Source organism: Nesterenkonia halobia (genome assembly GCF_039536005.1).
In the GTDB taxonomy this organism is placed as follows: Bacteria; Actinomycetota; Actinomycetes; order Actinomycetales; family Micrococcaceae; genus Nesterenkonia; species Nesterenkonia halobia.
Genome location: NZ_BAAAYG010000003.1, coordinates 411,438 through 585,908, shown reverse-complemented (window position 1 = coordinate 585,908; position 174,471 = coordinate 411,438). Strand labels below are relative to the sequence as shown.

Annotated in this window: 138 protein-coding genes and 1 pseudogene; 60 read left to right on the top strand and 79 right to left on the bottom strand. The window is 72.0% G+C overall.

All coding sequences use genetic code 11. The features are described from left to right. From ABD652_RS05335 to ABD652_RS05325, 3 genes are all read left to right on the top strand, one after another. Positions 1 to 987: metallophosphoesterase (locus ABD652_RS05335; protein ID WP_344718922.1), on the top strand; the 987-nt coding region annotated here is incomplete at its 5' end. A 141-nt stretch (positions 988 to 1,128) separates the two neighbouring features. Further along, positions 1,129 to 3,093, top strand: coding sequence for an ABC transporter ATP-binding protein (locus ABD652_RS05330; RefSeq protein ID WP_344718920.1), 1,965 nt, complete (start codon positions 1,129 to 1,131; stop codon positions 3,091 to 3,093). Positions 3,094 to 3,271: 178 nt separating this feature from the next. Further along, positions 3,272 to 5,044, top strand: a complete 1,773-nt coding sequence (locus tag ABD652_RS05325) for an ABC transporter ATP-binding protein (protein WP_344719068.1) — start codon at positions 3,272 to 3,274, stop codon at positions 5,042 to 5,044. Positions 5,045 to 5,077: 33 nt separating this feature from the next. On the opposite strand, the gene ABD652_RS05320 is transcribed toward ABD652_RS05325, so the two are convergent. Together ABD652_RS05320 and ABD652_RS05315 are read right to left on the bottom strand one after the other, a co-directional pair. Then, on the bottom strand, positions 5,078 to 5,446 hold the full coding sequence (locus ABD652_RS05320) for a sterol carrier family protein (protein WP_344718918.1): 369 nt from the start codon (positions 5,444 to 5,446) through the stop codon (positions 5,078 to 5,080). Between the two features lie 31 nt (positions 5,447 to 5,477). Further along, positions 5,478 to 6,527 (bottom strand): asparaginase, encoded by a 1,050-nt coding sequence (locus ABD652_RS05315; RefSeq protein WP_344718916.1) that lies wholly within the window; start codon positions 6,525 to 6,527, stop codon positions 5,478 to 5,480. Between the two features lie 87 nt (positions 6,528 to 6,614). Here ABD652_RS05315 and purD point away from each other — a divergent pair, with 87 nt between their 5' ends. Further along, positions 6,615 to 8,879 (top strand): phosphoribosylamine--glycine ligase, encoded by a 2,265-nt coding sequence (gene purD, locus ABD652_RS05310; protein WP_344718914.1) that lies wholly within the window; start codon positions 6,615 to 6,617, stop codon positions 8,877 to 8,879. A 15-nt stretch (positions 8,880 to 8,894) separates the two neighbouring features. On the opposite strand, the gene ABD652_RS05305 is transcribed toward purD, so the two are convergent. Next, complete coding sequence (locus ABD652_RS05305) at positions 8,895 to 10,145, bottom strand: ATP-binding protein (protein ID WP_344718912.1); 1,251 nt, start codon at positions 10,143 to 10,145, stop codon at positions 8,895 to 8,897. Between the two features lie 308 nt (positions 10,146 to 10,453). Between ABD652_RS05305 and ABD652_RS05300 the strand changes: the two genes are divergently transcribed. From ABD652_RS05300 to ABD652_RS05285, 4 genes are all read left to right on the top strand, one after another. After that, positions 10,454 to 10,780, top strand: coding sequence for a hypothetical protein (locus ABD652_RS05300; RefSeq protein ID WP_344718910.1), 327 nt, complete (start codon positions 10,454 to 10,456; stop codon positions 10,778 to 10,780). After that, positions 10,767 to 12,350, top strand: a complete 1,584-nt coding sequence (gene purF, locus ABD652_RS05295; protein ID WP_344718908.1) for an amidophosphoribosyltransferase — start codon at positions 10,767 to 10,769, stop codon at positions 12,348 to 12,350. Before ABD652_RS05300 ends, purF begins: the two co-directional genes overlap by 14 nt. After that, on the top strand, positions 12,347 to 13,528 hold the full coding sequence (gene purM / locus ABD652_RS05290; RefSeq protein WP_344718906.1) for a phosphoribosylformylglycinamidine cyclo-ligase: 1,182 nt from the start codon (positions 12,347 to 12,349) through the stop codon (positions 13,526 to 13,528). The genes purF and purM overlap by 4 nt, the downstream gene beginning before the upstream one ends. 86 nt (positions 13,529 to 13,614) lie before the next feature. Beyond that, the gene (locus ABD652_RS05285) at positions 13,615 to 14,793 is read left to right on the top strand and encodes a lipid II:glycine glycyltransferase FemX (RefSeq protein WP_344718904.1); all 1,179 of its coding nucleotides are present in this window, start codon (positions 13,615 to 13,617) and stop codon (positions 14,791 to 14,793) included. 126 nt (positions 14,794 to 14,919) lie between these two features. Here ABD652_RS05285 and ABD652_RS05280 read toward each other — a convergent pair whose 3' ends face one another. After that, entirely contained in the window at positions 14,920 to 16,209 is a 1,290-nt protein-coding gene (locus ABD652_RS05280) for a carboxylate--amine ligase (protein WP_344718902.1), read from the bottom strand. Positions 16,210 to 16,329: 120 nt separating this feature from the next. On the opposite strand from ABD652_RS05280, the gene ABD652_RS05275 reads away from it, so the two are divergent. Both ABD652_RS05275 and ABD652_RS05270 read left to right on the top strand, forming a co-directional pair. After that, positions 16,330 to 17,862, top strand: coding sequence for an MFS transporter (locus ABD652_RS05275; protein ID WP_425574543.1), 1,533 nt, complete (start codon positions 16,330 to 16,332; stop codon positions 17,860 to 17,862). Positions 17,863 to 17,971: 109 nt separating this feature from the next. Then, a complete protein-coding gene (locus ABD652_RS05270) occupies positions 17,972 to 18,595 on the top strand; it encodes a TetR/AcrR family transcriptional regulator (RefSeq protein WP_344719064.1) in 624 nt (207 codons plus the stop codon). A gap of 43 nt (positions 18,596 to 18,638) precedes the next feature. Here ABD652_RS05270 and ABD652_RS05265 read toward each other — a convergent pair whose 3' ends face one another. The 3 genes from ABD652_RS05265 to ABD652_RS05255 form a co-directional block, all read right to left on the bottom strand. Next, positions 18,639 to 19,583, bottom strand: a complete 945-nt coding sequence (locus ABD652_RS05265; RefSeq protein ID WP_344718900.1) for a Sir2 family NAD-dependent protein deacetylase — start codon at positions 19,581 to 19,583, stop codon at positions 18,639 to 18,641. Positions 19,584 to 19,694: 111 nt separating this feature from the next. Next, on the bottom strand, positions 19,695 to 19,889 hold the full coding sequence (locus tag ABD652_RS05260) for a DUF3073 domain-containing protein (protein ID WP_010524716.1): 195 nt from the start codon (positions 19,887 to 19,889) through the stop codon (positions 19,695 to 19,697). A gap of 263 nt (positions 19,890 to 20,152) precedes the next feature. Then, positions 20,153 to 21,148, bottom strand: coding sequence for an NAD(P)H-binding protein (locus ABD652_RS05255; protein ID WP_344718897.1), 996 nt, complete (start codon positions 21,146 to 21,148; stop codon positions 20,153 to 20,155). Between the two features lie 173 nt (positions 21,149 to 21,321). On the opposite strand from ABD652_RS05255, the gene ABD652_RS05250 reads away from it, so the two are divergent. Together ABD652_RS05250 and ABD652_RS05245 are read left to right on the top strand one after the other, a co-directional pair. Further along, positions 21,322 to 22,026: a TetR/AcrR family transcriptional regulator gene (locus ABD652_RS05250; RefSeq protein WP_344718895.1), complete on the top strand. Its 705-nt coding sequence runs from the start codon at positions 21,322 to 21,324 to the stop codon at positions 22,024 to 22,026. 48 nt (positions 22,027 to 22,074) lie between these two features. Then, entirely contained in the window at positions 22,075 to 22,671 is a 597-nt protein-coding gene (locus tag ABD652_RS05245) for a methylated-DNA--[protein]-cysteine S-methyltransferase (protein ID WP_344718893.1), read from the top strand. 162 nt (positions 22,672 to 22,833) lie between these two features. On the opposite strand, the gene clpB is transcribed toward ABD652_RS05245, so the two are convergent. Then, positions 22,834 to 25,476 (bottom strand): ATP-dependent chaperone ClpB, encoded by a 2,643-nt coding sequence (gene clpB, locus ABD652_RS05240; protein ID WP_344718891.1) that lies wholly within the window; start codon positions 25,474 to 25,476, stop codon positions 22,834 to 22,836. A 100-nt stretch (positions 25,477 to 25,576) separates the two neighbouring features. On the opposite strand from clpB, the gene ABD652_RS05235 reads away from it, so the two are divergent. Continuing rightward, the gene (locus tag ABD652_RS05235; protein ID WP_344718889.1) at positions 25,577 to 26,596 is read left to right on the top strand and encodes an NAD-dependent epimerase/dehydratase family protein; all 1,020 of its coding nucleotides are present in this window, start codon (positions 25,577 to 25,579) and stop codon (positions 26,594 to 26,596) included. 40 nt (positions 26,597 to 26,636) lie between these two features. On the opposite strand, the gene ABD652_RS05230 is transcribed toward ABD652_RS05235, so the two are convergent. After that, positions 26,637 to 27,074, bottom strand: coding sequence for an MmcQ/YjbR family DNA-binding protein (locus ABD652_RS05230; protein WP_344718887.1), 438 nt, complete (start codon positions 27,072 to 27,074; stop codon positions 26,637 to 26,639). Between the two features lie 291 nt (positions 27,075 to 27,365). Here ABD652_RS05230 and ABD652_RS05225 point away from each other — a divergent pair, with 291 nt between their 5' ends. The 4 genes from ABD652_RS05225 to ABD652_RS05210 all read left to right on the top strand — a co-directional run bounded on the left by ABD652_RS05225 (position 27,366) and on the right by ABD652_RS05210 (position 33,062). Beyond that, on the top strand, positions 27,366 to 29,096 hold the full coding sequence (locus tag ABD652_RS05225) for a gamma-glutamyltransferase (RefSeq protein ID WP_344718885.1): 1,731 nt from the start codon (positions 27,366 to 27,368) through the stop codon (positions 29,094 to 29,096). Between the two features lie 5 nt (positions 29,097 to 29,101). Then, entirely contained in the window at positions 29,102 to 30,280 is a 1,179-nt protein-coding gene (locus tag ABD652_RS05220) for a DUF418 domain-containing protein (protein WP_344718883.1), read from the top strand. A gap of 147 nt (positions 30,281 to 30,427) precedes the next feature. Then, a complete protein-coding gene (locus ABD652_RS05215) occupies positions 30,428 to 31,519 on the top strand; it encodes a LacI family DNA-binding transcriptional regulator (protein ID WP_344718881.1) in 1,092 nt (363 codons plus the stop codon). A gap of 151 nt (positions 31,520 to 31,670) precedes the next feature. Continuing rightward, positions 31,671 to 33,062 carry an alkaline phosphatase gene (locus ABD652_RS05210; RefSeq protein ID WP_344718879.1) on the top strand — a complete coding sequence of 464 codons (1,392 nt, stop codon included), beginning with the start codon at positions 31,671 to 31,673 and terminating at the stop codon, positions 33,060 to 33,062. Between the two features lie 148 nt (positions 33,063 to 33,210). Here ABD652_RS05210 and ABD652_RS05205 read toward each other — a convergent pair whose 3' ends face one another. Genes ABD652_RS05205 through ABD652_RS05190 form a run of 4 tightly spaced genes read right to left on the bottom strand, consistent with a single transcriptional unit; the run spans position 33,211 to position 39,636 of the window. Beyond that, positions 33,211 to 36,345 (bottom strand): glycoside hydrolase family 2 TIM barrel-domain containing protein, encoded by a 3,135-nt coding sequence (locus ABD652_RS05205; protein ID WP_344718877.1) that lies wholly within the window; start codon positions 36,343 to 36,345, stop codon positions 33,211 to 33,213. Beyond that, on the bottom strand, positions 36,342 to 37,295 hold the full coding sequence (locus ABD652_RS05200) for a carbohydrate ABC transporter permease (RefSeq protein WP_344718875.1): 954 nt from the start codon (positions 37,293 to 37,295) through the stop codon (positions 36,342 to 36,344). Before ABD652_RS05200 ends, ABD652_RS05205 begins: the two co-directional genes overlap by 4 nt. Then, positions 37,295 to 38,278, bottom strand: a complete 984-nt coding sequence (locus ABD652_RS05195) for a carbohydrate ABC transporter permease (RefSeq protein ID WP_344718873.1) — start codon at positions 38,276 to 38,278, stop codon at positions 37,295 to 37,297. The genes ABD652_RS05200 and ABD652_RS05195 overlap by 1 nt, the downstream gene beginning before the upstream one ends. Continuing rightward, on the bottom strand, positions 38,275 to 39,636 hold the full coding sequence (locus ABD652_RS05190) for an extracellular solute-binding protein (protein ID WP_344718871.1): 1,362 nt from the start codon (positions 39,634 to 39,636) through the stop codon (positions 38,275 to 38,277). Before ABD652_RS05190 ends, ABD652_RS05195 begins: the two co-directional genes overlap by 4 nt. Positions 39,637 to 39,868: 232 nt before the next feature. Here ABD652_RS05190 and ABD652_RS05185 point away from each other — a divergent pair, with 232 nt between their 5' ends. Together ABD652_RS05185 and ABD652_RS05180 are read left to right on the top strand one after the other, a co-directional pair. Continuing rightward, positions 39,869 to 40,729, top strand: coding sequence for a nitrilase-related carbon-nitrogen hydrolase (locus ABD652_RS05185; RefSeq protein WP_344718869.1), 861 nt, complete (start codon positions 39,869 to 39,871; stop codon positions 40,727 to 40,729). Between the two features lie 61 nt (positions 40,730 to 40,790). Continuing rightward, positions 40,791 to 41,339: a small multi-drug export protein gene (locus ABD652_RS05180; protein ID WP_344718868.1), complete on the top strand. Its 549-nt coding sequence runs from the start codon at positions 40,791 to 40,793 to the stop codon at positions 41,337 to 41,339. Positions 41,340 to 41,396: 57 nt separating this feature from the next. Here ABD652_RS05180 and ABD652_RS05175 read toward each other — a convergent pair whose 3' ends face one another. Further along, on the bottom strand, positions 41,397 to 42,527 hold the full coding sequence (locus ABD652_RS05175; protein ID WP_344718866.1) for a hypothetical protein: 1,131 nt from the start codon (positions 42,525 to 42,527) through the stop codon (positions 41,397 to 41,399). Positions 42,528 to 42,858: 331 nt separating this feature from the next. Then, positions 42,859 to 43,932 carry an Atu2307/SP_0267 family LLM class monooxygenase gene (locus ABD652_RS05170; RefSeq protein ID WP_344718864.1) on the bottom strand — a complete coding sequence of 358 codons (1,074 nt, stop codon included), beginning with the start codon at positions 43,930 to 43,932 and terminating at the stop codon, positions 42,859 to 42,861. A 400-nt stretch (positions 43,933 to 44,332) separates the two neighbouring features. Between ABD652_RS05170 and ABD652_RS05165 the strand changes: the two genes are divergently transcribed. After that, a complete protein-coding gene (locus ABD652_RS05165; RefSeq protein WP_425574542.1) occupies positions 44,333 to 45,784 on the top strand; it encodes a DEAD/DEAH box helicase in 1,452 nt (483 codons plus the stop codon). Positions 45,785 to 46,033: 249 nt separating this feature from the next. On the opposite strand, the gene ABD652_RS05160 is transcribed toward ABD652_RS05165, so the two are convergent. Further along, the gene (locus ABD652_RS05160) at positions 46,034 to 46,915 is read right to left on the bottom strand and encodes an ArgP/LysG family DNA-binding transcriptional regulator (protein ID WP_344718862.1); all 882 of its coding nucleotides are present in this window, start codon (positions 46,913 to 46,915) and stop codon (positions 46,034 to 46,036) included. Between the two features lie 128 nt (positions 46,916 to 47,043). Between ABD652_RS05160 and ABD652_RS05155 the strand changes: the two genes are divergently transcribed. After that, positions 47,044 to 47,835, top strand: coding sequence for a LysE/ArgO family amino acid transporter (locus ABD652_RS05155; RefSeq protein ID WP_344718860.1), 792 nt, complete (start codon positions 47,044 to 47,046; stop codon positions 47,833 to 47,835). 29 nt (positions 47,836 to 47,864) lie between these two features. On the opposite strand, the gene ABD652_RS05150 is transcribed toward ABD652_RS05155, so the two are convergent. The 3 genes from ABD652_RS05150 to ABD652_RS05140 all read right to left on the bottom strand — a co-directional run bounded on the left by ABD652_RS05150 (position 47,865) and on the right by ABD652_RS05140 (position 51,562). Beyond that, on the bottom strand, positions 47,865 to 49,457 hold the full coding sequence (locus ABD652_RS05150; protein ID WP_344718858.1) for a phytoene desaturase family protein: 1,593 nt from the start codon (positions 49,455 to 49,457) through the stop codon (positions 47,865 to 47,867). 63 nt (positions 49,458 to 49,520) lie between these two features. Continuing rightward, a complete protein-coding gene (locus ABD652_RS05145) occupies positions 49,521 to 50,156 on the bottom strand; it encodes a class I SAM-dependent methyltransferase (RefSeq protein WP_344718856.1) in 636 nt (211 codons plus the stop codon). Next, a complete protein-coding gene (locus ABD652_RS05140; RefSeq protein ID WP_344718854.1) occupies positions 50,153 to 51,562 on the bottom strand; it encodes a hypothetical protein in 1,410 nt (469 codons plus the stop codon). The genes ABD652_RS05145 and ABD652_RS05140 overlap by 4 nt, the downstream gene beginning before the upstream one ends. A gap of 160 nt (positions 51,563 to 51,722) precedes the next feature. On the opposite strand from ABD652_RS05140, the gene ABD652_RS05135 reads away from it, so the two are divergent. Together ABD652_RS05135 and ABD652_RS05130 are read left to right on the top strand one after the other, a co-directional pair. Next, positions 51,723 to 52,193: an SRPBCC family protein gene (locus ABD652_RS05135; RefSeq protein WP_344718852.1), complete on the top strand. Its 471-nt coding sequence runs from the start codon at positions 51,723 to 51,725 to the stop codon at positions 52,191 to 52,193. Between the two features lie 201 nt (positions 52,194 to 52,394). Continuing rightward, entirely contained in the window at positions 52,395 to 53,186 is a 792-nt protein-coding gene (locus ABD652_RS05130) for a CGNR zinc finger domain-containing protein (RefSeq protein ID WP_344718850.1), read from the top strand. A 134-nt stretch (positions 53,187 to 53,320) separates the two neighbouring features. Here ABD652_RS05130 and ABD652_RS05125 read toward each other — a convergent pair whose 3' ends face one another. Continuing rightward, a complete protein-coding gene (locus ABD652_RS05125; protein WP_344718848.1) occupies positions 53,321 to 53,557 on the bottom strand; it encodes a hypothetical protein in 237 nt (78 codons plus the stop codon). Further along, positions 53,557 to 53,802: a hypothetical protein gene (locus tag ABD652_RS05120; RefSeq protein ID WP_344718846.1), complete on the bottom strand. Its 246-nt coding sequence runs from the start codon at positions 53,800 to 53,802 to the stop codon at positions 53,557 to 53,559. Before ABD652_RS05120 ends, ABD652_RS05125 begins: the two co-directional genes overlap by 1 nt. Positions 53,803 to 53,981: 179 nt before the next feature. On the opposite strand from ABD652_RS05120, the gene ABD652_RS05115 reads away from it, so the two are divergent. Beyond that, entirely contained in the window at positions 53,982 to 55,358 is a 1,377-nt protein-coding gene (locus ABD652_RS05115) for an NAD-dependent succinate-semialdehyde dehydrogenase (protein ID WP_344718844.1), read from the top strand. 43 nt (positions 55,359 to 55,401) lie between these two features. Here ABD652_RS05115 and ABD652_RS05110 read toward each other — a convergent pair whose 3' ends face one another. The 5 genes from ABD652_RS05110 to ABD652_RS05090 form a co-directional block, all read right to left on the bottom strand. Beyond that, on the bottom strand, positions 55,402 to 55,881 hold the full coding sequence (locus ABD652_RS05110; RefSeq protein WP_344718843.1) for a hypothetical protein: 480 nt from the start codon (positions 55,879 to 55,881) through the stop codon (positions 55,402 to 55,404). Positions 55,882 to 56,003: 122 nt separating this feature from the next. Continuing rightward, on the bottom strand, positions 56,004 to 56,567 hold the full coding sequence (locus ABD652_RS05105) for a hypothetical protein (protein WP_139084372.1): 564 nt from the start codon (positions 56,565 to 56,567) through the stop codon (positions 56,004 to 56,006). A 72-nt stretch (positions 56,568 to 56,639) separates the two neighbouring features. After that, a complete protein-coding gene (locus ABD652_RS05100; protein ID WP_344718838.1) occupies positions 56,640 to 58,076 on the bottom strand; it encodes an MATE family efflux transporter in 1,437 nt (478 codons plus the stop codon). Further along, positions 58,073 to 59,179: a CPBP family intramembrane glutamic endopeptidase gene (locus ABD652_RS05095; RefSeq protein WP_344718836.1), complete on the bottom strand. Its 1,107-nt coding sequence runs from the start codon at positions 59,177 to 59,179 to the stop codon at positions 58,073 to 58,075. The genes ABD652_RS05100 and ABD652_RS05095 overlap by 4 nt, the downstream gene beginning before the upstream one ends. A gap of 115 nt (positions 59,180 to 59,294) precedes the next feature. After that, positions 59,295 to 60,242, bottom strand: a complete 948-nt coding sequence (locus ABD652_RS05090; protein ID WP_344718834.1) for an acyl-CoA thioesterase — start codon at positions 60,240 to 60,242, stop codon at positions 59,295 to 59,297. A gap of 116 nt (positions 60,243 to 60,358) precedes the next feature. On the opposite strand from ABD652_RS05090, the pseudogene ABD652_RS05085 reads away from it, so the two are divergent. From ABD652_RS05085 to ABD652_RS05070, 4 genes and pseudogenes are all read left to right on the top strand, one after another. Next, positions 60,359 to 60,508 (top strand): annotated as a pseudogene (locus ABD652_RS05085) (FAD-dependent oxidoreductase); the annotation flags it as partial. 290 nt (positions 60,509 to 60,798) lie between these two features. Next, the gene (locus ABD652_RS05080; RefSeq protein WP_344718831.1) at positions 60,799 to 64,005 is read left to right on the top strand and encodes a beta-phosphoglucomutase family hydrolase; all 3,207 of its coding nucleotides are present in this window, start codon (positions 60,799 to 60,801) and stop codon (positions 64,003 to 64,005) included. Between the two features lie 188 nt (positions 64,006 to 64,193). Next, complete coding sequence (locus ABD652_RS05075; RefSeq protein ID WP_344718829.1) at positions 64,194 to 64,796, top strand: MarR family winged helix-turn-helix transcriptional regulator; 603 nt, start codon at positions 64,194 to 64,196, stop codon at positions 64,794 to 64,796. Next, complete coding sequence (locus tag ABD652_RS05070; RefSeq protein WP_344718827.1) at positions 64,793 to 66,949, top strand: MMPL family transporter; 2,157 nt, start codon at positions 64,793 to 64,795, stop codon at positions 66,947 to 66,949. Before ABD652_RS05075 ends, ABD652_RS05070 begins: the two co-directional genes overlap by 4 nt. Before the next feature lie 121 nt (positions 66,950 to 67,070). Here the strand turns inward: ABD652_RS05070 and madM are convergent, their stop codons facing one another. The 3 genes from madM to ABD652_RS05055 form a co-directional block, all read right to left on the bottom strand. Next, positions 67,071 to 67,832 carry a malonate transporter subunit MadM gene (gene madM / locus ABD652_RS05065; RefSeq protein WP_344718825.1) on the bottom strand — a complete coding sequence of 254 codons (762 nt, stop codon included), beginning with the start codon at positions 67,830 to 67,832 and terminating at the stop codon, positions 67,071 to 67,073. Between the two features lies 1 nt (position 67,833). After that, positions 67,834 to 68,262 carry a malonate transporter subunit MadL gene (madL, locus tag ABD652_RS05060; protein WP_344718823.1) on the bottom strand — a complete coding sequence of 143 codons (429 nt, stop codon included), beginning with the start codon at positions 68,260 to 68,262 and terminating at the stop codon, positions 67,834 to 67,836. A 72-nt stretch (positions 68,263 to 68,334) separates the two neighbouring features. After that, positions 68,335 to 71,322 (bottom strand): AMP-binding protein, encoded by a 2,988-nt coding sequence (locus ABD652_RS05055; RefSeq protein ID WP_344718821.1) that lies wholly within the window; start codon positions 71,320 to 71,322, stop codon positions 68,335 to 68,337. A gap of 156 nt (positions 71,323 to 71,478) precedes the next feature. On the opposite strand from ABD652_RS05055, the gene ABD652_RS05050 reads away from it, so the two are divergent. From ABD652_RS05050 to ABD652_RS05035, 4 genes are all read left to right on the top strand, one after another. Then, entirely contained in the window at positions 71,479 to 72,153 is a 675-nt protein-coding gene (locus ABD652_RS05050) for a GntR family transcriptional regulator (RefSeq protein ID WP_344718819.1), read from the top strand. Between the two features lie 226 nt (positions 72,154 to 72,379). Then, positions 72,380 to 74,068 carry an ABC-ATPase domain-containing protein gene (locus ABD652_RS05045; RefSeq protein ID WP_344718817.1) on the top strand — a complete coding sequence of 563 codons (1,689 nt, stop codon included), beginning with the start codon at positions 72,380 to 72,382 and terminating at the stop codon, positions 74,066 to 74,068. 99 nt (positions 74,069 to 74,167) lie between these two features. After that, the gene (locus ABD652_RS05040; protein ID WP_344718815.1) at positions 74,168 to 74,995 is read left to right on the top strand and encodes an aldo/keto reductase; all 828 of its coding nucleotides are present in this window, start codon (positions 74,168 to 74,170) and stop codon (positions 74,993 to 74,995) included. A 136-nt stretch (positions 74,996 to 75,131) separates the two neighbouring features. Further along, entirely contained in the window at positions 75,132 to 76,181 is a 1,050-nt protein-coding gene (locus ABD652_RS05035) for a baeRF2 domain-containing protein (RefSeq protein ID WP_344718813.1), read from the top strand. A gap of 140 nt (positions 76,182 to 76,321) precedes the next feature. Here the strand turns inward: ABD652_RS05035 and ABD652_RS05030 are convergent, their stop codons facing one another. Both ABD652_RS05030 and ABD652_RS05025 read right to left on the bottom strand, forming a co-directional pair. Continuing rightward, entirely contained in the window at positions 76,322 to 77,494 is a 1,173-nt protein-coding gene (locus ABD652_RS05030) for an acyl-CoA dehydrogenase family protein (RefSeq protein ID WP_344718811.1), read from the bottom strand. A 140-nt stretch (positions 77,495 to 77,634) separates the two neighbouring features. After that, positions 77,635 to 78,582 (bottom strand): HpcH/HpaI aldolase/citrate lyase family protein, encoded by a 948-nt coding sequence (locus ABD652_RS05025; protein ID WP_344718809.1) that lies wholly within the window; start codon positions 78,580 to 78,582, stop codon positions 77,635 to 77,637. A 391-nt stretch (positions 78,583 to 78,973) separates the two neighbouring features. On the opposite strand from ABD652_RS05025, the gene ABD652_RS05020 reads away from it, so the two are divergent. Both ABD652_RS05020 and ABD652_RS05015 read left to right on the top strand, forming a co-directional pair. Then, a complete protein-coding gene (locus tag ABD652_RS05020) occupies positions 78,974 to 79,792 on the top strand; it encodes an electron transfer flavoprotein subunit beta/FixA family protein (RefSeq protein ID WP_344718807.1) in 819 nt (272 codons plus the stop codon). Next, positions 79,789 to 80,730: an electron transfer flavoprotein subunit alpha/FixB family protein gene (locus ABD652_RS05015; protein WP_344718805.1), complete on the top strand. Its 942-nt coding sequence runs from the start codon at positions 79,789 to 79,791 to the stop codon at positions 80,728 to 80,730. Before ABD652_RS05020 ends, ABD652_RS05015 begins: the two co-directional genes overlap by 4 nt. Before the next feature lie 134 nt (positions 80,731 to 80,864). Here the strand turns inward: ABD652_RS05015 and mqo are convergent, their stop codons facing one another. The 5 genes from mqo to ABD652_RS04990 form a co-directional block, all read right to left on the bottom strand. Beyond that, positions 80,865 to 82,373 (bottom strand): malate dehydrogenase (quinone), encoded by a 1,509-nt coding sequence (gene mqo / locus ABD652_RS05010; RefSeq protein ID WP_344718804.1) that lies wholly within the window; start codon positions 82,371 to 82,373, stop codon positions 80,865 to 80,867. 75 nt (positions 82,374 to 82,448) lie between these two features. Continuing rightward, positions 82,449 to 83,414: an AEC family transporter gene (locus ABD652_RS05005; protein WP_344718803.1), complete on the bottom strand. Its 966-nt coding sequence runs from the start codon at positions 83,412 to 83,414 to the stop codon at positions 82,449 to 82,451. A 70-nt stretch (positions 83,415 to 83,484) separates the two neighbouring features. Continuing rightward, complete coding sequence (locus ABD652_RS05000) at positions 83,485 to 84,828, bottom strand: enolase C-terminal domain-like protein (protein ID WP_344718802.1); 1,344 nt, start codon at positions 84,826 to 84,828, stop codon at positions 83,485 to 83,487. Then, positions 84,825 to 85,784 (bottom strand): 5-dehydro-4-deoxyglucarate dehydratase, encoded by a 960-nt coding sequence (locus ABD652_RS04995; RefSeq protein ID WP_344718800.1) that lies wholly within the window; start codon positions 85,782 to 85,784, stop codon positions 84,825 to 84,827. The genes ABD652_RS05000 and ABD652_RS04995 overlap by 4 nt, the downstream gene beginning before the upstream one ends. Before the next feature lie 296 nt (positions 85,785 to 86,080). Continuing rightward, positions 86,081 to 86,209: a hypothetical protein gene (locus ABD652_RS04990; protein WP_344718798.1), complete on the bottom strand. Its 129-nt coding sequence runs from the start codon at positions 86,207 to 86,209 to the stop codon at positions 86,081 to 86,083. Between the two features lie 27 nt (positions 86,210 to 86,236). On the opposite strand from ABD652_RS04990, the gene ABD652_RS04985 reads away from it, so the two are divergent. From ABD652_RS04985 to ABD652_RS04975, 3 genes are read left to right on the top strand one after another with little or no spacing between them, the layout of a single operon-like run. Next, complete coding sequence (locus ABD652_RS04985; RefSeq protein WP_344718796.1) at positions 86,237 to 87,280, top strand: type 2 periplasmic-binding domain-containing protein; 1,044 nt, start codon at positions 86,237 to 86,239, stop codon at positions 87,278 to 87,280. Positions 87,281 to 87,325: 45 nt separating this feature from the next. Then, positions 87,326 to 87,733 (top strand): tripartite tricarboxylate transporter TctB family protein, encoded by a 408-nt coding sequence (locus ABD652_RS04980; protein WP_344718794.1) that lies wholly within the window; start codon positions 87,326 to 87,328, stop codon positions 87,731 to 87,733. Between the two features lie 12 nt (positions 87,734 to 87,745). Further along, on the top strand, positions 87,746 to 89,425 hold the full coding sequence (locus ABD652_RS04975; RefSeq protein ID WP_344718792.1) for a tripartite tricarboxylate transporter permease: 1,680 nt from the start codon (positions 87,746 to 87,748) through the stop codon (positions 89,423 to 89,425). 172 nt (positions 89,426 to 89,597) lie between these two features. Here ABD652_RS04975 and ABD652_RS04970 read toward each other — a convergent pair whose 3' ends face one another. From ABD652_RS04970 to ABD652_RS04935, 8 genes are all read right to left on the bottom strand, one after another. Further along, complete coding sequence (locus ABD652_RS04970) at positions 89,598 to 90,860, bottom strand: alpha-hydroxy acid oxidase (protein WP_344718790.1); 1,263 nt, start codon at positions 90,858 to 90,860, stop codon at positions 89,598 to 89,600. A 100-nt stretch (positions 90,861 to 90,960) separates the two neighbouring features. Continuing rightward, positions 90,961 to 92,484 (bottom strand): rhamnulokinase, encoded by a 1,524-nt coding sequence (locus ABD652_RS04965; protein ID WP_425574541.1) that lies wholly within the window; start codon positions 92,482 to 92,484, stop codon positions 90,961 to 90,963. Positions 92,485 to 92,499: 15 nt separating this feature from the next. Beyond that, positions 92,500 to 94,545, bottom strand: coding sequence for a bifunctional aldolase/short-chain dehydrogenase (locus ABD652_RS04960; RefSeq protein ID WP_344718788.1), 2,046 nt, complete (start codon positions 94,543 to 94,545; stop codon positions 92,500 to 92,502). Positions 94,546 to 94,639: 94 nt separating this feature from the next. Beyond that, positions 94,640 to 95,401: a DeoR/GlpR family DNA-binding transcription regulator gene (locus ABD652_RS04955; RefSeq protein ID WP_344718786.1), complete on the bottom strand. Its 762-nt coding sequence runs from the start codon at positions 95,399 to 95,401 to the stop codon at positions 94,640 to 94,642. An 84-nt stretch (positions 95,402 to 95,485) separates the two neighbouring features. Then, positions 95,486 to 95,890, bottom strand: a complete 405-nt coding sequence (locus tag ABD652_RS04950) for a VOC family protein (RefSeq protein WP_344718784.1) — start codon at positions 95,888 to 95,890, stop codon at positions 95,486 to 95,488. A 114-nt stretch (positions 95,891 to 96,004) separates the two neighbouring features. Next, the gene (locus ABD652_RS04945; RefSeq protein WP_344718782.1) at positions 96,005 to 96,964 is read right to left on the bottom strand and encodes an alpha/beta hydrolase; all 960 of its coding nucleotides are present in this window, start codon (positions 96,962 to 96,964) and stop codon (positions 96,005 to 96,007) included. Further along, positions 96,964 to 98,130, bottom strand: a complete 1,167-nt coding sequence (rhaI, locus tag ABD652_RS04940) for an L-rhamnose isomerase (protein WP_344718780.1) — start codon at positions 98,128 to 98,130, stop codon at positions 96,964 to 96,966. Before rhaI ends, ABD652_RS04945 begins: the two co-directional genes overlap by 1 nt. Positions 98,131 to 98,266: 136 nt before the next feature. Beyond that, positions 98,267 to 99,658 carry an MFS transporter gene (locus ABD652_RS04935; protein WP_344718778.1) on the bottom strand — a complete coding sequence of 464 codons (1,392 nt, stop codon included), beginning with the start codon at positions 99,656 to 99,658 and terminating at the stop codon, positions 98,267 to 98,269. Positions 99,659 to 99,744: 86 nt separating this feature from the next. Here ABD652_RS04935 and ABD652_RS04930 point away from each other — a divergent pair, with 86 nt between their 5' ends. The 3 genes from ABD652_RS04930 (at position 99,745) to ABD652_RS04920 (ending at position 103,627) form a co-directional block, all read left to right on the top strand. After that, complete coding sequence (locus ABD652_RS04930) at positions 99,745 to 99,903, top strand: hypothetical protein (RefSeq protein WP_344718776.1); 159 nt, start codon at positions 99,745 to 99,747, stop codon at positions 99,901 to 99,903. A 134-nt stretch (positions 99,904 to 100,037) separates the two neighbouring features. Then, the gene (locus tag ABD652_RS04925; protein WP_344718774.1) at positions 100,038 to 101,384 is read left to right on the top strand and encodes an ABC transporter substrate-binding protein; all 1,347 of its coding nucleotides are present in this window, start codon (positions 100,038 to 100,040) and stop codon (positions 101,382 to 101,384) included. A 65-nt stretch (positions 101,385 to 101,449) separates the two neighbouring features. Then, complete coding sequence (locus ABD652_RS04920) at positions 101,450 to 103,627, top strand: hypothetical protein (RefSeq protein WP_344718772.1); 2,178 nt, start codon at positions 101,450 to 101,452, stop codon at positions 103,625 to 103,627. A 3-nt stretch (positions 103,628 to 103,630) separates the two neighbouring features. Here the strand turns inward: ABD652_RS04920 and ABD652_RS04915 are convergent, their stop codons facing one another. Together ABD652_RS04915 and ABD652_RS04910 are read right to left on the bottom strand one after the other, a co-directional pair. Next, positions 103,631 to 103,972: an L-rhamnose mutarotase gene (locus tag ABD652_RS04915; protein WP_344718770.1), complete on the bottom strand. Its 342-nt coding sequence runs from the start codon at positions 103,970 to 103,972 to the stop codon at positions 103,631 to 103,633. Positions 103,973 to 104,135: 163 nt separating this feature from the next. Next, complete coding sequence (locus tag ABD652_RS04910; protein WP_344718768.1) at positions 104,136 to 104,702, bottom strand: type 1 glutamine amidotransferase domain-containing protein; 567 nt, start codon at positions 104,700 to 104,702, stop codon at positions 104,136 to 104,138. Between the two features lie 185 nt (positions 104,703 to 104,887). Between ABD652_RS04910 and ABD652_RS04905 the strand changes: the two genes are divergently transcribed. The 6 genes from ABD652_RS04905 (at position 104,888) to ABD652_RS04880 (ending at position 111,680) form a co-directional block, all read left to right on the top strand. After that, a complete protein-coding gene (locus tag ABD652_RS04905; protein WP_344718766.1) occupies positions 104,888 to 105,892 on the top strand; it encodes a LacI family DNA-binding transcriptional regulator in 1,005 nt (334 codons plus the stop codon). Between the two features lie 209 nt (positions 105,893 to 106,101). Next, positions 106,102 to 107,232 (top strand): L-talarate/galactarate dehydratase, encoded by a 1,131-nt coding sequence (locus ABD652_RS04900; protein ID WP_344718764.1) that lies wholly within the window; start codon positions 106,102 to 106,104, stop codon positions 107,230 to 107,232. Then, a complete protein-coding gene (locus ABD652_RS04895) occupies positions 107,229 to 107,948 on the top strand; it encodes a FadR/GntR family transcriptional regulator (protein WP_344718762.1) in 720 nt (239 codons plus the stop codon). Before ABD652_RS04900 ends, ABD652_RS04895 begins: the two co-directional genes overlap by 4 nt. A gap of 65 nt (positions 107,949 to 108,013) precedes the next feature. After that, entirely contained in the window at positions 108,014 to 108,967 is a 954-nt protein-coding gene (locus ABD652_RS04890) for a LysR family transcriptional regulator (protein WP_344718760.1), read from the top strand. Between the two features lie 137 nt (positions 108,968 to 109,104). Next, positions 109,105 to 110,067, top strand: coding sequence for a 5-dehydro-4-deoxyglucarate dehydratase (locus ABD652_RS04885; protein WP_344718758.1), 963 nt, complete (start codon positions 109,105 to 109,107; stop codon positions 110,065 to 110,067). Between the two features lie 2 nt (positions 110,068 to 110,069). Further along, on the top strand, positions 110,070 to 111,680 hold the full coding sequence (locus ABD652_RS04880) for an aldehyde dehydrogenase (NADP(+)) (RefSeq protein WP_344718756.1): 1,611 nt from the start codon (positions 110,070 to 110,072) through the stop codon (positions 111,678 to 111,680). Between the two features lie 95 nt (positions 111,681 to 111,775). On the opposite strand, the gene ABD652_RS04875 is transcribed toward ABD652_RS04880, so the two are convergent. From ABD652_RS04875 to ABD652_RS04805, 15 genes are all read right to left on the bottom strand, one after another. After that, positions 111,776 to 113,893, bottom strand: a complete 2,118-nt coding sequence (locus ABD652_RS04875) for a beta-galactosidase (RefSeq protein WP_344718754.1) — start codon at positions 113,891 to 113,893, stop codon at positions 111,776 to 111,778. Positions 113,894 to 113,955: 62 nt separating this feature from the next. Then, positions 113,956 to 114,390, bottom strand: coding sequence for an SRPBCC family protein (locus ABD652_RS04870; protein WP_344718752.1), 435 nt, complete (start codon positions 114,388 to 114,390; stop codon positions 113,956 to 113,958). Between the two features lie 284 nt (positions 114,391 to 114,674). Next, on the bottom strand, positions 114,675 to 115,976 hold the full coding sequence (locus ABD652_RS04865; protein ID WP_344718750.1) for an ABC transporter substrate-binding protein: 1,302 nt from the start codon (positions 115,974 to 115,976) through the stop codon (positions 114,675 to 114,677). Between the two features lie 306 nt (positions 115,977 to 116,282). Continuing rightward, positions 116,283 to 117,167 carry a glycoside hydrolase family 43 protein gene (locus ABD652_RS04860; RefSeq protein WP_344718748.1) on the bottom strand — a complete coding sequence of 295 codons (885 nt, stop codon included), beginning with the start codon at positions 117,165 to 117,167 and terminating at the stop codon, positions 116,283 to 116,285. 54 nt (positions 117,168 to 117,221) lie between these two features. Further along, the gene (locus ABD652_RS04855; protein WP_344718746.1) at positions 117,222 to 118,331 is read right to left on the bottom strand and encodes a Gfo/Idh/MocA family protein; all 1,110 of its coding nucleotides are present in this window, start codon (positions 118,329 to 118,331) and stop codon (positions 117,222 to 117,224) included. Further along, on the bottom strand, positions 118,316 to 119,008 hold the full coding sequence (locus ABD652_RS04850) for a ThuA domain-containing protein (RefSeq protein ID WP_344718744.1): 693 nt from the start codon (positions 119,006 to 119,008) through the stop codon (positions 118,316 to 118,318). The genes ABD652_RS04855 and ABD652_RS04850 overlap by 16 nt, the downstream gene beginning before the upstream one ends. Beyond that, positions 119,005 to 120,222 (bottom strand): Gfo/Idh/MocA family protein, encoded by a 1,218-nt coding sequence (locus tag ABD652_RS04845; RefSeq protein ID WP_344719058.1) that lies wholly within the window; start codon positions 120,220 to 120,222, stop codon positions 119,005 to 119,007. Before ABD652_RS04845 ends, ABD652_RS04850 begins: the two co-directional genes overlap by 4 nt. Positions 120,223 to 120,307: 85 nt before the next feature. Beyond that, positions 120,308 to 121,549, bottom strand: coding sequence for a galactokinase (gene galK, locus ABD652_RS04840; protein WP_344718742.1), 1,242 nt, complete (start codon positions 121,547 to 121,549; stop codon positions 120,308 to 120,310). Further along, positions 121,546 to 122,715, bottom strand: a complete 1,170-nt coding sequence (galT, locus tag ABD652_RS04835) for a galactose-1-phosphate uridylyltransferase (RefSeq protein ID WP_344718740.1) — start codon at positions 122,713 to 122,715, stop codon at positions 121,546 to 121,548. The genes galK and galT overlap by 4 nt, the downstream gene beginning before the upstream one ends. 66 nt (positions 122,716 to 122,781) lie before the next feature. Beyond that, the gene (locus ABD652_RS04830) at positions 122,782 to 123,564 is read right to left on the bottom strand and encodes a DeoR/GlpR family DNA-binding transcription regulator (RefSeq protein WP_344718738.1); all 783 of its coding nucleotides are present in this window, start codon (positions 123,562 to 123,564) and stop codon (positions 122,782 to 122,784) included. Between the two features lie 77 nt (positions 123,565 to 123,641). Beyond that, entirely contained in the window at positions 123,642 to 124,466 is an 825-nt protein-coding gene (locus ABD652_RS04825; RefSeq protein WP_344718736.1) for a sugar phosphate isomerase/epimerase family protein, read from the bottom strand. Between the two features lie 160 nt (positions 124,467 to 124,626). Further along, positions 124,627 to 125,901 (bottom strand): ABC transporter substrate-binding protein, encoded by a 1,275-nt coding sequence (locus ABD652_RS04820; RefSeq protein WP_344718734.1) that lies wholly within the window; start codon positions 125,899 to 125,901, stop codon positions 124,627 to 124,629. Positions 125,902 to 126,152: 251 nt separating this feature from the next. Beyond that, entirely contained in the window at positions 126,153 to 127,439 is a 1,287-nt protein-coding gene (locus ABD652_RS04815; protein WP_344718732.1) for an ABC transporter substrate-binding protein, read from the bottom strand. A gap of 255 nt (positions 127,440 to 127,694) precedes the next feature. Then, positions 127,695 to 129,233 carry a serine hydrolase domain-containing protein gene (locus ABD652_RS04810; RefSeq protein ID WP_344718730.1) on the bottom strand — a complete coding sequence of 513 codons (1,539 nt, stop codon included), beginning with the start codon at positions 129,231 to 129,233 and terminating at the stop codon, positions 127,695 to 127,697. Continuing rightward, positions 129,230 to 131,134 (bottom strand): DUF2264 domain-containing protein, encoded by a 1,905-nt coding sequence (locus ABD652_RS04805; protein WP_344718728.1) that lies wholly within the window; start codon positions 131,132 to 131,134, stop codon positions 129,230 to 129,232. The genes ABD652_RS04810 and ABD652_RS04805 overlap by 4 nt, the downstream gene beginning before the upstream one ends. 458 nt (positions 131,135 to 131,592) lie before the next feature. On the opposite strand from ABD652_RS04805, the gene ABD652_RS04800 reads away from it, so the two are divergent. Beyond that, on the top strand, positions 131,593 to 131,934 hold the full coding sequence (locus tag ABD652_RS04800) for a PadR family transcriptional regulator (protein ID WP_344718726.1): 342 nt from the start codon (positions 131,593 to 131,595) through the stop codon (positions 131,932 to 131,934). Between the two features lies 1 nt (position 131,935). After that, positions 131,936 to 132,874: a permease prefix domain 1-containing protein gene (locus ABD652_RS04795; protein ID WP_344718724.1), complete on the top strand. Its 939-nt coding sequence runs from the start codon at positions 131,936 to 131,938 to the stop codon at positions 132,872 to 132,874. A gap of 57 nt (positions 132,875 to 132,931) precedes the next feature. Here the strand turns inward: ABD652_RS04795 and ABD652_RS04790 are convergent, their stop codons facing one another. From ABD652_RS04790 to ABD652_RS04780, 3 genes are all read right to left on the bottom strand, one after another. Next, positions 132,932 to 134,230, bottom strand: coding sequence for an ABC transporter substrate-binding protein (locus tag ABD652_RS04790; protein ID WP_344718722.1), 1,299 nt, complete (start codon positions 134,228 to 134,230; stop codon positions 132,932 to 132,934). A 105-nt stretch (positions 134,231 to 134,335) separates the two neighbouring features. Next, the gene (locus ABD652_RS04785; RefSeq protein ID WP_344718720.1) at positions 134,336 to 134,533 is read right to left on the bottom strand and encodes a hypothetical protein; all 198 of its coding nucleotides are present in this window, start codon (positions 134,531 to 134,533) and stop codon (positions 134,336 to 134,338) included. Between the two features lie 103 nt (positions 134,534 to 134,636). After that, positions 134,637 to 135,653, bottom strand: a complete 1,017-nt coding sequence (locus ABD652_RS04780) for a LacI family DNA-binding transcriptional regulator (protein WP_344718718.1) — start codon at positions 135,651 to 135,653, stop codon at positions 134,637 to 134,639. A 120-nt stretch (positions 135,654 to 135,773) separates the two neighbouring features. Here ABD652_RS04780 and ABD652_RS04775 point away from each other — a divergent pair, with 120 nt between their 5' ends. The 7 genes from ABD652_RS04775 (at position 135,774) to ABD652_RS04745 (ending at position 144,190) form a co-directional block, all read left to right on the top strand. Further along, positions 135,774 to 136,940, top strand: a complete 1,167-nt coding sequence (locus ABD652_RS04775) for a Gfo/Idh/MocA family protein (protein WP_344718715.1) — start codon at positions 135,774 to 135,776, stop codon at positions 136,938 to 136,940. A 62-nt stretch (positions 136,941 to 137,002) separates the two neighbouring features. After that, positions 137,003 to 138,310, top strand: coding sequence for a dihydrodipicolinate synthase family protein (locus ABD652_RS04770; RefSeq protein ID WP_344719056.1), 1,308 nt, complete (start codon positions 137,003 to 137,005; stop codon positions 138,308 to 138,310). Continuing rightward, positions 138,307 to 139,203 (top strand): sugar phosphate isomerase/epimerase family protein, encoded by an 897-nt coding sequence (locus ABD652_RS04765; protein ID WP_344718713.1) that lies wholly within the window; start codon positions 138,307 to 138,309, stop codon positions 139,201 to 139,203. The genes ABD652_RS04770 and ABD652_RS04765 overlap by 4 nt, the downstream gene beginning before the upstream one ends. Before the next feature lie 167 nt (positions 139,204 to 139,370). After that, the gene (locus ABD652_RS04760; protein ID WP_344718712.1) at positions 139,371 to 141,491 is read left to right on the top strand and encodes a DUF6807 family protein; all 2,121 of its coding nucleotides are present in this window, start codon (positions 139,371 to 139,373) and stop codon (positions 141,489 to 141,491) included. Beyond that, positions 141,488 to 142,651, top strand: a complete 1,164-nt coding sequence (locus ABD652_RS04755) for a M24 family metallopeptidase (protein WP_344718710.1) — start codon at positions 141,488 to 141,490, stop codon at positions 142,649 to 142,651. Before ABD652_RS04760 ends, ABD652_RS04755 begins: the two co-directional genes overlap by 4 nt. 64 nt (positions 142,652 to 142,715) lie before the next feature. Next, on the top strand, positions 142,716 to 143,144 hold the full coding sequence (locus ABD652_RS04750) for a universal stress protein (RefSeq protein WP_153144129.1): 429 nt from the start codon (positions 142,716 to 142,718) through the stop codon (positions 143,142 to 143,144). 206 nt (positions 143,145 to 143,350) lie between these two features. Continuing rightward, a complete protein-coding gene (locus tag ABD652_RS04745; RefSeq protein ID WP_344718705.1) occupies positions 143,351 to 144,190 on the top strand; it encodes an arylamine N-acetyltransferase family protein in 840 nt (279 codons plus the stop codon). Positions 144,191 to 144,298: 108 nt separating this feature from the next. Here the strand turns inward: ABD652_RS04745 and ABD652_RS04740 are convergent, their stop codons facing one another. The 4 genes from ABD652_RS04740 to ABD652_RS04725 form a co-directional block, all read right to left on the bottom strand. Then, positions 144,299 to 145,192: an NAD-dependent epimerase/dehydratase family protein gene (locus tag ABD652_RS04740; protein ID WP_344718703.1), complete on the bottom strand. Its 894-nt coding sequence runs from the start codon at positions 145,190 to 145,192 to the stop codon at positions 144,299 to 144,301. A gap of 64 nt (positions 145,193 to 145,256) precedes the next feature. Continuing rightward, positions 145,257 to 146,615: a Gfo/Idh/MocA family protein gene (locus ABD652_RS04735; RefSeq protein ID WP_344718701.1), complete on the bottom strand. Its 1,359-nt coding sequence runs from the start codon at positions 146,613 to 146,615 to the stop codon at positions 145,257 to 145,259. Positions 146,616 to 146,931: 316 nt separating this feature from the next. Next, positions 146,932 to 147,780 (bottom strand): carbohydrate ABC transporter permease, encoded by an 849-nt coding sequence (locus ABD652_RS04730; protein WP_237704739.1) that lies wholly within the window; start codon positions 147,778 to 147,780, stop codon positions 146,932 to 146,934. A 115-nt stretch (positions 147,781 to 147,895) separates the two neighbouring features. Further along, a complete protein-coding gene (locus tag ABD652_RS04725) occupies positions 147,896 to 148,825 on the bottom strand; it encodes a carbohydrate ABC transporter permease (RefSeq protein ID WP_344718699.1) in 930 nt (309 codons plus the stop codon). Between the two features lie 395 nt (positions 148,826 to 149,220). Here ABD652_RS04725 and ABD652_RS04720 point away from each other — a divergent pair, with 395 nt between their 5' ends. Beyond that, positions 149,221 to 150,375, top strand: coding sequence for a mandelate racemase/muconate lactonizing enzyme family protein (locus ABD652_RS04720; RefSeq protein ID WP_344718697.1), 1,155 nt, complete (start codon positions 149,221 to 149,223; stop codon positions 150,373 to 150,375). Positions 150,376 to 150,447: 72 nt separating this feature from the next. Here the strand turns inward: ABD652_RS04720 and ABD652_RS04715 are convergent, their stop codons facing one another. Then, entirely contained in the window at positions 150,448 to 151,917 is a 1,470-nt protein-coding gene (locus ABD652_RS04715; protein ID WP_344718695.1) for an SLC13 family permease, read from the bottom strand. Positions 151,918 to 152,212: 295 nt separating this feature from the next. On the opposite strand from ABD652_RS04715, the gene ABD652_RS04710 reads away from it, so the two are divergent. The 3 genes from ABD652_RS04710 (at position 152,213) to ABD652_RS04700 (ending at position 155,558) form a co-directional block, all read left to right on the top strand. Then, entirely contained in the window at positions 152,213 to 153,094 is an 882-nt protein-coding gene (locus ABD652_RS04710) for a LysR family transcriptional regulator (RefSeq protein ID WP_344718693.1), read from the top strand. Positions 153,095 to 153,202: 108 nt separating this feature from the next. Continuing rightward, the gene (locus tag ABD652_RS04705; RefSeq protein WP_344718691.1) at positions 153,203 to 154,315 is read left to right on the top strand and encodes a tartrate dehydrogenase; all 1,113 of its coding nucleotides are present in this window, start codon (positions 153,203 to 153,205) and stop codon (positions 154,313 to 154,315) included. Between the two features lie 64 nt (positions 154,316 to 154,379). Then, complete coding sequence (locus ABD652_RS04700; RefSeq protein ID WP_344718689.1) at positions 154,380 to 155,558, top strand: glycerate kinase; 1,179 nt, start codon at positions 154,380 to 154,382, stop codon at positions 155,556 to 155,558. A 103-nt stretch (positions 155,559 to 155,661) separates the two neighbouring features. Here the strand turns inward: ABD652_RS04700 and cysN are convergent, their stop codons facing one another. The 5 genes from cysN to ABD652_RS04675 all read right to left on the bottom strand — a co-directional run bounded on the left by cysN (position 155,662) and on the right by ABD652_RS04675 (position 162,426). Further along, complete coding sequence (gene cysN, locus ABD652_RS04695; RefSeq protein WP_344718687.1) at positions 155,662 to 157,578, bottom strand: sulfate adenylyltransferase subunit CysN; 1,917 nt, start codon at positions 157,576 to 157,578, stop codon at positions 155,662 to 155,664. Next, a complete protein-coding gene (gene cysD, locus ABD652_RS04690) occupies positions 157,579 to 158,514 on the bottom strand; it encodes a sulfate adenylyltransferase subunit CysD (RefSeq protein ID WP_344718685.1) in 936 nt (311 codons plus the stop codon). A 10-nt stretch (positions 158,515 to 158,524) separates the two neighbouring features. Next, positions 158,525 to 159,373, bottom strand: a complete 849-nt coding sequence (gene cysQ / locus ABD652_RS04685) for a 3'(2'),5'-bisphosphate nucleotidase CysQ (protein ID WP_344718683.1) — start codon at positions 159,371 to 159,373, stop codon at positions 158,525 to 158,527. Between the two features lie 66 nt (positions 159,374 to 159,439). Further along, complete coding sequence (locus ABD652_RS04680; RefSeq protein ID WP_344718681.1) at positions 159,440 to 161,206, bottom strand: SLC13 family permease; 1,767 nt, start codon at positions 161,204 to 161,206, stop codon at positions 159,440 to 159,442. A gap of 86 nt (positions 161,207 to 161,292) precedes the next feature. Beyond that, positions 161,293 to 162,426: a CDP-glycerol glycerophosphotransferase family protein gene (locus ABD652_RS04675; RefSeq protein WP_344719053.1), complete on the bottom strand. Its 1,134-nt coding sequence runs from the start codon at positions 162,424 to 162,426 to the stop codon at positions 161,293 to 161,295. A gap of 217 nt (positions 162,427 to 162,643) precedes the next feature. Between ABD652_RS04675 and ABD652_RS04670 the strand changes: the two genes are divergently transcribed. Next, complete coding sequence (locus ABD652_RS04670) at positions 162,644 to 164,572, top strand: BNR-4 repeat-containing protein (protein WP_344718679.1); 1,929 nt, start codon at positions 162,644 to 162,646, stop codon at positions 164,570 to 164,572. Here ABD652_RS04670 and ABD652_RS04665 read toward each other — a convergent pair. The 5 genes from ABD652_RS04665 to ABD652_RS13950 form a co-directional block, all read right to left on the bottom strand. Beyond that, positions 164,551 to 165,558 carry a hypothetical protein gene (locus ABD652_RS04665; RefSeq protein WP_344718676.1) on the bottom strand — a complete coding sequence of 336 codons (1,008 nt, stop codon included), beginning with the start codon at positions 165,556 to 165,558 and terminating at the stop codon, positions 164,551 to 164,553. The genes ABD652_RS04670 and ABD652_RS04665 overlap by 22 nt on opposite strands. Positions 165,559 to 165,584: 26 nt before the next feature. Continuing rightward, on the bottom strand, positions 165,585 to 166,805 hold the full coding sequence (locus ABD652_RS04660) for a polysaccharide pyruvyl transferase family protein (protein ID WP_344719051.1): 1,221 nt from the start codon (positions 166,803 to 166,805) through the stop codon (positions 165,585 to 165,587). Positions 166,806 to 166,868: 63 nt separating this feature from the next. Continuing rightward, positions 166,869 to 169,904 (bottom strand): rhamnosyltransferase WsaF family glycosyltransferase, encoded by a 3,036-nt coding sequence (locus tag ABD652_RS04655; protein ID WP_344718674.1) that lies wholly within the window; start codon positions 169,902 to 169,904, stop codon positions 166,869 to 166,871. A gap of 341 nt (positions 169,905 to 170,245) precedes the next feature. Beyond that, complete coding sequence (locus ABD652_RS04650; RefSeq protein WP_344718672.1) at positions 170,246 to 171,595, bottom strand: alginate O-acetyltransferase AlgX-related protein; 1,350 nt, start codon at positions 171,593 to 171,595, stop codon at positions 170,246 to 170,248. Then, positions 171,585 to 174,170 carry a glycosyltransferase gene (locus ABD652_RS13950; RefSeq protein ID WP_425574546.1) on the bottom strand — a complete coding sequence of 862 codons (2,586 nt, stop codon included), beginning with the start codon at positions 174,168 to 174,170 and terminating at the stop codon, positions 171,585 to 171,587. The genes ABD652_RS04650 and ABD652_RS13950 overlap by 11 nt, the downstream gene beginning before the upstream one ends. Between the last annotated feature and the right edge of the window lie 301 nt (positions 174,171 to 174,471).

The window sequence follows — 174,471 nt, the reverse complement described above, 5'->3', positions numbered from 1 at the left end:
GCGTCGGCCGCCGTCGGCGGCCGACGCGCCCGATCGAGATCACGGAGCTTCGCCGTGCCCGACTGCAGCACTCTCCCGCGGATCCCCCGCCCCCTGGCCCTGGCCGCCGCCGGAACGGCCGCCGTCGGGCTGGGGACGCTGGCCTACGCCGGCACGATCGGCCTGACCCGCTTCACCGTCCGGCACGAGCGGCCCGCCGTGCTGCCGCCCCGAGCGCGGCCGCTGCGGATCCTGCACATCTCGGACATCCACTACGTCCCCGGCCAGCGGAGGAAGTTCGCCTGGCTGCAGTCGCTCGCGGAGCTGCAGCCGGATCTGGTGGTCAACACCGGGGACAACCTCTCGCACCGCGAGGCCGTGCCCGAGCTGCTGGAGGCGCTGGGCCCGCTGCTCCGCGTCCCGGGCGTCTTCGTCACCGGATCCAACGACTACCACGGGCCGCGGCTGAAGAACCCGCTGGGCTATCTCGTCGGCCCCTCGGCGCCGCCCGCCGAGCCGGAGCACCTGCCCGCCGACCAGCTGATCGCCGGCTTCACCGGATCCGGCTGGATCGATCTGCGCAATCGAGCCCAGGAGGCCGTCGTCGCCGGCCGGGCGGTGCACCTCTCCGGCGTCGACGATCCGCACATCGGCCTGGACCGCTTCGCCGGCTGGCCGCGGGGCACCGCGCGGGACGACGTGCTGCGCCTGGGCCTCGCCCACGCTCCGGTGGGCTCGACGCTGACCACCTTCGCCGACACCGGCGCGGACCTGATCCTGGCCGGCCACACCCACGGCGGACAGGTCTGCCTGCCCGGCCGCCGCGCCCTGGTGACCAACTGCGACCTCCCCCGGTCGCAGGCCGGCGGGCTGTCCGCCGTGCGTTCCTCGACCGGCCGCGAGGTCGCGCTGCACGTCTCCGCCGGCATCGGCACCTCGCGGACCGCCCCGCTGCGCTTCAACTGCCCTCCGGAGGCGACGGTCCTGGACCTGCTGCCGCGCGCCTGACCTCCTGCACTCCGGTCGTTCAGCAAGGACACCACCCCGCCGCGACGGCGCACGATGCCTCGTGGACATCTCTGAGGAGACGCTCGGACATGTGCCCAGCTCTTCCCTCCGAGTGATCGGTCAACTAAGCTGTGTGCTCTCATGCCACGAGATTCGCAGCTCTCGGACGCCGAGTCCTCCACCCGCCGCCGCACCCTCGTGCAGGCCCTGCGGCGGCTCGACCCGTATCTCCACGGCATCCGTCTCCGCTGGACCCTGGGCCTGCTCTCCGCCGTGGGAGCCGGCATCGTGGCGCTGATCATCCCCCAGGTGATCCAGGAGCTGGTCAACTCGGTGCTGGCCGAGGGGGCGGACTCCGGCGCCGTCTGGGGCGCGGCGGGGCTGATCCTGGGGCTGGGCCTGCTGGAGGCCGCGCTGTTCTTCCTGCGGCGCATCTTCGTCATCCCGCCGGCCTCCGACGCCGAGACCTCGATGCGCACCACGCTCTTCGACAAGCTGCAGCATCTGCCCGCCAGCTTCCACACCGCCTGGGGCGCCGGCCAGCTGCAGTCCCGGGCCATCGCCGATCTGAACCTGCTGCGCCGCTGGTTCGCCTTCGGCTCGATCATGTTCATCTCCTCGCTGGTCAGCGTGGTGATCGGACTGATCCTGATGATGTCGCTCTCGCCGCTGCTCGCCGTGATCTTCCTGGTCGCCGCCGTGCCGATCACCATCTACGGCCCGCACTTCCGCCGCCGCTTCGTCGGCTACTCCCGGCGCGCCCAGGACCAGGCCGGCGACGTCGCCACGCAGGTCGAGGAGTCGGTCCACGGCATCCGCGTGCTCAAGGCCTTCGGCCGCGGGCACCACGCGCTGAAGAGCTTCGCGACCGAGGCGGAGAAGCTGCGCGGCACCGAGGTCCGCAAGGCCCGGACCCAGGCCGAGTTCAACATGGTCATGGTCGTGCTGCCTGAGACGGTGCTGGGCCTCTGCCTGTTCATCGGCCTCTGGCAGGTCGCGAACGAGGAGACCACCGGCGTCAGCGTCGGTGCGCTGGCGGCCTTCTTCGCCACCGCCGCAGTGCTCAAGGGCCCGGTGGAGGGCGTCGGGATGCTGCTGGGCATGACATTCACCGCCAAGACCGCCATCGATCGGCACGCCGACGTGATGGACACCGAGAACACCATCGCCTCGCCCGAGGCGCCGGCCACCGCCGAGGAACAGGGGCTGCTCGAGTTCGACGCCGTGCACTTCCGCCACCCCGACGCCGACCCGGCCGAGCGCGATCTGCTCGACGGGGCCTCGCTGCGGCTGGAGCCGGGAGAGACGATGGCCCTGGTCTCGCAGACCGGCGGCGGGACCTCGACGCTGATGAGCCTGGTCCCGCGGCTGCACGACGTCACCTCCGGCGCAGTGCGCGTCGACGGCGTCGACGTCCGCGACTACGAGCTGGCCGATCTGCGCTCCCGGCTCGCCGTCGCCTTCGAGGACCCCACGCTGTTCTCGGCGACGGTGCGCGCCAACGTGCTGCTGGGCACCGCGCATGCCCGCGACGCCGACGACCCCCAGCACCCCGCGCGGGCGGAGACGCCGTCCGCCGACGAGCTGGAGGAGCTCATGCGGCGGGCGCTGACCACCGCCGACGCCGACTTCGTCGACGACCTGCCCCACGGAGTCGACACCCCCATCGGCGAGGAGGGGCTCAGCCTCTCCGGCGGCCAGCGGCAGCGCCTGGCCCTGGCTCGGGCGATCGCCGCCTCGCCGTCGATCCTGCTGCTCGACGACCCGCTCTCCGCGCTGGACGTGCGCACCGAGGAGCGGGTGACCGCGCGGCTGCGCGAGGTGCTCGACGGCACCACCACGCTGATCGTCGCCCACCGCCCCTCGACCGTCGCGCTGGCCGACCGCGTCGCGCTGCTGCGCGAGGGACGCATCGCCGCAGTCGGCACCCACTCCGAGCTGCTGGCCTCCAGCCCCGGCTACCGCCGCGTGATGAGCACGACGCCGGAGCCGGAGGAGCTGGAGGAGCCGGAGGACGACGGCGCCGGCGGCTCGACCCGCGAGGCCGAGGACGCCTGCGACTGCCCGGAGCCCGGATCGCGGCAGGAGGTGCCCCAGCATGGCTGAGCAGACCGACGCCCGGCACGCCGACCCGGGCACGGACGAGGTCCCGGACTTCGACGCCGACCCGGTCGCCGCGACCATCGGCACACCGATCTCCGACGAGCTGCGCGCCGGCCGGTTCTCCCCGTCGGACTCCGCCTACGACTACCTGCGCGGCACCGCCGGCGAGGAGCAGGTGCAGATGGACGCCGACGAGCGGAGGTTCATCCGCCGCCGCTCACTGAAGCTGCTCGCGCACCTGTCGCAGGGCGTGCGGGCGAAGCTGCTGCTGACCGTGGCCTGCGTGCTCATCGCCCAGGCCGCCCAGGCCTCGACGCCGATGATCATCGCCTGGGCCATCGACTGGGGCCTGCCGCGGATGACCGAGGGCGAGATGATCGGCATGTGGCTGCCCGGTTCGGCCTATGTCGTCGCCGCGCTCACCGCGGGACTGCTCATCATGGCCTACACCCGGATGACCGCGTCGGTCTCCCAGCAGATGCTCTTCACGCTGCGCGGCGAGGTCTTCCGCCAGACCCAGCAGCTGAGCCTGGACTTCCACGAGGAGTACACCTCCGGCAAGGTGATCTCCCGGCAGACCTCGGATCTGGAGTCGCTGCGCGAGCTGCTCGACGGCGGCATCAACTCGCTGGTGCAGGGCGTCATGTTCATGACCTTCACCGCGATCTCCATCTGGATCATGGACTGGCGCTCGGGCCTGCTGCTGCTCGCCGTCGCCGTGCCGATCGGCTTCCTGGGCCGCTGGTACCAGCTGCGCTCGGAGGTCGCCTACCGCCAGACCCGCATCTCCTCGGCACGGATGATCGTGCACTTCGTGGAGACGATGACCGGCATCCGTGCCGTGCAGGCCTTCCGCCGCGAGACCGCCCGCTCCCGGCAGTACCGTCGGCTGGCCGGGGCCTACCGCGACGACATGGTCCACTCGCTGGGGCTCTTCGGCATCCTGCAGCCCACGCTGATGGCGCTGGGCAATCTGACGGTGACCGCCGTGCTGGTCTGGGGCGGGTTCCGCGTGCTCTCCGGGGACCTCGATGTGGGCATCCTGGTGGCGCTGCTGCTGGCCACCAAGCGCGTCTTCCAGCCGCTGGACATGATCGCGATGTTCTACAACTCGCTGCAGTCGGCGACGGCGGCTCTGGAGAAGGTCTCCGGACTGCTCGAGGAGCAGCCGACGATCGAGGAGGCCGAGGAGCCGGAGCATCTGGACTCCTGCGCCGGCGAGGTGCGCTTCGCCGACGCCGCCTTCCGTTACACCGAGGACGGCCCCACCGTGCTCGGCCCGCTGGATCTGCACATCCCGGCCGGTCAGACCGTCGCCGTCGTCGGCACCACCGGTGCGGGCAAGTCGACGCTGGTGAAGCTGCTGGCGCGCTTCTACGACGTCTCCTCCGGATCGCTGAAGCTCGACGACGTCGACCTGCGCGAGCTGGCGCTGGACGACCACCACCGGCATGTGGCGATGGTGACCCAGGAGGCGTTCCTGTTCTCGGGCAGCATCCGGGACAACATCGCCCTGGGCCGGCCCGACGCCGACGAGGAGGAGATCGTCGAGGCCGCCTGGACGGTGGGCGCCCACGAATTCATCGCCTCGCTGCCCGAGGGCTATGACACCGACGTCTCCAGCCGCGGCGGGCGACTCTCCGCCGGGCAGCGGCAGCTGATCTCCTTCGCCCGGGCCTTCCTGGCCGATCCGGCGGTGCTGATCCTCGACGAGGCGACCTCCTCGCTGGACCTGCCCAGCGAGCAGCTGGTCCAGCAGGGGCTGCAGAAGCTCCTCGGACACCGCACCGCGCTGATCATCGCCCACCGGCTGTCGACAGTGACGATCGCCGACCGGGTGCTCGTCGTCGACCACGGGCAGATAGTCGAGGACGGCTCCCCCGACGAGCTCATCGCCGCCGGCGGCTACTTCTCCCGGCTGCATGCCGCCTGGGAGACCTCGATGACCAGCTGATCGCATCCAGCCGCCGTCGCCCGCCCCGGCGACTCAGCGCATCAGCGGCAGCACCGTCGAGAGGTCGGCGCGCACTCCGGAGGCGGCGACGTCGCCGGTCTCGAGCGCCTCCTCCCAGGCGCGCCCGCCGGCGGCCAGCTGCAGCCAGACCTGCGGACTGAGCTCGACCACGTTCGGCGGCGTGCCCCGGGTGTGGGTCGGGCCCTCGACGCACTGGGTCACGCCCAGCGGCGGCACCCGGACCTCCACGGAGTTCCCGGGCGCGACCTCGGCGAGCTCCTCGAGCAGATAGCGCACCGCATCGGCCAGCGTGCGGCGGTCCAGCGCGGCCAGGTCCTCGGCCTCGCGCCAGGCGCGCACGGCCGCGCGACCGCGGGCGGAGGTGATGCGGCGTCGGGCCATGCTCAGCGCCTCCCCGCCTCGGTCGCGGCCGTCACAGCCGCTCCAGCACCGGAGACGCCAGCCGGACGCTGCCGACCTGCTCGCCGTCGACGCCGCCGACGATGGGCTTGTTGATCTTCGTCAGCACCCGGGCCAGATCATCGAGGTCGATGACCCCGCGGGCGGCCAGCAGGCTCAGCGCCACGAGGTGGTGAGCTCGCTGGCTGCCGTCGAGGGTCTTGACCGCCACGGCGGTGCCGTCGGGCGCGCCGACGATCAGCACGCCCTCGGCGCCCAGCTTGGCCAGCAGTCCCAGCTCCTCCATGACCACGGTGTTGGCCTCGCCGCGGCCGTGCACCGCCCAGGGGAAGTCGAGCATCGCCTGGTTGACGGTGAAGGCGTGGACCTCGGCGTCGCGGCGGGAGGTGGCCGAGGCGATCGCGGAGAAGCCGCGGGCCAGCCCGGTCAGCGACACCGTCGGCGCCGGCGCGCCGCAGCCGTCGACGCCGACCACGCCCGGGGTCTCCCGGCAGTACTCGGCGATGACCTCCATGACCGCCTGCTGCATCGGATGCTCGGGGCGGGTGTAGGTGGCCAGCCGCCAGCCCTGGGTGCGGGCGGCTGCCAGGAAGGCGGCGTGCTTGCCCGAGCAGTTGAACGCCAGCCGCGTCTTCGGCCGGGCGTTCTCGAGGTGGTCGATGAAGTCCTGCTCGCGGGCGGGCCAGGCGGTCGGGCACTTCATGTCCGACTCGTCCAGGGACTCGGCGCGCAGCATCGAGGCCACCAGCTCCTGGTGGCGCTTGGAGCCGTGGTGCGAGCCGCAGGCGACGGCGACGGCCTCGCCGGAGATCAGCGCGCCGCTGCGCAGCGCGGCGATCGCCTGGAAGGGCTTGAGCGTCGAACGCGGGAAGATCGGCCGCGACGGCGCGCCGAGGGACTCGACGACGGAGCCGTCGGGATCGACCATCACCGCCGAGCCGATGTGCCGGGACTCCACCGTGCCGGCGCGGGTCACCCAGGCCAGCTCGGCGGACTCCTCGACGGCGGCGGTGTGCGCCGCGGTCGAGGACGAGGACTGCTTCGCGGAGTTCGTCGCGCTCATGCCTCCTAGTCTATGCACCCGCGCGCTCCCCGTCCGGGGGTTCATGGGCGGGCCGCGCGCGGGCGGATTCGCGTACGCTGGATCACTGTGAAGATCCTCGTCGTCGGCCCCGGAGGCCGTGAACACGCCATCGTCCGCGCGCTGCTGCGCGATGAGTCCGTCGCCGCCGTCGAAGCCGCGCCCGGCAACGCCGGGATCGCGGCCGACGTCGTCTGCCACGCCCTCGACGCCTCCGACGGCGACGCCGTCGCCGGCCTGGCGGTCGACGGCGGCTTCGACCTGGTCGTCGTCGGCCCGGAGGCCCCGCTGGCCGCCGGAGTCGCCGACGTCGTCCGCGCCGCCGGGGTCCCGGTCTTCGGCCCCTCCGGTGCGGCCGCGCAGCTGGAGGCCTCCAAGGCCTTCGCGAAGGACGTCATGCACGCCGCCGGGGTCCCGACCGCCGGATCGGTGCACGCCGCCGACGTCGGGACGGCCGCGGCGGCCCTGGACCGTTTCGGCGCCCCGCATGTGGTCAAGGACGACGGGCTGGCCTCCGGCAAGGGCGTGGTGGTCACCGAGGACCGCGCCGTCGCGCTGGCCCACGCCGAGACCTGCTTCGCCGCCGGCGGCAGCGTGGTGATCGAGGAGTTCCTCGACGGCCCCGAGGTCTCGCTCTTCGTGCTCTGCGACGGCGAGGACCTCGTCCCGCTCTCCCCCGCGCAGGACTTCAAGCGCATCCGCGACGGCGGCGAGGGCCCGAACACCGGCGGCATGGGCGCCTACACCCCGCTGGACTGGCTGGCCGACCACACCGAGGACGGCCCCGACGGCGTCTCCCGCGACGTCACCGAGACGGTGGTCGAGCGCGTGGCGAAGCCGACGCTGGCCGAGATGGCCTCCCGCGGCACGCCCTTCGTCGGGGTGCTCTACTGCGGGCTGGCGATCACCTCCCGCGGCGTGCGCGTGGTCGAGTTCAACGCCCGCTTCGGCGATCCGGAGACCCAGGCGGTGCTCGAGCGCCTCCAGACCCCGCTGGGCCAGCTGCTGCTGGACTGCGCCACCGGCTCGCTGGGCGCCGACCGCGAGCTGAGCTGGCGTGAGGGCTACGCCGTCGACGTCGTCCTGGCCGCCGAGAACTACCCCGACAGCCCGCGGAAGGGCGACGTCATCACCGGGCTCGACGCCGCGGCCGCCCGCGAGGGCACGGCCGTGCTGCATGCCGGCACCGCGACCGACGACGACGGCGCCGTCGTCACCGCCGGCGGCCGGGTGCTGGCCGTGGTCGGCACCGGTGACACGCTGCAGCAGGCCGTCGAGCGGGCCTACGCCGGCGTCGGCGAGATCTCCTGGACCGGCGCGCAGCACCGCGGCGACATCGCCGCCGAGGCGCTGGCCGGACGGGTGCAGGTGCCCGGCGTCGCCGGAGACGGCGATGACGCGGGAGACGCCGCGACCTTCGGCCGCGCCGACGACGGCGCGCCGTCGTCGATCCCCGGCTGGGTCCACGTCTCCTCCGGCAAGGTCCGCGAGCTGCACCGTCCGGCGCCGGGCTCGGCCTGGGACGGCGAGGACGTGCTGCTGGTGGTCGCCTCCGACCGGATCAGCGCCTACGACCACGTGCTCTCCACACCGATCCCGGACAAGGGCCGGGTGCTCACCCAGCTGAGCCTGTGGTGGTTCGCCCAGCTCGAGGCCGCCGGCGTCCCCTCGCATGTGGTCTCCACCGAGGTGCCCGCCGAGGTCGCCGGCCGGGCGATGATCTGCCGCGCGCTGGACATGGTCGAGGCCGAGTGCATCGTCCGCGGACACCTGGCCGGCTCCGGACTGGCCGAGTACCGGCAGTCCGGCACGGTCACCGGCATCGCGCTGCCCGACGGGCTCGTCGACGGCTCGCGGCTGCCCGAGCCGATCTTCACCCCGTCCTCGAAGGCCGAGCAGGGCGGCCACGACGAGAACATCAGCTTCGCCACGCTGGCCGAGCAGGTCGGCGCCGAGCAGGCCGAGCAGCTGCGCGAGGCGACGCTGCGGGTCCACGCGCTGGCCGAGGAGAGATGTCGGGCGGCCGGGATCGTCCTGGCCGACACCAAGCTGGAGTTCGGCCACGACCCGCGCACCGGTGAGCTGGTCCTCGGCGACGAGGTCCTCACCCCGGACTCCTCGCGGTTCTGGCCGGCCGAGGAATGGGAGCCGGGCCGCGCCCAGCCCTCCTTCGACAAGCAGTACGTCCGCGACTGGCTGACCTCGCCGGCCTCGGGCTGGGATCGCGGCTCCGACGTCGCCCCGCCGCCGCTGCCGGCCGACGTCGTCGCCGCGACCCGCGAGCGCTACCTGGACGCCTACCGCCGGCTGACCGGCGGCGAGCTGGAGGACTGAGGACGCGCCGGAGCCTCATGCGCCCAGCAGCGCGAGCGGCACCACGGCCACGCCGTCCTGACGCCGATACGCGTACCGACCGGTGGTCAGCACGACGAGGTCGGCGACCTGGTCCCCCATCCGTTCGCGCAGCCAGTGCAGGTGCCGCAGATCGCGATCGGTGACCGAGGCGGCGAGCTTCACCTCGATGCCCACGACGCGTCCTCCCCGTCCCTCCACGATGAGATCCACCTCGCGGTCGCCGTTGCCGGTCCGCAGGTGCCCGACACGAGCACGAGCCGCGCCGGCGGCGACGCGGACGCCCAGCGTGGCCAGGGATTCGACGAGTCGCCCGGCCGTCGACGCACCATGGGGCGACATGAGGCTGTCGACGTCGTGGTGGAGCAGACGTGCGGCGAGGGCCGGATCGGCCAGCTGATGCTTCGGCGCCTGCTGGAGCCGGCCGAAGGAGTTGGCCGTCGGGGACCAGCCGGGGACCGGGTCGAGCAGCCACAGCTGGGTCAGATGGTCGCGGTAGGCGATCGTCGTGGACTTGCTGGGCTGACTGCCGTCGCCGGCGGTCGTGGCGTCCAGCAGCTCGGAGTACTTCGTCGTCGTGGACGAGGCGGCGGCATAGGCCGCGAGCCAGCGGCGGAGCGTCTCCGGCCGGCGCACGGTGAACCCGAAGTCCGGCAGGTCGCGGTCGATGATGCGGTCGAGATACGAATCGAGCAGCTCCTCGCGCAGCAGGGCAGGCCGATCACGGATGCCCGGGAAGCCGCTCTCGACGACGGCTGCGAGATAGTCCGCCGCCGACCAGTCGGTCTCGCCCTCGATCGGCTCGGCCTCTCCGTCGAGGAGACCCTGGAGGCTCACCGTCGGAGTCGCCGTCCCCCGCTCGTGGAGGGCCATCGGCCGCATCCGCAGCGAGAGGATCCGTCCGGCTCCGCTGTGCGTACCCTGCCCGTCCGTCGGCGTCGCGCTGCCGGTGAGCAGGAACGAGCCGGCCTCGGCGCCGTCGTCGACCATCCGACGCACCACGTCCCACGTCTCGGGCAGTCGCTGCCACTCGTCGACCAGCGTCGTCCCGGACCGGCGTCTCAGCCTCGAGGCGTCGGCCGCCAGCAGTCCGCGCTGATCCTGGTCGTCGAGCATCCAGGAGGTCTCGGCGCGCCGAGCCGCCGTGTCGGTCTTTCCCACGCCCTTCGGTCCTTCGACGGCGACGGCCGGGGCGACGGCGAGGAGGGCGTCGAGCTGCTGATCCAGAGTGCGCTCCAGGTAGACCATAGCTCCACGATACCTTCAACAGAATACATACTGAACCCTGAGCAGAACTTATACTGCACCTCTACCGCGATTCATACTGCACTTCGAGCACGCATAATGGTGCGCGCCGCTCGTTCCCCTCGCTGATACCGCAGGGCTCTGAGATGTCGCAGCGCTATAGCCCGACGACATCTCACAGCCCGACGACAGGACGTCACGACGTCGCCACGGTCCGTCGCGGCACGGCGATGCGCCGCCGCGCCGTCCGCCTGACGGACGGCTGCCTCCCCGATTCATCACGCCTTCCCCGCGCCCAGTAGACTGGAGCCATGTCCTCCCGCGAGCAGCATCGGCAGGTGACGGTGCGCCATGCCCCGCGCCTGGTCCCCTTCCTGGTCGTCGGCGCCGCCGTCGGCGTGGTCGCCGCCGTCGTGCTGGCGATCGTCACCGGCCCGACCGAGGGGTACTCCACGCTGAGCTCGGCCGGCTTCCTCGCCGTCGTCCTCGGACTGCCGGGGCTGGCCCTCGGCGCCGTCGCCTGGCTGATCGCCGAGCGCCGCACCCGCGGGCGCGGCCGCACCTACGACGCGGTGCCGCGGGAGTCCGGATCCGGCGCCGCCCCCACTGAGAGGAACTCCGCCCATGGCCAGCGCTGACGGCCGCCTGAACTTCAATCTGCTGGACGAGGACGCCGCGCCCCAGGACGAATGCGGCGTCTTCGGCGTCTGGGCCCCCGGCGAGGAGGTCGCCAAGCTCGCCTACTACGGGCTCTACGCGCTGCAGCACCGCGGCCAGGAGTCCGCCGGCATCGCCGCCTCCGACGGCGAGTCGATCCGGGTCTACAAGGACATCGGACTGGTCTCGCAGGTCTTCGACGAGTCGACGCTGACCGCGCTGCGCGGGCACATCGCCGTCGGGCACTGCCGCTACTCCACCACCGGCTCCAACCAGTGGTCGAACGCCCAGCCGACCCTCGGCGACACCCCGCACGGCACCGTCGCGCTGGGTCACAACGGCAATCTGACCAACTCCGGGGACCTCTACGACCGGCTGGTCGAGCGCAACGGCGGCGAGGCTCCGGCCTTCGGCGAGCTGGCCCAGGGCAACACCACCGACACTGCGCTGGTCACCGCGCTGCTGAAGGACCAGCCCGGCGAGGACCTCGAGGCCCAGGCGATGCAGCTGCTGCCGACGCTGCAGGGCGCCTTCTGCTTCGTGTTCATGACTGAGAACACCCTCTACGCCGCCCGCGACGCCCAGGGCGTGCGCCCGCTGGTGCTCGGCCGGCTGGACCGCGGCTGGGTGGTCGCCTCCGAGCAGTCGGCGCTGGCCACCGTCGGCGCCTCGGTGATCCGCGAAATCGAGCCGGGCGAGTTCATCGCCATCGACGCCGACGGCGTGCGCAGCCAGCACTTCGCCGCCTCGGACCCGGCGCGCTGCGTCTTCGAGTACGTCTACCTGGCCCGGCCCGACGCGCTGATCAACGGCCGCTCGGTCTACGAGTCGCGCGTGGAGATGGGCCGTCAGCTGGCCCGCGAGGACAGCCACGACGCCGACATCGTCATCCCGGTGCCCGAGTCCGGCACGCCGGCGGCGGTGGGCTACTCCGAGGAGTCCGGGCTGCCCTTCGCCCAGGGCTTCATCAAGAACTCCTACGTCGGCCGGACCTTCATCCAGCCCTCGCAGACGCTGCGCCAGCTGGGCATCCGGCTGAAGCTCAACGTCCAGGACCACGTGGTCCGCGACAAGCGCGTGGTCGTCGTCGACGACTCCATCGTCCGCGGCAACACCCAGCGGGCCATCGTGCGGATGCTCAGGGAGGCCGGCGCCGCCGAGGTGCACGTGAAGATCTCCTCGCCGCCGATCAAGTGGCCCTGCTTCTACGGCATCGACTTCGCCACCCGGGCGGAGCTGATCGCCACCGGCGCGACGATGGACGAGATCCGCCAGGCGGTCTCCGCCGACTCGCTGGCCTACATCTCCGAGGAGGGGATGATCGCCGCGACCGAGCAGCCGCCCTCGACGCTGTGCACCGCCTGCTTCTCGGGCCAGTACCCGATCCCGCTGCCGCCCGAGTCCCGGCGCGGCAAGCTGCTGCTGGAGGATCCTGCCGTCGGCGGCTCCGCGCCGTCCGAGGCCGCCGGATCCTCGGGGTCGGGCTGCGAGCCCGGCCCGGACGCCGAGTTCGACGTCGCCGACGAGATCCCCACGGAGGCCCCCCGATGACCGGACAGCCCGAGCAGGCTGAACAGCCCGAGCCGATCACCTACGCGTCGGCCGGCGTCGACGTCGAGGCCGGAGACCGCGCCGTCGAGCTGATGAAGTCGGCGGTGCAGGCCACCCACTCCTCGGCCGTGATGGGCGGGGTGGGCGGTTTCGCCGGACTCTACGACGCCTCGGCGCTGACCCGGCTGCCGAAGCCGCTGATGGCCACCTCCACCGACGGAGTGGGCACCAAGGTCGCCATCGCGCAGGCGATGGACCGCCACGACACGATCGGCCACGACCTGGTCGGCATGGTCGTCGACGACATCGTGGTGATGGGCGCCGAGCCGCTGTTCATGACCGACTACATCGCCTGCGGCTCGGTGGATCCCGACCGGATCGCGGCGATCGTGCGCGGCATCGCCGAGGCCTGCTCGCTGACCGGCACCTCGCTGATCGGCGGCGAGACCGCCGAGCACCCGGGGCTGCTCGCCCCCGACGAGTACGACGTCGCCGGGGCGGCCACCGGCGTCGTCGACGCCTCCGCAGTGCTGGGCCCGCAGCGGGTCCGCGCCGGCGACGTGGTGATCGGCATGGCCTCCTCCGGCGTGCATTCCAACGGCTACTCGCTGGTGCGCCGCGTGCTGGAGTCGGCCGGCTGGGGCTACGAGCGCCACGTCGCGGAGTTCGGCCGCAGCATCGGCGAGGAGCTGCTGGAGCCGACGCGGCTCTACACCCGCTCCTGCATGGACCTGGTGCGCGCGCTCAACGGCGACCCGGCCGAGGCCCCGACCGCCGACGACGCCCCGGTGCGCGGTTTCAGCCACGTCACCGGCGGCGGGCTCGCCGCCAACCTGGCCCGCGTGCTGCCCGAGGGCCTGATGGCCACCGTCGACCGCTCCACCTGGTCCTGGCCGGCGATCTTCCGGGTGATCGCCGAGCTGGGCGCGGTCCCGCAGGCGGATCTGGAGCGCACGCTGAACCTCGGCGTCGGGATGGTCGCCGTCGTCGACGCCGAGCACGCCGAGTCCGCACTGGACACGCTCTCGGCCGCCGGCGAGGCCGCCTGGGTGATGGGTGAGGTCTCCGCGCACGACCCGCAGGACGCGCGGGTGGCCGAGGCGGGCGAGGACTTCGTCCAGGGGGCGAAGGGCGTCGACGGCGGCGGCGTGCTGCTCACCGGCTCCTACCCGTCCTGAGCGAGAAACTGTGCCGCAGGGACCCGCCGGGCCGCGTTCGGACGGCGTCCAGACTCTGCTCGGAGACTGCCGGTAGGCTCTCTGCTGTGAACAGCCCGACGCCGCTCCCGGAGACCCCGACCCTGACGGTCGCGCCGCTCTCCGCCGACGCCCACGCCGAGTTCCTCGCCGCCCACCCGACGGCCTCCTTCCTGCAGAATCCCCGCTGGCCGGAGGTGAAGAGCGGCTGGCGCGGCGAGTCCCTCGGAGTCTTCGCCGACGACCGCCTCGTCGCCGCCACCCTGGTGCTGCACCGGCCGCTGCCGGTGCCCTCGGCCGTGCCGCTGGTCGGCGGCCGGACGCTGGCCTACCTGGCCGAGGGGCCGGTCCTCGACGCCGACGACGTCGACCTGCCCGCGGTGCTCACCGCGCTCACCGAGCGACTGCGCCGCGACGGCGCCTTCCTGGTCCGCATGGGCCTGCCCGGGGTGCGCCGCCGCTGGGCCGCCGGCGACGTCCGCAGGGCGCTGGCCGCCGGCGAGCACCGGATGCTCACCGAGCTCGAGCCGCTCACCGTCGACGACGACGCCGAGGCCGTCCGCGAGGAGCTCACCGCGCTGGGCTGGCAGGCTCCCGGCGAGTCGGAGGAGTTCGAGGCCGGCCAGCCGCAGTTCCAGGCCCGCATCCCGCTGGTCGACGACGACGGCGCCGGCCTCGACGCCGAGGCGGTGCTGGCGCGGATGGACCAGACCTCGCGCCGGCAGACCCGCAAGTCCACCCGCTCGGAGCTGACCATCAGCGTCGGCGGCGAGGAGGATCTGCCCACCTGGCAGGAGCTCTACGAGGAGACCGCCGAGCGCGACGGTTTCACCGGCCGGCCGCTGAGCTACTTCCAGCGCATGCACCGCGCGCTCAACGCCGCGGACGACACCGAGTGCACGCTGTACTTCGCCCATCTGGACCAGACCCTGCTGGCCGCGGCGATCTTCGTCCGGCAGGGGCGCTTCGCCTGGTACGTCTACGGCGCCTCGGCGGCGCAGGAGCGCAAGCGCTACGCCCCGCGGGCGCTGCAGCTGCGCCAGATCGAGGACGCGCTGGCCGCCGGATGCCGCTGGTACGACCTGGGCGGGCTGAGCCCCTCGCTGGATCCGGAGCACGAGCTGGCGGGTCTGACCCGGTTCAAGACCACGATGGGCGCCGACGTCGTGCAGACCCAGGGCGAGTGGGACTTCGAGATCAGCCCGCTGCTGGCCAAGGCCTTCCGGCTCTACATGGCCCGCCGCTGAGCGGGCGGGGCGACGCCGGAGCTCAGCGGGCGGACGGCGTCGTCATCCTCGCCCCCTCCTCGCGACACCGTCAGGCCTCGATGAGCCCAGACCAGTGGTCGAGCACGTCGAGCGCGAGAGGTGTGCTCACGCCGGAGGGTGCTGACGCACCTCGCGCAGGCTCTTCAGCAGCACGGCCGCGTGGTACGCCCGCTTCCGCAGATCGGGGTCCGGCCGGTAGCGGAACGGACTGTGCACTGCTCCGGCCCGCGCGGCGGCGTCCACGCGGGCGCGCTGGTCGGCGTCGGCGAAGCGGCGCGCCAGCGACAGCGGCACTGTGGTGTGCAGCGCGTCGGGGCGCGTGGTCTCCGGCAGCTCGCGCGGCAGCTCGACGCCGGCGCCGGTCAGCGCCTCGGCCAGGTGCTGCTGGACGACCAGCTCGGCCGGGTTGACCCCGCCGGCGGTGAGGTAGAAGTGATTGCGCCCCAGCCGCGGATTCATCTCGAAGAACTGCGGACTGCCGTCGCGCGGGTCGATCTTCACGTCGAACATCGCGAAGCCGTGCCAGTCGACCTCATGCAGGAACGTCTCGGCGTGCTCGTCGATCTGCGGGTCGGCCGAGGTGAGGATGGCTCGGGAGTTGCCCTCCAGCCCCGGCGCATGGTCCTCCAGCAGCACCTCGCCGACGGCGCGCAGCCGGATCCGCCCGGCGGCGTCGCGGAAGTAGGAGCCCACCCTCATCTGCGAGTCGGGACCGGGGATGAGCTCCTGCAGCAGGAAGACGTCGTCGAAGCCGGCGCCGGCCGCGGCGTCGAGCAGCCGGCCGAGCTCGGCGGCGTCCTCGACGCGGTGCACCTTCCGCCGACCGGCGAAGGTGGTCTGCGCCCAGGCCCAGCTGTCGGCGGCCTTGAGGATCAGCGGGAAGTCGGCGCCCAGCTCGTCGAGCGTCGCGGCGACGATCTGCTCCGTGCGCGCCGGGTCGTGCTCGGCCATCGACAGCCGCGTCTCGCGCGGGTGCGGGATGCCCAGCCGGCGGCAGATCGCGGCGAAGGACTCCTTGTCGGCGACCTGCTCGACCGTCGCACGGTCCGGGAAGGGGATGACGTACCAGCGTTCGAGCTCCTCGCGGTGACGCAGCACCGCCTGGACGATGTGGTCGTAGGTCGCCAGCAGCACCAGCGGCCGCGGGTTCGCCCCGGAGTCGGTCAGCCGCTCGGCGACGTCGATCAGCGCGGTGATCGTGGTCTGCTCGTCGGTCATCACGCCGGCCGGGAAGGCGTCGAGGATGCGCGAATGCTTCAGGTTCCGGTTCAGCCGGGTGGGCACCACCGCCGAGACCACGCCGAAGGCCTCGTGGAACTCGCGGGCCCAGGAGTATGCCCCGACGTCTCCGCCGGTGATCACGGGGACGAAGGGCTGCTCGGCGGGGATCTGCATGCCAGGAAGACTATCAACACCCGGCCTGCGCGCTCCGGCAGCGGCACCGTCGTCGCCCCGGGTGTGACCCTGCTCGCCCCCTCTGACAAACTTAACCATACGTCCGGTATAGTTTGCGGCATGACGATGACCTCTCCCCTCCCGCTGGTGCGCCGGACCGCCATGCCCCGGTGGCGCCGCTGGAGCGTGCTGGGGATCGTCTCCGCCGCCCTGGCGCTCATCACGCTGGACAACTCGATCCTCTACACCGCGCTGCCGGTGCTCACCGAGCAGCTCGGCGCGACGTCGGGCCAGTCGCTGTGGATCATCAACGCCTACCCGCTGGTGATCGCCGGCCTGCTGCCCGGCGCCGGGGGTCTGGGCGACCGGATCGGGCACAAGCGGCTCTTCCAGCACGGCCTCGGCCTCTTCGCGCTGGCCTCGCTGACCGCCGCGCTCTCCCCGACCCCGGAGATGCTCGTCGGCGCCCGGGGACTGCTGGCCGTCGGCGCGGCGGCGATGCTGCCGGCCACGCTGGCGCTGATCCGCGTGACCTTCTCCGACGAGCGCGAGCGCACGCTGGCCGTCTCGATCTGGGCCGGGGTCTCAGTCGCCGGCCTGGCCGCCGGCCCCGTCGTCGGCGGCCTGCTGCTCGAACACTTCTGGTGGGGCTCGGTCTTCCTGGTCAACGTGCCCGTCGCCGTCGCCGCCTCCGCGGCGATCGTCGCGCTCGGCCCGGCCAACGTCACCGACCCCTCGCGCCGCTGGGACGGGGTCTCCTCGGCGCAGGCGCTGCTCGGCCTGGGCGGAGCGGTGCTGGCCATCAAGTCCCTGGCGACGACGCCGCCGCACTGGACCACCGCCGGCGCGGCCGCCGTCGTCGCCGCCGTCGCGCTGACCGCCTTCGTCCGGCGGCAGCGCCGGCTGGCCGACCCGCTGATCGACTTCTCCATCTTCGCCAATCGCGCCTTCAGCGCCGGCGTGGTCTCCGCGGGGGCCAGCATCTTCGCGATCATGGGGCTGCAGTTCGCCGTCACCCAGCGCTACCAGCTGGTGGAGGGCTTCACCCCGCTGCAGGCCGGACTCGTGGTCGCCGTGCTCTCGCTGGGGGCGCTGCCGGTCGCGCTCGCCGGCGGGGCGGTGCTGCACCGACTCGGCCTGCTGGTGCTCATCGGCGGCGGCCTGAGCGTGGCCGCACTCGGCGCCGGGGGCCTCGTCGTCGCCGCCGTCGTCGACCGGCTGGACCTGCTGCTCGCCGGGCTGCTGGTCCTCGGTCTCGGCCTCGGCGCGGCGATCTCCGTGGCCTCGACGGCGATCATCGGCAACGTGCCGCGGCATCGAGCCGGGATGGCGGCCTCCCTCGAGGAGGTCTCCTACGAGTTCGGCGGTCTGGTCGCCGTCGCCGTGCTGGGCAGCCTGCTCAACGCCGTCTACCTGCATGCCCTGGAGAGGCCCGACGGCGCCGACGGGGTCGCCGCGCCGAGCCCTGCGGCGGCGCTGAGCTCCTCCGATCCGGCGCTCGTCGCGGCCGCCGCCGAGGCGATGGACTCCGCCTTCCTCGCAGTGGTCGTCGCCGTCGCCGTCGCCATGGTCCTCGGCGCGGCGGCCACGGGCTGGCTGCTCCGCCGCCATCTGCCGGGCACCGCCTCGCAGGCGCATCCCGGCGACCACTGAGCGCGGGAGGCGAGGACGTGTTCGGCGGCCGGGCGCCGCGCGACATACCCTGGAATGCAGCCTGCTCCGCGGGCACCGCACCCGCCCGAGACCCCTGAGGTGACCGACCATCCGACAGTCCAAGCGCACCGAGATCCTCGAGGCGGCCACCCGCATCGTCCAGCGCGACGGCGTGACCGCCCTGACCTTCGAGTCCGCGGCCGTCGAGTCCGGGCTGACCAAGGGCGGGCTGCTCTACCACTTCCCCACCCGCGAGGATCTGCTGCTGGCGCTGCACGAGCATGTGGCCGGACAGTGGGAGGCCTGCATGGAGCGCGAGGCGGGGGCGCCGCACGACCAGCTCCCCGACGCCCGGCGGCTGGAGGCCTACATCCGCGCCTCGCAGAACCCGGACCGTGCCGAGCTGCTGCTCATGCTGGAGTCCGCGCAGGACTCGGACGCGCAGGCCGCCTGGGACCAGGTCCACGAGCGGTGGTCGCCGCCGGCCCCCAGCGGCGAGGCGGCGGACTCCGGGGAGACGGACCCCGGGGAGGCGGACTCCGGGGAGACGGACTCCGAGATGCAGCGCACCGGCGTGGCCGTCGATCCCGAGCTGCTGCCCTTCCTCGCGCGGCTGGCCGCCGACGGGCTGTGGTTCTACGAGGCGCTGACCCCGGGCACGTTCGACGCCGGGCAGCGGGCGCGGATCGTCGAGGCCATCGTGCAGCTGGGCGCCGCGGACGAGACGCCCTGATCCGCTCGGTGCGACTGGCCGACGGGACTGCCGGCGCGCCCGCTCAGCGCAGCGCGGCGTCGAGCTCCTCCAGCGCCGGAGTGATGCGCGTGCGCCAGCGGAACGGCGCCTTGGCGTCGGCGCGCGAGGGACCGCCGTTGATGACGCCGATGGGCCGGCCGGCGCGATGCATCTGCAGCGCGACGCGGAAGCCGCTCATCACCGCCATCGAGGAGCCGACCACCAGCAGCGCGCGGGCGTCGGCGACCATCGCGTCGACGGCGGCCTTGCGCTCGGCGGGCACGCTCTCGCCGAAGTAGACGACGTCGGGCTTCAGATGCGTCGAGCCGCAGACCAGGCAGCCGACCATGTGGAAGCGGGCGACCCAGGCCTCGTCCAGCTCGACGTCGCCGTCGGGGTTGACGTTCTCCGCGGCGACGGCCGCGGCCTCGGCGAAGCCGGGGTTGGCCTCCTCCAGCCGGCGGTCCAGCCCCGCCCGGTGCTCGCGGTTGTCGCAGGTCAGGCACAGCACCGTGTCCAGGTCCCCGTGCAGCGGGACGACCGGGTCCGCGCCGGCGGCGGCATGCAGCCCGTCGACGTTCTGGGTGATCAGCCCGCCGAGGTGCCCGCGTCGCTGCCAGTCGGCCAGCAGGCGGTGCGCGGCGTTCGGGGCCGCCGCGCTCATATGCCGCCAGCCGACGAAGCTGCGCGCCCAGTAACGACGGCGCGCGGCGTCGTCGTGCCGGAACTCCTGGTAGGTCATCGGCCGGTGCCGGCGCAGCGAGCCGTTCGGGCCGCGATAGTCGGGGATGCCGGAGTCGGTGGAGACCCCGGCGCCGGTCACGCACAGCACCTCGCCGCCGCGCAGCAGCTCGAGGATCCCGTCCCGCGCGACGGCCGGGTCCTGCGGCTCGGCGGTCTCGTCGACGACGCGGGCGATGGAGCGCAGCGCGGCCCGGTGGGCATCGGCCACGGGTGCCGGGAACGACTCCGACGTCAGCTCCTCCACGCGGCATGACCTCCCGGCACGACAGAGAACGACCCGACGGTCATCGTCGGGTCGGACGGACAGGATGCGCGTCGCACCCTCGGCGGCGGCGGCTCGCGGCGAGCGCGCCGCTCAGCGGCCGTAGCGCTCGGAGAGCTCGTCGACGTCGTATGGATCGTCCTCGGAGGAGGTGGTGTCCTCGGCAGGAAGATCGCCCCGCTTCTGCGCCAGCTCCCTCTCGAGAGCGGACAGATCAGTGTTCGGGGTGTAGTACTTGATCTCCCGCGCCTGCTTGGTTGCTTTCGCCTTCTGACGGCCGCGCCCCATGAGCGAGACCCCCTCTGTCGTCTCTGGTCCTCGCGATGTCGGGCAGGAATCACCGCGGGAGTAACTCTACGATCTCCTGATTCGTGCTTCCCAGGTTAACATGTCTGCGGAACGTCCGTCGCCGAGCGGGACGCGACGGCGCGGCCGCGCGCGCCCGTGGCATGGCGGAACCGCACAGCACTGACCCCCGCCGTCGCGGTCGAGGGGGCCTGCGGACCCCCGCTCGCTCGGAGCCGCCCCGACGCCGACGGGTGCGAGGGACGTCACGCCTCGGCCGATGCGCCATCGCCGGCCCGCCCGGGCCTCTGGGGACTCCCGTCCGCGGAGCGCCCGTCGCGGACCATCGCCGCCACGCTGTCCGCCCAGGGACTCGCCGGCCCGGCCTCGAGGAGCTCGGTGCTGGCGACCAGCGTGCCCGGCCGGCGCCAGAGCGGCTTCAGCCGCGCCACCTCCAAGATCGTCCGGCTGACCAGCCCGGCGGCGGCCAGCGCCGCATGCGGCAGCACCAGCGGCCGCCGCCGGCGCCCGCCGGCGACCTGTTCGGCCCGGGCGAGCACCTCGCGCAGCGTCGGAGCCTCGGACGGCGCGATGAGCAGCCGATGCGATCCCGCGCCGAGGACGTCCTCGGGCCGCTCGCCGGCTCGGCGCATCGCCGCGGTCAGGTCGGCGATGTCGGTGAGCGCGTGGGCGACGTCCGGATCGGCCGGGATCATCGCCCGGCGCCCGACGGCGACGGGATCGGTGATCATCATCCGCACCACGCTGGTGGCCGGCGCCGCGTCGACGCCGATCAGGTCGCCGGCCAGCACGCTGATCGCCCGGGCAGGGTGAGCCTGACGCGCGGCGAGCAGCTCCTGCCGCACCCGCCCCTTGGCCTCGACCGGAGCCGGCGCGGCGTCGTCGCGCAGCACGCCCTCGGCGGCGAGGACGCCGGCGAAGCCGTAGGCCGACTCGGGGAAGACGACGGTCGCCGCACTCTCGGCGGCGACGTCGAGGACTGTGCGCTCCAGCCCGGGGAGCTGCGCGGCCCAGCGACGGGCGTCGTAGGGCGCGTGGAAGCAGGCGAAGATGACCTCCGCGCCCGCCGCGGCCGCGGCGACGTCCGCGTGACGGCCGGCGTCGCCGATCAGGTGCCGCGCCGCCTCCGGCACCTCCGCCGAGGACCGCGTCATCACCGTCGTCGGCACGCCTGCGGCGAGCAGGTCCCGCACGAGTCGCGCCCCGATCTGTCCATGGCCGATCACCGCTGCCGCACGCATCCGCACTCCTTCCGAGACATTCGAGAGCAGTGCTCTCGCTTCCTGGACGAGATATTACGGCGCCGGCCTCCCGCATGACAAGAGCGCTGCTCTCTTTCGTGACCAGTACTCTTCTTCGCGACAGCACCACGCCGCCGCGAGCACTGCTTCCGCTGACTGCTAGGATCGCGGCCATGAGCACCGCCCACCGCCCGACCGGCGCGGCGGCCGAGGCGCCCCGGCTGACGCCGCGTCAGAAGAGCCGGCGGGACACTGAGGCCGCCGTGCTGGAGATCGCCAATCGTCAGCTCGACGCCGAAGGGATGCAGGGTCTCTCGCTGCGCGCCGTCGCCCGGGAGCTGGGACTGGTCTCCAGCGCGGTGTACCGCTACGTCCGCAGCCGGGACGAGCTGATCACCCTGCTGATCGCCGACGCCTATGACGCCCTCGCCGAGACGGTGGAGGACGCGCTGGCCCGCGAGGGCGACAGCCTCGACGTCCTCGCCGCGGCGATGCTGGACTGGTCGCGCCGCGCCCCGCGACGCTGGGAGCTCATCCACGGCACGCCGCTGACCGACTACCGGGCGCCGCGCGACCGCACGCTGCTGCCCGGCACCCGCGTCGCCCGGCACGTCGTCCGGCTGGTCGACGCGCTGCCCGACGACGCCGCGCCGCTTCCGGCGGAGGAGGCGGCCGAGCACCCGGCGGCGCAGCGGCTCGTCGCCGACCTCGACGAGCTGGGGGTCGCCGTGTCGCCGACGTCGGCGCTGCGGGCGGTCACCGTCTGGACCGGCCTGCTCGGCATGGTCCACACGCTGCGCTCCGGACTGCTGGGCCCCGGATACGACGACGTCGAGCATGAGCTGATGGCCGCCCACGTCCGCCGGCTGATCGCCTGACCCGCCGCTCTCCGCCCCTCGATCCGCGCACCCGACCTGGAGGACCCGATGAGCACATCCGCCGACGCCGCACCCGAGCTGCCCGAGCTGCGCTGGTCCTCCGCGCCGCTGGAGGACCTGGGGACCCTCGTGGTGGTCCACTCCCCCGACGACGAGACGATCCGCGCCGCCGGGCTGGCCCGCCCGCAGGGCGCCGAGCCCGACGTCGCGGCCATCGGGCGGCTGCTCGAGCAGCAGATGGACACGTTCGAGCGGCTGGACCCGGCCACCGCCGACCGTGAGATGAACCCGCTGCCCACTGATCGCGGCGCCGTCGCCGAGGCGGTGGCCGCCTACGCCGCCGGCGACCTGACCGCCTTCGACGCTCTCGCCGTCGCCCAGCCGGGGCCGGAGTTCCGCCAGCGGGTCTGGGCGGCGCTGCGCGAGGTGCCGGCCGGCGAGACCGTCTCCTACGGGGAGCTCGCCGTCATGGCCGGGCGCCCGCAGGCGCACCGGGCGGCGGCGAGCGCCTGTGCGCACAACCAGGTGGGCTTCGCGGTGCCCTGCCACCGGGTGATCCTCGCCGACGGGTCCATCGGCGGCTACGGCTTCGGCGGCGTGGGGATCAAGCGCGCGCTGCTCGCCCGGGAGGGCGTGCACCTGTAGCGACAGCCCTTCCCGATGCATCGAGTGGCGGCTCCCAGCGAGATCTGCCCGCCGACACGCCGTGTCGTGAGGGGAGATGCCGCTGGGGGCCGCCACTCGATGGAGGGCCGCCCTCGACGCCGGCCCGGCCGCCGAGGAGCGCGCGCTCCCGGCGTCGCGCGATCAGCCGGCGGCCGGGGCCTCCGGCTGCGCCGGCTCCTCCTGCTTCCGCACAGTCAGCCCGTGCATCGCCGCGGAGTCCGCCGAGAGCTCGTCGCGGTCGACGAGCACCGTGTCGCCGTCCTGGACGTCGCCGGAGAGCAGCAGCCGGGCCAGCTGGTCGCCGATCTCGCGCTGGACCAGCCGGCGCATCGGCCGGGCGCCGTAGGCCGGGTCGTAGCCGGCGACGGCGAGCCACTCGCGGGCGTCGTCGCTGACCTCCAGGGCGAGCCGACGCGAGGAGAGCCGCTGCGCCAGCGACTCGACCTGCAGGTCGACGATGCTGCCCAGCTGCTCCATGGACAGCACGTCGAACATGACGATGTCGTCCAGCCGGTTGAGGAACTCCGGCTTGAAGGAGCGGTTCACCACGTCCATGACCTGACTGCGCCGCTGCTCCTCCTCGAGCTGCTGGTCCACCAGGAACTGGCTGCCCAGGTTGGAGGTCAGGATCAGCACCGTGTTGCGGAAGTCCACAGTGCGGCCCTGGCCGTCGGTCAGCCGGCCGTCGTCGAGGACCTGCAGCAGGATGTCGAAGACCTCGGAGTGGGCCTTCTCCACCTCGTCGAGCAGGATCACCGAGTAGGGACGACGCCGGACCGCCTCGGTGAGCTGGCCGCCCTCGTCGAAGCCGACGTAGCCGGGAGGCGCACCCACCAGCCGGGCGACCGAATGCTTCTCCGAGTACTCGGACATGTCCAGCCGGATCATCGAGCGCTCGTCGTCGAAGAGGAACTCCGCCAGCGCCTTGGCCAGCTCCGTCTTGCCCACGCCGGTGGGGCCCAGGAACAGGAAGGAGCCGGTGGGCCGATCCGGGTCGGCGACGCCGGTGCGCGCCCGACGGACGGCGTCGGCGACGGTGGTGACCGCCGCCTCCTGGCCGATCAGCCGCGATCCGATGAGCTGCTCCATCTCGAGCAGCTTCTCCGTCTCGCCCTGCAGCATCCGTCCGGCCGGGATGCCGGTCCAGGCGGCGATGACCTCGGCGATGCCGTCGGCGTCGACCTCGTCGGCGACCATCTTCTCGCCGTGCTCCGGGGTGGTGGACTCCTCCGCCTCGGCGGCGGCGAGCTGCTCCTCGAGCTGCGGGATCTCGCCGTAGAGCAGCCGCGAGGCCTCGGCGAGGTCGCCCTCGCGCTGGGCCCGTTCGGCGTGGCCGCGCAGCTCGTCGAGCTGGACGCGCAGCTCGCCGGCCCGGTTGAGCTCGCCCTTCTCGGCCTCCCAGCGGGCGGTGAGCTCGGCCAGCTCCTCCTTCTTGTCGGCCAGCTCGCCGCGCAGCGTCTCCAGCCGCTCGGCGGAGCCGGCGTCGGTCTCGGCGGCCAGGGCCATCTCCTCCATGGTCATCCGGTCGACGGTGCGGCGCAGCTCGTCGATCTCCACCGGAGCGGAGTCGATCTCCATGCGCAGCCGCGAGGCGGCCTCGTCGACCAGGTCGATGGCCTTGTCCGGCAGCTGGCGGCCGGAGATGTAGCGGTCGGAGAGCGTGGCGGCGGCGACCAGCGCGGAATCGGCCACCGCGACCTTGTGATGGGCCTCGTAGCGCTCCTTGAGACCGCGCAGGATGCCGATGGTGTCGGGCACCGAGGGCTCGCCGACCAGCACCTGCTGGAAGCGGCGCTCCAGCGCGGCGTCGGATTCGATGTTCTCGCGGTACTCGTCCAGCGTGGTCGCGCCGATCAGCCGCAGCTCGCCGCGGGCCAGCATGGGCTTGAGCATGTTGCCCGCGTCCATCGAGCCTTCGGAGGCGCCGGCGCCGACGACGGTGTGCAGCTCGTCGATGAAGGTGATGATCTCGCCGTCGGCGTTCTTGATCTCCTCCAGCACCGCCTGCATGCGCTCCTCGAACTCGCCGCGGTACTTCGCCCCGGCGATCATGGCGCTGAGGTCCAGGGCGATCAGCGTCTTGTCGCGCAGCGACTCGGGGACGTCGCCGGCCACGATGCGCTGGGCCAGCCCTTCGGCGACGGCGGTCTTGCCGACGCCGGGCTCGCCGATGAGCACCGGGTTGTTCTTGGTCCGGCGGGAGAGCACCTGGACGACGCGGCGGATCTCGGCGTCGCGGCCGATGACCGGGTCGAGCTGCCCCGAGCGGGCGATCTCAGTCAGGTCGGTGCCGTACTTCTCCAGCGACTGGAAGGTGCCCTCGGGGTCCGGGCTGGTGACCCTGCGGTCGCCGCGCAGCCTCGGCAGCTCGGCCTTCAGCGCCTCGGAGCTCGCCCCCGCCTCGGCCAGCGCGCGACCGGCCGGGCCGGCGTCGGCGGCGACGCCGATGAGCAGGTGCTCGGTGGAGACGTAGTCGTCGCCCATCTGCTGGGCCTCGGCCTGGGCCGCCTTCACCACTGTGAGCCCGGCCTGGGAGAACTGCGGCGAGGAGACGGCGTCGCCGGAGGTCGAGGGCAGCTGCTGGATGGCCGCCGAGGCGCGGGTCGAGATCGCGTCGGGGTCGGCGCCGGCGGCCTTGAGCAGGGCGACGGCGACCGACTCGCGCTGGTCCATCAGCGCCTTGAGGATGTGCGCGGGCTCGACCTGGGGGTTGCCCGCAGTGTTGGCGTTCATCGCGGCGGCCGAGACGGCCTCCTGCGATTTGGTGGTGAGCTTGACGTCCATGGAGGAAGCCCCTTCCAGTCGATGTCGACGGCCGCTCCTCGAGGAGGTTCGACGATCCCCTGAGCTGCGTCGCGGAAACTTGAGTCAATGATACTCAACTTTGTCGGCTCACGGCATATTCCCCACACGTCGCCCGCCCCGCGATCGACGGGCTCAGGGCATATCATGGGAGCGGCCGACCGCCCGAGGCCACAGCACCGGGCCGCCCGGAGCACGGCGAGACCGCCGGTCCCGCCGATCGACTCGAGGAGGACCTCTGGAGCACACCGCCGCATCCCCCGCTTCCGCCGCGAGGCGCGTCCTGCTGGCCGGCTGCGGGGACGTCGGAGCGACCCTGGGCGCTCGACTCGCCGCGGCCGGAACCGACGTCGTCGGCCTCCGACGCGGGGGCGACCACCCGGGATTCCCGTTCCCGATCCGGGCCGCCGACCTGACCGAGGACACCGCCGCGGCTCTTCCCCAGGCCGACCAGGTGGTCGTGACCCTGTCGCCGGGCGGTCGCGACGCGGCCGCCTATGAGCACACCTTCCGCGGAGGCCTCGCCGGACTGGCCCGCCGGCTCCCGACGCCGCCCCGCCGGCTCGTCTTCATCTCCTCGACCGGGGTGCTGGGCGCTCACGACGGCGACCGCGTGGACGAGGCGACGCAGCCCACACCGGACCGGGGCAGCGCGGCCGCCCTGCTGTCTGCGGAGCAGGACGCGCGCGAGCTCTTCGACGGCGAGGTCGTGGTGGTGCGCCCGGCCGGCATCTACGGCCCCGGCCGCTCGCGCACCATCGATCGCGTGGCCCGGGGAACGCCGATGGACCATCGACGCATGACCAATCGCATCCACCGGGATGACCTGGTGACGATCCTCGCGGCACTGCTGGAGAGCTCGGCCCCTCCGCCCCTGTTGCATGCCGTGGACGCCGAGCCGGCGACGCTGGGCGCCGTCGCGTCCTTCATCGCCGAACGCCTGGGCGTCGACGTGCCGGCGGACTCCGGAGACGGCCGCGCGAGCGGAAAGACCATCGACGGTCGTCGCCTCCGGACCTTCCTGCAGGGGTCCCGCCTGCGCTTCCCCACGTTCCGCGAGGGGTACGCGGAGCTGATCGGTCGGCACGACCCGACGCGCTGACCCGGCGCTCGCCGCCGCACCCCTCGACCATCGGCGACGGTCAGCCGGGATCGAGACCGTCGGGCGCGGCATCCCGGCCGAGGCCGCCGTCGCCGGGGCCGAGGCCGAAGCGCACCGGCTGCTGGGACAGCAGCATCGTCGAGACCACCCGGTCGTAGGAGGTGACCACCAGCTCCTCGATCAGCTCCTCGGTGATGCCCTCGCCGGCCCCGACGGAGATCCAGTGCCGCTTGTTCATGTGGTATCCGGGCCGGATCGAGGCGAACTCCTCACGCAGCGCCTCGGACTCGTCGGGCGTGACTTTCAGCGTGATCAGCGGCTCGCCGGTCACCTCGGTGGCCATCAGGAAGATCTTGTCGCGGACCTTGTGGACGTCGTGCTCCGGCCCGAACGGATGGGTGCAGCTGCTCCAGGGCAGCTGCCGCGCGGCCGCACCGGCCACGTCCTGGATGCGCAGTCCGTCGAGGATCTCGGCCATGGCTCCAGAGTAGGCGCCGGGCCGCCGCGCGGGCAGCCCTCGGGGCCCGTCCGCCGCAGTTCCTCAGAGGTCCCTGGGAGCCCGCTCTGCACTCCGGGACACCGGGGCGTCGCTCTGAGCTCCCGCAGGACTGATGTGACATAGTGCGACTCACCAGGACTGCCCCGCCCAGCCTGCCGGTGGTCGGAGCCCGGCTCCGATCAGGACTGTCACCCCACGACCCGCCTTCAGGCACGCTCGAGAGGCCCCATGCACCTCCCCTCCCGCAGCACGACCGTCGGCCTGACGGCCATGGCACTGATGCTGACCTCGTGCTCCACGCCCGATCCGCGCTCCTCCGAGGCTCCCGCGCAGAGCGGCACGGCCTCCCCGTCCGAGACCTCCGGAGCCGGCACCGCCGCTCCCTCGGGCAGCCCGTCGTCGGAGAGCAGCGCCTCGGCGTCGGAGACGACGGAGACCCCCACGACGACGCCGGGCTCCCCGCAGCTCGAGGAGATGGCGGTGGCGGCGGCGCATCCCGAGGCCGTCGACGCCGGCATGGAGATCCTGCAGGACGGCGGCAGCGCCGTCGACGCCGCCGTGGCCGCAGCCTTCGCGGTGGCGGTCGTGGAGCCCTACGCCTCCGGGATCGGCGGCGGCGGCTCGACGATCCTGGCCGGCCACGGAGACGACCCCGTCAGCTACGACTACCGCGAAGTCGTGGCCGAGGACGGAGAGATCCCGGAGTCCGGCACCGGCGTCCCCGGCTTCGTCGCCGGCCTGGCCCGCATCCATGACGAGCACGGCGACATGGCCTGGCAGGACCTCCTCGACCCGGCCGTCGAACTGGCCGACGAGGGCTTCCCGGTCTCGGACTTCCTGGCGCTGCGCCTCCGCTCCGACGCCGGACCCGCCTCGATCGAGGGCCTCGACCATTTCCACGGCTCCTCGGGCGACCCGCTGGCCGCCGGAGATCGCCTCGTGCAGGAGGACCTCGCCGAGACGATGAGGACGCTGGCCCAGGACGGCCCGGAGTCGTTCTACTCCGGCGGCCTGACTGAGGAGCTGACCTCGGTGGACGGGCTGGACGCCGAGACGCTGACCGCCTATGCCCCGACGCGGACGGATCCTGTCGGCGGCCCCGTCGGCGAGCACACTCTGCTCTCGGCCGCTCCCCCGCTGCCCGGCGCGGCCCTGATCCAGCAGATGCAGATCGCCGAATCGCTGGGCATCGCCGATCACGCCCCGGACAGCGCCGGCCACGTGGACCGGCTCACCCGGGCGTGGACCACCGCCGACGAGTCGGTGGATCAGCTGTTCGGCGACCCCGACGTCGTCGACGTCCCGACCGACCGGCTCACCGATCCCGAGCGGAACGCCGCGCTCGCCGAGGAGATGGACCCGGCCGGCATGACGTCCCCGACCACGCAGACAGACCCCTCCTCGGCCGTCACTGCGGGGAACACCACCCATCTGACCGTCGTGGACGGGGACGGTGCCACCGTCTCGATGACCAACACGCTGACGAGCTTCTGGGGCGGCGGCGAGTCGGAGTACGTGGACGGCTACTTCCTGAACAATCAGCTCTCCCGCTTCGCCACGCAGGACTCCGACGCCAACCAGCCCGCGGCCGGCCGCCAGTCGGTGAGCTGGTCGGCGCCCAGCATGGTCCTCGACGACGACGGACGTCCGGTGCTCGGCCTCGGCAGCCCGGGCGGGCATCAGATCCCCAACATCCTGACCAGCGTTCTGGCGTCCTGGGGGCTGCGGGGAACGTCGCTCCAGGAGGCGGTGGACGCGCCCCGACACCACCTCGAGGAGGGCGTGCTGGCCGTCGAGGAGGAGCCCTCCGACGCGGTGGAGACGCTGATCTCCGAGCGGAACTGGGACCTGTGGGTCACCGAACGGGAGGAGGCGATCTTCGGCTCCGTGCAGGCGCTGGAGATCGACCACGAGACCGGCCGGATCTCCGGGGCGGAGGACTCTCGGCGGGAAGGCGGCTTCGCCGTCGCCGACGTCGGCTCCGCGACGGGGACGGGATGAGGGCCATGGCCGTCGCTCGCCGTCCCGCCGGCCCTGCCGAGCCCGCCGACGACGGCGGCCGACGTTCCCGCCGCCGCACGGACCGCACCGGCGGCCCGGCCCGCGCCGGTCGGCCGGCATCCCGCCCGCGCGCCGGCGGACGACTGCACGGCCTCGACGTCGCCCGCTCGCTCGCGATCGTCGGGATGGTCGCCGTCAACGTGGGACCGCGCGGAGCCGAGGGCCTCCTCGGCACCCTCCACGATCTCCCGCTGGGGCGCGCCTCGCTGCTGTTCATGCTCCTCGCCGGCATCGGCATGTCGCTGATGACCCGGACCGTGCGGCGACCGCGCCGCGCCCCGCTGCCGTGGGCGACGATCCTGTGGCGCGCCGCGCTGCTGCTCGTCGGCGGGCTGGCCCTGCAGCTGGCCGCCCACGAGGCCAGCGTCATCCTGCCGGTCTACGGCATCCTGTTCCTCGCCAGCCTGCCGCTGCTGCGCGCCCCCGCCTGGCTGCTCGGCGCTCTGGCCGCCGCCCTGCTGGCTCTGGGGCCGCTCCTCTGGCTGGCACTGCGGAGCGGCGCCGACGCGTTCGCCGTCGCGGAACCGACGCTGCTGGATCCTCCGGACGAGATCCTGCGAGGGATCCTCGTCACGGGGTCCTATCCCCTGGTGGTGTGGGCCGCGCCCTTCGTCGCGGGCCTGCTGCTCGGACGCCTGGACCTGCGCAGCCCGACCCTCCAGCGACAGCTGGTCCTGTGGGGCGCAGTGACGGCGGTGGCCGCGTACTCCCTCTCCCGGCTCCTGATCCTGCTCCTCGGGGAGCCGGACCGCAGCGTGGGGGTGCACCGGCTGATCTCGGCGACGGCGCACTCCCAGATGCCACTCTGGCTGATCTCCAGCACCGGGGCCGCGCTCTTCGTGCTGGGCCTGTGCCTGATGGGCGAGTCGTTCGCCGCCCGGCGCCTCTCGGCGCTGGTCGCGGCCGGACGGCTCTCGCTGACCCTCTACGTCGGCCATCTGGTCGCCCTGGCGCTGGTCGTCCGTCCGGGGCCCGATTCGCTGGCCGGAGGCATCCTGACCACTGTCGTGATCTGCCTGGTCTCAGTGGCCTTCGCCTGGCTCTGGACCCGGCGCTTCTCCGCCGGACCGCTGGAACGGCTGCTGCGCCTGCCCCGCCGGGGCGCCCGGCGAGCGGCGAGCTGAGCAGCCCCACCCCAGGGATGACTCGGCGGGACGTGTGGGAATGCGTCGGCGTTCCCACACTTTCCGCCGAGTCATCCCCGCCGCAGCCCGTCCCGTAGGCTGGTGACCGGTCACCCCCGCCGACACCCCCTCCCCGAGGTCTCCGCCATGGCATCCGAGTCGTCCCCGCCCGCCGGACCGTCGAACCCCGCGACGCCGCGCCGTCGCCCGACGATCCGCGAGGTCGCCCGGCGCGCCGGCGTCTCCCACCAGACCGTCTCCCGCCACCTGAAGGGGGACACGACGGTGAACGAGCAGCTCGCCGCGACGATCCAGGACGCGATCGAAGCCCTGGACTACCGGCCGAACCTCGTCGCGCGGGCGATGCGCAACCACCGCACCGGCCGTCTGGCGGTGCTGCTGCCGCCGGGCAGCGCGATCAGCTCGCTGGAGATCCTCTCCGGAGCCAAGGAGATCGCCGACGCCGGCGAGTACGTCCTGGAGGTCGTCACCGTCAGCGGCTCGGCCGAGATGCGCGACCGGCGCGCCCTGGAGCTGCGCGACTCGCGGCTCTTCGAGGGCGTGCTGGCGCTGACCTCGCTGAGTGACCTGCCCCAGCCCGACGACGCGCGGGTTCCGCTGGTGACCATGCCCCTCTACGACGAGGCGATGCGCGGCATCGGGGCGCTGGCCTCGGCCGGCCCCGAGCACGAGATCATCTCCCGGCTGGCCGGGATGGGCCACCGCCGCTTCCTGCACCTGGCGGGCAACTATGCCCACGCCGGTGCGGTGCGACGCCGCGACATGTACCTGCAGACCATCGAGGAGCTGGACCTGGAGTCCGCCGGCGTGGTCGACTGCGGCTGGGACGGCGACGCGGCGCGCCGGGCTGTGGTCGACCTCCCCGCCGACAGCGGGATCACCGCGATCATCGCCGCCAACGACATCCTCGCCACCGCGGCGGTCAGCGGGGCGATCCGTCGCGGCTGGAACGTCCCGGAGGAGCTGAGCATCACCGGCTGGGACGACACCCGCGTCGCGGCGGTGACCACGCCGTCGATGACCACTGTCGCGGTCCACCACGCGGAGCTCGGCCGGCGGCTGATGCGTCACCTGCTCGACGTCGTCGCCTCGCGGCGCCGCGGCGCCGACGACGCCTCGGACCCGGCGCCGTCGCCGCTGGAGGACGACTGGCGCCTGGCCGAGGTCATCTGGCGCGAGTCCACGGGCCCGGCGCCGCAGACTCCGCCCGCACGATGAGCTCCGCAGACCCGGGCGCGGTGCCGGCGTGCCCGCGCCCATTCCTGGACATCGCCTCTCAGCTTCCAGTTCATCGGCTGGTCGTCACCTGTCAAGACCCGATCCCTAGAGTGTCCGGACGGCTGCAACGCCCCTATCGATGAGGAGCAACATGTCGCACTCGCACTCCCGCCTCCGGCGTCGCGCCGGCCTGGCCGCCGTCGTCACCGTCGGTCTCGCCGGGCTGACCGCCTGCTCGCCGTCCGACGGCTCCACCGACGACGCGGACGAGGCCTCAGCACCGAAGAACGTGATCTACATGATCGGCGACGGGATGGGATACAACCACCTCTCGGCGACGAACCTCTACGAGAGCGGTCAGACGCGGTACCAGCTCGACGGCGAGGCCGATCCGGAGACGCTCGAGGAGCAGCCCGGCGACGCGGTCCAGACCTATGAGGAGTGGGACCACTACGCGCTGAGCACCTTCCCCGCCGGCGGCGAGTACGACCCCGAGGCCGCCTGGTCCAGCCACGACTGGGTGCAGTCGGGCGCCACCGACTCCGCCGCCGCCGGCACGGCGATGGCCACCGGGGAGAAGACCGAGAACGGCGTGCTGGGTCTGGACGCGGACGGCGAGAGCGTGGAGAACCTCTCCGAGCGCGCCGTCGCCACCGGCCGCTCGGCCGGCGTGGTCAGCTCGGTGCCCTTCAGCCACGCCACCCCGGCCGCCTGGGCGGCCCACGACGAGTCGCGGGAGAACTACCACGCGATCGCCTCGGAGATGATCGACTCCGACCTGGACGTCATCTTCGGCGCCGGCCACCCGCACTACGACGACGACAGCCAGCAGGTCGACGACGCCGACTACTCCTACATCTCCGAGGAGGACTACCAGCGGCTCAGCGAGGGCGAGACTGACTTCACCTTCACCGACGAGGACGCCGACTTCAGCGCCTACGCCGACGGCGAGGACGTTCCCGAGCGCGCCTTCGGCCTGGCCCGGGCGGCGTCGACGCTGCAGCAGGCCCGCTCCGCCGAGGGCGATCAGCCCTATGCGGCGGAGGCGAACGACGTCGTCGACCTGACGACGATGTCCGAGGCCGCGCTGAACGTCCTCGGGCAGAACGAGGAGGGCTTCCACCTGATGGTCGAGGGCGGCGCCATCGACTGGGCCGGCCACGCCAACGAGACCGGCCGGGACATCGAGGAGACGCAGAGCTTCAACGACGCCGTGGACGCCGTCGTCGACTGGGTCGAGGCCGAATCCTCCTGGGAGGAGACGATGGTCGTCGTCACCGCCGACCACGAGACCGGCTACCTGGCCGGCTCGGAGGACGACCCCGGCTTCAGCCCGATGACCGGCGAGGCCGACCAGATGCCGGACGCCGCCTGGTACTCCGAGGACCACACCAACCAGGTGGTGCCCTTCTTCGTCCGCGGCGCCGGGGCCGAGACCTTCGGCGAGGAGGTCGTCGGCACCGATCCGGTGCGCGGCGACTACCTGGACAACACCGTCGTCGCCGACGTGCTGATGGACGACCTCTGGGCCACGGAGGGCTGACCCCGCCCGACGGCCCGCTCCACGGCCCGCCCGGGACGCGATGAGTCCGTGGGACGTGTGGGAATGGCGCCGCATTCCCACACGTGCCACGGAGTCACCGCAGGGCGCGGCGTCGCCGCAGGGCACGGAGCCACCGCAGGGCGCGGGCTCAGAGGGCGCGGAACCGCAGCCGCAGCGTCCGCGCCTGGGGCCGCAGCCGCGCCGTCGGCCACACGTCCGGCCCGCAGGCCCGCGAGCCCAGCCCGTGCTGGGCCGCATCCAGGACGAGATGCGTCGCCGACGACGCCGGCAGCTCGTGCGGGTGGTCGGCGGCGGCGATCTCGTCGGCGGTGTGCCGCGCCAGGGTGAAACCGGGCCGCCGCCCGGCGGCGTCGGGCTCGGCGACGATCTGCAGCCACGGCGCCCCGCCGCGGCGCAGCACCAGCTCGCGCAGCCCGGGACGGTGCCCGGACTCCTGCGGGCGGGCGTAGTCGACGGTCAGCTCCTCGATCCCGGTGGAGAACCGCCCGAGGCGCACTGAGCGCATCGTGTCCGGATAGGCGTCGTGCGGGCCGAGGCCGAACCACTCGGCGCCGTCGACGTCGCCGGGCAGCTGCAGGTGCACCCCCAGCCGCGGCCAGACGTCGTCCCAGCCGGCCTCCGGCACCAGAGTCACCTCGCAGACGGCCTCGACGACGCCGTCGGCCGCCCGCTCGGCGGTCCAGGTCTCGGCGACGTCGAGTCCGGTGCGGGCCTGCGCCGCCGAGACCCGCCGCCGGACGGTGCGCCGCATCGCGTCGACGTCGACGGAGACCACCCGGCGCGTCAGCCGGTCGAGTCCGGCCGCCCGCCAGCGGTCGGCCGAGGACTCTGCCGGCTGCTGCGCGGCGACGACGTCGCGCGGGTCTCCCCAGCCGTCGTTGGGCGTGGCGTCGCCCTCGTCGTTGTCCGTCGGCGCGCGCCAGAGCTCCGCCTGCGGACCGGCGACGGCAACGCCGGCCAGTGCGGCCAGCGCCGGTCCGGCGAAGGCCGCCGGCGCCTCGGCCAGCGCGGCGGCGCGCGGCGCCGTCGTCGCCCGGGCGGCTCCCGACGGAATCGGCAGCTCCCACTGCCCCCGGGCGACGACGTGACCGGCCGGCGCCCAGGGGCTCGGCTCGGCCAGCACCGCCTCCATGCTCAGGTGCAGCTCGCCGGCTGAGTCCGTGCCGCGCCCACCCGGCTCCGCGTGGCGCCGCAGCGCATCCCGCGCCGCGGGCAGCTCGATCCGCGCCGCTCCCCCGGCGGGGATCGGGGCGCCGTCGGCGTCGACCAGTGCGACCTCGCCGTCGGCGGCCGGACGCCCCTCGGCCAGCAGCGTCCAGCGCAGCCGCAGATCGGCGGTGTCGGCGACGAATCGCCGCGAGCGCACGACGACTGCGCAGGAATCGTCGGCGGGCTCCAGCAGCAGCGGCTGCTCGACGACGGCGAACTCGGCCAGCCCGGGGGTGGGGGTGTCGTCGGAGAGCACCATGCCGTCCATGACGAAGTTCCCGTCGTGGACGACCTCGCCGAAGTCCCCGCCATAGCCGAAGTACTCGACGCCGTCGGCGGAGAGCGTGCGCAGGCCGTGGTCGCGCCACTCCCAGATGAAGCCGCCGTGCAGGTTCCGGTGCGCGTCGGTCAGCTGTCGATACTGGTCCAGCGCCCCGGGCCCGTTGCCCATCGCGTGGCCGTACTCGCACATCAGGAACGGCTTGGCCCGCTGCCGCGTCCCGGCGGCGAGGTCGCAGCCCAGCAGCGGGGTGAGATCCTGCGGGTCCGCGATCGCCTCGAGCTCCCTCAGGTGCGGGTACATCCGGGAGTACACGTCGGTGTAGTCGCCGGTGTAGTCCCCCTCGTAGTGCACCGGTCGGCTCGGGTCGCGGCGGCGGACCCACTCCGCCGAGGCCGCGAGGTTCTGCCCGGTCCCGGCCTCGTTGCCCAGCGACCAGAGCACGATCGAGGGGTGGTTCTTGTCCCGCTCGACGGCACGGCGGATCCGGTCCAGATACGCCGCGCGCCAGCGGGCGTCGTCGCTGGGATTGCCGGTCCAGTCGGCGGTGTGGAACCCGTGGGTCTCCAGGTCGCCCTCGAGGATGACCCAGAGGCCGAGCTCGTCGGCGAGGTCCAGCAGCCGCGGATGCGGCGGATAGTGGCTGGTGCGGATCGCATTGACGTTGTGCCGCTTCATCCGGGCCAGATCCTCGCGGGCGTGGGCCTCGTCGAAGACGCGCCCGCGGTCGGGGTGGGTCTCGTGCCGGTTCATCCCGGAGAAGGTGATCTGCCGGCCGTTGACCAGCAGCCGGTCGCCGTCGATCGTCACGCGGCGGAAGCCGATCGGCAGGGTCAGCGTCTCGGCCGCGGAGCTCACCGTCGCCTCATGGAGCACCGGCTGCTCGGCCGACCAGGGCGTCACCGCGCCGACGTCGAGGCCGGCCGCCGCGTCGTCGCGGAGCTGATCGGCCGACTCCCAGGTCCGGTCGACGTCGAGGGCGGGGATCCGCAGCCGCACCGGGAAGGCCTCGTCCGCCGCGTCGACCTCCGGATGCAGGATCCCGACGCCGGCCTGCGGGTCGTAGTCGGCATGCAGCCAGACGTCGTCGAGGCCGCCGGCCGGCCGGTGCAGCAGCGCGACCTCGCGGAAGATCCCGGGCAGCCACCACTGGTCCTGGTCCTCCAGGTAGCTGGCCGCCGAGTACTGCACCACGCGCACCGCCAGCGTGTTCTGCCCGGCGACGACGGCGTCGGTGACGTCGAACTCGTGGGCCAGCCGCGAGCCGCTCGCCGCCCCGATCCGGCGGCCGTTGACCCAGACGGTCAGGAAGGACTCGACGCCGTCGAAGCGCAGCAGCACCCGCCCGGACGCCAGCCAGTCCGCGGGAACCTCCATGCGGCGCCGGTGGTCGCCGGTCGGGTTCTCGTCGGGCACGTGCGGCGGATCGAGCGGGAAGGGGTACTGCACGTTCGTGTAGATCGGCCTCCCCCAGCTCGGGTCGGCGGCGCCGGCCGGTCCGGAGAGCCCGTCGGGGCCGTGCAGCACCCAGTGGCCGGGCACCGGCAGCTCGTCCCAGTCGACGTCGTCGTAGTCGGCGGCCGCGAAGGCCTCCGGCGCCTCCTCCCCGAGCACTCCGGGATCGCCGGGCGTGCCGGGGACCGCCGGCGAGGACCGGAAGCGCCAGGTGCCGGAGAGGTCCCGGCGCGCGGCGTCGGTCTGCTCGACCAGCCAGGAGCGCGGGGCGACCAGCGCACCGTCGGCCGGGTCGAAGGAGGTATGGCTCAGAGTCACTTCACAGCACCTTCCGTCAGGCCGCCGCGCCAGAAGCGCTGCAGCACGATCATCGCGAGGGCCAGCGGGATGACCGAGAGCAGCACCCCGCCGGTGGTCAGTTCGTAGAACTCGGGCAGCCGGTCGGTCTGGCTGCGCCAGGTGTTCAGCCCCAGGGTGATGGGGAAGAGCTGGTCGTCGGTGAGCATCACCAGCGGCAGGAAGTAGTTGTTCCAGATGCTGACCAGCTGGAAGAGGAACACGGTGACCAGCGCCGGGACCATGAGCCGCAGGCCGAGCACGTGGAAGATCCGGATCTCGCCGACGCCGTCGAGCCGGGCGGCCTCCACCAGCGAGCGGTCCACTGTCGCGTCGGCGTAGATCCGGCAGAGGAACAGCCCGAAGGGCGAGACGAGCGAGGGGATCAGCACGCTCCAGTAGGTGTTGACCAGCCCGAGCTGGCTGAACAGCAGGAACAGCGGCAGCGCCGTGGCCGTGCCGGGCACCAGCACGCCGCCGAGCACCAGCCCGAAGATCAGGTTCCGTCCGCGGAAGACGTAGGTGGAGAGCGCGTAGCCGGCCGCCGCGGCCAGATAGGTCGCGATCAGCGAGCCGACGCCGGCGTAGAGCACCGAATTGGCCAGCCAGCGCAGGAAGATCCCGGAGTCGTGGGCGAGCACCTGGGCGATGTTGTCGAACAGCGCGAAGTTCCCGGCGAAGAGGAACCCGTGGGTGCCGAAGAGGTCGTCGGTGGTCTTCGAGGCCGCGACCACGATCCAGTAGACCGGGACGAGGAAGTAGAGCGCGACGACGACGAGCACTCCGGTGACCAGGATGGTCCGGCCCCGGCGGCGCAGCGCGGCCGCGCCGGCTCCGGGCGAGGCGGGTCCGTCGGACCGGCCGGCCGCGGGATCGACGGCGGGCGCGGAGTCGCGCCGGTCGTCCTGGACTGCATCGGCGGCGGTGCTCATCATGACCTCCTGTTCGTCAGGCGCAGGAAGCTGAACGACAGCACGAAGGCGACCAGCGCGATCAGCACCGCCTGGGCGGCGGCGACGGTGTAGTCGTTGTAGGCGAAGGCCGTCGTGTAGGCCGAGAGGTTCGGGGTGTACTGCGAATCGATGGCCGGGGCCACCTGGGCGAGCAGCTGCGGCTCGGCGAAGAGCTGCAGCGTGCCGATGATCGAGAAGACCGTGGTCAGCATCAGCGCCGGACGGATCAGCGGCAGCTGGATCGTCGTCGCGATGCGCACCGGCCCGGCCCCGTCGACCCGGGCGGCCTCGTAGAGCTCGGCCGGGATGGCCTTCAGCTGCGCGATGATGATCAGCATGTTGTAGCCGGTGTAGGTCCAGGTGACGATGTTCGCGATGGACCACAGCACCGTCCCCGAGCCGAGGAAGTCGACCTCGACGCCGGTCGCCGAATGGACGACGTCGACGATCGGACTCAGTCCCGGCACGTAGAGGAAGGACCAGAGGATCGTCGCCAGCACCCCGGGGATGCCGTAGGGCATGAAGTACGCCGCGCGGAAGAAGCCCGGCCAGCGGGCCGCGGCGGATTCGAGCAGCAGCGCCAGGACCGTGGCCAGGGCGATCATCACCGGCACCTGGACGACGCCGAAGAGCAGCATGCGTCCGATGGAGGCGAGGAAGCTGCCGTCCTCCAGCGCCAGTCGGTAGTTCTCGAACCAGGCGAACGTGCTGGTCACCCCCTCCTCGCCGAAGAGTCCCCGCCGCTCGACGCGGGTGAAGCTCTGCCCGACCGCCATCAGGATCGGCAGCACGAAGGAGATCAGGAACACCAGCAGGAACGGGGTCACCAGCAGCCAGGGGGCGACGGCGGTGGCCGCCGGCCGACGACGCCGTCCGGGACTTCGCGCCGGGCTCCCCGCAGGACGCGGCGGGCCGCTCGTCGTGGTGGAGCTCGTCGTGGTGGAGCTCGTCGTCGTGCTCATCGCTCGGCCCTCCGGATCGCCAGCCCTTTCTCGCGGAAGACCTCCATGGTGTCCGCCTCCGCCTGGACGACGGCGTCGACCAGGGAGGTGCCGCCGGCCTTTCCGCGGAAGGCGTCGGCCAGCACGTTGAAGGTCTGCTGGGTGGTCGGCCACCACTGCCAGTCCGGGTTCTGCTGTTCGGCGGCCGGGGCGAAGATCTCGGTGTTGTAGGCCTGGCCGCCGAAGAACTCGCTGCCACCCTGCCGCGGCGCCCCGATGTGTCCGGGATTCGCCGACCAGCCGATGCCGCTGTGCTCGATCAGCCCGTCGATGCCGGCCGCGCTGGAGTTCAGCCACACGGCGAACTCCATGGCCTCACGCGGGTGGGCGCTGTTCGCCAGCACGGCCGTGGTGGATCCGCCCAGCTGGGCCGAGCCGTAGCCGGCGGGCCACTGCGGCAGCGGAGCCACCCGCCACTTCCCCTCGGCGTCGCTGACGCCCTCCAGCAGGGCGTCGCCCCAGGAGGCGCTCATCAGCGTGGCGATCCGGCCCTCGGCCGCCGCGGCGAACCAGCCGGGCGAGAAGGGCTGCAGCTGGGTGGAGACGATCTCCGCGTCGACGGCCGCGTCGAAGAAGCGGGCGACCTCCAGCGTGGACTCGCCGGCCATGTCGATGACCCAGCCGTCCTCCTCGGCGCTCAGCCAGACGGCGCCGGCCTGCATGGCGTGCGCGGCGAAGACCGAGGTGTCGGCCAGCGGGAAGGTGCCCATGAACCGGCCGGCGTCGCGGACCTCCGCGCCGATCTCGGCCCATTCCTGCCAGGTCTCCGGCGGAGCGGCGCCGACCTCCTCGAGGAGGTCGGGACGGTGATAGAGCGCCGTGGGCCCGGAGTCCTGCGGGACGCCGTAGACTCCTCCGGCGAAGCTGACCTGCCCCCAGAGCGTGGGATCGAAGCGGTCGGCGTAGTCGTCGATGCCGTATCGACTGAGGTCGATCACCCCGTCGACCAGCATGAATTCGGGGATGCTCCGCATCTCGACCTGCGCCAGGTCCGGACCGGAGCCGGCGGCGAGCGCGCTGTAGAGCTTCTGGTACCCGCCGTCGGGACCGCCGGGGATCCAGGAGATCTCGACCTGGACGCGGGGGTTCTCGGCATTCCACACGTCGGCGACGGTCTGCAGCTCCTTCAGCCAGGCCCAGTAGGTCAGCGTCACCGTCTCGTCGGGCCCGGCCGGCGGAATCGTCGGCTCGGTGTTCACCGACGAGGTGCCCGGCACCGTGCAGCCGGCGAGCGCGGCCGCTCCGGCGCCGACTCCCAGGCCCAGGCCGCCGCGGAGCAGACTGCGGCGGGTCATCGGCGGGCGACGGCGGGCCGTCATGGATGCGCTCCCCGCGGCGAGCCGATCGCTGCACTGGTCATCGACGCTCCTCCCGCCTGGCCAGGGCCTCATCGCCCGGCAACTCCCACAGAAACGAACAGGTGCGATCAACTATCAACGAGAGTCCTCATCGTGTCAAGAGTCACACTCGCGTCCTGTGCCATCGGCCGTCGCCCCGACGCACGACCGTCCCGGCGTTGCCCTCCGCCCGCCGGCGCGCCAGACTGACAGGATGCGCATCGCTCTGTTGCAGGCCGCCGCCGTCCCGCTCGACGTCGACCACGACCTGGCCGTGATCGACGCGGCCGCGGCCGACGCCGCCGCCCGCGGCGCCGAGCTGCTGCTCACCCCGGAGCTCTTCCCCGTCGGCTACGCCCCGGCGCGGATCCGCGCCGAGCTGACCGACGCGACGATCGACGACGCCGCCGTCCGCCTGGCGGCGATCGCCCGGCGCCACGGCATCGCCCTGGTGCACAGCCTCCCCTCGCCCGCCGACCCGCACCGCGGCATCACCGCGACGCTGGTCGACGCCGCGGGGACGGTCCGCGGCGTGCACACCAAGACGCACCTCTTCGGTCCGGCCGAGCAGGAGGCCTTCCGCCCCGGCGAGGCGCGGCCGCCGCTGGTCGAGCTCGGCGGCCTGACCCTGGGGCTGCTGATCTGCTACGAAGTCGAGTTCCCCGAGACGGTGCGGGATCTGGCCGTCCGCGGCGCCGACGTCGTGCTGGTCCCGACGGCGCTGGCGGGCTGCCCGACGGTGGCGCGCACCCTGGTGCCGGCGCGGGCCGTCGAGAACGGGATCACCGTCGCCTACGCCAATCACTGCGGCGTCGAGGACGGGCTGGTCTTCGACGGCGAGAGCGTCATCGTCGGCCCCGACGGCGCCCCGGCCCCACGACTGGAGGCCGGCCCCGAACCGGCGTCGTCCTCCGCAGAGGTCGCGCCGGCCCGCGCCGGCGGCGAGCCGGAGCTGCTCGTCGCCGAGGTCGGTCCCGCCCGCGGGCACTTCACCCCGGATCAGGACCCGGACGGCCCCTGGTACCTGCACGACCGCCGCCCCGCGCTCTACCGCCGCTGGGCGGAGGAGGGCTGACGACGCGGAATCAGCCTGCAGGCTGATGGCGCCGGCGCGGCGCTGAGCCAGGATGGGACCCATGATCGATCTGCTCTCCGCCGACGCCCTGCTCGCCGCCCAGTCCGCCGGCCTGCCCGAGGACCACTGGATCGGTCAGCTGCAGCGCTGGACCGACTCGCTGCCCGAGGCCCTGCAGTGGCTGGGCATCATCCTCATCTCCGCGATCCCCTTCGTGGAGTCCTACTTCGGCGCCCCCATCGGGGTGATCGTCGGCCTGCATCCGGCGGTCGCGGTGGCGACGGCGACAGTGGGCAACATGCTCTCGCTGGTCGTCGTGGTGTATCTGGCCCACTGGGTGCGCACCGCGATCCTGCACCGCCGCGACCCCGACCGCGCCGCGACCGATTCGCCGAAGCGCGACCGGGTGCAGAAGATCTTCGACCGCTTCGGCGTCCCCGGGGTGAGCATCCTGGGACCGCTGGCGCTGCCCAGCCAGATCACCGCCCCACTGATGGTCTCCTTCGGCGCGAACCGGCATGCGGTGATGGCCTGGATGCTGGTCTCGGTGGTCCTGTGGGGCACCGGATTCGCCCTGCTCGGCGTCGGCCTGCTGAGCCTCATCGCCTGACCGGCCGGCGCCGCCCGATCGGCGCCGCCCAGCACCGCGGCGTCCGCGCGGGCGCCGTCAGCGCTGCTCGGCGTCGCGCGGATAGCGCCGCAGCTCGCGGCTGCCCTGGGTGAGTCCCTCCAGATCGGCCTCCGGGTCGAAGTTCGACCCGATCGCCCCGGCGACAGTGCCCATCGAGGCCGCCAGCCAGGCGATGTCGACGTAGTTCATCAGCGTCCCGTCCAGCCCTTCCTGGGTCTGGGCCATGTACGTCGGATCGATCAGCAGCAGCGAGATCACCAGGATCCCGGCGAAGAGCAGCAGGTAGAGCATGGCCACGCTCACCAGCAGGCTGAGCACTGTGGCCACGGTGTACATCACCGCCAGCCGGCGTCCGCCGGCCGATCCGGGGCCGTCCCAGAGGCGGTTGCGCAGCATCAGCCACAGCACGAGTCCGAGGATCGCCAGCCCGGTGATGACCGCCAGCCGCCAGCTGGGCAGGGCCTCGGCGATCCCCCAGATCGACCCGTAGAAGACGCCGAAGGCCCCGGTGGCGCTGGCGGCGGCGAAGACGCCGGAGAGCTTGGGCAGCGAGAGCAGCGGCTCGTTGCTCACCGCGATGCCCAACGTCATCCACACTCGGGCGGGCCAGGTGTACCGCGGGGTGATGTAGGCGGAGTCCCGCTCGTCGTCCTGCTCCAGGCGCCAGCCGACGCGCAGGTGCTCCACGGGCTCCGGCGAATGCCGGCGCAGCGTGACCAGCGCGCGGTCGAGCTCGCGCCGCAGGCCGTGCATCACACCCGCCGGTCCCTGCACCGGCAGGGAGATGATCGCCAACCGCTCGGCGAAGTGCAGCTCGGCGGACTTCGGCCCACTGTCGCCGATCCGCGGCAGCTCGGTGATGACCACTGTCATCGACGCGCTCTCCTCGCGCGCCCACTCCTGGGCGACGTCGACGTCGAGGGTCCCGTCGGAGCGCAGCGGCAGCCGCGTCTGCCGGTGGGTGATCTCATGCTGCTCGCCCCACTGCCGCGGGCCGCGCCGCAGCAGGCGCCGGACCAGGTAGGACGTGCGTCCCGGGTCGGAGATGATGGTGACCCGTCCGCCGCGGGGCGAGCTCTCCTCCACCGTCTGCTCGGCGCGCTCCTCCGGAGACCGCCCGGCGCCCTCCGACGACGAGTCGTGCGTCGCGGACTGCCCCTGCTCCACGGACTCGCTCCTCCCTCTCCGACCGGCCGCGAGGGCCCCGCCGGGTGACGGTGCTGACGATGGCACCATCATAGTCCCCCGCTGGAAGCGTCGCCGTCGCTCGCCTTCGCCCCGCCGTCGGCGGTGGAACAGCGCGCGCCGAGAATCCCGCCCCCGCCGCTGATCCGGCGGTCCCCGAGTTTTCGCAGGATCACCGTGCTGTTTCACGGTGATCCTGCGAAAACTCGGGGTCCGCCGACGGGACACAGTCGACGCCGACCCCGCCGGCGAGGCGTCCGGGCCGCACGCCGCCGGGCGCCGCCGGGTGCCGCCGGGCACCGCCGCCGGCCGCTCAGGACTCGGAGAGCATGTCCAGCACCAGCGGCTTCACCTGCGAGCCGTAGAGCTCGACGGCGCGCAGCATGTGCTCGTGGGCCAGCGAGCCGTTGCCGTACTTCAGGCTGAAGCGCGAGATGCCCAGCAGCTTCTGCGAGCGCACGATCTTGCGCGCCACCGTCTCCGGGGACCCGACGTAGAGCGAACCGTTCTCGACCTCGTCGGCGAACTGGTCCGGCCCGGGTCGACCGCCGCCCCAGCCGCGCTCCCGGCCGATCTGGGCCATCGTGTCGGCCCAGGACGGGTAGAAGATCTCCCGGGCCTCCTCGTCGGTGTCGGCGACGAAGCCGTGGGAATGCATCGCCACGCGGCGGCCGTCGGCGAAGCCGGATTCGCCGAGCGCCCGGTGATAGAGCTCGACCAGCGGGCGGAAGCGCTGGGGAGCCCCGCCGATGACTCCCAGCTCCAGGCCGAGTCCATGGCGGGCCGCCCGGATCACCGAGGCCGGCGTGCCGCCGACGGCGACCCAGGCGGGCAGGCCGTGCTCGTGGGCGGTCGTCGGGTAGACCTGCTGGCCGCTCAGCCCCGGACGCATGGAGCCCTGCCAGGACACCGGGGCCTCGGAGCGCAGCCGGGCGAAGAGGTCGAGCTTCTCCTCGAAGAGCTGCTCGTAGTCGGAGAGCTCGTAGCCGAAGAGCCCGTAGGACTCGATGAACGAGCCGCGCCCGAGCGAGACCTCGGCGCGGCCGCCGGTGAGCCCGTCGAGAGTCGCGAAGCGCTGGTAGACCCGGACCGGGTCGTCGGAGGAGAGCACGGTGACCGCGGAGATGAGCTTGATGCGCTCGGTGGCCGCGCCGACGGCGGAGAGCACGACGTCGGGCGCGGAGATCGCGTAGTCCGGGCGGTGATGCTCGCCGACGCCGAGGACGTCGACGCCGGTCTCGTCGGCCATGCGCGCCTCGGCGAGGACGTTGCGCAGGACCTCGGGCTGGGTCAGGGTCCGCGAGCCGTCGGCGGAGGCGGTGACGTCGCCGAAGGTGTGCAGGCCCAGTTCGAAGTGGTCGTGGTGGCGCTCTGTGCTGATGCTCATGACCGTCCCAACAGCCGCGCCTCACCCTCCATTCCTTGAAATTTGAAATGCGACGACGGCGCCCGCGGTCCCCTCCTCGACGCCCCTCCTCGACGCCCCTCGACGTCGCCCCGCGGCTCCGCCGGCGGCACCCGATGCCGGCTGATTCGCCGCGGGCAGGTAGACTGGCCGAACCTGCGGACCCGCCCCGGGTCCCCTGCGTCGACTGGACGCCCCGCCCGCCGTCGCCGGCCTGCGCCGGCCCGGGCTCGGATGCTTCTCACTCGGCGAGAAGAGAGCACCAGACCGTGCTCCCGCCACCGTGCCGGACCCGCGCGCCGCCCTGAGACGGCGAGCCGCGCGCCGGCCCTTCGAAAGGTCCCCCATCACGACTTCGCAGACCACCTTCGCCGCCCTGGGCGTGCCCGCACCGCTGGTGCAGGCCCTGGACGCGGCCGGCAAGACCTCCGCCTTCCCCATCCAGCAGGACACCCTGCCCGACACGCTGGCCGGCCGGGACGTCCTCGGCCGCGGCAAGACCGGCTCGGGCAAGACGCTGGCCTTCTCCATCCCGCTGGCCGCCCGACTGGCCGCCTCCGGCGCCGGCCCCGCGAAACCGCGCCGCCCGCGCGGCCTGGTGCTCGCGCCCACCCGCGAGCTGGCCACGCAGATCGCCGAGGCCCTGGCCCCGCTGGCCGAGGCCTACGGCATGCGCACCACCACCATCTACGGCGGGGTGAACCAGAAGCGGCAGACCGATGCGCTGGCCCGCGGCGTCGACGTCGTCGTCGCCTGCCCCGGCCGCCTGGAGGACCTGCTGGGCCAGGGCGAGCTGAGCCTGGGCGAGGTCGAGGTCACCGTGCTCGACGAGGCCGACCACATGGCCGACCTGGGCTTCCTGCCCGGCGTCACGCGGATCCTCGCGCAGACTCCGGACACCGGCCAGCGGCTGTTCTTCTCGGCGACGCTGGACAAGGAGGTCGACAAGCTCGTCCGCCGGTTCCTGCACGACGAGGTGCTCCACTCGGTCGACGACCCGACTTCGCACGTCTCGGCGATGACCCACCACGTCTTCGAGGTCTCCGCCGACGACAAGAAGCCGCTGGTCCAGACGCTGGCCTCCGGCCGGGGCAAGCGGCTGCTGTTCACCCGCACCAAGCACCAGGCCAAGCGCCTGGCGAAGCAGCTGACCACCCAGGGGATCCCGGCGGTGGACCTGCACGGCAACCTCTCGCAGAACCAGCGCGACCGCAGCCTGGCCGCCTTCGGCCAGGGCGACGTGCAGGTGCTGGTGGCCACCGACGTCGCCGCCCGCGGCGTGCACGTCGACGCGATCGAGCTGGTGGTCCACGTGGACCCGCCGGCCGAGCACAAGGCGTATCTGCACCGCTCGGGCCGCACCGCCCGCGCCGGCAGCGCCGGCGACGTGGTCACCGTGATGCTGCCCGAGCAGCGCCGTGACACCGAGCAGCTGCTGCGCAAGGCCGCGATCGACACGACGCCGGTGACCGTCACCCCGGACTCGACCGCTGTGGCCGAGCTGGTGGGCGAGCAGGCTCCGCATGTGGAGCCCGCGCCCCGCGGCGGCTCCGGCGGCTCCGGCGGCTCGCCGAAGGGCGGGCAGAACGGCTCGCGCGGCGGATCCGGCGGCGGCTCGCGGAACGGCTCGCGCGGCTCCTCCGGAAAGGGTCGCGGACGCGGATCCGGCCAGGGGCAGGGCTCCGGGCAGTCCCGCGGCGGGCAGAACTCCGGGCAGCCCGCCGGCCAGAACGCCGGGCAGGGCTCCTCGCGCGGACGCCGCGGCGGCCGCGGCCAGGGCGGCCAGAACGGCCGCCGCGCCTCGGCCCCGGCGGGCTCCCCCAGCCGCAGCTGAGCGCACCATGACGCGGCGCCGATCCGGCGCTGACCCGCGACGGCGGCGCGCCGACGGAGGATCTCCCCCTCGGCGCGCCGCCGTCGTTCCATCGTCCCCGAGGTTTCGCAGGATCATCGTGATAGAGCGCGGTGATCGTGCGAGAACTCGGGGACACCACGAGGCTCGTGCCCTGCGCGCGGCCCTCGAGCCAGCGGCACCTCACGCCATGCGCGCCGCGGCACCTCAGGCCATGCGCGCCGCGGCACCTCAGGCCATGCGCGCCGCCGCACGACGCACTGCGTCGGTGAATCGGTCCAGCGCCGGGGCGCCGGTGGTCCAGCGCTGCCAGTGCAGATGCGCCTCCGTGGGACCGATCTCCTCGACGAGCACCAGATCCGGATGCTCGCCCTCCATCACACCGTCCGGCATCATCCCTTCAGGGATCATCCCCCAGCCCAGCCCGTGGGCGACGGCGGCGTTGTAGGCCTCCACCGAGGGGATCAGATGCGTCACCCGCGGGGAGACGCCGAGCCGCCGCAGTCCGCTGCGCTGCAGCGAGTCGCGGATGCTGTAGTCGACCTGCGGCACGCGCGCCCAGTCGACGGCGCCGTCGTCGCCGCGATGCCGGTCCAGCAGCTCCGCACTGGCCACCGGCCAGTAGCGCATGGTCCCCAGCGCGGTCGCCCGGCAGCCGGAGACCGGCGTCGGCGTCTCGGTGACCGCCGCGGAGACTGTGCCGCCGCGCAGCAGCTCGTGGGTGTGCTCCTGGTCCTCGGCATGCAGGTGCAGCTCGACGTCGTCCCAGGTCGCCGCCTCCTGCAGGACCCGCTGGAACCAGGTGTAGAGCGAGTCGGCGTTGACCGCGACCGACAGCGTGACGATCTCGTCGCCGGCGCCGCGGAAGCCCAGGCTGCGGCGGGCCTCGTCCTCCAGCAGCGTCATCTGCCGGGCGGTGCGCAGCAGCGCGGCCCCGGCCTCGGTGGGGCGCACCGGCACAGTGCGGGTGAGCAACACCTGGCCGACCTCCTTCTCCAGCGCCTTGACCCGCTGGGAGAAGGCCGAGCCGGAGATCCCCAGCACCGCGGAGGCGGCCTCGAAGGTGCCCTCGTCCACGGCGGTGACGAAGGCCCGCAGGTGGTCGGTGTTCATGCTCGCTCCCCTCCCTCGCGCGGTCCCGCTCCGTCCCGTTCCAGCCCTCATCATACCTGAAGCGATGCTTCGGACAGTGAAGAATTCTGCGCTGGTGCGGATGCTCGAGGCTGAGGAGGATGGAGTCCATGACGACCCTGCTGACCGGATTCTTCACCTGCCTGGCCCTGATCATGGCGATCGGTGCGCAGAGCGCCTGGCTGCTGCGCCAGGGCCTGCGCCGCGACCGCGTGGGCACGGCGGTGCTCGTCTGCCTGGTCGGCGATCTGATCCTCATCGGGCTGGGCACCCTCGGCGTGGGCACCGTCCTGGACCACACGCCGTGGCTGATGGAGATCGTCCGCTGGCTCGGGGTGACCTACCTGGTGTGGTTCGCCGTGCGCTCCTTCGCCTCGGCGCGCACCGCCGACCAGGGGCTCTCGGTCGAGGAGCCGGAGTCCTCCGACGACGACGGCGCACGCGACCAGCCCGCGAGCGACGGCGCGCGCGGCCGCGGCGATGCCGGTGCCGTCGTCGCCGGCGAGGACGGCCCGGACGCGACGCCGGGGCCGGTCACGACGCAGACCCGGCCGGTGCGGCTGACCTCGACGTCCTCCGACGACGCCGGGAAGACCGGAGCACGGGCGGTCTCCCCGATCCTCTCGGTGATCGCCGCCGGGCTGATGGTCAGCCTGCTGAACCCGCACGCCTGGGTGGACACCATGGTCGTCATCGGGTCGATGGCCACCAGCTTCGGCGCCGAGAAGTGGATCTTCTCCGCCGGCGCGGTGCTGGGCTCGCTCTCCTGGTTCCTGCTGCTGGCCTACGGCGGCCGCGCGCTGGCCGGCGTGCTCGACCGGCCGCGCACCTGGCAGATCATCGACGTCGGCGTCGGCGTCACGATGCTGGTCGTCGCCGGGCTGCTGGCCTTCGGCGGCTGATCCGGAGGCCTGCCCCGGACGCACGACCCTCAGCCGTGCCGCTGCAGCGCCGCGTGCGCGGCGTGCCAGCCGTTCATGCCGTGGGCGCCGCCGCCGGGCGGGGTCGAGGCTGAGCAGAGATACACCCCGTCGACGCCGGTGGTGTACGGGGCGCCGGTCGTCGGCCGGGCCAGGAACTGCGCCGGTGTGGGCACCCCGCCGCTGATCGAGCCGCCGACCAGATTCGCATCCATCGACTCCAGGTCCTGCGGGGACCACACCTGCTCGGCCAGCACGCGCGCGCCGAAGCCCGGCGCCTGGGACTCGATCTCCGCGCGGATCGCCGCGGCCGCCCGCTCGACGCCGCGGCCGGAGAGCCCATGCGGCACATGGGCGTAGGCCCAGGCCACGGACTGCCCGGCCGGCGCGCGGGTCGCGTCGGCCGCACTCGGCTGGGCGAGCAGCACGTAGGGCCTGCTGGCCAGCACCCCGCGGGAGGCGGCGGCCTCGGAGCCGGCGATCTGCGCGCCCGAGCCGCCCAGATGGACGGTCGAGGCGCGCCCCAGCTCCGGGTGCTTCCAGGGGATCGCACCGTCGAGCAGCAGGTCGATCTTCACGATGCCGGGGCCGTGCGTGAAGCGGCGCAGCGCCCGACGACGTGCGGCCGGCAGCGCCAGGCCCTCCAGATCCAGCAGCTGACGGGTGTCGAGGTCCAGCAGCACGACGTCGACCGGCTGACCGCTGCGCGCGCGCCCGGCCGAGTCGACGCCCTCGACGCGGCGCGGCCGGGGCCCGCCGCCTCCGATCGTCGTCGCCGTCGTCGGCGTTGATGAGGCGCCGGGCAGCGAGCCGGCGCTGACCTCGCTGACACCGGTGACGCGCATGTCGGCCTCCACCCGGCCGCCGTGCCCGGCGAGCTCGGCGAGCAGCGCGTCGACGATCGCCTGCGAACCGCCGCGGGCGACCGGCCAGCCGGTGCTGTGCGCCGCCGCGCCGAAGAGCACACCGAAGGCCCCGGTCAGCGGCTGGTGGAACGGCGCCGTCGAGTGGGCGGCGAGCCCGGCGAAGAGCGCCTTCGCCCGTGCGGTGCGGAAGAGCCGCAGCACCGCCGACGCCGGCCAGGCGCCGCGGGCGCCCAGCGAGGCCATCGCCGCCAGCCGGGCGGTGCCGTGCGGGTCGTCGTCGCGCAGCTGGGCGCAGATCTCCTCCAGCGTGGCGAACGGCGGGCCGAAGGCCGAGTCCGCGATCGCCTCCCAGCGCCGCGTGGGTCCGCCCATCAGCAGCCGCCAGATGCCGGCGTCCTCGCCGAGGGCGGCGGCGGTCCGCTCCAGCGAGTCGTGCAGCAGCGTCGGGTGCTCGTCGTCGAGGGCATGCGCGGCGGGGATCGGCGCGTGGTCCCACTCGAGGCCGTGAGAGGCGAGGTCCAGGGCGGCGAAGGCCGGCGAGGCCGCGCCGATCGGGTGGACGCTGGCGCCGAGGTCGCTGACGACGTCGTCGGCCAGCAGCCGCTGCGAGCGCACCGCACCGCCGGGCACTGCGGCGGCCTCGTGGACGGTGACCTCCCAGCCGGCGCGCGCGAGCACGCAGGCGGCGGTCAGCCCGTTGGGTCCGGAGCCGACGACGGCGGCGCTGCGCTGGGTCATGCCCCGACTCTAGTCGGCGACGGCGCGCAGGACGACGGAGGCGGGGTCAGGCCGCCGACGCCGTCACCGCCGTCGAGCCACCATGGCACCGTGCGGCCGCGAGCCGGGATCATGGCGCGCATGACCCTCCTCCACGGCGAACCCGGCCTCGGCCAGCAGCTCCTCGAGCATCTCCGGCGACCAGTACCAGGCCGGAGTCACGGCATGTTCGAAACGCTCCCCGGCCTCGCCGCGGAAGAAGCCCAGCAGCAGGCTCCCGCCCGGGGCCAGCACCCGGGAGATCTCGGCCAGACCCGTCGGCAGCCGTTCGGGCGGCAGGTGGATCAGCGAGTACCAGGCCAGCACCCCACCGCGACTCGCGGTCGGCACCGGCAGCCCTTCGGCGTCGGCTCGGCGGAACTTCGGAGTCTCCCATCGTACCCGCGCCGAGGAGATCATCTCCGCCGAGACGTCGACGCCGAGCACCTCGCGGCCGCCCGCGGCCAGCAGCGCCGTCCAGTGGCCGGGCCCGCAGCCGACGTCGAGCATCGGCCCGCGGATCGCATCCCGCCAGCGGGTGATCAGCGTGCGGTCCTCGCCCGCCATCTGCTCCAGCGCGCCGAGGTGCGCGACATACTCCGCGGCGCGGGCGTCGTAGGCCGCCGCCGTCGCGGTGACCGGCCCCGCCGCCGAGCCGACCGCCCCGCCGTCGCCGCTCATCCCCGTCCGGCCGGCGAGGCCGCCGACCCGCCGAAGAGCACCGGCACCGCCGGCGCGCCCGGGATCTCGGCGACGGCGGCGACGGTGCGGATGAAGACGATCAGCCAGAAGAACAGCACTCCGGCGGCGATGAGCTCCAGCGAGGTGAGGTTGTAGTAGCCGATCGGCTTCCACAGGCTGATCGCGAAGATCAGCCCGCCGGCGGCCAGCCAGCTCATCAGGTACGTCGCCCGCGGGAAGCCGGGCAGCCAGTACGGAAGCCCGACCAGCAGCCCGATGAAGAAGAGGCCGAAGCCGCTGGTGAAGGTCGAGTGCAGCTGGTCGTGGAAGTTGATCGGCACCAGCCCGACCCCGGCCAGGGAGATGCCCATGCCGATCATCGCGATGCGCACCACCCCGATCCGCGGGGTGTGGACATGGCGGCTGACGGCGATCCGCAGCCGTTCGCCGGCGCCGATGCGGCCGCGCAGCGCCCGGTCGATCTCCTCGCGGCGACGCAGCCGCTCCTGGTGCCGCGAGCGGGTCCGCTCGGCCCAGATGCGCAGGTCGCGGGTGATGAACGCGGTCAGCGTGGTGATGATGATCCCGGAGACCACCAGCGTGGTGTTGAAGGTCCAGAACGAGGTCATCCCGGCCTGTCCGGTGCCCAGCTCGGAGAACATCACCTGCCACCAGTAGGGATTCTCCGCATACAGCATCGAGACCAGCACGCCGGAGGCCATGAAGATGCCCAGCAGCGAGGAGACGGAGAAGGCGGTGAGCCGCGCGCCGGAGTTGAAGCTGAAGTAGGCGGCGACGACGCCGACCACGCCCAGCAGCGCCGAGCCGGCCAGATAGTCCACGCGCAGGCCGACGAAGGCCTCCTGGAACACCCGGAAGATCCCCAGCGCACCCATCACGGCGATGGAGGAGTGCACCACGAGCAGCGCGACGGCGTCGATGAGCTGACGGACCTTGGGACGCTGCCCCAGCCAGAGGTTCGCCATCCGCGCATTGAGCGAGTAGCCCAGCAGGAACGCCGCACCCGCGGCCACGCCGCCGACGATCGAGGCGTAGAACTGGATGGACTGCTCGCCGGCGAGCTCGGGATGCCGTCCGGGGAAGACCACGAGGCCGGCGAGCACGCCCAGCACCCCGCCGAGGATCGCGCTGAGCACTGCGCGGGATTCGATGAGCACCTGCAGCCGCGCCTGGGACTCCTGCTGGCGGGCCGTGGTGGTCGTCGGATGGGCCGCCTCCTCGGCCGCGGCGACGGCGGCCAGCCGGCGGGCCGACCCGTGGCTGGGCAGCCGGTCGGAGGGATCCGGCAGCGGATCGTGGGCGACGTCGCCGTCGACGCCGCCGGGCAGCAGGCCGACCCGTCGCATCCATCCGCGGACTCCGCGTCGGGCGTCGTCCTGGGCCATCGCGCCTCCCTTCCTCGCCGCGCGCTCGGAGCACCTATTCTGCCAAGCGATTCTGTCAGCACGACGACGACGCCGCCGAGACGCCGACGCCGGCTCCGCCGAGGACGAACGCCCCGGACCGGCCCGACGCGCGCCGGCCTCCGCGCTTAGACTGGCGTCCATGAGTCGGACCCCGCATCGCCTCGACCGCGGAGAGCACATCATCTCCTGGTCCATCGACGTCGACGCCTCGGCCTCGGAGCTGTACGCGATCATCGCCTGCCCGCACCGCCACCACGAGCTGGACGGCTCGGGCACGGTGCGCTCCACCGCGATCGGCCCCCGTCAGCTGATCGACGGCGACCGGTTCCGCGTGGACATGCGGATGAAGGGCATCCCCTATGCGCTGACGATGGTCACCACCGCCGCCGTCACGGACCGCCTGGTGGAGTGGCGCCACCCCGGCGGACATCGGTGGCGCTGGGAGCTGGAGCCCGTGTCGCAGGGCGTAACACGCATCACAGAGAGCTACGACTTCCGCGGCCAGCCCGCGCCGCTGCGTCGCCTGCTCGGCATGACCGGGTCGCATGCCGCCAACGACCAGGGAATCCGCCGGTCGTTGCAGAAGGTACATGATCGCTTCGACTCCTGAGGCGGAGACGGGCATGCGCAGTCCGACGCCCGCGGATCGCGCGATCGGCGGGCGTCATAGTCACCACCGTCGCGATGACGATCCATCTCACTCATGCCGTCAGGGCCGTGTCTCGTTACACTGAAGACACCTGTTGCACCAGACGTCTCCGCAGACCGTTCCCCCGCGGAGGCGTCGACACGACCCGTCAGGAGAGACTGCATGTTCCACGCAGAGATCAACCGGACCCTGACCGCAGCCGTCAATCTGATGAACACCGCCGAAGGCCTGCACAGCGCGAAGCCCAGCCCCGATGAGATCACCAGCATCGAGAGCCTGCGGAAGTTCGTCGCCGCCCAGGACCCTGAGCTGAAGTGGCCGTCCTCCGGCCTCGGCCGCTCCCAGGTGGACGGCATCATCGAGCTGCGGGACACCCTGCGCGAGATCTGGTCCGCCGCCCCGATCGCCGGCGGCCGGCCGGTCGAGCAGATCAACGAGCTGCTCGACGGAGTGAGCACCAAGCTGGTGCGCACCGACGAGACCTCCACGACGCCGGAGTATCGGGCCGCCCCGATCCCGGTGAGCGGCCAGCTCGTCGACGTCGTCACCGCCGCCGTCGGCGATGCGCTGAAGTTCCTGCTGGTCAACGATGAGACCAGCCGGATGCGCACCTGCCGCGGCGACGACTGCGACGCCGCCATCATCGATCTCACCCGCAACCGCTCGAAGCTGTTCTGCGACTTCGGCAACTGCGCCAACCGAGCCCACGTGCGCGCCTACCGCGCCCGGCAGGCCGCGCTGCGCGAGGCCGGCAAGCAGGCGCTGAAGGAGTCGGAGACCGGGGACAAGCTGGCCAAGCCCTCCGCCGCGGAGAAGGCCGCCGAGCTCGACGAGCCGACCTCGGAGTCGGGCGTCGCGGCGAAGCAGTTCCGCAGCGCCATGCGCGACGAGCTGATGGATCAGCGCGACACGAAGGGCGGCAAGAAGAAGAAAAAGAAGAAGAACAAGAAGTGATCGGCGCCCGGTGACCGGGGGCGGGTGATCGCCGCCGCGTCATCGGCCGCGCAGCATGCGGGCGGGCCCTTCCACAGGGCCCGCCCGGCTGCGTCTCCGGCCGGATCCCGGCCGGTCAGCGGCCTCCGACGGGGTCAGACCCGGTCGGTGGCCTGTGTGGCGCCGGCCTCACGCGCACAGTGCGCGCAGCAGTACATCGCGCCCGAGACGGATTCGACGCCGTGGCCGAGGATCCGGCACTCGCAGCGGCCGCAGCGGGGAGCCATGGCCTGGGCGGCGCATTCGAAGCTGTCGAAGACCCCGCGCGCCTCTCCCTGGGTGATGGTGAACGGCTTGTCGTACTCGTTGCCGCAGACGTCGCAGGCCGCCATCAGCGATTCACCTCCGTGCCGAGGCGCTGCGCCAGCAGGCTCTTGGCCTGCTCCGCCCCCTTGGCGCTCTCGCGCTGGGCCTTCTCGAAGAGTTCGGCGAGCTCGGCGTCGCCGTCGCGCTCGGCGTCGGCCCGGTACGTCTCGAGCCGGAGCGCATTGGAGAGGCACTGCTCGGCGAACCAGACGAGATTGTAGTTCTTGTCCTTCGTCCCGGTGACCTGGCCGCCGTCGACTGCATCAGTCATGGCCGCCTCCTTCCTCGACGCGCAGGATGCGCCGTCGATCCGTGGGGTGGTGTCACATCGGTCCATGACGCCCGAGGCGTCACTCAGGACGCTAACGCCCACTCCCCGCGAGGCCAAGGGCCGGCCGGCCGGTCGAGGCCCCCTTCACACGGCCCGGCGGTCGGCCCCAGAGTGGGGGCATGGCGACATATCGGACGACCAACCCGACCACAGGACGCACCGAGACGGACTTCCCCACGCTCGACGACGGTCAGGTCGAGCACATCCTCAGCCGCTCGGACGCGGCGTTCAGCACCTGGCGGACGACGCCCGCGCAGCAGCGTGCCGCGGCCCTGACCCGGGTCGCCGACGCCTACGAGGCCCGCGCCGAGGAGCTGGGACGACTCATCGCCACGGAGATGGGCAAGCCGCTCGACCAGGGGATCGGCGAAGCGCAGCTGGCCGGCTCGATCTACCGCTGGTACGCCACGCACGGACCGGACCTCCTGGAGTCCGAGCAGCTCGACCCCCAGGGCGCCCGGGAGTCCCTCGTGCAGACCGAGCCGATCGGGCCTCTCGTCGGCGTCATGCCGTGGAACTACCCCTACTACCAGGTGGCCCGCTTCGTCGCGCCCAACCTCATGGCCGGCAACACGATCGTGCTCAAGCATGCCGAGATCTGTGCGGCCTCCTCCGAGGTCATGGCCCGGATGCTGCACGACGCCGGAGTGCCCGAGGACGCCTACATCAACGTCTTCGCCGGCCATGAGCAGATCGCCGCCATGATCGCCGACCCGCGGGTGCGCGGCGTCTCACTCACCGGCAGCGAGCGGGCCGGATCGGCCGTCGCCGGCACCGCCGGCGAGCACCTGAAGAAGGCGGTGCTGGAGCTCGGCGGCTCGGATCCGCTCATCGTCCTGGACGACGTCGACGTCGAGCACGTCGCCGGCATCGTGGCGAAGGCGCGGCTCTCGAACGCCGGCCAGGCCTGCAACTCGCCGAAGAGGATGTTCGTGCCCCGGGAGATGACCGAGACCTTCCTGGAGACGGTGATCGCGACCTTCGAGCAGGCCACAGTCGGCGATCCCCTGGACGAGGACGTCGACGTCGGCCCGCTCTCCTCGGTGGAGGCCCGCGACGGCGTCGTCGAGCAGGTCGCCCGCGCCGTGGAGCAGGGCGCGACGCTGCACACCGGCGGCGTGGCGCTCTCCGGGGAGGGCGCCTTCATGCGCCCTGCCGTGCTGACCGGGGTCACGCGGGAGATGGATGCCTACTGGGAGGAGATCTTCGGGCCCGTGGCGGTGATCCACAGCGTCAGCTCCGTCGACGAGGCCGTGGAGCTGGCCGACGACGTCGACTTCGGGCTCAGCGGCTCCGTGTGGGGCCGGGATCTCGACCGCGCCCAGCAGGTCGCCGACCGGCTGGAGGTCGGCATGGCCTATGTGAACGAGCACGGCACCACGCTCCCCGGCCTGCCCTTCGGCGGCGTGAAGCGGTCCGGCTTCGGCCGGGAGCTCGCCCGCTGGGGCATGGGCGAGTTCGTCAACGTCCGGCTGCGCCGCACTTCGGCACTCTGATCCCGGAGGCGGCCGCGCCCCGAGCTGGCCAGTCCCGAGCTGGTCAGTCCCGGCGGTCGCCCTCGGCGTCGTCGGATACGGTGTCGTCGGGTGCGGTGTCGTCGGGTGCTGTGTCGTCGGATGCTGCGCCGCCGTCCGCCGCGGCGTCGGCGGCGCGGCCGAACTCCGGCTCGCCCTCGGCCTCGCGGGCCTCGCGGGCCTTCTGCCGGGCGGCCTCGCGCCGCCGTTCGGCGACCTGCTGGCGGTAGAGCTCCTCGGAGTCGCGGTTCACGCCCGATCCCTCGGCGAGCTCGTCGGGGTTCTCCCGCGCGGCGAGCTGCAGCATCGAGACGAGCAGCAGCGCGACGATGAAGGCCACGCCGAAGGCGATCAGCGCCAGGTCCACGCGCGGCTCGGCCTCAGTGCCGCCGGAGGCGGTGACCAGGGTGACGAGGGCGGCGACGACGCCCAGGGCCGCGGAGAAGATCAGCGGCGCCTTGACCGTCTCGATCAGCGAGCGACGCTCCTTGGAGTGGTCAGCCACGGGTCTCCTCGTTCCTGGTCGGATCGGTGGGCCCGGCATCATCCGCAGATCCTGCGGGCGGGGTGCACCCGCCGGGCCGTCATCCATTCTACGCCGCGTAGTAGAGCGGCGGCGAGCCGGGCTCAGCCGGCCGCGCGGCGGGCTTCATGGGTCATCGAGGCCCCGCTGATCATCAGCAGCACCGCCAGGATCACCAGCCCCATGCCGGCGATCCCGAGGATGCCGTGCACGTCCAGCCGCATGCCCGCCAGCAGCCCGACGCCGGTGGCCATCCCGACGCCGCCCTGGACCAGCAGATCCCGGGCGGGGACGAAGTCCGGCCGGCCGCGCAGGCCGGCGATCAGCTCGGCCAGCCCCATGCCGAGGAAGCCGGCGGCGGCGACGATCGCTCCCGCCGTCGCCGAGGGCACGAAGATCACGCCGACGCCGACCAGCACCCACAGCGCCGCGCCGGAGGCCAGCGGCCCGCGGACGGCGTCGGGGACCACGACGGTGTCCTTGGCGTAGTCCCAGACGGCGGTGCCGGCCAGCACGAAGTAGGCGGCCAGCGAGATCTTGAGCAGCAGCAGGGTCTCGCCCTGCCAGAAGATGGTCACCAGCGCCAGCAGGGCGGTGACGGCGGCGCGCAGCCAGACGGGGCGGGCCAGCTGCTCGGCGGTCGCGGCGGGGATTCTCTGCACAGGCACGCCGGCGATTCTACGCTCCCTCGCCCGCGGCGCTCACCCGAGCGGCGGGCGCGACATCGCCTGGCGAGACCCTCACGCGGCGTCCCCGCCGACCATCCAGGCCTCGCCGCGAGCGCGCACGCCCAGCGTCAGCGCCCGGGCGCCGATGAAGACCACGCCGTAGCCGACCCACAGCCACACCACGGAGGCGGTGCCGGTCAGCCCGGCGGAGCTGATCCAGTACAGCGCCGGGGCGTAGAGGGCCAGGTTCACCAGCCCGGCCAGCGCCAGGTAGCGCACGTCGCCGGCGCCCATGAGCACGCCGTCGAGCACGAAGACCAGCCCGGCGATCGGCTGCGCGGCGGCGACGACCAGCAGCGCGGCGCCGATGGCCGAGGCGACGGCGTCGTCCGGGGTGAACAGCGGGGCGCTCAGCGGGCCGACGACGGCGATCGCCGCGCCGGTGATCACGCCGAAGCCGACGCCCCAGAGCACCATGGTCCGGGTCAGCCGCGCCGCCGTCTCCAGCCGGTGGGCGCCGAGCTCCTTGCCGATCAGCGCCTGGGCGGCGATGGCCAGCGCATCGAGGATGAAGGCCAGCGTGGAGAAGACGGTGAATGTCACCTGGTGGGCGGCCAGCGTGTCCGGGCCCAGGTCCGTGGCCACCAGCACGGTCGCGACCATCGCCGCGCGCAGGCTCAGCGTGCGCAGCAGCATCCAGGACCCCACGGAGAAGGCCTTCCGCAGTCCCATCGGATCGGCGGCCAGCGGCACCGCGTGCTCGCGCAGCCGCGGGACCAGCAGCGTCAGGTACACCAGCGCCATCCCCCACTGGGCGATGGAGGTGCCCATCGCCGCGCCGGCGACGCCGAGGCCGACCGGGTGGACCAGGATCAGGTTCAGCAGGATGTTGGCCCCGAAGCCGCAGCCGGCGACGACCAGCGGGGTGGTGGTGTCCTGCAGCCCGCGCAGCACCCCGGTGGCGGCGAAGACCAGCAGGATCGCCGGGATCCCGGGCAGCGACCAGAGCAGATAGGCCCAGGCCTGGTCGAGCATCGAGCCGTCGGCGCCCATCAGCTGCAGCAGCGCCTCGCCGGCGGCCAGCCCGGCCGCGGCCAGCACGACGCCGATGATCACCGAGAGCCAGACGCCGTCGCGGCCGGCGGCCAGCGCCCGGGGCATCCGCCCTGCCCCGACGGAGCGGGCGACCTGCGGCGTCGTCGAATAGGCCAGGAAGATCATCAGCCCGGTGACCGTCTGCATCACCGTCAGGCCGAGTGCGGCCCCGGCGAGCTCCTCGACGCCGAGCCGGCCGATGATCGCGGTGTCGGCCAGCAGGAACAGCGGCTCGGCCACCAGGGCGCCCAGCGCCGGGACCGCCAGCGCGAGGATCCGGCGCGGCAGCGAGCGCCGGTCGGTCGCCGCGGGGACGTGCTCGGCCGGCCCGCCCTGCTCGGTCTGCCCGGTCTGCTCGGTCTGCCCGCTCTGCTCCTGCGGTCCGGCGCGCTCGTCGTCGTGCCGCGGGCTCATCCCGCCAGCACCGGTCCCAGCACCGGCGACACCACCGGCGCGACCGTCGCGCCGAGCAGGCCCAGCACTGCGACGCCGCCGTCGGGCATCGTGTCGGGCAGCTGCTCGGTGAACTCCTTCAGCGGACCCTGCAGCAGGTACTGCAGGCTGACCGCCAGCGAGTTGTTGAAGGCATGCAGCAGCCACGAGTACAGCAGCGAGCGGCCGGAGAGGATATAGCCCAGGGTGAAGACCAGGCCCATAGTCACGTAGGGCACCAGCGTCGCGATCGAGAGGTCGTCGGTCAGTCCGATCAGGGCGGGGATGAAGTGGATCATCGGGAAGACCGCCACGGAGATGGCTCCGCAGATCCAGATGTTCAGGTGCCGCGAGAGCTTGCCGACGAGCAGGTGGCGGAAGAAGAACTCCTCCACCAGCGGACCCAGCAGGCCGAGCACCACCAGTGCGCCCAGATACGGCACGGCGCCGAGCATCTGCTCGATGGCCTGCTGGTTCGCCGAGACCTGCGGCTGGTCGCTGATCAGCGAGACCAGCGTGGCGTTGACGAGGATGATCGCCAGCCAGCTGACCGGCACCAGCAGCAGCTTCAGCCACCACAGCGGCGCGAAGGTGCGCACGGCGCGCATCACCGCCGGGCCGGCCAGCAGCAGCACCACCAGGGCCATGAGCACATAGGCGCCGGCGTTGACGAGGAACTGCGAGAGGGCCATCTGGTCGGCGTCGCCGCTGGTCATCATCCGACGGACCGGCGGCAGGAGGGTCGCGACGAGGCCGGCGCCGCCGATCATGAAGGTCGCCAGATAGAGCACGACGGCGCCCAGGTCCCACCAGCTGAAGCGGCCCGGCTCGGCGTCGCGCTGGCGATGGCGCGACGGCGCCGGGCGGGGCGGCTGCGGCGGCATCCCCCAGCCGGGCTGGCCGCCGGGCTGACCCTGCGGCGCACCGGGCGGCGGGCCCTGCGGCCAGCTCTGCGCGGGCGGTCCCTGCGGGTCCGGCTGCTCGGGAGCGCCGTAGGGGTGCGGTCCGGGCGGCGGAACGGGCGGACCGCTGCGGTAGGTCTCCCGCGGATCCCGCCCCTGCTGGTCATCGTTCGGGGTGCTCATATGGCGCTCAGCCTAATGAAGCCGCCCTCGGCGCGCATCACCCCTGAGGCGGAGTCGAGGTCGCCGGGCTCGGCCCGCGCCGGGAGCCGGACCGGGCCGGCCTGGTCCGGAGGGATCAGACCGACTGCGCCACCGGGCTCGGCGCGAGCAGCGTGGCATTGCGCAGCTCGCGCAGCGAGCGGGCCTTCTGCGCCACGGCGTGGTCGGCGTCGGTGATCGGCTGCCAGGGGGTGATGTGTCGCGCCGAGCCGGCGCCGTCGGGGGCGACCATCACCGGCAGGCCGTAGGCGACCACCTCCGGGTCCTTCTCCCAGCGGGCGCCGGCGCGGACCCGGACCAGCACGTGCATCGACTTCGAGCCGGTCAGCACCAGCCGGGCGTCGGCCTCGACCAGGTCGCCGACGTGGATGGGCCGGTAGAAGCGCACGCCGCCGGTGAGCACCGCGGCGACGTCGAAGCCCGAGTACCGCTCCGCGCAGATCTCGGCGGCCAGATCGATCCACTTCATCACGGCGCCGCCGCGGATCTTGCCGTCCGGGTAGCGTTCGTCGGTCTCGGCCAGGAACCGCATGGTCAGGCCTTCGGAGGTGCCCATGTCCTCGGGCATCGAGCTGATGGTGTCCTCGACCTGGCGGCGGTAGATCATCCGCTGGGCGGCGTCGACCGAACGGCGGCGCTGCAGCTCGGTCTCCGCCTCGAAGGGCGTGATCCGCCGCGGTTCGCCGTCGTCGCCGACGGCCACGTAGATCATGAAGCACTCGGTGCAGACCTGCCAGCCGCGCTCGGGATGCTGGATGAGCACCCGCGTCTGGATGTGCACCGAGGTGCGGCCGGTGTGCACCACCCGGGCCTGGACGGTGGCCGGCGTGTCGCGCGGGACCGGCGTGGTGAAGTGCATGTTCCCGACGTAGGAGGTCACGCAGTCCGCCCGCGCCCAGGAGGCCGCACAGGCGTAGGCGGTCTTGTCGATCCAGTCGACGACGGTGCCGCCGGCCACAGTGGACTCCTTGGAGGTGCCCTTGACCTCGCGGAAGGTGAGTTCGATCGTGCTGCGCCGCGCCATGTCCTAGACGCTAGCACCGATGCCCGCGCCGGAGGGATGACTCCGTGGCACGTGTGGGAAAGAGGCCGCATTCCCACACGTTCCACAGAGTCATCACCTGGCGAACAGGCATGGGGGACGGGCTGACGGTGATCTCGCCGCGCTCCGGCCACGGCGCGAAGTTCGCCCCGCTGATCGGCGAGCTGGCGGCCGGGCTGGCCGCCGGCGACGTCGGCCGGCACCGTCCGGTGCCCGCGGCCTTCCGCGCCGACCGGCGGATCGGCTGAGCCGGTCACCGGGAATCGCCCCCGCCGACGTCTGGTGACCGGGGAGGAACCTGCTTAGGATGGGGAGGACGCGGACCCGGCTCCCCGTCGGCACGGCCCGTCGCGGCCGCTGACCTGCGCCGGGAGGCCGCAGCACCGCCGCAGCAGGACCGTCCGGCGGCACCGCGCCGGACGGAGGCCGAATCCGGAGGACTCCGACCGCTCCGACCGCTCTGACCGCCGCGCGCCGGCGACCCGCCGACGCCCGTCGTCGCGACGACGCATCCCATCCCGCACTCCACGAGGTATCGATGCATCCTTTCGAGAATCCGTTCCGCCACAGCGCCGAGGCTCGTCGGCACGCTCTGCGCCACTTCCGCGCCGTCATCTTCGACATGGACGGGGTGGTCACCGACACGGCGAGCGTGCACGCCGACGCCTGGAAGGAGCTCTTCGACGCCGCGCTGGAGGAGGTCGCCGGCGCCCCGCAGCCGGAGTTCACCCAGCAGGACTACCTGGACCACGTCGACGGACGGCCGCGCGAGGAGGGCGTGCGCGCGCTGCTGGCCGCCCGCGGCCTCGACGTCTCCGAGGGCACCGAGGACGACGGCCCCGACCAGCTGACGATCCGCGGACTGGCGGCCCGCAAGCAGGGCTACTTCGAGAGCGTCATGGACCGCGACGGCGTCGGGGTCTTCGACACCACCGTCGACCTCGTCCGCCAGCTCGGCGAGGACGGCATCCCCACCGCCCTGGTGACCTCCTCGCGCAACGGCCGCACCGTGCTGCGCGCCGCCGGCCTGCTCGACGCGTTCACCGCGATCGTCGACGGCAGCGACGCCCTCGAGCTGGGCCTGCCCGGCAAGCCCGACCCGGCGATGTTCCGGCACGCCTCCACGCTGCTCGGCGTCGAGCCCGAGGACTCCATCGTCGTCGAGGACGCCGCCTCCGGCGTGCAGGCCGGCCACCGCGGCTCCTACGGCATGGTGGTCGGACTGAACCGCGGCGACGACCCGCGGCGGCTCAAGGAGGCCGGCGCCGACGTCGTCGTCGCCGATCTGTCGGTGATGAACCTGGCCACCCGCACCACCCGCCCCCACGACCCGGACTGGGTGCTGGCCTACGACCACTTCGACCCCAGGGACGAGCCCACCCGGGAGGCGCTCTGCGCGCTGGCCAACGGCTACTGGGGCACGCGCGGCAACTATCCGGGCACCTCGGCCGACGCCACCCACTACCCCGGCACCTACATCGCCGGGGTCTTCAATCGGCTGCACACCGACCTGATGGGCAAGACGGTCGAGACCGAGCACATGGTCAACATCCCGGACTGGACCCATCTGGAGGTCACCCCGGAGGCCGGCTCGGCGCTGCTGCCGGGCTCGCCCGAGCTCGTCGACTACCGCCAGGAGCTGGACATGCGGCGCGGGCTGCTCACCCGCACCGCCCGCTACCAGGACCTGCACGGCCGCAGGACCCGAGTGGTCACCCGTCAGTTCCAGTCGATGGCCGGGACCCAGCTGGCCGCCATGGAGATGACGATCGAGGCGGAGAACTGGTCGGGCAACATCAATGTGCGCTCGATGACCGACGGCCGCGTCGCCAACCGCAACGTCGCCGCGGACCGCGAGCTGGCCGGCAACCACCTGGAGCCGGTCGACTCCCGCGAGGTCGACGGCGAGACGGTGCTGCTGGAGACGATGACCAACCAGTCGCAGGTGCGCATCGCCCTGGCCACCCGCACCTCGGTGACCTCCGACGTCGCCGTCCCGCCGATGCGTCGGCCGGTCTCCGAGGGCGACCTGGTCGCCGGCCATGACATCTCGCTGCAGCTCGACGCCGGCGCCCCGGTGACGCTGGAGAAGATCGCCTCCGTGGCCAACTCCCACGACCACGCGATCTCCACCGTCTGGCACGCCGCGGTCAAGCGGGTCCAGCGCGCCGACGCCTTCCGCACCATGCTGACCTTCCACGAGGAGATGTGGGGCGTGCTCTGGCGCCGCTTCGCCGTCTCCATCGGCTCGGAGCCCTCGCGGCAGCAGATGGCGCTGAACCTGCACACCTTCCACGTGCTGCAGACCGCCTTCGGCGCCCGCCGCGAGCTCGACGCCGGCGTCGGCGCCCGCGGACTCCACGGCGAGGGCTACCGCGGGCATCTCTTCTGGGACGAGATGTTCATCTATCCGATGCTGACCCTGCGGCGCCCGGAGATCACCCGCGGGCTGCTGATGTACCGCTACCGGCGGCTCGCCGAGGCCCGCGCCATGGCCGCGTCGGAGGGCCACGCCGGGGCGATGTACCCCTGGCAGGCCGGCTCCGACGGCCGCGAGGAGACGCCCACCGAGCTGTGGAACCCGCGCAGCCAGATGTGGATGCCGGACAACTCGCACCGGCAGCGCCACGTCTCGCTGGCCATCGCCTACTCGGTGCTGCAGTACTTCGAGACCACGCAGGACTACACCTTCCTGGCCGACTACGGCGCGGAGATGCTGGTCGAGATCAGCCGCTTCTTCGTGTCGCTGACCAGCTACGACGACGAGGCCGACCGGTACGACATCGACGGCGTGATGGGGCCGGACGAGTACCACGACGGTTACCCGGAGACCCCGGGCTCGGGGGTGCGGGACAACGCCTACACCAACGTGCTGACCTCCTGGATGCTGCGCCACACCGCCCGTCTGGTCCGCGAGCTCGACGGCCGCGACGACCCGCTCTCGGAGTGGCTGGACATCTTCGAGGACGAGCTCGACAGCTGGGAGCACATCAGCCGCCGGCTGCGCGTGCCGTTCCACGACGACGGGGTGATCAGCCAGTTCGCCGGCTACGAGGATCTGCTGGAGTTCGACTGGGAGGGCTATAAGGCCCGGTACGGCAACATCGGCCGGCTCGACCTGATCCTGCAGGCCGAGGGCGACGCGACCAATCGGTACAAGCTCTCCAAGCAGGCCGACGTGCTGATGCTCTGCTACCTGTTCTCCACCGACGAGCTGATCGAGGCCTTCGACCACATGGGCTACTCGGTCTCGGTGGAGGACGTCCGGGCGACGGTGCGCTACTACCTGGCCCGCTCCTCGCACGGCTCGACGCTGTCCCGGCTGGTGCACGGCTGGGTGGCGGCGAAGTTCGACCGCTCCAGCTCCTGGAACCTGTTCAAGGAGGCGCTGGAGGCCGACCTCTCCGACACCCAGGGCGGCACCACCCGGGAGGGCATCCACCTGGGCGCGATGGCCGGCACTGTGGACATGGTGCTGCGCTGCTACGCCGGAGTGGAGACCCGCGCCGACGCGCTCTGGCTCCATCCGCTGCTGCCCGACGAGCTGCCCGCGGTCACCTTCCGGATGCGGTACCGCAATCAGCCGATCGTCGTCCACGCCGACCACCGGGCGGTGACGCTGAACCTCTCCGGAGGCTCCGCCCAGCCGATCGACGTCAACGTCGAGGGCAAGCACAAGCTGCTGCATCCCGGCGAGGTCTGGGTCGTGGAGCTGGAGCACTCCGCCCGCGCGCTGGCCGACTGAGTCGGCGAACAGCATCGAGTGGCCGCTCATGACGACGCCTGACCCGGGATGCGACGGAGTCGGCGCCGAGATCTCGTCACCAGAGGCCACTCGATGCGGCGTGCGAGTCCAGGGTGCCGCATCCGACGCCACGAGGGCGCGGATCGTCTCGATTTCCGATCCACTCGAGAATCGAGTGGAATGGGCCCATGCATGACGCCCCGCGCCCTCACGCTCCGGAGCCGGCCGACGCGAGCCCGACCGACGCGAGCCGGGCCGGCCGCCCGGCGGCCCTCGCCGCCCTGGAAGCCGTCCAGCTGCTCGACGACTCCCTGGACCGGACGCACCATCGGCTGAAGTCCGCGGTGGAGATGAACGCCTCCGACGTCAGCACGCTCCGGATGCTGGTGATCCGCGAGCGGCAGGGCACGCGGACCACGCCTCAGGACATCGCCGAGCATCTGCGGCTGAGCACGGCGACGGTGACGACGCTGCTGGACCGCCTCGCCACGGCCGGCCACGTGCGGCGGACTCCGCACCCCGCCGACCGCCGGTCGCGGATCGTGGAGCTCACCGATCAGGCGCGGAGCACCTTCCTCCGGCACTTCGGCGGCGAGCTGCAGGCGATGCGCGAGGTCATCGAGGCCCGCGACGACGCGGACCTCGAGGTCGTCACGGCCTTCCTCGCCGACCTCGCCGCGGCCCTGGCGGATCCTCAGGACCAGGCACAGACCGTACAGACTGCACAGACTGCACAGACCGCGCGGCCGACGCAGCCGACGCAGCCGGCATCTCCGGAGGAGGACGCATGAGCGCCCCGACGCACGACGCGCGCACCCGATGGGCCCGACGGCTGCTGCTGCCGCTGCTGGTGGTGCTCGCCTGGCTGGCCTGGACCGGAGCCGGCGGCACGACGTTCGGCGCGCTCTCCGAGGTCACCAGCAACGACCAGGAGACCTTCCTGCCGGCCGAGGCCGAGTCCACCCGGGCGTCCGAGCTGCAGCAGCAGTTCGCCGACTCCGACGCCGTGCCGACGACAGTGGTCGCCGAGCGAGACTCCGGGACCTCTGAGGGACTGGAGGCCTCGGCCCTCGCCGACGCCGACGACGCCGCCGAGGCGCTGCGCGCGACGCCGGGGGTCACCGAGGTGGCCGGCCCCGTGCCCTCCGAGGATGGCGCGGCCGTGCAGCTCACCGTGCTGCTGACGGAGCAGGCCGCCGACGAGGGCGCCGTCCAGGAGGTGCGCGCCGTCGCCGCCGAGCACTTCGACGCCTCCGCGTGGACTGCGCATGTGACCGGCCCGGCGGCGCTCTCGGCCGACCTGTCCTCGGCGTTCGCCGGGATCGACGGCATGCTGCTGCTGGTCGCCGTCGTCGCAGTGTTCGTCATCCTCATCCTGGTGTATCGCTCGCCGCTGCTGCCGCTGCTGGTGCTGCTCTCCGCGATCGGCGCGCTGTGCGCGGCGGTGACCGTGGTGCACCAGATGGCCTTGCAGGGCTGGATCGAGCTGAACGGCCAGGTGCAGGGGATCCTGTCGATCCTCGTCATCGGCGCCGCCACCGACTATGCGCTGCTGCTGGTCGCCCGTCACCGGGAGGAGCTGCGGCACACCGCCGATCGCCATGCGGCGCTGCGCACCGCCCTGCGACGCTCGACGCCGCCGATCCTCGCCTCCGGCGGCACCGTCGCGCTGGCGCTGCTGTGCCTGCTCTTCTCGGACCTGAACTCCAATCGGGCCCTCGGCCCGGTGGCCGCCGCCGGCATCGTCTTCGCCATGGCCTCGGCCCTGACCTTCCTGCCGGCGCTGCTGTCCCTGACGGGCCGGGGCATCTTCTGGCCGCGCATCCCCCGCGCCGCCGACGCCGCTGCGGAGCGCGCGGACGCGCACGCCCGGACGGGCCTGTGGGCCCGGACGGCCGGATGGGTGCGCGCCCGCCCGCGTCCGATCTGGGCCGTGGTGCTGCTGGTCCTGATCGTCGGCGCGGCCGGCGTGACGCAGCTGCGCGCCGACGGCGTGGAACAGTCCGAGGTGGTGCTGACCGAGACCGACACGAAGGCCGGGCAGGCCATGCTGGCCGACCACTTCGACGCCGGGACCGGGGCGCCGACGAGCGTCTTCGCCCCCGCCGACGACGCCGAGTCCGCCCTGCAGACCGTCCGGGGCGTCGACGGCGTCGCCGCGGCGCAGCTCGTCGCCGAAGGCGGGGCGCCGGCGCAGGAGGCCGCACAGGCCCGCGTGGTCGACGACCAGGTGCAGATCTCGGCCACGCTGGAGGATGCGACGGACTCCCCCGCCGCCGAGTCCACCGTCCAGCGGCTGCGCGACGAGCTCGACGCCGTCGACCAGGAGGCGCTGGTGGGCGGGACGACCGCCACGCAGCTGGACACCAATGCCACCGCCCAGCGCGACCTGACGGTGATCATCCCGGCGGTGCTGGTCTCCGTCGGGGCGATCCTGGTGCTGCTGCTGCGCTCGCTGGTGGCCCCGCTGCTGCTGGTGGCCGCGACCACGCTGTCCTTCCTGACCGCGCTGGGCGTCTCCGCGCTGGTGTTCAACCACGTCTTCGGCTTCCCCGGCGCCGACCCCACCGTCCCGCTGTACGGCTTCATGTTCCTGGTGGCGCTGGGCGTGGACTACACGGTGTTCCTGATGACCCGCGCCCGCGAGGAGACCCCGCATCGAGGGCCCCGGGAGGGCCTGCTCCATGCGCTGGTGGTCACCGGCGGGGTGATCACCTCGGCCGGCGTCGTGCTCGCCGCGACCTTCGCCGCGCTCGGGGTGCTGCCGCTGATGTTCATGGTGCAGCTGGCGTTCCTGGTGCCCCTCGGGGTGCTGCTGGACACCTTCGTCGTCCGCACGCTGCTGGTGCCCGCGCTCGGCGTCGACCTCGGCGGACGCCTGTGGTGGCCCTCGCGGATCGGCCGGACGACGGGCGCGGAAGCGCGCGTGAGGGAGCCTGCGTGAGGCCTGCCGGCATCGAGCGGCCGCTAATGACGACGTCTGAGCCGGGATGCGACGGAGTCGGCGCCGAGATCTCGTCACCAGAGGCCACTCGATGCGGCGGGCGACACCGCGTGTCCGCCTCTCACCCCACGAGGGCGCGCAGCGCCACGTAGAGCACGGAGGGCCCCAGCAGGCAGCCCACCCCGGTGAAGAAGGTCGCGGTCATCGCGCCGTAGGGCACCAGCCGCTCGTCGGTGGCGGCGAGGCCGCCGGCGACGCCGGAGGTGGTGCCCATCAGCCCGCCGAAGGCCATCGCCGCCTTCGGATTGTTCAGCCGGATCAGCGGGGCGATCATCGGGGTCGCGACCATCACCACCACCGACTTCACCAGCCCGGCGGCCACCGACAGCGCGATGACGTCCGATCCGGCGCCCACGGCGGTGCCGGTGACCGGCCCGACGATGTAGGTCGCCGCGCCGGCGCCGATGGTCGCCATCGACTCGGCGTCGGTGTAGCCGAAGGCCGCGGCGACGACGGCCCCGACGAGGAACGAGACCACCACGCCCAGCAGGATCGACAGCACGCCGGTCGCCCCGCTGCGGCGGATGACGCTGAGGTCCACGCCGTAGGCGGTGGAGACGATGGCGAAGTCGCGCAGCATCGACCCGCCCAGGATGCCGAGCCCGCCGAAGATCGCCAGATCGGCCAGCCCGTCCTCGCCGCCGGTGGTCGCGCCGCCCCAGCCGGCGAGCGCCAGGCCGAGGATGATCGCGATGGCCGAGCCGTGCAGCCGGCCGCGGGTCAGGCCCCGCGACATCCAGCCGGAGACGAGCATCAGCACGCCGACAGCCGCGAAGGCGACCAGCAGATCGTTGTCCTCCAGCACTGAAGCGATGGTGTCCATCTCAGGCCTCCTTCGTCCGGGCGGATCCGGCCAGGCGGGCGTCGTCGCCCTCCCCGCGCGGCGGCAGCGGGTCCGCCGGCGGGCCGATCCGCGCGAGCACCGGGACCAGCGCCGCGGCCGCGGCCAGCGCGGCGAGCCCGGCGACGATCGCCATCGGCCCGCCGGTCAGCGCCTCGGCGACGTTCTGCGTCGAAGCCATCGCGACGACGATCGGGATGTACATCGAACTCCAGAACATCACCCCGCGCTCCGAGGACTCGGGGAACAGGCCCCGGCGCCTCAGCCGGTCGGTGACCAGCACCAGCAGGATCATCGCGAAGCCCACGCCGCCGACGTTGGCGTCGACTCCGACGGCGATGCCCAGCGCCTCGCCGATCAGCTCGCCGATCAGCAGGCACAGCGCCAGCGCCGCCACTCCGTACACCACCATGGGTCATCTCCTGATTCGTCGTCGCGGGGCCTGCGGCCCCGTCGTGCAGTCGTTCCTCCGGCGGGACCCGCCTCAGACGCCGGCGCCGGTGAACAGCTCGGCGAAGCGGGTCCGCAGCTCGGCCTTCTGCACCTTCCCCATCACGTTGCGCGGCAGCGCCTCGACCACGCGGACCGCCCGCGGCTGCTTGAACCGCGCCAGCCGTCCCTCCAGGGCGCCGACCACGCTCCCCTCGCTCGGGCTCCCGCCCGCGGCGGGCACGACGACGGCGACGACGGTCTCGCCGAAGTCCGGATGCGGCACCCCGATCACCGCCGACTCCGCGACGTCGGACTGGGCGTCGACCAGCTCCTCGATCTCCTTGGGGTAGACGTTGTAGCCGCCGGAGATGACCATGTCCTTGTCCCGGCCGACGATGGTCAGCGAGCCCTGCTCGTCGATGCGCCCCAGGTCGCCGGTGATGAAGAAGCCGTTCTCGCGGAACTCCGCGGCGGTCTTCTCCGGCATCCGCCAGTAGCCGGCGAAGACGTTGGGGCCGCGGACCTCGACGAGCCCGACCTCGCCGTCGGGCAGGACCTCGCCGCTCTCCCGGTCCGTCACGCGGATCTCCACGCCGGGGAAGGGCACCCCGACGGTGCCGGGCCGGCGCGCGCCGTCGTAGGGGTTGGTGGTGTTCATCCCGGTCTCGGTCATCCCGTAGCGCTCCAGGATGGCGTGGCCGGTGCGCTCGGCGAAAGCCTCGTGGTCGGCGGCGAGCAGCGGCGCCGAGCCGGAGACGAACAGCCGCATCGACGCGCAGGCCGCGGCGGTGAGCCGCTCGTCGGCCAGCAGCCGGGTGTAGAAGGTCGGCACGCCCATCAGCACTGTGGCCGAGGGAAGCCGCTCGAGGATCGCCTCGGCGTCGAAGCCCGGCAGCCAGTCCATCGCGGCCCCGGCGACCAGCGTCATGTTCGCCGCGACGAAGAGCCCGTGGATGTGGAAGATCGGCAGCGCATGGATCAGCCGGTCCTCGGCGGTGAAGCGCCAGGCCTCCAGCAGCGCCGCACAGTTGGAGGCGAGGTTGCCGTGGGTGAGCACCGCTCCCTTGGAGCGGCCGGTGGTCCCGGAGGTGTAGAGGATCGCCGCGGGCTCGTCCTCGGCGACTTCGGCCGAGACGTCGCTGGTCTCCTCGCCGGCCAGCAGGCTGCCGCCGCCGGAGGCGTCGAGGGTCTCGACGACGAGACCCGGCTCCCCCGCCCGTCCCGCGGTCCGCTCGGCATGCTCCGCGGCGCGGTCCGGGGCGCAGACCAGCACCCGCGGCGCGGCGTCGTCGAGGAAGTAGTCCATCTCCGCACCGGTGTAGGCGGTGTTCAGCGGCAGATAGACCCCGCCGACGCGCAGCGTCGCCAGATACAGCGCCAGCGCCTCGGGAGACTTCGGCACCTGGGCGGCCACCCGGTCGCCGCGCTCGACGCCGTCGGCCAGCAGCGTCGCGGCCACCCGGCGGACGGTGTGCTCGAAGGCGCCGTAGCTGATCGCGGTCCCGTCGGGCAGGTGGAACAGCGCCTGCTCCGGGCGGCGGGCGACCTGGGCGTCGAAGGAGCGGTGGATCGGGGTGACGGTCGCGGCCATGGCGGCGGGTCCTCTCGTGTCGTGGTCAGGGGTGCCGACGTCGGCGTCGTCGGCGTCGGGGCGGCCGGCCTGCTCGAGCAGCGGGCCCTCGACGGCGACGGTCCGACGCCGGGCGAAGTCTTCATGGCGACGCTCGAGCGCCGCCGGATCGTAGCGGTAGGTGATCATCGCGCCGTAGGACTGCTCGAGCCCCGACGCCGAGCGGTCGGCCGGCCAGTGCAGCTGCCAGGCGGCCGCGCCGTTGCCGAGATGGAAGCGGGCGACCGGGTCGACCGGGCGGCCGTCGTCGCGACGCTCCTCGGTGATGTAGCGGGCCAGCACCGGCAGCAGCCGGTCGCGCAGCGCGGCTGTCTCCGCGGACTGCTCGGGCTCCCCCGGCCCTTCCGGCCCCGCAGACTCGCCTCCCTGGTCAGCGCCGTCATGCGCACCGGACGAGCCCGACGTCGCGACGGATCCGCCCAGGTCGATGGCCAGCCGCAGCAGCTCGGGATCCTCCCGGCGCTCCAGCCAGCGGCGGAATCCGGGGATCGGGGAGAGCGTGACGAAGTGCTCCAGATGGGGCAGCTGCTGACCGACCTCCTCGATGACCTGCTTGATCAGCAGGCTGCCGAAGGAGATCCCGGCCAGTCCGGCCATCGCGGTGTTGATCGAGTACAGCGCCGCCGTGTCGGCCTTCGACGGGCTCAGCGCCGGCCCCGGCTCGAGCAGCGGGCCGACCTCGCGCGGGATGCCGCGGACCAGGGCGACCTCGACGAAGATCAGCGGCACCTCGCCGGTGGCGGGGTGGAAGAAGGCGAAGCAGCGCCGGTCCTTGGGCTGCAGCCGACGCCGCAGCTCCGTCCGGTCGGCCATCGGGTGGACCTTCTCGCTGCGCAGCAGATGCTGGTGGAGCTCGCGGGGCGAGTCCCAGGTGATCTCCTCCATGCGCAGGAAGCCGCGGTTGAACCAGGAGACCAGCAGGTGGTGGAAGTCGTGGTCCAGCGGCCGCAGTGCCGGATGCTCGCGCATCAGCCGCAGCAGATCCGCGCGCATCTCCACCAGCGCCGTCGTGGCGTGCGGGGCGTGGTTCAACCGACGCAGCAGCTGCTGGCGGGGAGGTTCGACGGCGTCGAAGAGCTCCGGCAGCGCGTGACGTCGCTCCTCGCCGTCGGCGGCCTCCCACTGCTGGTACGCGGCGCGCACCGCCGCCGGGTCGACGTCGTAGTCCTCCAGGAGATGGTGGAGGAACGTGCGCTTCGCCGCGTCGTCCAGCCGGCGGTACGCCGCCAGCGCCCGGGCGGCGACGGCGCGCCGGGAGGCCTCCCCGACCTCGCCCATCAGCGCCTCGCAGGCGGCGAGCAGCTCCTCCAGCGGCTCCGGGTCCTCCGGGCGGGGATCCGCCGCGCCGCCGCGGCGCCGCCGCAGGATGCGGAAGAGGTCGGCCAGCAGCCAGCCGTCCTGTCGTGCCATCGTCCCTCCTCATGCGTCGCGACGGTCGGATCCGCCATGTCATGTACATCAGCTATCGTGATGTATATAACAACGCACTGTACCGCACCGCAGGTGATGCGCGCCACACCCCGGAGCGGACGGAGCGGTCGACTACGCTGAGCCGCGGAGGTGGACATGGCACGGATCCCGGAGTCGCAGCGCGTCCGCGACGCGCTGGAGAACGCGATCGTCGACGGGCGGCACCGCCCCGGCGAGCGCCTGGACCCGACCCGGCTCGAGGAGGAGTTCGGCTGCTCCCGCACCCCGGTGCGCGAGGCGCTGCAGGCCCTGGAGCGTTCGGGGCTCGTCCAGATCCGGCCCAAGCAGGGCACCTACGTCACCGAGCTGGGCCTCTCCGAGCTCGCCGAGCGCTTCGAGGTCATGGCCGAGCTCGAGGGCATGGCCGCCCGCCTGGCCGCCCGCCGCATCGGGATCGCGGAGCTCGCCGCCCTCGACGAGGCGGTGGCCGAATGCGCCCGGCACGCCGAGGCCGGCGACGCCGACGGCTACTACTACGCCAACGCCCGCTTCCACGCCACGCTCTACGACTCCTGCGGCAACGAGTACCTGCGTCAGCAGGTCCACCAGCTCAAGCGCACGCTGCAGCCCTACCGGCGGCTGCAGCTGCGCGTGCCGGACCGGATGCGCCGTTCGCTGGCCGAGCACCGCACCATCGCCGCCGCCGTGCGCGCCGGCGACGCAGGCACGGCCGAGGACGCCGCCCGCGAGCACGTGCTGATCCAGGTCACCGAGTTCAGCCAGCTGGTGACCACCTGGCGCGCCGTGAGCTCGCCGGCCTCGGCGGAGTGACCGGCCGCGACCGCACCGCCGGCTCGGCGACCCGGACGGATCGAGTGGCCACGTGTGACGACATCTGTCCCGCGATACGGCGGAATCGAGGCGGAGATCCCGTCACCCGTGACCACTCGACGCCCTCGGACCTGACACGCCCCGCGGGACCATCGAGCATGTCCCGCGACCGCCCGGCCGGATAGAGTCGGGAGCGACCCGGCACCGACCCGGAAGGTGACCACGCATGGCGGACCCCCGCTCGCTGCGGAGCACGCTGGAATCCCTCGACGGCCGCGGCTACGCCTCCTACAAGCAGCTGCGCGGCCGGCATGACCTGGGCCCGGCGACGCTGGCCGTCGACCACGTCCAGGTCGACCCCTACGCGCCGCCGTCGCTGATGCGGCTGCTGGTCCCGCGCGAGGCCGCCGACCTGCCCGCCGACCTGGTCGACACCGCCGCCGGGCGCACCGCCGTCGCCGATTTCCTGACCCGCCGGGCCGCCGAGGCCGCCCGCCGGCACGGCCCCGACGGTCGCGACGCCGGCGAGGTGAGCATCAACCGGCCCGGCCAGGAGGTGCTCGAACGCACCAGCGTGGTCATCGGCGAGACCCACGTCGAGGCCCGGCTGCATGTGGCGCTGCCGGCCGCCGGACGCCGCATCCGCGGCCGCGACGCCGCGACCCTGCTCACCGAGGTGCTGCCGCGCCTCGCCGAGGAGGCGCTGCACCACGACGCCCTCGACGCCGCGGCGCTGCGCGCCCACGTGACCCTGCACCGCGACCAGTTGCATCTGCGCGGGCGCCTCGCCGAGGCCGGCCTGGTCGCCGTCGTCGGCGACGGGGCGATCCTGCCGCGCCGCTCCGGCGACTCGGACCTGCCCATGGACGCCGCCGACGCCGTGCCCTTCAGCTCCCCGGAGTCGCTGCGCGTGACCTTCGAGCTGCCCAGCGGCAGCACGGTGACCGGCATGGGCATCCCGGAGGGCGTGACGGTGATCGTCGGCGGCGGCTACCACGGCAAGTCCACGCTGCTGCGCGCCGTCGAGCGGGGCATCCATCCGCATATCGCCGGCGACGGCCGCGAATGGGTGCTCACCCGGGACGATGCGACCGCGATCCGCGCCGAGGACGGCCGTGCGGCGACCGGAGTGGACATCTCGCCGTTCATCGGCGATCTGCCCTCGGGCAGCGACACCCGCGACTTCTCCACGACCAACGCCAGCGGCTCGACCTCGCAGGCTGCCGGGCTGGCCGAGGCGGTGGAGGCCGGCGCGAAGACGCTGCTCATCGACGAGGACACCTCGGCGACGAACTTCATGATCCGCGACGAGCGCATGCGCGCGCTGATCCCCGCCGACCGCGAGCCGATCACCCCGTTCGTGGACCGCATCCGCCCGCTGCACGCCGAGCGAGGCGTCTCCACTGTGCTGGTCGCCGGCGGCTCCGGCGCCTTCTTCGACGTCGCCGACCAGGTCATCGCCCTGGACTCCTACCTCGCCCGGGACGCGACCGCCGAGGCCCGCGCGCTGGCCGAGCACCCCGAGGGCCCGACGACGGCCGGCCCGGTGTTCGCCGGCGAGCGTCGCCGCGTGCCGCAGCCGTCCTCGCTGCGCTCGGGCCGCGGCAAACCGGCCAAGGCCCGCGGGCGCACGGCGATCCAGCAGGACCGCACGACGATCGACCTCGCCGCGGTCTCGCAGCTGGTGGACCCGGCACAGACCGCCGCACTGGCCCATGCGCTGGACCGGCTGGACGAGATGGCCGACGGCCGCCGCGACGTCGTCGAGCTGATCGAGACGCTGTGCGCGCGGATCGATGCCGAAGGGCTGGACGCGCTGTCTCCGCACCGCGGGCATCCCGGCGCGATGGCGCGGCCGCGGCGCCAGGAGATCCACGCGGCGCTGAACCGGCACCGCGGCCTGCGACTGAGCTGACCCGGCCCCGGCCGGTCCCCGCGTCGACCCCGCGCGTCGACCCCGCCCCACGGTTCCCCCGAGATCCCAGATTCCAGACTCCAGACTCCAGGAGGAGAGATGAGCTTCACCTCGCACGACGGCCTCACCCTGCCCGACGTCGGCTTCGGCACCTATAAGCTCAACGGTCTCGCCGGCGCGCAGACCATGGCCGAGGCGCTCGACAGCGGGTACCGCCTGTTGGACTCGGCGTTCAACTACGAGAACGAGGGCGCCGTCGGCGAGGCCGTGCGGCGCTCGAGCGTCGCCCGCGAGGAGGTCACCGTGACCTCCAAGCTGCCCGGCCGCCACCACGCGCACGCCAAGGCGGTGCCGGCGATCGAGGAGTCGGTGCTGCGCACCGGGCTGGACCACCTGGACCTGATCCTCATCCACTGGCCGAACCCCTCCCAGGACCTCTACGTCGAGGCCTGGCAGGCGCTCGTCGAGGCCCGGGAGCGCGGACTGGTCCGGCACATCGGCGTCTCCAACTTCCTGCCCGAGCACATCGACCGGCTCATCGCCGAGACGGGCGTGACCCCGGCGGTGAACCAGATCGAGATGCACCCCTACTTCCCGCAGGCCGCGCAGCGCGCCTACGACGCCGAGCACGGCATCATCACCGAGGCCTGGAGCCCGCTGGGCCGGGCCAACGAGATGCTCACCGACCCGGTGCTGGTGCGCATCGCCGAGGCCCACGACGTCGGCGTCGGCGAGGTCATCCTCTCCTGGCACGTCGCACTGGGCGCGCTGCCGCTGCCGAAGGCCTCCTCGGCCGAGCGGCGGCGGAAGAACCTCGAGGCGCCGCAGGTGGCGCTGAGCGAGGCGGAGATCGCCGAGATCAGCGGGCTGGCCCGCCCCGACGGGCGGACGAACGACCAGGACCCGGCGGTCTACGAGGAGTTCTGAGGGCGCCCGACGTCCCGAGCCCGACTGCTGGACGCCGTGCTGGCACCCGTGATTGTCTCGGACCACGACGGGGCGGGCCCGCCCGAGGGCCCGTCGGGACCGTCATGACGATCATCGAACCGAGGAGGTTCCGTCGATGCATCTGGCTCCGCTGAAGTCGCTGTCCGAGAAGACCGCACCGTACTCCACGATCTATCTCGAGGCCCGCTCGCCGGCCGAGGACGCCGACCACCAGGTCCGGCTCCGCTGGGACGACCTGCGCCGCCGGCTGGCGGACCAGGGCGCCCCCGAGGCCGCCCTGGAAGCCATGCAGCAGGCCCTGCTGGGCGACGGCGAGGACCTCACCGAGGTCCAGACCGACGGCCGCGTGCTGGTCGCCGACGCCGAGACGGTGCTCCTCGACGAGGCCTGGGACGCCGCGCTGGGCGCCGGCGACGCCGCCCACGTCTCCCCCGTCCCCGAGCTCGGGGCCTATGTCCGCGAGCGCGCCACCTCGGCACGGCTGCTGGTCGTCGTCGTGGACCAGGAGCAGGCCACTGTGCGCCGCACCCTGGTCTCCGAGGGCCTCCACGCCGACGCCGAGGCCGAGGTGGACGTCGAGGGCCCGGGCCGCGGCTCGGTGCACAAGCCGCGCGAAGGCGCCTACTCCCACCTGGAGATCCAGCGCCGGGCCGACGAGGTGGTCAAGCAGAACGCCCGCGGCATCGCCGAGCGGGTGGACCGCCTGGCACGCCGGTGGAAGCCCGACGCCGTGGTGCTGGCCGGCGGAATCCAGGGACGCACGGCGCTGAGCGACGAGCTGCCGACCGCGCTGACGGAGATCACCCACATCGCCGAGCACGGCGGCACCGACGACGCCGGCGCCGAGGAGGCCCTGGAGCAGGACCTCCGCGAGATCGTCGCGGGGATCAGCGCCGAGGACGCCCAGGACTGGACCGGGAAGTTCGAGGAGGCGAAGGCCCGCAACCACGTCGCCGAGGGCGTGGACGCCGTGCGCCTGGCCGCGGAGATGGGCGCGGTGGACACGCTGCTGCTGACCCGCGACGGCGTGGTCGACGGCGAGGGCGCGGTGCTCGCCGCCTGCGCCCGGATCGACGCCGACGCCGCCGTCGCCGAGAAGGAGCTGCCCGGCGGCATCGCCGCGATCCTGCGCTTCGAGGCCCCGGACGAGGTCGCCAGCGCCTGAGCACTTCCCCGGGCGTCGAGCGGCGGCTCCGCGCAGCATCTCGCCCCGCGACACGGCGTGTCGGCGAGCAGGTGCCGCGCGGAGCCGCCGCTCGATGACGGGGCGAGCCGCCCTGCCCGGGTGACCGGGTCAGGGCCCGCTCAGTCGCGCAGCAGGTCCGTGCCGATCGTCTCGCGCAGGATCTCGCTGGTGCCGCCGAAGATCGTCATCAGCCGCACCGCCAGGTAGGCCTGGGCGACCGGGTACTCCAGGATGTAGCCGTAGCCGCCGTGCAGCTGCAGGCAGGTGTCGAGCATCGACTTCGCCCGCTCGCCGATGAACAGCTTCGCCTTCGAGGCGCCGACGACGTCCAGCTGCCCGGCGTCGAAGGCCTCCACCGTCGCGGCCAGATACCGCTGGACGGCCTCGAGCTCGATCTGCAGCTCGGCCAGCTGGAAGCGGGTGTTCTGGAACTCGGCGACCGGCTGGTCGAAGGCGGTGCGCTGACGCACGTAGTCCACGGTCTGCCCCAGTGCGGCCTCGGCGACGGCGGCGGCCCCGGCGGCCACGGCCAGCCGACCCTGCGGCAGGATCTCCTTGGCGATCTCCAGCCCGCGGCCCTCGCCGCCGATGAGGTTCTCGGCCGGCACCCGGGCCTCGGAGAAGAACAGCTCGGCGGTGTCGGAGGCCTTCAGCCCCATCTTCTCCAGCTGCGAGCCGACCTGGTACCCGGGGTTGTCCTCCTTCTCCACCAGGAAGAGGCTGAAGGACTCGGCGCCCCCGCGCCGCTTCACGTCGGAGCCGTCGGTGCGGGCCAGCACCAGCGCGCCGTCGCCGGAGACGGCGTTGCCGATGAACGTCTTCTGCCCGGTCAGCAGCCAGGAGCCGTCGTCCTGGCGGACCGCCTTGGTGCGGACACCGCGCAGGTCGGAGCCGGCCCCGGGCTCGGTGAAGGCCACCGAGGCGATGAAGCTCGAGTCCAGGAACCGCGGCAGCCAGGTCTGCTGCTGCTCAGCGGTGCCGAAGCGTCGCAGCGCCGGCAGCACCCAGTCGTCGTGCAGATGCAGGGCGAGGGCCAGTCCCAGCGCGTCGGCGCGGGCGAGCTCCTCGTCGAGGATCATCCGGAACCGGTAGTCGGTCAGCCCCATGCCGCCGTGGTCCTCGTCGACGGCCAGCCCCAGCAGGCCGTTCTCCGCGGCGGCCTCCCAGACCGCGCGGTCCATCAGGTGGGCGGCGTCCCACTGCTTGTAGTGCGGGGTCACCTCGCGGGCGACGAACTCGCGCACCACCTCGCGGAACTCCTCGTGGATCTCCTCGTAGAAGCCGGGGAACATCTCAGGTCCTTTCGCAGACGTCGGGCTCAGGCGGATCTGGGCATGCACCCGGTCGACCGGGCTGGCACGGCGTCGATCCGCCGCCCTCGCTCACCGCCGGGGCGGGCGACGACGGCGCGGCGACGCCGTCGTCGATTCTCTCACTCCGCCTCGTCGGCGTCGCGCCGGCGGCGCCCGCGGTCCTCGTGGTGCTCCCGGCCGGCGTCGTAGCGGGCCAGCACGCGCCGCGCCTGGGCGACCACCGGGGCGTCGACCATCTCGCCGCGGAAGCGGAACGCCGCCGGCGAGGACGGCGCGGCGGCGAGCAGCGCCTTGGCCCGTTCGACGTCGGCCGGCGCGGGCATGTACTCCCGCCGGATCGGCTCGACCTGGTCGGGGTGGATGCAGGCTTTCGCGGCGAACCCGCTGGCCCAGGCCTCCTCGGCGTCGGCGGTCAGCCGCGGCCGCGAGCGGAGCTCGGTGGAGGTCGCGTCGACGGCGGCGACGCCGTGCGCCGCCGCCGTGATCAGCACGATGTGGCGGATATGCTGCAGCGCCCCGCGCAGCGCGCCGTCGGGGGTCCGCGAGGTCGTCCCGCCCAAGGCCGCCGTCATGTCCTCCGTGCCCCAGAAGAGCGCCTCGACGGCGGGATGGGCGGCCAGCGCGGAGGCGGCCAGCACGCCGTCGGGCCGTTCGATCTGCGGGATCAGCCCGGCGTGCGGCATCGCCGCATGCAGCCGGTCGAGGACGGCGACGTCGGCGGCCTTGGGGACGACGACGTGACGCACCCCGGCGTCGTCGAGGGCCTGCAGATCCGCCTCGAGCTCCTCGGGGTCGCCGGCGTTGAGCCGCACCAGCGTCGTCGCCGGATCCAGCGACGGTTCGGAATGGTCCTCCTCCGCCCCGGCCGCGGCGCCGACGTCGAGCGCCCGGGCGACGTCGATCCGCGCGGCCGGCTTGTCGACGGCGGCCACGGCATCCTCGAGGTCGATGATCACCGCATCGGCCCGGGCGGCGGCCTTGTCGAAGCGCGCCGGCATCGACCCCGGGCAGAACAGCAGCGACGGGCCGAGCGTGAAGGCGCCGGGTGCGGCGGACGGGATCGACATCAGTTTCCCTCCGGTCGGACGGAGCCCGGGAGACGGTCCGGGCCGAGGTGCATGGCCCCAGGCTACGCCGGGACGCCGCCGTCCTCCGTCGAGGAGCGCCGGGGCGGCGCGGCTGACGATCACCGCGCTGACCGGCACCTGGTGGGCGACCCGTTCGCCGCGCCTGCCGGCGCAGGCCCCGGCGGACTGAGCCGCCGCGGGCGCGCCGGCACCGGACGCCCCGCTCGCATCCCGCTTCCCGCCGCTTCCCCGTCGTGCCGCGCGTCAAGAACGACACCTGCGGTGACTCCGGCCACGAATCCGTGGCAGGATGGCGGGGATGACCGCCGTCGGTTCCGCACCGCGGCGACGAAGACCCGTGGACAGTCGAGAGCGAGGCGAGGTCAGCCCCATGCCAGACGCGGCAGCTGGAACCCCCCTGCACATCATCACCCTGGTGAAGTGGGTGCCGGATGCTCAGCTCGAGCGCCGGTTCACCGAGGAGCGGCATATCGACCGCTCCGAGGGGGTCCTCGGAGAACTGGACGAGCATCCGCTGGAGGCGGCGCTGCGGATCAAGGAGGCCGCCGAGGACCGTGAGGTCCGGGTGACCGCCCTGACCATGGGCCCCTCCGGTGCCGCCGCCGCGGCGAAGAAGGCGCTGCAGATCGGCGCCGACGACGCCTTCGTGCTGACCGACGACGCGCTGGCCGGCGCCGACATCTCCGCGACCTCGACCGCGCTGCGCGCCGCGATCGAGCGCGTCCAGGAGGTCTCCGAGCTCGACGGCGAGCTGCTGGTGGTCACCGGCATGGCTTCCGAGGACGGCGAGTCCGGGGCGGTGCCGGCCCAGCTGGCCGAGCGTCTGGGCGTGCACCTGCTCTCCCAGGCGACCTCGGTGGAGCTCGCCGAGGGCCGGCTGGTCGTCACCCGCACCGCCACCGTCGAGCAGCAGACGGTCTCCGCGGCGCTGCCGGCGGTGGTCTCGGTGACCGACCAGGCCAACGACCCCCGCTACCCCAACTTCAAGGCGATCATGGCCGCGAAGAAGAAGCCGCTGACGGAGCTGAGCCTGACGAGCGTCGGCATCGGCCCGACGTCGGTGAAGCCGCGCGCCCAGGTGCTCACCGCCGATCCGCGCCCGCCGCGGCACGGCGGCACGGTGATCACCGATGAGGGCGACGCCGGCGTGCAGATCGTCGACTTCCTGCAGAAGGAGCGTGTGCTGTGAGTGCTGTCCTGGTCTACTTCGAATCGGTCGGCGCCGAGCTGACCACCGCCCAGCGGGAGCTGATCACTCTGGCCGACGCCGTCGGCGAGGTGCAGGTCGTCACCGGCTCCACCACCTCCGACGCGGTGCATGCGCTGGCGCTGGAGGGCGTGCACACCCTCTACACCGGCGAGGGCGAGATCCACGCCCCGGATCCGGCGGTGATCGACCTGCTGGAGACCGCCGTGCAGGAGACCCGCGCCCACGCGGTGCTGGCGCGGAACACCGCCGACACCACGGACGCGCTGGCGCGACTGGCGGTGCGGCTGGACACCGGGCTGATCACCGACGGCGTCGGCCTCTCCCACGACCTGCGCATCACCAAGTCCGTGCTGGCCGGCTCCTACACGACAACCGCCCGCGTGGCCGAGGGCCGGCCGCTGATCGCGACGCTGAAGCCGAACTCGACGGAGCCCCACCTCGTTCCCGGCGGGGCGCCGGAGATCGTCACGCTGCCGGTCACTCCGGCCGCGGCCGAGGACCTGCGGGTCCTGGAGCGCACTCCGCTGGAGGCCTCCGACCGTCCCTCGCTCACCGAGGCGCGGTGCGTGGTCGCCGGCGGCCGCGGCCTCGACGGCGACTTCGGCCCGCTGGAGGAGCTCGCCGACGAGCTCGGCGCGGCGCTCGGCGCCTCCCGCGCGGCCACCGACGCCGGCTGGATCGACCACGCCGCGCAGATCGGCCAGACCGGTGTGACCGTCTCCCCGCAGCTCTACCTCTCCGCCGGCATCTCCGGGGCGATCCAGCAGCGCGCCGGCATGCAGACCGCGCAGACCATCGTGGCGATCAACAAGGACGAGGACGCCCCGGTCTTCGAGATCGCGGACTTCGGCGTCGTCGGGGATCTCTTCGAGGTCGTGCCGCAGATGGTCGAGGAGCTGCGCAAGCGGCGCAGCTGACCTCCGGCGCTCTCAGCCCCTGCCCCCGCCGAGATCCCCGAGTTCTCGCAGGATCACCGCGCTGCAGCACGATGAATCTGCGAGAACTCGGGGATCTTCGGATCCCTGCGCCCGCCGCCTGCGGCATCCGCGGCTCAGCCCAGGTCCAGCCGGCGAGAGGTGGCCTCGGCAAGCTCCTCCAGCAGCCGGGGGTCCTCGTTGAGCGCCCGTCCGTAGGAGGGGATCATCTCGACGAGCCGGGGCTCCCACGCCGCCCTCTTCTCGGGGAAGACCTCCGACAGGGTGCGGAGCACGATCTCCGGCGCGGTCGACGCCCCGGGCGAGGCGCCCAGCAGACCGGCGACGGTGCGGTCCCGGGAGACGACGAGCTCGGTGCCGAAGAGCTTGACCTGCCCGCGCCCCGGCTTCCCGTCGACGGCGGGGCCGGGCTTGATGACCTGCACGCGCTGCCCGGCGGTGAGCAGCTCCCAGCGCTCAGGGTCGGCCGCGGGGACGTAGTCGAACAGCTGGTCCGCCCTGCTCCGGCGCGAGGCGGCGACCTCCTTGACCAGGAACCTGACGAGATCACGTCGGTCCTGCGCCACATGGAGCAGCGGCAGGATGTTGTCCCTCCGCAGGGACGCGATGAGGTCCGTCCGCCGGCCCTGGGCGAGGAATCGCGGCGAGAAGCTCGCATAGGGCCCGAACAGCACGGCCCGCTCCCCGTCCACGACGCGCGTGTCCAGATGCGGAACCGACATCGGCGGGGCTCCCGGACGCGGCAGCCCGTAGACCTTGGCGTGGTGCTCCTGCACCGTCTCCGGATCTGTGGTGCGCAGGAACTGGCCGCCCACCGGAAACCCGGCGTACCCGCGCACCTGGGGCAGACCGGCCGACTGCAGGAGCTTCAACGTGCCCCCTCCGGCTCCGACGAAGACGTACTTCGCGCTCATGGGCGTCTGCTCGCCGGTGGCGGTGTTCACCGCCCGCAGCGACCAGCACCCGCTGCTGTCCTGCTCCATCGCCGTCACGCGACGGCGATGTCGGAATGACGCACGCGCCCCGTCGAGGTGGGCGGCCAGCTGTCGGGTCATCGCGCCGAAGTCGACGTCCGTGCCGTCCTCGACCCGGGTGGCGGCGACCGTCTCGTCCGATGCCCGGCCGCGCATCAGCAGCGGCGCCCACCGGTCGATGGTGCACGGGTCCTCGGTGTGCCGCATCGCGGAGAAGACCGGCTGACGGGCCAGGTTCTCGTACCGCCGTCGGAGGTAGTCGACGTGCGCGTCGCCGCGGACGAAGCTCATGTGCGGCAGTCCGGTGATGAAGGTCCGCGGCGCGCCGAGGACGCCCTCCTCGACCCAGTGGGACCAGAGTTGGCGCGAGACCTGGAACTGCTCGTTGATCCCGATCGCCTTGGCCGGCGAGATCCTCCCAGAGGCGTCCTGGGGCGTGTAGTTGAGCTCACACAGGGCCGCATGACCGGTGCCGGCATTGTTCCAGGCGTCCGAGGACTCCCGCCCGGCCCGGTCCAGGCTCTCGAACACTCCGATCGACCAGTGCGGTTCCAGCTCGGAGAGCACCGCACCCAGTGTCATGGACATGATGCCCGCCCCGACGAGGATGACGTCGAACTGCTCCGTCGGCGTCGAGGACGACGGGCTCATGCTCCTGATGTTGCTGTCGTCGACGTCCATCGAGTCTCTTCCCTCTCGTCGGTGCTGGGTTCGGAGCGGGGGGGGTCAGGCCCCGAGGAGCCAGGCGAGGAGCAGCACAGTCGGCAGCGCCAGCACGGAGCTGGAGACGATCACGTCCTTGACCACGGTGGTCTCCATGCCGTGCTGGCCGCTGAACACGTGGACGTTCTGGGCCGTCGGAAGCGCGGCCATGATCACCACTCCCAGCAGCTCCTGCCCCTCCAGCCCCAGCAGCGGACCGCCGATCACCCACGCCAGCGCCGGCATCAGTACGACCTTGCACGCGGTGCCGAGGATCCCGCCGAGCACATGCTCCCGCACGGCGAACGGACGCTCCTGGCGCAGCGCCATGCCGAAGATCAGCAGCATCAGCGGGATCGAGGCTTCGCCGAGCATGCGCAGCGGCTCCCAGATCGGCGCCGGCGGCCGCGCACCGGTCAGCGAGATGGTCCCGCCGATCAGCACCCCGACCGTGACCGGGTTCAGGAGAGATCCGGCCACAGTGCGCATCCGAGCACGCCGACGGCGGACGCGCCGCCCGCTCGTCGGCTCGCCGGGCGCCTCCCCGGCGGAGAGCAGTCCGAACAACGTCAGGTAGAGCGGCGCCAGCACGAGCAGCTGCGCCAGCAGGACCGAGACCACAGGAGCGGTGCTGCCCACCATGTACACCGCGATCGGCACTCCGATGTTGCCGGCGTTGACGTAGCTGGAGGCCATCGCTCCGGCGACGACGTCGCGAGGACGTCGGCCGAGGAGCAGGCCCAGACCGGCGAAGACGCCGCCCGTCAGCAGCGCGATCACGAGTGCCGCGGGGGTGTAGAGCCCCACGATCTCCCGGACGTCGGCCCGAGAGACCAGCACGACCATCAGGCAGGGAGTGGTGACCCAGTAGACCAGCGGCGTGACGCCGCGCTGGATGGTTCCGGCGGTTCCCGGCGCGATCCCGGCGATTCCCGTGCCGGTCAGCACCAGCACGCCCACCACGCTGAATCCGAGGAGGATCCCGTCCATGCCACCTGCCTGAATCGTCGTGCCGGCCGCCGGCGGCGGAGTCAGCCGCCGCGCTGCGGCGCCGAGCGGATCACCGCACCATCGCCGGGCGCTTCGGGTCGAACTCCCATCCCGGGATCAGGTGCTGCATGGCCGCGGCATCGTCCCGGGACCCCAGCCCATGCTCTCGGTACAGCTGGTGGGCCGCGTCCAGCCGCTCACGGTCCAGCCGGACGCCGAGCCCGGGAGCGTCGGGGACCGCGACGGCCCCGTCGCGGATCTGCGGCGGCTGCTCGGTGAGGCCCTGTCCGTCCTGCCAGATCCAGTGCGTATCCAACGCGGTGATCTCTCCCGGAGCGGCGGCGCCGGTGTGGGTGAACATCGCCAGCGAGATGTCGAAGTGGTTGTTCGAATGCGACCCCCAGGTCAGCCCCAGGTCGTGGCAGAGCTGGGCCACTCGCACGGATCCGGCCATCGTCCAGAAGTGCGGATCCGCCAGCGGGATGTCCACGGCTCCGGCCCGGATCGCCGCGGCCATCTCACGCCAGTCGGTGGCGCACATGTTCGTCGCCGTCGGCAGGCCGGTGGCGCGCTTGAACTCTGCCATGATCTCGCGGGCGGAGAAGCGCCCCTCGGCCCCGCAGGGGTCCTCCGCGTAGGCGACCTTCCCCTGCATGCGACGTCCCAGGCGCACCGCCTCGTCCAGCAGCCAGCCGCCGTTCGGGTCCAGCGTGATCCGCGATTCGGGGAATTCTTCATGCAGCGCGGCCACGACGTCGACCTCGTCGTCGCCGGCGAGGACCCCGCCCTTGAGCTTGAAGTCCCGGAACCCGTAGCGCTCCTGGGCGGCGCGGGCGAGGTCCACGACGCCGGCGGCGTCCATGGCCTCCTCGCGCCGCCGGCGCCCCCAGGCGTCCGAGGCGTCGTCGTCGCGCAGGTACGGCATGCCGGTGACGTCGGGATCTCCGACGAAGAAGAGATAACCGAGCATCGGCACGCTGTCGCGCTGCCGGCCGTCGCCGAGGAGCTCCGCCACCGGCACGCCGAGATGCTGGCCGTGCAGGTCCAACAGCGCCGACTCCAGACCGGTGACGGCGTGGACGGCAGTCCGCAGGTCGAAGGTCTGCTCCCCTCGGCCGCCCGCGTCGAGACCGGCGAACGACTCGGTGAGCTCGCGCAGCGCCGAGCGGAACTCCCCGACAGGACGCCCCGTGAGTCGCTCGCCCCCCTCGCGCAGCGTCGCGGCGATCTTCTCCCCGCCGGGCACCTCGCCGAGGCCGGTGCGCCCGTCCTCGTCGGTGAGGATGACGACGTTGCGGGTGAAGAACGGGCCGTGGGCGCCGGAGAGATTCATCAGCATCGAGTCGTGCCCGGCGACGGGGACGATCTCGACGTTGGAGACGCGCGGCGTGCTGCCGGAGGCGGCGATGGTCATGCGGAGAGCTCCTCTCGTGCGGATCCGGTCGAACGGACGTCGGCGGGCAGGGACGCGACGAGGGCATCGAGCTGGGTCTGCTCGGTCGCGTCCAGGTCGCGCAGCGGCGGACGGACCGGACCGCAGTCCCGCCCCACCGACCGGAGGCCGGCCTTGACGATCGAGACGCCGAAACCCTTCTCCCGGTCGCGGATGTCCAGGTACGGCAGCACGAATCGGTCCAGCTTCTCCTGCACCGCCCGCGTGTCCTGGACCAGCACATCACGGTGGAAGGCCAGGGCGAATTCCGGGACGAAGTTGAACATCGCCGAGGAGTACGTCGTCATCCCCATCTGGAGCAGAGGCAGCGCGAAGGTCTCGGCAGTCGGCAGCCCTCCCAGGTAGAACAGCCGGTCGCCGGCGGCCGACCGCACCCGAGCGAGATGCTCGATGTCGCCCACGCCGTCCTTGAACCCGATGAGGTTCGGGTGCTCGTCCGCCAGCCGCGCGACCGTCCTCCCCGAGTACTGCGCATTGGCCCGGTTGTAGAGGATGACCCCGAGACTCGTGCTCTCCAGCACTGCCGCCGCATGGGCCGCGAGACCGTCCTGCGCCGCTTCGGTGAGATAGGGCGGCATGAGCAGCAGCCCGGCGGCGCCGGAGGCCTCGGCCGCCCGCGCCATCTCCACAGCCTGGGCGGTGCTGCCGCTCGCAGAGCTCAGCACCGGGACCCCGCGACGCACGGCGCCGACGGCCGTCCGCGTGACCTCGCGATGCTCCTCGGGGGACAGGGAGAATCCCTCGCCGGTGCCGCCGGCGACGAAGAGCCCGGCGATGTCATGTCCGGACTGCCACTCGAGGTGGTCCACCAGACGCCGATGGTCGACGGCGCCGTCCTCGGTGAACGGGGTGACGGGAAAGGAGAGGAGGCCGCCGGCCAGCCGTCCGGCGAGCTCCCTGGGCGCGAGATCAGTCATGGAGACCCTTCCTGAGGAATCTGTGAGTGGGTTCACGCTAATCGGCCCTCGCGATACCTGTCCAAAGCTCACAGCACATCTATTGATGCACGCCGCGCATGAGTGAGCCGTCCGAGCAGCCGATGACGTCCAGCCGACACCGGAATCGATGGCCCGCGAGACCGCCAGGGCATCACAACGCGAGGAGCGATACTCTCTATATGCATTCAGTGCATCAATAGATGTGTTTTGAGTCCTGGACAGGATCGACTATCACCCCATAGCGTCCTCATGACCGGTCGGACATGTGATCACGGCTACACCGAGCTGATCATCGCCCGGTGCTGCTCGACGATGAGCACATCGGCCTGATCCTGCCGGGCCTCCGGCGACTCGCACCGGGTCGCCGCCCCTCCCCACAGTCCGAAGCACCACCGGGCAGACACGCCCCTCGATGAACGTGAGGTAGCACCATGAAGAAGACGGCAGCAGCGATCACCGCACCGCTTCTGGCCCTCGGAGTCGTCGGATGCTCGAGCGACGACGGCGACTCGGGCGGCGACGGCGGCGTCGACGTCGACCGCGTCCGCGTCGTCCTCGGCTCGAGCTCGACGACCGCCGACACCTACCAGAACTCGCATGCCTTCACCACACACGTGGGCGAGGAGCTGGGCGTGAACATGAAGGCCGACGCCGTCGGCGCCAACAACGCCTTCCAGGCTCTGGACTCGGCCAAGGACGACGGCAGCACGATCATGTTCTTCCACGACATGGCCTACCTCTCCGTGAAGTACGGCGCGATGCCCGAGAAGTTCGCCCCCGAGAACTGGCAGATCGGTCCCGTCGTCTCGGCGAACCCGGGCGCGGCGTTCCTCGCCGCCCACGACGCGCCGTACAGCACCATGGTCGAGGCCGCCGACTGGCTCGAGCAGAACGGCGACGAGACCCTGACCTTCGCCGTGGAGGCCGGCGGCACCTCGGAGCTGTCGCTCGACGCCTTCTACATCTGGGTCCAGGAGGCCTACGGCCAGGACGTCGCCGACCGGATCGATGTCCTGCCCACCGGCTCGGACGAGGAGAAGAACCAGGCGCTCTGGTCGGGCAACGTCGACATCATCTACGGCTCCGTCGCCGGCAACGAGCAGTACACCGGCGACGACGTCGAGGCCGACGTCCGCGAGAAGTTCCTCGGCATCACCGCCAGCGAGCCGATCGAAGGCTACGACATCCCGACCTTCGCGGAACAGGGCATCGAGGTCGACGGCGAGCCCTTCACCTTCGACAAGGAGTTCTTCCTCCTGATGCCGGAGGACATCGACGAGGGCTTCCGCACCGCGCTGGACGAGGCGACGGCGACCGCGATCGAGTCCGACGCCTACGTCGAGGACCTGAACACCAACCAGTTCCTCGCCGACTACGTGCCCGCCGACGAGAGCCGGGAGTACATCGACGAGAAGCGCCAGCGTCTCGAGTCGATCATCGACCAGGCACCCGAGTTCTCCGACCTGGCCAACTGATCCGCCCTCACCCAGCACGCGAGGAAGGGCTGAAAAGGTACCCCCATGACTGATCTCCTGAGGCTGAACGTCGACTTCAGCGACTATCACCTGGTGTTCCCGGTGGCGATCGGCGTCCTGCTCGCGGTGCTGCTGCTGATCATCGGCCTGCGCTGGGCGGTGCGCCGCGTACGCTACGGCCCGGTGTCGGCGGAACAGCGCTTCCGCTTCTTCCAGCGAGGCTTCGACTGGAAGAAGCTCTTCGGGGCGATCGTCTGCATCATCGCCTACGTCGCACTGCTGAACCCGCTGGGCTTCCTGCTGTCGAGCATCCTGTTCGTCATCGCCGTCTCGGCGGTGCTCCGCCCCACGACGAGCGTGCGCGGACTGATCGGCATCGGAGCCAGCGCCATCTGCACGCCCCTGGCCATCTGGCTCGTGTTCGGCCAGCTGTTCGACATCACTCTTCCGTAAGGGGGATCAGTCATGGACATCTTCGAGGTCCTCACGCCCATGGCGTTCGCGCTCGTCGCGCTGGGCGTCCTGATCGGCATCGTCTTCGGCTCGATCCCCGGGCTGACCGCCACCATGGCGGTGGCGGTGTTCCTGCCGCTGACGTTCTCCATGGACCTGGCGGAGGGCGTGGCCCTGCTGCTCGGCCTCTACGTGGGCGGAATCAGCGGCGGCATGATCCCTGCGGCGCTGCTGAAGCTTCCGGGCACGCCGTCGTCGGTCGCCACGACCTTCGACGCCTACCCGATGGCGCAGAAGGGCTTCGCGGAGAAGGCGCTGAAGATCGGCATCGTCGCCTCCTTCGCCGGCGGGATCATCAGCTTGATCGTGCTGTACTTCTTCGCCCCGGCGCTGAGTTCGGTGGCGATCGAGTTCTCCTCGGTGGAGAAGTTCCTGATCATCGTCTTCGCCCTGACGATCATCGCCTCCATCTCCGAGAAGAGCATCGTCGTGGGGCTCTTCAGCGCCCTGCTCGGCGTCTTCTTCAGCCTGGTGGGGGTGTTCCCCACGAACAACGAGCTGCGGATGACGCCGAGCTTCCTGGAGGACCAGCTCTACAACGGCTTCTCGCTGCTGCCGGTGCTCATCGGACTCTTCGGCATCGCCGAGATCCTGCGGAACTCCGAGCTGGGCCTCCGGGACGCGGCCGACAAGAAGCTCAAGCTGAAGAAGGCCAAAGAGAGCGAGGAGGCGAAGTTCACGCTCAGCGTGTTCAAGGGGCAGACGACCAACGTCGTCCGCTCCGGGGCCATCGGCACGTTCCTGGGCGTGCTGCCCGGCGTGGGCGGCAGCGCCGCCTCGCTGATGTCCTACACGCAGGCGAAGAACTTCTCCAAGAAGCCCGGCAAGCTCGGCAAGGGGTCGCCGGAGGGCGTCGTCGCCAGCGAAGCCTCCAACAACGGCCTCACCGGCGGCGCGCTGGTGCCGCTGCTGTCGCTGGGCATCCCCGGTGACAGCACCACGGCGGTGCTCCTCGGAGCCTTCGTCCTGCAGGGCATCCACGTCGGCCCGCTGTTCATCACGGACAACCCCGACATGTGGTCGTCGATCATCTACGCGCTGATCTTCGCCAACCTCGTGATGCTCGTGCTGATGTTCACTTCGATCCGCTACTTCGCCCGGATCATCGAGATCCCGAAGTACGTGCTGTACCCGATCATCCTGGTGATGTGCGTGCTCGGCTCCTACGCCATCAACAACGGCGTGATGTTCGACGTCTGGACGGCGGTCATCTTCGGCGTGCTCGGCTTCGTCTTCATGAAGATCGGCATCCAGATCACCACCTTCCTCATCGGGTTCATCCTGGGCGGCTCGCTGGAGTCGAACTTCCTGGACAGCATGCAGGCCCATGACGGGGACCTGCTGATCTTCTTCACCCGGAGCCCGATCGACTGGGTCATCTGGGCGCTGATCATCGGGTCGGTGATCTTCGGGATCCTCAGCAATCGGCGGAAGAAGAAGGCCGACGAGGCCGAGGCTGCCGCCGGCGAGGCCCCGGCGGACCAGGACGGTGCCGACGACTCCGCCGCAGACCGGCAGGAGCCGGCAGGATCGCCGGCCGGCTCCCCGGAGGCCGCCGATGCTGCACAGGCGCCGGACGCCTCCGGCTCGTCCGGATCGTCCGGCCCGACGCCTCCCCGCAGACCGGACTGACCGCCGCGTCGTGCCGGGACCCGCTCCGTGCGGCGATCGGCATCACGCCCCCCTCCACGCAGACGATCCCCGAGTTCCCGCAGATTCATCGTGCTGCAGCACGGTGATTCTGCGGGAACTCGGGGATCGTCTGCGTCCGCCCCGCTCAGCGCGGGTCGCTCAGCCCGCCCGCTCAGCGCGGGTCGAGCGACGCCGCGCCGCGCAGCTCGCGCGGAGCGGTGCGCTGCAGCTGGGTGACATGCTCCGGGCCGAGCTCGTCGACGGACGTCACCTCGAGCAGCTTCATCGTCCGCTCCACCTGGGTGGAGAGGATCTCGATGGTGCGGTCGACGCCGGCCCGGCCGCCGGCCATCAGCCCGTAGAGGTAGGCCCGGCCGATGAAAGTGAACTTCGCGCCCATCGCCAGCGCGGCGACGACGTCGGCGCCGTGCATGATGCCGGTGTCCATAGTGACGTCGAGGTCGTCGCCGACTTCGCGGACGACCTCGGGCAGCAGGTGGAACGGCACCGGCGCGCGGTCCAGCTGGCGGCCGCCGTGGTTGGAGAGCACCACGCCGTCGACGCCGAGGTCGGCCAGCGTCTTCGCGTCCTCCACGGTCTGCACGCCCTTGACCACGATCGTCCCGGGGAACAGCTCGCGGATGATCTTCAGGTCGTCGAAGGAGATCGAGGGGTCCATCGCCGAGTTCAGCAGCTCGCCGACGGTGCCGCCGGTCGACGTCAGCGAGGCGAACTCCAGCGGCGGCGTGGTCAGGAAGTCGAACCACCACCAGGGCCGCGGGATCGCGTCGACCACAGTGCGCAGGCTCAGCTGCGGCGGGATGGAGAAACCATTGCGCGTGTCGCGCAGCCGGGCGCCGGCCACAGGGGTGTCCACCGTGAAGAACAGCGTGTCGAAGCCGGCCGCCGCCGCCCGCTCCACCAGCTGGTAGGAGATCTCGCGCTGGCGCATCACGTAGAGCTGGAACCAGTTCCGCCCGTGCGGGTTGGCCTGCTGCACGTCCTCGATGGAGGTGGTGCCCAACGTGGAGAGCGCGAAGGGGATCCCCGCGGCTCCGGCCGCCGAGGCGCCGGCGGTCTCGCCCTCGGTCTGCATCAGCCGGGTGAAGCCGGTCGGCGCGATGCCGAAGGGCTGGGCGGAGGGCCCGCCGAAGATCTCCACCGAAGTGTCGACCTCGGAGACGTCGCGCAGGATCGCGGGGTGGAACTCCACGTCCTGGAAGCCCTGCCGCGCCCGGTGGATGGACAGCTCGCCCTCGGCGGCGCCGTCGGTGTAGTCGAAGGCCGCCCGCGGGGTGCGGCGCTTGGCGATGGTGCGCAGATCCTCGATGGTCAGCGCGGAGTTCAGCCGGCGCCGCTTCGCATTGAGGTCCGGCTTCTTGAACTGCATCAGCTCCGCGAGCTCGCGGGGATCCGGCAGTCGACGTTCCACCATGGTGTTCTCCTTCGACGGCGCCGACCGGGCCGTTCCGGTCGGCGAGGGCTGGGAGCCGACGCGCGGGAGCGCGCGCCGGCGGGGGATCGCATCGGACGACTCAGCTGCGAGGACGATACCGCGTGGGCTGATGGGTCCGGCGGACGAGCTCGCGCAGCTCGGCCAGCGAGCCGGTCAGCGTGCCGGCGGTGCGCGCCTGGATGAGCAGGTTGCCGATGGCGGTGGCCTCCACCGGGCCGGCGACGACGTCGCGGCCGCTCCGATCGGCAGTGGCCTGGCAGAGCAGCGCGTTCAGCGAGCCGCCGCCGACCATGTGCACCACCTCGACCTCGCGGTCCGCCAGCCGGGCGGCGGCGTCGAGCGCGGCGGCGAATCGCGCGGCGATCGACTCGACAATGCTGCGCACCAGCGCCGGCTTCGAGGCCGGGACCGGACGGTCGTGCTCCGTGCACCAGGCACCGATCCTCGCGGGCATGTCCCCGGGGGCGACGAACCGCTCGTCCTGGACGTCGAAGACGACCACCTCGCCGGCGTCGATCTCCGCCGCGGCGGCCAGCAGCTGCGGCAGGTCCTGCGCTTCCGCCGTCTCGCGCTCCCAGGTGCGCAGCGTCTCGGAGAGCAGCCAGGTGCCCATGACGTTGGTGAGGAAGCGGAAGGTTCCGTCGACGCCGCCCTCGTTGGTGAAGTTCGCCGCGCGGCTCTCGGCGCTGACCACCGCCTCGTCGAGCTCCAGGCCGACCAGCCCCCAGGTGCCGCAGGAGATGTAGGCCGCCTTCTCCGACGAGAGCGGCGTGCCGACGACGGCGGAGGCGGTGTCGTGCGAGCCGACCAGCGTCACCGGCAGCCGCTGCCCGGACAGGAAGGGCGCGAGCTCCTCGCGGGTCTCGCCCAGCGCCGTCCCCGGGGCGGCGATCTCCGGGAAGATCGCCCGCGGCAGGCCGAGCTGCTCGAGGAGCTCGTCGTCCCAGTCGCCGGTGGCCACGTGGACCAGCCCGGTGGTGGAGGCGTTGGTCGCCTCGGCCACCGAGCGGCCGGACAGCCAGTGGCCGAGCAGATCCGGCACCAGCAGCAGCTGCTCGACGGCGGCGGCCGCGGGCCCGGTCAGCAGCGGCTCGGCGGCCAGCTGGTAGAGCGTGTTGAACGGGAGGAACTGCAGCCCGTTGCGGGCATACAGCGAGGCGAAGGGCACCTGGGCGTGCACCGCCTCCACGCCGGCGGCGGTGCGCTCGTCGCGGTAGTGGAACGGCGTGCCCAGCAGCGACGGCGCGCCCGCCGCGGCGGGGCCTCCGGCGCCGGAGGTCCCGCCGGTCAGCAGCCCGTAGTCCACCGCCCAGGAGTCAATGCCGACCGAGGCGATGCCGCCGTCGTCGGCCGTGGCCCGCACGGCCTCGCCGAGTCCGGCCAGCGCCTGCTCATAGAGGCCGACGAGGTTCCAGTGCAGCCCGTCGGGCAGGTGCACCGGACCGTTGGAGAAGCGCGCGGCCTCGGTCAGCTCCAGCGTGTCGGGGCCGATCCGGCCCAGGACCACGCGCCCGCTGGAGGCGCCGAGGTCCACGGCCGCATGCGTCGTCGTCGGTCCTGCCGTCGAACCCGCTGTCGAGCCCGTCATCGATGCCGTCGCCATGCTCATCTCCTCCGGTCAGCGCAGGAAGGCCGCGGCGACGCCGGCGTCGACCGGGACGTGCAGGCCGGTGGTGTGGGTGAGCTCGCCGCCGACGAGCGCGAAGACCGCGTTGGCCACAGTCGAGGGCAGCACCTCGCGCTTGAGGATGGTGCGCTGGGCGTAGAACTTGCCCAGGTCCTTCTCCTCGATGCCGTAGGTCTTCGCCCGGTTCGCGCCCCAGCCGGAGGCGAAGATGCCCGAGCCCTGGACCACGCCGTCGGGGTTCACCCCGTTGACGCGGACCTGGTGCTCGCCCAGCTCGGCGGCCAGCAGCCGCACCTGGTGGGCCTGGTCGGCCTTGGTGGCCGAGTAGGCGATGTTGTTCGGGCCGGCGAAGACCGAGTTCTTCGAGGAGATGTAGACGACGTCGCCGCCGAGGCCCTGCTCGATCAGCGCGCCGGCCGCCGTCCTGGAGACCAGGAAGGAGCCCTTGGCCATCACGTCGTGCTGCAGGTCCCAGTCCTTCGCCGTGGTCTCCAGCAGCGACTTCGACAGGCTCAGCCCGGCGTTGTTCACCACGATGTCCAGCCCGCCGAAGGCCAGCAGCGTCTCGTCCACGGCCTGCTGGACCGCGTCCTCGTCGGAGACATCGACGGCGACGCCGACGGCGACGTCGGTCCCGCCGATCTCCGCGGCGGCGGCCCGGGCCTTCTCCAGGTCCAGATCCGCGATGGCGACGACGGCGCCCTCGGCGGCCAGCCGCTGCGCGATGGCCTTGCCGATGCCCGAGGCCGCGCCGGTGACCAGCGCGATGCGCGTGGCCAGCGGCTTGGGCTCGGGCATGCGCTGCAGCTTGGCCTCCTCCAGCGCCCAGTACTCGATGCGGAACTTCTCCGACTCGTCGATCGGGGCGTAGGTCGACAGCCCCTCGGCGCCGCGCATGACGTGGATGGCGTTGAGGTAGAACTCCCCGGCGACCCGGGCGGTCTGCTTGTCCTTGCCGAAGGAGAACATGCCCACGCCCGGGACCAGCACGATCGCCGGGTCGGCGCCGCGGATGGCGGGGCTGTCGGCGTCGGCGTGGCGGTCGTAGTAGGCCTGGTAGTCCTCGCGGTAGGCGGCGTGCAGCTCGCGCAGCCGGGCCTTCGCGTCCTCGACGGAGGCGTCGGCGGGCAGGTCGAGCACCAGCGGCTTCACCTTGGTGCGCAGGAAGTGGTCGGGGCAGCTGGTGCCCAGTGCGGCCAGCCGCGGGTGCTCGGCGTGGGCGAGGAACTCCAGCACCGCGTCGTCGTCGCTGAAGTGGCCGACCTGCGGCTTGTCCTCGCTGGCGATCGAGCGGATCGTCGGCATCAGCGCCGCGGCCTTGGCGCGACGCTCGGTCTGCGGCAACGGGGCGTTCTCGGCGAGCGCGGGGCCGAAGGGCTCGGGCCTCGAGTGCTCGGCGATGTGGGCGGCGGCGGTGTCGATGATCCACAGCGAGTTGGCCTCGGCCTCCTCGGAGGTCTCGCCCCAGGCGGTGATGCCGTGGCCGCCGAGGATGCAGCCGATCGCCTGCGGGTTCTTCTCCTTGATCGCCGCGATGTCCAGGCCGAGCTGGAAGCCGGGGCGGCGCCACGGGACCCAGACGACCTGCTCGCCGAAGATGGTGGCGGTGAGCTGCTCGCCGTCGGCGGCGGTGGCGAGGGCGATGCCCGAGTCGGGGTGCAGGTGGTCGACATGGGCGGCGTCGACCAGGCCGTGCATGGCGGTGTCGATCGACGGCGCCGCGCCGCCCTTGCCGTGCAGGCAGTAGTCGAAGGCCGCGACCATCTCGTCCTCGCGCTCGACGCCCGGGTAGGTGTCGACCATCTTCCGCATGCGGTCCAGGCGCAGCGTGGCCAGACCCTCCGGCGTCAGCGTGCCGAGGTCGCCGCCGGAGCCCTTGACCCAGAGCAGCTCGACGTCCTCGCCGGTGACCGGGTCGACGGCGGTGCCCTTGGCCGAGGTGTTGCCGCCGGCGTAGTTGGTGTTCTTCGGGTCCGCGCCCAGGCGCTGGGAGCGGGCGATCAGCGCCTCGACGGCGGGGTTCTGCGACTCGGACATGACGACTCCTGGTGTGCGTTCCTGAGCGATCGAACACAAAGTATCACCGAGTGTGGCGTGGATCAACACATCCCGCCCGGGCGCCGCGTCCGGCTCAGCGGACCTCGACCAGCTCGCGGAAGGAGTCCAGGCGCGCGTCGTCGGGGTCCAGTTCGGTGATCAGCATGTCGACGGCGTCCAGTCCGACGCCGCGGGCGACGGCGCGGGCGCCGAGCTTCGAGGAGTCGGCCAGCATCACCGTGGTGTCGGCATGCTCGGCCAGCACCCGCTTCAGCGCCGCCTCCTCCGGCGTGGCCTCGGAGCTGCCCCAGGCGGCGTCGAGGGCCGCGGCGGAGGTGAAGAAGCGTGCGCACTGCAGCGAGGAGGCCATCAGCTCGGCCAGCGGACCGACGAAGCTGCGGGTGGTCTCCTGCCGGCTGCCGCCCAGCAGCACCGGCTCGATGCCGGGACGCCCGACGGCGGCCTCGAAGTTCTCCCCGGAGTTGGTCACCACGGTCAGCTCGCCGGCGCCGGTGAGCCCGGCCAGCAGCACGCCGGCGGTGGAGGAGGCGTCGAAGGAGCAGGTTCCGCGCTGGGGCACCAGCTGTCGGGCCTTGGCCGCGATCGTCCGCTTGGCCGCCGCCCGTCGGCCGCTGCGCTCGGCGAAGCTGCGCGGCTGCGACGGCGCGACCGCTCCCCCGCGCACCCGGCGCAGCCGACCGGCGGCCTCCAGGTCCGCGAGGTCCCGGCGCAGCGTCATCGCCGAGACGTCGAGCGCCTCGACGACCTCGCTGCTGGTGATCCGCCCCTGGGACTCAAGGATCTCCAGCAGGCGGGCGCGGCGGGACTCGCCGTCGAGGGAGGAGGAGGTGGCCATGGGCAGGGATGCTACCGGACCGGCGCCCGCACGCTCAGACCCCGCCCGGCCGGACGGCCCGGACTGCCCGGACCGCTCCGGAGATCAGCCCTGGTCGGCGTCGTCCTTCATCCGGATGATCTGGATGAGGTTGCCGCAGGTGTCGTCGAAGACCGCCAGCACGGCGGGCCCGATGTCCACCGGCTCCTGGGTGAAGCGCACGCCGAGGCCGGCCAGCCGCTCGTGCTCGGCGGCGACGTCGTCGACGCTGAACTGGGTCAGCGGGATGCCGTCGGCGTACAGCGCCTCCTTGAAGGGCTTCGCCGCCGGATGGGCGTCGGGCTCGAGCAGCAGCTCGGTGCCGTCGGGATCCTCCGGCGAGACGACGGTCAGCCAGCGGAACTCGCCGGCGGGGACGTCCACCTGGGTGCGGAAGCCGAGCGTCCCGGTGTAGAAGGCATGGGCCTTCTCCTGGTCGTCCACATAGACGCTGGTGATGGTGATCCTCATGAGGCTCCTCTCCGGATCCGTGCCAGGGGCGCACGGTCACCGGCTCAGCATGCCGGACGATGCGCCGCGGCAGGAACTGCCCGTCGCCCCGCCGGCCCCTCGGCGTCCGGCCCCTCAGCCCAGCAAGCGCGCGGCGACGCGCTCGATCGTGCTCACGGCCGCCTGCCCCTCGTCAGGACGGTTCAGATGGCCGTGCCGCACCCCGGGCTCCATGGCGAGCTCGACGTCGACGCCGGCGGTGCGCAGCGTCTCCGCATGGGCCTCGCCGGAGACGCGCAGCTCGTCGACCTCGCTGGTGACGATCGTCGTCGGCGGGTGCCCGGCCAGCTGCTCGGGCGTCGCCGTTCCGGGCACCGCCGCCAGCGGGGCCTCCTCGATCGGGCCGCCCAGGTGGTTCTCGTACATCCGACGCACCGGGTCGGGGCCGAAGCGGTCGGCCTCGGGATCGGCGTCGAGCAGCGCCCGCAGGTCCTCCGGCGTCGGCGGCTGGACGGCGTGCAGCGTGGGATAGGCGAGCACCAGGTGCCGCGGCGGCGTGCCGCCGTCGCCCAGCCGGGAGACGGCGACGCCGGCGGCGAGGTTCCCGCCGGCGCTCGCCCCGCCGAGGCTCACCGCCGCCGGGTCGGCGCCGAGGCCCGGTGCCTGCTCGCGCGCCCAGTCCAGGGCGAAGGCCAGCTCCTCGCCGGGCACCGGGTGGTGGACTCCGGCGTCGGCGGCGACCTGGCGCAGCTCTCCGGCCTCGAGCGCCTCGACCGGCGGGGCGAGACCGTAGTCGACCGAGACCACTGCGACGCCGCGGACGGCCAGCGCCCGGGCGACCCAGTCGCCCTCGGCCATGTCCAGGCTTCCGTAGGCGAAGCCGCCGCCGTGGGCCCAGACCAGCAGCGGGCGCGGCGCCGACGTCGTGGCCGGCTGCGACGCCGTCGGCACCTGCGCCGGCTCCCCCGGACCGGCCGGAGCGGCCGCCCGGTAGGTGCGCACCGACAACGGCCCGTGCGGTCCGTCGAGGAGGCGGTCGACCGCCTCGACGGCCTCGAGCGCCGTCGTCGGCGTGCGGGGATCGGGGGTGCTCATCAGGCGCCCCAGCCCACCTGCGCCCCGCCGACGCGCTCGGCCTCGATCTGCTCCTGGTGGCCGGACGCCTCATAGGCGCGCATCGGGTCCGCCGGCAGCCCGCGGGACTCGCGCCAGGCCGCCAGGTCAGGGCGCACGTCGGTGTAGAAGGCGTCCATGAAGATCTCGTGGGCGGTGAGCACGTCGCCGGCCTCCTGGGCCTCGGCGAGCGCGGCGCGGTCGACCAGCAGCGCCCGGGCGGTCATCTCCTGGACGTTGAGCACGCTGCGGATCTGCCCCGGGATCTTCTTCTCCACGTTGTGGCACTGATCGAGCATGAAGGCGACCTCCGACTCCGGGGCGTAGCCGCCGCCGCGGATGACCTCGAAGAGGATCCGGAAGAGCTGGAAGGGGTCGGCCGCGCCGACGATGAGGTCGTCGTCGGCGTAGAAGCGCGAGTTGAAGTCGAAGGAGCCGAGCTTCCCGGCGCGCAGCAGCTGGGCGACGATGAACTCGATGTTGGTGCCCGGAGCGTGATGGCCGGTGTCCAGGCAGACCTTGGCGTTCTCGCCGAGGGCCTGCACGTGGGTCAGGGCCGTGCCCCAGTCCGGGACGTCGGTGTGGTAGAAGGCCGGCTCGAAGAACTTGTACTCCAGGATCAGCCGCTGCTCGTCGCTGAGCTGGGCGTGGATCGCCGCCAGCGAGTCGGCCAGCCGCTCCTGGCGCCCCAGGATGTCAGCCTGCCCCGGGTAGTTGGATCCGTCGGCGAGCCAGATCTTCAGGTCGCGGGAGCCGGTCTGGCCCATGATCTCGATGCACTGCAGATGGTGATCGATGGCCTTCTGCCGGATCCGCCGGTCGTGGTGGGTCAGACCGCCGAACTTGTAGTCGTCGTCCTGGAAGGTGTTCGAGTTGATCGTGCCCAGCTCGACGCCGAGCTCCCCGGCGTGCGAGCGCAGCGCGCCGAAGTCATCGACCAGGTCCCACGGGATGTGCAGCGCCACCCGCGGCGCGAGTCCCGTGAAGCGGTGCACCGCGGCGGCGTCGGCGATCTTCTCTTCCACCGAGCGCGGCGTGCCCGGGGTGCCGAAGACCTTGAAGCGCGTGCCGGAGTTGCCGTAGGCCCAGGAGGGAACCTCGATGGCCTGGTGCTCCAGCTGCGGAGCGATCTCTGCGAAAGTCGTCATCATTCCTCAGTTCCGCCGACAGCCGGTCACCGTGATGACTGGCCGCCGCCTGGTATAAATCGTTTCAACATCTAGCGCCGACTGTATGACCTCGATCACATGGGCGTCAAGCTCCGCGTTCGGCGCCGCGCACTACTCATCGCCGGGACGGCGCGGCAGCATCGGCGCCCTCGACCCCGCCGGCGGCATCGGCCGTGCTGCCGGCGCCGGAGGCCGCACTGCCCGACGACTCGCCGTCGAGCAGCCGTCCATAGCGCTCGACCTCGATCTCCTCGAGGCTCTTGCCCCGCGTCCGCGGCGCCCAGACGGTGCCGATGACCAGCGCGGCGACCAGCAGTCCCACGATCAGCGCGCCGACGCCGTGCAGGCCGACCTCCTGGAGCATCAGCGGGAACCACAGGCTCAGCACGCCGACCATCACGCGCACCAGCATGAACATCACGCCCTGCGCGGAGGCGCGGTAGCGGGTGGCGAAGAGCTCCGCGGCCCACAGCCCGTAGAAGGCCTGCGCCCCGATGCCGGCGGAGAGCCCCCAGCCGACCGCGAAGATCAGCAGCGAGGTCCAGCCGGGCGGGCCCCAGATGAGCACCGACCAGGCGACGACGCCGAGGGCGGCGCCGATGAAGTAGAGCAGCCGGCGCGAGACGGCGTCGCCGTACTTCATGAACCCGAAGTACGTGGCCAGCGAGGTCAGCGTCCAGACCAGCACCTGCAGCGCGTTCTGCGCATTGGCGCTGTCCAGCCCGGCGGCCTCGTAGACGCGCGGCTGGAAGATGCCGGCCTGGCCGGCGACGGTGTTCCACAGGCCGTAGACGCCGATCAGGAAGAGCAGCGCGACCACGTTGCGCCGGTCGGTGAACAGCTGGATGAAGCCGCGGTAGGTGCCCACTCGGTTCGGATTCGCCTGCTGGTCCTTCCAGCGCTGCGACTCGCCGAGCCCGCGACGCACCCACCAGGTGATCGCGGCGACGACGAAGAGGTGCGCGAAGACCAGCCGCGCGCCGAGCAGCCCCAGTGGGGAGACGATGATCGCCAGCAGGAAGCCGACGGCCGGGCCGATCGACCACGCCAGCTGCGCGACGCCGACATGCCCGGCGCGACGCTCGTTCGGCGCCTCCTCGGCGATATAGGTCCAGGCCGCCGTGACGCCGGCGCCGACGGCGATGCCGGTGGCCACGAAGCCGATCAGCAGCATCGTGAAGTTCGTGGCGAAGACCGCGAAGAGCGTGCCGATCATGTACAGGATCAGATCGTAGGTGTAGATGAACTTCCGGCCGTAGCGGTCGCAGAGCGGACCGCCGACCGCCGCGCCGATCGCCGCGCCGAAGGCGTTGGCGCTCAGCGCGCTGAGCAGCCCCACGGCGAGGCTGTCGAGGCCGAAGGCCTCCTCCCAGAGGCTCATGCTGGTCGCGATCGCGATGATCGAGCCGGCCTCGATGTAGTTGGACATCGCCACGGCGATGGTGGCCTTCCAGCGGCCCATGGGACGGCGCTGCCGGCGCGCCGTCGTCGCTGACGTCCCTGTCATGACGCACTCTCCCGAAGTCTGCAGCCCCGGACGTCTCCGACGCCCGGGATGAATCGTTTCAATATTCGCTGCGTCACACCATACCAATGGCATGGATCACACTCCAGGCGCTCCATGCCGCCCTGCCGGACGGCGGTGTCGGCGGCGAGGCCCCCATCGGCGCTCCGGCATCGCGTCATGCCGAACGAGACTCGCCGCAGGGCGCGGAAGATCTTGCCCGCATCACTGGCGTCGCTCTAATGTGACTTACCACGCAACATATTGTGATGCACAGCACATATCCGGGCGCCGTCCCCGCCCGGAGACCGTCGACGAGCCCCGGCCCTGCCCGGCGCCGTCCCGCTCCGTGGACGACGACGTCCGACCCCGAGGAGACCCGATGACTCGCGCCGCCCGCCTCTCTCCCACCGATCCCAGCACGCGACCATGCCCGCCGCCACGTCCCCGTCGCCTCCGCCGCGGCGCCGCCGCGACGGCGCTGACCGCCGCTCTGCTCGCCGTCGCCGGCTGTTCCGGAGACGGCGACGGAGGAGACGGCGGATCGGACGAGCCGCTGACAGTCGTGTGGTGGGGCTCGCCGGAGCGCACGGAGCTCACCCAGGAGGCCCTCTCGGTGTTCGAGGAGCAGTCCGGCGCCGCCGTCGAGGGTCAGTCGGTGGACTTCGGCGGCTACTTCGACCGGCTGGCCACCCAGTTCGCCGGCGGCGACGCCCCGGACGTGTTCACACTGGGCGGCGCCTACCCGGCGGAGTATGCCCAGCGCGGGGCCCTGCTGGACCTCACCACCGTCGACGAGCACCTCGACCTCGACGCCCTGGATGCGACCGCCCTGGAGAACGGGCAGGTCGACGGCGCCCAGTACGGGCTGTCCACCGGGTCCAACGCGCTGGCGATGATCGTCAACCCGGACCTCGTCGACGAGGCTGGCGTCGAGCGCCCCGACCCGCAGACCTGGACCTGGGACGACTTCGCCGCCTTCACCGAGGAGATCTCGGCGCACACCGACGACGACACCTACGGCACCGCCACCACGCTCACCCACGACTCCATCGAGGCCTTCGCCCGCCAGCAGGGCGAGAAGCTCTACACCGAGGACGGCGAGATCGGCGTCTCCGAGGAGTCGCTCGCCGAGTTCTTCGGCCGGGCCCAGGAGCTCACCGAGGCCGGGGCCGCCCCCGGCGCGGCGATGATCACCGAGCTCGAGGACGCCTCGGTCGAACAGACGCTGATGGGCACCGGGCGCGCGGCGACGATGCTGACCTGGAGCAACAGCCTGTCCACGCTGTCGACCACCTCCGGCTCGGATCTGGAGCTGTGGCCGCTGCCCGGCGAGTCCGACACCGCCGGCGTCTGGCAGCAGTCCTCGCAGTTCTTCTCCATCTCCGCGGACACCGAGCAGCCCGAGCAGGCCGCCGAGCTCCTGGACTTCCTGGTGAACTCCCAGGAGGCCGTCGACATCCTCGGCCTGGACCGCGGCGTGCCGGACAACCCCGAGCGCCGCGCGGGCCTGGAGGGCCAGCTCGACGCGGACAGCCAGGAGGAGGTCGAGTACATCGACCAGGTCGCCTCGCGGGACACCGCTCCGCGCCCCATCGGCCCGACCGGATCCACCGACGTCGACTCCGTCACCTCGCGCGTGACCGCCGAGCTGCTGCACGGGCGGATCGATCCGAGCGAGGCCGCGGCGACATGGCTGGAGGAGGCGCGGGCCGCCGTCGAGCAGTGACGGGGCCGACCGCCCCGGAGAGCACGCCGCCGCGACCGCCCGCGACCGCCCCGACAGGAGGCCCCATGCCGAGTTCCCGCCCGAGCGACCGACCCGACGAACGCCCCGGCGACCAGCCGATCGACCGCCGCGCCCTGGTGGACCGCCATCGCATCCGCCGCGACGCCGTCGACCCCCGCGCCCCGCTGCAGATCGGCAACGGGGAGTTCGCGCTGACCGTCGACGCCACCGGGCTGCAGACCTTCCCGGAGTCCCATCCGGCTGCCGGACGGGATCCCGCCGATCCGGGCAGCCTGCTGGGCACGCAGTCGCAGTGGGGCTGGCACAGCACCCCGCGCGATCCCGAGCCCGGGGTCGAGGAGGCCGTGCGGACCTATACCACGCCGCGCGGGGAGCTGCCGTATGTGGACCTCAGCGGCCGGACCAGCACCACCGGTCCCGACGGCGGCACCGCCGAGGAGCTCTGGCTGCGCGGCAACCCCCACCGGCTCATGCTCGGCTGGATCGGGCTCGCCCCGCGCACCGCCGGACGCACGGCATGGGGGCCGGAGGATCTGCAGGTCCACGAGCAGGTCCACGACCTGTGGACCGGGATCATCTCCTCCGAGGTCACCCTGGCCGGAGTGCGGCTGAGCCTCCGCACGGCGGTGCATCCGCACCGGGACGCCGTCGCAGTGGAGATCACCTCCGCCGGCGCCGAGCCTCCGACCCTCGCGCTGCGCTTCCCGCACGGCAGCGAGGCCTGGGGCAACGCCGCCCGCTGGGTCGAGGAGGGGCACACCACTCGTCTGCAGGGGCGGGAGGACGACCTGCGCATCCGGCGGATCCTGGACGCGACGCAGTACACGGTCACCCCGCGGTCCGACGGCGCGCTGGTCGCCGAGCAGCCGGCGGCCCACTGCGTGACACTGCATCCCGCCGCGCACGAGCCCGGGGACACCTGGCGGCTCGCCCTGACGTTCGACGACGGCGACGGCGGCGGCGCCGGCGAGGTAGGCGCCGGCGCCGCCCGGCCGGGCGCGGCGTCGCCGGCCCCTGTCCCTGCCCCTGCCGAGGTCTTCGCCGCATCGGCCCGCGGCTGGGAGGAGTTCTGGTCGAGCGGCGGCGTCGTCGACCTCTCGGAGAGCACCGATCCGCGCGCCGCCGAGCTCGAGCGACGCATCGTGCTCTCCCAGCAGCTGACGGCGATCAACTGCGCCGGCTCGACGCCGCCGCAGGAGACCGGGCTGATGGTCAACTCCTGGCGCGGCAAGTTCCACCTGGAGATGCACTGGTGGCATGCCGCCCACTTCCCCGTCTGGGGCCGGCCGGAGCTGCTGGCCCGCAGCATGCGCTGGTACCGCGAGATCCTGCCGCAGGCGCGGGCGACGGCGGCGGCCCAGCACGCCCGCGGAGCGCGCTGGCCCAAGCAGGTCGGACCCGAGGGACGCGAGAGCCCCTCGGACATCGGCCCCTTCCTCATCTGGCAGCAGCCGCATCCGATCCATCTGGCCGAGCTGCTGCGCCGCGCCGGACAGCCCGGCGTGGTCGAGGAGCTGGGCGAGATCGTCGAGGCCACTGCGGAGTTCATGGTCGACCATCTGGCGCCCGACGGCGCCGACCATGCGCTCTCTCCGCCGCTGATCCCGGCGCAGGAGTGCTACGGCGACGTGAAGACCGAGCTCACCGACCCGACCTTCGAGCTGGCCTCCTGGTGGTGGACGCTGCGCCTCGCCGAGGAGTGGCGCGAGCGGCGCGGGGCGGCCCCGAGCGAGGAGCTGCGCCGAGCCCGCGAGCGCCTGCCGGCTCCCGCGGAGCGCGACGGCGTCTACGCGGCGGTGCGGCACCCGGTGCTCGACCGGCGCGAGGATCATCCCTCGGTGCTCGGCGCGCTCGGGGTGACGCCGTCGACCCCGCTGATCGATCCGAGCACGATGGCCCGCACCCTCGACGACGTCCTCGCCGACTGGCAGTGGGAGACCACCTGGGGCTGGGACTTCCCGATGGTGGCGATGACCGCGACCCGCGTGGGCCGGCCGGACCTCGCCGTCGAGGCGCTGCTGCGGGACGCGGAGAAGAACACCATGCTCAGCACCGGCCACGCCTGGCAGGCGGAGGGACTGCCGACCTACCTGCCGGCCAACGGCGGGCTGCTCATCGCCGTGGCGCTGATGGCCGCCGGCTGGGACGGCTCCGCCGACGCCCCGGGCTTCCCCGACGGCTTCGTCGTGCGCCACGAGGGCATCGCGCCGCTGCCGGAGTGAGCCTCACTCCAGCGAGTCGAGCTGGTCCTCCAGGTGGAAGACCTCCTCGAGCTCGACGAAGCCGGTGTCCGGCCGGGCGCCGTCGAGGGCGACGAAGAACTCGCCCATCTCGGCCTGCCAGCGGGCGTTGACCTCCTCATCCTCCATCGCCGCCTGCGCGGCCTCGAGCGACTCGCAGAGGAAGTAGCCGATCAGCAGGCCGTCGGGACGCAGGAAGAGCGAGTAGTCGTGCCAGCCGGCGCGCTTCAGGGCGCGGAGCATCTCCGGCCAGACTGCGGCGTGGCGGCGGCGGTACTCGTCGATCCGGTCGGGCTTGACCTGCAGCTGGAAGCAGACGCGGCGCATGCTGGTCCTCCTCGGAAGAGGTGTGTCGGGCATCACGTGGTGAATCGTTTCATCTCGCCCGGAGAAGCGCCAGCCCCTCCCCCGCACGAGGCGCGGAGGAGGGACGGCGCATCAGGGACGACGTCCGAGACGGATCGAGAACTCGGCGCCGTCGGGACCGGCCTCAGCTCCGCTCGGCGACCAGCTTCAGCAGAGCGGCGTCGAAGGCCTCCAGGTCGGCCGGGGTCCGCGAGGTGACCAGTCCGCGGTCGACGACGACCTCCTCGTCCACCCAGTCGGCGCCGGCATTGACCAGGTCGGTGCGCAGCGCGCCCACACTGGTCATCCGGCGCCCGGAGACCTGGCCGACCTCGGTGAGGATCCAGGGGCCGTGGCAGATCGCCGCGACCGGCTTGGAGTCCTCGAAGAACCCGCCGACGAACTCGCGGGCCTGCTCGTCGACGCGCAGCGCGTCGGCGTTCAGCGTGCCGCCGGGCAGCACCAGCGCGTCGAAGTCCTCGGCGCCGACCGTGCCCAGCTGGTGGTCGACGCCGAAGTGGTCGGCGTGCTCCCAGTCGCCCGACATCGCCTGCAGCGACTCCTTCTTCGGCGAGACGATCTTCGCCGTCCCGCCCGCGTCGCGGATCGCGGCCAGCGGCTCGGTCAGCTCCGGCAGCTCGACGCCGTCGGTGACCAGCAGCGCGACGGTGCGGCCCTCGATCGACGGAGCGTCAGCGGTGGTGTCGCTCATGGTCCTCTCCTTCCCAGACGTGTCCGACCCCGGTCGGGGCCCACCGATCACCAACGTCGCACTGCGGACCCCTGTTCCCCGTCGCGCCGGGCCGTTCCGCACGACCCTCCCCGCTCCCCGCCGCATGCCGAGACTGCGGCCCTTCCGCGGGCGAGCGGAGCGTCATCGATGTGTATCCTGACCTCATGGCATTGGCGCAGGTCCGCGACGTGGCGACCCATGCCGGCGTGTCGCCGGCCACGGTCTCCAACGCCCTCAACCACCCGGAGAAGGTCTCGGAGACCACCCGCCGCCGCGTGCAGGCGGCGATCGAAGAGCTCGGCTACGTCCGCAACGACGCCGCCCGCCAGCTGCGCCAGCGGCACAACACCGCGGTGGGGATGATCGTCCTCGACGTCGCCAATCCGTTCTTCGCCGCCGTCGTCCGCGGCGCCGAGGACAGCCTGGGCGTGCACCGGCGCCCGGTGCTGGTGGGCAATTCCGGCCAGGACGCCGAGCGCGAGCTCGCCCATCTGCGGCTCTTCGAGGAGCAGCGGGTCTCAGGCCTGCTCATCTCGCCGGTCGGCGACGTGCTGGACCGGCTGCGCGAGATCAGCCGCCGCGGCACCCCGGTGGTGCTGGTCGACCGCCACCACGGCGACGACGAGTTCCCCTCGGTGGCCGTCGACGACGAGCTGGGCGGACGCATGGCCGCCGAGCATCTGCTCGAGCAGGGCCGCCGGCGCCTGGCGATGATCGGCGGGCCCACGAGCATCCGCCAGGTCGCCCACCGACGCGCCGGGGCCCAGGCCGCCGTCGACGCCGTCGAGGGCGCGACTCTGACGATGGTCGGCACCGAGGCGATGGACGTCGAGTCCGGCCGGGACGGGACGCGGCGACTGCTGGCCGAGGACGCCGAGCGGCCCGACGCGATCTTCGCCGCCAACGACCTGGTCGCCCTGGGCGCGCTGCAGGAGCTGGTCCGCGCCGGCGTCCGCGTCCCGGAGGACGTGGCACTGATCGGCTACGACGACATCGAGTTCGCCGCCTCGGCGACAGTGCCGATCAGCTCGGTGCGCCAGCCCGCCGTCGAGATGGGCGAGCGCGCCGCCGCCCTGCTGGTCGCCGCCGTCGAGGATCCCGACGCTCCGCCAGAGCACCCGCGGTTCACCCCCACGCTGGTGCCGCGCGAGTCGACGCTCGGCGACTGACCGCCCCCCACCGTCCCCTCGACCCCTCGCCCCTCGCCTCCTCGAGATGAGTCCGTGGTTCGGGTGGGAATGAGCGCTCATTCCCACCCGAGCCACCGACTCATCGGGACCGCACCGGGACCGCACCGGGGCTGTGGTCATCGCTCGATGCCGGATCGGCACCGCCGGAGGACTTATCGGACAGGTTCAGGATTTGTACGATCACTTCCATGAGCTCCGCCGACGCCATCCGACACATCCGCCTCTCCTCGATCACCCTGCCGCTGTCCACCGCGATCTCCGACGCCAAAGTCTTCACCGGTCGGCAGAAGCCGATGACCGAAGTCGTCTTCCTGGTCGCCGAGATCACCACTGAGCAGGGTCTCGAGGGTCTGGGCTTCTCCTACTCCAAGCGCGCCGGCGGCCCGGCGCAGTACGCCCACGCGGCCGAAGTCGCCGAGGCCGCGCTCGGCGCCGACCCCAATGACATAGGCCGCATCCGCGAGACGCTGCTCTGGGCCGGCGCCTCAGTGGGCCGCTCGGGCGCGGCCTCGCAGGCGCTGGCCGCGATCGACGTCGCCCTCTGGGACCTGAAGGCCAAACGCGCGGGCCTGCCGCTGGCCAAGCTGCTCGGCGCCCACCGCGACGCGGTGCGCACCTACGACACCTCCGGCGGCTTCCTGCACGCCTCGATCGAGGAGATCACCGCCCGCGCCGACGAGTCGCTGGCCGCCGGCATCGGCGGGATCAAGATCAAAGTCGGCCTGCCCGACGCCCGCGAGGACATGCGGCGGGTGGCCGCAGTCCGCGAGCACCTGGGGCCGGACGTGGACCTGATGGTCGACGCCAACCAGCAGTGGGACCGGGCGACGGCGCTGCGCATGGGCCGGCGCCTCGAGGAGTTCGACCTGACCTGGATCGAGGAGCCCGTCGACGCCCACGACGCCGAGGGCCACGCCCGACTGACCACCGCGCTGGACACTCCGATCGCCACTGGAGAGATGCTCGCCTCCGTCGGCGAGCACCGCCGGCTGATCGAGACCCGGGCCTGCGACATCATCCAGCCCGACGCTCCGCGCGTCGGCGGGATCACCGAGTTCCTGCGGCTGGCGACGCTGGCCGACGACGCCGGACTCGCCCTGGCTCCGCACTTCGCCATGGAGATCCACCTGCATCTGGCCGCGGCCTACCCGACCGAGACCTGGGTCGAGCACTTCGACTGGCTGGACCCGCTCTTCGAGGAGCGGCTGGAGATCGCCGAGGGCCGCATGCTCGTCCCCGACCGGCCGGGCCTGGGCATCACGCTCAGCGAGCAGGCCCGCGACTGGACCACCGCCTCGACGGAGTTCGGGCGGCGATGAGCGCCGGCCGCACCGCCGCGCTGGCCGAGGCGCTGCGCGGGCAGATCGTCTCCGGCGGCATCGGCGTCGGCGAGAAGCTGCCCAGCGAGGCCGCGCTCATCGCCGAGCACGGGGTCAGCCGCACTGTGGTCCGCGAGGCGCTGAGCCGTCTGCAGGCCGACGGGCTGATCCGCACCCGCCGCGGCTCGGGCAGCTATGCGCTGACTCCGCCGACGCGGGCGACGACGGCGTCCGAGGAGGCCGACGACGCGGCACTCGCCCGCACGCCCGCGGAACGGCGGGCGCTGCTCGAGTATCGGATCGCCGTGGAGATCGAGGCCGCCGCGCTGGCCGCCCGACGGCGCGACGCCGCCCGACTGCGCCTGCTCTCCGCGGCGCTGGCCGGCCTCGCCGCCGCCGGCGACCATCCGGCCGACGCCGTCGAGCACGATTTCACCTTCCACCGCGAGCTGGCCGCCGCCGCGACGAATCCGCATCTGCTCCGGGCGGTCGAGGCGCTCGGCCCGGCGATGATCGCCATGCCCGCGCCCCGGCTGGCGCGCGGGGGTTCGGGCGCCCGGCACGACCAGGTGGTCGCCGAGCACCGGGCCGTGCTCGACGCCGTCGCCGAGCAGGATCCGCAGGCCGCCGCGGCGGCGATGCGAGCCCATCTCACCGCCTCGCGCCGTCGCCTGCTGGGCGAGCAGGACGACGAGGCCGATATTGCCGCGCTGTGACCTGCGTGACATGATGATGCGCAATTAAACCATTCAATGCGCATGATGATGCACGGAGAGTATTGATGTTCACCCTGGACCAGATCCGCAGCTTCGTCGCCGTCGCCGAGGAGCTGCATTTCGGCCACGCCGCCGAACGCCTGAACATGACCCAGCCTCCGCTCAGCCGGCAGATCCAGAAGCTGGAGAAGACCGTCGGCGTCCAGCTCATCGCCCGCGACAACCGCACCGTCTCGCTGACCACCGCCGGCGCGGCCTTCCTCACCGAGGCCCGCCGACTGCTCGTCGCCGCCGACCAGGCTCCGGTCACCGCCCGGCGCATCGCCCGCGGCCAGGCCGGCGTCCTGCGCATCGGCTTCACCGCCGCCTCGGGCTTCAGCGTGCTGGGCAGCGTGCTGACCACGCTCGCCGAGCAGCTGCCCGACGTCGACGTCGACCTGCACGAGCAGGTCACCCGCGAGCAGATGGCCGCACTGACCGACGGCGAGATCGACCTGGGGCTGGCCCGGCCGCCCATCGACCACGAGCTCTTCGACTCCCAGCTGCTGCTCTCCGAAGGGCTGCGCCTGGCGGTGCCGGCCGGCCACGAGCTCGCCGCCCTGGACCGCGCGGCCACCTCCGCCGACCTCGCCTCCGCCCCGCTGATCATGTACTCGCCGGTGCGGGCGCGCTACTTCTACGACCTCGCCATCCGTTCGGTGCCGATCCAGCACGGCAACGTCGTCCACACCGTCAGCCAGATCCTGACGATGGTCTCGCTGGTCGGCGCCGGCCACGGCGTGGCGATCGTGCCCGAGTCCGCCGAGCGGCTCGGCGTCGACGGCGTCGTCCACCTGCCGCTAGCCGACCAGCCCGGCGACGTCGTCGAGCTGCACGCCGTCTGGCGCCGCGGCCGGCGCAGCCCGGCGTTGCAGCGGCTGCTCGCCGCGCTGGAGGAGGAGCGCGCCGAGGCCGCGGGCGCGACGGCCTCTTCCTCTCCCGCGACGGGGACGCGAGAAGCATCACTGGACGCCGAGTGATGCAATCAGGCTATGAGTCGATACAGAACCGGGCTTAGACGCCCCTGTGGCCCGCTCCTAGAGTGAGGAGGACCGAAGGGCCTGCGCCGTCGAGCGCGCGCCCGCTTCCCCCTGGCCCCGACTCCAGGAAGGTCCCCGTGCCGACACACACCCCGCGAGAGCTCGCCGGCCGTCTCCAGGACGGCCTGCTCTCCTTCCCCGTCACCCCCTTCAGCGCCGAGGGAGCGGTCGACGACGACGCCTACCGCGCCCATCTGAACTGGCAGTCCCGCGCCGGCGCCGCCGGACTCTTCGCCGCCGGAGGCACCGGCGAGGGCTTCAGCCTCACCACTGAGGAGAACGCCCACGTGGTGCGCATGGCCGTCGAGGAGGCCGCCGGGATCATCCCGGTGCTCGGCTCCGCCGGCGGCTCCACCCGGCAGGCGATCGCCAACGCCGTCGCCGCCGAGGAGGCCGGGGCCGAGGGCGTGCTGCTGCTGCCGCCCTACCTCACCGACTGCGACCAGCAGGGCCTCGAGGCCCACGTCGACGCCGTCTGCTCGGCGACCTCGGCGGCGGTGATCGTCTACAACCGCGCCAACGCCGTCTACTCCGCCGAGACGGTGGCCCGCCTGGCCGCCCGGCACGAGAACTTCATCGGCTTCAAGGACGCCACCGGCGACATCGAGGCGGTGACCAAAGTCGTCGCGACCAACGGGGACCGGCTGTTCTACCTGGGCGGACTGCCCACTGCCGAGACCTTCGCGCTGCCGATGCTGCAGCTGGGCTTCAGCACCTACTCCTCGGCGATGTACAACTTCGTCCCGGAGTTCGCCCTGGAGTTCTACGCCGACGTGCGTCGCCAGGATCGCGCGGCGATCACCGAGAAGCTCACCCGCTTCGTGCTGCCGTACCTGGAGATCCGCGACCGCGCGAAGGGCTACGGCGTCTCCATCGTCAAGGCCGGCCTGACCGCCGTCGGCCGCGAGGCCGGCGTCGTGCGCCCGCCGCTGCAGGACCTGACCGAGACCGACCTGGCCGACCTCGCCGCACTGATCGACCGGGCGGGCCTCCGCCCGGAGACCCCCGCGACCCCCGCACCCGTCGCTTCGAGGAGCTGAGCATGACTGCACAGACCGCTGAAACCGCCCTGACCGGCCAGTCGATCATCGCCGGACGCTCGGTCGCCGGCGCCGGCCGCACCGTCTCCGGCGTCGACCCGGCCACCGAGGAGGCGCTGGAGCCGGCCTACTCGCTGATCGACGAGCAGCAGCTCGCCGAGGCCACCGCGGCCGCCGCCGAGGCCTACGAGACCGTCTCCCGACTGGACCCGGAGACCCACGCGACGTTCCTGGAGACGATCGCGGCGAACATCGACGCCGTCGGCGACGAGATCACCGCCCGGGCGATGGCCGAGACCGGCCTGCCGCAGGCGCGACTGGTCGGCGAGCGCGGCCGCACGGTGAACCAGCTGCGGCTCTTCGCCGCCGTCGTCCGCCAGGGCGACCACCGCGGCGTCCGCGTCGACCCGGCGAAGCCCGATCGGCAGCCGATGCCGCGCGCCGACATCCGCCAGCGGCGCATCCCGCTGGGCCCGGTGGCGGTCTTCGGGGCCTCGAACTTCCCGCTGGCCTTCTCCACCGCCGGCGGCGACACCGCCAGTGCGCTGGCCGCCGGCTGCCCGGTGGTCTTCAAGGCGCACAACGCCCACCCGGGCACCAGCGAGCTGGTCGGGCGGGCCGTCGCCGACGCCGTCGCCTCCTGCGGCCTGCCCGCCGGCACCTTCAGCCTGATCTACGGCCCCGGCCGCAGCATCGGCCAGGCGCTGGCCCAGGACCCGGCGATCGCCGCAGTCGGCTTCACCGGCTCGCGGGCCGCCGGCACCTCGCTGATGGCCGCCGCGGCCTCCCGCGAGGTCCCGATCCCGGTCTACGCGGAGATGAGCTCGATCAACCCGGTGTTCGTCCTCGACGGCGCCATCGCCGAGGAGGACGCCCGCCGCACGCTGGCCGAGGGCTACCTGACCTCGGTGAAGGGCTCGTCCGGCCAGCTCTGCACGGTGCCCGGCCTGGCCTTCGTGCCCGAGGGCGAGGCCGGCGACGCCTTCGTCGCCGCCGTCGGCGAGGCCGCCTCCTCCGCGGCCGGCCAGACGATGCTGACCTCCTCCATCGCCGAGTCCTGGCAGTCCGGAGCGGCGCAGCTGGGCGAACAGGCCGGCGTCGAGGTCGTCGGCCGCGGCGCCGACGGCGAGACGCAGAACGCCCCGGCCCCGGTGGTCTTCACCGCCGGCTCGGAGCAGTTCCTGGCCAACCCGGCGCTGCACGAGGAGATCTTCGGCGCGGCCTCGCTGGTGGTGCGCTACCGCGACGCCGAGGACCTGATCGCCGTCGCGCAGAAGCTGGAGGGCCAGCTCACCGCGACCCTGCAGCTGGCCGAGAGCGACCACGACGTCGCCCGGTCGCTGGTGCCGGTGCTCGAGCAGAAGGCCGGCCGGCTGCTGGCCAACGGCTGGCCCACCGGCGTCGAGGTCGGCGACGCGATGGTCCACGGCGGACCGTTCCCGGCAACCTCGGACGGCCGGACCACCAGCGTGGGCACGCTGGCGATCGAGCGCTTCCTGCGCCCGGTGGCCTACCAGAACCTCCCGGAGGACCTCCTGCCCGAGCCGGTGCAGGAGGCCAACCCGTGGGGGCTGACCCGCCGCGTCGACGGGACGATCGTCCCCGCCGACTGACCGGGCCGCTCGCTGACTCCCGATGAGTCCGCGGCACGTGTGGGAATACGGCATCTTTCCCACACATGCCGCGGACTCATCCGTGTCCGGGAGCCTCAGCGTTCGGCGACGACGGCGACGTCGCCGGCCGGAACCCGCAGGCTCCGGCGGATCCGACGCCCGGAGAGCAGCTCCTCGCCGCGGGCTCGCACCCGGACCTCGACCTCGGAGTGGTTGAGCAGGAACAGATGGCTCGTCCCGTCCTCGCCGTGCCGACGCACCGCCTCCAGCTCGGCCGGCGCGTCGGCGACCACCGGCTCGACGCCGGCGTCGGCCAGCAGCCGGGCGACCAGACTCGCCAGCCCGTCGGCGTCGGGACGAGTGCCCGCATACCAGGCCGCGCCGTCGCCGACGGCGCGCCGGGTGATCGCCGGCAGCCCGGCCAGCGGCCCCTCGGCCCAGCGACGCACCGCCTCGGCGCCCTCCAGATGCGTCTTCTCCGCCCAGAAGCTCGCCGTCGAGCCGTCGTCGAGCGCACGGACCTCCTCGCCCTGCATCGGGTGGAGCTCCTCGGTGCGCACGCCCAGCAGCTCGCGGAAGGCCCCGGGGTGGCCGCCCAGGCGGACGGCGTCCTCGGCGTCGACGATGCCGCTGAACCAGGTGATCAGCACCTGCGTGCCGGCCGCCGCGGCCGCGGCGATCCGCTCGGCGTCCTCGTCGCGGACCAGGTGCAGCGTCGGCACCACCGCGGCGCGGTAGGTGCGCAGGTCCGCCGAGGGGTGGACGACGTCGACGGCGACGCCGGCGCGCCACAGCGCCCGGTACCAGCGCAGCACCTCGTCCATGTAGGAGAAGTCGTTGCGCGGATGGGAGTCCAGCTCGGCGGCCCACCAGGCCTCGTAGTCGACCACCAGGGCGACGTCGGCGGCGACGCGGCCGCCGCGCACCGGCTCCAGCCGCCGCAGGATCTCGCCCAGCCGCACCGTGGTGCGCCAGACGTCGGTGTCGGTGCCGGCGTGCGGGACCATCGCCGAGTGGTGCTTCTCCGCCCCGCGGGCCGACTGCCGCCACTGGAAGAACATCACCGCATCGGCGCCGCGGGCCACGTGGGCCAGAGAGTTGCGCAGCATCTCCTGCGGCGGCTTCGCCCGGTTGTGCAGCTGCCAGTTGACCGCCGAGGTGGAGTGCTCCATGAGCATCCAGGGCCTGCCGCCGGCGACGCCGCGGGTCAGGTCCGCGCTGAAGGACAGCTCGACGTGCCGCTCGTCGTCGGCGGCGATCGTGTAGTGGTCGGTGGCGATGACGTCGAGGATGTCGCCGCCCTGCTCGGCCCAGCGGAAGTAGTCCATCCATTTGGTGCTGGAGGTGGCCATCAGATTCGTCGTCAGCGGCACACCCGGGGTGATCTCGCGCAGCACCTCGGCCATCGCCCGGCAGTGGGCCAGCAGCTCGTCGGAGGAGAAGCGCGCGAAGTCCAGCTGCTGGGCGGGATTGACGAACATCGGCGCGGTCCGCGGCGGCAGGATCTCGGCGAAGTCGCTGTAGCGCTGCGACCAGAAGGCCGTGCCCCAGGCGCGGTTGAGCTCCTCGACGTCGCCGTAGGTCTGCTCGAGCCAGCGGCGGAAGGCGACTGCGGCGTCGTCGGAATAGTCGTGGGGCACGTGGCAGCCGAGCTCGTTGTCGATGTGCCAGAGCTTCAGCGCCGGGTGGTCGGCGTAGCGCGCGGCGATCGCGCGGGTCATCCGCAGCGCGTACTCGCGGTAGAGCGGGCTGGAGACCGAGTAGGCCTGGCGGGCGCCGGGGTGCAGCACGGTGCCGTCGGCGGCCTCGGGCAGGATCTCGGGGTGCTGATGGGTCAGCCACGGCGGCGGGGAGGCCGTCGCCGTGGCCAGGGCGACGCCGACGCCGGCGGCGTGCAGCCGGTCCATCGTCTCGTCGAGCCAGCCCCAGTCGTACTCGCCTTCGCGAGGCTCGAGCATCGCCCAGGAGAAGATCCCGACGCTGACCAGGTTCACCCCGGCCTCGCCCATGAGCTCGACGTCCTCGAGCCGGGTCCCCTGCGGCCACTGCTCGGGGTTGTAGTCCCCGCCGAAGGCCAGCCCGGGCACCGCAGGCCAGTCCGGATGCGACGAGCCGAGCTCTGCCGCGGACCCCGTTTCGGACGCCGCCGCCGAGGAGCGGCGATCGGCGGCACAGCGAGCGGACGAGGAGCGACGCAGAGACGGAAAGCGCATTCTCCCGAGGCTATATGTGACCCGCATCATGCGCAATGGAGTCATGGCCGGAGCCGTCGTGCTCAGTCGGCCGCGAGGTGGTCCCGCAGCCGGCCCAGGTGGTGCTGCCAGCCGGCGCGGTGCTCGGCGGCGATCCGCGCGCCGTCGGCCAGCTGGGCGAAGCCGTCCTCGCGCACGGTCACCCGCGTGCCGGACGCCGACGGACGGAGCCGCACCGTCACCGCGGTGATGGCCTCCCAGTCTTCGTCCGACCAGGTGAAGGCCAGCTCGTCGGCGGCGAGGACCTCGCGGACCGTGCCGGTCGAGGTCAGCTGCGCGTCGCCCTCCTCCCAGGTCTCGCGCACCGCGCCGCCGACGACGGCGTCCAGATGCATGTCGGGCCACCAGGCCCGACGCTCCCTCTCGTCGACCAGCGCGCGCCAGACGACCTCCGGCGCGACGTCGACCTCCGTCGTCGCCTCGGCGACCTCGGTGCCGCGCTCCCCCTGTGCGGTCATGCCCACTCCCCTCGAGTGCGATGTGCGAGCGTCGCGGCAGATCCTGGCACGACGACGGCGACGACGCACCCCCCGCCGCCCGGAGCCGTCGCGGGGCCGCGTGGCGCCAGGGCCCGTGCCAGGGCCCGCACGCGCGACGGCGGGCGCCGCGCATCCGCTGCGCGACGCCCGCCGTGCCTGCCTCGCCCGGTCAGGGCCACGACGCCGGAGACGGCTCGCCGTCGTGCGAAAGGAACCCAGGACGCCCGGACCGGACGAGGTGATCGGGGGTGATCAGGAGCTGATCACTGCATGGCCTGCTCCATCTCCTGGACCATGCCCTCGGCGGCCTCCTGCGGGGACTGCCGCTCGAAGTAGACCTCGAGCTCGTAGCGCTGGAGGATCGACTGCATCTCGCTGAAGCCCGGGGCGGGGACCGGCTCAGGCTCGCCGAGCTCCGGCTCGATCTCCTCGATGAACTCCGCCGACGTCTTGTCGGCGCCGTCGAGCTCCGGCATGATCGCCTCGCGGACGTCGAGGTTGCTGGGCAGGCCGCGGTCGGTCAGGTTGATCTTCCCGGCCTCCTCGGAGTTGACCATGAAGTCGATGAACTCCTGGGCCTCCTCCGGGTGGTCCGTGCCGGCCGAGGCCGACATCATCATCGTGGACTTGTACCACATGCCGTTGTCCTCGGCGTTCCCGGTCTCCGAAGGCATCCGCAGCGGGACCATGTCGACGCCGGCCGCGCCGGAGACGGCGCCGAGCTGGTTGGTCCACCACATGCCCATGGCGACCTCGCCCTTGCCGGTCATCGACTCGTCCGGCCCCGGCGTCTGGTCCTCGGCGATGACCGAGGCCGGCGGATAGGCCCCCGCCTTCATCAGCTGCAGCCGCTCCTCGAAGTACTGGGCGGCGTCGGCGGCCTCGAAGCCGAGCTCGCCGTCCTCGGTGGTCAGATGCTTGCCCTGCTGGCGCAGCCAGATCTGCAGGTCGGCGGGCTGGCCCGGGCCGGTGGCGCCGTAGACGCCGTCGACCTCCTCGGTGATGGTCGAGGCGATCTCCTCGTAGTCCTCCCACGTCCAGGTGGAGTCGTCGGGCATCTCGACCCCGGCCTGCTCGAAGATCTCCGGGTTGGCCATCATGACCATGGCGTTGATGCCGGTGGTGACGGCCATCAGCCCGTCCTCGGTGGTGCCGTTGGCGACCGAGGACTCGTCCATCGCCGAGGTGTCGACCTGGTCGAGCTCCAGCAACGCGCCGCGGGAGGCGTACTCGTTCAGGTACTGGGCGTCCATCTGGATGATGTCCGGGGCGTCGTTGGCCGCGGTCTGGGTCGCCAGCTGGTCCCAGTAGCCGGACCAGTCGCCGTACTCGGTCTCGATGGAGATGTCCGGGTGCTCGTCCTCGAAGGCGGCGACGATCTCCTCGGTGGCCTGGTGGCGGGAGTCCGACCCCCACCAGGAGAAGCGCAGGCTGACCTCGCCGTCCTCGCCGCCTCCTCCGCCGGAGCCGCAGGATGTCAGGGCGAAGGTGCCGACGAGGACCGAGGCGGCGAGCGCCGCGGGACGACGGCCGCGCAGGAAACGGGAACGGGTGTTCTGGGGCATGGGACTCTCCGTCTGCTGATCCGGCGGAGCCTCGACTCCGAGGCGCCGCGATGGTCGTGAAGAGGAGGCGGACATGGCCCGCCTCACGTCGAATTGAATCGATTTTCTCCCACGCTAGTGTGACTGCGCTCACCTGTCAATACAGTCCGGAAAGCGCCGTCCAGGGCGGGCCGCCGACGGCCCCCGACGCGCGCGCAGAATCACAGGGTCTTCGCAGGATCACGGCGCTGTATCCCCGTGACGCGACGAAAGCTCCGTGATGACAGAGTCCCGTGCGACGCTCCCGGCCCGCCGCCGGAAGTCCCCTCAGCGCACGCGCAGCCCGCCGGGGATCTCCTCCAGCTCGATGAACACCGCCCGCTCCTCCGGCGTGCGGTTCGGCGCGTGCAGCGTGAGCAGCAGACGGCCGTCGAGCGCCCGGACGATCATCCCGTGGCCGCCGTCGGCGGTGTAGAGCGGCTCCGGCTCGTGCCGCCAGGGGCCCTCGACGCTCCCGCTGGTCGAGACGGCGACCCCCTGCGCATAGCGGCCGCCGCGGAAGCTGGCCCAGAGCATCAGCAGCGTGCCGTCGGCGGTGCGGTGCAGGAACGGCCCGTCGGTGACGAAGCCCGGTTCGTGGCCGGCCGGACGGATCTCCTCGGCCCAGGGCGCCTGCGAGGCGGTGAACAGCTCGATCGGCTCGCCGACGGCGCGCGTCAGGTCCTCCGCGAGCCGCACCGCGCAGACCGCGCCGTCGCGGATCTGGACCCACTCGTGGCAGAAGACCATCCACGGCGCCCCGTCTCCGTCCACGTGGAGGGTGCCGTCCAGGCACTCCCAGTCGCGCGGGGTGACCGGCCCGTCGCTGTGCGGGACGTAGGGTCCCGTCGGCTCGTCGGCGACCAGGATCTGGGTCCCGCGGCGGACCGCCGGGTCGTCGTGGCCGAAGGTGGCGAAGAGGTGCCAGCGCCCGCGGTGCTCGTGGACCTCCGGCGCCCAGTACTGGGTCGTCGACCAGAAGTCCGACGGCGGGCGGAAGGCCGGATGCGGGCCGCTCCAGTCCTGCAGGTCGGTCGAGGTGTAGACATCGAAGCCGGTGGCCGGCCCGCGCCAGATGTTCGGGTCCGTGGAGCCGAAGAGCAGGTGCCGCCCGCTCCGCGGGTCGGCCAGCACGAAGGGGTCGCGGATCTGGATCTCGTCGAGACGCGGCATGGGCGGTGCTCCTTCCGTGGGGCGGCGACGATGGTCTGCGTCGGCGCCGGGGGTTCAGCGGTGGTCCAGCGGCACCGGCGCCGGACGCTCGACCGTGGTGCTCATCGCGACCGCCCGCCCCGACTCGGCGGAGGCCAGCAGTCCCTCCATCACCTCGAGCACGTGCAGGGCCAGCTCGCCCTGGGCGCGCCCGCGCAGCGGGTCGCCGGCGAAGGCTCCGGCCCAGTGCAGATCGGCGATCCCGTAGCCGCGGGCGGCATGCCGGTAGCCGGCCGAGACCGGGATCTCGTGCCATCCGCCGCCGTCGCGGGAGAGCGTCACGCGCCCGGAGAAATGGTTCGGATCCGGCACCGAGAGCGCGCCCTCGGTGCCCTGCACCTCGATCGGTGCGGCGTGGGTGGCCGCGCCGTCGAAGCTCATCACCACCGTCGAGATCGCGCCGGAGGCGTGCACCAGGGCGCCGGTGACATGGCTCGGCGTCGTCACCGGGATCCGCTCGCCGGCCCGCGGCCCGGAGCCGATGACGCGCTCGTCGCGCAGCGCCGAGGCCGCGCCGACGACCTCGCGCACCGGCCCGAGCAGGGTGATCAGCGCGGTGAGGTAGTAGGGACCCATGTCCATCAGCGGGCCGCCGCCGGGCTGGTAGTAGAAGTCCGGGTTCGGGTGCCAGGACTCGTGGCCGGGCAGGATCAGCGTCGCCGTCGCGCTCGTCGGGGTGCCGATCACCCCGGCGTCGAGGGCGGCCCGGGCGGTCTGCACCCCGGTGCCCAGCACGGTGTCCGGCGCGCCGCCGACCACCGTGCCGGCCGCGCGCGCCTCGGCGAGCACCCGGCGGCCGGCGGCGACGTCGGCGGCGACGGGCTTCTCGACGTAGACGCCCTTGCCCGCGGCGATCGCGGCGGCGGAGACCTCTGCGTGGGCCTGCGGGACGGTCAGGTTGAGCACGACGTCGACGTCGTCCCGGGCCAGCAGTCCGTCCAGGTCCTCCGCGGCGGCCCCGTGCGCGGCGGCGACGGCCTCGGCGCGGGCGGCGTCGAGGTCCGCGACGGCGGTCAGCCGCAGATCCTCGAGCCGGCCGACGGTCTCCAGGTACTGCCCGCTGATGGTCCCGGCCCCGACCATGCCGATCCGCAGCGGCGACGCGCGGCTCACCGGCTCGCCCACAGTATGCCGCGTTCGATGATGGTGCGCACGCTGGGATGCTGCAGCACCTCGACCCGGTGCCCCGGCGTGCAGACGACGATCCGCCCCGTCCCCCACCGGCGCGTCCAGACCGCCGGGCTCACATGCGGCCGCTCCCACTCGTCGAACTCCCGGCGCGGCAGCGTGGTCGTCGCCAGCACCTCGATCAGGTCGTCGTGCAGCACCCAGTACTGCTCCGTGGTCAGCTCGAAGCTCTCCAGCCCGCGGGTGATCGGATGGTCGGCGGCCTCGGGGCGGATGTCGATGCGGTGCCGCAGATAGAAGTCCGACTGTTCGCCGGTGCGCTCCTGAGGCGGCACCGGCGGATGATGGGCGAACTGCCCGCCGATGAGCTGCAGGTAGGCGTCGCTGGCGCGGAAGGAGTCGGCGATGCCGCCGTGCCAGCCGACCAGTCCGGTGCCGGCGGCGACGGCGGCGCGCAGCCCGGCGACCTCCTCGCGCGCGATGGTCCCCATCGACACGCACTGCACGATCAGGTCGACGTCGGCCATCACGGCCTCGTCGGCGTAGACGGCCGGCGACTCGCGGATGAGGAGGTCATAGCCGTGCTCGCGCAGGAACGGCAGGAAGAACTCCGTGGCCTCGACGGGCTGATGCCCCTCCCAGCCGCCGCGGACGATGAGGGCGGTCCTGGTCATCCTTCAGCCTCCTCGCCCGAGGAATCCGGACCGACGCCGGCCACCGGAGTGAAGCGGCTGGCGTCGGCGGCGCTGGTCTCCACCGCGTGCAGGACGCGCTGCACGCCCAGCGCCTCCCGGAAGTCGGGGCGGACCGGCTCGCCGCCGTCCAGCGCGGCGACGACGTCGGCGACCTGGTGGACGAAGAGGTCGCCGTAGCCCAGCCCATGGCCCGCCGGCCACCAGTTCCCGGCGTAGGGGTGGTCGGCGTCGGTGACGTGGATGGTGCGGAAGCCCTGCTCGGCCGTCGGGTCGTCGCCGTCGAAGAACTCCAGCTCGTTCATCCGCTCGAAGTCGAAGGCCAGCGAGCCGCGGCTGCCGTTGATCTCCAGCCGGTTCGCGTTCCGCCGGCCCAGTGCATAGCGAGTGGCTTCGAAGACCCCGACGGCGCCGCCGGCGAAGCGCGCGGTGAACGCCGCGGCGTCGTCGACGGTGACCGGCCCTCGCTCCCCGGAGGCGTCGCCGGAGCCGCCCAGCCCTTGGGCGTCGCCGGAGACCGGCCGCGTGGGGACGAAGGTGTGCAGCAGCGCCGAGACGCCGGCGATCGAGTCGCCGAGGACCCACTGGGCGGCGTCGACCGAATGGGCGCCGATGTCGCCGAGCGCGCCGCTGCCGGCAGTCTCCCGGTCCAGTCGCCAGTTCAGCGGGGCGTCGGCGTCGGAGAGCCAGTCCTGCAGGTACTGCGCCCGCACGTGGCGGATCTCGCCGAGCCGCCCGTCCTCCACCAGCGTCCGGGCCAGGGTCAGTGCCGGGGTGCGGCGGTAGCTGAACCCGCAGAAGGTGCGCACGCCCCGCGCGGCGGCCTCCTCCGCCGCCGCGGCCATGGACTCGGCCTCGGCGACGGAGTTGGCCAGCGGCTTCTCGCAGAGCACGTGCTTGCCGGCCGCGAGCGCGGCCTCGGCGATGGCCGCGTGGGTGTTGCCGGGCGTGCAGATGTCGACGACGTCGACGTCCTCGCGGGCGACGGCGGCGCGCCAGTCGGTCTCGATCTCCGCGATGCCCAGCCGGTCGGCGGCCGCGCGGGTGCGCGCCTCGTCCCGGCCGACCAGGACGGCCACCTCGGGATGCCGCGGCAGGTCGAAGAAGCGCGGGGCGGTGCGCCAGGCGTGGATGTGGGCCGCGCCCATGAAGGCGTGGCCGACGACGGCGATGCGTACAGGTCTCGACACAGGAATGCTCCTCGCAGCGGAGAGGGGGCAGGAGTGATCCAGATCATCATAACGATTCACCGAGCCCGCACCGGCTCCCACGCCGCGGGCCTCACGCCACGCGGCGGGCCCCGGCCGACGGCGAGGCCGCGAAGACCTCCGGCTCGCCGAAGCCGGCGGCGGCATAGCGGTCGCGGACCGCGGAGCGGGCCCGGTCGAGCATCCCGGCCGGCGCCAGGGCCACCACGCAGCCGCCGAAGCCGCCGCCGGTGATCCGCGCGCCGTGCACTCCGGCGTCGAGCAGCGCCTCGACGGCGACGTCGGTCTCCGGCACGGTGACCTCGTAGTCCTCGCGCAGCGAGCGGTGCGAGGCGGTCACCCGCTCCCCCGCCGCGGCGACGTCGCCGGCGGCCAGCAGGTCCACGGTCTCGAGCACCCGGCGGTTCTCGGTGAGCACATGCCGCGCCCGCCGGCGGAGCAGCTCGTCGTCGAGGCCTGCCAGCAGCTCCTCCGCCGGCTCGTCCCGGTCGGAGAGCGCGCGCAGCGAGGCGACGCCGAGCTGCGCGGCGGCCTGCTCGCACTGGCGGCGCCGGGCGGCGTACTCGCCGTCGACCAGCCGGTGCGGGGCGCGGGTGTCGACCACCAGGACCTCGACCTCGGCCGGGTCGCCGACCGAGACCGGCCGCGGAGTCAGCGAGCGGGTGTCGAAGAGCACGGCGCGCGCCGGCTCGCCGAGCATCGAGATCATCTGGTCCATCAGCCCGCACGGCATGCCGACGAAGTCGTTCTCCGCGCGCTGGGCCAGCCGCGCCAGCGTCAGCGGCTCCGCCGAGACGCCGTGCAGCTCGGCGACGGCGAGGCCGACGGAGCACTCCAGCGCCGCCGAGGAGGAGAGACCGGCGCCGTGCGGCACGGTCGAATCGATGAGCAGGTCGACGCCGCCGAGCACAGGCGCCCCGCCGCCGGGGCCCTGCAGGGGCAGCCCGACGTCGGCGGCAGTGCTCAGCGACCAGATCATGCCGGCGACGTAGCCCGCCCACCCGTCGACGGCGCCGGGGCGCAGCGTCTCGACGGCGAATTCGACGGTCTCCTCGGCGAAGAGCGAGTGCACCCGCACCTGGCCGTCCTCTCGCCGTCGGGCCGCGACATAGGTCGACTGCGGCAGGGCGAAGGGCATGACGAAGCCGTCGTTGTAGTCGGTGTGCTCGCCGATCAGGTTCACCCGGCCGGGCGCGGCCCAGACGCCGGCGGGCTCGGCGGCGAAGACCCGACGGAACGCCGCGTCCAGCGACGCGGCACGCTCGGCGTCGCCGCGGGCGACCTCGTCGCGGGAGGCATCGTCGGTGCGGCTCACTGCTGACCACCTTCCTCGGCACCGTCGGTATCGCCGGCATCGTCGGCGGCGTTGTCGTCTGCGGCGTCGCCCGCGGCGTCCTCGTCCGCCGCGCGCAGCCGCTCGGCCATCTGCTCGGGCGGGATGTCGTTGATGAACACGCCCATCCCGGACTCCGAGCCGGCGAGGTACTTCAGCTTCTCCTCCGCCCGACGGATGGAGAAGATCTGCAGATGCAGGCGGAAGTCGTCGGCGGCCGCCGAGCTCGGCGCCTGGTGCCAGCCGGAGATGTAGGGCAGCGGGCGCCCGAAGAGCCGGTCGCCGCGGCGCAGCACGTCCAGGTAGAGAGCGGCGACGTCGTCGCGCTCGGCGTCGGTCAGCTCGTCGAGGGTGCGCACCGCGCGGTGCGGGAAGATCTGCACCTCCACCGGCCAGCGCGCCCAGGCCGGCACGAAGGCGGTGAAGTGCTCGCCGGCGGCGACGATCCGCGCGCCGTCGGCCTGCTCGGCGGCGAGCACGTCGGCGAAGAGGTCGCCGCCGGTGGCGGCCCGGTGGGCGCGCGCCTGCTCGAGCATGCGCCGGGTGCGCGGGGTGGTGAAGGGGTAGCCGTAGATCTGCCCGTGGGGGTGGTGCAGCGTCACCCCGATCTCCTCGCCGCGGTTCTCGAAGCAGAAGACCTGGTCGATCTGCTCGCGGGCGAGCAGGTCGGCGGTGCGGTCGGCCCAGGCGTCGACGACGGTCCGCACCCGGGAGACCGGCAGCTCGGCCATCGAGGTGGTGTGCTCGGGGGTGAAGCAGACGACCTCGCAGCGCCCGGAGCCGGGCGCCCGCACCTCGGTCAGAGCCGTGACGGCGTCGTGCCGATGTTCCTCGAGCGGCTCCCCGGCGGCGAAGGACGGGAAGCGGTTCTCGAAGACCACGACGTCGTAGTCGGCCTGCGGGATCTCGGTGGCGCGCTCGTCGGTGGTCGGGCAGAGCGGGCAGTCCGCCGTGGAGGGCTTATGCGTCCGGTGCTGCCGGGCCGCGGCGACGGCGACCCACTCGCCGAGCAGCGGGTCGCGGCGCAGCTCGGTGCCGCCGCCGGCGCGCGAGATGTCACGAGTGTCGTCGACGACGCGATCACGGGCGACGTCGTCGTAGAAGAAGATCTCGCGCCCGTCGGCGAGCTCTGCCTGGGTTCGATGCACCGGGTCACTCCTGACTGGTCTGATGAGGATGCGGGGTCTGCTGCCCGGCGCCGCGGGCCGCCGGGGTCATCTCGAACCGGCCTCGGCGAGCGTGACCTCGTCGATGTGCTCGCGCAGCGCCGCCGCCGCATCCTCGTCGAGGCCGTCGTCGACGATGAGCCGATCGATGCGCTCGAGCTCGGCGAAGGTGGCGATGCCGACCACGCCCCATTTGCCGCTGTCGGCGACGACGACCGCCTGGTGGGCGCAGTCCAGCAGCGCCTGGTTCGTCTCGGCCTCCATCACGTTGGGCGTGGTGAAGCCGGCCTCGACCGACATCCCGTGGGTGCCGAGGAAGACGACGTCGGCGTGCAGCCGGCGCAGCGCGTCCACCGCCAGCGGCCCGACCAGCGCGTCCGACGGCGTCCGCTCGCCGCCGGTGAGCAGCACGGTGCGGTCGGAGCGCGGCGCGGCGTGCAGCACCTCGGAGACCCGCGTGGAGTTGGTGATCACCGTCAGGTCGGCGACGCCGCGGAGGCGGCGGGCGAGCTCGCAGGTGGTGGTGCCGGCCGAGAGCGCCACCGCCATGCCCGGACGGACGAGGTTCGCCGCCTGGTCGGCGACGGCCTGCTTCTCCGTCTCCCTGCGGGAGATCTTGGCCTCGAACCCGGGCTCCTCGGTGCGCCGACTCGGGACCGGGACGGCGCCGCCATGGACCTTGGTGACGCGTCCGGCGCCGGCGAGCGCGTCCAGGTCGCGCCGGATGGTCATGTCCGAGACGCCGTAATGGTCGACGAGGTCGGTGACGCTCACCGCACCGTCGCGCTCGACCAGCTGCGCGATCTGCTCCTGTCGTTGGGCCGCGAGCATGTCGTCCTTCCTGGCGGCGGGACCTGTGTCACACCTATTCAAACACAGGATTCCTCAAGAACCAACACAAAACGACATCAGCGGCGGCGCACCCACTCGGCCGCGGCGGGCAGCGCCTCGGCCAGCGGCTCGATCTGCGGGTGCCAGGCGCGCTCCCACTCGAAGGACACCCAGCCCGACCAGCCCTGCAGCACCTCGGCCAGCTCCTCGACGGGCATCTCGCCGGCACCGGGCGCGACCGGCACCCAGCGGCCGTCGCGGGCCACCGCATCCTTGATCTGGAAGCCGACGCAATGGTCGCCGAGCACTGCGCGCGTGGTCGCCGGACCCTCGCCGCTGCGCCAGGGGTGCAGCCCGTCCCAGAGGATGCCCACCAGCGAGGTGTCGGCGAGTCCCTCGACCAGCTCCACCGTCGCCGCGCCGGTCGGGTGGGAGTCATGAGTCTCGACCAGCAGCCGCACTCCGGCGGCGCGCAGGTCGTCCAGCACCGCGGAGATCCGCCGTCGCGCCCGGTCCCGCTGGGCGATGCGCAGCTCCTCGGTTTCGGCCGCATCGCGCGGGGCCGACGGGTCGGTCCCGCCGCCGGGGAAGACCCGGATGTTCTCCGCGCCGACGAGCTCGGCGAGCCGGATGAGGCGTCGCAGCTCGACGAGGACCTCGGCGTCGTCGTCCGGCGAACAGACCCGCACATAGCCGACCAGCGTGGCCACGGCCAGCCCGGACGCCCGCACGCGGCGGCCGATGTCGACGGCGTCGTCGTCGCGGATGTCCAGGTGCAGGACCTCGTCGGCGTGCACCCGCAGCTCCAGTCCCTCGCAGCCCCCGTCGACGGCGACGGCGATCGCCTCGTCGATCGGTGCGGACGGGATGCCGAGCGTGCTCACGGCGAACTTCCAGCTCATGCGGTGCTCCTCCTCGATCAGTCTCCGACAGGATCGGACGGACCGGGGCACCCCCGCCAGGGACGACGCCCCGTCGTGTGTGACATCTGCACGGTACGGAGTCCGAGAGACGGCCGAAAGCGGGACACCGTCCCCGACCCGCCAGCGCCGGGCCGGCGGCCTACTCCAACTGGGCCACCATCTCGGCGTGCATCGCCTCGGCGGCCTCGGCCGGGGTCTGGCGCCCGAAGAACACCTCGTCCTGGTAGCGATACAGGATCGCGCCGAACTCCGACCCGCCCGCGGCCGTGACCGGCTCCGACTCTCCGATCTCGGACGCGATCTCGTCGATGTAATCGGCGGTCGCCCGCTGCATGCCCTCCATGTCCTCCGAGACCATCGAGCGCACCTCGCTGTTCGGCGGGATGCCGCGCTCGGCCTTCAGGATCTCACCGGCCTCGGCGGAGTTGGCGAAGAAGTCGATGAACTCCTGGGCCTCCTCGGGATGGTCGGTGCCGGCGGAGGCGGAGAGGAACTGCGAGGACTTGTACCAGGGTGTCGCGTCCTCGGCCTCGCCGGTGGGGCTCGGGAAGCGCAGCAGCTCCATCTCCACGCCGGCGGCGCCCGCCAGCGCGACGGCCTCGTTCGACCACCAGGTGCCCAGCGCCAGCTCGCCGCTGCCGCTCAGCGACTGCTCCTTGCCGATGTTCTGATCTTCGCTGATCGCCTCGGCCGGCGGAGTTCCTCCGGCCTCCATCAGATCCAGGTAGAACTGGAAGTACCCCTCGGCGTCGGCAGGCTCGAAGCCCAGTCCGCCGTCCTCGCCGCTGAGATGCGCGCCGTGCTGGCGCAGCCACATCGTGAAGCCCGAGGGCTCGCGGGGAGCCCCGGCGCCCCAGGCGCCGTCGAGGTTCTCGGAGAGCTCCACGGCGAGATCGGCGTACTCGTCCCAGGTCCATGTGGTGTCGTCCGGCATCTCGACCCCGGCCTCCTCGAAGAGCTCCGGGTTGGCGACCATGATGAAGGAGTTGATCCCGATGGTCGCCCCGTAGAGCTCGCCGTCGATCCGACCGTTCTCCACCACGCTCTCGTCGACCTGGGAGACGTCGACGCCGTCGAGATCCAGCAGCGCCCCGCGATCGGCGTACTCACGGATGTACTGCTCGTCCATCTGGATGATGTCCGGCGCTTCGTTCGCCGCCGTCTGCGTCGCGAGCTGGTCCCAGTAGCCGTCCCAGCTGCCGAACTCGCCTTCGATCGTGATGTCCGGGTGCTCCTCCTCGAAGGCGTCGATGACCTCCTGGGTGAGCTCATGGCGAGTGTCGGCGCCCCACCAGGTGAAGCGCAGCGTGACGTCGCCGTCATCGCCGGAAGCGCCTCCCCCGCAGGCGGTCAGGCCGAGGGCGGCCACGGTGCTCAGCGCCGCGAGGCGTGTCGTGCGTGCTGTCCTGGACATAGGTCATGTTCCTGTTCGTGGTCTCCGACCGGGATCAGCCCTGCCCAGTCGGTGAATGATCGTTCACTCGTCCTGCTGCGGGCCGGATCCGGGAACACCCCGGATCCGGCCCGGCACAGCATCCCGGTCGGAGATTCCGCCCGAGAGGTCTCACGACATCTCGGACTCCGCTCCCTCGCCGCCCCGGACGGCCCATCCGCGCCGCCCGGGGACCCCTGCTCGCTCGCTTGAGAGATTCCGCCCGAGAGGTCTCACGACATCTCGGACTCCATCTCCGCGATCATCTGCTCGGCGGCCTCCTCCGGCGCCTGGCGGCCGAAGAACACCTCGGTCTCGTAGCGGAACATGATGTCCTGCAGCGCGGAGAAGCCCGGGGCCGGGACCGGCTCGGGCTCGCCGAGCTCCGGGCCGATCGACTCGACGAACTCCGCCGACCGCTGGTCGGCACCGTCTAGCTCGGGGATGACCGTCTCGCGCACCTCCTCATTGGCCGGCAGGCCGCGGTCGACCAGGTTGAGCTGGGCCGACTCCTCCGAGTTCACAAAGTAGTCGACGAACTCCTGAGCCTCCTCCGGGTGGTCGGTGGCGGCTGAGACCGACATCAGCATGGAGGACTTGTACCACATGCCGTTGTCCTCGGCGCTGCCGCTCTCGCTCGGGAAGCGCAGCAGCTCCAGGTCGACGCCCGAGGCGCCGGTCAGCGCGCTGATCTGGTTCGTCCACCAGGGCGCCAGCGCCGAGTTGCCCTGCCCCATCAGCGCCTGGTCCGGGCCGGTGCTCTGGTTCTCCGAGATCACCGAGGCCGGCGGCAGGCCGCCCTCGTCGACGCGGTCCTGCCAGTAGGACAGATACTCCGCGGCGTCGGCCGCCTCGAATCCGAGCTCGCCCTCCTGGGTGGTCAGGTGCTTGCCCTGCTGCCGCAGCCACACCTGGAAGGACCCCGGCTCGTTGGGCTGCGAGGAACCGTACGAGCCCTCGGGCAGCTTCTCGGAGAGCTCGGCGCTGATCTCGGCATAGTCCTCCCAGGTCCAGGTGGTGTCGTCGGGCATCTCGACGCCGGCCTCCTCGAAGAGCTCCGGATTCGCCACGATCGCCAGCGAGTTGATGCCGGTGGTGACGCCGAAGAGCCCATCCTCGGTGGAGCCGTTCTCCACGATCGACTCGTCGAAGGTCGAGGTGTCGACGCCGGAGAGGTCGAGCAGCGCGCCGCGGTCGGCGTACTCGCGCAGATACTTCATGTCCATCTGGATGATGTCCGGGGAGTCGTCCGCCGCGGTCTGGGTGGCCAGTTGATCCCAGTACCCGGCCCAGTCGCCGTACTCACCCTCGACGGTGATGTTCGGGTGCTCCTCGTTGAAATTGTCGATGATCTTCTGGGTGGTCTCGTGACGGGAGTCCGAGCCCCACCAGGTGAAGCGCAGGCTGACGTCGTCGCCGCCTCCGCCGCCGCCGTCGGCATCGCCGCCGCAGGCGGTCAGCGCGACGGCCGAGACGGAGGTCAGGGCCACGATCTTGGAAAGTCGCGAGAAGGTCGTCATGGGGTTCCTCTTCATCGAGTGATCGGTGCGGTGCCGATGCCGAACCCTGCGCTCCAGTGGTGCAATTCTGTGATGCAGGTCACTCGGCAATCGGTTTCCAATGACTGTATGGCCGGGCCGGAACGCCGGTCAACGCATAGAGAGCCCGTCAGCGGTGCCGCTTTGACATGCAGTGATCCACCCCGCGTATGGACCGACCCGCTCAGGTGAGCATCACGGCATCGACGAGACCGGCGATGTCGACGAAAGTCCACGTCACCGGCGCTGACCGACCAGCACGCCCTCGAACTCGCCGGCGAAGAACTCCGCGGCCCGGCGCATCCGGCAGACCACACGCGATCCGTCGAGATGGAGCAGGATGCTGAGCTGGGCCAGCCACTCGTCGGTGACCTGCGAGCGCACCAGCAGCGTCTCGCCGTCGAGCCACGCGGCGGAGCTGTGCGTCTCGTACCCGTACCCGGGCAGCGGATGCTCGAGATGATGCCCGATGCCGAAGGGAACGTGCCGCGCGGCGCCGTCGGCGGGGGTCAGCGTCAGCTCGCCGGAGTCCGGACCGCAGCGCAGCGCCAGCCCGACGACGCCGAGGCGGTTCTCCTCCACCGCGTGGGCGAGGATCGCCGCGTCCCGTCCGACGGCTGCCGGAGCTGCCCCGCGGACCGGCTCCAGCTCCAGCCGCCGCGGCGGATGATCCGGAATCACGAGCCGGTCCACGGGCGCCGCGGCGCCGGCCCCTCCCGTCCCGGAGTCTGCGAGCTCGGCGGCCAGCGGATCCAGCAGCTCCTCCCAGAGGGCGTCGTGGAGCAGCTGGACGTCCGACTCGACGTGCTGGCTGTCGCCGGTGACGACGACGGCGACGTCGAGGTCGGGCACGCAGAGCATCAGCTGTCCGCCCATCCCCCAGGCGGCGACGGCGCCGCGGCGACACCGCCAGAACTGGTATCCGTAGCCGTGCTGAGCCTCGGGATGAGCGAAGCTCCCGCCGACGGTCGGCACCTGGGCGGCGACGGCCCGGTGCAGGTAGTCGGCGGAGATCACCTGCTCACCGTCCGCGACGCCGTCGCGCAGGCACAGCAGCGCCACGCGCGCCAGATCCCGCGGCGTGCAGGACAGCCCGGAGCCGCCGTGGCCGACGCCGGCCGGATTCTCGGCGACTTCGCGCCACGGCGGCCATCCGGCCCGCTGCTCCTCGCTCAGTCCCAGCGGCGAGCGCAGCGCGGCGATCTCGCCCATGAAGCCCAGCGGCCGGCCGAGCCGCTCGGCGAGGAACGTCTCGATCGACATCCCGGAGATCCGCTCGACGATCGCCGTCAGCACCACTGTGGCAGTGGTGTCGTAGGAGAACAGCGCGCCGGGCGGCCGTGTGGGCGGCACCGTGAAGAACGAGCGCACCCAGTCGACGTCGGCGACCTGCGTGTGCGGACTCTGCGCATGCGGCGTGCGCATGGTCAGCAGGTCCTCGATCGTCGTCGCCACCGCATGCTCGGGGATCTCCGCGGCCGGCGCGACGTCGCCGAGGTGCTCGAGAGCCCGATCCTCGAGGCGGACCGCGCCGTCGTCGACGAGCATCCCGACCGCCAGCGAGACCAGCGACTTGCCGGCCGAGTAGAGGCGATGTCGGCGCTGCGGTCCGTAGGGATGCCGGTACGTCTCCTCGACGAGCCGCCCGCGATGGACCACGAGCAGGGAATGGACGATCAGCCCGCGGTCGGCCAGCCGCGGCAGCAGCCGGTCGCCGACCCGGGAGGCCCACCAGGCCGACGACGGCGCGGGGCGCTGACCGATCTGCGAGCTCATGCCGACGGCGAGTCCGTGCGGACCACCTCGAAGGGATCGAAGCGCACCGTGATGGTGGCCTGCTCGTCGGCCCAGCGGAAGGAGACCTGCTCGTCGTCGACGACCAGCTCCCGCACGCCGGTCAGCGGAGCGATCTCCTCGGTGCCGGCGAGCCGGGCGAGCGAGACGAGCACCGCCGAGCCCTCGACGTCGGCGCGCACCGCCGGGATCGCGACCCATGGCGCGAAGGCCGTGCCCGCGGGCGAGGTCAGCCGTTCCTCGTCCTCCCAGCCGTGCAGTCCGCGCAGCTCGGAGCGCAGTTCGCCGGCCGGGTCCACCGCCCAGCCGGCGTGCCGGACCTCGACCGGATGCGCCGCGTCGACCACCCGGTCGATCCGGACCTCCTCGGCGCCGCGGACGACGACGACCGACTCCACCCGCAGCCCCGGCAGGGCCGCCATGCCGGCGGGGAAGATCGGCCGGTGCCAGGATCCCGCCCAGGCCCAGCCGCCCCCGCCGCCGGCGCCCAGCGGGTGGATGCGCCGTCGGACGCTGCGCCGACCGCGGAACTGCACCGAGACGTGGTTGTCGGCGACCTCGCCCCTCGCCGTCGGCCCGGTGCTGGTCGAGTAGGCCAGCCGCGCGTAGAGCGGGTCCTCGCCGTCGGGCTCCTCACCCTGGTGCGGCCGCATATGGTCGCTGCCGTGGTTGTGCACCCGCACGACGCCGTCGTCGCGGGTGGTCTGCACCGCCCAGCCGGTCGGCTCCATGCCGAAGGCGAGGTCCTCGCGCTCGATCGGCCGCTCGGTCTCTCTCGCGCGCCACAGCTCGGAATCCTCGCCGAGCAGCAGCGCGACGAAGGCCTTCGACGCCCACAGTGGCGAGGCAGGACCGGAGTATGACTGCACCGTCGCGGCGTGCGGACCGTGCCAGCCGAGGCTGAGCAGGCCGTCCTCGCCGATGCTGCCGCGGTCCAGGAAGTAGCGCAGCGAGGAGTTCAGCACCCGCTTCGACTCTCCCGGATCCATCGGCGTGTCACCGGTCAGCGTGCCGAGCCCGACGGCGGTGGAGGCGGCGAAGCGGTAGGTCAGCGAACGGCCGAGATGCAGCGGGGCGCCGTCGGCGCCGAAGAGGTGCCGGACCTCCTGCAGGTGCTCCTCGAGCCGCGAGCCGTGCACGCCGGAGGCTCCGCGCAGGTGGTCGTCCAGGACCGGGTAGAAGTGCAGCGCCCACCCGTTGTAGTGGTCGAAGGAGCGGCCGTCGCCGTCGGTGTACCAGCCGTCCCCGCAGTTCCAGGACTCCAGCAGGTCCAGCGCCCGCCGACGGACGCGGGCGGTCTGCTCGTCGCCGCGGCCGACCGATTCCAGGAAGCCGGCCACAGTGTAGGGGAAGAGATACCAGTTGTTCGCCGCCGGCAGCGCGTGCAGGGCGCCGGAGAGCCAGCGGGCGACGCCGTCCTGCACCTGCTCGTCCAGCTGGTCCCAGAGCCAGGGGCGGGTCAGCCGCAGCGACAGCGCCAGGCAGGCCGACTCGACCATCGGCTGGCCGCCGGCGTCGACGTCGCGGATGGGCAGCCAGGGCTCGGCGCCGGGCTCGTCGGGGCGGGACCCGCCGGCGCGCAGCCCGTCGGCGTAGCGCTCCAGCCAGCCGTGCGGGTCGTCGCCGTCGGCGCCGGCCACGCGGAAGGCCGCCGCCAGCATGGAGCGGGCGAAACCCTCCAGCCCATCCGACTGCGGGCCGCTGCGCGAGGCCCGCCCCGGCAGGTTCAGATGCGCGCGACCCGGGCTCGCCCAGTGCCAGGCGGATCCGACCAGATGGTCGGCCACCGCGACCCAGTGGTCCCGGGTGAACCCGGTGTACGGGCTCGCCGCGAAGTCCTCGGCGGGCAGCTCGATCGGATGTACGGCGTCTCGTGCGGTCATCTCCCCCTGCTTCCTCAGTGCGTGACTGCGCCTGCGTCGTGCGGACGCGGCCGAGGTCGGGCCCTCCATCAGCCTTCCGCACCCGCGCCGATGAGGGAAGACCCCCGGTGGGATCGTTCCGCGTCCGGAGTGAGCTGGCCGCCGGGCCTCCCCGTCCAGTTGGACGGGGTCGCCGATCCGCCTCGTCGTGTTTCTCCAGCCTCGTCCAACTGGACGGGGGAGAGGAAACACGACGGGGCCAGATGATCACGGACCGATGCGCGGAGCGGAAACACCGATCGGCCCCGCCCAGCTGGGCGGGGAGACCCGGCGGCCCCGCCCGAACCACCCGCGCGGTCGTCGATCCGCTCGACGCCGGCGGGCGGACCGCCTCCAGCCGACCCGCCGCACTCGAAGGCGTGATGCACACTATGGTGTCCCATTGCCATTACAGTGCCTCACACACTATAGTGCTGAATATGAGCAACGGTGACAGCACGTTCGACGTGCACCTCCAGGAGCTTCGCCGCGGCACGGTCGTGCTGGGGTGCCTGCGCCTGCTGCTGCACGCGCCCGGCTACGGCTACCACCTGCTGGAACAGCTGCAGGAGCACGGCCTCGCCGTGGACGGCAACACCCTCTACCCCCTGCTGAGGCGCCTGGAGAAGCAGGGGTTCCTGACGAGCGAATGGCAGGCCGCCGACCCCAGGCCCAGGAAGTTCTATCGCACGAGCAGAGCCGGCGAAGAGCTCGCCGAGGCCCTCGAGGCCGACTGGCGACGGCTCACCGCCGCCGTCGATTCACTGACCGAGGAGAGCTGACATGAATACCTGGACGGACCGCTATCTGGCCGCGGCCATGCGCGCAGTTCCCGAGCAGACGCGCGATGACCTCGGCGCCGAACTCCGATCGACCATCGACGACGCCGTGGCGGCTCGCATGGACGGCGGCGAGACGCAGGAGGATGCTGAGCGCGCAGTGCTGACCGAGCTCGGCCACCCCGAGGCCCTGGCGGCCGCATCGGTGGACCGCCCGCTGCACCTCCTGGGGCCGTCGGTGTATCTCGACTGGCGTCGCGTGCTGCGCATGCTCCTGGTCATCGTGCTGCCCGTCGCCGCGGTCGGCACCGCGCTGGTGCGCATCCTCGTCGGCTCGTCCGCCGGAGAGGTCATCGGGGGCACCCTGGCGACGACGATCACCCTCGGCGTTCACCTGCTGGTCTGGACCACGCTCCTCTTCGTCGTCGTCGAACGCAGCGGACGGGGATCGGACGGGCCCGGATGGTCGCTGGAGACCCTCCCGGAACCGCGCCCGGACGGCGGCGGGCGTTCCGAGCTCATCGCCTCGCTGATCTTCCTGGCGACCGCAGTCGGCGCCGTCGCCTGGGATCGCTTCGTCGGCTTCGTCCAGATCGACGGGGCTCCGGTGCCGCTGCTCTCCCCGGAACCGTGGCCGGTGTGGTTCCTGATCCCTCCGATCGTCCTCGCCGCGGCTGCCCTCGCCGTCGCCCTGCACCGGTCGAGGGGCTGGACCCGCCCCCTGGCGGCGACGAACACCCTGCTGTCCGTCGTCGTCGCCGGCGCCGTCCTGACGCTGCTCGCCGACGGCTCCCTGCTGAACACGGAAGCCTTCGAGCTCCTCGCCGAGGACGCGGACTCGGCGCGCACGACGGTCGTGGTCGGAGCGGCGGTGGGAACAGTCGCGATCTCCGGCTGGAGCATCCTCGACGGCTGGAGGAAGGCTCAGAACCGCACCAGGTGATGACACCGGCACGACGTCGGCACGACGTCGGCCGCTCCGCCGCCACGTGATAGCTGACTACTGCAGCTCGGCCTCCATCTCGGCATGCATCGCCTCGGCGGCCTCAGCCGGCGACTGCCGCCCGAAGAGCACCTCGTCCTGGTAGCGGTAGAGGATCTCCTGGAAGGTCGAGCCGCCCATCGCGGGCACCGGCTCGGGCGGGCCGAGTTCGTCCTCGATATCGGCGATGTACTCCGCCACCGCCTGCTGCGGCCCCTCGAGCTGCTCGGTGATCTGCTCGCGGATCTCGGTGTTCGGCGGGATCCCGCGCTCGGTCATCTCGATCTCCGCGGCCTCCTGCGAGTTCACGAAGAAGTCGATGAACTCCTGCGCCTCCTCGGGATGCTCGGTGTCCGCACTGGCCGATAGGAACATCGAGGACTTGTACCAGGGCGCGGCCCCGTGCTCGCCGCCCTCCGGACTCGGGAAGCGCAGCAGCCGCAGCTCGGTGCCGACCGCCTCGCTCAGCGCCACGGTCTGATTGGACCACCAGGCGCGCATGGCGACGTCGCCGCTGGTGGTCAACGAGTCGTCCGGCCCGACGCCGTGGTCCTCGGCCAGCGCCGACGCCGGCGGGGTCGCCCCGGCGTCCAGCAGCTCCTGGATGTAGGCGAAGTACTCTTCGGCGTCGGCGGGCTCGTAGCCGAGCTCACCCTCCTCGGTGCTCAGATGCTTGCCGTGCTGGCGCAGCCAGGTCTGGAACCCGCCGGTCTCGTCGAATCCGCCCGCACCCCAGGAGCCGTCGAGATTCTCCGACAGCTCGACGGCGACATCCTGGTAGTCCTGCCAGGTCCAGCTGGTGTCGTCGGGCATCTCGACGCCGGCCTCGGTGAAGTGGTCCGGGTTCGCCAGCATCACGAAGGCGTTGATGCCGATGGTGATGCCGTACTGGGAACCGTCGGCCTGCCCGTTCAGCACCACCGACTCGTCCATCTGCGAGACGTCGACGTCGGCCAGATCCAGCAGGGCGCCGCGGTCGGCGTACTCGCGCAGGTACAGCTCGTCCATCTGCATGATGTCCGGAGCGTCGCCGCCGGCGGTCTGCGTGGCGAGCTGGTCCCAGTAGCCGTCCCAGGGCCCGTAGCGACCCTCGACGGTGATGTCCGGGTGCTCCTCCTCGAAGGCGTCGATGATGTCCTGGGTGTTCTGGTGACGCGTATCCGAGCCCCACCAGCCGAACTCGAGGGTGACACCCTCGCCGTCGCCCTCACCTCCGTCGCCGCCCCCGCCGCAGGCGGTGAGCAGCAGGGCCGTCGCCAGTCCGGAGGCGGTGAGGATCGTGGTGCGGCCTCGGCGGGCCGTGCGGACGGATTCCATGGGTGCTCCCCTCGTCATGATGCGTGCTCTCATCATTATGTGAGGCGCATCACACGTCAACGGGGCCGGGACGTCCGGCGGAAACCGCTCGCCGCACCCAGGGCGTCACGCCCTGTCCGCGCCGACAGTCGAGGATCGTCGGACGACGCGCGCATAGCTCCACCACAGCGACGCCAGGAACACGACCACCGCCGCAGGGACGAACCAGACGAGATGGCCGTCGACGCTGCCGACGCCCAGCAGCGCGACCAGCGGAAGCACGATCGTCACCTGGATGAGCGCTGTGAAGTACGCCTGTCGCATGATTCCCCTCTCGTCGTTCACCGGCCTGGTCGCGTGACCCCTCGATGCCCCACGCGGGAGCCCCCACCCAATTGGACGGGGAACACCGGACCCCCGCCGCGGCTCAGTCCCGCCGGGTGCTCTCGCGCAGCACCGGCGTGCCCTCGACGACGGTCCAGCGGTCGGCGTCGCCGTTGTGCAGCGTCATCGCCGCGGTCATCCGCCCGATCTCCTCCAGCGGCAGGCGCACTGTGGTGATCGTCGGACTCTGGTCGGCCAGCGTGGGGATGTCGTCGAACCCGGCCAGGGCGATGTCCTCGGGCACGCGCAGTCCGGCCTCGCGCACAGCCGCCAGTGCGCCCAGCGCCATGACGTCAGAGACGCAGAACAGGCACAGCGGCCCCGCATCCGGCCCGCCGACCGCGCCGGATCGGATCAGCTCGCTCATCAGGAAGTAGCCGCCGTCGCGGCTGAACGCCCCGTGGTGGACCGCCTCCGGCTGCACCCCGGCGGCGCGCAGCTTGGAGGTGAATCCCGCAGTGCGCTGGGCGGCGGTGGTCAGCTGCTCCTCGCCGGCGAAGATCACGAACCGCCGGTGTCCGAGCTTGAGCAGCTCGCCGGCGAGCTCCGCCGCGGACCCGTCGTTGTCGATGCGCACGCCCCCGGCGTTGCTCAGCGGCTGACCGATCATCGCCACTTTGCCGCCGTTGTCCTGGTAAGTCTCCAGCACCTTCTGCAGCGCCGCGTCGTCGGCCAGCCCGCGGGAGCCGGCCAGCATGATCGCGTCGGTGCGATAGGACATGAAGGTGCGCACCGCCTCGACCTCGGCCTCGGCCTCGCGCTCGGTGGAGGCCAGCATCAGCTGGACCCCGGAGCCGGCCAGCCCGCGCTGAGCCCCGCGGGCGATCGAGGAGAAGTACGGATCGGCGATGTCGTGGACGATCAGTCCGGTGAGCCCGGCGCTGGAGCGGGCAAGCGCTTGCGCCTGCGCGTTCGGGAAGTAGCCGAGCTCGTCGGCGGCGGTGCGCACCCGCTCGGCGACCGTCGGATTCGGTCGGCGCGAGGATCCGTTGAGGACGCGGGACGCCGTGGACTGCGAGACGCCGGCGGCTTTGGCGACGTCGGCCAGGCGGACTGCCATGGAACAGCTCCTACTGTGACTGTTGACACACTCTTCACAGCGAGTCTACCCTGGAAAGCGCATTCCGGCATTATCGCCGCGACGCCCGCATCGAGATCCACCTGTCAGGAGTCCTGTCACATGTCTGAACCCCGCGTCCTCCGCATCGCCATGAACGGCATCACCGGCCGGATGGGCTATCGCCAGCACCTGCTGCGCTCGATCCTCCCCATCCGCGACCAGGGCGGCATCGAGCTGCCGGACGGCTCCAAGGTCACCGTCGAACCGATCCTGGTCGGCCGCCGCGAGGACAAGATCCGCGAGCTCGCCGCGAAGCACGACGTCGAGCACTGCACCACCGACCTCGACGGCATCATCCAGGACCCCAGCGTGGACATCGTCTTCGACGCCTCGATGACCTCGCTGCGCCACCAGACGCTGTCGGCGGCGATCGCCGCGGGCAAGCACCTCTTCACCGAGAAGCCCACCGCCGAGACCATCGACGGCGCCGTCGACCTCGCGAAGAAGGCCTCGGCCGCGGGAGTCACCGCCGGCGTCGTCCATGACAAGCTCTACCTGCCGGGCCTGATCAAGCTGCGCCGGCTGGTCGATGAGGGCTTCTTCGGCCGGATCCTCTCGCTGCGCGGCGAGTTCGGCTACTGGGTCTTCGAAGGCGAGCACCAGGAGGCCCAGCGGCCGTCGTGGAACTACCGGCTGGCCGACGGCGGCTCGATGACCACGGACATGTACTGCCACTGGAACTACGTGCTCGAGGGCATCGTCGGGACGGTCAAGTCGGTCACCTCGCGCACCGCCACCCACATCCCGCAGCGCTGGGACGAGAAGGGCGAGCGCTACGACGCCGACGCCGACGACGCCGCCTACGGCATCTTCGACCTGGAGACCCCGGACGGCGACGACGTCGTCGGCCAGATCAACTCCTCCTGGGCGGTGCGCGTCCACCGCGACGAGCTCGTCGAGTTCCAGGTCGACGGCACGCACGGCTCGGCGGTCGCCGGCCTGCAGAAGTGCGTCGCCCAGCAGCGCGCCCACACCCCCAAGCCGGTGTGGAACCCCGACCTGCCGGTGACCGAGTCCTTCCGCGACCAGTGGATGGAGGTCCCGAACAACGCCACCTTCGACAACGGCTTCAAGGCCCAGTGGGAGGAGTTCCTGGCCGACGTCGTCGCCGGCCGCGAGCACCGCTTCGGCCTGCTCTCCGCCGCCCGCGGCGTGCAGCTGGCCGAGCTGGGCCTGCAGTCCGCCGCCGAACGCCGCACCGTCGACATCCCGGAGATCACCCTGTGAGCACCACGAGCACTGCGAACACCGAGAACAGCACCGGCACCAGCACCAGCACCAGCACCCGGCTGCCCACGCTGACCCTGCCGACGCCCGACGGCGGCACGGTCGAGCACACGATGACCGGCCAGACCGATCCGCGCGTCGGGGCGTTCACCCGACCGAGCGAACCGCTGAGCTCGCGGGTGGTCTACGCCGCCGCCCACGTGGTCCCGCGCATGGACGCCGAGAACGTCCCCGGCGCTCCGGCGGCGACGGACTGGGAGGCCACGCTGGCCTACCGCCACGAGCTGTGGTCCTACGGCCTGGGCGTCGCCGACGCGATGGACACCGCCCAGCGCGGCATGGGCCTGGACTGGGCGGCGACGCAGGAACTGATTCGCCGCTCGGCCGCCGAGGCCGCCCGCGTCGTCGAAGCCGGCACCCACCCGGCGCTGGCCGGGAAGTCGGTGCGCGACCTCATCGCCTGCGGCGCCGGCACCGACCAGCTGAACCCCGCCGACGTCGAGCCCGGCCGCGCCGGTCTGGACGCCGTCCGGGCCGCGTACCGCGAGCAGCTGGACGTCGTCCAGGAGTCCGGGGCCAAGACGATCCTGATGGCCTCGCGGGCCCTGGCGAAGGTCGCCGCCGGCCCGCAGGACTACCTCGCCGTCTACGGCGAGCTGCTGGCCGAGGCTGAGCAGCCGGTCATCCTGCACTGGCTGGGCCCGATGTTCGACCCGGCGCTGGCCGGCTACTGGGGCTCCGACGACGTCGCCGCGGCCACCGAGACGTTCCTCGAGCTGATCGGATCACACTCGACGAAGGTCGACGGCGTGAAGGTCTCGCTGCTCGACGCCGAGCACGAGAAGCGGCTGCGCGCCCGGCTGCCGGAGGGCGTGCGGCTCTACACCGGCGACGACTTCAACTATCCGGAGCTGATCGACGGCGAGGAGCAGGGTGCCGACGGCTGGCAGCAGTCCGACGCGCTGCTGGGCATCTTCGCCGCGATCTACCCGGCGGCCTCCACGGCGATCCAGGCCTACGACGCCGGCGACGCCGAGCGCGGCCGGGCGATCCTGGACTCCACCCGGGAGCTGGGTCGGCACATCTTCGCCCACCCGACGATCTACTACAAGACCGGAGTGGCGTTCCTGTCCTGGCTCAACGGCCACCAGAACGGCTTCCAGCTGGTCGGCGGGCTGCACGCCGGCCGCTCGCTGCCGCATCTGGCCCGGATCTTCGTCCTCGCCGACGCCGCGGGGCTGCTCACCGACCCGCAGCTGGCCGCCGAGCGGATGCGCGCGGCGCTGATCGTCGGCGGCGTCGACCCCGACGGCGCCGCGAGCACCGGCAGCACCGCCAGCACCAGCGGCACCGAAGGAGGCGCCCGATGAGCTTCGAGCTCTCGCTGAACACCGGCACCACCCCGCAGCTCTCGCTGCGCGAGGCCGTCGAGGCCGTCGCCGCCGCCGGGCTGGAGCACATCGGCCCGTGGCGGCACCTGCTGGCCGACGCCGGCGGGGCCGAGGCCGCCGCGAGGATCATCGCCGAGGCCGGGCTGAGCGCGACCACGCTCTGCCGCGGCGGCTTCCTCACCCCGTCCGAGTCCGCCCAGCGGGCCGAGGCGCTGGAGTCGAACCGGGCCGCGATCCGCGAGGCGGCGACGATCGGCGCGGACGAGCTGATCATGGTCGTCGGCGGGCTGCCCTCGGCGGCGCATCTGCTCGGCGGCTCCGGCGACCGCTCGGACACGTCCATCGTCGACGCCCGCGCGCGGATGGCCGAAGGGATCGCCGAGCTCGTCCCCTACGCCGCCGAGCACGGCGTCCGCCTGGTGCTCGAGCCGCTGCACCCGATGTACGCCGCCGACCGCGCGGTGCTCTCCACCCTGGGCGAGGCGCTGGACGTCGCCGGCGAGCACCCGGCCGAGACCGTCGGCGTCGTCGTCGACACCTTCCACGTGTGGTGGGACCCGCAGCTGGGCGAGCAGATCGCCCGCGCCGGCCGCGAGGGGCGCATCGCCAGCTACCAGGTCTGCGACTTCAACCTGCCCATCGCCTCCGATGCGCTGAAGTCCCGCGGCATGATGGGAGACGGGCACGTCGACTTCGCCACGATCAGCCGCTGGGTGGCCGAGGCCGGCTACACCGGCCCGGTGGAGGTGGAGATCTTCAACGAGGAGATCAACGCCCAGGACGCGGCCACCACGCTGGAGACGATGACGGCCCGCTACGGCGAGCTGGTGCTGCCGGCGCTGCAGGCCGCCGCCCCGGCGCCGGCGCCCTGAGCCGTCCACCGACGTCCGCGAGCCTGCTGAGAGCCCGCCCCTGGGCATCGAGCGGCCGCTCCTGACGACGTTCTTCCGCCCTGCGCCCGCCGCAGGGCCGCAGATCTCGTCAGGAGCGGCCGCTCGATCCATCCGCATTCCGACCCATCCGCATCCCGAGGAGAGAGATGACCGACGACGTCGACGACGCACCCCGCACCCCGGCCTCCGTGCTGCTGGTGGGACTGGACGGCTTCGGCCGCCAGCACCTGGCGAACCTCGAGCGGCTGGCCGCGCGCGGCCGCGCCGAGCTCATCGCCGGGGCCAGCCTGACCGATCCGGGACCGGAGGTCCGCGGGGACATCCCGGTCCACGCCACGCTGGGCGAGGCGCGCGAGGCCGGGCACCGTCCCGACGTCGTCATCATCTCCACCCCGATCAACACGCATTCCGACCTCGCCCGCGAGGCGATGGACATGGGCGCCGACGTGCTGCTGGAGAAGCCGCCGACGGCGACGCTCGCCCAGCACCGCGAGCTGCTGGCCCATGCCGAGGCCGCCGGCCGTCGGGTGCAGGTGGGCTTCCAGTCCATCGGCTCCCACGCGCTGGCGGCGATCGAGCAGCTGCTCGCCGCGCCGCAGGCCCCGGGCGGGATCGGGGAGCTGCGCGCGGTCTCGGCCACCGGACTGTGGCTGCGCCGGCAGGCCTACTACGACCGCGCCCCGTGGGCCGGCCGACGGGTGCTCGACGGCGTCGAAGTCGTCGACGGCGTGGTCACCAATCCGCTGGCCCATGCAGTGCGCACTGCGCTGCACGTCGCCGGCGCACGCCGGGCCGCCGACGTCGACGACGTCGCCGTGGAGCTGCACCACGCCCATCGCATCGAGGCCGACGACACCTCCATCGTGCGGCTGCGCACCGCCTCCGGGCTGCCGGTCACCGCCGCGCTGACGCTCTGCGCGCCGGAGGATCAGGAGCAGGACCCGTGGGTGACCGTCCACGGCACCGAAGGCCAGGCGGTGCTGTATTACACCCGCGACGAGCTGGTCATCACCCCGAACCGCGAGGCCCCGCAGAATGCCGGCGACGCCGGGCAGCCGCGCACCGCCGTCCACGGCCGGACGGACCTGCTGGAGAATCTGCTCGACGTCCGCGAGGGAGCCGCCGCGGCGCTGCTCTCCCCGCTGGCCGACGCCGACGCGTTCATGCAGGTCCTCGAGGCGGTGCGCACCGCCGACGAGCCCGCGACGATCGCCGAGGAGCACCTCGTCCAGGTCGACTCCGGCTCGGAGCGGCACCCGGTCATCCCGCACGTCGCCGACTACCTGGCCCGGGCGACGAAGGCGCCGTCGACGTTCTCCTCGCTCGGAGCCCCCTGGGCCGCCCCGCCGGCGACCGACGGCGAGCTGCGGCTGGGCGAGCAGACCCTGGCGACGCTGCGCACCGGCGAGGACATCTCCCCGACGGACTCCCCGCGGCCGTTCCTCGACCGGGTGCGCACCCGCGGCGGCGTCGTCGTCACCGATCAGCAGCCGCTGGACCACACCTGGCATCTGGGAGTCTCGGCGGCGCTGCAGGACGTCGACGGCACGAACTTCTGGGGCGGACGGACCTACACCCGCGACGCCGGCCGCTACATCTGGCGCGAGGACCACGGGCGCATCCGGGCCGCCGAGCAGCGGCTGGAGCACGACGTCGCCGCGCTCGGCGGCGGCTCCCGGCTGGAGCAGCGGCTGGAGTGGCTCGACCACCGCGGCACGGCGCTGCTGGCCGAGGAGCGGGCGGTCGCCGTCGTCGGCCTCGACGACCGTGCCGAGGGCGTCGACGCCTGGGCGCTGGACCTCTCCTTCGCGCTGACCCCGGCGGTCGAGCGGACGGTGATGCTGGGCAGCCCGGGCTCCAACGGGCGCGTCGGCGGCGGCTACGGCGGTTTCTTCTGGCGGCTGCCCGCCGTCGAGGACGCCACGATCTGCACTGCCGAGGCCGAGGGCGAGGAGGCGGTGCACGGCAGCGTCACCGACTGGCTGATGTACTCGGGCCGCTTCGGCTCGGAGCACGGCGGCGGCGAGGCGACTCTGGTGCTGGCCTCGACCGACGCCGACCCGTGGTTCGTGCGCTGCTCGGGCTACCCCGGCGTCGGGATGTCGCTGGCCTGGGACGCGCCGGTGGCCGCCGAGCCCGGCCTCGAGGTGGCGCGCCGCGTGCGCGTCGCCGTCGTCGACGGCCGACTGGACCGTGACCAGGCCGCCGCCCTCGGCGAGCGGCTGATCGAGGAGCCGGCGAACCTGCCGGCGGAGGAGCGAGCATGACGCAGCAGACCCCTGGGACGCAGCAGTCTCAGCAGCAGACCCCGCAGATGTCCCCCGTCGAGGAGCTGGCCGCCAAGCACCGCCGGCTGGTCGGCGTGCTCGACGACGTCGGCGCCGACGGGCTGGTGCTCTCCTCCGAGGGCGCGCTCTCCTGGCTGCTGGTCGGCGCCCGGGTGCACATCAGCCTGGCAGGCGCGCCGATCCTGCGCGCGCTGGTGACCCGCGAGGGCGTGGAGATCGGGGTGTTCTCCAACGAGGCCGCCCGCATCCGCGAGGAGGAGCTGGCGCATCTGGCCGGCGCGCTCGACGACGGCACCGTCACCCTCCACCCGATCGCCTGGCATGCCGACGTCGACGCCGTCGCCTCCTGGTTCCCGGCCGCGGCGGGCTGGCGGCTGGCCGACGAGGCCTCGGCCGCGTTGCCCCTGCGCGCCGCGCGGGCGAGCCTGCTGGCCCCGGAGGTCGAGCGCTACCGAGCGCTGTGCCGCGAGTCCGCCGAGGTGCTCACCGACGCGCTCTCCACGACGACGCCGCAGACCTCCGAGTTCCAGCTCGCCGCCGAGCTGGGCGGCGCACTGACCGCGCGCGGGGCCGAGCCGGTGGTGCTGCTGGCCCAGGGCGCCGACCGGGCCGCGCACCGGCATCCGCTGCCGACGTCGGGGCCGCTGGGCCGCCGGGCGATGGCGGTGGTCTGCGCCCGCCGCGGCGGGCTGATCGCCAACGTCACCCGGTGGGTGGGCTTCGGCGAGCCGCTCGCCGGCGAGGACGCGCTGGACGCGGCGATCCTCGACGTCGAGGCCGACATCTTCGCCGCGCTGCGGCCCGGCGTCGCGCTGGCCGACGTGCTGGAGACGATCCGGCGGGCCTATCCCGCCCACGGCTTCGACGCCGAGGAGTGGTCCCGGCACCACCAGGGCGGCGCGGCCGGCTATCAGGGACGCGACCCGCGGGTCTCCCCCGGCGTGCCGGACGTGCTGCATCCCGACCAGGCCTTCGCCTTCAACCCGACCGGCTTCGACGCGCGGCAGGGTCTCGGCGCGAAGGTCGAGGACACTGTGCTGATGCGTCAGGATGGAGGCGTCGAGGTCCTCAGCCTCGACCCGCGCTGGCCGAGCATCGAGGTCGCCGGACGTGACCGGCCGAGGACGCTGCGGCGCTGAGCGCCGGCGTCGGATCTCGATTAGGCTGACCGTGACAAGTACCACTCGACCAAGGAGAGTCCCCATGTCAGCACCGATCATCGTCGGCGTCGACGGCAGCGAGACCGCCCGCAAGGCGGCCGAGCAGGCGCTCGAGCTCGCCCGCGCGCTGGACGCCGAACTCAAGGTGATCTCGGCCTACAGCCAGGACCGCAGCGAGACCATCCAGAGCGGCTCCGACAAGTGGGTCGTCTCCGACGCCGACAACGCGCTGCACACCGCCGAGAAGGTCGTCGCCTCGCTGGACACCGACGGCGTGACGGTCACCCCGGGCGCGGAGTTCGGCCGGCCCGCCGAGGCGCTGCTGGCCGCCGCGGAGAAGAACGACGCGCAGATGATCGTCGTCGGCAACCAGCGCATCCGCGGCATGGGCCGCGTGCTGGGCAGCATCGCCACCTCGGTGGCGCACAACGCCGACTGCGACGTGCACATCGCCAACACCTACACGGCCTGAGGCCGCAGGGCGGGACCGACGCCGGGCCCGCCCGGCACTCCCCGCCTCCGGCGATGACTCCGCGGGACGGGTGGGTATGAACGCGCATACCCACACGTTCCGCGGCGTCATCGTCATGCGGGTCGGGGAGGCTTGACCTTCCCGACGACGGCCGGCGAGCCTGTCGTCGCGACGCGGGACCGCGCGCCGTCGGACGAGGGGAGAGCATGGACGACGAGTGGGGTGCCGGCCGGCTGGAGCTGGGCGCGTATCTGCGCCGGATCGGCCAGCCCGTCCCGGTCCGCGCCGACGAGCGGACGCTGACCCGCCTGCACCGCGCCCACGTCGCCTCCATCCCCTTCGACAACGCCGACGTCGCCCTCGGTCGGACTGTGCCGGTGGAACTGGACGACGTCCAGGAGAAGCTGGTCCTCCGCGAGCGCGGCGGGTACTGCTATGAGCACGGCGTGCTCTTCGCCGCGGTGCTGGAGCGGCTGGGCTTCACCGTGGACCGCCTGCTCGCCCGCATCGGCGACGAGACCGAGACCCCGCGACCGCGCACCCATATGGCCCTGCACGTGCGCTCCGACGACGGCGCCTGGCTGGCCGACGTCGGATTCGGCGGCGGCGTGCTCTCGCCGATCCGCTGGGACGACGCCGATCCGGTCCGTCAGGGCGGATGGCGCTACCGGCTGCGCCCGCACCGCCCCGGCGGCCGCCAGGTCCTCGAGCAGCGCGACGGCCCCTGGCAGGTGCTCTACAGCCTGGACGAGACCCCGCAGCACGCCGTCGACGTCGAGATGGCGGCACACTTCACCGCCACGCACCCCTCCTCGCCGTTCGCCGGTGGACGGCTGATCGCGATGCACAAGGAGGACCGGCGGCATCGGCGGCTCGTCGGCCGGACGCTGACCACCAGTCGCCCCGACGGCTCCGCAGAGGAGCGGACGCTCGACGACGACGAGCTCGCCGCCCTGCTCGAAGAGTTCGCGCTGGGACTGACGGACGAGGAGACCGACCGCCTGGTGCGCGCAGCGCCCCCGCAGGAGCCTGCCGAGACACGATGACTCCACGGCACGGGTGGGAATGCTCTCGCTTTCCCACACTTACCACGGCGTCATCGCCCCCGGGGCCATCGCCTGAGGGCCCCTCGCCCCGGGGGCCCCTCGCCTCGCTCAGTGAGCCAGCTCGGTGCGCCAGGAGCGCTTCGGCTCCCAGCCGAGCACGCGGCGGGCCTTCTCGATGGAGAACGCCGTCGCGTCGCCGGTGAGGTCTCCGGCCAGATGCGCCAGATCCGGGAAGTGCTCCGGGATCAGCTCGGCCAGCGGCCGGCGCGCCAGCGCATCGGCGGCGCCGACGAAGAACGCCGAGCCGTTCTCCACGGCGTCGCTGTGCTCCAGCGCCGCCAGCAGGAAGTCGGTGACGTCGCGGGCGTCGACGTAGTTGAACATGGCCACCGCCGACAGCGCCGGGTCGTCCAGCCGCTCGCGCAGGGTGTGGCCCTGCTGCGTGGGCGCCCCCTCCCATTCCTCGGGCGCGATCACGTAGCAGGGGCGGAAGCTCATGAACTTCACCGCGTCGGTCTGCTGGGCGAACATCGCCGCGACCTGCTCGGCGACGTGCTTGCTCAGCCCGTAGGCGTGCCACGGCTGCGGGGGCACGTCCTCGTCCAGCGGCAGCCGCGGCGGGACCCAGCCGGCCGGCGAGCCGTAGCCCATGATCGACGGGCTCGAGGCGATGACCACTGTCGTCGCGCCGGAGCCGACCGCCGCGGCGGTGACGTTCTGCGCGATCGCCGCGTTGGTCGTCAGGATCACGTCCTCCGGCGCGGCGAAGGGCACCGCGATCGCCGCCAGCGAGATCACCGCCGTCGGGGAGATCTCGGCGAAGAGCGCGGCGGTCGCCTCGGCGTCGAGCAGGTCGACGGCGCGGTGGTCCGCCCCCTCGACCGGGTGCTCGGGCAGCTCGCGGTCGATGCTGATGATCTCGTGCTCGGTGGCGGCGAAGCCGGCGACGACGCTGCGCCCCAGCCGTCCGGAGCCTCCGGTGATGATGATGCGTTCAGCCAACAGATGCCTCCTGCAGTGGGCGGGTCAGGGATCGTGGACGGACGAGCCGACGACGGCGCGGCGGTCAGCTCGCGGCGGCCGCCGTCGCCGCCGCGCCCAGCCCCAGCTCGACGTCGGCGACCTGCACCGGCGCGCCGGCGGCCAGCGAGGCGTTGCCGCAGACGCCGACGGCGATCGCCTCGATGCCGTCGACCAGTCCGGCCGGGCGGTGGTGCGGATCCTCGCCGGGGCCGGTGAAGATGTCGGCGAGCAGCAGCCGGTCGCCGCCGCCGTGGGCGCCCTCGCCCTGGACGATCTCGATCTCCTCGGCCTCGTTCCAGTGGCGCTGCAGCACCAGCCGCTCGCCCTTGGCGCGCGCCGCCGAGGAGCGGCCGTCCTCGGACACCGAGGGGTCCACCGGCGAGCCGCCGGAGGCCGGCAGCACCGCGGCCCGCTCGACGACCTCCAGCTCCAGCCGCCCCTCGGTGCCGTTGACCGCCACCCGGTACCCCTCCCAGGGGCTGTGGGCGTTGAGCGAGTAGTTCAGCACCGGACCGCGGGCGTAGTCGACGATCAGCGCGAGGTTGTCCTCGATGGTGATGCCCTCGCCGAAGACGTCCTGGTCGCGGCGGTAGCCGTCGTGGTGCTCGTTCTCCAGGTAGAGCGCCCGCAGCGTCTCGTCGGTGCGCAGGTCCAGGGCGAAGGGGTCGGATGCCGAGCCCTCGCGGGTGCCGCGCTCGGCGGGGCTGATCCCGCGGGCGGCGGCGTTCTCCGCACCGTAGAACTTCAGTCCGCCGGAGGCGTAGACCTTCTGCGGGGAGTCGTCGAGCCACCAGTTGACCAGGTCGAAGTGGTGGGAGGCCTTGTGGATCAGCAGTCCGCCGGAGTTCTCCTTCGCCCGGTGCCAGCGGCGGAAGTAGTCGGCCCCGTGGACGGTGTCCAGCACCCAGGTGAAGTCGATCGAGGTCACCGTGCCGATCGCCCCGTCCTGGATCGCGGCCTTCAGCGCGGTGTTCCGCGGCGAATAGCGGTAGTTGAAGGTCACGGTGACGTCCCGGCCGGTCTCCTCGACGGTGCGGGCGATCCGGGCGCTGGACTCGGCGTCGACGGTCAGCGGCTTCTCCACCACGACGTCGGCCCCGGCGGTCAGCGACTCGACGATGTAGTCGGCGTGGGTGACGTCGGGGCTGGTGATGATCACCCGGTCGATGTCCCGCGACTGCACGACGGCGGTCAGCTCGCCCGGGTCGAAGGTCTCGACCTCGGCGCCGTGCTCGGCGGCGATCCGTCCCCGGTGGTGCTCGGCGCGGCCGGGGTTCGAGTCGGCGACGGCGACCAGCTCGGCGACGTCGGCGTGGGCGCCGAGGATGGCGTCGACGTACATCGCGCAGCGGCTGCCCATGCCGACGATGACGTACCGAGTGCGGGTGTTCTGGGTGCTCACGGGTGAGCCAGCTCCTTCGGAGTGCGGATGGGACGGGGCGGGACGCAGGGCCCCTCCAGCAGTCTGCTGGTGACTATGGGGAATGAGAAGAGCTCTTCTGATGCGTTGCGCATATCGTTCAGTGACCCGAGGGCATCCCCGCCGCTCCACGGCGACGACGGCGCCCCGCCCGCCGGAGCGGGTGCGGGACGCCGTCGTCGTCGGTGCCGCAGGCGGTCGGACCCGTAGCGGGTCACCGGATGCGGGTCACCGGATGCGGGTCACCGGATGCGGGTCACCGGATGCGGGTCACCGGATGCGGGTCACCGGATGCGGATCACTTGATACCGGTGGTGGCCATGCCCTTGATGAGGAACCGCTGACCGAAGAGGAAGATCAGGAACAGCGGCAGGATCGAGACGATCGACATCGCGAACATCGCGCCCCAGTTGGACTCGCCGGTCGAGTCCAGGAAGGACTGCAGGGCCAGCGGCACGGTGTACACGTCCGGCGAGGTCAGGAAGATCAGCTGGCTGAAGAAGTCGTTCCACGTCCACATGAACGTGAAGATCGCCGTCGTCGCCAGCGCCGGGACCATCAGCGGCAGGATGACCTGGATGAAGATCCGGATGTGGCCGGCGCCGTCGATGCGGGCCGCCTCGTCCAGGTCCTTCGGGATGCCGCGGATGAACTGCACCATCAGGAAGACGAAGAACGCGTCGGTGGCCAGGATCTTCGGCACGATCAGCGGCAGGAAGGTGTTCACCCAGCCGAGGTTCGAGAACAGGATGTATTGCGGGATGATCACCACGTGCACCGGCAGCATGATGGTCAGCAGCATCAGCGCGAACATCGGCTTCTTGAACCGGAAGTCCAGCCGGGCGAAGGCGTAGGCCGCCATCGAGCAGGAGATCAGGTTCGCCAGGATGGAGCCGAAGACGACCACCGCCGAGTTCCACAGGAAGTGGCTGAACGGGTGGCTCAGCGCGTTCCAGCCCTCGATGTAGTTGCCGAACTCCAGCGAGGTCAGCAGCAGGCCGGACTCGCGGAAGATCAGCTCGTCGGGACGCAGCGAGGAGACCAGCATCCACAGCAGCGGATAGATCATCCCCAGCGAGGCGACCACCAGCAGCACGTGCTTGATGATCGAGCGGGTCGCACGGCCGGCGGCCGTCGTCGACTTCATCGGCGAGTGGTCCTCGCCGGCGCCGGTGGACTGGGCGAGCGCGGCGGTGTTGGCGCTCATGTCCTCCTCGCGGCGCCGAGCGCCGTCGGAGGGGGCCGAAGTGGTCTGCAGAGAATCAGTCATCGTAGTGCACCCAATACTTGGACAGCCAGAAGTTGATGGCGGTGAGCGAGGCGATGATCAGCACCAGGACCCAGGCCATCGCGGAGGCGTAGCCCATGTCGAAGCCCTTGAAGCCCTGCTGGTACAGATACAGCGTGAAGAACAGCGTGGAGTCCGCCGGACCGCCGGTGCCGTTGGAGACCACGTAGGCCTGCGTGAAGTTCTGGAAGGCGCCGATGAGCTGCAGGACCAGGTTGAAGAAGATGATCGGGGTCAGCAGCGGGATCGTGATGGTGAAGAACTGCTTGAATCGGCTGGCGCCGTCGATGCTGGCGGCCTCGTAGAACATCTCCGGGATCTGCCGCAGGCCGGCCAGGAAGATGACCATCGGCGCGCCGAACGTCCAGACGTGCAGGATGATCAGCGTGCTCAGCGCGGTGTCCGGGCTGGACACCCAGCCCTGCCCCTCGATGCCGAAGTTGCCCAGGACCTGGTTGATCAGGCCGCCGTGGCCGAAGATCTGGCGCCACAGCACCGCGATGGCGACCGAGGAGCCGAGCATCGACGGCAGGTAGAAGACCGAGCGGTAGAAGGCCAGACCGCGCATGCCGCGGTCGAGCAGCATGGCCACCGCCAGCGAGACCGCCAGCTGCAGCGGCACACCGACGAAGACGTAGGTGAAGGTCACCTCGATCGCCTTGTGCAGCCGCTCGTCGCCGATCATCCGGGTGATGTTCTCCATCCCGGCCCACTCCGGCGGCTGCAGCAGGTTGTAGTCGGTGAAGGCCAGGTACAGCGAGGCCAGCATCGGGAACAGCGTGATCCCGAAGAGGCCCAGCGTCCAGGGCAGCAGGAACAGATGGCCGGCCTTGTTCTCCTTGTGCCGACGCTTGCCGCCCTTGCCGGTCTTCTTCAGCTGGTTGAGTTCGGCGACGACGCTCATGGCGCCACCTCCCCGCCCCCGACGCGACGCGGCGCGTGCGGCAGGTCCTGGTGGGACAGCATGGGCCCCCTCCTCGTGGTCTCCGGTCGTATTCCCCCGGCTGGCAATCGCTTTCCAGCCGTCACTGCCTCGACGGTAAGCTGGGTCACAGTGTGAGGTCAAGCACAACGAGGCGCGCAGACCGGCGCGTGCGCGGCGATCGGGGCGCGTCGACAGAAGTCCGGAACGGGTCGACGGCGGCGCATCCCCATGATCGCGGGGATCGCGGCTTGAATCGATTTGAGCGACGCGAAGTGATGCTGTTCATGGATCATTCCATGCCCCTGCGAACGTGGACTGCATCACAGGGCGGCATTACAGTCGAGACCACCGACCCCGACCGCGAGGAGCCCGTCATGGACCAGCGCGCAGACCATCCTGCAGGCCCCGCCGTGACGCAGGTAGAGCTGCTGCGCGCCGCGATGCCCTTCAGCGCCGGCCGCCGCGTCCGCGGCGAGGAGACCGTCGACGAGTACAACGCCTCCTCACAGTCCTTCACCCGCATGGAGGCGCTGATGGTCCGCGTCACCGACGCCTCCGGGGCCGTCGGCTGGGGCGAGGCCTTCGGCCACCGGGTCAATCCGGCCACCTGGGCGGCGCTGGAGCATCTGGTCGCCCCGTTCGTGCTCGGCCGGCCCGCCGACCCGGAGGCCGTCCGCCCGGACTCGGAATACGCGTTCCACGCCTTCGGCCGCACCGGACCGGTGCACTACGCGGTCTCGGCGCTCGACACCGCGCTCTGGGACCTGGCCGCCCAGCGCGCCGGAGCGCCGCTGCGGCGGCTGCTGAACCCGCAGGCCGGCGATGTCGTCGACTGCTACGCCTCGCTGGTCCACTACGGCGAGGACCCGACCGAGGTCGCCCACCACGTCGCCCGCGCCCAGCAGGCCGGATACCGGGCCTTCAAGCTGCACGAGTCGACCCCGGAGGCCGTCGGCGCCGCGCGCGAGCAGGCCGGCGCCGAGGCGGTGCTGATGACCGACGTGAACTGCCGCTGGGACGAGGCCGGCGCCGACGCCGCGCTGCGCGCGCTGGCCCCCTATGAGCTGCGCTGGCTCGAGGAGCCGGTCTTCCCGCCCGACGACGCCGCGACCATGGCCCGGCTCAACGGACGCCACGGCCGCGTCTCCGCCGGGGAGAACGCCTCCGGAGTCGCCGGCATGGTCGAGCAGATGCGCGCCGGGGCCGTGGAGGTCGCCCAGCCCTCGGTCGGCAAGATCGGCGGGATCTCAGGGATGCGCGAGGTCATCGCCGCCGGGGCCGAGCTCGGCGTCGACGTCGTGCCCCACAACTTCTACTGCGGCCCGGCGCTGAACGCCACCGCCCAGCTCCTCGCCGGGCTGCTGCCGGACGCGCAGCTGGAGGTCCCCTTCCTGCAGTGGCCGCAGAGGCTGCACGCCCTGCACGGCGCGGGCCCGTCGATCACCCTGGACGAGACCCCGGGGCTGGGCTTCGCCCCCGACGAGCAGGTCCTGCAGGATCACCTGCTGGCCTCGACCGTCATCGCGTGAGCCAGGACCTCGGCTGACCCCATCGATAGATCACCAGGCGCTTCTGCAGAAGGACAGGCCATCCAAGACGCCTCAGCCCCCGATTCCCATCAGGCCTGCAGTGGCAGGCAGGATGAGCACAAGCACGAGAGCACCCAGGATGTTCAGGCCGATGCCGCTCTTGAGCATCCGGACGATCGGCACGTAGCCGGATCCGTAGACGATGGCGTTCTGCGGTGTCGCTACCGGGAGCATGAACCCGAAGGAGGCCCCCAGCGTCGCCGCCATCGCGGGGACAACAGGGTCGACTCCCGCCGCGGCTGCCAGAGGCAGCACGATGGGGACGATGACGGTCGCGCTGGCCGTGTTGCTGGTGGTCTCCGAGATCATCATGGCCAGCAGCGCGGACAGCGCCGTGATCGCGAACGGGGAAGCGACCCCCAACCAGCCGAACAGCCCCTCACCAATGGTCGCGGCGAGTCCAGTGGCGCTCAGCATGGTGCCGAAGACCATCCCCGTCCCGAAGAGGATGATCGTCCCCCAGTCGATAGTGGCGGCATCGGACCATGACAGCGTGCCCGACCCGCTACGCCGACGCGCTGGCAGCAGGAAGAGCAGGGCGGCGCCGACGACGGCGACGATACCTTCGTCCAGCCGACCATCGAGGAATGTGTAGGCCGCCGATTCCATGCCTAGCACTACGCCCACGGTCGATGGCAGCAGCCACAGCCCGACGGTGAGGGCGAAGGCGGCGATGGTGTTCCATTCGGCACGGGATATGGGGCCCTGTTCGGCACGCAGTGTCGCGACATGCTCCTCGACACCTTCGATCCGCCGCACCTCCGGGCGATTCACCAGAAGCAGGACCACCATCAGGATCACAAACATGGACAGCGCGACCGGCGCCGCAGCGCCGATCCAGGCGGCGAACGAGATGGACTCGCCCGTCGATTCTTCGATGAGGCCGCGACCGATCAGATTAGGAGGCGACCCCACAGGCGTGAGCAGCCCGCCCACACCAGCACCGTAGGCCAGCATCAGCATCAGCGCAGTGCCCACGCGCAGTCGCGACGGGTCCTGCCCCGGCGAGGTGTGTCCGCTCTCCTCCAGCATCCGCGAGATGACCGCGAGGATGCCCAAGGCCGTTGGCAGTAGCATCGCGACCGTCGCCGTGTTGGAGATCAGCGCCGAAAGGATCGCTGTGATCACGCCGAAGGCAGCGATGATCCTGACCGTCGACCGCCCGACTCCAGGTAGGGCGAGGACGAAGCATGCGAGGCGCTGCGCGACGCCATGCTTGAGCATGGCCTGAGCCAGGATGAACGCCCCGATGAACGTGAAGATAGTCGTGGACCCGAAGGGAGCGAGCACCTCGTCGGCCGGGGCCACCCCCACCAGCACGATCACAGCGACGCCGATCAGCCCGCCGACCGGGATCGGCACCGCCTCGCAGAACCACAGGATGATCACGGCCGCCAGGACCGCTCCGAGACTCTGCTGGTGGGGCTCGATGCCCAAGGGGGCGAGCCACACCGCGAGCGCGGCGGCCGGAGCCAGGGACAACCCCAGGACTCTGCGGATCCGACTGGGCGCCGGAGCTCCCCGCGGCGCATCGGAGTCCGGGACCGACCCGTCCGAGGCCGGTCGACCATGCTCGTCAGGCCTCGGACGGGTCCTGACGTCAGCCTCCTCCGCAGGTGCGCCCCCTCCGGGAGCTCGAGCAGCGTCCGATGTCGAATACATATCGCACTCCTTCGTCCTTGGCTATCTGCCGCACCCCACCCTCGACCCGTGACTCACATCACGTCCAAGATGCATATACTCTGGGACGCATAGGGAATTCCTATAAGATGTGATCATGGATACGCGGCATCTCACCTACTTCATCGCGATCGTCGACCATGGCGGATTCGGCCGCGCCGCAACGGCTCTCCATGTATCCCAGCCGTCGCTGTCGCAGGCGATCAAACAGTTCGAGCGCTCTCTGGGGGTCCAGCTCTTCCACCGCGTCGGCCGCGGAGTCGCACTGAGCGAACCGGGGCGCCAGCTCGTCAAGCCGGCGCGTCAGGTGCTGCGCGGACTCGACTCCGCCCGGGACGCGGTCACCTCGACGCGCGACCTGGATCACGGCACGGTCGATCTGATCGCGACACCATCACCGGCCATCGAGCCGCTGACCACACTGACTGCACGGTTCCGGCGTCGACACTCCGGCATGGACGTCGCAGTCGCCGCAGCCTTCACCCCCGACGAGGCAGTGGAAGCAGTTCGATCCGGCGCCGCGGAGCTGGGGCTCCTCGGATCGGCAGGCACGCCGACGACTGCTGACCTGGCTCTCCTGCCCCTGGAAAAGCAGTCGCTGATCCTCATCTCTCCGCCTGGCACCGAAGGCCCCGGGACCGTCCGCAGCGAGGACCTCGACGGACTGGACGTGGTCACCTCCCCCCGCGGGAGCCTCATGCGTCAACTTGTCGACCAGGTGCTCGCGACCGGCACGCGGATCAGGGTCGTCGCCGAAGTGACGCATCGGACCTCTCTGCTGCCGCTGGTACTCGCCGACGTCGGCCACTCGGTGATGCCTGAGTCCTGGCGAGATCTCGCCCTGGCGGCCGGATGTCGCGTGCGGAGACTCGAGCCCGCCGTACATCTGGACGTATCACTGGTGTACCACCTTCGGGACCTGACGCCGGGCGCCCACGCCTTCCTGTCGATCGCCGAGGAGCACGCCACCCCCACTTGAACATAGGGAAAACTTATCGGTTTGATCGCAACTGGGTCTTGGACACTCGTTCCGACATGCGTCTGTACTGAAAGACGACACGACCGGAACGACCCGTCAGGAGCGACGATGACCACGATGCAGACCGAGGACCGCACCGAGACCCGCTCGGAGGCGCGCACCTACACGATCACGGCGATCCCCGCAGACGGAGTCGGTCAGGAGGTCGTCGATGCCGGACGCACCGTCCTGGACGCTCTGGCGCGGGAGTCGCGGGGCGCATTTTCATTCTCCTGGCAGGAGCTGGACTGGGGCAGCGAGTACTACGCGAAGCATGGACGAATGATGCCTGAGGACGGGCCCGATCTAGTGAAGGACTCCGAGGCCATCTACTTCGGCGCCGTCGGATGGCCGAGCGTGCCGGACCACGTCAGCCTCTGGGGTCTGCGACTGCGCCTCTGCCAGGGGTTCGACCAGTGGGCGAACATCCGTCCTGTGACCTTTCTCCCGGGCGTGGAGAGTCCGTTGCGCCGCGCTGACTCCTCCGATCTCGACTGGGTGGTGGTCCGCGAGAACTCCGAGGGCGAGTACGCGGGCTTCGGCGGCAGGAACTTCGCCGGCAGACCAGGCCAGGGGGAGGTCGCCACCCAGTCAGCGGTCTTCACCGAAGTTGGCTGCGAGCGGATCATCCGCTTCGCCTTCGATCTCGCGCGGACGCGCCGGCGCAAGATCTCCAGCGTCACTAAGAGCAACGCTCAACAGTACGGAATGGTCCTCTGGGACGACGTCTTCCAGCGCGTCGCTCGCGATTATCCCGATGTCGAGACGGAGAGCGTGCTGGTCGATGCCATGTCGGCGAAGTTCATCCTCCACCCGGAGGACCTCGACGTGGTCGTGGCTTCGAACCTCAATGCCGACATCCTCTCCGACCTCGGCAGTGCACTGGCCGGGTCACTCGGGCTGGCCTCCAGCGCGAACCTCAACCCGGAGCGGCGGTTCCCGAGCATGTTCGAGCCGGTCCACGGCTCTGCCCCGGACATCGCCGGACGGGGTCTGTGCAATCCGATCGGCGCGCTGGGGTCGGCGGCTCTCATGCTCGACCACCTCGGACTCGCCGCAGAGGGTGAGAACCTCCAGCAGGCCATCGCTGAAACGTGTCGGCGCGGCATCCTCACCCACGACGTCGGAGGCACGGCCATGACCCGCGAGGTCACCAGTGCGGTCATCGACCACCTGCAGTGAGCGCAATCCGAACGGCCCCGTCGCGAGACGCGGGAGACAGCGCTCGGTGCCATAGGATCACTGCATGACCTCGTTCACACAGGACTCCGAGACTCCGCCGCGCATCGCCTGCGTCCCCGACAGCTTCAAGGGTTCGGCGTCCGCCGCCGAGGCCGCCGCCGCCCTGGCCCGCGGGGCCGAGCAGGTCTTCGCCGGCGCCGAAGTCGTCACCCTGCCCTTCGCCGACGGCGGCGAGGGCACGCTGGAGGCGCTGCTGGACGCCTGGGGCCAGCAGGCCGAGGAGGTCGCCGTCGTCGACGCGCTCGGCCGCCCGGCCACCGGACTGGCGGGACGCTCGGCCGACGGCCGCACCGCGGTGCTGGAGGCCGCCCAGGGCAACGGCCTGCCGCAGGTCTCCGACGTCGCCGCGCAGCCGCGGCGCGCCGACACCCGCGGGGTCGGGATGCTGGCCGAGCACCTGCTCGACTCCGGCGCCGAGGAGATCCTGGTCTGCCTGGGCGGCTCGGCGACCACCGACGGCGGCACCGGCCTGCTGCGCGCGCTGGGGGTGCAGTTCCTCGACGCCGACGGAGCCGAAGTCGCCGAGGGCGGGCAGGGCCTGGCCGCCATCGCCCGGGTCGAGACGGCGGGGCTGCATCCGCGGGCGCGGCAGGTGCGCTGGCGGCTGGCCGTCGACGTGGACAACCCGCTGGTCGGAGAGCGCGGCGCGGCGGCGGTCTTCGGCCCGCAGAAGGGCGCGGACGCCGACGACGTCGCCGCGCTCGACGCCGGGCTGGAGCGGCTGGCCGAGGTCCTCGCCGAGACCGCAGGGGCCGACGCCGCCGAGCTGCGCGAACGTCCCGGGCTCGGGGCCGCCGGCGGGATCCCGGTCTCGCTGGCCGCGCTGCTCGACGCCGAGGTGGTGCCGGGCTCGCAGATGGTCGCCGAGGCGCTGGACCTCTCCGGCACGCTGGCCGGCGCCGACGTCGTGCTCACCGGCGAAGGGTCGCTGGACTCGCAGTCGCTGGGCGGCAAAGTGGTCGCCGCCGTGCGCGATCACGCCCCGGAGGGGGCGGCCGTGGTCGTGGTGGCCGGGGCGGTGGGGCTCACCGCCGCCGAGTGCCGCGCGGCGGGCCTGACCGCGGCGCTGTCGATCGCGCCGGCGGCGGCGAGCCTGGAGCAGCTGCAGGAACGGGCCCCGGAGCTCATCGAGCAGACGGCCGCCCAGGCCTGCGCGCTGCTGGGGCATCGGCCGCGCGGGTGAGCAGCAGGCTCACCGCCGTCGCGCGCACATCGGGCCCTGGCCCGACGGACGGTGCCCGTCCGTCGGGCCAGGGCCCGACATGTCGTCCTCGTCAGCGAGCTGCTCAGGTGAGCTGAGCGATCAGCTCCTCCACCAGAGCATCCTGGCTCTGCTCGCTGGTGTCGAGGGTGATGTCCGCGTGCCGCGGCGCCTCGTAGGGGGCGCTGATCCCGGTGAAGTTCTGCAGGTGCCCCTCGCGGGCCTGCTTATAGAGGCCCTTCGGGTCACGCCGCTCGCAGACCTCCAGCGGGGTGTCGACGAAGACTTCGACGAAGTCGCCGTCGTCGAAGAGCTCGCGGGCGGCGTCGCGGTCCCGGCGGTACGGAGAGACGAAGGCGGTCATCACGATGACGCCGGCCTCGGCGAACAGTCGGGCGACCTCGGCCACGCGGCGGATGTTCTCCTCGCGGTCGGCCTCGGCCATGCCCAGGTCCTTGCACAGCCCCTGGCGCACGTTGTCGCCGTCCAGGATCATCGTGCGGTACCCGCGCCGCTGCAGCTCGACCTCCAGCGCGTTGGCCAGCGTGGACTTGCCGGATCCGGAGAGGCCGGTGAACCAGACGCAGCGGCCGCCGTGGCCGTTCGTCTGTTCGCGCATCTGCCGCGTGACGGCGGTGCGGTGCCAGACTACCTGGGCCTTGGACTCGTGCTGCCGGTACTCGTACGGCGAATCCTGGGAGACGACCTCGCGGATCATGCCGGCGCCGACGGTGACGTTGGTCAGCCGGTCGATGATGATGAAGCTGCCGGTGCCCGGGTTGCCGCGGTACATGTCCATCGGGACCTCGCCGGTGAGCTCCACCTGGCACCGGGCGATGGCATTGAGCTCCATCGACTCGGCGTCCTGGTGGTCCAGCGTGTTGACGTCCACCTGGTACTCGATGGACTCCACCGTCCCGGAGATCTCCTGGGTGGCCAGCTTGAAGTCGTAGAGCTTGCCCGGCTGCATCGTGTTCTCGTGCATCCACACGATGTCGGCGGCGAAGGTGTTCGAGGACGCGACGTCGTCCTCGGCCGCCACCAGCCAGTCGCCGCGGGAGATGTCGATCTCGTCGGTCAGCGTGACCGTGATGGCGTCGCCGGGGAAGGCGGCCTCGAGGTCGCCGTCCCAGGTGACCACCCGGTCCACTGTCGAGGCCTTGCCCGACGGCGCGGTCTTGACCTGCTGGCCGGGCTTCAGGATGCCGGAGGTCAGCGTCCCGGTGTAGCCGCGGAAGTCGAGGTTCGGCCGGTTGACGTACTGCACCGGCAGCCGCAGGTCCTCGAGGTTCTGATCGTGGACGACCTCCACAGTCTCGAGATGCTTCAGCAGCGGGGTGCCCTCGAACCACGGAGTGTTCTCGCTCGGGTTGACGACGTTGTCGCCCTCCAGTGCGGAGATCGGGACGAAGGTGATGTCCTGCGCGTGCAGGTTGGTGGCGAACTCCCGGTAGTCGGAGACGATCTCGTCGAAGCGTTCCTGGGAGTAGTCCATCAGGTCCATCTTGTTCACCGCGACGACCAGGTGGTCGATGCCGAGCAGATCGCAGATGTAGCTGTGGCGGCGGGTCTGGGTGACCACGCCGTGCCGGGCGTCCACCAGGATGACCGCCAGCGAGGCGGTCGAGGCGCCGGTGGCCATGTTCCGGGTGTACTGCTCGTGCCCGGGGGTGTCGGCGATGATGAACTTGCGCTTGTCGGTGGAGAAGTAGCGGTAGGCGACATCGATGGTGATGCCCTGCTCGCGCTCCGACTGCAGCCCGTCGACGAGCAGCGCCAGGTCGACCCGGTCACCCTGGGTGCCCGAGTTCTTCGACGCGGCGGTGACGGCGGCGAGCTGGTCCTCGTAGATCATCTGCGAGTCGTGCAGCAGCCGACCGATGAGCGTGGACTTGCCGTCGTCGACGCTGCCGCAGGTGATGAACCGCAGGAGGTCCTTGTTCTCGTGCTCGGCGAGGTAGGCCTCGATGTCCTCGGCGATCAGTGGGGACTGGTGCGACATTTAGAAATAACCCTCTCGCTTCTTCTTCTCCATCGAACCGGCCTGGTCGTGGTCGATGGCGCGCCCCGACCGCTCGGAGGTGGTGGTCAGCAGCATCTCCTGGATGATCTCCGGCAGCGTCTGCGCGTGGGACTCCACCGCACCGGTCAGCGGGTAGCAGCCCAGCGTGCGGAACCGCACCCACTTCTCCTCGGGCTCCTCGCCCGGCTCCAGCGGCATGCGCTCGTCGTCGACCATGATGTCGATGCCGTCGCGCTCCACGATCGGCCGCGGCGCCGAGTAGTACAGCGGCACGATCGGGATGTCCTCGAGGTAGATGTACTGCCAGATGTCGAGCTCGGTCCAGTTGCTCAGCGGGAACGCCCGGATCGACTCGCCCTTGGTGAGCTGGGAGTTGTAGATGTTCCACAGCTCGGGACGCTGGCTCTTCGGATCCCAGCGGTGGTACTTGTCCCGGAAGGAGAAGACCCGCTCCTTGGCCCGCGAGGCCTCCTCGTCGCGGCGCGCGCCGCCGAAGGCGGCGTCGAAGCCGTGCAGCGACAGCGCCTGCTTCAGCGCCTGGGTCTTCATGATGTCGGTGTACTTGGCCGAGCCGTGGTCGAAGGGGTTGATGCCGGCCTGGCGCCCCTCCTCATTGGTGTGGGTGATGAGCTCCATCCCCACCTCGGCGGCCATCCGGTCGCGGAACTCGATCATCTCCCGGAACTTCCAGGTGGTGTCGATGTGCATCAGCGGGAAGGGCGGGGGTCCCGGGTAGAACGCCTTCCTCGCCAGATGCAGCATCACCGAGGAGTCCTTGCCGATGCTGTAGAGCATCACCGGGTTGGCGAACTCGGCCGCCACCTCACGGATGATGTGGATGGACTCGGCCTCGAGCTGCTTCAGATGCGTCCGGCGCTCGGGCGTGACCGGCGTCTCTGCGGTGGTCGCTGTCATTTTCCCTACCTTAGCTGTTCTCCGGTGCGAGGCTCAGTGTACTGACGAGCGCGTCCTCCCAGACGCGGTCCCGCGCCGAGGCGACGATGAAGCTCGGATTGAGCACCGACTCCTGCTGGTTGCAGCGCAGCGGCTCCAGCGTGTCCGCACGGAGCACCTCGCCGCCGGCGGCGGTGACCACCGCCTGCGCCGCGGCCGTGTCCCACTCCGAGGTCGGCGCCAGCCGCGGGTAGAGGTCCGCCTCGCCCTCGGCCACCAGGCAGAGCTTCAGCGAGGACCCCATCGAGACGCGCTCGTGCTCGGGCAGCTGAGCCACGAAGGCCTCGAACTCCTCCGAGCCGTGCGAGCGCGACCCCACGATCTTCCAGGGGCCGTCGCCCGGGCCGGGCAGCGGCCGCACGGCGATGGAGGTCGGCGCGGCGTCCTCGTCGCCGTCGATCCGCACGGAGCCGGTCCCGGCCTGGCCGATCCAGGTCTGCGAGAGCACCGGGGCGTGGACGATGCCGAAGATCGGCTCGCCGTCCTCGACGAGCGCGACGTTGAGCGTGAACTCGCCGTTCTTCTTGATGAACTCCTTGGTCCCGTCCAGCGGGTCGATCAGCCAGTAGCGCGACCAGCCGCGGCGCTCCTCCCACGGGACGTCGCCCGACTCCTCGGAGAGGACCGGCACATCCGGGGTCACCTCCTCCACCAGCGCGGTCAGCGCCCGGTGGGCGGCCATGTCGGCCTGGGTGAGCGGAGAGGCGTCGTCCTTGTACTCGACGTCGACGTCCTTCTCATAGATCTCCAGGACGCGACGCCCGGCCTCGTGCACGCCTGCGATCAGGCGGCGGCGGGTCGCGTCGTCGATGAACGACATGCAGTCGGATCCTCCAATGTGGTCGGACAGGGGCGGCCAGACATCGTCGTGGATGGTGGCGGGCGGTCAGAACGACCAGACCATCGGCACCAGGCCGACGACCACGATACCTGTGAGCAGGCTCATCGGGGCGCCGATCCGGACATAGTCGGTGAATCGGTACCCGCCGGGACCCAGCACCATGAGGTTCGTCTGGTAGCCCAGCGGCGTCATGAAGCTGGCCGAGGCGGCGAACATGATGGCGATGACGAAGGGCATGAAACTGACGTCGAGCTGCTCGGCCACGGCGACGGCGATGGGGAACATGAGCACGGCCGCGGCGTTGTTGGTGATCATCTCGGTGAAGATGACCGTCAGGGCATAGACGATGAGCAGCGCCAGCCACGGCGACCCCGCATCCGCGAGCAGCAGCCATTCGGCGATCTGCTGCGCGGCGCCGGTCTGCGTCATGGCCGCCCCCAGGGCGAAGGCGGCGGCGATGACGATGAGGACGGTCAGGTCGATCGCACGCCGGGCCTTGCCGATGGGCACACAGCGGGTGGCCAGCAGCAGCAGGGCCGCCATCAGCGCGGCCTCGAGGATGGAGACCAGGCCCGTGGCGCTGGCGGCGACCATCGCCGCGAGGATGCTCAGCGCCAGCGGCGCCTTCCGGAAGTTCGGCGGGGCCGCATCGTTCAACGCGCTCACCAGCAGAAAGTCCTTGCGGTGCCGGTACTGGCCGACGAAGTCGTCGCCGGCCTCCATCAGCAGCGTGTCGCCGACCTGGAAGGAGATGTCGCCGAGCTTGCCGGTGAGCCGCTCGCCGCCGCGGGAGACCGAGAGCACCACGGCCTGATAGCGCGAACGGAAGCGCGACTCGCGGATCGTGCGCCCCAGCGCCGGGAAGTCCGGGCCGACGATGGCCTCGACGATCCGCCGGCGCGAATGCCGGATGTCGAGCTTATGGATGTCCCCCTCCGCCGGGGCGAGACCCTGGATCCGACGGAGTTCGTGAGCACAGTCGGGCGCTCCGATGAAGACCAGAGCATCGCCCTCATACAGCGTCGTGTCCGGCGAGACCGCGGCGAGCAGCTCGCCGTCGCGGTGGACCTCGGCGAGATAGCCGTGGTTGAGGTGGCGCAGCCCGGCGGCGGTGATCGTCCGGCCCACCAGCGGCCCGCCCGGCTCGACGAGCGCATCGACGGCATATTCGCGGGCGGCCTCCAGCTGCTCGAACGCCCCCTGCCGATCCGGCAGCAGTCGATTGGCGAAGAAGAACAGGTAGGTCGCTCCCACCAGGACCAGCGGCACGCCGACCCAGACCATGTCGAACATGGCCAGCTGGACGTCCTGCTGGGACTCCAGCATCCCGGCGACCACCAGATTGGTGCTGGTGCCGATGAGCGTGCAGGTGCCGCCGACGATGCCCGCGTAGCTCAGCGGGATCATCAGCTTCGACGGCGCGATCCGCAGGCGGCCCGCCCACTCCTGCACGGCGGGGATGAACATGGCGACCACAGCGGTGTTGTTCATGAAGGCGCTCATCGCCGCCGTCGGCCCGAGCAGCCGCAGCTGGGCGGCGCGCGTGCCGGTGGGGTGGCCGAGGATCCGGCGGGCCATCCATTGGATCGCTCCGGACTCCTTGAGGCCGGCGGCGACGATGTACAGCGTCGCGATGGTCAGCACGCCGGTGTTGCTGAATCCTGCCAGCGCGTCCTGCGGCGAGAGGATGCCGGAGACCACGAGGAACGTCACCGCGGCCATGAGGACCACGTCCGGGGCCAGTCGGGTGGCGGCCAGCGCGGCGAGGACTCCGACCACCGTCAACAGGGCCAGAACGGCTTCGAGCGACATCGGGGACGATTCCTTCAGGTCACGGCACGAACGGCATCACGCTACCAGCAGGCTGCGGCGCTCCCGGGCCGGGCCCGCGGCGAGGCTCACCGCTCGAGCTGCAGGGCGCCGACGATCCGGTCCGCACACCTCGGAGGCTCGTCCGGCAGAGATCCGTCCTCGGCGACGACGCTGTCCAGATGACGACGGCGCCAGGATCGATAGTCCAGCCGCTCGGTCGTCAGCGCCCGGCGCACTGCTTTCTCGGCCGTGGTCTCGATCGGCCCCGGCACTTCGGCCTCGTAGTCCAGCGGGAAGCCCCGGCCGGCGCGGAACTCCTCGAGGTCATAGGCGAAGAAGATCGTCGGGATGTCCCGCAGCGCGGTCTCGTAGACGATGGAGGAATAGTCGGTGATGACCACGTCGGCCGCAGCCAGCCAGTCGAGGACACCGATGCCCCCGCCGTCGACAGTCTGCTCCCCTCCCGGGACACGGGACCGGTCGAGAGGATGCCGCAGGAGCACCAGCGTGTCCTGCTCGTCGGCCTGCTCGCGGAACGCCTCGGACAGCTGGCCGTAGGGAACCCCGCCGAGCCGGCGCGACGTCGGCGCGTAGAGCACGATGCGTCCTTCGGTCAGCCGCGGGTGGTGCCGCAGAAGGCGCTCCCGCGCGGCGGCCATCCGCTCGCGGTCCAGCAGGTAGTCGACGCGGGCCATCCCGTAGGGACGGATGGACCGGGGGTCTGCGCGGAAGGCGCGACCGAAGACTTCCGACGGCACGCTGCCGGCTGAGCAGAGGAAGGTGTAGTTGTCATGCATGCGCATCACTTGAGCGACCTTCGGGTCCGGACCGTCGACGGTCCCCGCGGTCAGATACGCGAAGTTCTTGAAGCCGCCCATCGCATGCCAGAGCTGCCCGACCGGCAGGCCGCGCCGATGCCGGAGCACGCTGACCGGCACGATGTAGCCGTCGACGAGGATCGCCCGACAGGTGGCCAGGTGGTACATCTCGCGCAGCGCGGCGACGACGTACCCGGGGGCGAACTTCTGATGCTCCAGCACGGTGATCCGGTGGTCCGGATGGCGCTCCCGCAGCGACTCGCGGAGCATCGCGAAGTCCACGCCCATCCGGTTCAGGTCGCGCGTCATGAGCACGACTTTGCGCTGGGCCGGCAGCAGCTTCAGCCCGGAATAGACGGCGCGCGCTCCCCACACCAGCACACTCAGCGCGTGCGGCATCATGCGCTTCACGGTCCCATCCCCTCAGAACAGCACTGGCCCATCAGTCGAATGATGAGTCGGCCGGCCCCTCACTGCTGGCATATATCGGAGCTACCCTAACGCACCCTGCAGACACGGTGAGCGGCGCGGAGCCCGGGAGCTCGTCCAGGCGATGCGGGAGCATCCGCCCGGACGGCTCTACACTGGGCACGCACCCCTCCCGCCCCCGAGAGGTTCTATGCACCCCTCCCGCCCCTCGGCGATGCCGTGGCTGCTCTCCGTCCTGGTCACGCCCGCTCTCGTCCTGCCGCTGACCGGGGCGACCGCCCCGCCCTCGCCGACGGAGGAGGCCCGGGAGGAGCCACTGGTGTGCACCCCCTCGTCAGACGCCACGTCCTATGACATGGATTCGTCACAACGCTGGCGGGTGACCGACCGCTCAGTCGTGGATCCCTCCATCTGGTCCGGCCATCTGGTGCCGCAGGACATGGTCGCCGACGGCCCGGCGAGCTATGTGGGGTACTACGACGCCGACCGACACCTGACCGTCGGCTACCGTCCGGCGCCGGGGCATCCGTGGGAGACCCGCCGACTGTCCGGCGCAGCCGCCGTCGTCGGCTGGGACAGCCACAACGGCATCGACCTGGCGGTCGACTCCGCCGGAGATCTGCACGTCGCGGCGAACATGCACCTGGACGACCTGCGCTATTGGCGCACCAGTTCACCGGGAGACCTCGATTCGCTCGAGCGCGTAGAGACCATGGTCTCGCCCGACCGGGAGGATCGGGTGACCTACCCGGCCTTCCGACGCGCCGACGACGGCACGCTGATCTTCGATCATCGGAACGGCGGCGCCGGCGACGGGACCCAGTACTTCAGCGTCTATGATCCCGATCGGCGCAGCTGGTCCTCCCTCGTGGACGGCCCGCTCTTCGACGGCGGGGCATCGCGCGGCAGCGATGACTACAGCGCCTACCACCGGATCACCGAGGAGCCGAACAGCGACGGCTACTATGAGATGACCTGGGTCTGGCGCCGGACCCCGGACGCGGCGACGAACTCGCGGCTCTCCTATGCGCGCAGCAAGGACCTCGAGCACTGGGAGACCGCCTCGGGGAAGCCTCTGGACCTCCCCCTCCGCCGGGACACCGCCGGCGTGGTGGTGGACGACGTCCCGGAGCACGGCGGGCTCCTCAACGGGGCCGAGCGAGTCGCCGAGGACGCCTCCGGACGCCCGGTGGTCGTCTATCCGCGGCTCGACGACGCCGGGGACCATCAGCTGTTCGGCGCCCGTCCGTCGGCCGAGGGATGGGAGACGCAGAGGCTCACGCGCTGGAGGGGCAGCATGGACCTCGAGGGAGAGGGCACCCTCTCGACCCCATTGCACCTGAGCGACGTCGAGTCGCAGTCCGACGGGAGCATCCGGGCAGACTTCCGGTGCTCGGGGCCGGAGGAGCGTGCCCGCTCCCTGATCCTGGACGGCCGCTCGCTGAAGCCGGTGGCGGAGACGGCCATCCCGTCGAACGGCTACCCCGCGGAGATCACCCGGCGACGGGAGACCACGCCGCCGGCCGATCATGGGGTGCTGGAGGTCGTCGAGCCCGCCGACGACGAGAGGCGCGCCATGTTCTGGCAGTCCCGGGGCACCAACGGAGATCGGACGTTCCAGCAGACGCCGTCTCCGCTGCCGCTGCGCGTCTACACGCTGGAACCGCAGACCGCCGCCTCCCCTCCGCGGCAGCTGCAGGCGGAGCCCTCGTCACAGGGCCTCCGCCTCACTTGGCGCGCACCGAGGGACGACGGCGACTCCCCCATCACCGGCTACCGCATCGAGACCTCGCGGGACGGCGGCATGACCTGGCGTCGCGCCGACCACGTCGACGGCACCGCCGCCCGGATCGATCCCGAGCGCGCGGACGGTCCGGAGGACCTCACCGTGCGCGTCACGGCGACGAATCGGAACGGAGCGGGAGACGGCGCCACCGTCGTGGCCTCGGTGCCGGGCACGATGGCCGCAGTCAAGGCCGAGGGCACCGCCGCCGGGCCCCGGAATGCCGGGGTCCCGACGGCGGCAGGCGGCGGCATCCTCATCCTGCTCGTGCTGGCCGCCCGGCGTCGTCGGCCGACCCGTTCCCGTCGTCGGCGCTACAGGCCGCGCTCGCGATAGGTCTGGTCCAGAGCCTTCACCAGCTGGTAGCAGAGATCGTCCAGCTCACTGTCCGCCGCCTCCTGCGGCCGCCAGTCCTCGACGGCTTTGGAACGAAAGACCTCCGGGTCCGACCATCGCCGGTCCGACGTGATGCGGTCCATGTAGGGCGCTCGCACGTGCTTCTCCAGGAGCGGTCTCTGCTCGCCCATGAAGTCGATGATCCGCTCGACCTCGTCCATGGGCACCACCCAGGGCGGCTTCCCGCCCGGCAACGACCTGCTGAGGATGAAGTCGAAGCGCGGCCGATGGGGCTCCGGCCGCAGATCCGGGTGCCGCTGGTACAGCCTCAGGGCCTCCCCGGGCAGGCTCGCGTTCGCTCTCTCGACCTGCTCGGCCCGTTGCCGGATGGAGTAGATGTCGCAGAAGTCGCCGACGATGTCTCCGCTCAGCGGGACGACGTCGACGCTGTCGACCAGGCCGGCGTACTTCTCGGCGAATTCTCCCCACCGCATCTGGGTGTCCAGGAACTTCCCGGTGTAATCCGACAGCGACGACGAGGACCAGGCGCCCCACTGCCACCAGGCCGAGTTGACCAGATCGACGGGGGACCGCACCCATGCGACGAACTCCACCCGCACGTCGTCCGGGACGCAGTCCAACAGCAGGTGCGCACCCTCGCTCGTGTGGAAGTACGACTCGTTCGAGATCACGAGGAAATCGTGGTCCTCGTAGTACTGCCCGAGACGCCGCCTCAGCAGCTCGGGGAACGAGTCTCCGAAGGTCCCCAGGTTAGAGAAGATCGGGGAGGACTTCGCCCCGGAGAGGCTGTCCTCGGCCCGTTTCCGCAATGACTCGCCCAGCACCAGACCGTTGCGGCGGAGGACCGCATAACGCCCGACGCCGATCTGGTCGGAGCGCATCAGCCCGGCGCGAGGCAACCAGGTCTGCAGGGCGCTGCTGCCGCACTTTCCCGCCCCACCGTGGATGATCAGTCGTTTGACCACGCTTCTCCTTCGTTCGACCTGGGCGCTCATCCCTCGCCGACGGACACGGTGAACTCGGCCTCGTCGGTCGCTGCGAGCCCCGTCAGGTGGTCCGACGGGTTCAGCCCCAGCTCCCGCACGACATCGAGGTACGACGCAGCGATGCTCCGTCTCCGCGCATCGAGGACCGCCGGATCGCTGTCGAAGACGACCGTCTGGAAGACATCCTTCAGATCCTCGAGGCGCCGCACCTCGTTCATCTGGTGCAGGGACGCCGACGGGATAGCCATAGTCTCGGTCAGCTCCTTGACGCGGAGATCGTGGACGACGGGCATCGCCGGGACTGCGGCTTGAATTCCCATCATGTTCCCGTGGATACGGGAACCGACCACGCCACTGCACTTCGCCATGTACGCGATCCACTCGTCGACGCGGGAGAAGGCCTGCGCGCGTGAACGGAGCAGCTTCTCGAACGCCTTGACGTCCATGCCGGCGATGTAGGAGTTCAGATGCGCGAGCTGCTGTCGGTTGACCCGCTCGTCGAAGCCGAGGCCCCACTGCAGCACCGCTGGCTGCATCTGCCCGACGTAGTCGGCCCCCCGGTACCGCACATACTCGAAGAGGAGCTTCTCGACCTTGTCATGCATCGGCGTCCGAGCCGACTGGCCGTAGATCCCCTCAGTGATCGCGAGACGGTCCAGGACCGAGTCCCGGCTTCCCTTCTCGATGATCGTGGTCCACAGCGCAGGATCGGCGTTGATCAGGTACGAGGGGCAGCCGAGCGCCACAACGTTGTCGATCCCGTACCGGGACAGGACTTCCTTCGTGAACTCGCCCCGCACGAGGATGGCGGGCGTGCGCGCCGCCACTTCCTGGAGGAACGTCACCGTGCCCGAGGGGATCTCGGGGAAGTCGGACGGCGTCATGTCCATCTTCGCCTGGGAGCCCACTCCGCAGAGCAGGACCGGCTTGTCGACCTTGCGGACGAAATGGGCCTGCTGGCCGTAGTCGATCTGGGGATTCACCAAATTCGCCTCGGGCAGCACCAGGACGTCGACGTTGTCCCGCACCCACGCGGGATCCGACGAGTAGGTGAGATACACGACCTCGTCGGCGAAAAGCTTCCGCGCCCCGTACTTGAAGGCGAGGTTCCCGGTATTGATGCTCGTGACCTGGATCAGCTCGTCATAGCTGAGGCCGACCCGGTCGGTCACCCCGTTGTAGTCCTGCAGTCCCGTCGCGTCGTAGACGAAATATCCAACACGCATTGTCACTTCCTAGCCTCTGGTCTCGGTCGTCTGACTGTACTGGCCGATCATCGGCGGGCCCGCCTAGACCAGCTTCGGCCGTCCCGAGGCCTCGTCCATGTAGCGCTTCGACGCGTCCCAGGCGCCGTCGATGTACCGCTCCTTGGAGGCGAGGAAGGCCGCCAGCTCGCTCTCGCGCAGGCCGCTCCGGGCCGCCGCATCGGTCGCCTGCTCGGCTTCGTGCTTCTTCGCATGGACGACCTCCTTGGCATTCCGGAACCGCAGGAGGCCGAAGTTCTGGTAGAGCGCCGCGGCCTCCTCCGTGCCCCGTTTATAGGCCAGCTCCGGATCCTGCGTGTAGTCATGCGAATGGATGACCTGCGACGAAGGCGCATAGGCACGCGAGTAGCCCATCGTCAGCAACTTCCGCGCGATCGCCTGATCCTCGGCGAAGGGCACCGGCGGGAAGCCGTGCTCGCGCAGCAGGTCCCCGCGATATCCGGCGTTGTTGTCGCTGTTGAAGCAGACGGTCGCCACGAAGTACGGGTCCTTGTCGAACCGCTCCGCGACATCCTTGCGCTCCATCACGTAGCCCAGGCCCCGCAGTCCGTTGAAGTGCTGCTTCAACTCGACGTCGTACAGCTCATGGTGCTCCGAGTAGGCGCGGTGACTGCCGAAGGAGTAACCGCAGCTGGGCAGCATCGCGATGGGGGCGATCAGCGACTCGAGCCAGTACTCGTGCGCCGGGATGGCATCCTGTGTGATGTAGGCGTAGTAGTCCGTCTCCAGCAGGCGAGCCGCCTCGGTCCGCGCCGGGCCGTGGGAGAAGGTCCGGGCGTCGATCGGGTGGACCTTCGCCAGTCCGCGCCGCTCGACCTCGGCCACGACCGGCGCGACCTCGCCGTCGAGCCGCGAGTCGATGATCTGCAGCTCCACGTCGAACGACGTCAGCTGGCCGTGGACCGCCTCGATGACCTCCGTGAACTCCTCCCCGGGATAATAGGTCGGGATCACCACGCCGACGCTCCGTCGACGCAGGGCCGGCTCGCGCTGCTCCTCGGCGACCAGGAAGTTCTCCTCCATCCAAGCGCCGATCTTCTCGAACTCGCCCTCCCAGGAGAGCGAGCGCGCGAAGCTGTGGTACGCCCCGCGGAGCTCGTCGAAGGACTCCTGCGTCAGCCGACGTGCCTGCTCGGCGACGAACCGGACGATCCCCTCCGCGGACGGCTCCACGGAGTGGGCGCCGCGGGCGTCCGTCGTCTCCCGCGTCGACTCCGACGCCGGCTGCACGACGACGGTGCCGGCCGCGGCGAGCTCCACCGGCATGATCGAGTAGTTGGTGGCCGATGCGACGAGCCCGAATCGCGACTTCTGGAACAGCTCCGCCATCTCGGCCGGAGCGATGACCCCGGCGTTCACCACCTTGTCGCCGAGCGGATAGGCCGGGTGGTCGTCGCCGAAGACGACCACCTCGCCCAGGCCCAGCTCGGCGAGCTTGTTGGCGGCGTCGGCCATCATCTCAGAGGCCCGTCGCGCCGAATGGCCGCGGACGTAGACGGCGGCGAGCACGTCGCGCTCGGCGAGCGGCAGGTCGCGCTGGGAGAACATCGGCTCCGCACACAGCTCGAAGCTCGTGTGCAGACCGCCGTACGGCTCGACGAGCTGCTCGAGCCACGGCCCGGCGCAGACGAAGTCCAGCCCGAGCCGGTAGGTCCACTCGGCCCGGAGAGCGTCCGCGCCGGCGGGGAGGAACAGCGACTCGCGGTCCTGCACGAAGTACAGGCGCGCGTTGGCGTTCTTGTTCTCCGTGGTCAAGTACGCGGTGTCCCAGGAGCTCGCCACGAGGACCTCGCCCGCCACTTCATGGAAGCCGTCCTCGAACCGGCGGAAGGAGATCGGGCTGATCGGGAAATGCCCGATGAACTCGGCGTAGAGGTCGTCGATCTGCGAGACCGTCTTCTCGCCCGGGATCCAGAAGACCGACTCCCAGCCCAGGCGCGCCAGCGTGCGCGCCGCACGGAACATGGTGGTGTGACCGCCTCCGCCCTTGCTGAAGGCGGGGACGACCCAGTTGATCCGCCGCCGACCGACGCGGACGGAGGAGAGCACCTCGGTGGTCTCCAGGTCGACCTCCGATTCCAGGACCTCGGCAGGAGTCTGCACGTCGATCCAGTCCTGCTCGGTCCAGTGGCCGACCCAGGCCACCGCGGAGGCCAGCCGGGCCCGCTGCATGCCGGCGGCAACCTCCCGGGACGGCAGATGCCCCAGGAGGATGCCGATGGACAGGAAGTGCGCGAGCGCCGTGCCGTCCCAGCCCTGGAGCTCGGTCGCATACCGCTCGCGATAGTAGCCGGGGTCGAAGAAGCGGGACGGCGGCGTATCCTCGCGCTCCCCGTTCAGCTGATAGTGCAGCGCGAAGTCGAAGTCGTCGCCCGCCTTCGTGAGATCCGGCCGCCGATTCCGATAATGGGCCGCATCGAAGTCGAAGAACTGCCGTGCGGCGTGCAGCGCCGCGCGGCTGTGGAGCGTTCTTCCACGCTCCGTCGCCGCCGTCGGCGAGGTGATCTCGCGGCCCTCGAGGTGCCCGAACTGGCGATAGTGCTTCACCGGGTGGATGCGCTTCGCCGCCACATCGCCGAAGCGCTTCCAGTAGTCGATCGGGGAGAAGTTCTGGTTGGGGGCCAGCAGGTTCTGCCGACCCACCCGGCTGTAGTGGTTCCGTGCCTCGTCGGGGCCGCTCAGACGGTGGACCTCGGCATACCACTCCGCATCCAGTTCGACGATCTCGTCGACCCCGGTGCCGCTGGAGATGCCGGTGGCCGGCGCCGTATAGGGGCGGTCCTCGTCCAGCCCGTGCGTCAGCAGGTGGAGCGTGATCAGCCAGCGTCCCCAGGTCTGCGGGATGTCCGTGTTGAGGTCACGATACTGCTCCCAGTCGAAGGTGGGCGGGACGTCGGCGGGGTCCACGTTCTTCGACTCGGCCAGCGACTCGAAGGTCGGATGCCGTTCGGCCGCTCCGCCCTTCTCCCTCCAGTGCGCCTCCGCTTCGGCGGCGTTCAGCCCGCGGGCGTCCTCGTACCAGGAGGTGTAGAAGTCACTGTCGAAGTGCGGGGTGTTCACCAATCGTTCTCCCTTGATCCAGAGCTGTCGGACGAGTTGCTGCGAGCGGCGGGCGGGCAGACCTGTTCGGCGGGCGTCGCGCAGGATGGATGCTGGGGCCTCCGACGACCCACCGGGCCGGACGGAATGGGCCCATCCCGGAGTGCACGACGTCGCCGCCGGGCGTTCCCCTCGCGCCCGGACGAACCTCCGAGACGCGGCGACGTGGACTGCGCCGCGCTGCACAGGTTCTGCCGCTGGCGCAGTCTACCTGTGTCCGGTGCCCTACCCGCCGGTACCCGTTGGCGCGCCTCCGCGAGTTCCGCAGGTCTCGGTTCAACGGGTCGGTCCATCGACTCGGCTCACTGCTCCGGGATCTGCGGCATGAACCGTTCGATCGTCTGGCCGATGACCACATCCGGCCGGACGCGCTCGATCTCCTCCCAGTCGAACTCCGCGTGCCAGCGCATCCGGAACTCCGCGAAGAGGTGCTTCGCCCACCACCCGAGATGCTCAGAGTCCTCGCCCGGGCCGAAGGACGAGCTGCCGAAGGCCATCGCGCTCTTCGGCGACGCAGCCGTGCTGTTCCTGAAGTCGAACCACAGGCCGCGATGCCGCCCGGACCCGATCTCGCCGCGGGCGGTCCTCCTGGCGGCCTCTGCGTACGGCTGGAAGTCCCGGTCGTCTGCCACCATGACCTGCTCGTAGAACGGCAGCGTGCCGAAATACTTGGAGAGGTCTCCGCGCCGGGCCTGGGTGGTGCTCATCGGCACGCGCTCGACGACTCCGCGCAGCCGCGGCTCGACGGCGGCGAAGAGTCCTGCCGCCACCTTCTGGGTGCCCTGCGGCGAGAGATGCGTGTCAGTGGCGAAGAATCCCGAGCGCTTGGGCTTCATCTGTTCGAGCGTTGGACGCACGTTCACCCACCACGGCTCACCGCGCAGCGCGGCGCTGACCTCCCGGAGGAGCGGAGTGGGGCCGCTCACCGGGACCGGCGCCAGGTCGCGGAGGATGCTCAGCTTCTCCGGCAGGATCGTCTGGACGTAGGTGATGCCCAGCTCGGCGCACCGCTGAGCCCGCCGCCGGAGGAGCTCGACCCACTGGGCGGAGAGCTCCCGCACGTCCTCGCGAGTCATCCGGTACTGCTCCATCAGACTGTTCGATCCCCCGGTGAGGAACATGACGCCGTCATGGCCCAAGACGGCCGGGTCCGCCGAATACCCCACCGGCAGATGGACCGGAGAGAAGTCCTCCGGGCGGGGGTGGACCACACGCTGCGGATAGTCCGTGCCGCCGGGGCCTCCCCGGGCGGCGGCCTTGTTCTCCAGCTCCTGGCGGGCCTTGTCCGCGCAGACGACCCGGAAGCCGTCGGTAGGGCTGAGGATCGTCCGACGCCGCCCGGCCACCGCGACCAGGCGGACCTTCTCCGCGACGAAGGCGAGCGCCGAATACCGCCGGGGAAGATCCAGCTCGAAGGGTACCGCCTCGGGGACGGCGCGCTGCAGCGTCGTGTCCGTGCCCTGCGGCGTGATCGTCATCAGCGTCCTGCCGTCATGGACCAGCTCCACGTACTCGGCATGAGCCGCCCAGCCGGACGCCGTCGCCTGGGCGAAATCGATGCGGAAGTAACCGTACGGCTGGTCGGCGGCCTGCGTGTCGGATGCGTGCTGCTCGATCGCCTGCTGCTCGGCCGTCGGGTGGTCAGTCGTCATGGGTCACCATCTGCTCGGTCTGTCGGGCGGCACGCAACCGGCGGACGTCCTCCACCAGCCGGCATGCTCGGGCATCGAAGCTGTGCTGCTCCCGCACCATCGCCGAGAGCTCCTCGCGGGCCTGCTGCGGGTAGAGCTCCTCCGGATCCCTGTCCAGGATCTGCAGCAGCTCCCGCGGCGCGGTGAAGACGGCGAGGCGATCGCCGAACACCTCCTCCAGCCCGACGACGTCGTCGGTGACCAGCCGTCCACCGGCGGCCAGCACGTCGAAGATGCGGTTGGAGAGGAAGCCCTCGTCGCGCATCTGCGGCCAGTGGTCGTTGAGCACCCACCGTGCGGAGGCATAGTAGCGGCGCAGCTCCTCGTTCGGCAGCGTCCGGCCAGCGATGACCCCCTCCGGGACCACCGACTCCCAGTCCTTGCCCCAGATGCTCAGTGGCACTCCCGCGTGGGCGGCGTGCCAGGCGGCCGGGCGGTACTGACGCCGCGAATTGCCCACCATCAGCGCCCGGCTCTCCAGCTCGGGGATCAGCTCATCGTCGAGGTGGAAGCGTCGCGCGTCGGTGCACTGCATCAGGGGCTCGACGGCGACGCCCCACTGCTCGCCGACCGTCCGCGCCCACGAGGTGCTCGCCGCATAGCGCAGATCGTACGTCTCCAGTTCCTTGGCCGAAACCTGCTCCGGGTGGCTGATGACCCAGAGCAGGCTCGTGGCATTCGCCGGCACCGGGACGTCCCGCAGCCCTCGGAGATTCAGCACGACGTCCTCGAAGTCCGTCGTGCCGCGCAGCGCGTTCTCCTGATAGTCCACATGCACCTGCTGGCCCAGACGGCGCAGGGCGTCGGCCAGTGAGTTCGCGTAGTGGAAGTCGCCCCAGTTCGCCGCCTCTCGGGAGGCGGGCGCGCCGGTGCGGATCGCCCAGCGCAGCTGCTGCGGGCGCTCAGTGATACGGACAGCTCCAGAGGGCACCCAGGTCGCCTGCGTCCAGCGGGACGCGTCGGCGGGGAAAGACTGGGCGGTGTACTGCGAGTAGAGCGCCTCCACCCCGACGGCGGCCAGCGCCTCCTCGCTGCCCCGCGGCGGCGTCGGCCAGAGCTCGGCGAAAGTCCGCACGTCGTCGGGGTGGCGGGTGCCGCGACCGGCCCACCCGTGCCGCTCCGCCCGCACGGCGACCGAGGACAGCGTGCGCACCGGCCGCTCGACGGCGCGGGCGAGCTTCTGCGACAGATCCACGTCCGCCCAGAGTCCGGCGAGCTGGGTCGACAGTCCGCGGACGGCCAGCAGATCCCGGGTCCACGCCAGCAGCGGGAAGGGGGCCCCGGGGATCGGGATCCGCTGCTCCTGCTGAAGGATGGTCGGCGGCATGCCGGCCAGCAGCGGCACCGGGTCGCGTCCGTGCCGGGGATACACGACGCCGACATCCTCGATGAGCAGCGTGCGGCCCAGCACCACCGGGTGCACCGCCGCCGCACCGTCGAGCGCCGCCCTCAGCTCGTCCATCCCGCCGGACTGCATCTCGGGACCAGTACCGGCGTCGATGAGGAGCGTCTGGGCACCCCGGGCCTGCCGCAGCGCGGCGTTGACGTAGCTGGGCCGGTCGCCGCGCAGCCCGGCGGGCAGCACGCGCACCTCGGCGTCGGACAGCTCCAGGGCACGGCACTGGGCGAGCAGCGCGGCGTCATGGGTCCGCGGAGTCAGCAGGAACTCGACGCGGCACGACGGCGAACCGGCCAGCATCCCGGTGATGAACGCCGCTGCCTCGGAGACGTCGGCGACGTCGTCGAGGATGACGGTGACCAGATCCTCGTCCAGCGACGGCGCGGGCTCGGCCTCGAACTCGAACTCCCGCCAGGCCTGCCGGTCGCCGACGTGGAAGTTCCACGCCTTCGACTCGAACTCGCTGATCCGGCGCGGATCCGAATCCGCCTCGCTGTAGCGGACTCCGACGAACGGGACCTGATGCATCTCCGCGGCCGTCGAGAGCTTCAGCACCAAGTCGTAGTCGACGGCGCGACGCAGGCTCTCGTCGAAGCCGCCGACCTCGTCGAGGATCCCACGGACGGCGACGATCGCCGTCTGGTCCACGGAGTTGCCGATCCGCAGCGACTCGCGCGTCGGCGCGACGGCGCGCAGCACTGGCTGACCGCCCATGGTCACCTCGCAGGCGGCGAAGCCGACCTGGTGGCCCTCGACGACGAGCACGGCCAGCATCGTGCGCAGGAACTCGGGGGCCCATTCCTTGTCCGAGTCGAGGAAGGCCACATACTCGCCCCGGGCGGCGGCCAGGCCCTGGTTGCGCGCGCGGCTGACGCCTCCGTGGTCCAGGCCGATGTACCGGACCCGCTCGTCGCGTGCGGCGAGGGAACGGGCCACGGGCTCGGTGTCGTCCGTCGAACCGTCATCGACGATCAGCAGCTCCCAGCGGGCGTAGGTCTGACGCTGGACCGACTCGACGGCCGTCCGCAGCACGCCGGCGCGGTTCCACGTCGGCAGGATGATCGAGACCAGCGGCGACTCGGCGCGGCGGCCGAAGGTCTCTCGCGCGGCGTCGAGCTCCGGGGTCGCCTCGGGCATCTCGGAGGCGCCGACCAGCGGGGCGTAGCGCCGAGCGACCTCGGCATGGTCGGTCCGGGCGGCGGCGATCCGGCCGCGCAGCGCCTCCAACGTGACGTCGTCGCCGAAGAGCTCGGGATCCACCGGCACCGCGCTCTCCGGCGAGGCGCCCGCCAGGAAGTGGTCCAGCAGACTCTCCTCCTCGGGCAGCCCGACGCCGGCGGCGTCGAGCTGACGCCGGTACTCGTCCTCGGAGAAGAACCCGGCGGCGAGCACGTCGCGCAGCAGCGTCTCCTCGTCCGGCATCTCCTCGGCCTCGCCC

What these genes read in the sequence shown, in the direction of transcription:
- ABD652_RS04895 (WP_344718762.1), top strand. Translation starts at nt 107,229, where the DNA reads ATGAGCGCCGGCCGCACCGCCGCGCTGGCCGAGGCGCTGCGCGGGCAG.
- ABD652_RS05190 (WP_344718871.1), bottom strand. Translation starts at nt 39,636, where the DNA reads ATGACGGCCCGCCGTCGCCCGCCGATGACCCGCCGCAGTCTGCTCCGC.
- cysQ (WP_344718683.1), bottom strand. Translation starts at nt 159,373, where the DNA reads ATGTCGTTCATCGACGACGCGACCCGCCGCCGCCTGATCGCAGGCGTG.
- ABD652_RS04910 (WP_344718768.1), bottom strand. Translation starts at nt 104,702, where the DNA reads ATGAGCGACACCACCGCTGACGCTCCGTCGATCGAGGGCCGCACCGTC.
- ABD652_RS05275 (WP_425574543.1), top strand. Translation starts at nt 16,330, where the DNA reads ATGACGATGACCTCTCCCCTCCCGCTGGTGCGCCGGACCGCCATGCCC.
- ABD652_RS04935 (WP_344718778.1), bottom strand. Translation starts at nt 99,658, where the DNA reads ATGACAGGGACGTCAGCGACGACGGCGCGCCGGCAGCGCCGTCCCATG.
- ABD652_RS05260 (WP_010524716.1), bottom strand. Translation starts at nt 19,889, where the DNA reads ATGGGGCGCGGCCGTCAGAAGGCGAAAGCAACCAAGCAGGCGCGGGAG.
- ABD652_RS04890 (WP_344718760.1), top strand. Translation starts at nt 108,014, where the DNA reads ATGTTCACCCTGGACCAGATCCGCAGCTTCGTCGCCGTCGCCGAGGAG.
- ABD652_RS13950 (WP_425574546.1), bottom strand. Translation starts at nt 174,170, where the DNA reads ATGCCCGAGGCGACCCCGGAGCTCGACGCCGCGCGAGAGACCTTCGGC.
- cysN (WP_344718687.1), bottom strand. Translation starts at nt 157,578, where the DNA reads ATGTCGCACCAGTCCCCACTGATCGCCGAGGACATCGAGGCCTACCTC.
- ABD652_RS05020 (WP_344718807.1), top strand. Translation starts at nt 78,974, where the DNA reads ATGCCAGACGCGGCAGCTGGAACCCCCCTGCACATCATCACCCTGGTG.
- ABD652_RS05210 (WP_344718879.1), top strand. Translation starts at nt 31,671, where the DNA reads ATGTCGCACTCGCACTCCCGCCTCCGGCGTCGCGCCGGCCTGGCCGCC.
- ABD652_RS04985 (WP_344718796.1), top strand. Translation starts at nt 86,237, where the DNA reads ATGAAGAAGACGGCAGCAGCGATCACCGCACCGCTTCTGGCCCTCGGA.
- ABD652_RS05080 (WP_344718831.1), top strand. Translation starts at nt 60,799, where the DNA reads ATGCATCCTTTCGAGAATCCGTTCCGCCACAGCGCCGAGGCTCGTCGG.
- ABD652_RS04670 (WP_344718679.1), top strand. Translation starts at nt 162,644, where the DNA reads ATGCACCCCTCCCGCCCCTCGGCGATGCCGTGGCTGCTCTCCGTCCTG.
- ABD652_RS05000 (WP_344718802.1), bottom strand. Translation starts at nt 84,828, where the DNA reads ATGACCATCGCCGCCTCCGGCAGCACGCCGCGCGTCTCCAACGTCGAG.
- ABD652_RS05120 (WP_344718846.1), bottom strand. Translation starts at nt 53,802, where the DNA reads ATGACTGATGCAGTCGACGGCGGCCAGGTCACCGGGACGAAGGACAAG.
- ABD652_RS04980 (WP_344718794.1), top strand. Translation starts at nt 87,326, where the DNA reads ATGACTGATCTCCTGAGGCTGAACGTCGACTTCAGCGACTATCACCTG.
- ABD652_RS05150 (WP_344718858.1), bottom strand. Translation starts at nt 49,457, where the DNA reads ATGACCCAGCGCAGCGCCGCCGTCGTCGGCTCCGGACCCAACGGGCTG.
- ABD652_RS04795 (WP_344718724.1), top strand. Translation starts at nt 131,936, where the DNA reads ATGAATACCTGGACGGACCGCTATCTGGCCGCGGCCATGCGCGCAGTT.
- ABD652_RS05195 (WP_344718873.1), bottom strand. Translation starts at nt 38,278, where the DNA reads ATGAGCACGACGACGAGCTCCACCACGACGAGCTCCACCACGACGAGC.
- ABD652_RS04965 (WP_425574541.1), bottom strand. Translation starts at nt 92,484, where the DNA reads ATGGCGACGGCATCGATGACGGGCTCGACAGCGGGTTCGACGGCAGGA.
- ABD652_RS05030 (WP_344718811.1), bottom strand. Translation starts at nt 77,494, where the DNA reads ATGTTCCCCGGCTTCTACGAGGAGATCCACGAGGAGTTCCGCGAGGTG.
- ABD652_RS04750 (WP_153144129.1), top strand. Translation starts at nt 142,716, where the DNA reads ATGTCAGCACCGATCATCGTCGGCGTCGACGGCAGCGAGACCGCCCGC.
- ABD652_RS04860 (WP_344718748.1), bottom strand. Translation starts at nt 117,167, where the DNA reads ATGCCGCGTCTCGACGAGATCCAGATCCGCGACCCCTTCGTGCTGGCC.
- ABD652_RS04705 (WP_344718691.1), top strand. Translation starts at nt 153,203, where the DNA reads ATGACCACGATGCAGACCGAGGACCGCACCGAGACCCGCTCGGAGGCG.
- ABD652_RS05305 (WP_344718912.1), bottom strand. Translation starts at nt 10,145, where the DNA reads ATGGTCTACCTGGAGCGCACTCTGGATCAGCAGCTCGACGCCCTCCTC.
- ABD652_RS05005 (WP_344718803.1), bottom strand. Translation starts at nt 83,414, where the DNA reads ATGGACGGGATCCTCCTCGGATTCAGCGTGGTGGGCGTGCTGGTGCTG.
- ABD652_RS04905 (WP_344718766.1), top strand. Translation starts at nt 104,888, where the DNA reads ATGGCATTGGCGCAGGTCCGCGACGTGGCGACCCATGCCGGCGTGTCG.
- mqo (WP_344718804.1), bottom strand. Translation starts at nt 82,373, where the DNA reads ATGAGCCCGTCGTCCTCGACGCCGACGGAGCAGTTCGACGTCATCCTC.
- ABD652_RS04815 (WP_344718732.1), bottom strand. Translation starts at nt 127,439, where the DNA reads ATGACGACCTTCTCGCGACTTTCCAAGATCGTGGCCCTGACCTCCGTC.
- ABD652_RS05300 (WP_344718910.1), top strand. Translation starts at nt 10,454, where the DNA reads ATGTCCTCCCGCGAGCAGCATCGGCAGGTGACGGTGCGCCATGCCCCG.
- ABD652_RS05115 (WP_344718844.1), top strand. Translation starts at nt 53,982, where the DNA reads ATGGCGACATATCGGACGACCAACCCGACCACAGGACGCACCGAGACG.
- ABD652_RS04975 (WP_344718792.1), top strand. Translation starts at nt 87,746, where the DNA reads ATGGACATCTTCGAGGTCCTCACGCCCATGGCGTTCGCGCTCGTCGCG.
- ABD652_RS04970 (WP_344718790.1), bottom strand. Translation starts at nt 90,860, where the DNA reads ATGGTGGAACGTCGACTGCCGGATCCCCGCGAGCTCGCGGAGCTGATG.
- ABD652_RS04710 (WP_344718693.1), top strand. Translation starts at nt 152,213, where the DNA reads ATGGATACGCGGCATCTCACCTACTTCATCGCGATCGTCGACCATGGC.
- ABD652_RS04660 (WP_344719051.1), bottom strand. Translation starts at nt 166,805, where the DNA reads ATGCGTGTTGGATATTTCGTCTACGACGCGACGGGACTGCAGGACTAC.
- ABD652_RS05225 (WP_344718885.1), top strand. Translation starts at nt 27,366, where the DNA reads ATGGCACTGATGCTGACCTCGTGCTCCACGCCCGATCCGCGCTCCTCC.
- ABD652_RS04720 (WP_344718697.1), top strand. Translation starts at nt 149,221, where the DNA reads ATGGACCAGCGCGCAGACCATCCTGCAGGCCCCGCCGTGACGCAGGTA.
- madL (WP_344718823.1), bottom strand. Translation starts at nt 68,262, where the DNA reads ATGGTGGTGTACGGAGTGGCGGCGCTGGCGCTGTGCCTGCTGATCGGC.
- ABD652_RS04680 (WP_344718681.1), bottom strand. Translation starts at nt 161,206, where the DNA reads ATGTCGCTCGAAGCCGTTCTGGCCCTGTTGACGGTGGTCGGAGTCCTC.
- ABD652_RS04805 (WP_344718728.1), bottom strand. Translation starts at nt 131,134, where the DNA reads ATGACCGCACGAGACGCCGTACATCCGATCGAGCTGCCCGCCGAGGAC.
- ABD652_RS05160 (WP_344718862.1), bottom strand. Translation starts at nt 46,915, where the DNA reads ATGAACACCGACCACCTGCGGGCCTTCGTCACCGCCGTGGACGAGGGC.
- ABD652_RS04960 (WP_344718788.1), bottom strand. Translation starts at nt 94,545, where the DNA reads ATGTCCGAGTCGCAGAACCCCGCCGTCGAGGCGCTGATCGCCCGCTCC.
- ABD652_RS04730 (WP_237704739.1), bottom strand. Translation starts at nt 147,780, where the DNA reads ATGAAGTCGACGACGGCCGCCGGCCGTGCGACCCGCTCGATCATCAAG.
- ABD652_RS05245 (WP_344718893.1), top strand. Translation starts at nt 22,075, where the DNA reads ATGAGCACATCCGCCGACGCCGCACCCGAGCTGCCCGAGCTGCGCTGG.
- ABD652_RS05090 (WP_344718834.1), bottom strand. Translation starts at nt 60,242, where the DNA reads ATGGCGCGGCGCAGCACGATCGAACTCACCTTCCGCGAGGTCAAGGGC.
- ABD652_RS04930 (WP_344718776.1), top strand. Translation starts at nt 99,745, where the DNA reads ATGGCATGGATCACACTCCAGGCGCTCCATGCCGCCCTGCCGGACGGC.
- ABD652_RS05250 (WP_344718895.1), top strand. Translation starts at nt 21,322, where the DNA reads ATGAGCACCGCCCACCGCCCGACCGGCGCGGCGGCCGAGGCGCCCCGG.
- ABD652_RS04820 (WP_344718734.1), bottom strand. Translation starts at nt 125,901, where the DNA reads ATGTCCAGGACAGCACGCACGACACGCCTCGCGGCGCTGAGCACCGTG.
- ABD652_RS05200 (WP_344718875.1), bottom strand. Translation starts at nt 37,295, where the DNA reads ATGAGCACCGCCGCCGATGCAGTCCAGGACGACCGGCGCGACTCCGCG.
- ABD652_RS05135 (WP_344718852.1), top strand. Translation starts at nt 51,723, where the DNA reads ATGAGTCGGACCCCGCATCGCCTCGACCGCGGAGAGCACATCATCTCC.
- ABD652_RS04995 (WP_344718800.1), bottom strand. Translation starts at nt 85,784, where the DNA reads ATGACTGATCTCGCGCCCAGGGAGCTCGCCGGACGGCTGGCCGGCGGC.
- cysD (WP_344718685.1), bottom strand. Translation starts at nt 158,514, where the DNA reads ATGACAGCGACCACCGCAGAGACGCCGGTCACGCCCGAGCGCCGGACG.
- ABD652_RS04880 (WP_344718756.1), top strand. Translation starts at nt 110,070, where the DNA reads ATGACTGCACAGACCGCTGAAACCGCCCTGACCGGCCAGTCGATCATC.
- madM (WP_344718825.1), bottom strand. Translation starts at nt 67,832, where the DNA reads ATGGACACCATCGCTTCAGTGCTGGAGGACAACGATCTGCTGGTCGCC.
- ABD652_RS04810 (WP_344718730.1), bottom strand. Translation starts at nt 129,233, where the DNA reads ATGAGCTCGCAGATCGGTCAGCGCCCCGCGCCGTCGTCGGCCTGGTGG.
- ABD652_RS04920 (WP_344718772.1), top strand. Translation starts at nt 101,450, where the DNA reads ATGCCGAGTTCCCGCCCGAGCGACCGACCCGACGAACGCCCCGGCGAC.
- purF (WP_344718908.1), top strand. Translation starts at nt 10,767, where the DNA reads ATGGCCAGCGCTGACGGCCGCCTGAACTTCAATCTGCTGGACGAGGAC.
- ABD652_RS04675 (WP_344719053.1), bottom strand. Translation starts at nt 162,426, where the DNA reads ATGATGCCGCACGCGCTGAGTGTGCTGGTGTGGGGAGCGCGCGCCGTC.
- purM (WP_344718906.1), top strand. Translation starts at nt 12,347, where the DNA reads ATGACCGGACAGCCCGAGCAGGCTGAACAGCCCGAGCCGATCACCTAC.
- ABD652_RS05140 (WP_344718854.1), bottom strand. Translation starts at nt 51,562, where the DNA reads ATGGCCCAGGACGACGCCCGACGCGGAGTCCGCGGATGGATGCGACGG.
- ABD652_RS05050 (WP_344718819.1), top strand. Translation starts at nt 71,479, where the DNA reads ATGGCACGGATCCCGGAGTCGCAGCGCGTCCGCGACGCGCTGGAGAAC.
- ABD652_RS05180 (WP_344718868.1), top strand. Translation starts at nt 40,791, where the DNA reads ATGATCGATCTGCTCTCCGCCGACGCCCTGCTCGCCGCCCAGTCCGCC.
- ABD652_RS04745 (WP_344718705.1), top strand. Translation starts at nt 143,351, where the DNA reads ATGGACGACGAGTGGGGTGCCGGCCGGCTGGAGCTGGGCGCGTATCTG.
- ABD652_RS05320 (WP_344718918.1), bottom strand. Translation starts at nt 5,446, where the DNA reads ATGGCCCGACGCCGCATCACCTCCGCCCGCGGTCGCGCGGCCGTGCGC.
- ABD652_RS04760 (WP_344718712.1), top strand. Translation starts at nt 139,371, where the DNA reads ATGACCGACGACGTCGACGACGCACCCCGCACCCCGGCCTCCGTGCTG.
- ABD652_RS05125 (WP_344718848.1), bottom strand. Translation starts at nt 53,557, where the DNA reads ATGGCGGCCTGCGACGTCTGCGGCAACGAGTACGACAAGCCGTTCACC.
- ABD652_RS05040 (WP_344718815.1), top strand. Translation starts at nt 74,168, where the DNA reads ATGAGCTTCACCTCGCACGACGGCCTCACCCTGCCCGACGTCGGCTTC.
- ABD652_RS04870 (WP_344718752.1), bottom strand. Translation starts at nt 114,390, where the DNA reads ATGACCGCACAGGGGGAGCGCGGCACCGAGGTCGCCGAGGCGACGACG.
- ABD652_RS05215 (WP_344718881.1), top strand. Translation starts at nt 30,428, where the DNA reads ATGGCATCCGAGTCGTCCCCGCCCGCCGGACCGTCGAACCCCGCGACG.
- ABD652_RS04825 (WP_344718736.1), bottom strand. Translation starts at nt 124,466, where the DNA reads ATGAGCTGGAAGTTCGCCGTGAGCACGCTCGGCATCCCGTCCGCACCG.
- ABD652_RS05155 (WP_344718860.1), top strand. Translation starts at nt 47,044, where the DNA reads ATGACGACCCTGCTGACCGGATTCTTCACCTGCCTGGCCCTGATCATG.
- ABD652_RS05315 (WP_344718916.1), bottom strand. Translation starts at nt 6,527, where the DNA reads ATGAGCGCGACGAACTCCGCGAAGCAGTCCTCGTCCTCGACCGCGGCG.
- ABD652_RS05325 (WP_344719068.1), top strand. Translation starts at nt 3,272, where the DNA reads ATGGACGCCGACGAGCGGAGGTTCATCCGCCGCCGCTCACTGAAGCTG.
- ABD652_RS04775 (WP_344718715.1), top strand. Translation starts at nt 135,774, where the DNA reads ATGTCTGAACCCCGCGTCCTCCGCATCGCCATGAACGGCATCACCGGC.
- clpB (WP_344718891.1), bottom strand. Translation starts at nt 25,476, where the DNA reads ATGGACGTCAAGCTCACCACCAAATCGCAGGAGGCCGTCTCGGCCGCC.
- ABD652_RS04830 (WP_344718738.1), bottom strand. Translation starts at nt 123,564, where the DNA reads ATGCTCGCGGCCCAACGACAGGAGCAGATCGCGCAGCTGGTCGAGCGC.
- ABD652_RS04925 (WP_344718774.1), top strand. Translation starts at nt 100,038, where the DNA reads ATGACTCGCGCCGCCCGCCTCTCTCCCACCGATCCCAGCACGCGACCA.
- ABD652_RS05025 (WP_344718809.1), bottom strand. Translation starts at nt 78,582, where the DNA reads ATGTCGATCCCGTCCGCCGCACCCGGCGCCTTCACGCTCGGCCCGTCG.
- ABD652_RS05255 (WP_344718897.1), bottom strand. Translation starts at nt 21,148, where the DNA reads ATGCGTGCGGCAGCGGTGATCGGCCATGGACAGATCGGGGCGCGACTC.
- ABD652_RS04725 (WP_344718699.1), bottom strand. Translation starts at nt 148,825, where the DNA reads ATGAGCGTCGTCGCCGAACTCAACCAGCTGAAGAAGACCGGCAAGGGC.
- ABD652_RS05220 (WP_344718883.1), top strand. Translation starts at nt 29,102, where the DNA reads ATGGCCGTCGCTCGCCGTCCCGCCGGCCCTGCCGAGCCCGCCGACGAC.
- ABD652_RS04955 (WP_344718786.1), bottom strand. Translation starts at nt 95,401, where the DNA reads ATGGCCACCTCCTCCTCCCTCGACGGCGAGTCCCGCCGCGCCCGCCTG.
- ABD652_RS04945 (WP_344718782.1), bottom strand. Translation starts at nt 96,964, where the DNA reads ATGAGCACCCCCGATCCCCGCACGCCGACGACGGCGCTCGAGGCCGTC.
- ABD652_RS04865 (WP_344718750.1), bottom strand. Translation starts at nt 115,976, where the DNA reads ATGCCCCAGAACACCCGTTCCCGTTTCCTGCGCGGCCGTCGTCCCGCG.
- ABD652_RS04765 (WP_344718713.1), top strand. Translation starts at nt 138,307, where the DNA reads ATGAGCTTCGAGCTCTCGCTGAACACCGGCACCACCCCGCAGCTCTCG.
- ABD652_RS05070 (WP_344718827.1), top strand. Translation starts at nt 64,793, where the DNA reads ATGAGCGCCCCGACGCACGACGCGCGCACCCGATGGGCCCGACGGCTG.
- ABD652_RS05095 (WP_344718836.1), bottom strand. Translation starts at nt 59,179, where the DNA reads ATGAGCACCCCGAACGATGACCAGCAGGGGCGGGATCCGCGGGAGACC.
- ABD652_RS04915 (WP_344718770.1), bottom strand. Translation starts at nt 103,972, where the DNA reads ATGCGCCGCGTCTGCTTCCAGCTGCAGGTCAAGCCCGACCGGATCGAC.
- ABD652_RS04875 (WP_344718754.1), bottom strand. Translation starts at nt 113,893, where the DNA reads ATGCGCTTTCCGTCTCTGCGTCGCTCCTCGTCCGCTCGCTGTGCCGCC.
- ABD652_RS05055 (WP_344718821.1), bottom strand. Translation starts at nt 71,322, where the DNA reads ATGGCACGACAGGACGGCTGGCTGCTGGCCGACCTCTTCCGCATCCTG.
- ABD652_RS05185 (WP_344718869.1), top strand. Translation starts at nt 39,869, where the DNA reads ATGCGCATCGCTCTGTTGCAGGCCGCCGCCGTCCCGCTCGACGTCGAC.
- ABD652_RS05100 (WP_344718838.1), bottom strand. Translation starts at nt 58,076, where the DNA reads ATGAGCCCGCGGCACGACGACGAGCGCGCCGGACCGCAGGAGCAGAGC.
- ABD652_RS05280 (WP_344718902.1), bottom strand. Translation starts at nt 16,209, where the DNA reads ATGCAGATCCCCGCCGAGCAGCCCTTCGTCCCCGTGATCACCGGCGGA.
- ABD652_RS05170 (WP_344718864.1), bottom strand. Translation starts at nt 43,932, where the DNA reads ATGAGCATCAGCACAGAGCGCCACCACGACCACTTCGAACTGGGCCTG.
- ABD652_RS04780 (WP_344718718.1), bottom strand. Translation starts at nt 135,653, where the DNA reads ATGGCAGTCCGCCTGGCCGACGTCGCCAAAGCCGCCGGCGTCTCGCAG.
- rhaI (WP_344718780.1), bottom strand. Translation starts at nt 98,130, where the DNA reads ATGACGACTTTCGCAGAGATCGCTCCGCAGCTGGAGCACCAGGCCATC.
- ABD652_RS05035 (WP_344718813.1), top strand. Translation starts at nt 75,132, where the DNA reads ATGCATCTGGCTCCGCTGAAGTCGCTGTCCGAGAAGACCGCACCGTAC.
- ABD652_RS04900 (WP_344718764.1), top strand. Translation starts at nt 106,102, where the DNA reads ATGAGCTCCGCCGACGCCATCCGACACATCCGCCTCTCCTCGATCACC.
- ABD652_RS05045 (WP_344718817.1), top strand. Translation starts at nt 72,380, where the DNA reads ATGGCGGACCCCCGCTCGCTGCGGAGCACGCTGGAATCCCTCGACGGC.
- ABD652_RS04700 (WP_344718689.1), top strand. Translation starts at nt 154,380, where the DNA reads ATGACCTCGTTCACACAGGACTCCGAGACTCCGCCGCGCATCGCCTGC.
- ABD652_RS05130 (WP_344718850.1), top strand. Translation starts at nt 52,395, where the DNA reads ATGTTCCACGCAGAGATCAACCGGACCCTGACCGCAGCCGTCAATCTG.
- ABD652_RS04790 (WP_344718722.1), bottom strand. Translation starts at nt 134,230, where the DNA reads ATGGAATCCGTCCGCACGGCCCGCCGAGGCCGCACCACGATCCTCACC.
- ABD652_RS04755 (WP_344718710.1), top strand. Translation starts at nt 141,488, where the DNA reads ATGACGCAGCAGACCCCTGGGACGCAGCAGTCTCAGCAGCAGACCCCG.
- ABD652_RS04850 (WP_344718744.1), bottom strand. Translation starts at nt 119,008, where the DNA reads ATGACCAGGACCGCCCTCATCGTCCGCGGCGGCTGGGAGGGGCATCAG.
- ABD652_RS04800 (WP_344718726.1), top strand. Translation starts at nt 131,593, where the DNA reads ATGAGCAACGGTGACAGCACGTTCGACGTGCACCTCCAGGAGCTTCGC.
- ABD652_RS05075 (WP_344718829.1), top strand. Translation starts at nt 64,194, where the DNA reads ATGCATGACGCCCCGCGCCCTCACGCTCCGGAGCCGGCCGACGCGAGC.
- ABD652_RS05330 (WP_344718920.1), top strand. Translation starts at nt 1,129, where the DNA reads ATGCCACGAGATTCGCAGCTCTCGGACGCCGAGTCCTCCACCCGCCGC.
- ABD652_RS04650 (WP_344718672.1), bottom strand. Translation starts at nt 171,595, where the DNA reads ATGACGACTGACCACCCGACGGCCGAGCAGCAGGCGATCGAGCAGCAC.
- ABD652_RS04785 (WP_344718720.1), bottom strand. Translation starts at nt 134,533, where the DNA reads ATGCGACAGGCGTACTTCACAGCGCTCATCCAGGTGACGATCGTGCTT.
- ABD652_RS05145 (WP_344718856.1), bottom strand. Translation starts at nt 50,156, where the DNA reads ATGAGCGGCGACGGCGGGGCGGTCGGCTCGGCGGCGGGGCCGGTCACC.
- ABD652_RS04950 (WP_344718784.1), bottom strand. Translation starts at nt 95,890, where the DNA reads ATGAGGATCACCATCACCAGCGTCTATGTGGACGACCAGGAGAAGGCC.
- ABD652_RS05230 (WP_344718887.1), bottom strand. Translation starts at nt 27,074, where the DNA reads ATGGCCGAGATCCTCGACGGACTGCGCATCCAGGACGTGGCCGGTGCG.